Annotated in this window: 192 protein-coding genes, 3 pseudogenes and 1 other annotated feature; of the genes and pseudogenes, 92 read left to right on the top strand and 103 right to left on the bottom strand. The window is 64.9% G+C overall.

Going from position 1 to position 230,686, the window contains the following annotated elements; all coding sequences use genetic code 11:
• Window positions 1–30: 30 nt before the first annotated feature.
• The 15 genes from ACIGHN_RS13365 (at window position 31) to ACIGHN_RS13295 (ending at window position 16,710) form a co-directional block, all read left to right on the top strand.
• A complete protein-coding gene (locus ACIGHN_RS13365) occupies window positions 31–462 on the top strand; it encodes a hypothetical protein (RefSeq protein ID WP_396504747.1) in 432 nt (143 codons plus the stop codon).
• 38 nt (window positions 463–500) lie between these two features.
• Window positions 501–893, top strand: a complete 393-nt coding sequence (locus tag ACIGHN_RS13360) for a hypothetical protein (RefSeq protein ID WP_396504746.1) — start codon at window positions 501–503, stop codon at window positions 891–893.
• A 2-nt stretch (window positions 894–895) separates the two neighbouring features.
• Window positions 896–5,320, top strand: coding sequence for a hypothetical protein (locus tag ACIGHN_RS13355; protein ID WP_396504745.1), 4,425 nt, complete (start codon window positions 896–898; stop codon window positions 5,318–5,320).
• Window positions 5,317–6,267 carry a hypothetical protein gene (locus ACIGHN_RS13350; protein WP_396504744.1) on the top strand — a complete coding sequence of 317 codons (951 nt, stop codon included), beginning with the start codon at window positions 5,317–5,319 and terminating at the stop codon, window positions 6,265–6,267. Before ACIGHN_RS13355 ends, ACIGHN_RS13350 begins: the two co-directional genes overlap by 4 nt.
• Entirely contained in the window at window positions 6,189–6,992 is an 804-nt protein-coding gene (locus ACIGHN_RS13345; RefSeq protein WP_396504743.1) for a hypothetical protein, read from the top strand. The genes ACIGHN_RS13350 and ACIGHN_RS13345 overlap by 79 nt, the downstream gene beginning before the upstream one ends.
• 23 nt (window positions 6,993–7,015) lie before the next feature.
• Complete coding sequence (locus ACIGHN_RS13340) at window positions 7,016–7,960, top strand: hypothetical protein (RefSeq protein ID WP_396504742.1); 945 nt, start codon at window positions 7,016–7,018, stop codon at window positions 7,958–7,960.
• Between the two features lies 1 nt (window position 7,961).
• Window positions 7,962–8,336 carry a hypothetical protein gene (locus tag ACIGHN_RS13335; RefSeq protein WP_396504741.1) on the top strand — a complete coding sequence of 125 codons (375 nt, stop codon included), beginning with the start codon at window positions 7,962–7,964 and terminating at the stop codon, window positions 8,334–8,336.
• A 66-nt stretch (window positions 8,337–8,402) separates the two neighbouring features.
• A complete protein-coding gene (locus ACIGHN_RS13330) occupies window positions 8,403–8,813 on the top strand; it encodes a hypothetical protein (RefSeq protein WP_396504740.1) in 411 nt (136 codons plus the stop codon).
• The gene (locus ACIGHN_RS13325; RefSeq protein WP_396504739.1) at window positions 8,810–9,094 is read left to right on the top strand and encodes a hypothetical protein; all 285 of its coding nucleotides are present in this window, start codon (window positions 8,810–8,812) and stop codon (window positions 9,092–9,094) included. The genes ACIGHN_RS13330 and ACIGHN_RS13325 overlap by 4 nt, the downstream gene beginning before the upstream one ends.
• A 1-nt stretch (window position 9,095) precedes the next feature.
• The gene (locus tag ACIGHN_RS13320) at window positions 9,096–9,587 is read left to right on the top strand and encodes a hypothetical protein (RefSeq protein WP_396504738.1); all 492 of its coding nucleotides are present in this window, start codon (window positions 9,096–9,098) and stop codon (window positions 9,585–9,587) included.
• The gene (locus tag ACIGHN_RS13315) at window positions 9,584–9,991 is read left to right on the top strand and encodes a DUF1353 domain-containing protein (protein ID WP_396504737.1); all 408 of its coding nucleotides are present in this window, start codon (window positions 9,584–9,586) and stop codon (window positions 9,989–9,991) included. Before ACIGHN_RS13320 ends, ACIGHN_RS13315 begins: the two co-directional genes overlap by 4 nt.
• Entirely contained in the window at window positions 9,988–10,170 is a 183-nt protein-coding gene (locus tag ACIGHN_RS13310; RefSeq protein ID WP_396504736.1) for a hypothetical protein, read from the top strand. The genes ACIGHN_RS13315 and ACIGHN_RS13310 overlap by 4 nt, the downstream gene beginning before the upstream one ends.
• Window positions 10,171–10,810: 640 nt before the next feature.
• A complete protein-coding gene (locus ACIGHN_RS13305) occupies window positions 10,811–12,661 on the top strand; it encodes a PAS domain S-box protein (RefSeq protein ID WP_056165662.1) in 1,851 nt (616 codons plus the stop codon).
• Window positions 12,658–13,059, top strand: coding sequence for a response regulator (locus tag ACIGHN_RS13300; protein WP_396504735.1), 402 nt, complete (start codon window positions 12,658–12,660; stop codon window positions 13,057–13,059). The genes ACIGHN_RS13305 and ACIGHN_RS13300 overlap by 4 nt, the downstream gene beginning before the upstream one ends.
• A gap of 15 nt (window positions 13,060–13,074) precedes the next feature.
• Entirely contained in the window at window positions 13,075–16,710 is a 3,636-nt protein-coding gene (locus ACIGHN_RS13295; RefSeq protein ID WP_396504734.1) for an EAL domain-containing protein, read from the top strand.
• A gap of 30 nt (window positions 16,711–16,740) precedes the next feature.
• Here the strand turns inward: ACIGHN_RS13295 and ACIGHN_RS13290 are convergent, their stop codons facing one another.
• The 18 genes from ACIGHN_RS13290 to ACIGHN_RS13205 all read right to left on the bottom strand — a co-directional run bounded on the left by ACIGHN_RS13290 (window position 16,741) and on the right by ACIGHN_RS13205 (window position 33,595).
• A complete protein-coding gene (locus ACIGHN_RS13290) occupies window positions 16,741–17,556 on the bottom strand; it encodes a glutamine amidotransferase (RefSeq protein ID WP_396504733.1) in 816 nt (271 codons plus the stop codon).
• The gene (locus tag ACIGHN_RS13285) at window positions 17,553–19,031 is read right to left on the bottom strand and encodes an ABC transporter ATP-binding protein (RefSeq protein ID WP_396504732.1); all 1,479 of its coding nucleotides are present in this window, start codon (window positions 19,029–19,031) and stop codon (window positions 17,553–17,555) included. Before ACIGHN_RS13285 ends, ACIGHN_RS13290 begins: the two co-directional genes overlap by 4 nt.
• A complete protein-coding gene (locus ACIGHN_RS13280) occupies window positions 19,028–19,882 on the bottom strand; it encodes an ABC transporter permease (RefSeq protein WP_396504731.1) in 855 nt (284 codons plus the stop codon). The genes ACIGHN_RS13285 and ACIGHN_RS13280 overlap by 4 nt, the downstream gene beginning before the upstream one ends.
• Complete coding sequence (locus ACIGHN_RS13275; protein ID WP_082516824.1) at window positions 19,879–20,844, bottom strand: ABC transporter permease; 966 nt, start codon at window positions 20,842–20,844, stop codon at window positions 19,879–19,881. The genes ACIGHN_RS13280 and ACIGHN_RS13275 overlap by 4 nt, the downstream gene beginning before the upstream one ends.
• Entirely contained in the window at window positions 20,841–22,445 is a 1,605-nt protein-coding gene (locus ACIGHN_RS13270; RefSeq protein WP_396504730.1) for an ABC transporter substrate-binding protein, read from the bottom strand. The genes ACIGHN_RS13275 and ACIGHN_RS13270 overlap by 4 nt, the downstream gene beginning before the upstream one ends.
• Window positions 22,446–22,565: 120 nt before the next feature.
• The gene (locus tag ACIGHN_RS13265; protein ID WP_396504729.1) at window positions 22,566–24,701 is read right to left on the bottom strand and encodes a TonB-dependent siderophore receptor; all 2,136 of its coding nucleotides are present in this window, start codon (window positions 24,699–24,701) and stop codon (window positions 22,566–22,568) included.
• Window positions 24,702–24,936: 235 nt separating this feature from the next.
• Window positions 24,937–25,335, bottom strand: a complete 399-nt coding sequence (locus tag ACIGHN_RS13260) for a DUF2946 family protein (protein WP_396504728.1) — start codon at window positions 25,333–25,335, stop codon at window positions 24,937–24,939.
• An 18-nt stretch (window positions 25,336–25,353) separates the two neighbouring features.
• Window positions 25,354–25,614, bottom strand: coding sequence for a hypothetical protein (locus ACIGHN_RS13255; protein ID WP_396504727.1), 261 nt, complete (start codon window positions 25,612–25,614; stop codon window positions 25,354–25,356).
• Between the two features lie 96 nt (window positions 25,615–25,710).
• Window positions 25,711–26,061, bottom strand: a complete 351-nt coding sequence (locus tag ACIGHN_RS13250; RefSeq protein WP_396504726.1) for a hypothetical protein — start codon at window positions 26,059–26,061, stop codon at window positions 25,711–25,713.
• 18 nt (window positions 26,062–26,079) lie between these two features.
• Window positions 26,080–26,598 (bottom strand): hypothetical protein, encoded by a 519-nt coding sequence (locus tag ACIGHN_RS13245; protein WP_396504725.1) that lies wholly within the window; start codon window positions 26,596–26,598, stop codon window positions 26,080–26,082.
• Window positions 26,599–26,675: 77 nt separating this feature from the next.
• The gene (locus ACIGHN_RS13240; protein WP_396504724.1) at window positions 26,676–27,233 is read right to left on the bottom strand and encodes a hypothetical protein; all 558 of its coding nucleotides are present in this window, start codon (window positions 27,231–27,233) and stop codon (window positions 26,676–26,678) included.
• Between the two features lie 15 nt (window positions 27,234–27,248).
• A complete protein-coding gene (locus ACIGHN_RS13235; RefSeq protein ID WP_396504723.1) occupies window positions 27,249–27,746 on the bottom strand; it encodes a hypothetical protein in 498 nt (165 codons plus the stop codon).
• Window positions 27,747–27,946: 200 nt separating this feature from the next.
• Window positions 27,947–28,846, bottom strand: a complete 900-nt coding sequence (mmsB, locus tag ACIGHN_RS13230; protein WP_396504722.1) for a 3-hydroxyisobutyrate dehydrogenase — start codon at window positions 28,844–28,846, stop codon at window positions 27,947–27,949.
• A 170-nt stretch (window positions 28,847–29,016) separates the two neighbouring features.
• Window positions 29,017–29,418, bottom strand: coding sequence for a DUF488 domain-containing protein (locus ACIGHN_RS13225; protein WP_396504721.1), 402 nt, complete (start codon window positions 29,416–29,418; stop codon window positions 29,017–29,019).
• 59 nt (window positions 29,419–29,477) lie between these two features.
• Window positions 29,478–29,987, bottom strand: a complete 510-nt coding sequence (locus ACIGHN_RS13220) for a TfoX/Sxy family protein (RefSeq protein ID WP_396504720.1) — start codon at window positions 29,985–29,987, stop codon at window positions 29,478–29,480.
• 66 nt (window positions 29,988–30,053) lie between these two features.
• Complete coding sequence (locus ACIGHN_RS13215; RefSeq protein ID WP_396504719.1) at window positions 30,054–31,220, bottom strand: acyl-CoA dehydrogenase family protein; 1,167 nt, start codon at window positions 31,218–31,220, stop codon at window positions 30,054–30,056.
• Between the two features lie 192 nt (window positions 31,221–31,412).
• Window positions 31,413–31,760 (bottom strand): lysozyme inhibitor LprI family protein, encoded by a 348-nt coding sequence (locus ACIGHN_RS13210; RefSeq protein ID WP_396504825.1) that lies wholly within the window; start codon window positions 31,758–31,760, stop codon window positions 31,413–31,415.
• A gap of 311 nt (window positions 31,761–32,071) precedes the next feature.
• Window positions 32,072–33,595 (bottom strand): CoA-acylating methylmalonate-semialdehyde dehydrogenase, encoded by a 1,524-nt coding sequence (locus ACIGHN_RS13205; RefSeq protein WP_396504718.1) that lies wholly within the window; start codon window positions 33,593–33,595, stop codon window positions 32,072–32,074.
• Between the two features lie 161 nt (window positions 33,596–33,756).
• Between ACIGHN_RS13205 and ACIGHN_RS13200 the strand changes: the two genes are divergently transcribed.
• On the top strand, window positions 33,757–34,671 hold the full coding sequence (locus ACIGHN_RS13200; RefSeq protein WP_396504717.1) for a LysR family transcriptional regulator: 915 nt from the start codon (window positions 33,757–33,759) through the stop codon (window positions 34,669–34,671).
• 281 nt (window positions 34,672–34,952) lie between these two features.
• Here ACIGHN_RS13200 and ACIGHN_RS13195 read toward each other — a convergent pair whose 3' ends face one another.
• From ACIGHN_RS13195 to ACIGHN_RS13180, 4 genes are all read right to left on the bottom strand, one after another.
• Complete coding sequence (locus ACIGHN_RS13195) at window positions 34,953–35,993, bottom strand: hypothetical protein (protein ID WP_396504716.1); 1,041 nt, start codon at window positions 35,991–35,993, stop codon at window positions 34,953–34,955.
• A gap of 361 nt (window positions 35,994–36,354) precedes the next feature.
• Window positions 36,355–38,229 (bottom strand): DUF4384 domain-containing protein, encoded by a 1,875-nt coding sequence (locus ACIGHN_RS13190; RefSeq protein WP_396504715.1) that lies wholly within the window; start codon window positions 38,227–38,229, stop codon window positions 36,355–36,357.
• A gap of 44 nt (window positions 38,230–38,273) precedes the next feature.
• Entirely contained in the window at window positions 38,274–38,738 is a 465-nt protein-coding gene (locus ACIGHN_RS13185; RefSeq protein ID WP_396504714.1) for a hypothetical protein, read from the bottom strand.
• Window positions 38,739–38,908: 170 nt separating this feature from the next.
• Complete coding sequence (locus ACIGHN_RS13180; RefSeq protein ID WP_396504713.1) at window positions 38,909–39,382, bottom strand: hypothetical protein; 474 nt, start codon at window positions 39,380–39,382, stop codon at window positions 38,909–38,911.
• Window positions 39,383–40,042: 660 nt separating this feature from the next.
• Between ACIGHN_RS13180 and ACIGHN_RS13175 the strand changes: the two genes are divergently transcribed.
• From ACIGHN_RS13175 to ACIGHN_RS13160, 4 genes are all read left to right on the top strand, one after another.
• A complete protein-coding gene (locus tag ACIGHN_RS13175) occupies window positions 40,043–40,711 on the top strand; it encodes a LuxR C-terminal-related transcriptional regulator (RefSeq protein WP_396504823.1) in 669 nt (222 codons plus the stop codon).
• Between the two features lie 112 nt (window positions 40,712–40,823).
• Window positions 40,824–41,612, top strand: a complete 789-nt coding sequence (locus tag ACIGHN_RS13170) for a sensor histidine kinase (protein ID WP_396504712.1) — start codon at window positions 40,824–40,826, stop codon at window positions 41,610–41,612.
• A gap of 250 nt (window positions 41,613–41,862) precedes the next feature.
• Window positions 41,863–42,324 carry a YiiD C-terminal domain-containing protein gene (locus ACIGHN_RS13165; RefSeq protein WP_396504711.1) on the top strand — a complete coding sequence of 154 codons (462 nt, stop codon included), beginning with the start codon at window positions 41,863–41,865 and terminating at the stop codon, window positions 42,322–42,324.
• A gap of 342 nt (window positions 42,325–42,666) precedes the next feature.
• Complete coding sequence (locus ACIGHN_RS13160; RefSeq protein WP_396504710.1) at window positions 42,667–43,110, top strand: hypothetical protein; 444 nt, start codon at window positions 42,667–42,669, stop codon at window positions 43,108–43,110.
• Window positions 43,111–43,271: 161 nt separating this feature from the next.
• Here ACIGHN_RS13160 and ACIGHN_RS13155 read toward each other — a convergent pair whose 3' ends face one another.
• The 8 genes from ACIGHN_RS13155 to ACIGHN_RS13120 form a co-directional block, all read right to left on the bottom strand.
• Window positions 43,272–43,430 (bottom strand): DUF3309 family protein, encoded by a 159-nt coding sequence (locus ACIGHN_RS13155; protein WP_007856361.1) that lies wholly within the window; start codon window positions 43,428–43,430, stop codon window positions 43,272–43,274.
• Window positions 43,431–43,798: 368 nt separating this feature from the next.
• Window positions 43,799–45,442, bottom strand: a complete 1,644-nt coding sequence (locus tag ACIGHN_RS13150) for a DHA2 family efflux MFS transporter permease subunit (protein ID WP_056414839.1) — start codon at window positions 45,440–45,442, stop codon at window positions 43,799–43,801.
• 12 nt (window positions 45,443–45,454) lie between these two features.
• On the bottom strand, window positions 45,455–46,816 hold the full coding sequence (locus ACIGHN_RS13145) for an efflux RND transporter periplasmic adaptor subunit (protein WP_396504709.1): 1,362 nt from the start codon (window positions 46,814–46,816) through the stop codon (window positions 45,455–45,457).
• A gap of 189 nt (window positions 46,817–47,005) precedes the next feature.
• On the bottom strand, window positions 47,006–48,487 hold the full coding sequence (locus ACIGHN_RS13140) for an efflux transporter outer membrane subunit (RefSeq protein WP_396504708.1): 1,482 nt from the start codon (window positions 48,485–48,487) through the stop codon (window positions 47,006–47,008).
• 85 nt (window positions 48,488–48,572) lie between these two features.
• Complete coding sequence (locus tag ACIGHN_RS13135) at window positions 48,573–49,085, bottom strand: MarR family winged helix-turn-helix transcriptional regulator (protein ID WP_396504707.1); 513 nt, start codon at window positions 49,083–49,085, stop codon at window positions 48,573–48,575.
• A gap of 216 nt (window positions 49,086–49,301) precedes the next feature.
• Complete coding sequence (locus tag ACIGHN_RS13130; protein ID WP_396504822.1) at window positions 49,302–49,940, bottom strand: zeta toxin family protein; 639 nt, start codon at window positions 49,938–49,940, stop codon at window positions 49,302–49,304.
• Window positions 49,941–49,963: 23 nt separating this feature from the next.
• Complete coding sequence (locus ACIGHN_RS13125) at window positions 49,964–50,305, bottom strand: hypothetical protein (protein ID WP_396504706.1); 342 nt, start codon at window positions 50,303–50,305, stop codon at window positions 49,964–49,966.
• 115 nt (window positions 50,306–50,420) lie between these two features.
• Window positions 50,421–50,831 (bottom strand): nuclear transport factor 2 family protein, encoded by a 411-nt coding sequence (locus tag ACIGHN_RS13120; RefSeq protein ID WP_396504705.1) that lies wholly within the window; start codon window positions 50,829–50,831, stop codon window positions 50,421–50,423.
• Between the two features lie 96 nt (window positions 50,832–50,927).
• Between ACIGHN_RS13120 and ACIGHN_RS13115 the strand changes: the two genes are divergently transcribed.
• The 4 genes from ACIGHN_RS13115 to ACIGHN_RS13100 all read left to right on the top strand — a co-directional run bounded on the left by ACIGHN_RS13115 (window position 50,928) and on the right by ACIGHN_RS13100 (window position 56,583).
• Window positions 50,928–51,815: a LysR family transcriptional regulator gene (locus tag ACIGHN_RS13115; protein ID WP_396504704.1), complete on the top strand. Its 888-nt coding sequence runs from the start codon at window positions 50,928–50,930 to the stop codon at window positions 51,813–51,815.
• A gap of 88 nt (window positions 51,816–51,903) precedes the next feature.
• Entirely contained in the window at window positions 51,904–53,193 is a 1,290-nt protein-coding gene (locus tag ACIGHN_RS13110) for a M20/M25/M40 family metallo-hydrolase (RefSeq protein ID WP_396504703.1), read from the top strand.
• Between the two features lie 324 nt (window positions 53,194–53,517).
• Complete coding sequence (locus ACIGHN_RS13105) at window positions 53,518–55,467, top strand: autotransporter-associated beta strand repeat-containing protein (protein WP_396504702.1); 1,950 nt, start codon at window positions 53,518–53,520, stop codon at window positions 55,465–55,467.
• A gap of 330 nt (window positions 55,468–55,797) precedes the next feature.
• On the top strand, window positions 55,798–56,583 hold the full coding sequence (locus ACIGHN_RS13100) for an NPP1 family protein (protein ID WP_396504701.1): 786 nt from the start codon (window positions 55,798–55,800) through the stop codon (window positions 56,581–56,583).
• A 213-nt stretch (window positions 56,584–56,796) separates the two neighbouring features.
• Here ACIGHN_RS13100 and ACIGHN_RS13095 read toward each other — a convergent pair whose 3' ends face one another.
• The 4 genes from ACIGHN_RS13095 to ACIGHN_RS13080 form a co-directional block, all read right to left on the bottom strand.
• Entirely contained in the window at window positions 56,797–57,768 is a 972-nt protein-coding gene (locus ACIGHN_RS13095) for a 2-hydroxyacid dehydrogenase (RefSeq protein WP_396504700.1), read from the bottom strand.
• An 81-nt stretch (window positions 57,769–57,849) separates the two neighbouring features.
• A complete protein-coding gene (locus ACIGHN_RS13090) occupies window positions 57,850–58,311 on the bottom strand; it encodes a nuclear transport factor 2 family protein (protein WP_396504699.1) in 462 nt (153 codons plus the stop codon).
• 122 nt (window positions 58,312–58,433) lie between these two features.
• Window positions 58,434–59,345 (bottom strand): 5-dehydro-4-deoxyglucarate dehydratase, encoded by a 912-nt coding sequence (gene kdgD, locus ACIGHN_RS13085; RefSeq protein WP_396504457.1) that lies wholly within the window; start codon window positions 59,343–59,345, stop codon window positions 58,434–58,436.
• A gap of 50 nt (window positions 59,346–59,395) precedes the next feature.
• Entirely contained in the window at window positions 59,396–60,367 is a 972-nt protein-coding gene (locus tag ACIGHN_RS13080) for a tripartite tricarboxylate transporter substrate binding protein (protein WP_056417122.1), read from the bottom strand.
• Between the two features lie 336 nt (window positions 60,368–60,703).
• Here ACIGHN_RS13080 and ACIGHN_RS13075 point away from each other — a divergent pair, with 336 nt between their 5' ends.
• The 3 genes from ACIGHN_RS13075 (at window position 60,704) to ACIGHN_RS13065 (ending at window position 64,058) form a co-directional block, all read left to right on the top strand.
• Entirely contained in the window at window positions 60,704–61,810 is a 1,107-nt protein-coding gene (locus ACIGHN_RS13075; RefSeq protein WP_396504698.1) for a lactonase family protein, read from the top strand.
• A 153-nt stretch (window positions 61,811–61,963) separates the two neighbouring features.
• A complete protein-coding gene (locus ACIGHN_RS13070) occupies window positions 61,964–62,980 on the top strand; it encodes an SMP-30/gluconolactonase/LRE family protein (protein WP_396504821.1) in 1,017 nt (338 codons plus the stop codon).
• Between the two features lie 85 nt (window positions 62,981–63,065).
• A complete protein-coding gene (locus ACIGHN_RS13065) occupies window positions 63,066–64,058 on the top strand; it encodes a Bug family tripartite tricarboxylate transporter substrate binding protein (RefSeq protein ID WP_396504697.1) in 993 nt (330 codons plus the stop codon).
• Window positions 64,059–64,128: 70 nt separating this feature from the next.
• Here the strand turns inward: ACIGHN_RS13065 and ACIGHN_RS13060 are convergent, their stop codons facing one another.
• Window positions 64,129–64,440 (bottom strand): helix-turn-helix domain-containing protein, encoded by a 312-nt coding sequence (locus ACIGHN_RS13060; RefSeq protein WP_396504696.1) that lies wholly within the window; start codon window positions 64,438–64,440, stop codon window positions 64,129–64,131.
• Window positions 64,441–64,667: 227 nt separating this feature from the next.
• Between ACIGHN_RS13060 and ACIGHN_RS13055 the strand changes: the two genes are divergently transcribed.
• Window positions 64,668–66,719: a tetratricopeptide repeat protein gene (locus tag ACIGHN_RS13055; RefSeq protein ID WP_396504695.1), complete on the top strand. Its 2,052-nt coding sequence runs from the start codon at window positions 64,668–64,670 to the stop codon at window positions 66,717–66,719.
• Window positions 66,720–66,791: 72 nt separating this feature from the next.
• Here ACIGHN_RS13055 and ACIGHN_RS13050 read toward each other — a convergent pair whose 3' ends face one another.
• From ACIGHN_RS13050 to ACIGHN_RS13030, 5 genes are all read right to left on the bottom strand, one after another.
• Window positions 66,792–67,121 carry an EthD family reductase gene (locus ACIGHN_RS13050; protein WP_396504694.1) on the bottom strand — a complete coding sequence of 110 codons (330 nt, stop codon included), beginning with the start codon at window positions 67,119–67,121 and terminating at the stop codon, window positions 66,792–66,794.
• A gap of 211 nt (window positions 67,122–67,332) precedes the next feature.
• Window positions 67,333–67,827: a rod shape-determining protein MreB gene (locus ACIGHN_RS13045; protein WP_396504693.1), complete on the bottom strand. Its 495-nt coding sequence runs from the start codon at window positions 67,825–67,827 to the stop codon at window positions 67,333–67,335.
• Between the two features lie 237 nt (window positions 67,828–68,064).
• Window positions 68,065–69,894 (bottom strand): ABC transporter ATP-binding protein, encoded by a 1,830-nt coding sequence (locus ACIGHN_RS13040; protein WP_056417129.1) that lies wholly within the window; start codon window positions 69,892–69,894, stop codon window positions 68,065–68,067.
• Between the two features lie 336 nt (window positions 69,895–70,230).
• Complete coding sequence (locus ACIGHN_RS13035) at window positions 70,231–70,698, bottom strand: CopD family protein (protein ID WP_396504692.1); 468 nt, start codon at window positions 70,696–70,698, stop codon at window positions 70,231–70,233.
• A gap of 264 nt (window positions 70,699–70,962) precedes the next feature.
• Window positions 70,963–72,336 (bottom strand): diguanylate cyclase domain-containing protein, encoded by a 1,374-nt coding sequence (locus ACIGHN_RS13030; protein WP_396504691.1) that lies wholly within the window; start codon window positions 72,334–72,336, stop codon window positions 70,963–70,965.
• Between the two features lie 1,259 nt (window positions 72,337–73,595).
• Between ACIGHN_RS13030 and ACIGHN_RS13025 the strand changes: the two genes are divergently transcribed.
• The 4 genes from ACIGHN_RS13025 to ACIGHN_RS13010 all read left to right on the top strand — a co-directional run bounded on the left by ACIGHN_RS13025 (window position 73,596) and on the right by ACIGHN_RS13010 (window position 91,820).
• Entirely contained in the window at window positions 73,596–86,765 is a 13,170-nt protein-coding gene (locus tag ACIGHN_RS13025) for an Ig-like domain-containing protein (protein WP_396504690.1), read from the top strand.
• A gap of 170 nt (window positions 86,766–86,935) precedes the next feature.
• Window positions 86,936–88,237 carry a TolC family protein gene (locus tag ACIGHN_RS13020; protein WP_396504689.1) on the top strand — a complete coding sequence of 434 codons (1,302 nt, stop codon included), beginning with the start codon at window positions 86,936–86,938 and terminating at the stop codon, window positions 88,235–88,237.
• A gap of 206 nt (window positions 88,238–88,443) precedes the next feature.
• Window positions 88,444–90,576 carry an ATP-binding cassette domain-containing protein gene (locus ACIGHN_RS13015; protein WP_396504688.1) on the top strand — a complete coding sequence of 711 codons (2,133 nt, stop codon included), beginning with the start codon at window positions 88,444–88,446 and terminating at the stop codon, window positions 90,574–90,576.
• 14 nt (window positions 90,577–90,590) lie between these two features.
• Window positions 90,591–91,820: an HlyD family type I secretion periplasmic adaptor subunit gene (locus ACIGHN_RS13010; RefSeq protein WP_396504687.1), complete on the top strand. Its 1,230-nt coding sequence runs from the start codon at window positions 90,591–90,593 to the stop codon at window positions 91,818–91,820.
• Window positions 91,821–92,050: 230 nt separating this feature from the next.
• On the opposite strand, the gene ACIGHN_RS13005 is transcribed toward ACIGHN_RS13010, so the two are convergent.
• From ACIGHN_RS13005 to ACIGHN_RS12985, 5 genes are all read right to left on the bottom strand, one after another.
• A complete protein-coding gene (locus ACIGHN_RS13005; protein ID WP_396504686.1) occupies window positions 92,051–92,914 on the bottom strand; it encodes an oxaloacetate decarboxylase in 864 nt (287 codons plus the stop codon).
• 9 nt (window positions 92,915–92,923) lie between these two features.
• A complete protein-coding gene (gene prpF, locus ACIGHN_RS13000; RefSeq protein WP_396504685.1) occupies window positions 92,924–94,114 on the bottom strand; it encodes a 2-methylaconitate cis-trans isomerase PrpF in 1,191 nt (396 codons plus the stop codon).
• A gap of 183 nt (window positions 94,115–94,297) precedes the next feature.
• A complete protein-coding gene (gene acnD, locus ACIGHN_RS12995) occupies window positions 94,298–96,985 on the bottom strand; it encodes a Fe/S-dependent 2-methylisocitrate dehydratase AcnD (RefSeq protein WP_396504684.1) in 2,688 nt (895 codons plus the stop codon).
• 104 nt (window positions 96,986–97,089) lie between these two features.
• Window positions 97,090–98,247, bottom strand: coding sequence for a 2-methylcitrate synthase (prpC, locus tag ACIGHN_RS12990; protein ID WP_396504820.1), 1,158 nt, complete (start codon window positions 98,245–98,247; stop codon window positions 97,090–97,092).
• A 22-nt stretch (window positions 98,248–98,269) separates the two neighbouring features.
• Complete coding sequence (locus tag ACIGHN_RS12985; protein WP_056165784.1) at window positions 98,270–98,659, bottom strand: acyl-CoA thioesterase; 390 nt, start codon at window positions 98,657–98,659, stop codon at window positions 98,270–98,272.
• A 117-nt stretch (window positions 98,660–98,776) separates the two neighbouring features.
• Here ACIGHN_RS12985 and ACIGHN_RS12980 point away from each other — a divergent pair, with 117 nt between their 5' ends.
• From ACIGHN_RS12980 to ACIGHN_RS12950, 7 genes are all read left to right on the top strand, one after another.
• The gene (locus tag ACIGHN_RS12980; RefSeq protein WP_396504683.1) at window positions 98,777–100,264 is read left to right on the top strand and encodes a short-chain fatty acyl-CoA regulator family protein; all 1,488 of its coding nucleotides are present in this window, start codon (window positions 98,777–98,779) and stop codon (window positions 100,262–100,264) included.
• 252 nt (window positions 100,265–100,516) lie between these two features.
• A complete protein-coding gene (locus ACIGHN_RS12975) occupies window positions 100,517–103,660 on the top strand; it encodes an EAL domain-containing protein (RefSeq protein ID WP_396504682.1) in 3,144 nt (1,047 codons plus the stop codon).
• 48 nt (window positions 103,661–103,708) lie between these two features.
• Window positions 103,709–104,791: a diguanylate cyclase gene (locus ACIGHN_RS12970; protein ID WP_056412308.1), complete on the top strand. Its 1,083-nt coding sequence runs from the start codon at window positions 103,709–103,711 to the stop codon at window positions 104,789–104,791.
• A gap of 286 nt (window positions 104,792–105,077) precedes the next feature.
• Window positions 105,078–108,602: a chromosome segregation protein SMC gene (smc, locus tag ACIGHN_RS12965; protein ID WP_396504681.1), complete on the top strand. Its 3,525-nt coding sequence runs from the start codon at window positions 105,078–105,080 to the stop codon at window positions 108,600–108,602.
• Between the two features lie 183 nt (window positions 108,603–108,785).
• The gene (locus ACIGHN_RS12960; protein WP_056412302.1) at window positions 108,786–109,925 is read left to right on the top strand and encodes a hypothetical protein; all 1,140 of its coding nucleotides are present in this window, start codon (window positions 108,786–108,788) and stop codon (window positions 109,923–109,925) included.
• Between the two features lie 81 nt (window positions 109,926–110,006).
• Complete coding sequence (gene ligA / locus ACIGHN_RS12955; RefSeq protein WP_396504680.1) at window positions 110,007–112,112, top strand: NAD-dependent DNA ligase LigA; 2,106 nt, start codon at window positions 110,007–110,009, stop codon at window positions 112,110–112,112.
• Between the two features lie 27 nt (window positions 112,113–112,139).
• Window positions 112,140–114,467: a penicillin-binding protein 1A gene (locus tag ACIGHN_RS12950; RefSeq protein ID WP_396504679.1), complete on the top strand. Its 2,328-nt coding sequence runs from the start codon at window positions 112,140–112,142 to the stop codon at window positions 114,465–114,467.
• A 67-nt stretch (window positions 114,468–114,534) separates the two neighbouring features.
• On the opposite strand, the gene ACIGHN_RS12945 is transcribed toward ACIGHN_RS12950, so the two are convergent.
• From ACIGHN_RS12945 to ACIGHN_RS12935, 3 genes are all read right to left on the bottom strand, one after another.
• Window positions 114,535–114,759, bottom strand: coding sequence for a DUF1737 domain-containing protein (locus tag ACIGHN_RS12945; protein WP_396504678.1), 225 nt, complete (start codon window positions 114,757–114,759; stop codon window positions 114,535–114,537).
• Window positions 114,760–114,811: 52 nt separating this feature from the next.
• Complete coding sequence (locus ACIGHN_RS12940; RefSeq protein WP_396504677.1) at window positions 114,812–115,363, bottom strand: NUDIX hydrolase; 552 nt, start codon at window positions 115,361–115,363, stop codon at window positions 114,812–114,814.
• A 161-nt stretch (window positions 115,364–115,524) separates the two neighbouring features.
• Window positions 115,525–116,220 (bottom strand): fumarylacetoacetate hydrolase family protein, encoded by a 696-nt coding sequence (locus tag ACIGHN_RS12935; protein WP_396504676.1) that lies wholly within the window; start codon window positions 116,218–116,220, stop codon window positions 115,525–115,527.
• Between the two features lie 194 nt (window positions 116,221–116,414).
• Here ACIGHN_RS12935 and ACIGHN_RS12930 point away from each other — a divergent pair, with 194 nt between their 5' ends.
• From ACIGHN_RS12930 to ACIGHN_RS12920, 3 genes are all read left to right on the top strand, one after another.
• Window positions 116,415–116,870, top strand: coding sequence for a MarR family winged helix-turn-helix transcriptional regulator (locus ACIGHN_RS12930; RefSeq protein ID WP_056412289.1), 456 nt, complete (start codon window positions 116,415–116,417; stop codon window positions 116,868–116,870).
• An 88-nt stretch (window positions 116,871–116,958) separates the two neighbouring features.
• A complete protein-coding gene (gene maiA, locus ACIGHN_RS12925) occupies window positions 116,959–117,627 on the top strand; it encodes a maleylacetoacetate isomerase (protein ID WP_396504675.1) in 669 nt (222 codons plus the stop codon).
• Window positions 117,624–118,520, top strand: a complete 897-nt coding sequence (locus tag ACIGHN_RS12920) for a polyphenol oxidase family protein (protein WP_396504674.1) — start codon at window positions 117,624–117,626, stop codon at window positions 118,518–118,520. The genes maiA and ACIGHN_RS12920 overlap by 4 nt, the downstream gene beginning before the upstream one ends.
• On the opposite strand, the gene ACIGHN_RS12915 is transcribed toward ACIGHN_RS12920, so the two are convergent.
• Window positions 118,440–118,805 carry a hypothetical protein gene (locus ACIGHN_RS12915; protein WP_396504673.1) on the bottom strand — a complete coding sequence of 122 codons (366 nt, stop codon included), beginning with the start codon at window positions 118,803–118,805 and terminating at the stop codon, window positions 118,440–118,442. The genes ACIGHN_RS12920 and ACIGHN_RS12915 overlap by 81 nt on opposite strands.
• Window positions 118,806–118,939: 134 nt before the next feature.
• Between ACIGHN_RS12915 and ACIGHN_RS12910 the strand changes: the two genes are divergently transcribed.
• The 3 genes from ACIGHN_RS12910 (at window position 118,940) to phbB (ending at window position 122,966) form a co-directional block, all read left to right on the top strand.
• On the top strand, window positions 118,940–120,640 hold the full coding sequence (locus ACIGHN_RS12910; protein WP_396504672.1) for a PHA/PHB synthase family protein: 1,701 nt from the start codon (window positions 118,940–118,942) through the stop codon (window positions 120,638–120,640).
• 119 nt (window positions 120,641–120,759) lie between these two features.
• Window positions 120,760–121,938: an acetyl-CoA C-acetyltransferase gene (locus ACIGHN_RS12905; protein WP_056412273.1), complete on the top strand. Its 1,179-nt coding sequence runs from the start codon at window positions 120,760–120,762 to the stop codon at window positions 121,936–121,938.
• Window positions 121,939–122,228: 290 nt separating this feature from the next.
• The gene (phbB, locus tag ACIGHN_RS12900; protein ID WP_056412270.1) at window positions 122,229–122,966 is read left to right on the top strand and encodes an acetoacetyl-CoA reductase; all 738 of its coding nucleotides are present in this window, start codon (window positions 122,229–122,231) and stop codon (window positions 122,964–122,966) included.
• Between the two features lie 607 nt (window positions 122,967–123,573).
• Here phbB and ACIGHN_RS12895 read toward each other — a convergent pair.
• The 6 genes from ACIGHN_RS12895 to dapC form a co-directional block, all read right to left on the bottom strand.
• Window positions 123,574–125,640 (bottom strand): ABC-F family ATP-binding cassette domain-containing protein, encoded by a 2,067-nt coding sequence (locus tag ACIGHN_RS12895; protein WP_396504671.1) that lies wholly within the window; start codon window positions 125,638–125,640, stop codon window positions 123,574–123,576.
• A gap of 111 nt (window positions 125,641–125,751) precedes the next feature.
• Window positions 125,752–126,639 (bottom strand): 50S ribosomal protein L3 N(5)-glutamine methyltransferase, encoded by an 888-nt coding sequence (gene prmB / locus ACIGHN_RS12890; RefSeq protein ID WP_396504670.1) that lies wholly within the window; start codon window positions 126,637–126,639, stop codon window positions 125,752–125,754.
• Window positions 126,636–127,817 carry a succinyl-diaminopimelate desuccinylase gene (dapE, locus tag ACIGHN_RS12885; protein ID WP_396504669.1) on the bottom strand — a complete coding sequence of 394 codons (1,182 nt, stop codon included), beginning with the start codon at window positions 127,815–127,817 and terminating at the stop codon, window positions 126,636–126,638. The genes prmB and dapE overlap by 4 nt, the downstream gene beginning before the upstream one ends.
• Before the next feature lie 20 nt (window positions 127,818–127,837).
• Entirely contained in the window at window positions 127,838–129,001 is a 1,164-nt protein-coding gene (locus tag ACIGHN_RS12880) for a PilT/PilU family type 4a pilus ATPase (RefSeq protein WP_396504668.1), read from the bottom strand.
• Between the two features lie 80 nt (window positions 129,002–129,081).
• Window positions 129,082–129,915, bottom strand: coding sequence for a 2,3,4,5-tetrahydropyridine-2,6-dicarboxylate N-succinyltransferase (dapD, locus tag ACIGHN_RS12875; RefSeq protein ID WP_396504667.1), 834 nt, complete (start codon window positions 129,913–129,915; stop codon window positions 129,082–129,084).
• Between the two features lie 59 nt (window positions 129,916–129,974).
• The gene (dapC, locus tag ACIGHN_RS12870; RefSeq protein WP_056412250.1) at window positions 129,975–131,180 is read right to left on the bottom strand and encodes a succinyldiaminopimelate transaminase; all 1,206 of its coding nucleotides are present in this window, start codon (window positions 131,178–131,180) and stop codon (window positions 129,975–129,977) included.
• Window positions 131,181–131,330: 150 nt separating this feature from the next.
• Here dapC and ACIGHN_RS12865 point away from each other — a divergent pair, with 150 nt between their 5' ends.
• Window positions 131,331–132,821, top strand: a complete 1,491-nt coding sequence (locus tag ACIGHN_RS12865) for a methyl-accepting chemotaxis protein (protein WP_396504666.1) — start codon at window positions 131,331–131,333, stop codon at window positions 132,819–132,821.
• Between the two features lie 68 nt (window positions 132,822–132,889).
• On the opposite strand, the gene rsxB is transcribed toward ACIGHN_RS12865, so the two are convergent.
• The 5 genes from rsxB to dusA all read right to left on the bottom strand — a co-directional run bounded on the left by rsxB (window position 132,890) and on the right by dusA (window position 138,454).
• The gene (gene rsxB, locus ACIGHN_RS12860) at window positions 132,890–133,615 is read right to left on the bottom strand and encodes an electron transport complex subunit RsxB (RefSeq protein ID WP_396504819.1); all 726 of its coding nucleotides are present in this window, start codon (window positions 133,613–133,615) and stop codon (window positions 132,890–132,892) included.
• The gene (locus ACIGHN_RS12855; RefSeq protein ID WP_396504665.1) at window positions 133,615–135,318 is read right to left on the bottom strand and encodes a polyhydroxyalkanoate depolymerase; all 1,704 of its coding nucleotides are present in this window, start codon (window positions 135,316–135,318) and stop codon (window positions 133,615–133,617) included. The genes rsxB and ACIGHN_RS12855 overlap by 1 nt, the downstream gene beginning before the upstream one ends.
• A gap of 207 nt (window positions 135,319–135,525) precedes the next feature.
• Complete coding sequence (locus ACIGHN_RS12850; protein WP_396504664.1) at window positions 135,526–136,632, bottom strand: GTP pyrophosphokinase family protein; 1,107 nt, start codon at window positions 136,630–136,632, stop codon at window positions 135,526–135,528.
• A gap of 193 nt (window positions 136,633–136,825) precedes the next feature.
• The gene (locus tag ACIGHN_RS12845; RefSeq protein WP_396504663.1) at window positions 136,826–137,350 is read right to left on the bottom strand and encodes a GNAT family N-acetyltransferase; all 525 of its coding nucleotides are present in this window, start codon (window positions 137,348–137,350) and stop codon (window positions 136,826–136,828) included.
• A 45-nt stretch (window positions 137,351–137,395) separates the two neighbouring features.
• Window positions 137,396–138,454 (bottom strand): tRNA dihydrouridine(20/20a) synthase DusA, encoded by a 1,059-nt coding sequence (dusA, locus tag ACIGHN_RS12840; protein WP_396504662.1) that lies wholly within the window; start codon window positions 138,452–138,454, stop codon window positions 137,396–137,398.
• A 136-nt stretch (window positions 138,455–138,590) separates the two neighbouring features.
• Here dusA and ACIGHN_RS12835 point away from each other — a divergent pair, with 136 nt between their 5' ends.
• Window positions 138,591–139,673 carry a tyrosine-type recombinase/integrase gene (locus tag ACIGHN_RS12835; protein WP_396504661.1) on the top strand — a complete coding sequence of 361 codons (1,083 nt, stop codon included), beginning with the start codon at window positions 138,591–138,593 and terminating at the stop codon, window positions 139,671–139,673.
• Window positions 139,674–139,716: 43 nt separating this feature from the next.
• Here ACIGHN_RS12835 and ACIGHN_RS12830 read toward each other — a convergent pair whose 3' ends face one another.
• From ACIGHN_RS12830 to ACIGHN_RS12795, 8 genes and pseudogenes are all read right to left on the bottom strand, one after another.
• Window positions 139,717–140,994 (bottom strand): hypothetical protein, encoded by a 1,278-nt coding sequence (locus ACIGHN_RS12830; protein ID WP_396504660.1) that lies wholly within the window; start codon window positions 140,992–140,994, stop codon window positions 139,717–139,719.
• Window positions 140,995–141,024: 30 nt separating this feature from the next.
• Window positions 141,025–142,182 (bottom strand): AAA family ATPase, encoded by a 1,158-nt coding sequence (locus tag ACIGHN_RS12825; protein WP_396504659.1) that lies wholly within the window; start codon window positions 142,180–142,182, stop codon window positions 141,025–141,027.
• Complete coding sequence (locus tag ACIGHN_RS12820) at window positions 142,163–142,756, bottom strand: hypothetical protein (protein ID WP_396504658.1); 594 nt, start codon at window positions 142,754–142,756, stop codon at window positions 142,163–142,165. Before ACIGHN_RS12820 ends, ACIGHN_RS12825 begins: the two co-directional genes overlap by 20 nt.
• Window positions 142,749–144,983, bottom strand: a complete 2,235-nt coding sequence (locus ACIGHN_RS12815; protein ID WP_396504657.1) for an Eco57I restriction-modification methylase domain-containing protein — start codon at window positions 144,981–144,983, stop codon at window positions 142,749–142,751. The genes ACIGHN_RS12820 and ACIGHN_RS12815 overlap by 8 nt, the downstream gene beginning before the upstream one ends.
• Window positions 144,980–146,074 (bottom strand): DNA adenine methylase, encoded by a 1,095-nt coding sequence (locus tag ACIGHN_RS12810; RefSeq protein ID WP_396504656.1) that lies wholly within the window; start codon window positions 146,072–146,074, stop codon window positions 144,980–144,982. The genes ACIGHN_RS12815 and ACIGHN_RS12810 overlap by 4 nt, the downstream gene beginning before the upstream one ends.
• A 311-nt stretch (window positions 146,075–146,385) precedes the next feature.
• Entirely contained in the window at window positions 146,386–146,514 is a 129-nt protein-coding gene (locus ACIGHN_RS12805) for a hypothetical protein (protein ID WP_396504655.1), read from the bottom strand.
• Window positions 146,511–146,766 (bottom strand): annotated as a pseudogene (locus tag ACIGHN_RS12800) (FitA-like ribbon-helix-helix domain-containing protein). Before ACIGHN_RS12800 ends, ACIGHN_RS12805 begins: the two are co-directional and overlap by 4 nt.
• Window positions 146,767–146,863: 97 nt before the next feature.
• Window positions 146,864–147,850: a MobA/MobL family protein gene (locus ACIGHN_RS12795; protein ID WP_396504654.1), complete on the bottom strand. Its 987-nt coding sequence runs from the start codon at window positions 147,848–147,850 to the stop codon at window positions 146,864–146,866.
• Between the two features lie 221 nt (window positions 147,851–148,071).
• Between ACIGHN_RS12795 and ACIGHN_RS12790 the strand changes: the two genes are divergently transcribed.
• Window positions 148,072–148,401, top strand: a complete 330-nt coding sequence (locus ACIGHN_RS12790) for a hypothetical protein (protein ID WP_396504653.1) — start codon at window positions 148,072–148,074, stop codon at window positions 148,399–148,401.
• Between the two features lie 61 nt (window positions 148,402–148,462).
• On the opposite strand, the gene ACIGHN_RS12785 is transcribed toward ACIGHN_RS12790, so the two are convergent.
• Together ACIGHN_RS12785 and ACIGHN_RS12780 are read right to left on the bottom strand one after the other, a co-directional pair.
• On the bottom strand, window positions 148,463–149,881 hold the full coding sequence (locus ACIGHN_RS12785) for an AAA family ATPase (protein WP_396504652.1): 1,419 nt from the start codon (window positions 149,879–149,881) through the stop codon (window positions 148,463–148,465).
• A gap of 249 nt (window positions 149,882–150,130) precedes the next feature.
• A complete protein-coding gene (locus ACIGHN_RS12780; protein ID WP_396504651.1) occupies window positions 150,131–150,385 on the bottom strand; it encodes a helix-turn-helix domain-containing protein in 255 nt (84 codons plus the stop codon).
• A gap of 146 nt (window positions 150,386–150,531) precedes the next feature.
• Here ACIGHN_RS12780 and ACIGHN_RS12775 point away from each other — a divergent pair, with 146 nt between their 5' ends.
• The 5 genes from ACIGHN_RS12775 (at window position 150,532) to ACIGHN_RS12755 (ending at window position 155,683) form a co-directional block, all read left to right on the top strand.
• Window positions 150,532–151,635: a hypothetical protein gene (locus ACIGHN_RS12775; RefSeq protein WP_396504650.1), complete on the top strand. Its 1,104-nt coding sequence runs from the start codon at window positions 150,532–150,534 to the stop codon at window positions 151,633–151,635.
• Window positions 151,636–151,678: 43 nt separating this feature from the next.
• Window positions 151,679–152,791, top strand: coding sequence for a hypothetical protein (locus ACIGHN_RS12770; protein WP_396504649.1), 1,113 nt, complete (start codon window positions 151,679–151,681; stop codon window positions 152,789–152,791).
• Between the two features lie 349 nt (window positions 152,792–153,140).
• Window positions 153,141–153,542 carry a hypothetical protein gene (locus ACIGHN_RS12765; RefSeq protein ID WP_396504648.1) on the top strand — a complete coding sequence of 134 codons (402 nt, stop codon included), beginning with the start codon at window positions 153,141–153,143 and terminating at the stop codon, window positions 153,540–153,542.
• A gap of 35 nt (window positions 153,543–153,577) precedes the next feature.
• Entirely contained in the window at window positions 153,578–154,246 is a 669-nt protein-coding gene (locus tag ACIGHN_RS12760) for a hypothetical protein (RefSeq protein WP_396504647.1), read from the top strand.
• Between the two features lie 3 nt (window positions 154,247–154,249).
• Entirely contained in the window at window positions 154,250–155,683 is a 1,434-nt protein-coding gene (locus ACIGHN_RS12755; RefSeq protein WP_396504646.1) for a DEAD/DEAH box helicase family protein, read from the top strand.
• A 97-nt stretch (window positions 155,684–155,780) separates the two neighbouring features.
• Here the strand turns inward: ACIGHN_RS12755 and ACIGHN_RS12750 are convergent.
• A protein-coding gene (locus ACIGHN_RS12750) for an IS5 family transposase (RefSeq protein WP_396504645.1) occupies window positions 155,781–156,586 on the bottom strand; the annotation gives its coding sequence in 2 pieces (ribosomal slippage) (window positions 155,781–156,256 and window positions 156,256–156,586; 807 coding nt in all).
• Between the two features lie 51 nt (window positions 156,587–156,637).
• A complete protein-coding gene (locus ACIGHN_RS12745; protein ID WP_396504644.1) occupies window positions 156,638–157,012 on the bottom strand; it encodes a winged helix-turn-helix transcriptional regulator in 375 nt (124 codons plus the stop codon).
• A gap of 167 nt (window positions 157,013–157,179) precedes the next feature.
• Between ACIGHN_RS12745 and ACIGHN_RS12740 the strand changes: the two genes are divergently transcribed.
• From ACIGHN_RS12740 to ACIGHN_RS12730, 3 genes are all read left to right on the top strand, one after another.
• Window positions 157,180–158,193 (top strand): NAD(P)-dependent alcohol dehydrogenase, encoded by a 1,014-nt coding sequence (locus tag ACIGHN_RS12740; RefSeq protein WP_396504643.1) that lies wholly within the window; start codon window positions 157,180–157,182, stop codon window positions 158,191–158,193.
• A 66-nt stretch (window positions 158,194–158,259) separates the two neighbouring features.
• On the top strand, window positions 158,260–159,240 hold the full coding sequence (locus ACIGHN_RS12735; RefSeq protein WP_396504642.1) for an LLM class flavin-dependent oxidoreductase: 981 nt from the start codon (window positions 158,260–158,262) through the stop codon (window positions 159,238–159,240).
• Between the two features lie 15 nt (window positions 159,241–159,255).
• Window positions 159,256–159,753, top strand: coding sequence for a DUF1993 family protein (locus ACIGHN_RS12730; RefSeq protein WP_396504641.1), 498 nt, complete (start codon window positions 159,256–159,258; stop codon window positions 159,751–159,753).
• A gap of 1,026 nt (window positions 159,754–160,779) precedes the next feature.
• On the opposite strand, the gene ACIGHN_RS12725 is transcribed toward ACIGHN_RS12730, so the two are convergent.
• Both ACIGHN_RS12725 and ACIGHN_RS12720 read right to left on the bottom strand, forming a co-directional pair.
• On the bottom strand, window positions 160,780–161,694 hold the full coding sequence (locus ACIGHN_RS12725) for a hypothetical protein (RefSeq protein ID WP_396504640.1): 915 nt from the start codon (window positions 161,692–161,694) through the stop codon (window positions 160,780–160,782).
• Window positions 161,695–161,940: 246 nt separating this feature from the next.
• Window positions 161,941–163,164, bottom strand: a complete 1,224-nt coding sequence (locus ACIGHN_RS12720) for a hypothetical protein (protein ID WP_396504639.1) — start codon at window positions 163,162–163,164, stop codon at window positions 161,941–161,943.
• A gap of 923 nt (window positions 163,165–164,087) precedes the next feature.
• Here ACIGHN_RS12720 and ACIGHN_RS12715 point away from each other — a divergent pair.
• The 3 genes from ACIGHN_RS12715 to ACIGHN_RS12705 all read left to right on the top strand — a co-directional run bounded on the left by ACIGHN_RS12715 (window position 164,088) and on the right by ACIGHN_RS12705 (window position 165,581).
• Window positions 164,088–164,525, top strand: coding sequence for a hypothetical protein (locus ACIGHN_RS12715; protein WP_396504638.1), 438 nt, complete (start codon window positions 164,088–164,090; stop codon window positions 164,523–164,525).
• A gap of 415 nt (window positions 164,526–164,940) precedes the next feature.
• Window positions 164,941–165,330 (top strand): hypothetical protein, encoded by a 390-nt coding sequence (locus ACIGHN_RS12710; RefSeq protein WP_396504637.1) that lies wholly within the window; start codon window positions 164,941–164,943, stop codon window positions 165,328–165,330.
• Entirely contained in the window at window positions 165,327–165,581 is a 255-nt protein-coding gene (locus ACIGHN_RS12705) for a pyocin activator PrtN family protein (protein ID WP_205737214.1), read from the top strand. Before ACIGHN_RS12710 ends, ACIGHN_RS12705 begins: the two co-directional genes overlap by 4 nt.
• A gap of 168 nt (window positions 165,582–165,749) precedes the next feature.
• Here the strand turns inward: ACIGHN_RS12705 and ACIGHN_RS12700 are convergent, their stop codons facing one another.
• The 4 genes from ACIGHN_RS12700 to ACIGHN_RS12685 all read right to left on the bottom strand — a co-directional run bounded on the left by ACIGHN_RS12700 (window position 165,750) and on the right by ACIGHN_RS12685 (window position 169,806).
• A complete protein-coding gene (locus ACIGHN_RS12700; RefSeq protein ID WP_396504636.1) occupies window positions 165,750–167,177 on the bottom strand; it encodes a UvrD-helicase domain-containing protein in 1,428 nt (475 codons plus the stop codon).
• Window positions 167,167–168,897, bottom strand: a complete 1,731-nt coding sequence (locus tag ACIGHN_RS12695; RefSeq protein ID WP_396504635.1) for an ATP-dependent nuclease — start codon at window positions 168,895–168,897, stop codon at window positions 167,167–167,169. Before ACIGHN_RS12695 ends, ACIGHN_RS12700 begins: the two co-directional genes overlap by 11 nt.
• A 121-nt stretch (window positions 168,898–169,018) precedes the next feature.
• Entirely contained in the window at window positions 169,019–169,528 is a 510-nt protein-coding gene (locus ACIGHN_RS12690; RefSeq protein WP_396504634.1) for a GNAT family N-acetyltransferase, read from the bottom strand.
• On the bottom strand, window positions 169,525–169,806 hold the full coding sequence (locus ACIGHN_RS12685; protein WP_396504633.1) for a DUF1778 domain-containing protein: 282 nt from the start codon (window positions 169,804–169,806) through the stop codon (window positions 169,525–169,527). Before ACIGHN_RS12685 ends, ACIGHN_RS12690 begins: the two co-directional genes overlap by 4 nt.
• A gap of 651 nt (window positions 169,807–170,457) precedes the next feature.
• Here ACIGHN_RS12685 and ACIGHN_RS12680 point away from each other — a divergent pair.
• Window positions 170,458–171,045, top strand: a complete 588-nt coding sequence (locus tag ACIGHN_RS12680) for a lysophospholipid acyltransferase family protein (RefSeq protein WP_396504632.1) — start codon at window positions 170,458–170,460, stop codon at window positions 171,043–171,045.
• 107 nt (window positions 171,046–171,152) lie between these two features.
• On the opposite strand, the gene ACIGHN_RS12675 is transcribed toward ACIGHN_RS12680, so the two are convergent.
• Complete coding sequence (locus tag ACIGHN_RS12675) at window positions 171,153–171,599, bottom strand: Lrp/AsnC family transcriptional regulator (RefSeq protein ID WP_396504631.1); 447 nt, start codon at window positions 171,597–171,599, stop codon at window positions 171,153–171,155.
• 178 nt (window positions 171,600–171,777) lie between these two features.
• Between ACIGHN_RS12675 and ACIGHN_RS12670 the strand changes: the two genes are divergently transcribed.
• Together ACIGHN_RS12670 and ACIGHN_RS12665 are read left to right on the top strand one after the other, a co-directional pair.
• Complete coding sequence (locus ACIGHN_RS12670; protein ID WP_396504630.1) at window positions 171,778–172,944, top strand: saccharopine dehydrogenase NADP-binding domain-containing protein; 1,167 nt, start codon at window positions 171,778–171,780, stop codon at window positions 172,942–172,944.
• Between the two features lie 56 nt (window positions 172,945–173,000).
• The gene (locus ACIGHN_RS12665) at window positions 173,001–173,960 is read left to right on the top strand and encodes a GSU2403 family nucleotidyltransferase fold protein (RefSeq protein ID WP_396504629.1); all 960 of its coding nucleotides are present in this window, start codon (window positions 173,001–173,003) and stop codon (window positions 173,958–173,960) included.
• On the opposite strand, the gene ACIGHN_RS12660 is transcribed toward ACIGHN_RS12665, so the two are convergent.
• On the bottom strand, window positions 173,957–175,816 hold the full coding sequence (locus tag ACIGHN_RS12660; RefSeq protein ID WP_396504628.1) for an AMP-dependent synthetase/ligase: 1,860 nt from the start codon (window positions 175,814–175,816) through the stop codon (window positions 173,957–173,959). The genes ACIGHN_RS12665 and ACIGHN_RS12660 overlap by 4 nt on opposite strands.
• Window positions 175,817–176,260: 444 nt before the next feature.
• Between ACIGHN_RS12660 and ACIGHN_RS12655 the strand changes: the two genes are divergently transcribed.
• A complete protein-coding gene (locus tag ACIGHN_RS12655) occupies window positions 176,261–177,424 on the top strand; it encodes a diguanylate cyclase (protein WP_056166036.1) in 1,164 nt (387 codons plus the stop codon).
• Window positions 177,425–177,481: 57 nt separating this feature from the next.
• Here ACIGHN_RS12655 and ACIGHN_RS12650 read toward each other — a convergent pair whose 3' ends face one another.
• Window positions 177,482–178,117, bottom strand: a complete 636-nt coding sequence (locus tag ACIGHN_RS12650) for a GntR family transcriptional regulator (protein WP_056166040.1) — start codon at window positions 178,115–178,117, stop codon at window positions 177,482–177,484.
• A 145-nt stretch (window positions 178,118–178,262) separates the two neighbouring features.
• Here ACIGHN_RS12650 and scpA point away from each other — a divergent pair, with 145 nt between their 5' ends.
• Window positions 178,263–180,449: a methylmalonyl-CoA mutase gene (scpA, locus tag ACIGHN_RS12645; protein ID WP_396504627.1), complete on the top strand. Its 2,187-nt coding sequence runs from the start codon at window positions 178,263–178,265 to the stop codon at window positions 180,447–180,449.
• Here scpA and ACIGHN_RS12640 read toward each other — a convergent pair.
• The gene (locus ACIGHN_RS12640; protein WP_396504626.1) at window positions 180,374–180,724 is read right to left on the bottom strand and encodes a hypothetical protein; all 351 of its coding nucleotides are present in this window, start codon (window positions 180,722–180,724) and stop codon (window positions 180,374–180,376) included. The two genes, scpA and ACIGHN_RS12640, sit on opposite strands and share 76 nt — an antisense overlap.
• A 6-nt stretch (window positions 180,725–180,730) precedes the next feature.
• On the opposite strand from ACIGHN_RS12640, the pseudogene ACIGHN_RS12635 reads away from it, so the two are divergent.
• From ACIGHN_RS12635 to ACIGHN_RS12600, 8 genes and pseudogenes are all read left to right on the top strand, one after another.
• A pseudogene (locus tag ACIGHN_RS12635) lies at window positions 180,731–180,940 on the top strand (GIY-YIG nuclease family protein); the annotation flags it as partial.
• A gap of 198 nt (window positions 180,941–181,138) precedes the next feature.
• A complete protein-coding gene (gene meaB / locus ACIGHN_RS12630; RefSeq protein WP_396504818.1) occupies window positions 181,139–182,158 on the top strand; it encodes a methylmalonyl Co-A mutase-associated GTPase MeaB in 1,020 nt (339 codons plus the stop codon).
• Between the two features lie 52 nt (window positions 182,159–182,210).
• Complete coding sequence (locus ACIGHN_RS12625; RefSeq protein ID WP_056412213.1) at window positions 182,211–183,743, top strand: acyl-CoA carboxylase subunit beta; 1,533 nt, start codon at window positions 182,211–182,213, stop codon at window positions 183,741–183,743.
• 24 nt (window positions 183,744–183,767) lie between these two features.
• The gene (locus ACIGHN_RS12620; RefSeq protein WP_056166051.1) at window positions 183,768–184,229 is read left to right on the top strand and encodes a PH domain-containing protein; all 462 of its coding nucleotides are present in this window, start codon (window positions 183,768–183,770) and stop codon (window positions 184,227–184,229) included.
• A gap of 21 nt (window positions 184,230–184,250) precedes the next feature.
• Window positions 184,251–186,299, top strand: coding sequence for an acetyl-CoA carboxylase biotin carboxylase subunit (locus tag ACIGHN_RS12615; protein WP_396504625.1), 2,049 nt, complete (start codon window positions 184,251–184,253; stop codon window positions 186,297–186,299).
• 95 nt (window positions 186,300–186,394) lie between these two features.
• The gene (locus ACIGHN_RS12610) at window positions 186,395–187,153 is read left to right on the top strand and encodes a YdcF family protein (protein WP_396504624.1); all 759 of its coding nucleotides are present in this window, start codon (window positions 186,395–186,397) and stop codon (window positions 187,151–187,153) included.
• A gap of 37 nt (window positions 187,154–187,190) precedes the next feature.
• Window positions 187,191–187,661, top strand: coding sequence for a VOC family protein (locus ACIGHN_RS12605; protein WP_056412207.1), 471 nt, complete (start codon window positions 187,191–187,193; stop codon window positions 187,659–187,661).
• Between the two features lie 88 nt (window positions 187,662–187,749).
• A complete protein-coding gene (locus tag ACIGHN_RS12600; protein WP_396504623.1) occupies window positions 187,750–188,106 on the top strand; it encodes a hypothetical protein in 357 nt (118 codons plus the stop codon).
• Between the two features lie 80 nt (window positions 188,107–188,186).
• On the opposite strand, the gene ACIGHN_RS12595 is transcribed toward ACIGHN_RS12600, so the two are convergent.
• Window positions 188,187–188,630, bottom strand: a complete 444-nt coding sequence (locus ACIGHN_RS12595) for a hypothetical protein (protein WP_396504622.1) — start codon at window positions 188,628–188,630, stop codon at window positions 188,187–188,189.
• A gap of 457 nt (window positions 188,631–189,087) precedes the next feature.
• On the opposite strand from ACIGHN_RS12595, the gene bioB reads away from it, so the two are divergent.
• Window positions 189,088–190,152, top strand: a complete 1,065-nt coding sequence (gene bioB, locus ACIGHN_RS12590) for a biotin synthase BioB (protein ID WP_396504621.1) — start codon at window positions 189,088–189,090, stop codon at window positions 190,150–190,152.
• Window positions 190,153–190,227: 75 nt separating this feature from the next.
• On the opposite strand, the gene ACIGHN_RS12585 is transcribed toward bioB, so the two are convergent.
• Entirely contained in the window at window positions 190,228–191,925 is a 1,698-nt protein-coding gene (locus ACIGHN_RS12585; RefSeq protein ID WP_396504620.1) for a histidine kinase famiy protein, read from the bottom strand.
• 264 nt (window positions 191,926–192,189) lie between these two features.
• Between ACIGHN_RS12585 and ACIGHN_RS12580 the strand changes: the two genes are divergently transcribed.
• The 6 genes from ACIGHN_RS12580 to ACIGHN_RS12555 are packed head-to-tail and all read left to right on the top strand — an operon-like array spanning window position 192,190 to window position 197,658.
• Window positions 192,190–193,038, top strand: coding sequence for an STAS domain-containing protein (locus ACIGHN_RS12580; RefSeq protein ID WP_056412199.1), 849 nt, complete (start codon window positions 192,190–192,192; stop codon window positions 193,036–193,038).
• 17 nt (window positions 193,039–193,055) lie between these two features.
• Window positions 193,056–193,430 carry an STAS domain-containing protein gene (locus tag ACIGHN_RS12575; protein WP_056412195.1) on the top strand — a complete coding sequence of 125 codons (375 nt, stop codon included), beginning with the start codon at window positions 193,056–193,058 and terminating at the stop codon, window positions 193,428–193,430.
• Window positions 193,420–193,824 carry an anti-sigma regulatory factor gene (locus tag ACIGHN_RS12570; RefSeq protein WP_056412191.1) on the top strand — a complete coding sequence of 135 codons (405 nt, stop codon included), beginning with the start codon at window positions 193,420–193,422 and terminating at the stop codon, window positions 193,822–193,824. The genes ACIGHN_RS12575 and ACIGHN_RS12570 overlap by 11 nt, the downstream gene beginning before the upstream one ends.
• A 29-nt stretch (window positions 193,825–193,853) precedes the next feature.
• Window positions 193,854–194,825 carry an ATP-binding protein gene (locus ACIGHN_RS12565; protein ID WP_056412189.1) on the top strand — a complete coding sequence of 324 codons (972 nt, stop codon included), beginning with the start codon at window positions 193,854–193,856 and terminating at the stop codon, window positions 194,823–194,825.
• A gap of 10 nt (window positions 194,826–194,835) precedes the next feature.
• The gene (locus tag ACIGHN_RS12560; RefSeq protein ID WP_056412186.1) at window positions 194,836–195,696 is read left to right on the top strand and encodes a sensor histidine kinase KdpD; all 861 of its coding nucleotides are present in this window, start codon (window positions 194,836–194,838) and stop codon (window positions 195,694–195,696) included.
• Between the two features lie 3 nt (window positions 195,697–195,699).
• Window positions 195,700–197,658, top strand: coding sequence for a response regulator (locus ACIGHN_RS12555; RefSeq protein WP_056412183.1), 1,959 nt, complete (start codon window positions 195,700–195,702; stop codon window positions 197,656–197,658).
• 184 nt (window positions 197,659–197,842) lie between these two features.
• On the opposite strand, the gene ACIGHN_RS12550 is transcribed toward ACIGHN_RS12555, so the two are convergent.
• Entirely contained in the window at window positions 197,843–198,727 is an 885-nt protein-coding gene (locus ACIGHN_RS12550; RefSeq protein WP_396504619.1) for an MBL fold metallo-hydrolase, read from the bottom strand.
• A 74-nt stretch (window positions 198,728–198,801) separates the two neighbouring features.
• On the opposite strand from ACIGHN_RS12550, the gene ACIGHN_RS12545 reads away from it, so the two are divergent.
• Genes ACIGHN_RS12545 through ACIGHN_RS12535 form a run of 3 tightly spaced genes read left to right on the top strand, consistent with a single transcriptional unit; the run spans window position 198,802 to window position 200,007 of the window.
• Window positions 198,802–199,122 carry an ArsR/SmtB family transcription factor gene (locus tag ACIGHN_RS12545; protein ID WP_396504618.1) on the top strand — a complete coding sequence of 107 codons (321 nt, stop codon included), beginning with the start codon at window positions 198,802–198,804 and terminating at the stop codon, window positions 199,120–199,122.
• A gap of 3 nt (window positions 199,123–199,125) precedes the next feature.
• Entirely contained in the window at window positions 199,126–199,560 is a 435-nt protein-coding gene (locus ACIGHN_RS12540; protein ID WP_396504617.1) for a YeeE/YedE family protein, read from the top strand.
• A gap of 9 nt (window positions 199,561–199,569) precedes the next feature.
• Entirely contained in the window at window positions 199,570–200,007 is a 438-nt protein-coding gene (locus ACIGHN_RS12535; protein WP_396504616.1) for a DUF6691 family protein, read from the top strand.
• Window positions 200,008–200,141: 134 nt separating this feature from the next.
• Here the strand turns inward: ACIGHN_RS12535 and ACIGHN_RS12530 are convergent, their stop codons facing one another.
• Window positions 200,142–200,741, bottom strand: coding sequence for a hypothetical protein (locus ACIGHN_RS12530; RefSeq protein ID WP_396504615.1), 600 nt, complete (start codon window positions 200,739–200,741; stop codon window positions 200,142–200,144).
• A gap of 153 nt (window positions 200,742–200,894) precedes the next feature.
• Here ACIGHN_RS12530 and ACIGHN_RS12525 point away from each other — a divergent pair, with 153 nt between their 5' ends.
• The gene (locus ACIGHN_RS12525; RefSeq protein WP_396504614.1) at window positions 200,895–201,488 is read left to right on the top strand and encodes an acyl-homoserine-lactone synthase; all 594 of its coding nucleotides are present in this window, start codon (window positions 200,895–200,897) and stop codon (window positions 201,486–201,488) included.
• Here the strand turns inward: ACIGHN_RS12525 and ACIGHN_RS12520 are convergent.
• The gene (locus ACIGHN_RS12520; RefSeq protein ID WP_396504613.1) at window positions 201,451–201,852 is read right to left on the bottom strand and encodes a DUF4902 domain-containing protein; all 402 of its coding nucleotides are present in this window, start codon (window positions 201,850–201,852) and stop codon (window positions 201,451–201,453) included. The two genes, ACIGHN_RS12525 and ACIGHN_RS12520, sit on opposite strands and share 38 nt — an antisense overlap.
• A 33-nt stretch (window positions 201,853–201,885) precedes the next feature.
• On the opposite strand from ACIGHN_RS12520, the gene ACIGHN_RS12515 reads away from it, so the two are divergent.
• Window positions 201,886–202,620: a LuxR family transcriptional regulator gene (locus ACIGHN_RS12515; RefSeq protein WP_082486142.1), complete on the top strand. Its 735-nt coding sequence runs from the start codon at window positions 201,886–201,888 to the stop codon at window positions 202,618–202,620.
• A 384-nt stretch (window positions 202,621–203,004) separates the two neighbouring features.
• Here the strand turns inward: ACIGHN_RS12515 and ACIGHN_RS12510 are convergent, their stop codons facing one another.
• From ACIGHN_RS12510 to ACIGHN_RS12455, 12 genes are all read right to left on the bottom strand, one after another.
• Entirely contained in the window at window positions 203,005–203,586 is a 582-nt protein-coding gene (locus ACIGHN_RS12510) for a cytochrome b (protein ID WP_396504612.1), read from the bottom strand.
• Window positions 203,587–203,645: 59 nt separating this feature from the next.
• Window positions 203,646–204,209: a TetR/AcrR family transcriptional regulator gene (locus tag ACIGHN_RS12505; RefSeq protein WP_396504611.1), complete on the bottom strand. Its 564-nt coding sequence runs from the start codon at window positions 204,207–204,209 to the stop codon at window positions 203,646–203,648.
• Between the two features lie 284 nt (window positions 204,210–204,493).
• Window positions 204,494–205,057 (bottom strand): DUF6891 domain-containing protein, encoded by a 564-nt coding sequence (locus ACIGHN_RS12500; protein ID WP_396504610.1) that lies wholly within the window; start codon window positions 205,055–205,057, stop codon window positions 204,494–204,496.
• A 672-nt stretch (window positions 205,058–205,729) separates the two neighbouring features.
• Window positions 205,730–206,194, bottom strand: a complete 465-nt coding sequence (locus ACIGHN_RS12495) for a helix-turn-helix domain-containing protein (RefSeq protein ID WP_396504609.1) — start codon at window positions 206,192–206,194, stop codon at window positions 205,730–205,732.
• 86 nt (window positions 206,195–206,280) lie between these two features.
• The gene (locus tag ACIGHN_RS12490; protein WP_396504608.1) at window positions 206,281–207,615 is read right to left on the bottom strand and encodes an MmgE/PrpD family protein; all 1,335 of its coding nucleotides are present in this window, start codon (window positions 207,613–207,615) and stop codon (window positions 206,281–206,283) included.
• Window positions 207,616–207,643: 28 nt separating this feature from the next.
• Window positions 207,644–208,501 carry an alpha/beta fold hydrolase gene (locus tag ACIGHN_RS12485; RefSeq protein ID WP_396504607.1) on the bottom strand — a complete coding sequence of 286 codons (858 nt, stop codon included), beginning with the start codon at window positions 208,499–208,501 and terminating at the stop codon, window positions 207,644–207,646.
• Window positions 208,498–209,331: a tripartite tricarboxylate transporter substrate binding protein gene (locus ACIGHN_RS12480; RefSeq protein WP_396504606.1), complete on the bottom strand. Its 834-nt coding sequence runs from the start codon at window positions 209,329–209,331 to the stop codon at window positions 208,498–208,500. The genes ACIGHN_RS12485 and ACIGHN_RS12480 overlap by 4 nt, the downstream gene beginning before the upstream one ends.
• Before the next feature lie 140 nt (window positions 209,332–209,471).
• Window positions 209,472–210,677 (bottom strand): 3-oxoadipyl-CoA thiolase, encoded by a 1,206-nt coding sequence (pcaF, locus tag ACIGHN_RS12475; RefSeq protein WP_396504605.1) that lies wholly within the window; start codon window positions 210,675–210,677, stop codon window positions 209,472–209,474.
• A gap of 10 nt (window positions 210,678–210,687) precedes the next feature.
• Window positions 210,688–212,742: a 3-hydroxyacyl-CoA dehydrogenase NAD-binding domain-containing protein gene (locus ACIGHN_RS12470; RefSeq protein ID WP_396504604.1), complete on the bottom strand. Its 2,055-nt coding sequence runs from the start codon at window positions 212,740–212,742 to the stop codon at window positions 210,688–210,690.
• A complete protein-coding gene (locus ACIGHN_RS12465; protein WP_396504603.1) occupies window positions 212,742–214,826 on the bottom strand; it encodes an acetate--CoA ligase family protein in 2,085 nt (694 codons plus the stop codon). Before ACIGHN_RS12465 ends, ACIGHN_RS12470 begins: the two co-directional genes overlap by 1 nt.
• Entirely contained in the window at window positions 214,823–215,635 is an 813-nt protein-coding gene (locus tag ACIGHN_RS12460; RefSeq protein WP_396504817.1) for an enoyl-CoA hydratase/isomerase family protein, read from the bottom strand. Before ACIGHN_RS12460 ends, ACIGHN_RS12465 begins: the two co-directional genes overlap by 4 nt.
• Window positions 215,636–215,660: 25 nt before the next feature.
• Window positions 215,661–216,644: a tripartite tricarboxylate transporter substrate binding protein gene (locus ACIGHN_RS12455; RefSeq protein ID WP_396504602.1), complete on the bottom strand. Its 984-nt coding sequence runs from the start codon at window positions 216,642–216,644 to the stop codon at window positions 215,661–215,663.
• 132 nt (window positions 216,645–216,776) lie between these two features.
• Between ACIGHN_RS12455 and ACIGHN_RS12450 the strand changes: the two genes are divergently transcribed.
• Window positions 216,777–217,598: an IclR family transcriptional regulator gene (locus ACIGHN_RS12450; RefSeq protein WP_396504601.1), complete on the top strand. Its 822-nt coding sequence runs from the start codon at window positions 216,777–216,779 to the stop codon at window positions 217,596–217,598.
• An 86-nt stretch (window positions 217,599–217,684) separates the two neighbouring features.
• Here ACIGHN_RS12450 and ACIGHN_RS12445 read toward each other — a convergent pair whose 3' ends face one another.
• On the bottom strand, window positions 217,685–218,500 hold the full coding sequence (locus ACIGHN_RS12445; protein ID WP_396504600.1) for a DJ-1/PfpI family protein: 816 nt from the start codon (window positions 218,498–218,500) through the stop codon (window positions 217,685–217,687).
• A 111-nt stretch (window positions 218,501–218,611) separates the two neighbouring features.
• The gene (locus tag ACIGHN_RS12440) at window positions 218,612–219,013 is read right to left on the bottom strand and encodes a hypothetical protein (RefSeq protein WP_396504599.1); all 402 of its coding nucleotides are present in this window, start codon (window positions 219,011–219,013) and stop codon (window positions 218,612–218,614) included.
• A 186-nt stretch (window positions 219,014–219,199) separates the two neighbouring features.
• Between ACIGHN_RS12440 and ACIGHN_RS12435 the strand changes: the two genes are divergently transcribed.
• From ACIGHN_RS12435 to ACIGHN_RS12415, 5 genes are all read left to right on the top strand, one after another.
• Window positions 219,200–221,464, top strand: coding sequence for an ATP-binding protein (locus ACIGHN_RS12435; protein ID WP_396504598.1), 2,265 nt, complete (start codon window positions 219,200–219,202; stop codon window positions 221,462–221,464).
• 239 nt (window positions 221,465–221,703) lie between these two features.
• Window positions 221,704–222,627 (top strand): hypothetical protein, encoded by a 924-nt coding sequence (locus ACIGHN_RS12430; protein WP_396504597.1) that lies wholly within the window; start codon window positions 221,704–221,706, stop codon window positions 222,625–222,627.
• Window positions 222,628–222,715: 88 nt separating this feature from the next.
• Entirely contained in the window at window positions 222,716–224,758 is a 2,043-nt protein-coding gene (locus tag ACIGHN_RS12425) for a hypothetical protein (protein WP_396504596.1), read from the top strand.
• A 3-nt stretch (window positions 224,759–224,761) separates the two neighbouring features.
• On the top strand, window positions 224,762–225,730 hold the full coding sequence (locus ACIGHN_RS12420; RefSeq protein ID WP_396504595.1) for an ATP-binding protein: 969 nt from the start codon (window positions 224,762–224,764) through the stop codon (window positions 225,728–225,730).
• A gap of 1 nt (window position 225,731) precedes the next feature.
• A complete protein-coding gene (locus ACIGHN_RS12415; RefSeq protein ID WP_396504594.1) occupies window positions 225,732–227,657 on the top strand; it encodes a hypothetical protein in 1,926 nt (641 codons plus the stop codon).
• 340 nt (window positions 227,658–227,997) lie between these two features.
• Here the strand turns inward: ACIGHN_RS12415 and ACIGHN_RS12410 are convergent, their stop codons facing one another.
• Entirely contained in the window at window positions 227,998–228,468 is a 471-nt protein-coding gene (locus ACIGHN_RS12410) for a hypothetical protein (protein WP_396504593.1), read from the bottom strand.
• 84 nt (window positions 228,469–228,552) lie between these two features.
• Window positions 228,553–229,002: an HAD domain-containing protein gene (locus tag ACIGHN_RS12405; protein ID WP_396504592.1), complete on the bottom strand. Its 450-nt coding sequence runs from the start codon at window positions 229,000–229,002 to the stop codon at window positions 228,553–228,555.
• A gap of 101 nt (window positions 229,003–229,103) precedes the next feature.
• Between ACIGHN_RS12405 and ACIGHN_RS12400 the strand changes: the two genes are divergently transcribed.
• Together ACIGHN_RS12400 and ACIGHN_RS12395 are read left to right on the top strand one after the other, a co-directional pair.
• A complete protein-coding gene (locus ACIGHN_RS12400; protein WP_396504591.1) occupies window positions 229,104–229,358 on the top strand; it encodes a helix-turn-helix domain-containing protein in 255 nt (84 codons plus the stop codon).
• 47 nt (window positions 229,359–229,405) lie between these two features.
• Window positions 229,406–230,379 (top strand): annotated as a pseudogene (locus ACIGHN_RS12395) (IS3 family transposase); the annotation flags it as partial.
• Window positions 229,684–229,800 (top strand) — a sequence feature (AL1L pseudoknot). Its footprint overlaps the pseudogene before it by 117 nt.
• Window positions 230,380–230,686: the final 307 nt, after the last annotated feature.

Below are 230,686 nucleotides of genomic sequence, written 5' to 3'. Positions count from 1 at the left end.
TTTTCGTTTCATCCCTGCGAAAGATCCACCATGTCGAAGACGACACAACCCACCCCTGACACCGCAGCCTTCTCTGCTTTCATGCTGGACACCACCAGCCGCCTGGAACTGGAACTCCCCAACGGCGCCCCCATGCTGTACGAAGGCAAGCCCGTCGCTGTGCAGATCTACGGCCCCGCGACCGACGAATACGCGAAGGCCCGCGCTGCCATGGAAAAGGAAAGCGCAGCCCGCGTGTTTCGCGCCATGGGTGCCAACAAGAACAAGAAGAAGAACGGCGAAGACGATGCCGAAGCCGACGCCAAGTTCCTGACGGCCATCACGGCAGGGTTTGAGAACTTCCCGTACCCCGGCGGCGCAGAGGCCATTTACCGCGAGCCGCGGCTGAACTACATCGGCAACCAGGTGCGCACCCATGTCAACGACTTGGGAAACTTCTTCAAGGAATCTGCGAAGAGCTGACCCTCGCCGCAGATCAGCTGGGCTGGGCGGCCCGCCGCGTGCCTGACTCGGAAGGCAAGCCCAGCGACAAGACCCGCGCGGAGCAGGTGGAAGAGAGCGGCGGCTGCATCGAACTGCCCGAGCAAACCGCGCCGTACCTGCTGGACTACCTGCAGCGCATGGGCATCTATGGCTATGGCGCCATGGGGCCTGTGCCGTTGTCGGCGCTGGAGATCAGAGCGTGGTGCGACGGCAGCGGCATTGAGTTGCTGCCTTGGGAGTTTGAAGCCCTGCGCACCGCCTCGCGCACCTACGTCGCCTGCCTCACAGGAACCGACGACACCCTGCCTTACGGCAACCCCGACGACCTGGCAGACCCCGACGTGGTGGACGCCAGGCTCGAAGCCCTGTTCAGCCGACTCACGCGGCCGATCAATCGTAGAAAAGACTGACCATGAACATCGCGACCCTCACGATTGAGATGGCTGCCAATGTGGCACGCCTTCGCCAGGACATGGAGAACGCAGCCAGCGTGGTGCAGAGCGCCACCGCCAAGATGCAGAAGGCTGCGGAACTGGCGGGCAAGGCGCTGGGCCTCATCGGGGTGGGGTTGTCGTTGTCGGCGTTCACCGGCTTCGTGCGCAATGCCATCGATGCCGCCGATGCGCTGGATGAAATGTCTGGCCGGGTGGGCGTCAGTGCCAAAGAGCTGTCAGGCCTGCAGCTTGCCTACAAACAGGCAGGCATGGGCAACGAAGCCATGGCATCCAGTCTTGCGAAGCTCTCGCGTGAGATGTCAGAGGGCAACGTCGGGCTGCGCGCGCTGGGGGTCAATACGCGCAACGTTGACGGCAGCTTGCGCGGCACCACCGCCGTGCTGCTGGACGTAGCCGACAAGTTCAAAGGCATGGAAGACGGCGCCGCCAAAACGGCGCTGGCCATGGAGATCTTCGGCAAGTCCGGTGCTGAGATGGTGCCGCTGCTCAACAGCGGCGCTGAAGGCATTGCAGAGATGACGGCCATGGCTGAAAAGCTTGGTCTGGTCATTGAAGACAGCACCGCCGCTCAGGCCGGCCAGTTCAACGACACGTTGGAACTGTTGGGCCTGGGCGTGCAGGGGGTAGGCACGCGCATTGCGGCACAGCTGCTGCCCACGCTCACCAACCTGACGGCCTCGTTCCTGGAGTCCATGACTTCGGGTGACCGGCTGAAGGGTGTGGCGGACTTCCTGGCCGCCAGCCTCAAGATCTTGTACACCGTGGGGGTGGGCATCGTTGAGGTGTTCTCCACGGTCGGCAAGACGTTGGGCGCAGCCATGGGCCAGGTCATAGCCATCCTGCGCGGCGACTTCGCGCAGGCATCGGCCATCGGCCGCGAGTGGCAGCAAGATGTGACCGCAGGATGGTCCGCCACCAGCGCCGCTGTGCAGGCCGCCTGGTCCGCCGAGAGCAACGCTGCAGTGGTGTCAGCCGCCACCACGATGAAGGTCAGCAAGGATCTTCTGGCAGATCAGAAGGCACGCGAAGAGGCAGCCAAGAAGGCCAAGGCCGCTGCGGACAAGGCGGCTGAAGAGGCCAAGAAGAAAGCCGCAGAAGGTGCCAAGCTCGTTGCGGGCCTGCTGGCTCAAGACAAGGGCTATTCGTCTGACTATGACGAAAAAATGTCCAAGATGGCGGCGGCGTTCGCTGCTGGCGCGGTGAATGCTGGCGACCTTGCCAAGGCGCAAGAATTCTTGCTTTCGCAGCAACCCCTGATGAAGAAGGCCTTTGATGAGGCCACCAAGGCCTCGCAGGCCGCTGCCGATGCACGACATAAGGAGGCGGACGGCATCGACGCATTCATGCGCGCGCAGGAAGAGGCTGCAGCTGCTTCGCTCAAATCGGTGAAGGATCGGATTGCCAGCCTGCAGGACGAAGAGCGCGCGGCCGAACTGTCGCGCAAGCTCAACGTCAGTCTGGCTGAAGCGATTGAAATGGTCGCCATTGCGCGCCTGCAGGAGAAGCAAGCCGGGTTCTACGAAAACTCCGAGGGGTGGGAGCGACTGCAGCGCGAGATCAGCGCGCGCCAGGAGTTGCTGGCCCTGATGTCCACCAAGGCCCTGCGCGAGCGCGAGGCCAGCGGCTGGACGGACCTGTGGAGCAGTGTGGACCGCACCGCGCATGATGTTTGGACAAACATCTGGGAAGGCGGCTCCAACGTCTTCAAGAAGCTGGGTCAGACGATCAAGGCGACAGTGCTGGACCTGCTGTACCAGCTGACAGTGCGGCCTTTCATCATCCAACTGGGAACAAGCATTTTCGGCAGCGGTTTTGGGGCCGCTGCTCAAGCGGCGGGGGGTGGTGGCTTCAACGTGATGGGCAACATCGGCAACGTTGTGTCTGCTGGCATGAACCTGCTGACCGATGGCGTGAGCGCCAGCATTGGCACTGCATTTGGCAAGTTCGCCAATAGCGAGATGGGCGCCAAGCTGGGTTTGTCCTACTACGACGGGAACGCGTTCGCGCCCACCAATTTGGGTAGCACGGTGGGCACGGGCTTGGGCATGCTTGGCAACGGCATGATGGGCTATGGCCTTAGCTCGATGATTTCTGGTGGCTACAGCGTAGGCGGGGGCAACACCGTCAACGTGCTATCGGGTATCGCTAGCGCCTTCTTTGGCCCGCTGGCTGGGGTGGTCGGTGGCCTCATCAATCGCTTGTTCGGCCGCAAGCTGGCTGACATGGGCATTGAAGGCGAGTTTGGGGGCGCTACGGGCTTTGACGGTCGCTCGTACGAGTTCTACAAGGGCGGTCTGCTGCGCTCCGACAAGACCAAGTACAGCGACCTTGACCCCGAGCTGGAGAAGGCCCTGGGCGACTCGTTCAAGGGCATGCGCGCGCAAGTCGCGTTCTTTGCCGACACGCTCGGGCTGAGTGTGGACAAGCTGGAAGAGCATGTAACGTCTTTCAAATTCTCCACGCAAGGCTTGAACGCGGAGCAGATCCAAGCCAAGTTTCAGGAGGCCATGGCCACCGCTAACAACGAGTTGGCAGAGCAGGTGCTGGGCACGTGGGAAAGCACGAGCGAGAAGGTGCGCCGGACCATCACGCGCACCGAAGGCCATGGCATGGACATGGTCCAGTATTGGGAAGAGGTCGAAGAGACCATTACCCAAACAACCTACAAGGCCAGCGAGTACGCGAAGGAGGGCGAGAAGGCCATAGACACGTTGACCCGGTTGGCCACAAGCCTGACCACGGTCAACAGCATCTTTGACACGCTGGGCTACACGCTGCTGGATGCCAGCTTGAAGGGCGCAGACGCGGCCAGCAAGATCGCCGAAGCGTTCGGCGGGTTGGACAAGATGACCGCTGCGACCAGCAGCTATTTCTTGAACTACTACAGCGAGGACGAACGCCGCGCTGTCGCCTATCGCCAGTTGGACAAACAACTGGATGAAATCGGTATCGCCGACGTGCCCAAAACGCGCGAGGCATACCGCCGCCTGGCTGAGTCGCAGGACCTCACCACCGAAGCGGGCCGCAAGGCCTACGCGGTGTTGATCCAGCTTTCTGGAGTGTTTGCTGAGCTGACCGGTGCCGCAGAGGACACCACCGCCGCGCTGGAAGCGCAGGCCCGCGAGCTGGTGCAAACCATCTACGGCTTGTTCCGCCGTGCGCTGCAGCGCGACCGTGAAGCGCTCAACGAAGAGGCTTCGAAGGTGCGCGACATCATCAGCGGTATCGCTGATGTCGTTTCGATGCTGCGGGGCAACGCGCGCGAGCTGGCACTGTCGGTAGAAAGCACCGCGCAAATGATGGCTGTGCAGGGCATGCTCTATGTAGAGCAGGCGCTGGACGGCGTTCGTGCCGGGGCGTCAGTTACCGACTATGCGGGACTGACGGACGCGATCAGCGCCGCGCGTGGTGGTATCGACAAGGGTGTCTATGTGTCGCAGTTCGAACGCGACCGAGATGCGCTCGTGCTGGCTGGTCAGCTGGCGGATCTGGGTGACCTGGGGGACATGCAGCTGACCGTTGAAGAACGTCAGCTCAAAGGGATCACCGACCAGCTGGAGTACCTGGACAGCCTGGACCGCCGGGCGGATGCGCTGGTTAACGGCACTGTCGAGCTGACGGGCACGGTATCGAGCTACTTTGAGCAGCTGCTGGCCCTGATCGCTGCGGACAAGAAGCCGACGGCTGTTGCGCCAGCTGGTGCCGGCGGTGGGTCTTCAGGGGGCGCGGTCTTCGGGCCTGGCAGTGCTGCACAGCAGGTGGATGCCAAGTACCGCAAGGTTGTGTCTCTGGCAACTGCAGGTGTCGCCTACCAGCCTGTCATTGATCCGGAAACGATCAACCGCCTGGACGGGTTGGCGGGCCTGTATCACAGCTACGACGGCAGCAACGACCTTCGGGGCCTGCTGACTGCAGTTAAGGCTGCTGGCGGCACCCTGGAGGACCTGCACCTGTTGTCGGGCTACTTTGAGGGCGATTGGCGCAAGGCTGCGGAGTCCGTGGGCATGCAACCGTTTGCCAAGGGTGGCGCGTTCACCAACGGCATCGTGAGCAAACCCACGTTCTTCAACATCGGTCAGATGGGGGAGGGCGGGCAGTCGGAAGGCATCTTGCCGCTGGCCAATGTGGGCGGCCGCCTGGGCGTCTATTCGATGGCTGGCGGCAGTGGCGAGGTTGTGGCAGAGCTGCAGGCATTGCGCGGTCAGTTCGGCTGGGTGCAGGAGCGCCTTGCAGCGATTGATGCCAATACCGAGGGACTGCCGCAAATGGTGGAACACACCGACCAGGTGACAGAGGGCGGCATTGGCACGCGCACCGAGATCGTGAACATTGCGCCGCTGGCCAGCGCCATAGCCAAAGAACTTGCGAAGGAACTTGCATGAACAAGCCGATCTCCGCTGCGCGCGTAATGGTGCCCGTGAAGATCGTCCCCGCGATGATCGGAGCGGGCACCAGCGTGCCCGAACCCAACATAGCCAACGGAGAAGTGGCGTGGGTTGCTAACGCCCCCTACGTGGTAGACGACCTGCGCACGTACAACGGGTCGGTGTGGTCCTGCGTGCGGGACCACACAGGCAGGCCTACGCCACCTGAAACCGAGGCGGCCGGTTACTGGCTTCGCAAGGGCCCCACGGATCGCATGGCGCCGTTTGATGACTACGTGTCCACCAAGGCACGCGGCACCGACGTGCTCACGTTCGTGGTGACGCCCGGGTTTGCAAACGGGGTGAAGGTCTACGGCCCAGAGGGCGCAACTTACTCCATCGTAGCGCGCGATGGCCCGGGCGGGCCTTTGCTCAAGTCGGTGCAGGGCGACCTGTATGCACAGGCCGCAGGCTTCTACGAGCTGCTTTTCCAGCCTTTGCGGGCTCTTGATCAGTTCGGCATGGACAACATACCGCTGGCCCTCAATACGGTCATCGTCATCACCATCTCTTCGCCTGGCGGGGGGGTAGTTGCTGTGGGCGACATCAAGATTGGCGACTGGCGCCAGTTGATAGGGGATTCGAAATGGGGCGGTGTTGTGCCTGGTGCTGAGTCCCAGCGCAAGACATACACCTACCGCGACTACAAGTCCGATGGAACCTACACGCAGACCGTGCGGCCGGCGCGTTCGCGCGACGTGACTTGCCGTGTCGTCCTTGATGCGGAGCAGGCCATGTACGCCGATGCCATCTTGGACGAGATCGCCGATGTTGCCGTGCCATTCGAGGCGACAGGCCTGCCGCGCCTGGGCTACCTCAACACCTTGTGTTTTCTCTCTGGCTCTATCCGCGCCGACGACTACGGCGGCGCATCTTTGAATCTAACCGCCAAAGGCAATATCTGATGGACGTACAACCAGCCACCACGGTGTCGGTTATTCCACCGTTCCCCGTGCCTGCAGACAGGGCAACCTTCACGTACAACAGCAAGGCCCTGGCCTTCGGCTTGCACATGGGTCCGCCAGGGCCTTTCGTTGGTGAGATGAACGCGTTGAGCGCGAACGTCGCACACAACGCGGGCGCCGCCAAGTGGTTTGCGCAACTCTCCGACGAATCGCGCGCCAGCGCTTCAGCACTGGCAGCGGCCGCAGCGGTGAGCGCGCAGAACGCGGCGGTAAGTGCAGGTGCGGATCGATGGGTGCCCGGCAACTATCTGAACGGTGATCCGGTGTGGTCCCCTATCTCGCTGCTGACCTATCGGCGCATCCCTGAAGGCCCATCGGCCAGCGCCGTTGATCCTGCCAATGATCCTGCTGGCTGGCGCCTCACGGGCTCGCCGCACTCCATGCCGCAGAAAGAGATCACTACCGCGCTGGACCCGGATACCGGCTTGCCGCATCTGCTGTCAGTGGGCGTGCACTACCTGATCAAGCATGCACTGGCGGATTGCCTCATGCCAGCAGGTGCTGTCACGCAGGAAATGGTGCGGGTCACCAACCAGAGCGGGGCGTCCACGCCCATGCTGCGCAAGAACGGCGCGACGTTCAACGGGTTCGACGACGACCTGCAACTGGACCTGTCCACCTGGGACAAGGTTTTTACGAAGACAGCCACATCGGGCTGGATCTAGCCCATTCACCGTGAGCCATTGATATGACCATGTTTGCCTCGCAAGCCTACGGCAGCCCGCCGCAGCAAAAGAAGGTCGTGTACTGCCCGACCAGCCGCACCGTGATCGCCCCGCTGACGGGGACCGTGACGGTGGACATTTTGGGCGCCTCGGCGTCTGGTTCTGGCCTGGCCGGAAGTGGTGCCAACGGTGGCACAGTCGCCCGGGTCACCAAGCTGGTGACCAAAGGCCAGTCCATTGTTGTGACCTTGGGCGCTGGCGGCGCCAGCGTGACCAACGTTGCCACCGGCAATGCCGGCGGCACGACCACCGTCGCCGGCCCGAACGGCCTGTCTGCATCCGTGCCAGGCGCTAACCCTGGTATCGCTGCGGGCGCCCCGGCCGCCAACACCGCTCCTACCGGCGTTGACGAGCATTGGCCGGGTGGCCTTGGGGGGGCAGCGCCTCGCGGCGGCGGTGGCAGTGCACCTTTGCTGGAAGGCTCCCCAGCGGGCCACCAGGGCGGCACCGGTACCGGCAACTCTGGCGGTGGTGGCGCAGGGATTGGGGGCCCCGGGGGGCCGGGCGTTGCAAATGGCGGTGGCTCGGGCGGCGGTTCAGGTGGTCCTGGAAATCCTGGCGTCTCGTCCTCGGCGTCAACACCTGGCCCCAACTTGATCGGCCTGTTGGGTTCGACCAGTCTGACCGATCAGAGCTACAACCGGCTGCAGCTTGATCTTTCCGGGCAGGGCGGCTCCGGTGTGGACAGCGGCGGTGGCGGTGGCTCTGCGCCAGGCCCGGGCGGTGGCGGCGGCGGTAGCAGTTCCGCTGGCGCCGCAGCGAACGGGGCATTCGGTGGCGGAGGGGGTGGGGGTGTTGGCACTGGCGGACACGGTGGCATAGGCGGCGGCGGCGGTGCCGGCCAAAACGGTTTTCCCTCGGGCGCCGGCAACAAGGGCTTCGTGACATTGACATTTAAGGGAGCCTGATATGCGCATTGAAATCCTGAATGAACTGGGTGCGGTGATCAACGAGATCGACGCCGACACTGAGTTCGCGGCGGCCAACTACCCGCCGGGTGCGTGGCGGCTGGCTGAGAACCAAGACCTTCCCCAATCCCTCGTGCCTCAGAAGGTCTCGCGCCGCCAGGCGCGCAGGGCGCTGGCTCTTGCCGGTCTGCTGGACCAAGTGCAGCCTGCCATTGATGCGATACCGGACCCCTTGGAGCGCCAGTTGGCGCAGATCGATTGGGACGACTCGCAGGAGTTCGAACGCCATTGGCCGCTCTTGGTCAGCATTGGTCTGGCCTTGGGCCTGACTGAGCAGGACAAGGACGATCTTTTCATCCGAGCGGGGGCGATGTGATGAGCTGGCCAGCCTCTTTCATGCGACCCGCTTCGGTGGGTTTTTTTTCGTCCGGAGATGTCGCACATGCCTGAACCCACGTCCACCGCCGCCGGCATCGCATCGCTGGCAGTTACAGCGGTGTCCACCACGGCTGTCACGGCCTTTGGTATCCCGCTGGGCTTGCGCGCCGATCTGCTGGTGGCCGGCCTCTTTGGTGGCCTGGCTGCAATCATCGTGCTCAACACCGTACCCAGCACGGGTGACACCTGGCGCGAGCTGGTGCGCACCACCGTCAAGCGTATGTGCGTGGCCATGGCATCCAGCCTGACCGCTGGCTACCTCACGCCCATGTTTGCCTATCCCGCCTTCGTGGGCGAGCCGTGGCAGCTGGGCGCCGCCTTCGTCATTGGGGCATTTGCCCAGCGCATGCTGATGATCGCCCGCGACAAGGTATATCCCCCCGGCAAGCCGGGCAACGAGGGAGGTGCTTCATGAGCGCAGCTCTTCTGACCATCCATTGGCTCGCCGGCTTCATCGTCTTGGCAGAAGCCTTGAACAAGCTGGAACGCACAGCGCCATGCCAGCGCGGGTTGTTGGGGTGGCGCAAGCGCACTACGGAATGGCTCAAGGCCATCGCTTGGATGCTGCTTGCCGTGGGCGGGGCAGGGGCCCTCATCACGCCCATGCTGCCCATGGAACGACCGACCTTGCAAGACATGTGCGTGATGCTGGGTTTCGCGGTTTTGATCGTACGCACGCGCGTGAAGGAGGGCTGACATGCAGCTGTCTGAAATCACTCAAGCCATCAATGCTGCGTACGAGCTGCTGCCCGGCCGCATGGACAGCAAGGAGGCCCGCGTGCTGCTGCTGGCCACCGGCCTGCAGGAAAGCCGCTTCGAACACCGCCGCCAGCTCGGCAACGGGCCCGCGCGCGGGTTCTGGCAGTTCGAACTGGGCACGCGCGAGAGCAAGGGCGGCGTGTGGGGCGTGTTCCTGCACCCGGCCTCTGCGGGCTACCTGCGGCAGCTCTGCGTAGCCCGGGGCGTCGCGCACTGGCCGCTGGAGATATGGCGCGCCATTGAGCATGACGACGTGCTGGCCGCTGGCCTGGCCAGGCTGCTCATCTTCACCGATGCGCACAAGCTGCCGGCGGTGGACGACGTCGACGGCGCCTGGCAGCTCTACCGGTATCGCTGCTGGCGGCCAGGCAAGCCACACCCCGAGACCTGGCCAGAGATGCACCGGCGTGCGCGGGAGTTCGTGCAATGAGGGTCACCTTTCTGAACCAACCCATCCTTGTGCCACACGGCAACGGGGACGAGTGGGCCCTGTACGAAGACTTTGCGGTGCTGATCGAAACCGATGCAGCCGACGACTCGGTGGTGATCACCGTGCCCAAAGGCTCCATCACCGACCTGGCCAGCATCCCGGAGCTGCCCGTGGTGTTCCTGGCATTCGAAGGCAAGGCCCGCCGCGCGGCCGTGCTGCATGACTTCCTGTACGAGCGGCAATACCCGCGCGCATGGGCAGACGCGGTGTTCTACGCCGCGATGAAAAACGAGGTGAACAACCTCGACCGCTACCTGATGTGGCTGGCCGTCCGCGTGGGCGGGCATGCCGCTTGGGCCAATGTGATTCCCCTACCACCTGAAACCGAAAGGCAAGCATCATGAAGAAGTCCATCACCACCCTGGCCATCCTGGCCGCCTCTGCCGCACTGGCTGGCTGCAGTTCCGCCAAGCTGGGCGCGTTCTGCTATGTGGAGTACGGCGCCAAGCGCAGCTGCAGCGTGACAACGCCAGATCCTGCGGCCGTCAACGTGGCCACACCGGCGACCGACAAGAAGCCCTGAGGGCTGGCCACAGTGCACACGCATGCACACCAGCCGGGGCGCCAGGCCCCGGCTGGCCGCAAGGCCATAAAACGGCAGAAGGAGCGCCGGCTCCGCGATCAGCGCGACTTGGCCGCAGCGCTGCAGGAGAGGGCGCAGCGGGAGTGCTACCCGGCCCGGGATGATGGGCCACTGCCGCGCATCGATTGACGTCCCCTTGGGTTCCGTCGCGTTCCGCGCAACTTGTTCCATGATCTGTTCCATCGAAGCACACCATAAGCTCCAATGCCATATTCCATGCGGTACGCGGCGCAGGCCTGAGGTGATGATCGACCACATGTAAGCTGCCCCCGCGCCTTGTACAGGCGCCACGCACCGATGAGCCCCTGTTGCCGTTGCCGGCCACAGGGGCTTTTTTCGGGTGGGCGCAAGCCAGGCAATCCCTGCCCCGTGACACGCTGGCATGGACATTTGCGGGTTGGCATTTCTGCGGCATGCTTCTAAGATGATTTCGACCTGCCGCTTCGGCAGGGGCACGGCCTGCGCATGCACCCCGGCAGGCCGTGCACGCAACGAACATTTCGACGGCCGTTCATGGCTGCCAGCGCACCTGCTGGCACGACCTGCCTGCAAATGACGGACCGATCGCCCGGAGGGCTCAATGGGATCTGATTTTTCGGTCGGATACTGGGAACAGAACCCCGATGCGTTGCTGGTGCTGTCCCCGCAGGGCGCAGTGCTCCACTGGAACGCGGCGGCCGAGGCGATCTTTGGCTACACCGAGTCCGAGGCCCGGGGCCGGCCCATTGCCGAGCTCATCGTGCCCGCCGACCAGGTGCGGGAGGAAGAAAGCATCCGCGCCCAGGCGCTGCGCGGCTCGACCACCGTGCACGAGTCGGTGCGCCGGCGCAAGGATGGCTCGCTCGTGCACGTCAACGTCTCGACCAAGGCGGTGCGCGATGCGGACGGAGAGGTGCTTTATTTCCTGTCGAGCAAGAAGGACGTCACTCAGCTCAAGGTGCAGCGGGATGCCAAGCTGCTGGAAGCGCGTTTTCGCGACCTGCTCGAATCCACCCCCGACGCGATCGTCATGGTCAACGTGACCGGCCGCATCGTGCTCGTGAACTCGCAGGCCGAGCGCCTGTTCGGCTATGTGCGGTCAGAGCTGATCGGGCAGTCGATCGAGACGCTGCTGCCCCACCGCTACCGCGGAGCGCACCTGGGCCACCGCAGCGGCTTCTTTGCCCAGCCGCGCACGCGCACCATGGGCGCGGGGCTGGAGCTGTACGGGCTGCGCAAGGGCGGGGACGAGTTCCCGGTGGAGATCAGCCTGAGCCCGCTCGTCACCGAGGAAGGCACGATGGCGATGACGGCCATCCGCGACATCACCGACCGCAAGCGGGCCGACCAGAAGTTCAAGGACCTGCTGGAAGCGGCGCCGGACGCCATGGTCATCGTCAACCGGGACGGGCGCATCGTGCTGGTCAACTCGCAGGCCGTGAAGCTGTTCGGCTGGAGCCGCGAGGAACTGCTGGGCCAGCCGGTCGAACTCCTGGTTCCCCGCCGGTTCGCGCAGCGCCACCCCGAGCACCGCCACGGCTTCTTCGCCGAGCCGCGCGCCCGCTCCATGGGCGCGGGGCTCGACCTGTACGGCCTGCGCAAGGACGGCAGCGAATTCCCGGTGGAGATCAGCCTGAGCCCGCTCGACACGGAGGAGGGCCTGTTCGTGTCGAGCGCGATCCGCGATGTCACCGAGCGCAAGCTCATCGAGCGGGCGCTGCGCGACAAGAATCTGGAGCTTGAAAATGCGGCGCTGGTCAAAGACCGCTTCCTGGCCAGCATGTCCCACGAGCTGCGCACCCCGCTCAACGCCATCATCGGCTTCACCGGCACATTGATCATGCAGCTGCCCGGCCCGCTCAACCCCGAGCAGGACAAGCAGCTGCGCATCGTGCAGACCGGAGCGCGCCACCTGCTGTCGCTCATCAACGACCTGCTGGACGTGGCCAAGCTCAGCGCCAACAAGGCATCGTTCAACCTGGAGGCGCTCGACGGCCGCAGCCTGGTCGAAGAAGTCGCCGCCACGCTCGAGCCCGAGGCCCGGCGCAAGGGCCTGGCCTTTGCCGTGCACCTGCCCCCGGGTGCCGTGCCGCTGTACACCGACCGCAGGGCGGTCAGCCAGATCCTCATCAACCTGGTGGGCAATGCGATCAAGTTCACGTCCGGGGGCAGCGTGGACGTGACGCTGGAGACCGCCACCCAGGCCACGAGGCGCATGGTCCGTGTCAGCGTGCGGGACACCGGGCCCGGCATCCCTGTGCAAGAGCAGTCGCGCCTGTTTGAGGCTTTTTCCCGGGTGGAGACGGCGGAGCGCAGGCACCAGGAGGGCACGGGCCTGGGCCTGCACCTGAGCCGCAAGCTGGCCGAGGCGCTGGGCGGGAGCGTGGACTTTGAAAGCACGCAAGGGCAGGGCAGCCTCTTTACCGTGGAAATTCCGGAGAGCAGCGCATGACACAGAGAGCCACGGTTTTGGTCATCGAGGACGATGAGGCCAGCCGCCAGTTGGTCATCTACCTGCTGGAGGACGCGGGCCACCGCGTGCTGGCCGCAGAAAACGGTGCGCTGGGCCTGGCGATGGCCCTGGCCGAGGGGCCGGACGTGATTCTGTGCGACCTGCAGATGCCCGTGATGAACGGCTACGAGGTGGCGCACAACCTGCGTTCCAACTCCAGTTGGCGCGTGGTGCCCCTGGTCGCGGTGACGGCGTTCTCCATGCCCGGCGACCGCGAGAAGGCGCTGGAGGTGGGCTTTGACGACCACCTCTCCAAACCCATCACGCCCGAGACCTTCGTGCGCCAGATCGAGGCGTTTCTCGGCCCGTCCTTCCACTCACCGCCAGGCGCGGCCTGACACGGCGGAGCGCGCATGGCCAAGATTCTCGTCGTCGACGACATCCCGGTGAACCGGGCGCTGGTGGTGACGCTGGTGGGGCACAGCGGCCACCAGGCGCTGGAGGCGTCCGATGGCGCCCAGGCGTTGGCCATGGTGCGCGCGGAGCGGCCCGATCTGGTGATCTCCGACATCGTGATGCCCACGATGGACGGCTTCGAGTTCGTGCGGCAGATGCGTGCCGACCCCGAACTGGCCGGCACGCAGGTGATCTTCTACAGCGCGCACTACCGCGAGCAGGAGGCCCGCAACCTCGCGGCAGCCTGCGGCGTGCGCCAGGTGCTGGCCAAGCCCTGCGAGCCGCAGGACATCCTGGCGGCCATCGAGCAGGCGCTGACCGAGGTGGCCCCGCCGGCACCACATCTGGAGCGCAGCTTCCAGACGCAGCACCTGCAGTTGATGACCGACAAGCTCAACGGCAACGTGGCCGAGCTCGAAGCCATGAACCGCCGCCTGGCGGCGCTTACCGACCTGAACCTGCAACTGGCCTCCGAGCGCGACCCCCAGGTGCTGCTGGCCAACGTCTGCCGTGGCGCGCGGGAGCTGGTGGGGGCGCAGTATGTGGTGCTGTGCGTGGTGCGCAAGGACATCCACGCATCGCTCGTGTGCACCAGCGGCATCGAGGCCGCCACCACCGGTGCGCCGGATCTGCCGGTGGTCTCGCACGGCCTGCTCGGGCAGGTGCGCGCCCAGCGCCGCGCCCAGCGGTTCGTGCAAGCTGGCGGCGACCCGCGGTCCGTGGGGCTGCCTGCGGGCTACCCGGCCCTGCACACCGCGGTGATCGCGCCCATCACCTCACTGTCGTTTTCGTATGGCTGGCTGTGCCTGGTCAACAAGCTGGGCGCAGCGGAGTTCAGTGCCGAGGATGAAAAGATCCTCTCCATCCTGGGCGCGCAGGTGGGCCGCATCTATGAAAACGGCAGTCTCTACGCCGAGGTGCAGCGGCACGCGGACCGGCTGCAGCTGGAGGTGCTGGAGCGCAAGCGCGTCATCGAGGAACTGCGGGCCAGCGAGGCCGGCCTGCACCGCGCGCAGGTGCTGGCCAAGATCACGCACGTGATCAGCGGGCGCGATGGCGTCTTCGAAAGCTGGCCCGATACCTGTCCTGCCATGCTGGGCGTCACGCCCGAGGCCATGCCGCAGTCGGCCCGCGAGTGGCTGGCCCGGGTCTACCCCGACGACCAGCCCCTGTACCGCGCACGGGCCCAGCAGGCCGGGCGGCAACGCGTGCGCATGGATTTCACCTACCGGCTGGTGCGTGCCGATGGCGCGCTGCTCCACCTGCGCCAGGTGATGGAGCCCCTGCCTCCCGAAGACGGTGCGCCCGAGAAGTTCCGCTGGTTCAACACCATCCAGGACATCAGCGTACAAAAGCGCGCCGAAGAGGCCCTGCGCGAGAGCGACCGGCGCTTCAACGACATGCTGGACAAGGTCGAGATGATCTCCGTCATGCTCGACAACGAAGGCCGCGTCACCTACTGCAACGACTACCTGCTCAAGCTCACCGGCTGGCAGCACGAGGAGGTGGCGGGCCAAAGCTGGTTCGCGCTGTTCCTGCCGCCCGAGCAGACGCACATCCGCCAGGTGTTTGCCGACGTGCTGGCGGGGCGGTCCTCGACCTGGCACTACGACAACGAAATCGTCACCCGCTCGGGCGAGCGTCGGCTGGTGCACTGGAACAACACCGTCCTGCGCTCCGTGGGCGGCCAGGTCACGGGCGTCGCGGCACTGGGCGAGGACATCACCGAGCGCAAGGAGGCCGAGCGCAAGATCAAGCGCCTCAACCGCGTGTACGCCATGCTCAGCGGCATCAACACCTTGATCGTGCGCGTTCGCAACCGTGAAGAGCTTTTTCAGGGCGCCTGCCGCGTGGCCGTGGAGGCCGGGCAGTTCAAGATCGCCTGGGTGGGTCGCGTGGACGAGGCCCAGATGAAGCTCGTGCCGGTGGCGCTGGCTGGCGCCGAGCCCGAGTTTCTGGTGCGCGTGCGGGAACGGCTGGGCCTGTACGCACAGCCCACCGCGGGCGAGGCGCTGAGCGCCGAGGTGGCCCGCACCGGGCAGCCGGCGGTGTGCGACGACGTGCGCGGCGACCCGCGCATCGTGCTGCCTGATCTGCTCGCGCAGAACGGCGTGGCATCGCTGGCCATGCTGCCGCTGATGGTGGCGAACAAGGTGGTGGGCGTGCTCGCGCTGTTCTCCGAAGAAGTGGGTTTCTTTGACGCGGTCGAGGTCAAGCTGCTGATGGAGCTGGCCGGCGACATCGGCTTTGCGCTCGACCACCTCGACAAGGAAGAGCGCCTGAGCTACCTGGCCTTCTACGACGAGATCACCGGCCTGCCCAACCGCACGCTGTTCCTGGAGCGCAGCGCCCAGCACCTGCGCTCGCGCGAAGGCTCTCGGGCCTTGCAGGGCCTGGCACTCATGGACATCAGCCGGTTTCGCTTCGTCAACGACACGCTGGGGCGCCAGCGGGGCGATGAGCTGCTGCGGCAGGTGGGCGAGCGGCTGCAGACAGCCGCTGGCGAGGCCTACGGCGTGGCGCGCATCGGCATCAACAGCTTTGGCATCTCGGTCACCGACGCCCGCGATGCCGATGCGGTGGCCCTGGCGGTGGACCACCTGATGCGCAGCTGCTTTGATGCGCCCTTCGTGCTGGGCGACACCGAACTGCGCATGGCCGCCAAGGCCGGCGTGGCCTTGTACCCGCTGGACGGCGCCGATGCCGAAACCCTGCTGCGCAACGCCGAGGCCGCCGCGAACAAGGCCAAGGCATCGGCAGACAGCCTGCTGTTCTACACCGCAGGCATGAACACCCGCGTGGCCGAGACCCTGAGCCTGGAGGGGCGCCTGCGCCAGGCCCTGGAAGAGGGCCAGTTCGTGCTGCACTACCAGCCCAAGCAGCGCCTGGCGGACGGCCAGATCGTGGGCGCCGAAGCCCTGATCCGCTGGAACGACCCGCGCCGCGGCCTGGTGCCGCCGGGGCTCTTCATCCCGGTGCTGGAGGAGACCGGCCTCATCTACGACGTGGGCCGCTGGGCCCTGCAGCAGGCGCTGCAGGACAACCAGCGCTGGCGCCACGCGGGCCACACGGCGCTGCGCGTGGCGGTCAATGTGTCGGCCCTGCAGCTGCGCCACCGCAACTTCATCGCCGAAGTGCGGCAGGCCCTCGCCTTTGACGCTGGCGCCGGTGCGGGGCTGGAGCTCGAGCTCACCGAAAGCATGGTGATGGACGATGTGGAGCACAGCCGCCGCAGCCTGCACGCGCTGCGCGAGATGGGCATCACCGTGGCCATCGACGACTTCGGCACGGGCTTCTCGTCGCTGAGCTACCTGGCCACGCTGCCCGCGGACACGCTCAAGATCGACCGGTCCTTCGTCATGGGCATGGACACCACCTCGCAAGGCCACGTGCTGGTGTCCACCATCATCAACCTGGCGCACTCGCTGGCGCTCAATGTGGTGGCCGAAGGGGTGGAAACGCAGGACCAGTTGCGCCGCCTGGCACTGCTGGGTTGCGATGAAATCCAGGGCTACCTGCTGAGCCGCCCCCTGCCGGTCGAGGCGTTCGAGCAGCAGTTCCTGGGCGCGCACCCGGCGGCGCCGTCGCTCTGACCTGACGCCGCCCTTGGTGAGGGGTGGGGCTCAGCCCGCCTGACTCTGCGACGCGGAGCCGGAGCCAGAGCCAGAACCAGAGCCCTGTGCCAGGCTCGCAAACCGCGCCAGCAGGCCGTTGGCGGCCGGGGTGGCAGCCACCGCGGCGTGCAGCGCTTGCACATCGACCCCGCCGCGGTGCAGCGACGGCGCGAACAGCCGCACATAGTCCTGCATCACCGTCTGGCTGAACTCGGGGTGGAACTGCACGCCCCAGGCACAGGGCCCGGCGCGAAAGGCGTGGTGCGCCTCGTGGGCGTTGGCGGCCAGCGGCACTGCGCCAGCCGGCAGGCGCCGCACCGATTGCTCGTGGACGGTGTGGGCCGCAAACTCCCGGGGCAGCCCGCCGAGCAACGGGTCGCCTGCGGCTGCGGGCAGGCACTGCACGGCCACGCTGCCGATCTCCAGGCCCGCCGGGTGGTGCGCCACTTCGCCGCCCAGCGCATGCGCCAGCAGCTGGTGCCCGTAGCAGATGCCCAGCAGCGGGGTGGCATCCTGTACCAGCCGGGCCAGCCACTGCGCCGTGCGCTCGCTCCAGGCCTCCCGGTCGGTCACCATGGCTGGGGAGCCCGTGACGACCACCCCGGCGATCTCGTCCTGCGCAGGCCATTCGGGCAGCGCCCGCGCGTCGAGGGTACGGATCTGCAGCGCACTGCCGCCGGGGCCCGCGCGCAGGCCCTGTGCGATCCAGTCTTCAAAGTCCCCATGCGCCGCGCGCAAAGGCGCCGGGGCCGCGCCGGTCTTGATGATCCACAGCGCTGGGGCGGTGGACGCTGGCACAGGGGATGCTTTTGCAGGGTGGCTCATGGCGCTGCATTGTGAAGCACCCCGGCAGCCGCAGGTGCGCGCGGCATCGCTGCCCTGGCGTTCGCGGAAAAATCCAGCGTCCGCGTGCCGACCGCCGCGGCAATGTGCTCGTCGTGCGTCACCAGCATCAGCGCGGCGCCGGTCTCCCGCACCGCCGCCAACAGCACGCCCAAGGCCTCCTGCTGGGTGATGGGGTCCAGCCGCGACGTCGGCTCGTCGGCGAACAGCAGTGCGGGTTGTGCCAGCAGCACGCGCGCTAACGCAATGCGCTGCAGCTCGCCGCCAGAGACCTGCTCGGGCCTGCGCGCGAGCAGGCTTTCGGGAATGCGCAGCTGCTGCAGCCGCTGCAGCACCGCAGCCCAGGCGTGGCCGTGCAGGCGGGCCGCGTCGCGCAGCGACTGCGCCAGGCTGGCGTGCGGCGCAAACGACGACACCGGGTCCTGGTAGAGCTTTTGAAAAGCATGCGGCCGCAGCTGCGGCGCGCGCTGCACGCTGCCGGTGTCCGGCGCCAGCAGGCCCAGCAGCACATTGCCCAGTGTGCTCTTGCCGGTGCCGCTCGGGCCCTGCACGGCGATGCGTTCGCCAGCGCGCAGGTCCAGGTCCATGGCGGCGAACAGGCTGCGGCCACCGTAGGACTTGGCAATGCCGCGCGCCTGCACCACGGTGTCGCCAAGCGTGGGCGCCGCAAAGGCATCCCACCGCGCGGGATCTGCCGCCAGCAACTGCCGGGTGAAGGGGTGCGATGGCCGGGTGGCCACGGTGGCGATGTCGCCATGCTCCACCACCTGGCCTTCGCGCAGCACGATTACCTTGCCGCCCAGCGCCTGGGCCACCGCCAGGTCGTGCGTGATGGTCAGCAGGCAGCCACCCGCGGTCAGCACACCGCGGAAGAGGTCGATCGTGCGGTCGCGCCAGTGAGCGTCCAGGCCCTTGGTGGGCTCGTCCACCATCAGCACCTGCGCACCGCCGGCCAGGGTGATGGCGGCGACCGCGCGCTGGGCCATGCCGCCCGACAGCTGCCAGGGGTAGTGCCGCGCAGCATCGCCCAGTCCCGCTGCGGCCAGCTCGGCCTGCGCCAGCCCCTGCGCCTGCGGCCAGCCCTGGCCGTGCAGCAGCGCATGCACCTCGGCCAGCTGCGGCGCCAGCCGGGTCAGCGGGTTCAGCGCCAGCGACGGCTCCTGCGGCAGCAGCGCCAGCCGCCGGCCCCACAGCGCGCGCCGCGCTGCAGCGTCGTCGGCGCGGGTGGTGGTGCCCTCGATGGTGATGCTGCCGGTGGCTTTGAGCGCGGGCGGCAGGTTGCCCATGATGGCCTGGGCCAGCAGCGACTTGCCCGCGCCGCTTTCGCCCACCAGCGCAAGCGCTTCGCCGGGCTGGAGCGTGAACGCGATGTCCCGCAGCAGGTGCCTGCCGTTGACCTGAATGCCCAGGCCGTCCACGGCCAGCAGGGCGGGTGATGAGAGGGTGGTGGTTGTCATGCAGTCTCCCGCTCGGGTTGCAGCAGCATCATGGCGGCCACCAGGCACACCAGCAGTGCCACCGGCGCGGCGATGAGCCATGGCGCTTCCTGGTAGTAGGGCATCGACTCGGTCATCATCAAGCCCAGCTCCGGCGTGGGCGGCTGAATGCCCACGCCCACGAATCCCAGGGCCGCCAGCGACAGCACGGCCTGCGCCGTGCTGAAGGCCAGCAGCGTGCCCAGCGTGGGCGCCAGGGCCGGCAGCAGGTGGCGGCGCAGCACGTAGCCGCGCCCAAAGCCCAGCAGGCGCGACGCCTGTACCGCGTCGCCCGCCAGCACGGGGCGCGCCACGGCGCGGCTCACGCGGAAGTACTCCACCCACAGCGCGAGGGCCAGCCCCACGTACAGCGCAGCCAGCTGGCCCGGCGCGATGGCGGCGATCAGCAGCACCAGCAGCAGGCCCGGTATGGCCAGCGCCGCGTCCGACAGCATGACCAGCGCCCGCTCGGTGCGGCCTCCGCGCCACGCGGCCGCAATGCCCAGCAGCGTGCCGGGAATGGCCGCGCTGAAGGCCGCCAGCAGGGCCATGCCCAGCGACAGCTGCGCCGCATGCGCCAGCCGCGCCAGGCCCGAGCGGCCCAGCACGTCGGTGCCCAGCCAGTGCTGGGCGCTGGGCGGCGCCAGCTGGTGGCGCAGGTCTTGCGCCACCGGGCTGGCACCGATGAGCCAGGGGCCCAACGCTGCAAACGCAGCCAGCAGCCCGAGCAGCACCAAGCCCAGGGCCGTGCGCCAGCGGACGCGGGGGCGGGGGCGGGGCAGGCCCGGCGCAGGTGCCAGCGGCATCGTGGAAGGCGTGGGGATCGCGCTCATGCCGACACCCCCTTGGCATGGCGCGGATCGAGCGCCACGCAGGCTGCATCCACCACCAGGTTGAACGTGACGAACAGCAGCCCCATGCACAGGGCCGCGCCCTGGATCATCGGAATGTCGCGCCCGAAGACGGCATGCACCAGCGCGTGGCCGATGCCAGGCCAGGCAAACAGCGTCTCCACCACCACCGCGCCCTCCACCAAAAACAGCGCCTGGACGCCCAGGTAGGCCGCCACGGGCACCGCGGCATTGCGCAGGCCATGGCGCACCAGCGCCTGCAGGTCCGACAGGCCCTTGGTGCGGGCAAACTCGAAGGACGGCGACTGCACCACGTCCTGCATGGCCGCGCGCGTCACGCGGGCCAGCCCGGCGGCCAGACCCAGGCCCAGCGTCAGCGCGGGCAGAACCAGGCTGGCATGGCTTTCATCGCCCGCCACGGGCAGAAAGCCCCAGTGCACGGCCACCAGCAGCATCAGCAGCACCGACAGCAAAAACGGCGGCGTGGCGCGCAGCACCACGCTCAGTACCCAACTGGTCTTGTCCACCCAGCCGCCTGGCCGCAGGCCGGCCCACAGGCCCATGGGTACGCCCAGGACGAAGGCCACGCCCAGCGCGGCCGCCGACAGTCGCAGCGTGGCCGCCAGGTGGTGCGCCACTTCTTCCCACACGGGGGCCTGGGTGACCAGCGATAGCCCCAGGTTCAGCGTCGCGATGTCGCGCCACCAGTGCAGCAGGGCCCAGGCGGCGGGCTGGTTCAGCCCCAGCTCGGCGCGCACCGTGTCGGCGGCGGCATTGCTCACCAGGTCGTAGCCGTAGCGGCCGGCCGCGATGCGCGTGGCCAGGTCCCCGGGCAGCGAGCGCACCATCAAAAAGCACAGCGTGCCGATGATGAGCGCCAGGGCCACCACCTGCACCAGGCGGCGCGCGGCCAGGGTCCACAAGGGGTTGAACGGGCGGGTCATGTCGTTTGCCATTCCATGGAAGTGATGCGGTAGGAGCGCTCCAGCGGGTCCAGCGTGACGCCGCGCACGCGGGGGTTCACGGCCACGTGCTGGCGGTACCAGGCCACGGGGATCACGGGAAGCTCGTCCTGCAGGGTGTGGGTGATGCGCTGGCGCAGCAGCGCTGCGCGCTCGGGCGTGGTGGCGGTGCGGGCCAGCTCTTGCAGCGACTGAACCACGGCGTCGCTGTGCCAGCCCATGGCGCCCCAGTCGCCGCCCTGGGCAGAAAAGTCCTGCGCCAGCGTGCCCGTGGGGTCGGGCACGTTGGCGTAGTTGCGCGCGGCCAGCGCCAGCTGCAGGCTGCCGTCGCGGTGGCCCAGCGGCACGTCGCCAGAGTTGCCGATGCTCACCTTGACGGCAATGCCGGCCAGCCGCCACTGCTCTTGCAGCGCAGTGGCGATCAGCGGCAGCTCGGGCCGGTCGAGAAAGGTGCGGATGCTCAGCGCCAGCGGTTGGCCGTCAGGGCTGCGCAGGCCGTCGGCGTGGCGCTGCCAGCCTGCGTCCTGCAACAGGCGCGCTGCCGCTTCGGGGTCGTGCCGCAGCGGGGGCAACGCCCGGTTGTGCCAGGCCGCCAGCGTGGGCGGCAGCAGCTGGGTGGCGGCCAGGTTCTCGTCGCCCATCAGCGCATGGGCGATGCCGCCGCGGTCGATGGCCAGGCTGAGTGCCCGCCGCACACGCACGTCGCGCAGCGCGGGCAGGCCGGCGTTGAGCTTGATGATGACGGTGCGCGGCAGCGTGACCGACGCCAGCCCCACCTTCTGGTGGCGGCGCAGCCGCCGCAGGCTGGCCGGGTCCAGCCCGTAGCCCAGGTCGGCCTGGCCGCCTTCGGCCATCAGCGCCCGGGTTTCGGGCCGGCTGGCGGCCAGGTACTGCACAGCGGCGATGGCGGGCCGGGGCCCGTCGAAGCCGTCGAACACCGCCGTCTCGACCTGCTGGGGCGGCACCAGCGCCGCAATGCGGTACGGGCCGCTTCCCACGATGGACTGCACCTTGCCGCCGCGCCCGTAGCTGGCTGGTGCCAGCACCATGGTGCTGCTGTGCGCCAGCAGGGCTGGCAGCGCAGCGTGGGGGCGGTTGAGCCGCACCACCACGGTGTGATCGCCCTGCGCCGCAATGCCGGCAATGGGCGCGTGGCTGAGCAGCGCGGGCGGCACCTGCGCGTCCTGCAGGCAGCGCACCACGGCCGCGGCCGTCACCGGGCTGCCGTCGTGAAACCGCGCACCCGGGCGCAGGTCGAACTGCCACGCCAGCCCGTCGGCCGAGGTGCGCCAGCGCTGGGCCAGTGCACCTTCGGGGCGGCCATCGTCGCCGGCGCCCATCAGCGTTTCGGCGACCTGCAGGCGGGTGAACATGTAGCCGCTTTGCGCAGGCGCCAGCCCGCTGATCTCCCACGGGCCCACGATGCGCAGCGGGGTGGTGCCATGGGGCGCTTTCGGCTGAGCCTGGGCCAGCGCTGGCAGGGCGGCCCCGGCCAGCGCAGCGGCAGGCCACTGCAGGGTGCTGCGCCGGGTGATGCGGGACTCTTCGGAAATCAAGATGTGGTGCTGGTGCAATGTCGTCATACGGGTTCGCGCCGAATCACTCCATACCCCAATCCGTTCGGGCTGAGCCTGTCGAAGCCTCGCGCGGCGTTTCGACTGCGCCCAGTGAACGGTTCGGGTATTTGGGGAAGCAGCTGGGTGTCAGAACTTGGCCTGCAGGCCTGCGGTGAGGGTGCGTGCCGTGCCTGGCGTGACCCACACCCGGCTGTACGAGCTGGTGTAGTGCTTGGCATTGAACAGGTTGTCCACGTCGAGCGTGACGCTCAGCGTGGGGCTCAGGCGCCAGTACGCCACCAGCTTGGCGGTGGTGTAGCTGGGCAGATCGAAGCTGGCCGCGCCCGCATTGGCCTCGGCCTGCGTGCGGGCCTGGCCCAGGCGCTGGCCCATGTGGGTGATGCCGCCGCCCACGCCGTAGCGCTGGCCGTTGGCCAGGGTGTCTTCGTACACGGCCAGCACGCTGCCGTTGACGCGGGGCACGTTCAACAGCCGGCCGCCGACTTCGAGCAGGTTGTCGCGGGCGATGCTCACGTCGTTGAGCACCAGGCTGGCGTTCACGCGCCAGTGGGAATCGAGCCGGCCGGCCAGGTCCAGCTCCAGCCCGCGGCTGCGCACCTCGCCGGCGGCCACCGAGAACCCTGCATTGGCCGGGTCGCTGGTCAGCACGTTGCGCTTGCGGATGTCAAAGAGGGCGGCGGTTGCGCCGATGCGCTTGTCGCTGCTCTCCCACTTGGCGCCCAGCTCCAGCGCGCGGGCTTTTTCAGGGTCGAAGCCATTGCCTGCGACGTCGGAGCCAGTGTTGGGGCGGAACGAACGGCCCGCGTTGGCGTACACCGTCCAGGCGTCGGTGGGCAGCCAGCTCACGCCCAGGCGGGGCGACACGGCCGAGGGGCTCTGCGCGGTGGTGCGCTGCGTGAGGCGGTTGTTGAGCGACTGGTCGTAATTGTCGGCGCGCAGGCCGGCCATCACGCGCCACTGGGCACCCAGCTTGATGGTGTCCTGCAGATAGAGTGCGGTGTTGCGCTGCTTTTCCAGCGTGTCGGTATTGCGGCCGGGTGTGGGCTGGGGCTGGCCGTACACCGGGTTCAGGATGTCGATGGCATAGGGCGCGGCGGTGCTGGGGTTGGCCCGCAGCATCAGCGAATCCATGCTGAAGCGAAAGCTCTCCACGCCCGCCAGCACCTCGTGCTCCAGCGCACCGGCACGCACCGTGCCCTGCAGCTCGGCCTGCAGCGCGATGTCGTCGGACTGGAAGTCACGGTAGCGGCGCTGGCGCGTGAGCGTGCGGTTGTCCGGTCGCAGCGCGGTGGCCTCCGTCGAAAAGCCCTCCAGGCCCGTCTCGCGGTACGACAGCCCGGCGCGGCTGCGCCAGTCGGGGTTCCATTCGTGGGACAGCACCAGCTGGTGCGTCTGGTTGCGCACGGTGACGTTGCCATCGGCCGGCTCGCCCAGAAAGCGGCTCACGGGGATGGCGCCCAGCCGGTTGTTGACCGCCACCACACCCCGGTCGAGCGGCGTGGCGTGGCGCAGAAACTCGGCCGTGTACTCCAGCACCGTGTCGGGCGTGAGCTTCCAGGTCAGCGCCGGGGCCACCACCTGGCGCTGCGCATCCACATGGTCGCGAAAGCTGCCCCGGTCTTCCACCGCCACGTTAAGGAGGTACGCCAGCCGATCGTTGATGGGCCCGGTGGTATCGAGCGCCGCGCGGCCCAGGCGGTTGCTGCCAGCGTAGGCCTCCACCGAGTGGGCGGCCTTCCACAGCGGCTTCTTGCTCACGATGTTGAGCGTGCCGCCCGGCTCGCTGCTGCCATACAGCGCAGCGGCCGGGCCCTTGAGGAACTCGATGCGCTCCACACCCGCCAGATCGCGCGGCGCGTTGAAGCCCCGGTTGGACGAAAAGCCGTTCAGCAAGGTCGCCATGCCCGTGTTCTCGTTGCCCGACAGGCCCCTGATGGCGATGTTGTCCCACAGCCCGCCAAAGCTGTTCTGCCGCGAAACGCCGCCCACGTAGTCGAGCACATCGTCCAGGCGCGTGGCGCCCAGGTCGTCGAGCGTCTGGCGCGACATCACGCGCACGGATTGCGGCAGCTCGCGCAGCGGCAGGGTGGTCTTGGCGCCCTCGGCCTCGTCGGCGTAGTAGGCGCCGGAGGCGCTGCGGCCAACGACGTCGACGGCGGAGAGGGTGGGTGTAGTGATCCCATCGCCGTCTGCGGCGAAGGCGGGGTTGATGGAGGCAAAGAGCGACGCAACCGCTACGGCCGACAACGTGGGGCGTGGCAACGCCGCTGGGCGTGAAGACGAAAGAGAAGATGACAAAGACGAAGAGCGCATGGCAAACCAGTCCAGAAGCGATGAATGCAAAGCCAGGAGCAGCGTGGCCCACTCCCGCCTGGTTCAAGTGGTCAAGGCGGGCGCACAAAGCCGCGTGCCCGTACCCACCCCGGTGGGGTGAATACATGGCTGAAAAAAGAGGGGGTGCGCTTGAGAGCGCGAGCTGGCTAGGGCCTGACGCGTGTCAGGCCCGCTGGGCTGGCGGAGGATCGCGTGCAGCAAACGGCCAGCGTACTTGCTGGACCGTGAAGGGGTCTGCGCTTTGCGGCCTGAGCGTGCTGGGTGTTCCGGGAAGCGGTAGCTGGCCGGCCGCCGGTGCATGTACCAGGCCCGCCTCCAGCGCGTGGGTTAGGCACCAGGCGCAGGTGGTGGGTGTGCTTTCGCTGTGCTCGCCGCTGGCTGGGGTGTCTGTGGCATACGCATAAGCATCCACATCGCCTGCGGCTGTCGAAGCCGTGGCGCTGGCTACTACCTCCTGGATGTGCCGTGCCTCATGCAGCGGCACACCCGCCAGGGCGTTGAACAGCGCCACCAGCAGAAGCACGAGGTGGAGACGCAGGGCGGGGATGGTGCGGCGCAGCATGAGGGTTGCGAATCATACTCAACCGCGGTCATCGGATTGGCGGGAAAGTCGTTCCGCCATGAAGCGCCTTCTACAGAGGGCTGGGTCGAAAATTGACCAGTTCGTCAAGTCATCGATCCGGACCAGGAACCGCTGTTCGAATTTGCCTTCGACGGCGAGCCTCCAGAACGTTCCATCGTCCTTGCGGTTGTAGAGCTCGCACCAATCTGCTTGGTCGACCAGATCAAGCTCTGCCATCCGCTGACGTGCCGATGCGGTTCCGCTGTTGAAGTAGCTCACCTGAGGCCGGAGCGTAGCCATGTGACTTTTAACGCCTGAGTTAAGCCGCGCCGCGAAGCGGCGTCGGCTTGGGCGAATCGTTAGGCTCAACCCGCACTACCAAATGTCTACGGTGGCCGTAAAGTCACCCGGCTCATGAGCACGCACTGTAATGGCAGACGGCACGAAGCTATTTCCCTTGTACTTCGGCTCGGCTGCATACTTAGTGAATGTGCCTTGCTGCGCTAGCGGTATTACGGTGCCTAAATCTATCTGCCGCTTCTGCTCAGCTGCCCAGGCTGGAACGTAAACAACGTTCATTCCCTCGCGAGGGCCACCAAATTCTTCAGGCATAAGTAGCATTGGGACCAGTTGGCCAGCAGCGGCAGCAGCCTTCACTTTCTCGTTAGAGTCAAGTGCAGAGAAGTCCGGGCCAGCAGAGTTTTTCTTCTTGAGCCAGTTGAACACCAAAGCCTCCTGTTGGACCTAACGTTTGACATGAGAGGCGCTTGTAGGCCGAAGGCCGGATGCGCGCTCGAGCTCTGCCGCAAGCAATTCGAATTGCCTTTGAAACCTTGGGCCACAGGATGAGCCAACTTTGCGGACTCGGCTTGCTAGCCCCGAGGTTGCTTTAGCGAGTGCGTGCGTCGATGACACGCGAATCTTGGGATCAATGAATGGGCCATTCATCGAATCGTTGATGCCGCAATAGAAGGCGATTCCTCGAACTGCGAGAAAAGCAACCTCAAGGTCTTGATCGGATGCAAGAGTTAGTAGTAGGTGTTCTGCCTGTTCACCTTGCCGAGGGTTGAGGCTTGATGCTAGGCAGGCCCGCCAGTTCCTGTCGCGGTTTAGAGAAATGGACTTCAGCTTTAACCAATCTTGCTCGGAAAGTATTGCCATCATTTCAGCTGCATCTTCTGCGCCACCGCCATCGGCCCACTCCATCGAGTCGGCGTCGGAGTTTTGGAGAAGCGCATCAAGGCTGTTTACTGAAGCTTGCATAGCGGATGGCCCCTTGAGCCGCCTAAGGTTTGACTTAAGCGGCGCCGTGAGGCGTCCGCTTGAAGGATGGGTAGGTCTCACAAGACCTCCGCCCGAAAATCAACGAAGTGCGGCGACGAACCGTCAAATTCTTTCATCCGATCGTCGAGATGAATGTGTCCATAGTCATCACCCATGCGGTCCATCTCGGCCGCGCAGAAAACGAGAAACTCACTCATCCGACGCAGTTCTCCGGGCGTCGCACACAGTGTGATCTCCGCCGGCGCGCCACAAGTCGACTCAATGAGGTGGGCGAAATTTGAGTCAACGAACATCTTTGCAAACTGAACAGGATGCAGGCTTACCTTCTTCTGCGTCGCAATGAGCTGATTCTTTGCCCAGACTCCCCGAATGGCTTCGTCAATGGTTTCCGGCAGCTCGAGTTGTTCGCGGACTGTTAGCTTCCAGTCTTGCCCGCCGCCCCAAACCTTCTGGACGATAGCCACCATCGTTGCCTCATCGTCGTTCTGGTCGATGCATGACAGTACGTAGCGCTCAAGGATGATCAGTAATGGCCGCCCTTGATATCTCTCCGGCTCTGCGTCAACACTCGGAAGCTGATTGGCCGGCTTCTTGGGCTTGAGGAATCCGAACATTTCGACGGCTTCTCCCTATGGTGCCCAACGTTCGCCATGAGCGGTGCCGTTAGGCGTCCTCTCGATGGATGGGTTAGGCCGCTGCCCGTCCAACTGCATAAGAATGGACTCGTCCAGTTCACAGATGTCGAAATTTTCTTCTCCACGCTCATAGACCTCGGCCGACAAGAATCGCACTATTTTATTGCCCATCCGGAGGGCGAACTCAACAATTTGATCTTCGCCATGCCGGCGCAACACCTCAACTTTTGTTGAGCCGGTCGGAAGCTCATTCAGTTCACGATTTCGATAACCGGCTCCCAGCGGCACGTCGGTCTTTGGTTGATCGGCAAGCTCTATGAGGTAGAGGCCAAAAAAGTCAGTCTCGTCTTCGTGCTGCGACAGCAACCGATAAGCCGTACCGCCATTGACAAAGAGATCAATGCTGACGAACTGAGCAAACGGGATGGTCTCGTGTTCCCAAACAGTCGGAGTTTCGACCCAGCATCCAGTGTCTGGGGTGCTTTCGTCCATTACCAGATGGCCTCCACCTAACGCCATTTCGGTTCCAAACCAACGCAGTACGACTTGGCCTTCGAGGGATGTGACAGGATGCACCTTTTACTCGCCGCCGGCTGGTCAAACCTAAAAATTCCCGGTCAAGCAATGAACACGAGCTCTGTATCGGCATGCTACAGCGCCCGTGTTGCGTTTAGCTTGCTGGAAAACCTAGCCTACCCCTGCTTCTTCTGCAACATCTTGATCACACTCGAAAAATCCTCTCCTCCAAACCCCGCAATGCTGTGGGCTGCGTAAATCGCACGCGCCATGCCGCCCAGCGGGGTGCTAGCCTTCACCGCAATGGCGTTCTCTTGCGCCAAGCCCAGATCCTTGAGCATCAGATCCGTCCCAAAACCACCCGCATAGCCCTTGCTCGCTGGCGCAGTCTCCATCACGCCGGGGAAAGGGTTGTACTTCTCCAGCGCCCAGTTGCCGCCCGAGCTGCGGCGCATGATTTCGCTCAGCACCTTGGGGTCCAGGCCGTTGGCCACGCCCAGGGCGATGGCTTCGCTGGTGCCGGCCATCAGGATGCCCAGCAGCATGTTGTTGCAGATCTTGGCGGTCTGCCCGGCGCCCACGTCACCCGCGTGGAAGATGTTGGCGCCCATTTTTTCGAGGATGGGGCGGGCGCGCTCCAGCGCTGCGGTGTCGCCGCCGACCATGAAGGTCAGGGTGCCGGCAATGGCGCCGCCGGTGCCGCCCGAGACGGGTGCGTCGATGAAGGCCAGGCCCCGGGCCTTGGCCGCATCGGCCACCTTGCGCGATGTGGCGGCGGCTATTGTTGAGCAGTCGATCACCAGCGCGCCCTCGGCCAACTGGGGCAGCAGGCCGGGCTGCTTGTCGTTGCCCAGGTAGAGCGATTCCACGTGCTGGCTGGCGGGCAGCATGCTGATGATGACTTCGGCGCCTAGCACGCAGGTGGCGGCGTCGGCGGCAATGCGCACGCCGTCAGCGGCCAACTTGTCGCAGGCGGGTTTGGAGAGGTCGAAGGCGCCCACGTCGTGGCCCGCCTTGTGCAGGTTCAGGGCCATGGGGCCGCCCATGTTGCCCAGGCCGATGAATGCGATCTTCATGCTGTGTTGCTCCTTGATGTCGTTGTGATGAGGGGGTGAGGGTGATGCCTGCAACGCCTGGGATGGGGTGGCCTTGCAGAACGGTGTGATCGGTTAAAAAAGGTTTGCTATTGAATTTGTAGCTGGTGGCGCTTGCCTATCCAGCGGTAGGGGCCAAAAAGGCTTCAAACTCAGCCCTCCACACTGGCGCCGCGCGCCAGCAGCTCGGCCCGCAGCACCGAGCGGTGGCAGCGCGACTCGTGCTCGCAGTAGCAGCCCACCGACATCGCGCTGTGTTGCGACAGCGCGGCCAGCAGGTCCAGGGTGCGGCTGGCCTCGGGCTGAGCCAGCTCCTTGCGGAAATGTTGGACGAACGCCTGCCAGCCCTTGTCGCCCTCGGGGCCTGCGGGGACCTGCTGGCCCTGGGTCATCAGCTCCTGCGTGGGGGCGAGCAGCGGGTACCACACGTCGTAGTAGTCGCGGCTGGCGAACTCGGCCTTGGGCACGCCGCGCGGCGGGCGGCGCACAGTGCCGATGCGGGTGCCTTCCCCGGTGGCGCGCGGGGTGCCGAGGCGGACGATGCGGATGGGCATGGTGGTGGCTCCGGGGTGGGCTGAAGGGATGGCGTGTGCGTGTACGGGGCGAGGGCGGTTCAGTCGTCGGCTTCGAAGATGCTGTGCTTCCTGACCGCCGCTGTTTTCGCCGCCGTTTTCTTTACGCCTGCACTCTTCGCGGACGCTTTGGCTGCAGGCGTTGTCTTGCCCGTGGCGGCTGGTGTTTTGCTGGCTGCTGCTGCGCCGGGCGCGCGTTTCTTGCGTGGGCTGGCCTTGGCCAGCGGGTTGTACGCCAGGGCTTCGTCGACCCAGAAGCTCCACTGCGCGCGGGTCGAAAACCCGTTGGGCTCCACCCAGAAGTAGCCCATCATCCCGCCGCCGGGCGACAGCTCCCGCGTGTTCTGCATCTCCTGCACCTCGCCATGGCGCTCGGGAGGCAGGCGCACCAGCAGTTCTTCGCCCTTGACCGCGATGCACATCTTGCCGTCCACGAAGAACGCATGGGTGCCGAACAGCGGGCGTTCTTCCACATCGCTGCGGTGGTCCAGCGCGGTGCGCACTGCGTCGATCAGGTGCAGGGTTTCGTCGGAGAGGGGGCGGGCGGGCATGGTTTTGATAAAAATGGGCGGCTACCGCTTGTTGGACAAGCGCAGGCAGCTATCAAAAATATAGTGTCAGCGAATCGCCTCCGTCGCATCCCCATCCAGCATGCGCCGGGCAATGATCACCCGCATGATCTCGTTCGTGCCTTCCAGGATCTGGTGCACGCGGGCGTCGCGCAGCAGGCGCTCCAGCGGGTATTCGCGGATGTAGCCGTAGCCGCCGTGCAGCTGCAGGGCGTCGTTGATGACGGTAAAACCCGCGTCCGTGGCAAAGCGCTTGGCCATGGCGCAATAGGTGGATGCGTCGCGCGCACCGGCGTCCAGCTTGGCTGCAGCCAGGCGCACCATCTGGCGCGCGGCGACGAGTTCGGTGGCCATGTCGGCCAGCTTGAATTGCAGCGCCTGAAAGCTTGCGATGGGCTTGCCGAACTGCTTGCGGTCCTGCATGTACTGCTGGGCGGCGTTCAGCGCGCCTTGCGCGGCGCCCACCGAGCAGGTGGCGATGTTGATGCGGCCGCCGTCCAGGCCCTTCATCGCGATCTTGAAGCCTTCGCCCTCGCGGCCCAGCAGGTGGTCGGCGGGGATGCGCACGTTGTCGAAGCTGATGGTGCGCGTGGGCTGGCTGTTCCAGCCCATCTTCTGTTCCTTCTTGCCGTAACTGATGCCCGGCGCGTCGGCCGGCACCACAAAGGCGCTGATGCCGCCTGCGCCCGATGCCGCATCGCCCGTGCGGGCCATGAGCACCAGCACGTCGGTGGCGCCCGCGCCGCTGATGAAGGCCTTGCTGCCGTTGATGACGTAGTCGTGGCCCACCAGCTCGGCGCGGGTCTTGAGCGAGGCCGCGTCGGAGCCCGCGCCGGGTTCGGTCAGGCAGTACGACGCGAGCTTTTCGCCGGTGGTCAGCAGCGGGCCCCAGTGGTCGCGCACCGCAGGGGTAGCCCAGGTGCCCAGCATCCAGGTGGCCATGTTGTGGATGGTGATGAAGGCGGTGGTCGATGGGTCTACCGCCGCCATTTCTTCGAAGACCAGGGTAGCGTCCAGCCGGGGCAGGGCCAGGCCTCCTGCAGCCTCGGGCGCGTACAGGCCGCAAAAGCCGAGTTCGCCGGCCTTGGCGATGGCCTCGCGCGGGAAGATGCCTTCCTCGTCCCAGTGCGCGGCGTGGGGTGCCAGCTCCGCCTGGGCGAAGTCGCGTGCGGTCTGGGCAAAGGCGCGCTGCTCTTCGGTGAGTTCAAAGTCCATGGTGTGTCTCGGGGTCGCTGGTTGTCGTTGTGTTTTTCTGGGGGGCAGGGTTTGCGCAAACGCACTGCTCACGCGGAGCTTGCCTGTCCTGAGCTTCGTCGAAGGGACGGTGCGCCGCGCGAGGCTTCGACAGGCTCAGCCCGAACGGGTATGTCGAGTTCAAAGGCTCTGAATCCATGGTGCGCATGGCTTTCATGGCTTGGCGGAAGGGTGGTCCAGCGTCAGCCAGCGCATCAACGCCTTGCGCCGCGCCTGGGTCTCGGCGGTCAGGCACTCGTGGTAAACGCGCGGCCCTGTGGGCTCTGACTCGGCACTGCGCGTGGACTGCTTGCAGCGCGTGGTGCGCTCGCGCAGCCAGGCAGAATGTTCCTGCCGTAGCTGGGGCCGCTCGTGGGCCGACAGGGCGCGCATCACGTCGCCGTAGAGGATGGCGATCTCGGTGTCCGCCGCCTGGAAGGCTTGCACGGCGCAGGCATTGGTTTCTGGCACTGTGCCGGCGGGGTTGCAGGCAGCGCCGGCCTGGGCGTGGGCTTGCGGCATGGTCAAGAGCACCGAGCAGGGCAGCACAACAGCGATGGCCCAGGCAGGCACTTTGATCTTTGGCAGGTGGAGTTGCATGGCCTGGTTTTAACACCGTCGTTGCGCAGCATGGGGGCCTTCGACAAGCTCAGGCTGAACGGTCGCGGTTGGGTTGGGGTTGGTCCGGGTGTTGTCACACCGGCCGCCATCTCACATCCGTTCGGGCTGAGCCTGTCGAAGCCCTGCGCAGCGCTTCGACCCCCACTCAGCATGAACGGGTGTCTGGGTCGCGGCCAGCATGGCACGTGGCACGTACCAACCCCCGGCAGCACTTACTTCAAGCTGATCGTGGTATTCACACCGTGCGACACGGTGCTGTCGTCAAACCAGCGTGCGGTCACCGTCTTGGTCTGCGTGTAGAACAGCACGACCTGCTTGCCGTACGGGCCCAGATCGCCCAGCTTGGACGCGCGCGAGCCCGAGAACGAGAACAGCGGCACCGGCACGGGGATCGGCACGTTGATGCCGACCTGGCCCACGTCGATCTCTTCCTGGAACTTGCGCGCCGCGGCGCCCGACTGGGTGAAGATGGCGGTGCCGTTGCCATTGGGGTTGTCGTTGATGAAGGCGATGGCTTCGTCGATGTCTGCCGCGGCCGACAGGCACAGCACGGGGCCGAAGACTTCCTGCTCGTAGATGCTCATGCCGGGCTTGACGCCGCTGAACACCGTGGGGCCCACGAAGTTGCCCTTCTCAAAGCCAGCCACCACGGGGTTGCGGCCATCGAGCTCCAGCTTCGCGCCATCGGCCACGCCGCGCGCGATCAGGCCTTCGACGCGGTCCTTGGCGGCGCAAGACACCACGGGGCCCACGTCCGTGCCCTTTTCGGTGCCGGCGCTGATCTTCAGCGTCTTGGCCTTGGCCACCAGGTCGGGGATCCAGTTTTGCGCCTCGCCCACCAGCACCACCACCGACAGGGCCATGCAGCGCTGGCCTGCAGCGCCGAAGGCCGCACCGGCCAGGGCGTTCAGGGTCTGCTCCTTGTTCGCATCGGGCAGCACGATGGCGTGGTTCTTGGCGCCCATCATGCATTGCACGCGCTTGCCGGCCAGGCTGGCGCGGTTGTAGACGTGGGTGCCGACCTTGGTGGAGCCCACGAAGCTGATCGCCTTGATGTCCTGGTGGTCGCAGATCGCGTTCACGGCCATCTCGCCGCCGTGGATCACGTTGAGCACGCCCGCAGGCACGCCGGCTTCGAGCGCCAGCTCCACCAGGCGCATGGTGACCATCGGGTCCTGCTCGGAGGGCTTGAGCACGAAGGTGTTGCCGGTGGCGATCGCCATCGGGAACATCCACAGCGGGATCATGGCCGGGAAGTTGAAGGGCGTGATGCCCGCACACACGCCCAGCGGCTGCATCAGCGTGTAGGTGTCGACACCGTTGGCCACGTTGTTGGCCAGCTCGCCCAGCTGCAGGTTGCCGATGCTGGCGGCATGCTCCACCACTTCCAGGCCGCGGAACACGTCGCCTTCGGCGTCCGGCAGGGTCTTGCCTTGCTCGGCCGTCAGGATGGCGGCCAGCTCGGCCATGTTCTCGCGGATCAGTTGCTGGTACTTGAGGAAGATGCGGGCGCGCGCGCCGATGGGCGTCTTCTTCCAGGTCTTGAAGGCTTCCTTGGCCGAGGCGACTGCGGCATCGATCTCGTCGGCCGTGGCAAACGGCACGCGGGCCAGCACCTCTTGCGTGGCGGGGTTGACCACATCGCGCCACTCGGTGGTCTTGGACTCGACGAACTGGCCGCCGATCAGCAGCTTGACGGTGGGGGCCAGCACGGCCTGCGAGGTGGGTGCGTTCATGGGTGTTGTCTCCTGAATGGAATAGGGCGCCGCAGCGGGTAACCAGCGCATGGTAGCTGTGCAAATTTGTGAAGACAATAGACAATACTGCGCACAAGGTTTGCAAAAATGCAGTTCGATCGCGAGCGATGGGCTCGCGAGACGCCGTACAGAGAGGGCTTATGGACTGGGACAACCTGCGCTACTTCCTGGAGTTGGCCCGCGCCGGCACGCTGGTGGCCGCTGCGCGCCGCCTGGCGGTGGACCACACCACCGTGGCGCGCCGCATCCAGGCGCTGGAAAAGCAGGTCGGCTCGGCCTTGTTCGCGCGCGAGGCCGGGGGCCACCGGCTGACTGAAGCCGGCCGCGCACTGCAGCCCCAGGTCGAGGCCATGGAGGCCGCCTTTTTGGCGGTGGAGAACGCGGCACCCGGCGCGCGCCAGGGCCTGCAGGGGCTGGTGCGCATCGGTACGACGGAAGGCTTCGGCAACCTGGTGCTGGCGCCGCAACTGGCGCACTTTGCGCTGGAGCACCCGGGCCTGGTGCTGGACCTGCTGGCCCTGCCGCGCCTGGTGCACCTGTCGCGCCGTGAGGCGGACATCGTGATCTCGCTGGAGCGGCCCGCCCGCGGAGCGGTGCTGGTGGTCAAGCTCACCGACTACGTGCTGCAGCTGTACGGCACACGCAGCTACCTGGCCCGCCATGCGCCCATCCGCACGGCGGACGACCTGCGCGGCCACAGCTTCATCAGCTATGTGGACGACCTGCTGTTCACCAAGGAGCTGCAGATATTGGACGAGCTGCACCGCCCCGCGCGGTTTGCGCTGCGCAGCACCAGCATCCTGGCGCAGTACGAGGCGGTGCGCGCCGGTGCCGGGCTGGCGGTGCTGCCGGCGTTCGTCGCGGCGCAAGACCCGGCGCTCACGGCCGTGCTGCCTGGCACGGCGCGTTTCACCCGCACGTTCTGGATGTCGATGCCTGAAGAGAACAAGCACGTGGCGCGCATGCAGGCCACCTGGGCCTTTTTGCGCGAGACGGTGACTGCGCAGCAGGGGGTGTTGCTGCCGGGGGCGGTCGAATCCGGCTCCATGGACTGACTTAACGCCCAAGCAAGCCCGCAACCGCGGGTGGGTGGGTTCAGGTCGGCGCCATGCGGTGCTTGTTGTGCAGATGCTGGGTCATTCGTGCAGGCACTGGGTGCTCTTGCAGATGATTGCTATCAAAAAATGAGCTGCTAGCGCTTATTGGGCAAGCGCCAAGGCCATTTTTTCACAAGCAGCGGTAAATTCCTGCACTGTGCTGCCCTGTGCTGTCCGGTCGTCCCGCGCTGTCGCGCCAGCGGTTGCGCCGTGCACTCACCGATGCGCTCCAGCACCGGTCAACGTGGCGGGGCACGCCATTCCGGTGGCACCAGGTCGTACAGCGGTGTGGGGTCGCGCTGCCAGCCCTGGGGCACCGCGGGCTTTGCGGGTGTGGAGGGCAAACCGCTGGGGCCTGTGTAGACGGTGGCGAGTTGCTGCATCCAGGCGATGTCCACCGTGCCGTCCGGTGCGGGGCGGGAGAAGATCAGCGCGAGCATGCGGCGCGCCGGGGCGCCGCCGCTGCTGGCGGCGATCTGGTACAGCCGCACGGCTTCGGCGTAGTTGGCGGGCACGCCGTCGCCGCGGTGGTAGCGCTGGGCCTGGGCGTACCAGTCCGCCGCAGTGTGGGGCGCAGCCCGTGTGCGGTCTGCTGCGCTGACTTGAAGGCGGTTGGCCAGCAGGCTGGCGTTGGCAGCCGCCGCCGAAGACCGCGCCGATGCGGCCTGGAACTGCGCCGCCGCCTTGTCCAGGTCGCCTGCGGCGAGGTACTCGAGCCCCAGTTCGTTGCCGGCCTGCGCACTGCCCGCCCGGCTGGCCTCGGCCAGAAGCTGCAGCAAAGCGCCAGCGTCCCGGCCGGCACCGGGGCCTGCAATGCGGCCCAAGTCACGTTCCATCTCAGGGCCCGCATGGCGACCCGCATCCCGCCCCAGGGTGCCAGGTTGTGCGGGCCTGGCTTCGGCCAGGGGCGCCAGTGCCTTGGCCGCATGCCATTCGAGGTACTTGGCCAGGGCGGCGTGGTTTCGGCGTATCACCGCAATCCACGGCAGCGCCGCAGCAGGGTTGGGCGGCGCAACGCAGCCGCTGATGTGGCACCAGGCCAGGCCTGCGGGCGCCAGGGGGTGGCTGAGCATGTGCGCGCGCTCGAACCAATGCTGCGCCTGCGCCGGGTCGGCGGGCATGGCCAGGCCGTGCAGCGCCAGCAGGCCCAGCAGCCACGCCGCGTCGGCGGGCGCCAGGTCCGACGCCGTGCGGGCCGGTGCAGCCGCTGAATGGGCCGGGGCCCGCGGCTTTCGCGGCGGTGCGGCGTCGCCTTGTGCGGTGCTGCGCAGGGTGTTCAAGATTTTCTCCCGGACTGGGTTGTCGGGCCCCGGGGCGCCGGGGGGTGACGCGTTGATGGACGAGCGGTCGATGGGCGCGAGCGCTGGGGCAGGAAGGGGGTGCACCGATGCCACCGCGTGCACCGGGCCGCCCAGCCATGCCAAACACGCAGCAGCCAATGGGGCTGCGAGACGGCGGCGCGCAAAGTGCGGCCACGCAGTCCCTGCCCACATTGACGACGAACCGCGCTCGGGTGTGTCCCCGGACCCAGGACCATCAGAGGGAGACAGCGCACGTGCAGTCATGGTGGGTGCTGGGGTGCTGGGGTGCTGGGGTGCTGGGGTGCTGTGGCGGTGGGCCTGGGGGTGCGCAGCAGGTGGGCTACTTGTGTGCTGCCGGTGGTGCACCCGTTGCACCCACTGCGCCACCGACCACACCACTCGCGGCGCCTGCCGCCACAGCCGCTCTGCGCGGCACCACATTCCAGTACACCGCGTTGCCCGTGTACCCCTCGGTGCCCAGGGCCGTCGCGATGGCCTCATTCAACTGCTCCAGGGCCCGGTAGTTCTTGATGGGCTTGAGCGACGGGCCGCGCAGCGCTTCGGGCAGCAGCGGCATGCTGTCTTCGTCGGTGGCGAAGCAGGCGATGCCTTCGGTGCCGGGGCTGGCCGCGTCCATGATGAAACCAGGGTTGGGGCTCATCCAGTCGGGGATGCGGATGGCATGGTTGGCCGACACCCAGCCCGTAGGGTTGGCCCGGTTCGGAATCAGGCGGATGACGGTGCCCGTGGCGTCGGCCAGATAGCACTGCAGAAAGGAGGCCCGCGACACCGTGGCCGACAGAAAGATCTGCTCGCCCACTTCGAACGCGGTGCGTTCCAGCAGCACGTTCTCGATCTGCAGGTCGATGGTGCGCGGTGGGGGCGTGGCGCCGTACTGAAGGGTGTCCCGGGGCCTGGTGGTGACTTTGACGCCGCGGTCGGGCAGGCCGGCGGCGGCGGGCGGCGGTGCGGCGTCTGCCACCCTTGCCACCTCTGCGGTCTCTACCAGGGGCTCTGCGTGGGTGCTGGCCCAGCCGATGCGGGCCAGCGTGCCCTGGGCAGACAGCCCGACGAAGTTGCGCAGCGCCCGTTCGTAGGTGGGGAAGTCCACCACGCCCGTCACCACCATGCCGCTGTCGGCCTGAAAACGTGCCAGCGCCCGGCGCAACACCGCGCTGTTGTCGGGCACCGGTTGGGCTTGGGCCGGCAGGTAGCCCTGGCTGGCCAGCGACCGCGCCACCAGCTGGGTGCGCACGGCGGGCGAGCCTTCGTCGAACCAGTCGCGCAGTTGCCGCTGGAAGTCGGGGTGGTTTTGCTCCAGCGTCAGGCACTGCCAGTAGGGGACCCGGGCCCATTTGCCGATGAGCTCGATGGTGGCCAGGTCGACCAGCGTGCGCACCGCGCCGCCAGAGCCCTGCGCGTAGTCGCGCCCCACGTTGAACTGCACGCCGTAGGTGCCGATGCGGCCCGCCAGATCGATGCCCTGGCCGCCGGTGCCGATGATGACTTCGTTGGCCGAGTCGAGGCCGGGGATCAGCGTGCGCGTGCGGAAGTCGCCCAGGTGCATCTCCAGGCCGATGATGGTGGCGTTGCGGCTCTGGCTGTAGCCCAGGTCGACGCGCGGGCCCGATATGCCCGCGTCGAACCGGTTGTTGATGACGTTCTGGTCCACGAACGATATCGAGCCCGACAGGTACAGCGCAGGCCGCTGCAACTGCATCTGGTTGTTGTTGAGCAAGATGGTGGTGAGGTTCTGCACCGTGTCCTGGCGCGCGATGTCCACCTCGTAGTCGACGAAGCGAAATGCATTGCTCAGGCGCGACATCTGCGACAGCGCGGTGATCACCATGTCCTTGGTGGCCACCGTCACGCGGGTCGAGTAGTCGGGGATCTGCTTGCTCGTGATGAGCGTGGTGGGCAGCTGTGCGTCGCGCAGCAGGTGGTCCATGCACATCAGCGAGTCTGAAAAGCTGGAGATGGAGCGGGCAGGGCGCACCACCGGGCGGTTGGTGATGGAGGCCAGGCTTTGAAACTCCTGGTCCTTGCGCGGGTCCCGTGGGGCGGCGCAGCCGCTCAGGGCTGCCGCGAGCAGCAGGACCAGCAACAGCACCAGCGGCCTTTGCGGCGACGACGACAACTGCCTGCGCGCCGGGTGCTTTGCACCTGCCGTGGCGTGGCAGCCGGGGCGCACCCGGGCCAGAGGAATGAGCAGCATGTTCTTGTCTCCTCGCAGCAGCAGGCACTGCAGTACAGGGCGGGTCACTTGCAGATGTTCACGAGGTCGCCGCGCAGCACGACCACCTGGGGCGCCTGGCTCGGGCCGTACTTGCCGGCGCCGGTGGTGTTGGCCGAGAACGTGTTGCTGCCCACCTCTTGCACGCAGGTCTTTTGCATGCCTTGGGCCGTGGCGGTGCTGACCACGTCGTTGTGGGTCAGAACACCAGTGGTGTCTTCCGAGAAAGCCTTGGCTTCGTAGCGCGCAACCCGGGCGCGCAGCCACGAAGGCATCGCATTGGCCGTGTCCAGGCCCGTGGAGGCCGCGGGTGCGCCGGTGGGCAGCATCTGCACGGTGAGCTTTTGGTTCAGGATGACCGGGTCTTCTCCGGGCGCCTGCGCCCAGGCGGTGTTCCCCGCCACCGACAGGGCTGCCAAGCCCGCGGCCCAGGTGGCCCACAACGCCCACAGGGCCCAGGTGACCCAGTTCGCAAAGATACGTGTGTTCATGGAGCAACTCCTGAAAAGGGGAACGGGGGACCGCAGCCGGGCTGCCTGTGACGCCGCCTGTGGGGCTGCCTGGCAGCCGGTGCGGTCCATCGCAAAAGCACCGGGCTCCCGCGGGCAGCCCGGACCGGGGCCCCTGAGTGCACTTGCGCTCAGGGGCTCCGGCAGACTTTTCAGTGGGACGAGCCGCTCGTCTTGGTGGGCTGGCAGGTGAAGCAGGCGTTGTTCGATGCAATGTTCTGCACGGCCTTGCTGTTGGCGCCACTCGACAGGTTGTTGACCGACGAATTCAACAGGGTCGTGTACTGGCCGGAGGTGCCGCCGATGGTCACGTTGCCGATGTTGGCCGACAGGTTCTGGCTGGCATAGGCCTCGCTGCCGCTGGCGGTGTTGGTCACGTTACCGCCGATGCCGGTGACAGACTGGATCGAGGTTCCGCCGATGGTCACGTTGCCGGTGTTGGACGCCATGTTCTGGAACGCTTCACTCTTGCCACCGGTCGAGTTGTTGTTGGCGGACACGGAGGACAGTGACACGACCTGGGTAGAAGTGCCGGTGATGGTGATGTCCGGGCTGGAGGCGACCGGGCCGGTGGCCATGGCGGCCGAGGTGGCAATGCTGAGCGCGATGAAAGCAAAGGTTTTCATGACAGATCTTTCGATGGTGACTGCTACACATTCCTGCACCACGAAGGTGTGATGCGGGCGGTTGGACAGTGCTTTGCGGCTGGCACCTTGCGGTATTGCCAGGCGTTTGGCGCTGTCTGGGTCCAGTGTGGGTGGGTAGCAGCCCCCTGCGAATACAGCAATCTGGCTACCTAGATCTGTGGAGCGATCGTGGCGGCGGATTGGCGGTGGAGCCTTGGTGGGCCCAGTTGTGCGGATGGCACAAACCCCAAAAAGGGCGCAGAATCCAAGGTAGTAACAAATTGTGAAGATTGTTAGCGCCACATTTAGTGGTGGATTTCAACTTTTGTTTGCCTCATCTTGATGAACCGCCGAGGAATTGCGGCGGTGTGTGCATGCAAAGGTTCAAGCCCCGAGGCTTGGGAACTGTGTTCGTGCAGCAGTACAACTGTCCAGGGTCGCAACGGACTCAGTCCGAGGAGATTTCCAGTGATGAACACCATGCAGTCGGATGTTGTGGGCGGGCGCGAAGCCTCATCGGGGGGGATTTCAGGCATCGTTGTGGATTCCCCCATTTCCACGTGGCCGTCATCGGGCCCACCCGGCTCATCGGGTTCATCGGGCTCCTCGGGCCAGTTCGACGTGTTCGGCAATGCCCCGTCGGTGTGGCCGGCCTTCCTCATGGGGCAAAAGGAAACCCCGGTCCGCGTGCTTCTGGTCGACGACGACCCGCACATCCGCCTTGTCATCGCCCAGGAGTTGATGGCCGATGTGCGCACTCTGCTGGTGGCCCAGGCTGGCGGCGTGCGGGAGGGGCGCAGAGCCGTCAAGCAGCACGATTTCGATGTGCTGCTGGTCGACCTGAATCTGGGCGACGGCGATGCGTTCGACCTGCTGGAGTACGTGCGCACCGAGCGGCCGTCCGCGCAGGCGGTGGTCATCTCGATCATGGAAGACGACGACCAGGTGATCCGCGCCTTCGAGCTGGGCGCCACGGGCTATCTCAGCAAGAACTCCTGGTTTCGCAACTATTCGCAGGCCGTGCTGCAGGTGGCCAACGGCGGTGCGTCCATCACGCCCAACCTGGCGCGCAGGCTGCTGCAGCGCTTTGACCACGCGAACGCTGCCGAGACCAAGCGCCGGCAACCCGACGAGGCAGACCGCCTGTCGACGCGCGAAAAAGAGGTGCTGCGCATGGTGGCCAGCGGCTACACCAGCGCCGAGGCCGGCTCGCGCCTGCTGATCAGCAGCATGACGGTGAACACCCACCTGCGAAACATCTACCGCAAGCTGCAGGTGCGCACCCGCGCGCAGGCGGTGCGGTTTGCGTCGCTGCGGGGGCTGTTTTAGCAGGCAGCCCGCTTGGGGGTCCCGTGCGCCACAGATGCCTTAGCCACTGCACTACCGCTCCATGTTCCGCACCCGCCCGCCATGGTTTGCTGTCGTCTGTGTCAGCATTTGGATGCTGCAACTCGGGCTGATCGTGGTCGCGTTCCACTGGGTGAAGCCGCTGGCCGGCATCCCCCAAGGGTGGCGCCAGGGCGCGGTGCTCGCGGCGACTCTGGCGCTGGGCTCCATGCTGTTGGTGCAACTGCCCCGGGCCCTGCAGTGGCGCCCCCGGCGCACTGCGCGCGTGAGCCCCGAGGTTGCCGCCGAGCGGCGGCGCATCGCCCGCGACCTGCACGACAACCTGGGTGCGCAACTGGTCTGTGCTCTGGTCCTGCTCGACCCTGAAAGGCCCCGAGAGCGCGAGATCCATGCAGCGCTGCAGAAATGCCTGCTGGACATGCGCCTCGTCGTGGACTCGATCGACGGTGGCAATGCACCGTTTGCCGACCGCCTGGCCCAGCTGAGATACCGCATCGAACCGGTGCTTTCGCGGCGCGGCATTCGCATGGAGTGGGAGGTTGAGCCTCCTCATTGCGCTGTTTTTCCCAACGCGGACAGCGCAATCCATCTGGTGGCGATAGCCCAGGAGGCCCTGAGCAATGCGCTGCAGTACGCCGATGCCACCGTGATCCGGGTGAGCACCCAGTTCATCGAGGACGCGCAGACCTGGTGCATGGAAGTGTGCGACAACGGCCGCGGCATCCAGACTCCCAAGTGCCCCGACACCCTGGCAGCCGCAGGCCGGGGACTGACCGGCATGACCCAGCGGGCGCGCCTGGCCGGGGGCGAGCTGTTTGTGCTGCAGGGCGAAGGCGGCGGTACCTGCATACGTGCCGTGGTGCCCTGCATCACGTCGGTGTAGGCAAGGCGAGGGTGTGCGTGGTGTAGGGTTTGGGGCCGGTGCTTGCGCGCTGATCGTTTCCGGCGCGGATGCCAGATTGCTGAGTGGACAGGAGGGCTGGGGGCTAAGCGTTGGTCGGTGATCGTTGATCGCGGGGCAGGTCGGGGGCGGGGTCGGTTTCCTTGAGAATCGCGCGGTGAGCGCCAAGCCCCACTGCCACCTCCACGCCCCCCATCTCTCCACCCCTCTTTTCACCTATCAAAGCCTCACCGTGAACCCTGCCGAACTTCAGGACTACCTGTACCAGCACATTCCCTTGTCCCGCGCCATGGAGGTGGCGGTGCTCAAGGCATCGCCCCGCCACGTGGTGCTGACCGCGCCGCTGGGCCCCAACATCAATCACCGCGACACCGTGTTTGGCGGGAGCGCCTCGGCCGTGGCCATCTTGGCCGCGTGGTCGATGCTGCACCTGTGTTTGTCCGCCGAAGGGCTTGGCAGCCGCCTGGTGATTCAGCGCAACACGATGGACTATGTCGCGCCGATGGACGGTAGCTTCACGGCCGTGGCGCACGCACCGGCGCCGCAGGTGTGGCAACCCTTTACCCGCATGCTGCAGCGCAAGGGGCTGGGGCGCATCGTGCAAACATCTGCGCTGCACTACCAGGGCGAGGTGGCTGGCCAGTTGCAAGGCGAGTTCGTGGCCTTTGGGGCGGGGTATGTGTCGAAGGCGTGAGGGAGGGGCTGGCCCAGGGGGCGCCGCCGCAACGGACATGCCGCGGCAAGTCAGGCTGCGTTCAGCCATCGGTGAAAGTGGCATCGGAAACGCTGGTTGATCGGGGCATGCTGCAGCGCCGGCCGGGCGTACCCTTTGCACAAGGCGAAGCGGTGCACGGTGGAGAACGGTTTTCACGGCACCCAGCTTGTCGCCACACAGGAGTTCATGGCGATGTCACCACTCATTTCAGGCCTGGCGTCCGTAGCGTCAATGCTTTTCAACGCAGCCTCGGGTGCGTCATCCAAGGCCGCGGTTGCGCGCCGAAGCAGCGGCGATGACGCACCGGCGCAACCGTCTGCCGTGGTCACCCTCAGCCCCCAGGCCGAGGCGCTGGCAGGCTTTGCCGGCAAGGGCATTCTGGTGTCGCAGGGCAAGCTCGACGGCGCGCTGGGCGCCATTCAGCGCGGTACCGGGCAGGGTGCGGGTGGCGGTTCGGCTGCTACGGCTGGCTCGGTCTCCACGCAGGACTTTCAGGAGCTGCTGACCCGCTTTGGCGCCGACGATGCTCAAAAGCAGCAAATCACGGCGGGGTTTGATACCAACAACGACGGCAGCATCTCGCACGACGAATTTTTGAAGGGTCTGGCCAGCACGTCGGCCAAGAAACCCGGCACCGACTTCTCGCAGGCGGTGCTTCAGCTGATGGACCGCGGTGGCAACCAAGACGGGGTGGTGCACCAGAACGAATTCGCAGCTTTCACCACGGCGTTTGCCCAGGCGGAGAAGCGGGTGGGCACTGTGTAGCAAACCGGATGCGCTGCGGGACGGCAGAGCGGGGGGCGCAGGTGCGCACCATGCAGCCACAGCGCAAAAAGCAAAGCGGCCCGAGGGCCGCTTTGCTTTTGGGGGTGCTGACGCTGTGGTCAATGGGGCGTTGCCACCCACATCACTTCAGCGCCTGGGCGTCATATCCGGCCCATGAGCAGCAAGATCACCAGGATCAAGACCACCAGGCCGATACCGCCGCTGGGTCCGTAGCCCCACGAGCGGCTGTGGCCCCAGGTTGGCAGTGCGCCAACGAGGATGAGGATCAGGACAATCAGCAGAATCAGCGAGAGCGACATGGCAGTTCCTTGTTATGGGTTACGGTGAATGCATTGTTGGGCCCGTACCCTGTAGGTGACCGAAGGTGCTGCGCCTGCTCCCGGGTCAGGAATTTCCGACAGGGAGTGTGGGATTGCAGGGGCGCGTGGCGGCCCGCGGGCGAGGATGGCATCTGCCGTTGCTCGCTGGGCGACCGCCCGTGTGATTGCTATCAATGGGATAGCTGCTGGCGCAATCCAGGCAAGCGGTAGCGATCATTTTGGAGTTGGGTCGTCAGCGTGGCGTGCGGCGAGCCCTGCAGTTGCCGCGCGATGCGTGGCCCCAAAAAAAAGAACCGGCCTGAGGGCCGGTTCTTCGCGCTGTGGCGCTGCGGGCGCAGGCCCCGCTGTCAGTGCGCCCCGCCGGCGTCGGCCGCGCCGCCGCCCGCGGCCCGTGGCGGCCGCTTGGTCAGCCAGATCAGCCCGATGAGCAGCAGGAACAAAAACGCCGACCCGAGGAAGATGTCGTTGGCAGCCCGCGTGAAGGCCTGCTGGTCGATCAGCCGGTTGATCTGCGCCAGCGCCTGCATCTGCGTGAGGCCCGATGCGGTGAGATTGTCCAGCGTCTGCCCGAACACCCCCTGGCCTTGCACCAGCCCTTCGGTCAGGTGCGCGTGGTGCATGGCGGCGCGGCTCTCCCAGAGCGTGGTGGCGATCGACGTGCCCATGGCGCCGGCGGTGATCCGCACGAAGTTCGACAACCCCGCAGCCGCCGGTATGCGCTCGGGCGGGATGCCTGCCAAGGTCAGCGTCGTCAACGGAATGAAGAAGAACGCCATGGCCGCGCCCTGCAGCAGGGTGGGGATCAGGATGTGGATGAAGTCCGTCTGCACCGTGAACTGCGAACGCATCCACAGCACCGTGCTGAACACGATGAACGCGCCCGTGGCCATGCGGCGCGGGTCCCACTGGCCGACCTTCTTGCCCACCAGCGGCGTGAGCAGGATGGCGAACACGCCCACCGGCGCCAGCGCCATGCCGGCCGAGGTGGCGGTGTAGCCCATCCACTGCTGCAGCCACAGCGGCAGCAGCACCACGTTGCCGAAGAAGAGGGCATACGCCACCGACAGCGCGAGTGCACCGAAGGTGAAGTTGCGGCCCTTGAAGAGCTTCAAGTCCACCACCGGGTGCTTCTCGGTCAGCTCCCACACCAGGAACACCGCAAACGCGACCACGGCCACCACGGCCATGATGACGATCTCGCCGGAGGCGAACCAGTCGAGCTCCTTGCCCTTGTCGAGCATGAGCTGCAGCGCACCGACCCACAGCACCAGCAGGGACAGCCCCACCGTGTCGATGGGCAGCTTGCGGATCGGCGTCTCGCGCTTGCGGTAGATGCCCCAGGTGAGCAGGCCGGCCAGCAGGCCCACGGGCACGTTGATGTAGAAGATCCACGGCCAGGAGATGTTGTCCGTGATCCATCCGCCCAGCAGCGGCCCCACCACCGGCGCGACCAGCGTGGTGACCCCCCACAGGGCAAGGGCGGTGCCCGCCAGCGCCTTGGGGTAGCTGGCGAGCAGCAGCGTCTGGCTCAGCGGGATCATCGGCCCGGCCACCAGGCCCTGCAGCACGCGGAAGAACACCAGCATCTCCAGCGACGAGGCGAACCCGCACAGCCAGGAGGTGAGCACGAACAGCAGCACGCTCATGGTGAACAGGCGCACGGCGCCAAAGCGCTGCGTGAGCCAGCCGGTGAGCGGCACCGAGATGGCATTGGCCACGCCAAAGCTGGTGATGACCCAGGTGCCCTGGCCGGGGCTCACGCCCAGGTCGCCGGCAATGGCGGGGATGGAGACGTTGGCGATGGACGAGTCCAGCACGTTCATGAACGTGGCCAGCGACAGCGACAGCGTGCCCAGCAGCAGGGCGGTGCCCTGCAGTGGCGGGTACGCGGCCGGTGGGCCCGAGGGGGCCGAAGGCGGCGGTGCAGCAGGGGCCGCTGGCGCGGCGGGGGCCTGGCCTGCGGTGTCTGCAGTGGGGTTGGCGGCAGTCATGCGAACCCCGGCTTACTGCACCGCTGGCGACTGCAGTGGCTGTGACGACGCTGCGGGGGCTGACGCATGTTTTTCGACACGGGGCGCAGGGAGCGTCGTGGCGAGTGCTGGAGCCTTGCTGGTGCCAGCCGCGCTCACCCTGGGCGACGCCGCGGCCACGGCGGCCTTGCTGCTGCGGCCCAGGTTGGCGGCGATGATCTGCGCGACTTCATCGTCGGCTGCCTTGAACTGCTCGTCGAATACGGCGGTGGCGGCCACGGGGGTGGAGCGCTGCGTGTCGGCCAGGGTCTTGCCGCTCTGGTCGGCCGTGTCCACCTTGACTTCCATCGACAGGCCCACACGCAGCGGGTGCTCGGCCACCTGCTTGGCGTCCAGCGCAATGCGAACGGGCACGCGCTGCACCACCTTGATCCAGTTGCCCGTGGCGTTCTGCGCGGGCAGCAGCGCAAACGCTGCGCCGGTGCCGGCACCCAGGCCGGTCACGGTGCCGTGGTACTTGACCTTGGTGCCGTACACGTCGGCTTCCAGCTCGGCGGGTTGGCCGATGCGCAGGCTCTGCAGCTGGCTTTCCTTGAAGTTCGCGTCCACCCACAAATCGTTCAGAGCCACCAGTGTCATCAGTGGCGCGCCGGCCTGCACGCGCTGGCCCACCTGCACGCCGCGCTTGGCGACGTGGCCGTCCAGCGGCGCGACCAGTTGGGCACGTTGCACGGCCAGGTAGGCCTCGCGCACGCGGGCCGAGGCGCGCTGCACGTTGGGGTGCTGCTCGATGGACGTGCCTTCGGTCTGCGTCTGGCTGGCGGCCAGTTGCTCTTGCGCGGCCACCACGGCCGACTGCGCAGCGGCCACGGTGCTCTTGGCGGCCGTGACCTGGGCCGTGGCGTGCTGGAACTCTTCCTTGCCCACGGCGCCGCTGGCCATCAGCGGGGCACGGCGGGTCACGTCGTCCTGCAGGCGTGCGGCTTCAGCCTGGGCGCGGGCCAGGTCGGCGCTGCGCAGGCTGACCTGGGCCTTCAGCGTGGAGTTGTTGGCGAACAGCGTGCGCACTTCGCGCACGGCCTGCGCCAGCTGGGCTTCGGCCTGTTCCAGCGCCACGCGGGTGTCGGCAGGGTCGAGCTTGACCAGCAACTGGCCGGCCTTCACGTAGTCGGTGTCGTCCGCGCCGATGGAGACGACGGTACCGCCCACCTGGGGCGTGATCTGCACCACGTTGCCGGCCACGTAGGCGTTGTCGGTGGTCTCCACATGGCGGCCGTTGGCCCAGTGCCATCCGCCCCAGGCGATGGCAGCGATCGCCACGGCAGCGGCGATCACGGTCAGGCCGCGGCGGCGGGCGGGGTTGGTGGCTTTGGGGGTGGCAAGGGGTTCGCTCATGGCAGTGGTCTTTCAGGAATGCGTTGTTATGTGGTTTTTGTAGGGGGCAGGCTCGGGGCTGTTGCGCGGGTCAGCGTTCGGGTGTCACCCCGACCGTTCGGGCTGAGCCTGTCGAAGCCTTGCGCGGCGCGTCGACAAGCTCAGCGTGAACGGTTGGGGGACCGGCATGCATGCAGCCTCAGTGGATGTCTATCGCGCCGCGGTCTGCAGCACTGCCGTGTCATCCGTCCAGCCGCCGCCCAGTGCCTTCATCAGCTGCAGGCGGGTATCGATCTGGCGGGCGCGCAGGTCCACGGCCAGACGGCGCTGTGCCAGCACCTGGCTTTCGGTGGACAGCACCACCAGGTAGTTGCCCAGGCCCGCGCGGTAGCGCTCTTGCGCAAAGCGGTAGGCCTTCTCGGCGCTGGCCACGGCGTCGTCCTGCAGCGTTTGCTGGCGGGTGAGCGACTGGATGGAGGCCATGGCGTCGCCGGCTTCCTTCACGGCATCGAGCACCGCGCCGTTGTACTGGGCGATGGCGGCGTCCAGTTCGGCCTGGCGGCCGCCCAGCTGCGCGCGCAGACGGCCGCCGTCGAAGATGGGCAGGCGCAGCGCCGGGGTCACGCCCATCTGGCGCGAGCCGGCGTTGAACAGATTGTCCAGGCCCAGCGAGTTCAGGCCGATGAACGCTGCGATGTTGATGTTGGGGTAGAACTCGCTGCGCGCGCTGTTCACGCCCTGCGTGGCGGCTTCGACGCGCCAGCGTGCGGCCACCACGTCGGGGCGGCGGCCCAGCAGGTCGGCGCCCAGCACGTCCGGCACCGTGTTGCGCTGCAGCTGGGACAACTGCGGGGCCAGCGTCGGCAGCGCATCGGGCGCCTGTCCGCTCAGCACCGCGATCTGGCGGCGGGCCAGGGTGATCTGCTCTTCCAGCGCTTCGATCTGGGTGCGGGCGTCGGGCACGGCGGCCTGGGCCTGCGTCAGCTCGACCTGGCTGTCCAGGCCGGCGGACACGCGTTCCTGCGTCAGGCGCTGCTGCTCTTCGCGCTGTGCCAGGGCGCGGGCGGCCACATCGCGTTGCGATACCAGCCGTGCCAGCGCCACATAGCTGCGGCCCACCTGCGCGGCCAGCGTGTTGGCGGCGGCGGCCGCATCGGCCTGTGCAGCGCGGGCTTGGCCCAGCGCGGCCTGCAGCTCGGCCGCATGCTGGCCGAAGAAGTCCGGCGACCACGACAGGGTGGCCTGCACCGTGCCGCTGTTGTAGGTGTTGCCGGCGATGGGCGCAGGCACCAGGCCGTTGGCGGTGTAGCGCTGGCGGGTCACGTCCACACCCAGGTTGGCCTGCGGGCCGTTGGCCGCTTCACGCACCTGGCTCAGGGCAACCGCCTGCTCCAGCCGGGCGCGGCTGACGGCCAGGCTGGGGCTGCCTTGCAGGGCTTGTTCGATCAGCGTGTTGAGCTGTGCATCGCCCAGCGCGGTCCACCACTGGCTGGGTGCGGCGGTGGCGCTGGCGGTGGATGCATTCAGGCCCACGGCGGCGGGCGTGGTCTGCGCCAGCGGGGTGTGCGGCGCGCCGGGGCTGGCGCAGCCGACCAGTAGGATGGCGGCGGCCAGGGCCAGTGCCGACACGGCGAAATGGGCGGCAAAGGCAGAGCGGACCGAGGGCAGGGGAGTGGTGGCGGTGGTGGTCACGGGGTTCTCCAGAATGGTTTTGGTGTGTTGTATGGAGGAGGACGAAGGCGGTTGCATCGGTGGGGTCAAGGCCCCGGGCGTTCCTTCATGCTGACGGCGCCGAAGATGCAGCCGGCGTTGAAGGCGGCTTGCCGTTCACCAGCATGCGGCGCAGCAGGCTCAGCAGCAGTTGCCACTCCGCGTGGCTGAAGTCGCTGAGGTGGACGTTGAGCACGTCGGCCAGCACCGCCGGCACGCGCGATGCGACCTGGTCGCCATCGGGCGTGAGCGTCAGGCGGACGACGCGGCGGTCGGTGGTGGACCGCTCGCGCACCACCAGGCCCTTGGCCTCCAGGCGGTCCATCGCGCGGGTCATCGAGGCCGGGTCGGTCTCCAGGTCCCGCGCCAGGCTGGCCACGGTGGTCTGGTCGCAGCGCGAGATCTTGAACAATGGCAGCCACTGCGCATACGTGAGGTCGTGCGTAGACAGCTGCGCGTCGGCCTGCGTGCGGATCGACGACATCACCTTGCGCATCAGGTAGCCCACGCTTTCCTCAGGCTCCAGGTGGCTGGGGCTGTAGAAACCTTGGGCGGACGAATCGGAAGGCTGAGATGTCATGGGTAGGGAATTTAATTGACTAGACAATGATTGTCTTGGCAATGAGAAACACCCACAACGGCACCAGGGATTTTTTGTGCAGCTGATTTGCTATGAAATGGATAGCTGCTAGCGCAATGTGGTCAAGCGGTAGGGGCAGATTTTTAGCCTGATGTTGGCCTCCCACGCTCGGCGCAGTCCGCCGTTGACGCCCCCAGAGGCCGGCGCCTCAAGCAGCTAGTGGCCGACCAGGCGCCGGGCCCATGCGGGCAGCGGTGGGACCAGCGGCGTGGTCTGCGTGGGGGAACACATCGCCACCAGTCGTGGCCCGGTGTCCATGGCTTCGGCAGCGTCATACAGGTACGACACGTCGGCCCGGCGCACGGCCAGGGCCAGGTTGTCCATGGTGCGGGGGTAGCGCGCCAGGATGCGGTCTGGCGGCACGGCGTGCCCGCCTTCGCGCACGCGCTGCGCCACGCGGGGCAGCAGCCGCGCCGGGTCGTCCAGCGCCACGATGTACAGGGCCACTGTGTAGCCGCATCGCTGGGCGTCTTCAATCAGCGTGAGCTTGGAGGGGTGCGAGAACACGGTCTCGCTGGCGAAATCAGCACCTTCGCGCAGCAGCGTAGCCCGGCGCGCATCGGCCCATTGCCGGGCGGCTTCGGACCGGGTCTCGGGGTCGGCGATGTGCTGCAGGTGGGCCTGTTCATGCAGGTCGGCGTTCACGAATTCCAGCGGCGGGCCCAGGATGCCTTCGCGCACCAGCGCGCGGTACAGCGTGGATTTGCCTGCGCCGTTGGGGCCGGCCAGCAGGTGGAACCAGCGGGGTGGGGTGGCGATGCCGGGTGGTGAAGAGCGAGACTGCGAAGAAGTCATCAAGCCATCACGCCATCCGGCTGTCAAGCGGCGGTGGCGCCGGCCTTGGCCTGGTTTTCCTGAACCACCTCACGCACCCGCTGGGCCAGCGTGCCGCGTGTTTGGGCTGCCAGCAGGCGGGCGGTGAGGGCGTCCACCGACGCCGGGGCCGCCAGGGTGTTGTGCCGCAAGGCTGCCGCCTCGTACTGTTCGATGGCGCTGCGGGCTTCCGACACGCTCAAACCCGTGTGTTCCACGATCTGCCCCAGCGTGGCCCAGTATTCGATCTGGCTAGCCACCGAGCGGCGCATGGGCTGCGCGGCCTGGCGGGCCTGCTCCACCAGGTGCGCGGGGAGTTTGACGGAAGAAAAGGCGGTGGCGGACATGGTGGTCTCCTGATTGGCGCATTTTGCGCCAATCAGGCTAAATCCGCAACGCCGCCCAGCACGCCGCGCGCGGTGCGCAGCGTCCACCGCCCAAGCTTGGGCCCAAGCGCGCGCATCAGTCCGGCGCGTACTTGTCGCCCACCTCTTCGCGCAGGGGGTGGGTGTCGTAGACGATGTTCATGTCGCGGATGAGCGCGCTGCCCGCGCCGAAGGTGAACACGTCCACGCAAGTGAAGGTCACCTCGCGTCCGTCGTTCAGCGTCCAGTCATAGCGGAAGTAGGCGGCAACGCGCACGGCGCCCCCGTCAGCGGCAGGCAGCACGGAGCCAAACAGGTCCAGCACGGTGATCACGCTGCCGCTGGAGGCCTGGGCCAGCTTCTTGAAGAAGTCGCTGGCGCGCATGGTGCCGAGAAAGGGTGAGTGCACCACGCCATCGGGCTCGAAGCAGGCGATCAGCCCCTCGGTGTTGCTCGCATGCAGGTGGCCGAGGTAGGTGCGTACGGTGTCAATCGGTTGCTGGGTCACGGGGTGTATCTCGCTGGGGTGGGATGGATGCCTGAGCTTCGCGCCGTCTGCGCCGTCCGGCAAGCGACAATGGCGCTCCATACATAAATGCGGCTTATGTATCTTCGCCACCTTGAGTACCTGCGCTCGATCATCGAACACGGCAGCTTTGCACGGGCCGCGCTGGCCTGCGGCGTGTCGCAACCGGCCATCAGCCAGGGCATGAAGTCGCTGCAGGCGCACTTTGCCGCCCCGCTGCTTGTGCGGCAGGGGCGCCGCTACCTGCCCACCGACCTGGCCCGAGCGGTGTCGGCGGAGGCGGCGTCCGTCGGAGAGCGCATCGACGAGCTGCGTCGGCTGGGCACAGGCACGGCGGAACGCCACCAGCTGCGCGTGGGGCTCACCTCGTCTGCAGCCCTGGTGTGCGGGCCGGTGCTGTACCGGGGCTGGTGCGTGCCGCAAGGCAGGCGGTCCCTGGCCATGGCGACGGCAGATGAGGGCAGCTTGCTGGCCGGATTGCTGCATGGGCGGTTCGACGCGGTCATTGCGCCCCGGCCGCGCAAGTTCGACCATGCGGACGTGTCCGCCCGGCGGCTGTACGACCTGCAGCCGCTGGTCTACGCGCGCCGCCGCCACCCATTGGTGCAAGCCCGGTCGCTCGCGCAGCTCCAGGGCGCGGCCTGGGCCTGCGTGGGGCCGAGCGTCAGCGGGCCGGTGGATGTGCTGACCGAGGCACACCGCGTGCGGCGCATGCCCGCGCCACGCATGGCAGTGCGCTGCCCTGATTTCGCCAGCCTGCTGAACCTGGTGGCAATGTCGGACCTGCTGGCCGTGGTGCCGCACCCCGCATTGCTGGGCGCCGCCGCGCCGCAGGTGGCAGCGCTTCGGCTGGCCGAAGCCTTGCCGCTGTATGCCATGTGGCTGTTCGAGTTGCGCCACCATGCGCCGCGCATCGGCCCGCAGCTGTGGGCCGACCTTGTCGCGGCTGGCGAACCGGTGGTGTGATACAGGCGTTGCAAGCGGCCGAAATGTTTGAAACAGGCGTTGCAACGCTCCATAATGGCTTTTCCCTTTTTACAGGCCCCGCCGCACCATGCAACACCCGCACTCCGCTCCGTCCTTCGTCCGTCCGTTGATCGCATCGATCGCACTGGCCTTGTGCGCCAGCGCAGCCCAGGCCGCGCCTGTGGCGGATGTGCATGCCCTGGCCCAGAAGGAGCAGCAGCCGCTGCTGGACACGCTGCGCGACCTGGTTCACATCGAATCGGGCAGCAAGGACATCGAGGGCCTGAACCAGATCGCCGAGCGCATCGCCAGCCAGCTCAAGCAACTGGGCGGCATGGTGGACGTGCTGCAGACCAGCGACATCTACCGCCTGGACGACACGCCCGAGAAGGTGGGGCCCGCCGTGCAGGCCGTGTTCAAAGGCACCGGCACCCGGAAGATCATGCTCATCGCCCACATGGACACGGTGTACCTCAAGGGCATGCTCAAGGCCCAGCCGTTTCGCATCGAGGGCGACAAGGCCTACGGCCTGGGCATCTCGGACGACAAGCAGGGCGTGGCGCTGATCATCCACACCGTGGCCCTGCTGCAAAAGCTCAACTTCAAGGACTACGGCACCCTCACGGTGCTGATCAATGGCGACGAGGAAATCAGCTCGCCCGGCTGGCGCAGCACCATCACCCGCGTGGCGGCCGAGCACGATGCGGTGTTTTCTTTTGAAGGCGGCGGCACCGATGGCTCGCTGCGCCTGGCGACCAGCGGTATCGGCGCGGCCTACCTCACGGTGCAGGGCAAGGCATCGCACGCGGGGGCCAAGCCCGAAGACGGCGTGAACGCGCTGTACGAGCTGTCGCACCAGTTGCTGCAGATGAAGGACCTGTCGAAGAACGACGAAGGCCTCAAGCTCAACTGGACGGTGTCCAAGTCCGGCACCAACCGCAACGTGATCCCGGCCGAGGCCACCGCCCAGGCCGATGCGCGTGCCCTGAAGGTGTCCGACTTCGACGGCCTGGAAAAGACGCTGCAGGAGAAGGTCAAGGCCAAGCTGCTGCCGGCCTCCAAGGTGGACGTGAAGTTCGAGGTGCGCCGCCCGCCGCTCGAAGCGAGCGAGGCATCGCGCCGAGTGGCTGGCTACGGCAAGGTCATCTACCAGGAGCTGGGCCTGCCGCTCAACGTGGTTGAAAAGGCCACGGGCGGCGGTACCGATGCCGCCTTTGCGGCGCTGAAGACCAAGGGCGCGGTGGTGGAGGGCATGGGCCTGTCGGGCTACGGCGCACACTCCAATGACGCCGAGTACGTGCAGGTCAACACCATCGTGCCGCGCCTGTACCTGGCCACCCGCATGATCATGGACATCTCCCGCGGTGCCGTGAAGTAACGCCGCGGCCGCTCTGCCGGCCTGTCGGCGTGTCGGCCTGCCGCTGAAAACCCCGCAGTCGTCGCGACTTGCGGGGTTTTATTTTTTGTTGGGTGCACCAAAAGCGCTTTGTAGTCCATCGAAGAAGCGCGGGGACGGGCGCGCGCCCCGGCAGCCCTCTGCAGGCGTGGGTTTCAGCTGCACATGACACCCGTTTGACCGTCCAGCAGCCGTCACGCAAGTGTCATGGGCCGTTTCTACAGTGCGACGCAGCCGGCCCGCGTGGGCCTGCACCGGCGCTGTTTGCAGCGACCGCCTTTGCCCGTCCAACCCGTGTCCTCCGCCATGTTGCAGCTTCCCACCTACCGCCCCCTTGTCATTGCCCTTGCCGCCGCCCTAACCCTGTCCGCCTGTGGAGGGGGAGGCGACGCAGAACCGGCCGCCCCGCAAGCACCCGTCGGCCTGGGGCGTGCCGATACGGCCCCCGTGCCCAACGAGGCCAGCACCCCGCCGTTCGTCGACTTCGCATTCACCAACCAGCGCGGCGACGCGCGCTACGCCACGCTGGCCACCAACGCGGGGGTGCGCGTGCTGGGCGGGTTCCTCGACATCTGGAAGCCGAGCACCCAGCTGGTGGACGCCGGCGTGACTGCCCCGGCCAACGGCACCTTCCCGGCCATTGCCCCATCGAGCTGGAGCGGCATCCCGGGCGACGCCACGGACGGCACGGTGCTGAACCGGGACGTGCATGCCCGCAACATCCAGTACGTGGTGGATGCCACCACGCGCCGCACCGCCGCGCAGGAACAACTGGCCTACCTGGATGACCGCCGTGGCAAGGGCTACAGCGTGACCGATGGCCTGGGCCCGCTCACCAGCGCGTGGCGCACCGCCGCGCAGCAGACCACCTCCATCAACAACGTTCCGACCGACGCGACCAGCGTCGTGTATAACGACAGCGGCAACAACGTGGGCGTGGGCGGCAGTGCCAACACCAGCTTCGGCACGGTGGTGGACTTTTTGGGGGGCATCGGCGACAACGGCTCCACCGAACCTGCCAAGCGGTTCTACAAATACGCACGCCCCTGGCGCTGGAGCGCCAGCGTGATGGTGCTGCCGACGCTGGTGCCCGCCAAGAGCACCACCCCCGCCACCGATGGCGGCTTCACCAGCGGCCACACGGCCGAGGGCGTGCGCGACGCCATCGCCATGGCGTACGTGGTGCCCGAACGCTTCCAGGAAATGCTCGCCCGTGGGCTGGAGCTGGGTGAAAGCCGCATCCTGGCCGGCATGCATTCGCCCCTGGACGTGATCAGCGGCCGCATCCACGGCCAGGCCGTGGCTGCCGCCAGCATCGCCACCGGCGTGAACGCCCCGCGCAAGGCCGCCGCGCTGGCGCAGGCCCGCGGCACGCTGATGGCCGCCGTCGGCGCGAAAACGCCCGCCGAGTTCCAGCAGTTCGCACATTCGCAGCCCGTGGGCACTGACCGGTTTGCCGACCGCGCCACGAACAAGGCCGAGTACCTGCGCCGCATGACCTTCGGCTTCGCAACGATCGGCGACACCACGCGCGCTGCCGTGGTGCCCAAGGGCGCAGAAGTGCTGCTCGAAACCCGCTTTCCGTACCTGGATGTCAGCCAGCGCCGCGTGGTGCTCAAGACGACGGCCATCGCCTCGGGCTACCCGGTGATGGACGACGCCGAAGGCTGGGGGCGCCTGAACCTGTTTGCGGCAGGCGACGGCTACGGCAACTTCAACGGCGATGTGGCGGTGGCGATGGACGCCGCGCAAGGCGGCTTCCACGCCCTGGACACCTGGCGCAACGACATTGCCGGCGCCGGCAAGCTGACCAAGCGCGGCAGCGGCACGCTGGCGCTGTCAGGGGCCAACACCTACACCGGTGGCACCGAGGTCGCGGCTGGCGCCTTGCAGGCGGACTCCGCCAATGCAGCAGGCAAGGGCGACGTGTACCTGAGCGGCGGCACCTTCATCAGCAACGCAGCCTCCGCGGTGGTCATTGGCGGTGCGTACACCCAAGGCGGCAGCAGCACGCTGGACCTGCGACTGGGCGCCAACGGCGCGGGCCAGCTGAACGCCAGCGGCCCCGCGACGCTTGCAGGTTCGCTGGTGGTCAGCTTCCGGGCGGGCTACGCCCCCGCAGTGGGCTCCACCATCACCATCGTGCGGGGCACCATGGTGCGTGGCACGTTCGGCTCGGTCACGGTCAAGGGCTTCAAGGTGACGCCGGTGTACCTGAATGATTCGGTGCAGCTGCACATAGACGCCATATCCTGAGTTTTTCGCTATCACCATCTCGCGCGCAGCCCGATCGGCGGGATGGTTGTAGTTTGAAATTGAATTGGCTGCAGGGCACACGCACAGTGGGACGAATCCGTTGGTAGGTGGGTGGTAACCTGCTATGGACCCGCTGTGCAGCGCAGCGCATTGCGATGCGGGACCTATGGTTAATGTAGCTGTCGTCGGGCTTGAAAAGAGTATTTAATGGTATGAGTAGGTTGATCTTGAATATTAAATATTGATGTATTGCTTATAAGATTTGGATGGTTTTTATCCGGGATGCTTGAGCCCTGAATTTTCCTACACCACTTCATTTGGAGGCGGATCATGGTCAACAATCGCAATTTTACCCAAATTATATTTTCTGCATGTATCGCGGCGATGTCTTGTGGAGCCGCGCACGCGCAAAGTGGATTGGACGAAGCCGACGAATTTTTTGAAGACGGTGGAGCATCGGTCTATTTTCATAGCCTGCCCCATAACCAAATTGTGAACTTCCCGGAGAGCGTGGATGAGTTTGAAGCCACTTTCAAGCCCAGGCTTTTTGTGGATGGAGGCTGTGTACCGTACCCTGCCGTGGATGCCTACGGCAATGTAGGCCGGGGTTTGCGTCCTACCTATCCTGTCAATGGAGGGTGTTCACAAAGCATTGGCCAAGTATATGTTCGGGCGGAGCCTTACCACAATGAATGTGCTGTCATGTATGCATGGTATTTTCCCAAGGATATCGTTGTTCTCGGTCAGGGACATACCCATGATTGGGAGGCCGTCGTCGTTTGGCTGAGCCAATGTTCTTCGCAAGCCCAAATTAATGCAGTTTCTTACTCGGCACATGGCGGGTATCAAACGCTTTTCCGTCCACCTCTTTACGGGTCGAGGCCATTGGTGAAATACACAGAGACAGATTTCCCTTTCAACCACAGCTTGACCTATACGGACCATCTGGGCGGCTCTCAACCCGCCATTGCGTGGTCTCGACTGACACCAGCTGCTCGCCAGGCCCTCTCCGATGCTGATTTCGGGGCGGCGATTGTTCCGTTCAAAGATAGTACCTTTCAACACAGTCTTGACAAGGCGTGGGAAAGTCGATTTCAACCGCTCGATGTCAATTAGTCGTGATAATAAATTCATATTAATGAATATTTAATATCAGCCAAATTTTGATTTGGTTGCGACCATTTGCGTTGGCTGGCAGGCCGCTGTGGCGTGGCTTCGGCGATTGCTGCCAGTTATTTTCTAGTATGCGGTCGGTTGGAGCTGCGCCGAGTTTGAACTCGGCGACGATGCCGTTGAATGTCCTATGCAATATCTTTGATGTGGCAATCCCTACTGAGGCCGAGTGGTCCCAGGCACGGGCACGCTCACCGCGCCCTGTGTGTAAAACGCGTCAAGATTCTCCAGCACCAGGTCGGCCATGGCTCGGCGGGTTTCGTGCGTGGCGCTGGCGGTGTGGGGCGTGAGCACCACGTTGTCGAGCACCATCAATGCCTCGGGCACGCGGGGTTCGTCCTCGAAGACGTCCAAGCCGGCGCCGGCGATGCGGCGGTGTGTCAGCGCATCGATCAATGCCGCTTCATCCACCACGCTGCCGCGGGCCACATTGATGAGGAAGCCTTGCGGGCCCAGCGCTTCCAGCACGGTGCTGTCCACCAGATGGCGCGTGGCCGGTCCACCGGCGACGGTGAGCACCAGGTAGTCGGCCCAGCGCGCCAGCTCGACCAGCGACTCGAAGTACTGCTGCGCGATGCCGGAGTCGCGGCGGCGGTTGTGGTAGCCCACTTCCATGCGGAACCCACTGGCGCGCTCGGCCACGGCCTGGCCGATGCGGCCCATGCCGACGATGCCCAGGCGCTTGCCCGAGACGCGGCTGCCCAGGGCGAAGCGGCTCTGCGTCCATGCGCCGCGCCGCACGAAGCGGTCGCTGGCGGCGATGCCGCGCGACACATCCAGCATTAGCGCGAAGGCCATGTCGGCCACGCAGTCGTTGAGCACGCCGGGCGTGTAGCCCACCTGCACGCCGCGCGCTTTGGCGGCGTCGATGTCCAGCGCGTCGAAGCCCACGCCGAAGCTGCTGATGACCTGCAGGTGGGGCAGGGCGGCAATCACCTCGCCCTGAAGCCCGATGGACGCGGTGGTGACCAAGCCCGAAAACTCCGCCCCATGCAACGCCAAGTAGCCGGCCGGGTCGGCCTGGTCCGCCAGGCAGGTGACGTGGTAGCGGGCGGCCAGTTCTGCCTCCAGCGCAGGAAGGGGCAGGCGGCCGATTTGCAGGATGCGGGGCAGGGCGGTGGTGGTCATGGGTGCGGGAAAGAATGGTGGGCGCAAACGGCCCTCAAAAAAAAAAGGGCCGCATCGGCGGCCCTTGGTCGGGTCTGGGCTTCAAGCCGCGACGCGCACGGCCTGGCGGGCCAGCAGCTTCCAGGTGCCGCCTTGATCCTGCCACACGCCCAGAATCTTGATCTGCACCTTGCCGGGCTTGCCTGAGTCGTTGGTGTCGGCCGTCAGCGTGTGGCGCACGATGGCGGTGTTGCCCACGACCTTGATGGTCTGCTCGGTGATGGCGATGGTCACGAAGTCCGACTTGCCGGCGACGAGGTCACCGATAAAGCTGTCCTTGGTGTCCACGCGGCCGCCAGAGTGACCGTAGCTCAGGTCATCAGCCACCAGCTGGGCCAGGGCCGCAGGCGTCGGGTCGATCATGGCCACGCGCAGGCGCTCGGCCGCAGCGGCCACGGCCTGCTCGGCCGATGCCGACGACGTGGCGGGTGCGTGGTTGGCGCAGCCCGCGAGGGCCGCGACAGCCACGATGGTGGCCGTGGCGAGAATGAGCTTTCTGAACATCTTGTCTGTCTCCGTTGTTATGTGTGATGGATGAAGAGTGCAAAGGCGTGCCGCTGCAGAACCCCGCGTCCGTGCACGGCCGGACGCGGGGGATTTCCTGTTTCTGGGGGGGGGCGTGGGTATTACTGCGGGCCGAGCTTGTCGATGAGCGCCTTGAGCTCTTCCATCTCGCTGGGCTTCAAGTCCGTCAGCGGCGCGCGCACCGGCCCGCCGTCGTGGCCCACGATCTTGGCGCCCGCCTTGATGATGGAGACGCCATAGCCTTCCACCCGGTTGCGGATGGCCAGGTAGGGCATGAAGAACTCCTTGAGCAGCTTGTGCTGCGTGGCGGTGTCGTCCGCCGCCACGGCCTTGTAGAACTCCATCGCCGTCTTGGGGATGAAGTTGAAGACGGCGGACGAATACACCGGCGTGCCCAGCGCCTTGTAGGCAGCCGCATAGACCTCGGCCGTGGGCAGCCCGCCCAGGTAGGAGAAGCGGTCGCCCATCTTCATGAAGATCGAAGACATGGTCTCGATGTTGCCCACGCCGTCCTTGAAGCCGATCAGGTTGGGGCAACGGTCGGCCAGGATGGCCAGGGAGTTGGCCGTGAGCTTGGTGCGGTCGCGGTTGTAGACGATGACGCCGAACTTCACGCTGTTGCACACCTGGGCCACATGCTCGATCAGGCCTTCCTGGCCGGCTTCGGTCAGGTAGTGGGGCAAGAGCAGGATGCCGTGGGCGCCCAGGCGCTCGGCTTCCTGGGCATGGGCGATGGCGGTGCGGGTGGGGCCGCCGGCGCCGGCAATGATCGGCACCTTGCCGCGGCAGGTGTCCACCGCGGTCTTGACCACCTGGCCGTACTCGGGGCCCGACAGCGAGAAGTACTCACCCGTGCCGCCGGCGGCAAAGAGAGCGCTGGCGCCGTAGGGAGCCAGCCACTCCAGGCGCTCGATGTAAGTCTTGGGGCGGAATTCACCCTGCTCGTCGAAGTCGGTGATGGGGAACGACAGCAGGCCGGAGCCCATGATGGATTTGAGTTCTTGCGGGTTCATGGTCATTGCAACGAGGGGAGAAAGGTGGATGAAACAGGTGTGTCAGGGGCTCAGTCGAGCTTGATGTTGGCGGCCTTGACCACGCTGGCCCAGCGCGCGCGCTCCTTGGCGAAGAACTGGTCTTGCTCGGTAGGGGTCATCGTGACGACTTCAGCACCCTGGCCGGCCAGGCGCGAACGGATTTCCGGAGCGCGGATGGCGGTGATGAGGGCCTTGTTGAGCTTTTGCACCACGGCCTCGGGCGTGCCGCGCGGCACCAGGATGCCTTGCCATGTGCCCGACTCGTAGCCCGCCACGCCCTGCTCGGCGATGGTGGGCACGTCGCCGATCAGCGGCATGCGCGTGGCCTTGGACACGCCCAGCACCTTGAGCTTGCCGTTCTGCACCTGGGGCAGGGTGGCCAGCATGCCGTTCATCAGCACCTGGGTCTGGCCGGCGACGGTGTCCTGGATGGCGGTCACGCCGCCCTTGTAGGGGATGTACTGCCAGCGCGCGCCGCTGGCGCGCTCCAGCGCCACACCCGCCAGGTGGGGGGCGCTGCCGGTGGCCGTGACGGCAAAGTTCAGGTCGTTCTTCTTGGAGTAGGCGACCAGCTCCTTGAGGTTGCTCACCGGCACGGAGGGATGCACTACCAGCAGGTGGGGCGAGTAGGCCAGCATGGTCACGCCACGCAGGTCCTTCGAGGGGTCGAACGACAGCTTGGTGTAAACCGAGGGGCTGATGGCCAGCGCGCCCACGTCGCACAGCAGCACGGTGTAGCCGTCCGGTTCTGCCTTGGCGACGAAGTCGGCACCCAGGTTGCCATTGGCGCCGGGCTTGTTCTCCACGATCACGCTTTGCTTGAGCGCTTCGGACAGCGACTGGCTGATGGAGCGCGCAATGATGTCCGAGCTGCCGCCTGGAGGGTAGGGCACCACGATGCGCAGTGTCTTGGCAGGCCATTCAGCGGTCTGGGCCGTGGCGGATGCTGCGGCCAGGGCGGCAGTGCAGGCAAGAAGGATGGCGCGACGCTTCAAAGTCATGGAATGTCTCCGTTCGTTAGGTTGTTGTTAGTCATCGTACAACTAAGCCCAGCAAAGCGCAATGATCAATCCCTCAAACCACGGGTTTACCCGTAAAAAATCAGGGTAATCACTGATATTTCAGGGACGAATTTCCCTGTGCTGTCGAGGGAAAAGGCGCTGGATGGATCGCTGAAAACCTCGGGTAATCCCTTTGTCATGCCCAGCATGTGTGGGGCCACAATGGCGCCCATGTTGTATGACGACATATAACAAACCGACGCCGCATGGCAACGAACCGCGGCCGAACAACGCCTGGCCACGCCGGGACGCAAGCAACAACCAAAGGGGATAGGAATGATCGCAGCACTTCGTACCCACCGCCGTCCGGGACGGCTGGCGCAGCTGGCCTTTGCCGTGGGCGCCGCACTGGCCACCCCCGGTGCCTGGGCCGCCACCTGGGTCTATGTGTCCAATGCCGACAGCCAGGACGTGTCGGTCTATGAGCTGGACCGCAGCGCCGCGGCGCTCAAGCCCGTGGACACCACGGCGGTCGGCGGTATGGCCATGCCCATGGCGGTGAGCCCCGACAAGAAGGTGTTGTACGTGGCATTGCGCTCGCAGCCGTTTCGCGTGGTGAGCCTGGCGATCGATCCCGCCAGCGGCAAGCTGCGCAAGTTGGGCGAGGCCCCGCTGGCCGACAGCATGGCCAATATTGACACCGATGCCACGGGGCGCTGGCTGTTTGCGGCGTCTTACCCCGGTCACAAGATCACGGTCAACAGCATTGGCAAGGACGGGGCGGTGGGGGCGGTGCAGCAGCTCATCCCGACGGCACCGAACGCCCACGCCATTCACGCCGACGCGACCAACCGCTTTGTGTTTGCCACCAGCCTGGGCGGCGACAACCTGTCGGCCTGGCGCTTCGATGCCGAAACCGGCAAGCTTTCTGCGAACGAGCCCGCCCTCACCACGGTGGCGCCTGAGAAATCGGGCCCGCGCCACTTCGTGTGGGACAAGGGCCAGCGCTTCATGTACGTGCTCAACGAACTGGACGCCGCCGTGCACGTGATGGCCTACGACGCTGCGCGCGGTGGCCTGCGCTCGGTGCAGCGCGCCAGTGCGCTGCCCGCCGGCTTTACCGGCAAGCCGTGGGCGGCCGACCTGCACCTGTCGCCCGATGGCCGCACGCTGTATGCGTCCGAGCGCACCTCCAGCACGCTCAGCAGCTTCCGGGTCGATGCGGCCACGGGCCAGTTGCAGCCGCTGGGCCAGGTGCCCACCGAAAAATCCCCGCGCGGCTTTGCGGTGGACTCGTCCGGCCGCTTCCTCATCGCCGCAGGGCAGGAGTCGCACCAGGTGTCGCTGCACCCCATCGACCCCGCCACCGGTATCCCCGGTGCGCCCACGCGCGCGCCCGCGGGCAAGAACCCCAACTGGGTCGAGATCGTCGACCTGCCCTGAGCCCGGCGTCCGACAACGCACTGGCACCGAAGCGAACCCGATGACAACCCGAGGAGACACCGCCGCATGAGCCCGCAGCCACCGACCGACCAGGCCTCCAACCCCGCAGCCTTAACGGCCCCCACCGCAGCGCCGGCCTCGCGCCGTGCCTTCATGGCCGGCGCCATCGCCGCCACCGCCGCAGGCACCGGCGGCCTGGCGCAGGCCCAGTCCTTCGACTTCAAGCCCCACCAGCGCTACCCCGATCCGGCCGTGCAGGTGCTGGACCCGTCGTTTGCCAAGTACCGCCTGTTCAGCAGCAGCGTGGAGCAGATCGCCACCGGCTTTCGCTGGGTGGAGGGCCCTGTGTGGGTGGGCGACGGCCGCTACCTGCTGTTCTCGGACATCCCCAACAACCGCATCGTCCGCTGGGACGAGGCCACAGGCCAGACAGGCGTGTTCCGCCACCCGGCCAATTTCTCGAACGGCCTGGCGCGCGACCGGCAGGGCCGCCTGCTGGTGTGCGAGCACCTCACGCGCCGCGTGACCCGCACCGAATACGACGGCAGCATCACCGTGCTGTCCGACGGCTTCAACGGCAAGCGCCTGAACTCGCCCAACGACATCGTGTGCAAAAGCGACGGCTCGATCTGGTTCACCGACCCGCCGTTCGGCATCGGCGGCCATTGGGAGGGCGACAAGGCCGCGTCCGAGCTGCCGCATTCCGTCTACCGCATCGACCCGAGCAGCGGCAAGACCGAGCTGGTGCTGAATGACCTGGCCGGCCCCAACGGCCTGTGCTTCTCGCCCGACGAAAAACGCCTGTACATCGTCGAAGGCCGCGCGCAACCGAACCGCCTGGTCTGGGCGTTTGATGTGGGCACCGGCGCACGCCTTGCCAACAAGCGCGTGCACATCGACGCCGGTGGCCCGGGCGCGCTCGACGGCATCAAGTGCGACGAGGACGGCAACCTGTGGTGCGGCTGGGGCAGCAATGGCTCGCCCAGCGCCAGTGCGGCCGACCTTGACGGCGTGATGGTGTTCAACCCCGCGGGCAAGCCCATCGGCCACATCCGCCTGCCCGAGCGCTGCGCCAACCTGGTGTTCGGCGGGCCCAAGAAGAACCGCCTGTTCATGGCCAGCAGCCATTCCGTCTACGCGCTGTACGTGGAGACGCGGGGCGCCGTCTAGGCGCCATCGCGCGCCTGCCTGGCCCTGGGCCCAGCCCCTCATTCCACCCGTTTCATCCCATCATCCACAAACCAGGAGACTTTCCATGCAACGCAGAACCCTCATCCACACGGCCGCTCTAGCCGCCGCTGTGGGCCTCGCCGCCCTGCCGGCTGCGGCCCAGGGCACCTGGCCCACCGGCAAGACCATCAGCTACGTCGTGCCGTTTGCCGCAGGCGGCACCACCGACACGCTGGGCCGCCTGATCGGCCAGCAACTGGGCACGGCCCTCGGGACCACCGTCGTGGTCGAGAACAAGGGCGGCGCGGCCGGCAGCATCGGCTCGGAAGCCGCGGCACGTGCCGCACCCGACGGCTACACGCTGCTGGGCGGCACCGTGAGCTCGCACGCCATCAACGTGAGCCTGTACCCCAAGCTGGGCTACGACCCCATCAAGTCGTTCAGCCCGGTCACGCTGATCGGCACCAACCCGGTGGTGCTGGTGGTGTCGGCCAACAGCCCGCACAAGACGCTCAAGGACGTGCTCGCCGCGGCCAAGGGCAAGGAAGGCGGCCTGTCGTCCGCGTCTGCAGGCACCGGCAGCTCGCAGCATCTGGCCGTGGAACTGCTGGCCTACAAGTCGGGCGTGAAGTTCACGCACATCCCGTACAAGGGCAGCGGTCCGGCCATCCAGGACGTGATCAGCGGCCAGGTCGACATGATGTTCGACACCACCGTGGTCGCCGCCCCGCACATCCAGAGCGGCAAGCTGCGCGCCATCGCGGTGACCTCGCCCAAGCGCCTGGCGTCGATGCCCGACGTGCCCACGGTGGCAGAGTCGGGCGTGAACGGCCTGGCGGACTTTCAGGTGCAATCGTGGCAGGCGATCTTCGCGCCGGCCAACACCCCAGCGCCCATCGTCACGCGCCTGCATGACGAGATCCGCAAGATCCTGGCCCAGCCCGACATGCAGACCCGCCTGAAGGGCTTCGGCATGGAGCCTGCCGACATGACCACCGCCCAGATCGCCACGTTCCAGAAGGCCGAGGTAGACAAGTGGGCCCAGGTGATCAAGGCCGCCAACATCAAGGTGGACTGAGCCACCAGCACTTTTCAGCGATCTCCCTGTAAGTAGGTTGCGGAATGGTCTTCGGGCCATTCCGCTTTTTTTATGGCGCGTCGGCAGGGTGGGCCGCGCCGGAGCGCCGGGCCAGCACGTAGTCGGGGTGCTGCCCCGTGAGCAGCAGGAACATCGCGTACGCGGGCCCCTGCATGTTGCGCTCGTCGGTCGCGCTTTCGAGCGCCTGCCAGGTGCGCGACTGCACGCCGCCCCGGCTGCCGGTCTGCAGCGGGTAACCCATCAGTTCCGCGGCCTGCGCCTGGCTGAGTCCGGCGGCGGTGCGGCTGGCCTTGAGCTGGTCGCCGGTGGGGATGGGCATAGGCATGGCAAGGGGGATGATGGGACGTGAAGACTCGGGCATGGTTTTGCTATGAAAATGAGAGCTTTTTACGCTGCAGGAGGGCGCGTCAGAGGCCATTCTTAGTCAAAATCGCATGCCGACATATAAGTGTGGCGCAGGCGCGTCATTGGAGAAGATGAGGAACGGCCGCGATGCCTGTCGACGTGGGCAGCTTCTAGAATTTATTCTTACTTGACGAGCGTCAACACCGACAACAAGCCGCGCCAGCGGCATCCGAGGAGGGATTCGTGAGTTACACCATCCAGATCTGGGAAAAGCCCGCGGATTGGCCTTGGCCCACCACCAAGGCAGAAGCGGACGCGCAGTACGAGCGTGCGGAGGCTGCTCCCCAGGTGCCCATGAACCCCAAGTTCGCAGCCTGGGCCCAAGCCGTCGAGCAGCGGTTTCCGGGGTTCTGGGACGTCTACCTCGGTGGCCCGGAGTTGACCGATCCCACCTGGGGTGTGGGTATCAACACCCGCTCTTCGGATTGGGGCCAGCCGTTTGACGATGGCTGGGAGCAGGCAGTCCGGTTGGGTTTGAACCTGTATGACCCGCAAAGCGGTGTGCATTACCTGGCCAACGGCGATGCGCCAGAAGAGCCGGACCTGCCGGTGCGGCGCGCGGCGCGCGCTCGCGAGGCTGGCGACGATGCCGGAGCCTGGGCGCAGTACCGCCGCTGGGCTGCGCGTGGCAACCCCCACGCCGTCTACGCGCTGGGCCGGGCCTTGCGCTTTGGCACCATGGGCCAGCGCAGGCACTTTGACTTGGCAGCCGCGCTGCAGCTCATGGGCGCACACGATGCAGAGACCCGTCAGGATGCCCAGACGTTTTTCCAGCGGTTTCCCGACGAAGCCAAGGCGCGCATACAGGTGTTGATGGCGCGCCTGAAGTCGGCGCCAGGCGAGCAACTGCTGCAAATCATCGACAACGACCGCAAAGCGGTGGACGACGCCGTGGCACGCAGCGAGCAATTGGCCCTGTACTCGCGCAAACACATCGAAGCCACTGATGCCCTGCAGCCTGCTGCGGCCCAGGGCCACGAGGTCGCAGCCTTCCTGCATGCGCTGGATACCGTGATCGGCTGGGAGCAGCCCAACTACGAAAGCGCCCGCTACTGGTGCCAGCGCGCGGCCGAGTGGGACCACGAGCCCGCCAAGCGCCTGCTGGCCGTGATGCACGAGCGGGGCTGGGGCGGCACGGTGGACACGCAGCAAGCCATGAAGTGGAGCGCCGCCGCGCAAGAGCAACGGCAACGGGCGCAGACAAAGCAGCGGGCAATGGAGGAGGCCGAATCGCCCGGCGGCCTGAGCCTCGTGCCCATGGCGCCCGCCTCACCTGCGCCTGGCGCAGCAGCACCTGTAGCCTGGACCGGCAACGTGCTGCGCGACCTGCCAGGCTGGTATGCGCGCGAAGGCAACCCCCATGCCGCCTTTCACCTGGGGACGAGTGACGAGCACGGCCGCTATGGCGCACCTGTCAACCTGGCCCAGGCCCGTGCCTGGTACGCCCATGCGGCAGAGGCGGGCCATGCCGATGCCACCTACAACCTGGGGAACTTCATCGAGAGCGGAAAGGGAGGCGCCAAGGACGTGCTGATGTCCAAGGCGCTGTTCATGCTGGCCAACACGCGCGGCACCACCATGCAGGTAGCCGACCTGCGTATCCGGCGTGAAGAGCAGAGCCCCGTGCGCGCCCTGGTGGCCGCGCTGCGCGAGCCGGGACGCCTCTGCGCAGTGCTGAAGGAGCGGAGCCTTTTGGCACCAGTGGCGGTTGTTGCACCTGTGGCGCCTCTGCCGTCAGCCGGCAAGCCCCTGGCGGCCACTGCGGCAGCAGGCCTGTCTGCTACGGAGTGGGGCCGCACGGGCGAGGCCGCGCCACAGCCCGCCGGGAGTCCGCGCAATACACCCGCTGCACCTGCTACCTCTACCGCCAGGCCGCGCCCTCCAGCCACGTTGGACGACGGCGATAGCGAAGCGCTGCCGGGGAGCGCAGGCCGCCGAGGGCGAAACAGCCCGGCCGCCACTTCGGGTTTTTCGTTGCACTTGGGCCATGTGGCGCTGGCCATCGGTGTGGCCAATGTGGTGTTGCTCATTGCGTTCGTGAAGCCTGGCGCGAGTTTTCGGATGGCGATGGCAGCGCTGGGGTTGGTCGCAGCCTTCGGTGCCTGGCGCACCGCGCGCGATTTCGACTGGTCGGTGCCTGCGCGCGCTGTGGCGGCGGTGTTGGCGGCCGTGCCCATCTTGGGCATGGCCGTGTGCCTGAGTTTGCTCTTCAAGGCCGTGCGAGAGCGCGGGTGATCCGGCACCATGACCGCGGCGGAACCCCTCCCGGTGCCTGCCGAAGCCAACCGGGCAGACCACGCATTGCAGTCAAACGGCCGACACCTCGTGCTGCAGCATCTGCGCAAAGTAGGACTCGGGCGTGATGTTGGTGTAGTTCGGGATGTCCGCCGTCAGCTCCGCGGCCGTCTGGCGCGCTGCTGCTTGCGCCTGTGCGAGGTCGCTGAAGAAGGCGTTGGTCAGTGCCACCACCTGCCCGGGGCGGGGCTCGCCGGGGTAGAGCACGCGATCGCTCTCCAGCCGCACCAGGCCTAGCGGCTGCAGGGCCGCACGGGCAATGAGCATATGCTCGCTGTGGTAGTAGTCGTGGTCGAAGCTGGCGCCCTCGCGCCAGCGGTACAGGGCTGTGATCTTGATCATGCAGCGTGTCTCCCGTCAAAGGCCGCCGCCATGGCCGCCTGCGGCTTGAACGGTAAGGGCGCGCAGCCCGTGTCTGCAGCCGCTTGCGCGACAGTGCACGGCTACGGGGCCGATGATGGGCGTCATGGGAGTGCATTGCTCGGTGCCGCCAAACCTTCTTGGTGCGTGCACCCAGCCTCTTTCGAAGGAAAAGCGCGGCGTTGGAGAGGCGCTACAACAGCACCCGACCCTCTGCAGGAAGGGCGCCTGACTGCAGTTCCGCGCGGGTCAAAGGGCGGCCCTGCCACACGGTGGCGTGCGCGGCGCCCGCCGCAACGGCCAGCTCGCGCAAGGCACGAATCTCCACCTGGGTGTAGCCGCCTTCGGGGTCTCCGAGGGGGTGGATCACCATGCGTGGCGACGGCGCCACCAGGCGCTTCCAGCCAGCGGGAGCGGCCTGGATGACGAAGTGCTTGAGCACCGCTTCCGCCAGCACGAAGTCGGACACCAAAGACCGCGGATGCCCGAACGGGTTGGCCCACGACCCGCCCGACTGCGCCGCAGCCTGCCTGGCTGCGCGGCCTACCGCCAGGACGCTCGGCGTCGCGCCCGGAGACAACGCCACCTCCGGCAGGTCGCGGACCCGCACGTTGGACTTCACATTGAGCACGCTGACCTCGGCCGGCGAGAGCTGCACGTAGTACACGGGAAGCAGGGATTGGAGCATGGCGTCTTGGCAAGGGGAAGCCGCGAGCCTAGCACTGCGCCGCCATGTGACGCCACGCGCCGAAGCCTGGCGCCACGCTGCTGCACGAGGGCCGTGAAGCCTGAATGGCCCGGTCACCGCGCCAACCAGCGCGCGGCAACCTCAACAGCCCCCACCGCGAGCGCACCCTTGGATCGCACTTTTCCGCGCCACAGGTGCGACCCCCAGGTGGGGAGGGCGCTCAGCGCCTTGAGGGGCCTACTCCTCCTCGCCCAGGAACCCGCCGCTCTGGTGACCCCACAGCCGCGCGTACACGCCGCCTTGCGCCAGCAGTTGCGCGTGGGTGCCTTCCTCCACGATGCGGCCGGCATCCAGCACGATGAGCCGGTCCATGGCCGCGATGGTGGACAGGCGGTGTGCAATGGCGATCACGGTCTTGCCTTGCATCAGGCCGTCCAGGCTTTGCTGGATGGCGGCTTCGACCTCGGAGTCGAGCGCGCTGGTGGCTTCGTCCAGCAGCAGGATGGGCGCGTCCTTGAGCATCACGCGCGCAATGGCCACGCGCTGGCGCTGCCCGCCCGACAGTTTCACGCCGCGCTCGCCCACCTGGGCGTCGTAGCCGGAGCGCCCGTGCAGGTCGCTCAGGTTCTCGATGAACTCGGCGGCCTCGGCGCGTTGCGCTGCGGCATGCATGTCTTCTTCCGTCGCATCAGGACGGCCGTACAGGATGTTGTCGCGCATCGAGCGGTGCAGCAGGGACGTGTCCTGTGTGACCATGCCGATGTTGCGGCGCAGGCTGTCCTGCGTCACATGGGCGATGTCCTGGCCGTCGATCAGCACCCGGCCGGCGCGCACGTCATGAAAGCGCAGCAGCAGGTTCACCAGCGTGGACTTGCCCGCGCCGGACCGGCCGATGAGGCCGATCTTCTCGCCGGGCCGGATCGTGAGTTGCAGCTGGTCGATGACGGGGCGGCCGTTGCCGTAGGCAAAGCTCACATTGTCGAAGTGCACCTGGCCTTGGGTCACCTGCAGGGGCTGCGCGTCGGGTGCATCCACCACGGTGCGCGGCTTGGTCAGCGTGTTGATGCCGTCCTGGATGGTGCCGACGCTCTCGAACAGCGTGGTCATCTCCCACATCACCCAGTGGGCATGGCCGGAGACGCGCAGCGTCATGGCGATGACGGCGGCCACCGCGCCTGCGCCCACCTGGCCCTGCGTCCACAGCCACAATGCCGTGCCGCAGGCGCCCAGGATCATGGCCACCACCAGGGCCTGGTTCACGATCTCGAACCGGCTCACCAGGCGCATCTGCGCGTAGCCCGTGAGCTTGAAGGCATCCATGGCCGCGCGTGCAAACTCCGACTCGCGCCGCGTGTGCGAGAAGAGCTTGACGGTGGCGATGTTGGTGTAGGCATCGGTGATGCGCCCGGTCATCACCGATCGCGCATCGGCCTGCGCCTTGCCGACCTTGCCCAGGCGGGGCACGAAGTACCAGCAGGCCAGGCCGTAGGCCACGATCCACACCGCGAAGGGCACGATCAGGCGCGCATCGAAACCTGCCAGCAGGATGAGGATGGTGGCCAGGTAGATGCCCATGCCGATCACCACATCGGTCGTGGTGAAGATCATGTCGCGCACCGCCAGCGCGGTCTGCATGATCTTGGTGGTGATGCGGCCTGCGAACTCATCGGCATAGAAGGCCATGCTCTGGCCCAGCATCAGGCGGTGGAAGTTCCAGCGCAGGCGCAGCGGGAAGTTGATGGCCAGCGCCTGGTGCTTGAGGCTAGTCTGCAGCGACACCAGCACCAGCGTGCCCATCAGCAGTGCGACGATGCCCAGGATGGCACCCTTGCGCTCGTCCCACAGCGCGGCCGGCGCCACGGTGGACAGCCAGTCGACCACGTGCCCGAGCACGGCGAACAGCAGCGCCTCGAACACGGCGATCGCCGCAGAGAGGGCCGCCATCGCCACGACGTAGCCGCGCACGCCGCGCGTGCCGTCCCACACGAAGGCCATGAAGTCCTTCGGTGGCAAATGGGGTTCAGCGGGAGGGTAGGGGGAAATTCGGCTTTCGAAATACTTGAACACGTAGCAGGGCTCCTTGGCACCCGTCGCGTGTCTTTTTGGCGATATCAGTCCGAACGTCGGGTCTGTGCGCTACGGGGCTGTGCGGCTTGCGGCACCGTGTGCTGCATACCTGCGCGCCAGCGTGCATGCCACCGGGGCCGGTGTCCGTGCGGCTTCAAAAAGACAGGGATCAGGTTTGTGAATCCCCGATGGTAGAGGACCCGCAAGGCCGGGGTATGTCAGCAGAGAGCTTGTCCGCCACTTGTGTGGGTGAACCTTGGGGCCGCCTGGCAGAGCCCGCGTTTTTGTGCGCGCAGCCCCATGCCGCCCGCAGCGGAAATGATGCCCTGTGGTGCGCTACAGCAGCACGGTGACCACCACGATCACCACGCCCAGCGCCAGGTTCACCCCCACCCACTGGCGGATGCTGGCCATGGCCTGGCCGCCCGCGGGCCAGTCGGACGCTGCCACCGCGCGTTGCAGGCGCTTGAACAGTGCGAAGCGGATGTGGCCGAAGATGGCCATCATCACGATGCCCAGCGTGGCCATGATCGTCCAGTCGAGCGGCATCGCAAAGGCGCCGCCGGACTGCACCGTCTGCTTGGCCACCCGGCCGATCATCCAGAGCCCGCTGGCGAGCACCACCACGACCGCCACCGTCACGGCCGCCAGAAAGCGCTGCAGCACGTCGTGCATCAAGCGCAGTCGTTGCGGCGGCTCCAGCGATTGGGCAGCGGGGCGCAGGAAGAAATGGGCGAAGACCATGCCGCCGATCCACACGATGATGGACAGGATGTGAGCGAGCTTGAGGGCGTTGTAGAGCATGGTCGTGCGTGGTTGTGGGAGCTTGTGGGGATGCGCCGGCCCGGAGCCGGGGAGGGTGTGCGGACTTTCAGCCCTCTGCCGATTGTGCCGTGGGAGTGCCTTGCAGCCACCCTAGGCAGCGCAGGGCCATATGGATTCGGATGTCGACACCGGGAGGCGGCGGGCAACGTGGCGTGGCGGGGCCGGTAGTGCCAAGGGCTGGACCCCGTTTGAAGGCGGCGTCAATCGGCGCGCCACTGCGGGCGAGCCGGTGATTCACGCGGGTCACGGCGCGGCCATATGGTGCTGTACCGCGACGCACACCTGGTTGCCCCCGTTTTTCTTGGCCAGGTACATGGCCTCGTCCGCATGGATCAGCAGCAGGTGGGCGTCCGTGCCGTGCTCGGGGTAGACGGCTATGCCGATGCTCGGCTGCATGGCCACGCTGTGGCCGTCCAGGTCGAAGGCGTCACCAAACGCCGCCAGAATCTTGCCTGCCACGGCACTGGCGTGGTCGCTCGCGTGGCCGGACTCCAGCAGCACCACGAACTCGTCGCCGCCCAGGCGTGCCACGGTGTCGGAGCCGCGCACGCAGCCTTGCAGGCGCTGCGCCACCCGCTGCAGCAACAGGTCCCCCATCGCATGGCCCAGGGTGTCGTTGACGTCCTTGAAGCGGTCCAGGTCGATGAACAGCAGCGACAGCAGGCGGTCGTCCCGCCGCGCGCGCGCCAGTGCCGTGCCCAGGCGGTCCAGAAACAGCTGCCGGTTGGGCAACTGGGTGAGCTGGTCGTACTGCGCCATGCGTTCGAGACGCTCGTGCATCTGCTTGCGCTCGATGGCTGCCGCCACCTGGGTCGACACGAACTGCAGCAGCTCCTTGTCCTTGTGGGTGTACCGCCCTTGGTCGCTGTAGCTTTGCAACACGAGCGCGCCCAGCACGCCGTTCTGGGTGGACAGCGGCACGGCCAGCCAGTAGAGCGGGGCGCCCGGCGCGGGTTGCGGCGTGGGGAGGACGCGGTGGGTATCGGGGGTGATGAGCAGGGTGGTGCCGGTGTGGATGACCTCGCGGCACAGCCGGATCTGCTCTTCGGACACGGGCGCCGGCGCCGCAGATGCGGGTGCGTCGCCGGGATGCACGTGGTATGGAAAGCTCAGCGTATCGCTGCCTGCGTCGTACAGTGCCACCGAAAAGTGTGCTGCATGCAGCAGCACGCCCACGATCTCGTGGATGCGCTGGAACAGCGACTCCAGCGTGCGCGCGGCATGCGCGGCTTCGGAGATTTCATAGATCGCCGATTGCATGGACTCGGTGAACTTGCGCTCCGTGATGTCGTGCGCCACCGCCAGGCGCACCTGCCGGTCGGGCAACCAGCGGGCCGTCCAGCGGATGTGGGCCACGCTGCCGTCCTTGCGCACGTAGCGGTTTTCGAACTGCAGCTGCAATTGGCCGTCCATCACACGCTGCGCCTGCTGGCTGGTGGTGGGCAGGTCCTCGGGGTGCACCAGGTCGAGCATGCGCAGCCCGACCGCTTCCTGCGGGGTGTAGCCAAAGATGCGCTCGAACGCCGGGCTCACGAAAACGATGGTGCTGTCCGGCTGGACGATGCAGACCGCGTCCAGCAACAGATCGACGACATTCACGGAGGAGATGCTTTGCATGCGCTGGGCGTTACTGGGTGTGCGAAGGGAGAACGCCCATTGTGCAGTGCTGCGCGGCGATTGCTGTCCCCTGTGTGCGCACAGCCCCCATGCGCTCCGGGCTGGACACTTGTTGAACAACACAAGGTGGTGCCAGATTGCGTGCGCCAGGACGGCTGCGTGCCATCCACTGCTGACGTTGTCCACGCCCTCGCGTGGGATGGCGCTGCCCTGCGCGCCGGCAGCAGTTCAACCGAGTTCCATCAGTGCTGGCACGGCTTGTTGGCGGAACGCTGCAATCACTCCTGCCGTGTGCGTGCATTTGGTAGAAGCTGCGGCGGCAGGGTGTTACGAACAACTGAAATCCTGTTGCGCGGTATTGCAAAACAATATGCCGTTGCACTTGGTTTTTTCAGCTAAAAGTGTTTTTTCAAAAAAAATGCCTGTTGCAATCGTTCTCATCAGCACATTGTTGTGTTGATGGCGTCTTTTTGGAATTTGCGGCATCCGGTCCACAAAGATAATTCACTTTCTTGTTGAATCACGGTTGTTGAATCGCTCCATCCTTGACCGCCTCGTTGAATGTTCTGAACCTGCACGGCATGCAGTCATGGCCCATCCTGTCCGGGTGGCCTTGGCCATGTTGGAACGGCTCGCGCTTCATGATTTCGACCATTGCTTTCAGTCCCACGGGTGTGGCAAGTCGCCGTCAGTCACGTGCGGCGCGCCAGGCAGTTGGGTGGTTGATGGCCAGAGCAGATTCATCGTGCCATAACGATAGCCCCCCCAAATCAGGGCAGGCTCCAACAATAACTGCAGTGCAAAGCCGTGGGGCTCCATGCATCGTGAAATCAGCGTTCATGCAGTTTATTTTCAATGCTTCAAACCTCGATTCAACGGCTTTGACCATCTCTTGCGCAATGCCTGCCGCCAGCGATTTGCAAATGCTTGGCAACTCTGGCGCATGGGGGTTTTGGCTATTTGGGCTGGTTTGTAATCGCGCGTACGAATGGAATGCCAAATAACAAGAACGATCCGTGTGGATCGTTTCATTTGATTTTCATTTTTGCGGCTTCATCAAATTTGTAGTATTGATTTATTTTCCTGCCGCTGCTTATGTCGGTTGGGCAATACTTTGTGCTTATTATATTACCTGATTGAAAAAAATGAACGCTGAAGTCTATGCATCCGTAGTAAAAATAGATAAATCCTCTGCATCTGGCGGGGTCAGCATCGAAAGATCACTGGCGCCGAAAACAGTGGCGACCCCAGGCCAAGGCGTGGCCAGAATCAGCGCACGGGGAGGCGTCACCATCGAACTCATGCAGGCGGACACCCAGAGAGCCCCTCAAGTAGTCAAGGTCCGCCGGGTCGGCACTGATCTGCAAGTGGACTTCCTGGAAGACGGCACCGGCAGTTCCGACCTGATCATCGAGGACTTTTATGACCAGGATGGGTCGCGGTTGGTGGGCTATGGCAAGGACGGTGTCGTCTATGACTACATGCCCCAGGCCGGCGGTGCCGACCAAGGGGTGGCTGGACTGATCGACGGTGGCGAAGGCGCCGTGCAGGTTCTGGGCGATTCGGCTGCGCTAGCCGGTGCGGGCGAGGGGTTCGCCGCCCTGCCGATGCTGCTGGTGGGTGGGGCAGCGCTGTCGACCGTGGCCATTGCCACGCAAAATACCAACCCGCCTCCGGCTGCGGCACCCGTACCCCCCAAGCCCGGCGCGCCCACCAGCTACAACGACAATTCCGCGCCCGTCGTCAATGCCCGCAGCACTTCGGCGGCCACCAACGACACCACGCCTGGGTTGAACATCGGCGCCGGCTTGATCAATCCAAAGCTGTATGTGAATGGCAAGGAGGTCGCAGCTACCTACGATGCGACCACCGGCACACTCACGCCCAACGTGCCCTTGCCTGAAGGCTCCTACAAGCTCACTTACACCTACGCCAACAGCGACGGCGTCTACAGCGAGCAAAGTCCCCCGCTGGAGTTCGTGGTGGACACCACGGCACCGGCCAAGCCTGCCGCGGCCACGGGCTACAACGACAACGTCGGCACAGTGCAAAACGCCAGCAGCACCGCCGCAACGACCGACGACAGCACCCCGGGGCTGAACATCGGCCTGGGCCATGCCGGGGCCAGACTGTACGTGGATGGCGTACAGGTGCCTGCAACCTACGATGCAGAAACAGGCACCCTGACGCCCAGCACCCCGCTGGCGGACGGCGCGCACAAAATCACGTACACCGTCAGCGATGAGGCTGGCAATGAGAGCGTCCAGAGCGATCCGATATCGGTCTCTGTCAACACCGTCACGGTGCCCAAGCCGGCCACGCCCACGGGCTACGACGACAATGCCGCACCCATCATCAATACCCAAAGCGCGGCACCCACCACCAACGACACCACGCCAGGGCTGAAAGTGGGCACGGGCCTGAGCAACCCGAAGCTGTATGTGGACGGCGCCGAGGTCTCCGCCACCTACGACGCAGCGACGGGCACGCTCACACCAACGTCGCCGTTGTCCGAAGGACGGCACAGCCTGACCTATGCCACCACCAACGCCTCGGGCACGTTGAGCGAGCGCAGCGACCCCCTGGTGCTGACGGTGGACACGACGCCCCCGGCCACGCCGACCGCGGCGCCTGGGGGCTACAAGGACGACGTGGGGTCCGTGCAAAGCGCCAGCAGCACCGCTGCCGCGACCGACGACACCAGGCCAGGCGTTCTGGTGGGCCAGAACCTGACGGATGCGCCCAAACTGTATGTGGACGGCGTGCAGGTCACCGCAGTCTACGATGCTGCCACAGGCACGCTCACGCCCAGCACCGCGCTGGCCGAGGGTGCGCACAGCATCACCTACACGCTGACCGACGCGGCCGGCAACGAAAGCGGCAAGAGCCCGGCGCTCAGCCTCACCGTCGACACCAGTGCGCCGGTGGCAGGCAGCGAAGGCACCTTGACGGTGACGGACGACGTGGGCGCTGTCCGGGGCGAAATTGCCCGCGGCGGAGTCACCGATGACGCAAAACCCACCTTCAAGGGCACGGGGACAGGGGCCGACGTGTTCAAGGTCAATGTGTATGACGGCAACACGCTGGTCGGCAGCGCCACGGGCAGCAATGGCAACTGGAGTTTCGAGCCCACGGTGCCGATGAGCAGCGGCGACCACACCCTGATGGCGCGCCCGGTGGACGCGGCAGGCAACGAAGGCCCTGCCAGCACCGGATGGAACTTCAAGGTGCAAGGGGACACGCCCCAGGCACCGTCCATCACGGGCGTGACCGACAACACAGGCAGCGTGACGGGGAGCCTCGCCAGAAACGCAACGACAGATGACACCACCCCCACGGTCACCGGCACCGCGACGGCAGGTGCCACCGTCAAGCTGTATGCCAACGGCCAGGAAGTAGGCTCCACCACGGTGGCGGCCGACGGCAGCTGGACAGTGACAAGCAGCGCGCTCACCGGCGACGGCACCAAGCTGCTGACGGCCAAGACCATCGATGGCGCCGGCCAGTCGAGTGCCGAGGCGGTCGCCTACCCGATCGTGCTGGACACGACCGCCCCGACCAAGCCAGTTGTGGCGGCTGCGACCGACGACCAGGGCGCAGTCGTCGGTACCATCGCCAACGGCGGTTCGACCGATGACACCACCCCGGCGTTGAGCGGCTCGGGCACGCCCGGCGACACCATCAAGGTGTACGACAACGGCACCTTGCTCGGCAGCACGCAGGTGCAGGGCAACGGCACCTGGAGCTTTGCGCCAGCCGCGCCGCTGAGTAGCGGCGCGCACGCCATCACCAGCACGGCGACGGATGCCGCCGGCAATACCAGTGCTGCCAGCGACCCCCTGAACATCACGGTGGATACGACCGCGCCTGGGGCAGGCAGCGAGGGGAGCCTCACGCTGCTGGACGACGTCGGTGCCGTCAAGGGCGAGATCGCCCGCGGCAGCATGACCGACGACGCACGCCCCACCTTCAAGGGCATGGGGGCCGGTGCCGACGTGGCCAAGGTGAACGTGTATGACGGCGCCACGCTGCTGGGCAGCGCCACGGTGAGCAACGGCAGCTGGGCGTTCGAGCCCGCAACCCCGCTGGCCAGTGGAGACCACACCCTGACTGCGCGACCCGTGGACGCTGCGGGCAACGAAGGCCCGGCGAGCGCCGGGTGGAACTTCAAACTGCTGGGCGATGCACCGGCGCAGCCGGCCATCACCGGCGTGGGCGACAACGCGGGCGGTGTGCAGGGCAATATCGCCAAGGGCGCGACGACCGACGACGCGACCCCCACGGTCAGCGGGACCGGCACGGCCGGAACCACCGTCAAGCTGTACGCAGACGGCGTGGAAGTGGGCTCGACCACGGTGGCGCAGGACGGCACCTGGAGGGTGACCAGCAACACCCTGTCCGGCGACGGCACCAAGCTGCTCACGGCCAAGGCCATCGACGGTGCGGGCCAGTCCAGCGCCGAGACCGGTGCCTACCCCATCGTGCTCGACACCACGGCGCCCGCCAAGCCGGGCGTGGCCGCAGCGACCGATGACCAGGGAGCGGTGCAGGGCCCCGTGACGAGTGGCAGCACCACCGACGACGCCACCCCGACGCTCAGTGGCTCCGGCACGCCGGGCGACACCGTCAAGATCTACGACAACGGCACGCTGCTGGGCAGCGCCGCCGTGCAGGGCAACGGCAGCTGGAGCTTCACGCCGACGGCGCCACTGGGCAGTGGCGCACACGCCATCACCACCACGGCCACCGACGCAGCAGGCAATACCGGCACGGCCAGCGACCCGCTGAACTTCACGGTCGACACCAGCAACGTCACCGTATCGGTGGGCAAGGCGGTTGACGATGCGGGCAGCAAGCGGGGCGATCTGGCCAACGGCGCCAGCACGGACGACACCACCCCCACGCTGGTGGGTACCGCAGCTGCCGGCGCCACCGTCACCGTCAAGGAAGGCGGTGCCACGCTGGGCACGGCCACCGCCGACGCCAGCGGTGCATGGAGCTTCACGCTGCCAGTGCAGACGCAGGGCCAGCACAACTACACCATCGAGGCACGCAACGCGGCGGGCACCACCGGCAGCACCAGCTTCGCGCTCGCGGTCGACACCACACCCCCTTCGGCACCAGCCATCGGTGGTGCCACGGACGACGTGGGCACGGTGCAGGGCCCGGTGGCCAACGGTGCCAGCACCGACGACACCACGCCCACGCTGTCGGGCTCGGGCGGAACGGCCGGCGACACCATCAAGGTCTACGACAACGGCTCGCTGCTGGGCACCACCACCGTGCAGGCCAACGGCAGCTGGAGCTTCACGCCGCTCACGCCGCTGACCGACGGCAGCCACCCGCTGACGGTGACTGCCACCGACTCTCAGGGCAACGAAAGCACGCCGAGCGCAGCCTACACGCTGAAGGTGGACACGGCGGCTCCGACAACCCCCACGGCCGCACCCGCAGGCTACAAGGACGATGTGGGCGCGGTGCAAAGCGCCAACAGCACGGCGCCCGCCACGGATGACACGCGCCCCGGCATCCTGGTGGGCCAGAACCTCACCGATACGCCCAAGCTGTACGTGGACGGCGTGGCCGTGGCGGCCGCGTACGACCCCGCGACAGGCACCCTCACGCCCAGCACCGCACTGGCGGACGGCGCGCACACCTTCAGCTACACGCTGACCGATGCAGCCGGCAACGAAAGCGGCAAGAGCCCCGCGCTGAGCCTCACGGTGGACACCAGTGCTCCTGCGGTGGGCAGCGAAGGCACCCTGACCCTCCTCGACGACGTGGGCGCGGTCCGGGGCGAAATCACGCGCGGCAGCGTCACCGACGACGCACGCCCCACCTTCAAGGGCACGGGCGCCGGTGCCGATGTGGCCAAGGTCAACGTGTACGACGGCAGCACCCTGCTGGGCAGTGCCGTGGTCAGCAACGGCAACTGGATCTTCGAGCCGGCGACACCGCTGGCCAGCGGCGACCACACCCTGACCGCCCGTCCGGTGGATGCGGCCGGCAACGAGGGCCCGGCCAGCGCCGGGTGGAACTTCAGGCTGCTGGGCGACGCGCCGGCAGCGCCAGCGATCACGGGGGTGAGCGACGACGCGGGCAGCGCCACCGGCAGCATCGCCAAGGGGGCGACGACCGATGACACCACCCCCACGGTCAGCGGCACGGGCACGGCGGGCACCACCGTCAAGCTGTACGCAGACGGCGTGGAAGTCGGCTCGACCACGGTGGCGCAGGACGGCACCTGGCGGGTCACGAGCACTGCGCTCGCAGGCGACGGCGCCAAGCAGCTGACGGCCAAGGCCATCGACGGCGCGGGCCAGGCCAGCCCGGAGACCGGCACCTACACGATCGTGCTGGACACCACGGCACCCGCCAAGCCGGGCGTGGCGGTGGCGACGGATGACCAGGGCTCGGTGCAGGGGCCGGTCACCAACGGCGGCACCACCGACGACGCCTACCCGACGCTGAACGGCTCCGGCACGCCGGGCGACACGGTCAAGGTCTACGACAACAACGGCAGCGGCGCCACCTTGCTGGGCACTGCGCAGGTGCAGCCCAACGGCAGCTGGAGCTTCACCCCCACGGCTCCGCTGGGCGGCGGTGCGCATGCCATCACCACCACGGCGACCGACGCGGCAGGCAACACCAGCGCCACCAGCGACCCGCTGAATTTCACCGTGGACACCAGCAACGTGAGCGTGTCGGTCGGCAAGGCCACGGACAACGCGGGCAGCAAGCAGGGCGACCTGGCCAACGGCGCCAGCACCGACGACACCACGCCCACCCTGGTGGGCACCGCTGCGGCCAACGCCACAATCACCGTCAAGGAAGGCGCCACCACGCTGGGTACCGCCACGGCCGACGCGAACGGAGCCTGGAGCTTTACCCTGCCCACACAGGCGCAGGGTTTGCACAACTACACCGTCGAGGCGCGCAACGCCGCTGGCACCACCGGCAGCACCAGCTTCGGCTTGACGATCGACAACACGGCGCCCGCGGTGGCGCCCATCGGGGACGTTGCGGACGACGTGGGCACGGTGCAAGGTCCGGTCGCGAACGGCGCCAGCACCGACGACACCACGCCCACGCTGTCGGGTACCGGTGCCACGGCGGGCGACACCATCAAGGTCTATGACAATGGCGTGCTGCTGGGCAGCACACAAGTCAGGCCGGGTGGCGGCTGGAGCTTCACGCCGCAGACACCCTTGACCGACGGCAGCCACCCGCTGACGGTGACTGCCACAGACCCGCAGGGCAACGAAAGCACGCCGAGCGCGGCCTATACGGTCCGGGTGGATACGGCGGCTCCGACCACCCCGGCGGCCGCACCCGCTGGCTACAAGGACGACGTGGGAGCAGTGCAAAGTGCCAACAGCACGGCGCCCGCCACCGACGACACCCGCCCGGGCATCCTGGTGGGCCAGAACCTCACCGACACGCCCAGGCTGTACGTGGACGGCGTGCAGGTGGCCGCTGCCTACGACCCCGCCACGGGCACTCTCACCCCCAGCACAGCGCTGGCCGAAGGTGCGCACACCGTCAGCTACACGCTGACCGACGCGGCGGGCAACGAGAGCGGCAAGAGCCCGGCGCTGAGCCTGACGGTCGACACCAGTGCACCGACCGCAGGCAGCGAAGGCACCTTGACCCTGCTGGACGACGTGGGCGCCGTCAAGGGCGAGATCACCCCGGGCAGCATGACCGACGACGCGAAGCCCACCTTCAAGGGCATGAACGCCGGCGCCGACGTGGCGAAGGTCAACATCTACGACGGCGCCACGTTGCTGGGCAGCGCGGTGGTGACCAACCGCAGCTGGAGCTTCGAGCCTTCCACCCCCCTGGCCAGTGGCGACCACAACTTCACCGCGCGCCCTGTCGACGCTGCAGGCAACGAAGGCCCCGCCAGCACCGCGTGGAACTTCAAGCTGCTGGGCGACGCCCCGCGGGAGCCCGCCATCACCGGCGTGACCGACAACGCGGGCGGCGTGCAAGGCAATGTCGCCAAGGGCGCTGCCACCGACGACACGACGCCCACCGTCAGCGGAACGGGCGCCGCCGGCACCACCGTCAGGCTCTATGCCGACGGTGTGCAGGTGGGTTCGACCACCGTGGCGCAGGACGGCACCTGGCAGGTGACGAGCAGCGCGCTGGCAGGCGACGGCACCAAGCTGCTGACGGCCAAGGCCTTCGACGGCGCAGGCCAGTCGAGCACCGAAACCGGTGCCTACGCGATCGTGCTGGACACCACGGCACCGGCCAAGCCGGGCGTGCCCACGGCCAACGACGACCAGGGCGCTGTCCAGGGCCCCGTGGCCAGCGGCGGTACCACCGACGACGCCACCCCCACGCTGAGCGGATCGGGCACCCCTGGCGATACCGTCAAGGTGTTCGACAACGGCATCCTGCTGGGCAGCGCATCGGTGCAGGCCAACGGCAGCTGGAGCTTCACGCCCACATCGCAACTGGCCAGCGGCACGCACGCCATCACCACCACCGCCACCGATGCGGCGGGCAACACCAGTGCGGCCAGCGACCCGCTGAACTTCACGGTGGACACTGGCAATGTGAACGTTTCGGTCGGCAAGGCCACGGACAACGCAGGTACCAAGCAGGGTGATCTGGCCAACGGCGCGAGCACCGACGACACCACGCCCACGCTGGTGGGCACCGCGGCGGCCGGCGCCACGATCACCGTCAAGGAAGGCGGGACCACGCTGGGTACCGCCACCGCGGACGGCAGCGGGGCATGGTCGTTCACGCTGCCGCAGCAGGCGCAAGGCCTGCACAACTACACCGTGGAGGCGCGCAATGCGGCAGGCACCACCGGCAGTACCACCTTCGGCTTGACGATCGACACCACCCCCCCCACGGTGCCGTCCATCGGCGGCGTCACGGACGACGTGGGCACGGTGCAGGGCCCGGTGGCGAGCGGCGCCAGCACGGACGACACCACGCCGACGCTCACCGGCACGGCAGCCACGGCGGGAGACATCATCAAGGTCTACGACAACGGCGCACTCTTGGGCAGCACCACGGTGCAGTCCAACGGCAGCTGGAGCTTCACGCCCACCGCACCGCTGACCGAAGGCAGCCACCCGCTGACGGTGACCGCCACCGACCCGCAGGGCAACGAAAGCACCCCAAGCGCCGCCTACACGGTCCGGGTCGACACGACCGCACCGGCCGCGCCGGCCGCACCCGCGGCCTACAAGGACGACGTGGGCGCACTACAAAGCGCCAACAGCACGGCACCGACCTCGGACGACACCCGCCCGGGCATCCAGGTCGGCGCCAACCTCACGGAGACGCCCAAGCTGTACGTGGACGGTGTGCAGGTGGCCGCGGCCTACGACCCGGCCACGGGTACGCTCACACCGTCAGCAGGGCTGGCGGACGGCGCACACACCTTCAGCTACACGCTGACCGATGCAGCCGGCAACGAAAGCGCCAAGAGCCCGGTGCTGAACATCACGGTGGACACGAGCGGCCCGGCCGCCGGCAGCGAAGGCACGCTCACGCTGCTGGACGACGTGGGCGCGGTCAAGGGCGAGATCGCCCGTGGCAGCATGACGGACGACGCGCGCCCCACCTTCAAGGGCACGGGTGTGGGTGCGGACGTGGCCAAGGTCAACGTCTACGACGGCTCCACGCTGCTGGGCAGCGCCGTGGTGACCAACGGCGCATGGAGCTTCGAGCCCGCCACCCCGCTGGCCAGCGGTGACCACAACCTGACCGCGCGTCCCGTGGACGCTGCGGGCAACGAAGGCCCCTCCAGTGCAGGCTGGAACTTCAAGCTGCTGGGCGACGCGCCAGCTCAGCCGGCCATCACCGGCGTGAGCGACAACGCAGGCAGCGTGACGGGACCGATCGCCAAGGGCGAAACGACGGACGACACCACGCCGACCGTCAGCGGTACGGGCACGGCCGGCACCACCATCAAGCTGTATGCGGATGGCCAGGAAGTAGGCTCCACCACCGTGGCGGCCAATGGCACCTGGACGGTGACGAGCAATGCCCTGGCCGGCGACGGCACCAAGCTGCTGACGGCCAAGGCCATCGACGGCGCGGGCCAGTCCAGTGCCGAGACGGGTGCCTATGCCATCGTGCTGGATACCACTGGTCCGGCCAAGCCGGGCGCGCCCACAGCCACGGACGACCAGGGCGCCGTGCAAGGCACCGTCGCCAACGGCAGCACAACCGACGACGCCACCCCGACCTTCAGCGGCTCGGGCACGCCAGGGGACACCGTCAAGGTCTACAACAACGGCACGCTGCTGGGCAGCGCCGCCGTGCAAAGCAACGGCAGCTGGAGCTTCACCCCCACCACGCAGTTGGCCAGCGGCGCGCACGCCATCACCGCCACGGCGACCGATGCGGCGGGCAACACCAGCGCCACGAGCGACCCGCTGAACTTCACGGTGGACACGAGCAACGTCACCGTGTCGGTGGGCAAGGCCACGGACAACGCCGGCAGCAAGCAGGGCGACCTGGCCAACGGCGCGAGCACCGACGACACCACGCCCACGCTGGTGGGCACGGCGGCGGCCAATGCGACCATCACCATCAAGGAAGGAGCGACCACCCTCGGTACGGCCACGGCCGACGCCAACGGTGCGTGGAACTTCACCCTGCCGGCGCAGGCGCAAGGCCCCCATAACTACACCGTGGAGGCGCGCAACGCCGCGGGCACGACCGGCAGCACGACCTTTGGCTTGACCATTGACACCACGGCTCCAGCGGTGCCGTCCATCGCCAGCGTCTCGGACGACGTGGGCACGGTGCAGGGCCCGGTGGCCAACGGTGCCAGCACCGACGACACCACGCCCACGCTGTCGGGCTCGGGCGGAACGGCCGGCGACACCATCAAGGTCTACGACAACGGCTCGCTGCTGGGCACCACTACCGTGCAGGCCAACGGCAGCTGGAGCTTCACGCCCACGGCACCGCTGACCGAAGGCAGCCACCCGCTGACGGTGACTGCCACCGACCCGCAGGGCAACGAAAGCACGCCCAGTGCGGCCTACACGGTCCGGGTCGACACGGCGGCACCGGCCACGCCCGCGTCCGCACCTGTGGGCTACAAGGACGATGTGGGCGCGGTGCAGAGCGCCAACAGCACGGCGCCGACCACGGACGACACCCGCCCCGGCATCCTGGTGGGCCAGAACCTGACGGACACCCCCAAGCTGTATGTCGACGGCGTGGCGGTGGCCGCAGCCTACGATCCGGCCACCGGCACGCTCACGCCCACGGCCGGGCTGGCGGACGGCGCACACACCTTCAGCTACACGCTGACCGATGCGGCGGGCAACGAAAGCGGCAAGAGCCCGGCACTGAGCATCACGGTGGACACCGGTGCCCCAGCGGCCGGAGCAGCGCCGACGAGCTACGACGACAATTCCGCGCCGGTCACCAATGCCAACAGCACGGCACCGGCCACCAACGACACCACTCCCGGCATCAACATCGGCACCGGCCTGACCAACCCCAAGCTGTACGTGAATGGCACGGCGGTGGCCGCGACCTACAACGCGGCGACAGGCACACTCACGCCCAACGTCGCGCTGGCCGACGGGACCTACAACCTGACCTACACGTCCGCCAACAGCGCCGGCACGGACAGTGCCCAGAGCGGCCCCCTGGTGCTCAAGGTGGACACTACGCCACCGGCGGCGCCCACGATTGCCTTGGACCAGGACACTGCAGGCACTCAGACGGGTTCGTCGAGCGACGCCTACACGAGGAACGGGAGCTTCACCGCAAGCGGTGTGGAGCAAGGCGCGGTCGTCCAGTACAGCCAGGACGGTACCAACTGGAGTGCGAGCAAACCCACCGCGGTAGAGGGGGCCAACACGATCAGCGTTCGCCAGATCGATGCAGCGGGCAATGTGAGCGGCAGCAACTCGGTGTCATTCACTCTGGACACGAGCACCGCTGCGCCCAGTCAGACAACGGCGCAGAACGTCTTCGTTGGTACCACGCCGTCCTTTGTGCTGACTGGACAGCAGGTCAACACCACCACGGCGGGCGACCAGTCCGGTCCCGTCACGGTGAAGACCAGCAACGGCGGCTATTTCACAGCCTGGTACGACAACGCACTGAACGACCCTGCAGGCGCGGTGCACGGGCAGTATTACACCGCCAATGGCATCAAGATCGGCAATGAGCTGACTTTTGGTGGCGGCAACTGGCAGGTCAACGGCAATGGCTATGCCAACATGCCGATGCTGAGCGCCGTGGCGCTGGACAATGGCAAGGTGGTACTGTCGTGGCAGACCGAGGACTCCAACGGCGGTGTGGGTGGCGGCGGCTCCAACGCCACCAGCGAAGTGGCCTATGCAACGGCCACCCTGACAGGCAGCACGGCCTCGGCAGGTGCGCCTACGTTGGCGAACACGACACTGGCTGGAAACCAGTCCGGCCCGGCCATGGTGGCTACCAAGGACGGCGGATTCTTCATGGCCTGGTACAACGCGGACGACGCGGACCCTCAAGGCGTAGTGCGTGGGCAGTTCTTTGACGCCAATGGAAGCAAGACCGGTGGGGAGCTCCAACTGGGTAGCTGGCAGGTCAATGGTGATTCCTGGGCTGTGGGTCAGCCACCGCTGAGCGCCGTGACACTCAGCAATGGCAGCATCGCTGTGGCATGGACGGCCGAAGGCGGCACAGCAGGCCCCAACACGGGATCGACCGAAGTAGCCCAGGTCGTGGTGTCCAGCTCGGGCACCGTGGGCCCGCAATCCGTGGCCAACACCACGACAGCAGGCAACCAGGGCGCGCCGGTGATGGTGGCGACCAGCGATGGCGGTTACTTCCTCGCCTGGTTCAACGACGACAGCAGCGTCAAAGGCGGCCAAGGCCAGATCAGCGGCCAGTACTTCAATGCCAGTGGCAGCAAGGTGGGTGGTGAAGTGCCCCTGGGCACCTGGGTGGTCAATGAAAACACCCAGGTCGACATGCCCTTCCTGACGGCCACCGCGCTCAAAGGTGGCAAGGTCGCTGTGGGCTGGCAAACCGAAGACAGTACCAACAACACCGGCCCCACGGATACCAACGAGGCAGCGATGGTGGTGGTGAGCAACAACGCTGGAGCGGTGACGGTGAGTGCCCAAACCATGATCAATACGACCACGGCAGGCAACCAGTCCCCACCGACCGTGGTGGGACTGGACACCGGCGGATTCTTTGCTGCCTGGTATGACGATTCCTGGGCTGACCCCGGAAATTCCGTGATCCGCGGTCAGTATTTCGATGCCCAGGGCGCGAAGGTCGGTAGCGAAATACTGGTGAGCAACTACCGGGCGGAACTCAGCGACGCTGGAGAGCAGCCACCGCTGCACGTCACCGCGTTGGTCGGTGGCAAGGTGGTGGTGTCCTGGAACACCGAGGCTGACGATGCCAGGGACGGCAGCGGTGCCGCTGTCTATCAGGCCATCATCGACATGCCAGCCACGACAGTGGTCAATGGCACGGCGGAACTGAACAGTACGGTGACGCTGAAGGACGGTGCCGGCACGGTCCTGGGTACGACGGTGACCGATGCGCAAGGACAGTGGCAGATCACGACGAGCGATGTGCAGGACAGCACCAAGCCCCTGTACGCGACCGTGGTCGACAAGGCTGGCAACAGCGTGACCAAGCCCATCAACTTCACGCCGCCCGTGGTGCTGGACCTGAACCACGATGGCCGCATCGAATACGGCCATGTGGTGATGGACGTGACCGGCGACGGCGTGGCCGAGCGCACCACCTGGACGGGCGCCCATGATGGCGTGCTGGTGTGGGACAAGCATGGCGACGGCCTGGTGCACGACGCCAGCCAGTACGCCTTCACCCAGTACGGCGGCAGCACCGACCTGCAGGGGCTGGCGGTGGGCTTCGACACCAACCAGGACGGCGTGTTCGATGCCCACGACCGGCAGTTCTCGCAGTTTGCGGTGTGGCGCGACGCCAACCAGAACGGCGTGAGCGATGCGGGCGAGGTCCGGTCGCTGGCCGACTGGGGCATCACCTCCATCGGCCTGACCAGCGATGGCCAGGTGCGGCACAGCGACGGTGTGATCGAGCTGGGCCGCACCTCCGCCACGATGGCGGACGGTTCGTCCATGTTGGTCGCGGATGCGATGTTCGCCCACGAAACGCTGGACTCCCTGCTGCACAACGCCATGGGCACCCAGGGCGCGGATGCGAGCAAGGGCGGGGCGGCGGCCAGCGCGACGGCGGTCACACCTTCGGAGGTCAATGCCTATGCCCTCAAGCCGCTGCTGGTGACGGTGGACGGCCACGATGCAGGGCGACTGGATGACGCTGGCGCGAAGAGCGGGGGTGCGACGGCCTCTGTGGACAACCCCACCCATGAGGCGTGGAACGGCACGTTGGCGCAACTGCTGGTCGACCAGCACGCCACGCTGCACCCGGTCCTCTGACGCTGGGTGCGACCGAAGCCACGGGCCATGAGGCCCGTGGCTGTTTCTCCTCTGTGCATCGAATGCCCGCCAACCCTGCTGTGGGCGCGGACGGGCGCGGCAGGCCAGCATGCAGGCATGTCAGTGAGCAATTGAGCCAGTAAGCAAGCAAGCAAGCAAGTGAGTGCGGATTGAAAAAGAGTAGTGCCTTGGTGGCCGTGGCCGCGGCCGCGCTGCGCGGATGCAGGGGCGTGGGCCTGGCCCTGTGCCTTCAGGTGGGCGGGGCGGCGCTCGCGCAGCCCACCGTCTCCCCGGTGTTGATGAACCTGATCCGGCAGACGGTGGAGTCGCATCCATCGGTGCGGATGGAGTCCGCCTTCGTGCGGGCCGCCAAGGAGGATGTGTCGGCCGCGGATTGGCAGCGTTTCCCCACGCTGGCCGCCCAGACGTCGTCCAACACCCCGCGGCTGTCCACCCAGCTCAGCCTGGAGCAGCCGCTTTGGACGGGCGGGCGCCTGGATGCGCAGCGGGACATGGCCCGGGCGCAAGAGGCTCTGCAGGTGGCCCAGAAGAAGGAGGTGCAGTACCAGCTTGCCTCCAAGGTCGTCGACTCCTGGGTCGCCATGGTGCAGGCGGATGAGCGCATTCGGGAGACCACCCGCACCATCGAGCAGCTCGACCGGTACAAGGCGCTGATACGCCGACGGGTGGAAGCCCAGGTGTCGCCGCAGATCGAGTTCACACTGCTCGAATGGCGCACCTTCCAGGCGCGGGTGGACCTGCAGCAGACGCGCACGGCGCGCACGCTGTCCCGCAACCGCCTGCGCCAGCTGGTGGGGCGCGAGCCCGAGAGCGACACCGAGTGGGATGCCGAGCAGCCCCTGGCGGCGCTCGCGCTGGCTGCCTCCGACACCCGGCAGGCGCTGGGCTTGCAGATCGACGACGCCATCGACGTGCACCCCTCGGTGCGCAAGGCCCGGGAGCGGGCGCGGGTGGTGCAGTACCAGGCGGATATTCAGCGCGCCGGGCTCGGCCCCGAGGTGTACCTCAGGGCCCAGTACCGGGCCGGTGGCGCAGCGGTGCCGGGTGAGCGCAGCGTTTTCGTGGGCGTGCGCTACCAGCCGGGTGCGGGCTTGTCCTCGCTCGCGTTGAGCCGGGCAGCGTCGGAACGCGCCCAGGGGCAGGCCTTCGCGGCAGAGACAGTGCAGCGCGAGCTCAACGAGCAGATGCGCACCGATCTGGAGAACATGGCCAGCGCCCAGATGCGTGCCGAGGCCCTGGCCACGGCGGTGGAGTCGTCTGCGGCGGTGCTTGGCTCCAACGAAAAGCTGTTCGTCGCGGGCAAGCGCAGTTGGCAGGAAGTCCTCAACACCGTGCGGGAGGGCGGCGACAACCGCCTGGCGCTGGTCGATGCGCGTGCGGCGCTGCTGGCGGCGTCCTATCGGCTGCAGGTGGTGCGTGGCGACATGGATTGGCAGCGCAATGCCCCGTGATATCGCCATCGTCATCGCGGGTCCGGCGGGTCCGGCGGGCCCCGCGGGCCCTGCAGACGCTCTGGGCCGATCTGGCCCTTCAAGTGCGACGGCACCCGCGCACCCGTCGCTGCTGCGTCTTCTTCGCCGACCTGTGTGGCCGCTTGTCAACCCCCTGGCTGCGCGCGCGATGCGTGTGAGGCCGTGTCCGGCTTGGTGCCTCTGCCATGAATAACAACAAGACCCAGGATTCCCTGGCGTGGGCGCTGGAGCGGCTGGCCCAACTGCAGGGCGTGAGCATCAATGTGATGCGCCTGCGCTCCGCCGTGGAGCGCCCGGCGCGCCTGGGTTCGGCGCCGGACGTGGCGGCGGTGTGCGCCAGCCTCGACCTGTCGGCACCCGTGGCGATGGACCACCCCGACCGCGTGATGCTGCCGCTGCTGTGCAAGACGCACAGCGATGGCTGGGGCGTGGTCGTGGACCGCGACCCGCAGCAGCGGTGGGTGGTGGAATTTGCCCACGGCACCCGCCCGGTGGACGAGGCCGCGCTGAGCCACACCGCCATGGTGGCGATGCGCCAGCGGGGCGCTGCCGCGCAGTCCGATACCTTCGAGGCGGTGCTCCAGCATGCGCTGCGCCAGTACCGGGGCGTGCTGGTCGAGGCCGCCCTCGCGTCGGTGTTCATGGGCCTGCTGGCGCTGGCGATCTCGCTGTTCTCGATGCAGGTCTACGACCGGGTGATCCCCACGCGCAGCGAGTACACCCTGATCATCCTGGGCCTGGGCGTGCTGCTGGCCATCCTGCTGGAGACGGCCATGAAGTTCGCGCGCTCCCGGGTCATGGATTCGCTCACGGCGGGCCTGGACAGCCGGTTGTCGCGGGACATCTTCCAGCGCCTGCTCAGCATCCGGGTCGACCAGTTGCCTGGGTCGGTCGGCAGCCTGGCAGGGCAGATCCGCGGGTACGAGCAGGTGCGGGGGTTCTACACCGGCAGCACGCTGTTCGCGCTGGTGGACTTTCCGATGGCGCTGCTGTTCCTGGCCGTGCTTATGGTGATCGGGCACCCGCTGGTGGCCCTGGTGCCCCTGGTCTGCGGACTGCTGGCCTTGCTGGTCGGCGTGAGCCGGCACCGGCGGGTAAACGCCCTGGCCCAGCAGGGGCTGTCGGCCGCCAGCCGCAAGACCGGCCTGCTGGTCGAGGTGGTGGAGGGCGCCGAGACCATCAAGGCGGGCGTCGGTGGCTGGAAGTTCCTCTCGCGCTGGATCGGGGTGAACAGCGACACCATCCGGCAGGACCTGGACATGCGCCATGTGAGCGAGGGCGCGGGGTACTTGGCGGCCATGCTGCAGCAGTTCAGCTATGTGGGCATCGTGATGCTCGGCTCCTGGGTCATCATCAATGGGGGCATGACGATGGGCGCCCTGATCGCCTGCTCCATCATTGGTGGCCGCATCATGGCGCCGCTGGTGGCGCTGCCGGGCCTGATCGTGCAGCACGCCCACGCGCAGGCAGCGACGCGCTCGCTCGAGAAGCTCTATGCGCTGCAGGCCGACAACCACGGCGTGCCGCGCCCCTTGCTGCCCCACAAGCTGCACGGCCAGTATGTGCTGCAGGAGGTGGCGTTCGCCTACGGCCAGAATGCCGGCCCGGCCGTCTCCATCCAGAGCCTGACGATCCAGCCCGGCGAGAAAGTCGCGGTGATCGGGCCCATCGGCTCCGGCAAGTCCTCGCTGCTCAAGCTGCTGGCGGGGCTGTACCGGCCCACCGCGGGACGGGTGCTGATCGACAGCCTGGACATGGCCCAGGTGAGCCAGCAGGTCATCAGCCAGCACATCGGCTACCTGCAGCAGGAGCACCGCCTTTTCCAGGGTACCTTGCGCGAGAACCTGCTCATCGGCATGCCCGATCCGGGCGACGACGCCATGCAGGCGGCCTTGCAGCGCTCGGGCTTGATCCAGCTGGTGGCGGGCCACCCCCGTGGGCTGGACTTGCCCATCCACGAAGGCGGCAAAGGGCTGTCGGGCGGCCAGCGGCAGCTGGTGGCCTTCACCCGCCTGCTGCTGACGCGCCCGGCGGTGCTGCTGCTCGACGAACCCACGGCCAACATGGATTCGGCGCAGGAAAAGCGCTGCCTGTCGGTGCTGGCCGAGGAAGTGGGCCCGGACAAGACGCTGGTGGTCGTGACCCACAAGCCCAGCGTGCTGCCGCTGGTGGACCGCATCGTGGTCGTGTCCGGCCACAAGGTGGTGATGGATGGACCGCGTGATGCCGTGCTGATGCGCTTGAAGAAAGCCTCGGAGCCCGTACCGGTGCCGCGGCACGATGCAGTGCCACCCGGCGTGGAGACAGTGACCGCATGAGGATCGAACCCAGGATGGACTCCGAAGCAACCGCCCGCGGCCTGGCGGTGCAGCCGCACCGCCACGCTGCCCATGCCAGCGCCCATGCCGACATCGCCGACCTGCTCGCGCCGCAGCGCCGCTCCCGCTGGACGCTGCGCGTGGCCATGGTGGGCATCGTCGCCCTGGTCGCATGGGCCGCGTTTTCCAAGATCGACCAGGTCACGCGCGCACAGGCGCAGGTGATCGCCAGTGCCCGCACGCAGGTCATCCAGGCCGTGGACCAGGGTGTGGTGAGCCGCCTGCACGTGCGCGAGGGCGATGACGTGAAGGCAGGCCAGTTGCTGGTGACCCTGGAAAAGGCCCGGGCCGAAGCCGCGGTGGACGACGCGCAGTCCAAGGTCGCCGCCCTGCGGTCCGCGCTGGTGCGCCTGCGCGCCGAGGTGTATGGCGAGCCCCTGAAGTTCGACGCGGAACTGCTGGCCTATCCCGAATATGTGCGCAACCAGCGCGCCCTGTACGAGCGGCGCAAGCAGGCCATCGACGAGGACGTGGCCTCGCTGCGCGGCGCCATGGACCTGGCCAAGCAGGAGCTCGACATGAACCAGAAGCTCGTGGCCACCGGCGACGTGAGCCTGGCGGACGTGCTGCGGCTCAAGCGCACGGTCGCCGAGATTCAGGCGCAGATCGCCAACAAGCGGAACAAGTATTTCCAGGACTCCCAGGCGGAGATGACCAAGGCCCAGGAGGACCTGAACACCCAGATCGAAACCGTGCGGGACCGCAAGCAGGTGATGGAGCACACCGAGCTGTTTGCGCCGCTGAACGGCCAGGTCAAGAGCATCCAGCTCACCACCGTGGGCGCGGTGGTCAAGCCCGGCGACGTGATCATGGAAATCGTGCCGACGGGTGAGGACCTGATCGTGGAGGCCAAGATCAGCACGGCCGACATCGCGTTCGTCGAGGTCGGCCAGGTCGCCAGCGTCAAGCTCGATGCCTACGACTACTCGATCTTCGGCACCATGAAGGGCGAGGTCTTCTACGTGAGCCCCGACACGCTGGAGGAAAACCGCCAGGGCAAGATGGAGCCCTACTACCGGGTGCAGATCCGCATCCGGGGCAAGGAGTTCACCAAGGGCAGCGACGTCAAGATCAGGCCGGGCATGACGGCCTCCGTCGACATCAAGGCGATGGAGCGGACGGTGTTGAGCTACCTGACCAAGCCCCTGACCAAGACGTTGTCGCAATCGATGGGTGAGCGGTGAAGGTGACGGTGATGGCTCCCGCGGCTCCCGTCACCGGGGCGGGTTGCCGAGCGCTGCCTTTGGTGTGGCGCGCTGGCGCATTCAAGAGGCTGCGGGCATGCGCCGCCACCGCGGCACCGCAGCACCGCGGCACCGCGCGAGAGGGCTTGCAGGCAGCGGCGGGGCAGGGCAGAGTTTGCTATCAAATATGTAGCTGGTTGCGCTTGTTGGACAAGCGATAGCGCCCATTTTTACTCGTACTTCTTCTCCAGCGCATCCCACTGCGGCTTGCACACCAGCCGCTGGCGTTCGGCAAACGGCGCCACTATCGCAGGGTCCTCATCCACACGGCGCTCGTCGCGCAGCACGGTCAGCACCTTCTGCATGCCGGCCACTGCGCCCTGCAATGCCGCGTTGGCGTACAGCACCAGGCCGTAGCCCAGGCCCGCCAGCTCGTCGGCGCTGAAGATGGGCGTCTTGCCGCCGATCACCATGTTCATGAGCTGGGGCCGGTCGGCCAGGCGCCGGGGCAGGGCGCGGATCTCGTCGGCCGTGGTGACGGCTTCCACGAACAGGATGTCGGCCCCCGCCTCGCCAAACCGCTGCGCGCGCTCGACCGCCGCCTCGAAACCCTGGGTGGCGCAGGCGTCGGTGCGCGCCATGATCAGGGTGCCCGGGTCGCGGCGCGCGTCCACGGCGGCCTTGATCTTGCCCAGCATCTCGTCGGTGGAGATCACCTCCTTGCCGTTGAAATGCCCGCAGCGCTTGGGCGAGACCTGGTCTTCCAGCTGGATGCAGTCTGCACCTGCGCGCTCCAGCGTGCGCACCGCGTGGTACGTGTTGAGCGCGTTGCCGAAGCCCGTGTCGGCATCGACGATGAGCGGCAGCTCCACCGCGTCGCGGATGCGTGCCGTGTGGTCGGCGATGTCGGTGAGGCCCATGAACGCCTGGTCGGGCAGGCCGAACCACATGTTGGTGACGCCTGCGCCAGTGACGTAGAGCGCCTCGAACCCCAGGTCGGCCACCACACGGGCGGACAGGGCATTGAACGCGCCGGGCACGATGACGCCACGGCGGGCTTCGGCCAGGGCCTTGAGTTGTTGTTTGGTGTTCATAAGGGTGTGTCAGAAGCAGTCGGCGGGGATGCGAATGCACCCTTCCATGAGAATGCGGGCGCTGCGGCTCATCAAGGCTTTGGTCACCGTCCATTGGCCACCGTGATGCGTGGCTTCGGCGCCCACGCGCAGCGTGCCCGAGGGGTGCCCGAAGCGCACCGCGCTGCGCGCCCCACCGCCCGCTGCCAGGTTGACCAGCGTGCCAGGGATGGCGGCGGCTGTGCCGATGGCCACCGCGGCGGTCCCCATCATCGCGTGGTGCAGCTTGCCCATGGATAGGGCGCGCACCAGCAGATCGATGTCGTGTGCTTCGATGCGCTTGCCGCTGGAGGCGGTGTACGCCGCGGGCGGCGCCACGAAAGCGATCTTGGGCGTGTGCTGGCGGGTGGCGGCATCCGCCAGTTCGCGGACCAGGCCCATGCGCAGGGCGCCGTGGGCGCGGATGGCTTCGAAGCGTGCGAGAGCCGCGGCGTCGCCGTTGATCGCGTCCTGCAGCTCGGTACCGGCGTAGCCCAGGGTGTGGGCATTGAGAAAAATGGTGGGAATGCCCGCGTTGATCAGCGTGGCGGGAAAGGTGCCGACACCTGGGACCTCCAGCGTGTCCACCACGTTGCCGGTAGGGAACATCGATCCCGCGCCTTCCGCACCGTCGGCGGGGTCCATGAATTCGAGTGGTATTTCGGCCGCTGCAAAGGTCACGCCGTCCAGCTCGAAGTCCCCGGTCTCCTGCACCTGCCCGTTCGCGATCGGCACATGCGCCACGATGGTCTTGCCGATGTTGGCCTGCCAGATGCGCACGGCCAAGGCACCGTTGCTCGGGATGCGCGCTGCATCGATCAATCCCATGTGGATGGCGCAGGGGCCCACGGCGGCCGAGAGGTTGCCACAGTTGCCGCTCCAGTCCACGAACGGCTGGTCGATGGACACCTGGCCGAAGAGGTAGTCCACATCGTGCCCGGGCCGCAGGCTGCGCGACAGGATCACGGCCTTGCTGGTGCTGGACGAGGCATTGCCCAGGCCGTCGATCTGCTTGCCATACGGGTCCGGGCTGCCCAGAGCGCGCAGCAGGATGGCGTCGCGGGCGGCGCCAGGCTGGCGGGCCGGGGCGGGCAGGTCGTCCAGGCGGAAGAAGAGGCCTTTGCTGGTGCCGCCGCGCATGTAGGTAGCGGGGATTTTGAGTTGGGGTGAGGAGGGTGTCATGGGGTGGCGGGTCTACGTTTGCGGGAGGGCGTGTGGGCTTTGCCAATGGGTTGGTGGTTGCGCTGAGGCCCCCTCTCCCCCGGCCCCTCTCCCGCGAGGGGAGAGGGATGATCTGGGTCAGTGACAAACGGCTCGTTGGAATGCTAGACGGCTTTGTGCCTGCGGCGATAACCGAATCACGCGTCAAAACCGAAGTTCGCACGGGGCAGCCCCTCTCCCCTCGCGGGAGAGGGGTTGGGGAGAGGGGGCCGCGGCACCACCGCCACCCCGCTCCAGAAAATCCTGCGCAAACCTCTGCAGCACGCCCCCCGCTTCATACACCGACACCTCCTCCGCCGTGTCCAGCCGGCAGGCCACAGGCACCCGCAGCACCTCGCCGCTTCGGCGCCGCACCACCAGCGTCAAGTCAGCCCGCGCCGTGCACAGCCCCTCCACGCCATAGACCTCGGTGCCATCCAGGCCCAGCGTCAGCCGGTTCGTGCCGGGCTGGAACTCCACGGGCAGCACCCCCATGCCGATCAGGTTGGTGCGGTGGATGCGCTCGAAGCCCTCGGCCACCACCACTTCCACACCCGCCAGGCGCACGCCCTTGGCGGCCCAGTCGCGCGAGGAGCCCTGGCCGTAGTCGGCGCCGGCGATGATGATCAAGGGCTGGCGGCGGTTCAGGTAGGTCTCCATGGCCTCCCACATGCGCAGGATCTGGCCTTCGGGCTCCACCCGGGCCAGCGACCCGGGCTGCACGCTGCCGTCGGGGTTGCGCACCATCTCGTTTCGGAGCGTGGGGTTGGCAAACGTGGCCCGCATGGCCGTCAGGTGGTCGCCGCGGTGCGTGGCGTAGGAGTTGAAATCTTCCTCGGGCACGCCCATGCGGTGCAGGTACTCGCCGGCTGCGCTGTCCCGCAGGATGGCGTTCGACGGCGAGAGGTGGTCGGTGGTGATGTTGTCCGGCAGGATGGCCAGCGGGCGCATGCCCTGGCGCGTGCGCGGGTGGGCCGCCAGGGCCCCCACGCCGTCGGTGTCCCAGTATGGCGGGCGGCGAATGTAGGTGGACTCCGGGCGCCAGCCGTACTGCGGGCTCACCGCGTCGCCAGTGTCGGCGCGGATCGCGAACATGGGCTCGTAGACGGCGCGGTACTGTGCGGGCTTGACGGCGGCTTTCACCACGGCGTCGATCTCTGCATCGCTCGGCCAGATGTCTTGGAGGCGGATCTCCCGGCCGTCCACCACCGCCAGCACGTCGTTTTCGATGTCGAAGCGCACCGTGCCCGCGATCGCATAGGCCACCACCAGCGGCGGCGAGGCCAGGAAGGCCTGGCTGGCGTACGGGTGGATGCGGCCGTCGAAGTTGCGGTTGCCCGACAGCACGGCGGTGGTGTACAGCTGGCGGTCGATGATCTCTTGCCTTATGGCGGGGTCGAGCGCGCCCGACATGCCGTTGCAGGTGGTGCAGGCAAAACCCACGATGCCGAAGCCGAGGTGTTCCAGGTCCTGCAGCAGGCCTGCTTCCTGCAGGTACAGCTCGACGGCCTTGGAGCCGGGGGCGAGCGATGTTTTCACCCAGGGCTTGCGCGCCAGACGCAAGCGGTGGGCGTTGCGCGCCAGCAGCGCCGCCGCGATCACATTGCGCGGGTTGGAGGTGTTGGTGCAGCTTGTGATGGCGGCAATCACCACGGCGCCATCGGGCAGGGTGCCTTCGTGGGCCGCCGGCATCTGCCATGCGCGGGCGATGCCGCGGGCCGCCAGGTCGCTGGTGGCCACGCGCGCGTGCGGGTTGGACGGGCCCGCCATGTTGCGCACGACGCTGGACAGATCGAAACTCAGCGTGCGCTCGTACACCGCATCGCTCAGCGTGTCGGACCACAGGCCTGCGGCCTTGGCATAGGTCTCCACCAGACGGACCTGGCCCTGCGTGCGGCCCGTGAGCGCCAGGTACTCGAGCGTCTGGTCGTCGATGCTGAACAGGGCCGCGGTCGCGCCGTATTCGGGCGCCATGTTCGAGATGGTCGCGCGGTCGCCGATGGTGAGCCTGGCGGCGCCCTCGCCGTAGAACTCCAGGTAGGCGCCGACCACCTTGGACCGGCGCAGGAACTCGGTCAGCGCCAGTACCACGTCGGTGGCGGTGATGCCGCTCTGGCGCTGGCCGGTGAGCTGCACGCCCACGATCTCCGGCAGCCGCATCCACGACGCGCGGCCCAGCATCACGTTCTCGGCCTCCAGGCCGCCGACGCCGATGGCAACGACGCCCAGCGCATCGATGTGCGGCGTGTGGCTGTCGGTGCCCACGCAGGTGTCGGGGTAGGCCACGCCGCTGTCGGCATGGACCACGGGCGACATCTTCTCCAGGTTGATCTGGTGCATGATCCCGTTGCCTGCGGGGATGACCTGCACGTTGGAAAAGGCCTTTTTCGTCCACTCGATGAAGTGAAAGCGGTCTTCGTTGCGGCGGTCTTCGATGGCGCGGTTTCTTGCGAATGCACCGGGGTCGGACCCGCCGCATTCCACGGCCAGCGAATGGTCCACGACCAGCTGCACGGGCACCACGGGGTTCACCTGGGCGGGGTCCCCACCCGCGGCCGCGATGGCGTCGCGCAGGCCCGCCAGGTCCACCAGCGCGGTCTGGCCCAGGATGTCATGGCACACCACACGCGCCGGAAACCACGGAAAGTCGCGCTCGCGCCGGCGCCCGATCAGCTGGCGCAGGCAGTCGTCCACGATGGCCGGGTCGGCCCGGCGCACGATGTTCTCGGCGTGCACACGCGATGTGTAGGGCAGGGTGGCCCACGCGCCGGGCGTGAGGGCATCGACGGCCGCGCGGGCGTCGAAGTAGTCCAGTGCGGTGCCGGGCAAGGGCCGGCGATGTCGGGTGTTCATCATGGTGTTGTGTCGCTCGGCTTCAAATACCTGTCAGTTCGTCACTGTCTTTCGATTCCCCTCTCCCCTCGCGGGAGAGGGAGACGATGCAGCGCTCACGGCTGTCAAACACGGTCCTCGATCCGCACAAACGGCAGATTGTCCGGCCCGGTGTAATGCGCACTGGGGCGGATGATCTTGTTGTCCAGGCGCTGCTCGATGATGTGCGCCGCCCAGCCGCTGGTGCGCGCGATCACGAACAGCGGCGTGAACATGGCGGTGGGCACGCCCATCATGTGGTAGCTCACCGCACTGAACCAGTCGAGGTTGGGGAACATGCTCTTGGCCTCCCACATCACCGACTCGAGCCGCTCGGCGATGTCGAACATCTTGGTGCTGCCCGCCTCTTCGGACAGGGACCGCGCCACGCCCTTGATGACGCCATTGCGCGGGTCGCTCACGGTGTAGACCGGGTGGCCGAAGCCGATCACGACCTCCTTGGCCTGCACGCGCCGGCGGACGTCGGCCTCTGCCTCGTCCGGGCTGTCGTAGCGCTTCTGGATCTCGAAGGCCACCTCGTTGGCCCCGCCGTGCTTGGGGCCGCGCAGTGCTCCGATGGCGCCGGTGATGCACGAATACACGTCGCTGCCCGTGCCCGCCACGACGCGCGCGGTGAAGGTCGATGCGTTGAACTCGTGCTCGGCATACAGGTTGAGCGAGGTGTGCATCGCGCGCTCCCAGGCCGCGCCGGGCCGGGTGCCATGCAGCAGGTGCAGGAAGTGGGCGCCGATGGAGTCGTCGTCGGTCTCGACGTCGATGCGCTTGCCCTGGGTGCTCCAGTGGTACCAGTACAGCAGCATGGAGCCGAGCGAGGCGAGCAGCCGGTCGGCGATGTCCCTGGCGCCGGGCGTGTTGTGGTCGTCCTTTTCGGGCAGCACGCAGCCCAGGGCCGAGACGCCGGTGCGCATCACATCCATCGGGTGGCTGCTGGCAGGCAGCTTTTCCAGCGCGTCCTTCACGCTGGCCGGCAGGCCGCGCAGGGCCTTGAGTTTGGTTTTGTAGGCCTTGAGCTCGGCGCGCGTGGGCAGCTTGCCGTGCACCAGCAGGTGGGCGATCTCTTCGAATTCGCAGACCTGGGCGATATCGAGGATGTCATAGCCCCGGTAGTGCAGGTCGTTGCCCGTGCGGCCCACGGTGCACAGCGCAGTGCTGCCGGCAGTCACGCCCGACAGCGCGACGGATTTCTTGGGCTTGAAGCCTGCGGTAGGGGTCGTTGTTTCCATGGTCATGGGGTCTCCTGGGGTGTCACTGTGGTGCCAGATAGGCATGGGCGATGGGTGCGGGGCGGCCCTTTGCATCCACCGCCACCATCTCGAACACCCCCTGGAGCACCTCTTCGGCGGGCGAGCCCAGCGCCTGCGCGAAGCCGGCCACGCACACGGTGAGCGAGCTGCGCCCGAGCCGCGTCGCCCAGGCGCGCAGGGTGAGCACATGGCCCACGCCCACGGGCGCCACGAATCGCACGTCGCTCACGCCAGCCATCACCACGTTGCTGCCGGCCGCGCTGCGGGCGGCCAGAAACGCCGCCTTGGACATGAGCAGCAGCGCATGCCCGCCGAACAGGGTGCCGTAGTGGTTGGCGTGCTCGGGAAAGATGATTTCCGTGAGCTCCAGGGTGCCGTTGGGGGTTGTCATGCTTCGCAATCTACGCACAATAGCGGCCCTGCAGAAGGGCTGAATTGGCGAATGTTTGCGAATGAAATTCCTGCAGATTGCAAATTTTGCGAAGTTATTTGTTGCCGAGGCCAATCGATGAAAAAGACGTTCATGGGCGTGCGCCTGCGCCGCCTGCGCGAGGAGCGGGGCATGACCCAGGTGGCGCTGGCGCGCGCGCTGGACCTGTCGGCGAGCTACCTCAACCAGCTCGAGCAGAACCAGCGGCCGCTCACCGTGCCGGTGCTGCTCAAGATCAACGCGGTGTTCGGCGTGGATGTGCAGCGCTTTTCGGACGATGACGAGGCGCGCCTGATCACCGGCCTGCGCGAGGTGCTGTCCGACCTGCCCGCGGGCCTGGGCGGCGAGGGCGCGGGCGACGCCGTGTCGCTGGCCGAGATCCGCGAGCTGGCCGCCGGCATGCCGGCAGTGGCCCGCACGCTGCTGGCGCTGCACCAGCGCCACCGCCAGGCCCTGGAGCGGCTGGAGGCGCTGAGCGCCCAGAACGCCCAGTGGGGCCTGGGCGACGAGCGCGGCGCGGCGGCGGCGCCGCCGCTGGCGGGCGGCCACCTGCCCATGGCGTACGAAGAAGTGCGCGACTTCTTCTTCGCGCGCCAGAACCACATCGCAGAGTTGGACGATGCGGCCGAGCGTCGCGCCGCCGAATGGGCCCTGCAGCCGGGCCGCGCGGGCGAGGCGCTGGCCCAGCGGCTGCTGCAGGCCCACGGGGTGCGGGTGGTGAGCGCGATCGATCTGCCGGGCCAGGCCCAGCGGGTGTTCGAGCCCGGATCCGGCGTGTTGCAACTCGCGGCCGGGCTGGAGCCCGGGCAGCGCGCTTTCCAGATGGCAACGCAGCTGGCGTTTCTGGAAATGGGCCCGCCACTGGCGCGGCTCGCGGACGCGGCGGGCTTGTCGAGCGACCAGGCGCGGGCGCTGGCGCGCATCGGCCTGGCCAACTACTTCGCCGGGGCGCTGGTGTTGCCCTACACCGCCTTCTTGCGCGCGGCCGAGGCGGTGCGCTACGACATCGACCGCTTGGGCCACCAGTTCGGCGTGGGTTTCGAGACGGTGTGCCACCGGCTGTCCACCCTGCAACGGCCCGGCGCGCGGGGTGTGCCGTTTTTCTTCATCCGGGTGGACCGGGCGGGCAACATCAGCAAGCGCCAGTCGGCCACCCACTTTCACTTCAGCAAGATCGGCGGCACCTGCCCGCTGTGGAACGTGTACGAGGCGTTCGCTCAGCCGGGCCGCATCGTGCCGCAAATCGCCCGCATGCCCGACGGGCGGGCCTACCTGTGGGTGGCGCGCACCGTGTCGCGCGGCGGCATGGGGTGGGGCTTGCCGGGCAAGGAGTTTTCCGTGGCGCTGGGCTGCGATGTGCGGCACGCGCCGCAGCTGGTCTATTCGCAAGGGCTCGACCTGGCCAACCCCGACGCGGCCGTCCCCATCGGCATGGGCTGCAAGGTGTGCGAGCGGCCGGCCTGCCCGCAGCGCGCGTTTCCGCCCATCGGCCGGGCGCTGGATGTGAACGAGAACCGCAGCCGGTTCGCCCCCTACCCGGTGGCTGCCATCGCGGGGGCAGGGTAGACCCTCGGGCTGGCGATGTACTGATGCGGGATCTATGCAGTTTGCTCATGAATTCATAGCGCCTTGCGCATGACCGTATTGCGGTGGACGCGCTTTTGTCTCAATAATGGGTGGTAACCAGTTGTTATCGCGCACCGGGCCCCAAAAGCCCGTTCGATTGCCGCTATCCTGCGCGTGAACACAGGGTTTGAGCCCCCCGATCCGGCCACCGCGACACCCTCGCCGAACACTGCCCGCCCAGCACGCCACGCCATGTCCTCCTTCACCTATTCAGGTAGCTACCGGCATTGGTTGTCCGGGATAGGTGTGGCCACGCTCGGCATCGCGCTGAGCCTGTGGCTGGCCTGGCAGCAGTCCCAGGCCGTGGCCCAGGTCGGGCAGGCGCGGTTCGTGCAGGAGGCCCGGTCGTTCGCCGATGCGCTGGGCCAGCGCATCGAGGGGCACACCGAGGTCGTCAACGGCCTGCGCGGGCTGTTCACTGCCAACCCCCACCTCACGCGCGCCGAGTTCGAGCGTGCCGCCAGCGACCTGGAGGTGGGCCAGCGCTACGCCGGCGTGCGCAACCTGTCGTTCACCCGCTGGGTGCCGGGCTCCGAGCGCGCCGCCTACGAGGCCCGGGTGCGCGCCGACCGGTCCATCTCCGCCAACGGCTACCCCGACTTCGCCATCCGCCCGCCGGGGGAGCGGGCCGAGTACTTCGTGGCCGAGTACCTCTGGCCCATGTCCGGCAACGAGAGCGTGCTGGGCCTCGACATCAGCGCGCAGCCCACCAACCTGGCGGCCATGCAGTACAGCCGGGACAGCGGCCACACCGTGGCGTCGGCGCCGTTCGATCTGCTGCAGGAAGAAACCCACCGGCCCGGCTTCGTGATCCGCGTGCCGGTGTTCGACTACACCGCGGGCACGCCGGAGCCGCGCTTTCTGGGTGCGGTGGCCTCCACCATCCGGGTGTACGACCTGGTCCAGGCGCTGGGCAGCCAGGGCCTGCTCAACGGCATTGCGATATCGATGGCCGACCACGGCTCGGTGCGCGTGGGCACGACCGACACCACGGTGCGCACGCTGCTCACGCAGTCGTCCGCGGCGCTGCCGGGTTCGGTGCCCTTCGTGCGGGACCTGCCGGTGCACGACCGGCGCTGGCGGCTGACCTTTCTGCCCACGCGCTCGTTCCTGTCGGCTTCGGAGGCGAGGCTGCCCATCCTGGCCGGGGCGGGCGGGGTGCTGGTGTCGCTGCTGCTGGCGTCCACCGTGGGGCTGCTGGTGCGCCAGCGCACGCTGGCCCTCGTGCGGGCCCAGGCGTCCGACGACGCGCGGCGCGAGAGCGAAGAACGCTTTCGCGCGCTGTTCAACCAGGCCAGCGTGGGCGTGGCCATGCTGGACAGCACCACCGGCCGCTTCCTGCGCGTGAACCAGCGCTATGCGGACATCGTGGGCTACACGCCCGACGAGATGCTCGCCCTGAATTTTCAGGCCATCACCCACCCGGGTGACCTGGCGGCGGACGTCCAGCAGCTCGAACGCCTGAAGGTCGGCGAGATCCCGGAGTACCGGCTCGAAAAGCGCTACCTGCACAAGGAAGGGCGCCTGGTCTGGGCGGACCTCACGGTGTCGCCCGGCGCCACGCCTGACAGCCACATCGCCGTGGTGCAGGACATCACCTCGCGCAAGCACATGGAAGACACGCTGCGCACCAACGAGCACCGGCTGCGCGGCATTCTGGAGCGGCTGCCCATGGGCCTGTGCCTGGTCCATCCGGACGGGCGCATCGGCTTTCGCAACCAGCGCTATGTGGAGATCTGCGGCTACACCGAGGCCGAGGTGCCCGACGTGGACACCTGGTGGCAGCGCGCCTTTCCCAGCGTGGCCGAGCGCGAGGCCGTGCGCGACGGCTGGCGCGCTGCGGTCAAGCGCGCCGCGGGCGTGGACGGCGTGATCCCCGGTGCCGAATACCTCATCACCTGCCGCGACGGCACCAAGCGCCCGATCGAGGTCTCGGGCGTGCAGGTGGAAGGCGGGCACCTGGTCACCATGCAGGACCTGAGCCAGCGCAAGGCGGCCGAGGAGGAAATCAACAACCTGGCCTACTACGACCCGCTCACCAGCCTGCCCAACCGCCGCCTGCTCATGGACCGGCTGCAGCAGGCGCTGGCAGCGAGCACGCGCCACCACCGCAGCGGGGCCTTGCTGCTGCTGGACCTGGACAACTTCAAGACCCTGAACGAAACCCGCGGCCACGACAGCGGCGACCACCTGCTGCTGCAGGTGGCGCAGCGCCTGCGCGAATGCGTGCACGAGGACGACACCGTCGCCCGCCAGGGGGGCGACGAGTTCGTCGTGGTGCTGGAAGACCTGGGCGACAACCCCGAAGAAGCCGCCGCGCGCAGCGAGGAGGTGGGCCAGCGCATCCTGGCGGCGCTGCGCGCGCCCTACATGCTGCACGGCGCCGCGCACCACAGCTCGCTCAGCATGGGCGTCACCGTGTTCAGCGGCATGCGCGAGACGGTGGACGAACTCCTCAAGCGCGCTGATCTCGCGCTCTACCAGGCCAAGAGCGCAGGCCGCGACACGCTGCGCTACTACGACCCCAAGATGCAGGCCGCCGTGAGCGCGCGGGCCACGCTGGAGCGCGACATGCGCATCGGCCTGGCGCTGGGCCAGTTCGAGCTGTACTACCAGCCGCAGATCGACCGCGGCCGCATCACCGGGGCCGAGGCGCTGTTGCGCTGGCGCCACCCGCGCGACGGCTTTGTCTCGCCCGCGCACTTCATCCCGCTGGCCGAAGAGACGGGCCTCATCCTGCCCCTGGGCGAATGGGTGCTCAAGATGGCCTGCAGCCAGCTGTCGGCCTGGGCGGAACACCCCGAACTGGCGGCGCTGAGCCTGGCGGTGAATGTGAGCCCGCGCCAGTTCCACCAGCACAACTTCGTGGCCCAGGTGCTGCAGGCGCTGGCCAGCTCGGGCGCGCCGGGACACCAGCTCAAGCTGGAGATGACCGAGGGCCTGCTGCTGCAGGATGTGGAAGACACCATCGAGAAGATGGGGCAGCTCAAGGGTTATGGACTGGGCTTTTCGCTGGATGACTTCGGCACCGGGTATTCTTCGCTCGCCTACCTCAAGCGGCTGCCACTGGACCAGCTCAAGATCGACCAGAGCTTTGTGCGCGACGTGCTCACCGACCCCAACGATGCCGCCATCGCGCGCACCGTGGTGGCGCTGGGTACCAGCCTGGGCCTGCGCGTGATCGCCGAGGGGGTGGAGACCGAAGCCCAGCGCGAGTTTCTGGAGCGCCACCAATGCCACGCCTGGCAGGGCTACCTGTTCAGCCCGCCGGTACCGGTGGCCGAGTTCGAGGCGCTGGTGCGCAGCACCAACGCCAGCGGGCTGCAGCATGCGTGATGGGCTGCGGCCCTCCGATTGCCACCGCCAGCCAGGGCCCCGACCACCATGTTCCTGTTGAAGAAAAAAGCGGCGGCCCCGCCCGCGGGCCCGTCGGCCACCGACACCGGCGAGTTCGACGCGCAGCGCGAAAAGTCCGCCATCGCCGAGATGCTGCTCAAGCGCTCCGCGCAGCTCATCCTGGGCCGTGGCGAGCTGGAGATCATCCGCGGCATCTGCCAGGCCATCGTCGAGATCACCCCCCACATCCGCCTGGCCTGGACGTGGTTCGGTCCGTCCGACACGCAGACCATCCGCCCGCAGGTGTTCGCCGGCCCGGCGTCAGCCTACGCCGAGTCGCTGTGCATTGAGCGCAACCTGCTCACCCGCATCGGCCCCGCGTTCTCGGCGCTGGACAGCGGCGCGCCGGCCGAGCCCTTCACGGTGTCGCAGTTCTCGCTGTTCGGCCCGTGGCGCGACGCGGCACGCCAGCACGGCATCCACCATGTGGTGGCCTTGCCCATCAGTTCCGCGTTCAACGGCTACAGCGGCATCTTCGTGCTGTACGCGGACCGCGACGGCTATTTCGACGAGGTGGGCGTGAGCCTGTTTGCCACGCTGGCCGAGCTGTTCGGCTCGCTGATGACGGTGGCGTCCGAGCGCAGCGAGCTGCAGCGCGCGGCCTACCACGATGCGCTCACCGGCCTGCTCAACCGCCATGCGCTCGACCTAATCGACCGGCGCGTGTACCGCACCTCGCTGTTCGAGCCGCCTTCGTCGCTGCTCATGCTGGACATGGACCGCTTCAAGAGCATCAACGACCAGCACGGGCATTCGGTGGGCGACCAGGCCCTGCAGGCGGTGGCGCGCACGCTGCAGCATGCCCTGCGGCGCGGCGACGAGGTAGTGCGCTGGGGCGGCGAGGAGTTCATGGTCTGCCTGCCGCAGACGCCCCTGCAGGACGCCCTGGTCGTGGCCGAGAAGCTGCGCAAGAGCGTGGCGGCCATCACCGACCCGGTGCCGCTCACGGTATCCATCGGCGTGAGCGAGATTCCCTGCCTGCAGCACCTCGCGGACGCCGTGGCCCGCGCCGACCAGGCATTGCTGCAGGCCAAGGCCGACGGGCGCAACCAGGTGTGCGTGCTGCCCTGATGGCCTGGTTGCGCGAGCCGGCATTCCGGGCAGCCACGCGGCACCGAGATGTTCAAAATTGATAGCAGCTGGCCTTTGCACCACAAGCGGTAGAGGCTGTTTTTGCCAAATATTTCCCAGGTGTTTGCTTTTGGAGCGTTGCCGGGGCCGGCCCGTGGGGGAGCCGCCCAGGCGGCGCGGTATCATTCCGGCCTTGCCGCAGCCTGTGCGCTCCTTGCCTGGAACGCCCCTGCGGCACCACTTTTTGCCACTGAAGTCCCGCCCCTCATTGCCCGCCCCCTGACCCGTGCGTCTTACCTCCATCAAGCTTTCCGGTTTCAAGTCGTTCGCTGAACCCACCAACTTCATGCTGCCCGGCCAACTGGTGGGCGTGGTGGGTCCGAACGGCTGCGGCAAGTCCAACATCATGGACGCGGTGCGCTGGGTGCTGGGCGAGAGCAAGGCCAGCGAGCTGCGCGGCGAGTCCATGCAGGACGTGATCTTCAGCGGCACCACCACCCGCAAGCAGGCCAGCCGCGCCAGCGTGGAGCTGGTGTTCGACAACTCCGACCACCGCGCCGGCGGCCAGTGGGGCCAGTACGGCGAAGTGGCTGTGCGCCGCGTGCTCACGCGCGACGGCACCAGCAGCTACTACCTGAACAACCAGCCCGTGCGTCGCCGCGACGTGCAGGACGTGTTCCTGGGCACGGGCCTGGGCCCGCGGGCCTACGCCATCATCGGCCAGGGCACCATCAGCCGCATCATCGAATCGCGCCCCGAAGAGCTGCGCCTGTTCCTCGAAGAGGCCGCGGGCGTCTCCAAGTACAAGGAGCGCCGCCGCGAGACCGAAAACCGCCTGTCGGACACGCGCGAGAACCTCACGCGGGTCGAAGACATCCTGCGCGAGCTCAACGCCAACCTCGAAAAGCTGGAAAAGCAGGCCGAAGTCGCCGCCAAGTACAACGCGCTGAACGCTGACGCCACGCTCAAGCAGCACCAGCTGTGGTTCTTGAAGCGCGCCGACGCCGAAGCCGACCAGACCAAGGTGCGCCTGGATGGCCTGCAGGCCGTGAACGACCTCGAGTCGCGGATGGCCGACCTGCGCGCGGTGGAGTCCGACCTCGAAACCATCCGCCAGGCCCACTATGCGGCCGGCGACCAGGTCAACCAGGCCCAGGGCCGGCTGTACGAAGCCACGGCCGAAGTCGGCAAGCTCGAAGCCGAGATCCGCTACGTGGTCGAAGGCCGCCAGCGCGTGGAGCAGCGGCTGGTCACGCTGGCCGAGCAGATCGCGCAGTGGCAGTCTCGCAGGGAAGAGGCCGACATCGAGCTTGAAAACCTGGCCGGTGCCGGTGTGGATGCCGAAGAGCGCGCCGAGATGCTGGCCGCCCAGGTCGAAGAGCAGGCGATGCAGCTGCCCGACCTGGAAGACGCTCTGCGCCAGGCGCAGAGCCGGGCCAGCGAGCAGCGCGGCAGCGTGGTGCAGGTGCAGCAGCAGATCGGCGTGCTGGCCGCCGAGCAGCGCAGCATCGACGAGCAAAGCCGCCAGCTCGACAGCCGCTTCGAGCGGCTGCGCACCGACCGCAACGCGCTGGCCGCCCCGGACGAGGCGCGCCTTGCCAACCTGCGCGAGCAACTGGAAGAAGCCCAGGAGATCGCCGAAACCACCGAAGCCCGCCTGCACGAGCTGCAGGAGTCCGTGCCCCAGCTCGACGACGACCGCCGCACGCGCCAGCAGGCCGTGAACACTGAAAGCGCGCGCCAGGCCGACCTGTCGGCCCGCATGGAGGCCCTGAAGGCGCTGCAGGAAAAGGTCAAGACCGACGGCAAGCTGCGCCCCTGGCTGGCCAAGCATGGCCTGGATGGCCTGCAGGGCCTGTGGAGCCGCATCCACATCGAAAAGGGCTGGGAAAACGCGCTGGAAGCCGCGCTGCGCGAACGCCTGGGCGCCCTTGAAGTCGGTCGCCTGGACATGGTGCGCGGCTTTCTCGGATCGGGCGGCACCGATGCACCGCCCGCACGGCTGGCGTTCTACAGCGCGCCGGCAGCCGGCCAGCCCGATGCGCCATCGCAGAACCCGCGCCTGTCGGACCTGCTGCGCCTGAACGACGCCGGCCTGCGCGCCGTGCTGACCGACTGGCTGCAGGGCTGCACCACCGCCCCGACGCTGGACGAAGCCCTGAGCCGCCGCGCGAGCCTGCAGCCTGGCGAGGTCGTGTTCGTGCCCACCGGGCACTCGGTCAGCGCCCACAGCGTGAGCTTCTACGCCCAGGATTCCGAGCAGTCGGGCCTGCTGGCGCGCGCGCAGGAGATCGAGCACCTGGAGAAAGAGCTGCGCGCCCAGGCCCTGATCGCCGAAGAATCCCGCGCCGCGCTGGTCCGCGCCGAGGCTGCCTATGCCGACGCCTCGCAGCGCCTGGTGGCCGCCCGCCGCGAAGCCACCGAAACCCAGAGCCGCGCGCACGAGCTGCAGGTCGAGACCATGCGCCTTGCGCAACTGGCCGAGCAGACTCGGGCGCGCAGCCAGCAGATCGACGCCGACCTGGCCGAGGTGGAGGCCCAGCTGGCCGACCTGCAGGAGCGCCGCGTGGCGGCCGAGGCGCGCTTCGAAGAGCTGGACATGCAGCTGGCCGACAGCCAGGAGCGCGAAGCCCAACTGGGCGACAGCGTGATCGAGGCCGAGCGCAAGCTGGCCGCCTGCCGCGAGCAGCAGCGCGCGCTGGAGCGCCAGGCGCAGGAGGCCACGTTCTCCCAGCGCAGCCTGGAGGCACGGCGCGGCGAACTCAACCGCTCCATCGAGACCGCCACCCAGCAGGCGACCGCGCTGGCCGACGAGCAGCAGCGCGCCCGCGACGAGCTGGCCCGCCTGTCCGACGCCGCCGCGCAGGGCGGGCTGCAGCAGGCCCTGGACGTGAAGATGGAGCGCGAGAAGGCGCTGGGCGCCCAGCGCAGCGAGTACGACGACCTCACTACCAAGCTGCGCGCGAGCGACGAACGCCGCATGCAGCTGGAACGGGCCCTGGACCCGCTGCGCGCCCGCATCACCGAATTCCAGCTCAAGGAGCAGGCCGCGCGCCTGGGCCTGGAGCAGTACACCACGCTGCTGACCGACGCACAGGCCGACCTGGACGCCATCGCCCAGTCGATCGCGGATGGCAATGTGCGCGTGGCCGGCCTGCAGGGCGAAATCGACCGCCTGCACCGCGAGATCACCGCGCTGGGCGCGGTCAACCTGGCCGCGCTGGACGAACTCAAGCTGGCCAGCGAGCGCAAGATCTTCCTCGATGCGCAGACCGCCGACCTGACCGAAGCCATGAACACGCTGGAAGACGCGATCCGCAAGATCGACGGCGAAACCCGCCAGCTGCTGTCGGGCACCTTCGACACTGTGAACGCGCACTTTGGGCGCATGTTCCCCGAGCTCTTCGGCGGCGGGCAGGCCAAGCTCATCATCACCGGCGACGAAATCCTGGACTCCGGCGTGCAGGTGATGGCGCAGCCGCCCGGCAAGAAGAACCAGACCATCCACCTGCTGTCCGGCGGCGAAAAGGCCCTCACGGCCATCGCGCTGGTGTTTGCGATCTTCCAGCTCAACCCCGCGCCGTTCTGCCTGCTGGACGAGGTGGACGCGCCGCTCGACGATGCCAACACCGAGCGCTACGCGAAGCTGGTGTCCAGCATGTCCAAGGGCACGCAGTTCCTGTTCATCAGCCACAACAAGATCGCGATGGAGATGGCCGAGCAGCTCATCGGCGTGACCATGCAGGAGCAGGGCGTCTCGCGCATCGTGGCGGTGGACATGGAAAGCGCACTCTCGATGGCCGAGGCATGAGCGGAACCCGCATGATTCGCCGTGTACCTGCGCCCGGGCGGGGGTGCCGCCTACTGCCTGCCGGCCCAGCAGCGCCTAAAGTGGCGCGGGTCGGCCTGCGCCGGTGGTGCAACGCGGCGCGCGGGGCTCTCGAAGGTGGCTGGGTGGCACACCGGGCCATGGGATAGCTAGAAAAACATTTTTATGAGCACACTTCAACTCAGTCTGGCGATCATCGGTGGCCTGCTGCTGGCCGGTATCGTGGCCTACAACACCTGGACATCGCGCCGCAACGCCCCCAAGCGCGCGGTGCCCCAGGAGGCCGAGCGGGGCACGCCCGGCAGTGGCATGGCCGAGCCCGCGCTGCGCCAGGAGCCCGGCTTCGAGGGGGGCGGCGCGGTGGAGCTCACGCCCGACGAATTGCAGGCCCTGGACCGCGGCACGGACCCGTCGTCCGAACACGCGGTGGACCCGACCGATGCGCTGCAGATGCCCGTGCCCTCGTTCTCGGTGGAACGCCGCCCGGGGCTGGATCCGCTCATCGATGTGATCGCGCCGCTGCAGCCTGAGCATGTCGTCTCGGGCGATGCCGCACTGGCGGCACTGCCGCCCACGCGGCGCGCAGGCAGCAAGCCTTTTGCCATCGAAGGCTTGAACGAAGCCACCCAGCAGTGGGAGACGCCCGCGCCCGGCCAACGCTACCAGGCCTTCCAGGCGGGGGTGCAACTGGCCAACCGCATGGGCGCGCTCAATGAGATCGAATTCTCGGAGTTCGTGGTCAAGGTGCAGGCGTTTGCCGACGCGATCAATGCCGCGCCCGACTTCCCCGACATGCTGCAGGAGGTGGCCCGCGCCCGCGAGCTGGACCAGTTCGCCAGCGACCACGACGCGCAACTGGCCTTCATGCTGCGCGCCCGCCAGGCAGCCTGGAGCCCCGGCTATGTGCAGCAGAACGCCGGCCGCCTGGGCTTTGTGGCCGGTGCCATGCCCGGCCGGCTGGTGCTGCCCGCCACCAGCGCCGCGGGCCTGCCGCCCCTGCTCACGCTGGGCTACGACACCGCCGCCGCACTGGCGGACGACCCGGACCAGTCCGCCATCCGCGACATCACCCTGAGCCTGGACGTTGCCCAGGTGCACCGCTCCGAGCAGCCCTTCGCCCGCCTGCGCGACGTGGGCAAGGCCCTGTGCGACGCCATGGACGGCGTGCTGTGCGACCAGAACGGCCACCCGCTGCCCGCGATGGCCATGGACCCGATCACGGCCGACCTGGAGCTGCTGTACGACCAGCTCGACGGGCGCGACCTGTCGGCGGGGTCCGTGCTGGCGCGCAGGCTGTTCAGCTAGTGCAAGACATGAGCGCAACGCTGGTCCGGCTGGCGCGCAAGGAACCCGGTGTTGCCCAAGAGAATCCCAGTGGGGCACCCCATGACTGAACAATCCCAACTTTTTTCCGCCGCAGCGCAGACCAGCCCAGCGCAGGCAGCTATCAAAACCAAAGCGCTGCGCGACCAGTTGCAGCGCTGGGCGCACCAGTACTACGTCCTGGACGAGCCCACCGTGCCCGATGCCGAGTACGACCGGGTCTTCCGCGAACTGCAGGCGCTGGAGGCCGAGCACCCGGACCTCATCACCTCCGACTCGCCCACGCAACGCGTGATCGGGGCGGTGATGGAGGGCCTGACGCCGGTGCGCCACGCGGTGCCGATGCTGAGCATCCACACCGAAACCGACACCGAGGCGACGGGGGCCCAGGCGTTCGATGCCCGGGTGCGGCGCGAGCTGGGCCTGTCGGACGCCGACCCGGCCATCGAGTACGTGGCCGAGCCCAAGTTCGACGGCCTGGCCATGAACCTGCGCTACGAAAAAGGCCGTCTGGTGCAGGCCGCGACGCGCGGCGATGGCGAGGTGGGCGAGGACGTGACCCACAACATCCGCACCATCCGCCAGATCCCGCTGACGTTGCCCGACGGCGTGCCGCCCTTGCTCGAAGTGCGCGGCGAGGTCTACATGCGCCGCGCCGACTTCGACGCGCTCAACGAGCGCCAGCGCGAGCAGGGTGGCAAGACGTTTGTGAACCCGCGCAATGCGGCGGCGGGCGCGGTGCGGCAGCTGGATTCGAACATCACGCTGCAGCGTCCCTTGAGCTTTTTTGCCTACGGCCTGGGCGCCATCACCCCGGCCGCGGAGGGCGGGCCGGTGTTCCGCACGCATTTCGAGCTGCTGCAGACGCTCAAATCCTGGGGTTTTCCGGTCGCAGCGCAGGTCCAGATTGCGACAGGCGCTACAGAATTAGTAGCGTACCACCAGCAGGTGGGCGCGGGCCGCGACGCCTTGCCCTACGACATCGACGGCGTGGTCTACAAGGTCAACGCGCTGCAGCTGCAGCGCGACCTGGGCTTCAAGACCCGCGAGCCGCGCTGGGCCGTGGCCCACAAATACCCTGCGCAGGAGATGGCCACCAAGGTGGAAGGCATCGACGTGCAGGTGGGCCGCACCGGCAAGATCACGCCCGTGGCGCGCCTGGCGCCGGTGTTCGTGGGGGGCGTCACCGTGACCAATGCCACGCTGCACAACCTGTTCGAGATCCGCAAGAAGGGTGTGCGCGTGGGCGACACCGTCATCGTGCGGCGCGCCGGCGACGTGATCCCCGAAGTGGTGGGTGTGATGCCAGGCAACCGGGTTGGCTATGTGCCCAACTTCCACATGCCCAAGACCTGCCCGGTGTGCGGCAGCGATGTGGTGCGGGTGAAGGGCGAGGCCAACCACCGCTGCACCGGCGGCCTGTTCTGCGCCGCGCAGCGCAAAGAGGCCATCCTGCACTTCGCCGCCCGCCGCGCGATGGACATCGAGGGCCTGGGGGACAAGCTGGTGGACCAGTTGGTCGAGTCCAACGTCATCCGCACGCTGCCCGACCTGTACCGCCTGGGCCTGTCGTCCCTGGTGGCGCTGGAGCGCATGGCCGAGAAGTCTGCGCAGAACGTGCTCGCCGCACTCGAAAAGTCCAAGCAGACCACGCTACCGCGCTTTTTGTTCGGCCTGGGCATCCGCCAGGTGGGCGAATCCACCGCCAAGGACCTGGCCAAGCATTTCGGCACGCTCGACGCGCTGATGGGCGCAACGCAAGAGACCGCCGCCACCGTGGAGCAACTGCTGGAGGTGCCCGACGTGGGCCCCATCGTCGCGCAGAGCGTGCACACCTTCTTTCAGCAGCCACACAACCGCGAAGTGGTCGAGCAACTGCGCGCCTGCGGCGTGACCTGGTCCGAATCGGCCCGTGCCGACAAGGCACCGCAGGTGCTGGCCGGCAAGACCATCGTGCTCACGGGCACGCTGCCCACCCTGAGCCGTGACGACGCCAAGGACATGCTGGAGGCCGCAGGCGCCAAGGTCTCGGGCTCCGTCAGCAAGAAGACGAGCTACGTCGTGGCCGGCGAAGAGGCGGGCAGCAAGCTGGCCAAGGCCGAAGAGCTGGGCGTGCCGGTGCTGGACGAAGCCGGCATGCTGGCTCTGCTGTCCGGCCCTGGTGCCTGAGGCACCTTTCATTTTTTCGAGTTTTTGATGCGCACATTGCTGCTTTCCTTCAAGGCCCGTGCCGCGGCGTTCTTCCGCTGGCTGGCGGGCCTGTTCGCCTGGATGCCCCGGCCGTTGCGCCTGGCACTGTTTTGGGGGGCGCTGTCGGTGCCCGCGGCGGTGCTGGTGTACACGCTGGCGCTGATCCCGTTCACGCCGTCCACCGCCGACATCCGCAAGGCCAAGAGCGAGCTGCCCGCGCAGCTCATGTCGGTGGACGGCAAGCTGCTGGCCGAGTACCGCTGGGCGAACCGCGAATGGGTCGAGCTCGACAAGATCTCGCCCCACGTGGTGGACGCGCTGATCGCCACCGAGGACCACCGTTTCTACAACCACTTCGGGCTCGACTGGCGCCGCACGGCGTCGTCGGTGGTGCACACGCTGCGCGGCGACCCGCAGGGCGGCTCCACCATCACGCAGCAGCTGGCGCGCAATCTGTTCCCGGACGAGATCGGCCGTTCGCGGGTGTTTCCGCAGGCCTTGACGCGCAAGCTCAAGGAGGCGATCACGGCGGTGAAGATCGAGGCCTCGTACAGCAAGGACGAGGTGCTGGAGACGTACCTCAACACCGTACCGTTTCTGTACAACGCCTACGGCATCGAGATGGCGGCCCGCACGTACTTCGACAAGTCGGCCGACAAGCTCACGGTGCTCGAAAGCGCCACGCTGATCGGCATGCTCAAGGGCACGGCCTACTACAACCCGGTGCTCAACCCCGAGCGCGCCCAGGCACGGCGCAACACCGTGCTGTCGCAGATGGTCAAGCGCGGCAAGCTGGAGCAGGCGCAGTTCGATGATCTGCAAAAGCGCCCGCTGCGCGTGAACTTCGAGCGCCAGACCGAGGTCATGGGCCCGGCGCCGCACTTTGCGATGCAGCTGCGCAAGCAGCTCATCGACTGGGCCGACAGCCATGGCTACAACCTGTATGCCGATGGCCTGGTGATCCGCACCACCATCGACTCGCGGCTGCAGAACTTTGCCAACCAGGCCGTGGCCCGCCAGGGCAAGCAGCTGCAAACCGTGGCCGACGCCGCCTGGAGCAAACGCGACGGCTGGGGGCCGGGCAACGAGCTGGTGCAGACGCTGGTGCGCGAAAGCGCCGAGTTCCGCGCGGCCGTCGACAAGGGCGAGACGCCCGAGGACGCCCAGAAGGCGCTGCTGGCCGACGAGGCCTTCCTGCAGAAGCTGCGCGCCGACAAGACGCGCGTGCAGGCCGGCTTTCTGGCGCAGGACCCTGTCACCGGCCACGTGCTGGCCTGGGTGGGCAGCCGCGACTTTGCGCAGGACCCGTTCGACCATGTGCAAGCTGCGCGGCGCCAGCCGGGCTCCACCTTCAAGCCCTTCGTCTATGGCGCCGCGTTTGCGCAGGGTGCCCAGCCCACCGACATGCTGATGGACGCTGCGGTGGAAATCCCGTTGGGCGGCGGCCGCGTGTGGCGCCCCACCGACGGCGGCCCGCCGAGCGACCAGCCCATGAGCCTGGCCGACGGCCTGGCGCTGTCCAAGAACACCATCACCGCCCAGGTGATGCACCAGGTGGGCCCGGCCCGCGTGGCCGAGGTGGCGCGGGCGCTGGGCGTGCGCCAGTCGCCGCTGGAAGAAGTGCCCTCGCTGGCACTCGGCACGAGCCCGGTGACGCTCAAGGAGATGATCTCGGCCTACAGCAGCATCGTGAACCTGGGCCGCTATGTGGAGCCGGTGCTCATCACCAGCATCGAGGACCGCCACGGCAAGGTGCTGGAGACCTTTGCCAAGCCCGTGCCCGAGGCCGTCTTCGACGCGCGCGCCGCCCAGGTGCTGCGCAACACCATGCGCGGTGCGGTGGACCGGGGCACGGCCACGGCGATCCGCTCGCGCTACGGCATCCAGGCCGACGTGGCGGGCAAGACGGGCACCACGCAGGACAACACGGACGGCTGGTTCATCCTGATGCAGCCGCACGTGGTGGCGGGCGCCTGGGCGGGCTTCAACGACGGCCGCATCACGCTGCGCAGCGACCACTGGGGTCAGGGCGCTCGCAGCGCGCTGCCCATGGTGGGCGACTTCATGCAGCAGGCCATCCGCACCAAGGTGATCGACGGCCAGGAGCGCTTCTTCGACGAGTTCGACACCACGCCGCCGCCGTCGCAGATGCCGCCTCCGGCCGATGCCCCGCTCGGCGCGATGCGCGACTGGATCCGTGGGTTGTTCGGCGGCGACCCGCAGTCGCAGCCCCAGATGCCGGGCCAAGGGCCCGGCGGGCTGCCACCGGTGACGCACGACCCACCGGGTTCGACGGCACCACCGGTGCCCGCCGAGGAACGCACGGGCGGTTAGCGGTCAGACATGCGCAGCGCTGGAGTCATCGCTCTGGTCGTGGCAGCGTTGCCTCGCCGATGCCTGCCTAGAGCGTTGTGTGCCGAACGCCCGGCCAGATGACCGCCTGCGCCACGATCACGGTCTGGCCGTTGAACGTGGCTGCCGGCGAGCCGTGCAGCACGTAGCCCAGCGCCAGCGCATCGCTCACCCGGCGGCAGAACGCGGCATCGTCGGGGCCGGTGAGCAACCGGTAGCTGGGCAGCCCGTCGGGCGGTGCCGCCGCAGTGGGTGGGGCAGAAGGCAAGGGCATGGTGGGTAGGGTGGGGTAGGGTGCGACCGCCAGCGTGTCGCTGTGCGGCTCGCTACTCGATGTCGATGCAGTGCAGTCCGAAGCTGCCCGCCTTGCGGTCCGCGAAGTAGGCCTCCAGCGTTTCCTTGACCGTGCGAAAGGCGATCTCGTCCCACGGGATCTCGTCTTCGGTGAACAGGCGCGCCTCGATGGTCTCGAAACCCGGGTCGAACTGGTCGCTGAGCAAGTGGGCCCGGTAGAAGAAATGCACCTGCCCCACGCGGGGCACATTGAGCAGGCTGAACAGCGGGCCCATCTCGATCTGCGCACCGGCTTCCTCATCCGTCTCGCGCGCGGCGCCCTGGGCCGTGGTTTCTTCCAGCTCCATGAACCCGGCCGGCAGCGTCCACTTGCCCCAGCGCGGCTCGATGTTGCGCTTGCACAGCAGCACGCGCCCATCCGCCATGACAGGCACCGTGCCCACCACATTGAGCGGGTTTTCGTAGTGCACGGTGTTGCAGGCAGGGCAGACGGCACGCAGCTTGGTATCGCCGTCGTCGGGCAGGCGGTAGACCACGGCGGTGCCGCAGGCGCGGCAGTGTTGGATGGGGCTGCGGAAGGTCATGCGTGGTTTTTGGTTCAAATAGGCCGCTACCGCTTGTTCAGCATGCGCAAGCAGCTATGAAAAGCATAGTGTAGCGGGCGGCGCGGGCGCCAAGGCCTGTGCGCAGGGCCGGCCAATGTAAGGCCGTGCACAGCGGGCCACGGCGCACGCGCCGTCGGTGGTCACACCACGGTCAGGCGCAGCGTGCCCAGGCCTTCCACGCCACCTTCCAGCACGTCACCGCGTACCACGGCGCCCACGCCCTCGGGGGTGCCTGTGTAGATCAGGTCGCCGGGCTGCAGCTCCCAGGCTGCGGACAGGTGCTCGATGGTCTCGGCGATGTTCCAGATCAACTGCGCCACTGTGCTGCGCTGCTTGTCGGCACCGTTGACCTGCAGCCAGATGCCGGCGTTGGCGACGTCGCCCGCCTGGGCTGCGGGCGTGATGGGGCCGATGGGTGCGCTGGCGTCAAAGCCCTTGCCGATGCACCAGGGGCGGCCTTGCTTCTTCATGTCGTTCTGCAGGTCGCGGCGCGTCATGTCCAGGCCCACGGCGTAGCCGTAGATGTGCGAGAGCGCGTCGGCGGCAGCGATGTTCTTGCCGCCCTTGCCAATGGCCACCACCAGCTCGATCTCGTGGTGCAGGTTGGCGGTGAGGGTGGGGTAGGGCAGCTGGCCCGTTTCGCCCGCGTTGACCACCACGATGGCATCGGCCGGCTTCATGAAGAAGAAGGGCGGCTCGCGGCCGGTGAAGCCCATCTCCTTGGCATGCTCTTCGTAGTTGCGGCCCACGCAGTAGATGCGGTGGACGGGAAAACGGTCGCCGCTGCCCACCACGGGCACGCTGGCCACCGGCGCGGGAGAAATCACGTAGCTCATGTCTGCCTTTCTTTTCTTGTGTCGCTCGATGATGTGAATGACGGGCCCGGCCGTTGTCCAGCCGCCACGGGCCGCGACGGGCCGTGACAAGCGCGGCGACGGGGTCTGTGGACCCGGGGGCACCGCAGCCAGCCCGAAAGTGGCAGTGTGCCATGGCTGCAAGGCCCGCGCTGCCAGAGGCTACACTCGCGCCCATGGCAAAGAGCTTCGATTTCCACAACACGCCAGGCCACCTGGTTCGCCGCGCACACCAGCGGACCGTGGCACTTTTCATGGAAGAGACGGCCGGGTTCGATGTGACGCCGGTGCAGTTCGCCATCCTGCACGAGCTGCTGGCCCAGCCGGGCGAGGACCAGGTCACCTTGGCATCGCGCGTCGCATTCGATGCGGCCACGTCGGGCTCGGTGATCGGCCGGCTCGAAAAGCGCGGCTGGATCCGCCGCGAACCCGACACCCGCGACCGGCGCCGCAAGCTGCTGTGGATCACCCCGGAGGGCGAAGTCGCGGCCCTGCAGATGCGCGACGCCGCACAGCGCGTGCAGGAGCGCCTGATGGCCCCGCTCGATGCGCAGGAGCGCAGCGACCTCATGGCCATGCTGACCAAGGTGGTCTACCACCACCAGGACCCCGCGGGCGCCTCGGGCGCCTGATTGCACCCGGCCCGGCGACACGCGCCGACGGCGCACCCCGCCCACCACCCCGGCGTGCAGTGCGCCGTACCCATCCCGAGACCTTCGCATGCAGCTCTACAACTACTTTCGCTCCTCCGCGTCCTACCGCGTGCGCATCGCGCTGGCGATCAAGGGCCTGGACTACGACTACCTCCCGGTGCACCTGGTCAAAGGCGAGCACCGGCAACCGGCCTACGCCAGCCGCGTGGGCGATGCGCTGGTGCCCACGCTGATGACCGACGATGGCGCAGCGCTGGTGCAGTCGATGGCCATCATCGAATACCTCGACGAAACGCATCCCACGCCCGCGCTGCTGCCCGCCGACCCGCTGGCACGAGCACGGGTGCGTGCGCTGGCACAGATGGTGGCGTGCGAGATCCATCCCATCAACAACCTGCGGGTGCTCAAGTACCTGGTGCATGAACTCAAGGTGGACGAGGACGCCAAGAACGCGTGGTACCACCACTGGGCCCGCAGCGGGCTGGAGGCGTTCGAGCGCCAGCTGGGCCTGCTGGCACAGGAGCGCGAGAGCCAGGGCCTGCCGCCGTCGCTGCTGTGCTGGGGCGACACGCCCACGCTGGCCGATTGTTGCCTGGTGCCACAGATCTTCAATGCCCAGCGTTTCAAGGTGAACCTGGACGGCCTGCCGCTCACCATGGGCGTGCACGTGGCGTGCATGGCACTGCCTGCATTCCAGAAGGCCCAGCCTTCGGCCTGCCCGGACCATGAAGCTTGACCGGCCACACTGCTGCCCCAGGGGCCAGCGCCGACTGGCTGGTGCCCGACTGGCCTGCGCCACCGGGCGTGCATGCGCTGTGCACCACGCGCACCGGCGGAGTCAGCCAGCCGCCCTACGACAGCCTGAACCTGGGCACCCATGTGGGCGACGACCCCGCGGCCGTGCACACCAACCGCCTGCGCTTGCAGGCCCGTGTGCAGGCCGTGTCCGCCGGCGTGCGGCCCGTCTTTTTGAACCAGGTGCATGGCGACGGCGTGGTGCAGCTTGACCACGCCACGGCCGATGGCGCCGATGCCGATGCCTGCGTGGCCACGGACACCGGCGTGGCCTGCACGATCATGGTGGCCGACTGCCTGCCGGTGCTGCTGGCCCATCGATCAGGCACTGTGGTGGCTGCAGCGCATGCAGGGTGGCGAGGCTTGGCCGGGCAGGGCGGCCAAGGTGTGCTGGAGGCTGTGGTAGAGCGCTTTGGTGCTCTTGCGCTTGCCCATCAAGCGCCAGGCGCTATCAATATCGAAGCAAACGTCCTGGCAGCACCTGCGGGGGCGACCGCTGGTGCCGCACCGGACACCATGGCATGGCTAGGTCCTTGTATCGGGCCCACCGCATTCGAGGTTGGTGCCGAGGTGCGGGCCGCTTTCTGCGACGTGTCTGCGGCTGCGCAGGCCTGCTTCACGCCCCGCGCGGGCATGCCAGGCAAGTACCTGTGCGATCTGGCGGGGCTGGCGCGGCTGCGGTTGCAGGCGCTGGGCATCACCAGCATCTACGGCAATGACAGCAGCGCAGCCTGGTGCACGGTGACCAATGCCTCACGGTTCTTTTCGCACCGGCGCGACAGTGGCACCTTGGGGAGTAGCGGGCGCTTCGCCGCCTGCATCTGGCGCGACTGACCCTGGCGCAGGTGTCAGGTCAACCACATCGCCGCTGACGTCTGCATCCACTGATTTGGCTGCCGCCTGCTGTGCGTCGTACGCAGCCTGCTCGGCCGCCTGGCGCGCCTTGATCTTGCGTTTGCGGGACGGTGTTCCGAGGATGTACACCAGGATGCTCATGGGCAGCAGTCCATACAGCACGAAGGTGACGATGGCCCCCAGCACGGTGCCGACCGGGCTGGTGGCTTCGGCCACGGCCATCATGAGGGTGACGTAGGTCCAGACGATGACGATCAGGTACATTGGTTGCGGGTATTGAACAAGCGGTTGGATGCAAGAGTGGGGTGAAGCCGTTGCCTTGCACAAGCCGGTGGGCAACAATGAAGCCGAGACACACAGCCCAGCCGCTGCGAACGACCAACCACCGAGGAAAGAGCATGAATTCTGAATCACCCTGGGCCGATAGCGCCCAGCAGTTCCAACAGATTTTCGGGCAAAGCTGGTCGCAGGCACTGCAGTCGTTCCAAAAGATGGATCTGGGCGCATCCGCACCCACGGCCCCGCAGCTTCAATTTTCTCCCTCCAAGCTGCAGGCACTGCAGCAGCAGTACCTGGACGAAGCCAAGCAACTGTGGGCGCAGGGCCTGCAGGGCACGCCCGAGGTCAAGGACCGGCGGTTTTCCGGCGAAGGCTGGGCCAGCAACCCGGTGGCCGCATTTTCTGCCGCTGCCTACCTGCTCAACGCCCGCACCCTGATGGGCCTGGCCGACGCGGTGGAGTCCGACGAGAAGACCAAGGCGCGCATCCGCTTCGGCGTCGAGCAATGGATGGCCGCCATGGCGCCCAGCAACTTCCTGGCCTTCAACGCCGAAGCGCAGAAGAAGGCCATCGAAACCAAGGGCGAGAGCATCGCCAAGGGCATGCAGAACCTGCTGCACGACATCACGCAGGGCCATGTCTCCATGACGGACGAGAGCCTGTTCGAAGTGGGCCGCAACGTGGCCACCACCGAGGGCGCCGTGGTGTTCGAGAACGAACTGTTCCAGCTGCTCGAGTACAAGCCGCTCACCGCCAAGGTGTACGAGCGGCCCTTCCTGCTGGTGCCGCCGTGCATCAACAAGTTCTACATCCTGGACCTGCAGCCCGAGAACTCGCTCATCCGCTATGCGGTGGAGCAGGGCCACCGCACCTTCGTCGTCAGCTGGCGCAACCCTGACGACACCCTGGCCCACAAGGCCTGGGACGACTATGTGGAAGACGGCGCGATGGCCGCCATCGACGTGGTGCAGAGCATCACCGGGGCCGAGCAGATCAATGCGCTGGGCTTTTGTGTGGGGGGCACCATCCTGAGCAACGCCCTGGCGGTGCTGGCGGCGCGGGGCGAAGAGCCTGTGGCCAGCGCCACCTTCCTCACCACGCTCATCGACTTTTCGGACACCGGCATTCTCGATGTGTTCATCGACGAAGCCTTCGTCAAGTTCCGCGAGATGCAGATGGGCCAGGGCGGGCTGATGAAGGGGCAGGACCTGGCATCGACCTTCAGCTTTTTGCGGCCCAACGACCTAGTGTGGAACTACGTGGTGGGCAACTACCTCAAGGGCGAGACGCCACCCCCGTTCGACCTGCTGTACTGGAACAGCGACAGCACCAACCTGCCCGGCCCGTTCTATGCCTGGTACCTGCGCAATTTCTACCTGGAAAACAGCCTGGTGCAACCCGGCAAGCTCACCGTGTGCAGCGAGAAGATGGACCTGGGCCAGCTGACCTTGCCCGTGTACATCTACGGCTCGCGCGAAGACCATATCGTGCCAGCCACTGCCGCCTATGCCTCCACCCAGGTGCTGCCGGGCAAGAAGCGCTTCGTGATGGGCGCATCGGGCCACATCGCCGGCGTGATCAACCCGCCCTCCAAAGGCAAGCGCAGCCACTGGATACGCGCCGACGGCAAGTTCCCGGCCACGCTGGACCAGTGGCTCGAAGGTGCCACCGAGCACCCTGGCAGCTGGTGGACCGACTGGTCGGGCTGGCTCAAGGGCCACGCCGGCAAGCAGATCGCCGCGCCCAAGGCGTATGGCAAGGGCACCAAATTCAAGGCCATCGAGCCCGCACCAGGCAGCTACGTTAAGCAAAAGTCCTGAAAAGTCCTGACTTGAAGGCCTGAGAGAATTACCTTACCCGGCGAGACCGCCGTTCACGCCAACCAGACAAGCCCGCCTGTGCGGGCACGCACCGACCCAACCACAAAGAAGGACATTCCATGGAAGACATAGTCATTGTTTCGGCCACCCGCACTGCAGTGGGCAAGTTTGGTGGCGCGCTGGCCAAGACCCCGGCCACCGAGCTGGGCTCTATCGTGATACGCGAAGCCATCGCCCGCGCGGGCCTGTCGTCCGACCAGATCGGCGAAGTCATCATGGGCCAGGTGCTGACCGCCGGCGTGGGGCAGAACGCCGCGCGCCAGGCCTCCATCAAGGCCGGTGTGGCCAAGGAAACCCCGGCGCTGACCATCAACGCCGTGTGCGGCTCTGGCCTCAAGGCCGTGATGCTGGCCGCCCAGGCCGTGGCCTGGGGCGACAGCGAGATCGTGGTGGCCGGCGGGCAGGAGAGCATGAGCCTGGCCCCCCACGTGCTGCCCGGCTCGCGCGAAGGCCAGCGCATGGGCGACTGGAAACTCGTCGACACCATGATCGTCGACGGCCTGTGGGACGTCTACAACCAGTACCACATGGGCATCACCGCCGAGAACGTGGCCAAGCAATACGGCATCACCCGCGACATGCAGGACGCGCTGGCGCTGGGCAGCCAGCAAAAGGCGGCCGCCGCGCAGGATGCCGGCAAGTTCGTCGATGAGATCGTGGGCGTGAGCCTGGCGCAAAAGAAGGGCGATCCCATCCTCTTCAACGCCGACGAATACCTGAACCGCAAGACCAATGCAGAAGCCCTGGCCGGCCTGCGCCCCGCGTTCGACAAGGCGGGCAGCGTGACCGCTGGCAATGCCTCGGGCCTGAACGACGGCGCGGCCGCCGTGGTGGTGATGAGCGCCAAGAAGGCGGCGGCCCTGGGCCTCAAGCCCCTGGCCCGCATCGCGTCCTTTGGCACCACCGGCCTCGACCCCGCCACCATGGGCATGGGCCCTGTGTCGGCCACGCGCAGGGCGCTGGAGCGCGCTGGCTGGAACGCTGCCGACGTGGATCTGTTCGAACTGAACGAAGCTTTTGCCGCGCAAGCCTGCGCTGTGAACAAAGAACTGGCCATCGACCCCGCCAAGGTCAACGTGAATGGTGGTGCCATCGCCATCGGCCACCCCATCGGCGCATCCGGCTGCCGCATCCTGGTCACGCTGCTGCATGAAATGCAGCGCCGCGACGCGAAGAAAGGCGTCGCCGCGCTGTGCATTGGCGGCGGCATGGGCGTGTCGCTGGCGCTGGAGCGCTGATCGGGTATCGACCAGGCCACGGAGAAAGCGTCTGCAACCCGTATTGGCCCTGGTCCTGCCATGAGAAAGCCGCGCATTGCGCGGCTTTTTTTGTTTCCGGATGTCGCTATTGCGGGGCTGCCAAAACGCACCAAAACAGTGATCAACCGCAGGAGACGGAGATAGGGCTCATGGCGGGCATATCAATATGTCGAAAACGAAAGGGGTTCAGTGTTTTCCTTCACGGCAGTGTCTGATTTCTTGGTTAGAGTGGCGGTGAGCGCTTTACACAACCAACAAGGAGAAATCACATGAGCCAGAAAGTCGCATACGTCACCGGCGGCATGGGCGGCATCGGAACCGCCATCTGCCAGCGCCTGCACAAGGAGGGCTTCAAGGTCATCGCAGGCTGCGGCCCGACCCGTGACCATGCCAAATGGCTGGCTGAACAAAAGGCCCAGGGCTTCACTTTCTACGCATCGGTGGGCAATGTCGGCGACTGGGATTCCACCGTGGAAGCGTTTGGCAAGACCAAGGCCGAGCATGGCACCATCGACGTGCTGGTGAACAACGCCGGCATCACCCGCGACCGCATGTTCCTCAAGATGTCGCGCGAAGACTGGGATGCAGTGATCGAAACCAACCTCAACAGCATGTTCAACGTCACCAAGCAAGTGGTGGCGGACATGGTGGAAAAAGGCTGGGGCCGCATCATCAACATCAGCTCCGTCAACGGCGAAAAGGGCCAGGCAGGCCAGACCAACTATTCAGCCGCCAAGGCCGGCATGCACGGTTTTTCGATGGCGCTGGCCCAGGAACTCGCCACCAAGGGCGTGACCGTCAACACCGTGAGCCCTGGCTACATCGGGACGGACATGGTCAAGGCCATCCGCCCCGACGTGCTGGAGAAAATCGTCGCCACCGTGCCCGTCAAGCGTCTGGGTGAACCCAGCGAGATCGCGTCGATCATCGCCTGGCTCGCATCGGAAGAGGGCGGCTACGCCACGGGTGCCGATTTCTCCGTCAACGGCGGCCTGCACATGGGCTGACAGGCCATCGCGAGGACCCCGCTGCCCAGGCGCCCCAAGGCGGCGCGCAGCGGTGGGCCTTGGTTGATCTTGGGGTAGGAGGATGGGAGGCCAAGTGCGCCGCGCAAACCCAGCCTGTTTCCCCAAAAAGCAAAAACCCCGCAGTGCGGGGTTTTTTGTTGGGGGAGTGCATTCATGGATGCAGGGCATCAAAGCCGCTGCTGATGGATACGCCTCCTGGATGAAGCCAGACAGCTAGCCGCACCTGCGCACGAAATGCACGGTCTGCGAACAAGGCTCAGGGCTTGCATGGGTTGGAATCCTTGGATCGGGATTCAGGACAGAGGCCGGACGGCGGTCTTAGAAGCGGGCGGGAGCGCGCTTGCGGTCGCGTTCGTCTTCGGGCCAAGCGGACAAGATTGCGGTGGTATTCATACTGAAAAACTCCTGTGATGTACCAACAACGCGGGCCCATCCGGATGCGTTGACAGCGTTTCGCAAAAAAATGCAACCGCAACGCCCCTGTTCTTCAGCTTCCAAACCGCTACTCTATTTGTAGCAAAAAGTTGTTGCCCAGAAAGCGCTGGATGCCAAAATCATCCAGCATCTCTTACAGGATTTTACATTTTTATCCGGCGACGGCCGCCTGAATTTCCTCCAGCAGCGAAGAAATTTCAAGCCATCTTTCTTCCAGCCGCGCCGTCTCGTCATGGCCGGCTTTCAGCCGTTTTCCGCAGTCTGCGATGTCTGCCGGGGCGAGCGATTCAGTCAGTTTGTGCTCCAGGGTGGCCCGTTCGGCCGAGAGCGCTGCCAGGCGTTTGTCGATTTGCTCCAGCTCTTTTTTCAGCGGCTTGGTCTTTTCGGCCTGCTGTTGCCGCGCCTGGGCATCGAGCTTGCGCTGTTCCCGTCCATCGCGAGCAGGGGATGGGGCAGCCACAGGAGTGCTCTGCACGGGGGCGGCTGCAGGGGCCGGTGGTGCAGCCGCTGCGGCTGGTGCGGGCGGCGTGGCAGCCGCAGCGGGGGCGTCCGCACGCGCTGTGGACGTCTGCGCCTGATCGGCCAGTCGTGCCTCTTCGCGCAGACGCCGGGATTCATCGAGCAGGTAGCGCTGGTAGGCGTCCAGGTCCCCGTCAAAGGGCCCCACCACGCCGCGGCCCACCATCCAGAAGTCCTCGCAGACCGAGCGCAGCAGCGCGCGGTCATGGCTGACCAGCATGACGGTGCCGTCGAAGTCGTTGAGCGCCATGGCCAGGGCTTCGCGGGTGGCCAAGTCCAGGTGGTTGGTGGGCTCGTCCAGCAGCAGCAGGTTGGGGCGTTGCCAGACGATCATCGCCAGCACCAGGCGGGCTTTTTCCCCTCCGCTCATCGTGCCCACAGCCTGCTTGACCATGTCGCCCGTGAAGTTGAACGTGCCCAGGTAGCTGCGCAAGTCCTGTTCGCGGCTGGGTTGCTTGAGGTCTGGGCCCAGCTCCTTGGCCAGGCGGATCATGTGCTCCAGCGGGTTCTCCGCGGGGCGCAGCACATCGAGCTCTTGCTGCGCGAAGTAGCCGATGTTCAGGCCCTTGCCCTCGGTCACGCTGCCGCCCAGCGCCTTCATGGTGCGCGCGATGGTCTTCACCAGGGTCGACTTGCCCTGGCCGTTGGCACCCAGAATGCCGATCCGCTGGCCTGCCAGCACCGAGCGGTTCACGCCCGAGAGGATGGTGGTGGGCACGCCCTCGTCGTCCACATAGCCGAACGATGCATCGCTGATGGCCAGCATCGGGTTGGGCAGGTTGGCCGGTTCCTTGAACTCGAAGGTGAAGTCGGCCTCGGCCAGCACTGGAGCGATCTTCTCCATGCGGTCCAGCTGCTTGACGCGGCTTTGCGCCTGCTTGGCCTTGCTGGCCTTGGCCTTGAAGCGGTCGATGAATTTTTGCAGGTGGGCCATCTTCTCCTGCTGCTTGGAGAAGCTGGCCTGTTGCAGCTCGAGCTGCTGCGCGCGCAGCTCCTCGAACTTGCTGTAGTTGCCGCCGTAGCGGTTCAATTGGCCGGCCTGGATCTGCAGGGTCACGTTGGTGATGGCATCCAGAAACTCGCGGTCATGGCTGATCACGATCATGGTGCCCGCATAGCGCTTGAGCCAGGCTTCCAGCCAGACCAGGGCGTCCAGGTCCAAGTGGTTGGTGGGCTCGTCGAGCAGCAGCAGGTCGCTGGGGCACATCAGCGCGCGCGCCAATTGCAGGCGCATGCGCCAGCCGCCCGAGAAGCTGTCGACCGGGTTGTCGAGTTCGCTGACCCGAAAACCCAGGCCCAGGATCAGCGCCTGCGCTCGCGCGACCGCGTCGTGCGCACCAGCGTCGTGCAGGTCCGAGTAGGCGTGGGCGATGGCCATGCCATCGTCGCTGGCCTCGGCGTCCAGCAACTGCTGCTGTACTTCGGCCAGGCGCGTGTCACCCTCCAGGACGAAGTCCGTGGCCGACTGGTCGGTTTCGGGCATGTTCTGCGCGACTTCTGCCATGCGCCAGCTGCTGGGGATGTGAAAGTCCCCGCCGTCTTCGTGCAGCTTGCCGCTGAGCAGCGCAAACAGGCTGGACTTGCCCGCGCCATTGCGCCCCACCAAACCGACGTTCTCGCCGGGGTTGATGGTGGCAGACACGCTGTCGAGCACGACTTTGGCGCCGCGTCGCAGGGTAACGTTCTTGAGGGTGATCATCCGGAGCTCAGAAAAAGGCGCACCCGCACGGGGCGGGTGGCATTGAAAATCAAGGGGGCCAGGGCTTTGCAACCGGTCGAACCGGTGCCCAAACCCGTGGCGCGCAACCCTCTATTGTGCCGTGAGGTGGGTTTCGGCGATCAGGGCCTGCCGGGTCACCAGCAAAACCTGGTCTTCGCCTGCACTGGTGTCGAGCCAAAAAACCGGCAGTTGGGGGAACGCTGCTTCAAAATTTTCACGCTCGTTGCCGATCTCCAGCACGATCACAGCGTCTTCGCTCATGCATGCCGGCGCAGCCGCAAACAGCTGGCGGATGAAGTCCATGCCGTCGCTGCCGCCCGCCAGTGCGAGCTCTGGCTCCGCGCGGTACTCCGCGGGCAGTGCTGCCATGCTGGCTGCGTTCACATACGGTGGATTGCACAGGATCAGGTCCCACGGGCCGGGCAGGGCTGCCAGGCCGTCCGACAGTTGCAGGGTGATGCGGTCCTGCAGGCCATGCTTGTCGACGTTGATGCGCGCGACGGCGAGGGCATCGGGCGAGATGTCCGCTCCTGTCACCACCACCTCGGGCCAGGCCATGGCGGCCAGCACGGCCAGGCTGCCGTTGCCGGTGCACAGGTCGAGCACCCGGCGGGTGTTCTCGCTCAGGAATTCGTCCACGCTGCCATCGGCCAGCAGCTCGGCAATGAAGCTGCGCGGCACGATGGCGCGTTCGTCCACATAAAACGGTATGCCCTGCAGCCAGGCCTCTTGCGTCAGGTAGGCGGCGGGTTTGCGGGTGGTGATGCGCTCGTTCAGCAGGGCCTCGACCTCGTCGCGCTGCTCGCCAGTGATGGGCATGCCTTCCACGCGATCGAGATCATCGAGCGGCAGCCCCAGCTGCCAGAGCACCAGCCAGGCGGCCTCATCGAACGCGTTGGTGGTGCCGTGGCCGAAAGCCACCCCCGCGGCATCCAGGCGCGCGGCGACGGTGTCGATGAGCTCCTGCACGGTCGTCATGCAGCGGCCCTCGCCGCAGCGTCGAGGTTCTCCAGCGTGCGGCGGTAGATGTTCTTGAGTGGCTCGATGTCGGCCACGACGATGTGCTCGTCGATCTTGTGGATGGTGGCGTTGGGCGGCCCCATCTCGATGACCTGGGGGCAGACCTGGGCGATGAAGCGGCCGTCGCTGGTGCCGCCGGTGGTGGACAGCTCGGTCGTGAGGCCGGTTTCAGCGGCGATGGCCTGCTGCACCGCGCTGACCAGCTCGCCGGGCGTCGTGAGAAAAGGCTGGCCGCCCAGCGTCCAGCGCAGGTCGTACTCCAGGCCGTGGCGGTCGAGCAGGGCATGCACGCGCTCGCGCAGGCCTTCGGCCGTGGACTCCGTGGAGAAGCGGAAGTTGAAATCGATCACCGCTTCGCCCGGAATCACATTGGTGGCACCGGTGCCACCGTGCATGTTGCTGATCTGCCAGCTGGTGGGCGGGAAGAAGGCGTTGCCCTGGTCCCATTCGGTAGCGGCCAGCTCAGCCAGTGCCGGCAGCGCCTGGTGGATGGGGTTGCGCGCCAGTTGCGGGTAGGCAATGTGGCCCTGAATGCCGCGCACGGTGAGCTTGCCGCTCAGGGTGCCGCGGCGGCCGTTCTTGATCATGTCGCCGGTGCGCTCCACCGATGTGGGTTCGCCCACGATGCAGTAGTGCAGGGGCTCGCCGCGCGCCTGCAGCTGCTCGACCACGACCTTGGTGCCGTCGACGGACGGGCCTTCTTCATCGCTGGTCAGCAGGAACGCCAGCGTGATCAGCGGCTCGGGCGTGGCGGCGAGGAATTCTTCGACCGCCACCACGAAGGCGGCGATCGAGGTCTTCATGTCGCTGGCGCCGCGGCCGAAGAGCTTGCCGTCCCGGTGCGTGGGCACAAAGGGGTCGCTGCTCCACTGTGTCAGCGGCCCGGTGGGAACGACATCGGTGTGGCCTGCAAATACTATGGTTTTGATAGCTGCTTGCGCACGCTCAGCGAGCGCTGCAGGTCTTTTTGCCCATAAATTGCTGACGCGGAAGTCTGCCGGGCCGCTGTCCAGGCGTTCGCACACGAAACCCAGGGGCGCCAGGCGGGCGGCCAGAAGATCCAGGCACCCGGCGTCCTCGGGGGTGATGGAGGGCAGGGCAATGAGCTGTTCGGCGAGGTGCAGTGTGCGGGACATCGGGGCGTGAAAAGTGTCGTTCAGGCGGCGGGCTTGACGTCCAGCACGATCTCGGTGAACGAGGGCTGGTCATCGGGCGCATCGCGCGCTTCCTTCTGGGCCTTGGCGGCGTTGGCCGCCAGGGAAAAGTCGTTTTGCAGGCGCCACATCAGGTTGGTGGGCGAGTCTGCGTAGGCAATGCCTTCCTTGCGGTCGATCTTGGCGTCTATGATGAGCTGGGCCAAGGCTTCTTCGAAGGTCTGGGAGCCTTCGGCCATGGACTTTTCCATGGCTTCCTTCACGCCGGAGAAGTCGCCCTTTTCGATCAACTCGGAGACGAGCTTGGAATTGAGCATGACCTCCACGGCGGGCACGCGCGAGCCGTCGATCTTGCGCACCAGGCGCTGCGAGATCACGGCCTTGAGCGCGGAAGCCAGGTCGCCCAGCATGGTAGGGCGCACTTCCACCGGGTAGAAGCTCAGGATGCGGTTGAGCGCATGGTAGCTGTTGTTGCCGTGCAGCGTGGCCAGACACAGGTGGCCCGACTGCGCGTAGGCGATAGCGGCGGACATGGTCTCGCGGTCGCGGATTTCGCCGATCAGGATCACGTCGGGCGCCTGGCGCAGCGCGTTCTTCAGCGCTGTCTGCAACGACTGGGTGTCGCTGCCGATCTCGCGCTGGTTGACGATGGATTTCTTGTTGCGGAACTGGTACTCGACCGGGTCCTCGATGGTGAGGATGTGGCCGGTGAGCGACTCGTTGCGGGTGTCGATCATCGACGCCAGCGAGGTGCTCTTGCCCGAGCCCGTGGCACCCACCATCAGGATGAGGCCGCGCTTTTCCATGATGAGCTCACGCAGCACGGGCGGCAGGCCCAGCGAGTCGAACTCGGGGATGTGCTGCGAGATGAAGCGGATCACCACCGCGTAGCTGCCACGCTGGCGCATGGCGCTGACCCGGAACCGGCCCACGCCGCTGAGCGGCACGCCCATGTTGAGCTCGCCGGTCTCTTCCAGCTCTTCGATGCGGTCCGGGGGGACCACCTCGGAGAGCAGGTTGCGCGGCGCGTCGGCGGGCAGGATCTGGTTGTTGATCGGCACGCACTCGCCGTTGATCTTGATCAGCGCAGGCGCATTGGCCGACAGGTAGACGTCGGACGCCTTTTTCTCGGCCATCAGGCGAAGAATCCGTTCCATCGTGCTCATGGTGTGTCCCTCTGGTGTCGTTATCGTCTGTGGCGCTGATCGTGCCGCGCGGCGAGTGGTCCGGTCAACCGTTCGATGGCTCAGTCGCGCAGCAGGTCGTTGATGCTGGTCTTGGAGCGGGTCTGCGCATCCACCTGCTTGACGATGATGGCGGCGTACATGCTGTACGGCGCGCCGTTGGCGGCGGTCTTGGGCAGGTTGCCGCTCACCACCACCGAGCCCGAGGGCACGCGGCCGTAGCTGATCTCGCCCGTGGCGCGGTTGAAGATGGGGGTGCTCTGGCCCAGGTAGACGCCCATGCCCAGCACCGAGTGCTCTTCCACGACGACACCTTCGACGACTTCGGAGCGCGCGCCGATGAAGCAGTTGTCTTCGATGATGGTGGGGCCTGCCTGCAGCGGCTCCAGCACACCGCCGATGCCCACGCCGCCCGACAGGTGGACGTTGGCACCGATCTGCGCGCACGAGCCCACGGTGGCCCAGGTGTCGACCATGGTGCCTTCGCCCACGTAGGCGCCGATGTTCACGTACGACGGCATCAGGATCGCGCCCTTGGCGATGAAGCTGCCGCGGCGGGCTACGGCAGGCGGCACCACGCGCACGCCGGTGGCCTTCATTTGTTCTTCGGACAGATGCGCGAACTTGGTCTGCACCTTGTCGTAGAAGCCCAGGTCGCCGGCCTTCACGAGTTCGTTGTCCTTCAGGCGGAACGACAGCAGCACGGCCTTCTTGATCCACTGGTGCACGGTCCACTGGCCCACGCCTTCACGGGTGGCCACGCGCAGCGTGCCGTTGTTCAGCTCGGCGATCACGTGCTCGACAGCGTCCTGGATTTCCTTGGGGGCGGCAGCGGGAGAGAGGCTGGCGCGGTTGTCCCAGGCGTTGTCGATGAGGGTTTGCAGTTGTTGTGTCATGGTTGTCGTCGTTCTATCGATCGGTCGGTAAGTCGGTCGTCTGTGGATCAGGGATCGGATCAGGCAGTACGGGATTGGATGAATTGCACGATGCGCAGCGCGGCTTCCACGCATTCTTCGGTTTCGGCCACCAGGGCCATGCGCACGCGCTGGGCGCCGGGGTTGCTGCCCTGGGCCTCGCGGGCCAGGTAGCTGCCGGGCAGCACCGTGACATTGTATTGAGCCAGAAGGGCCCGCGCGAACTCGGCGTCCGTCATGCCCAGGGCGTCGGGCACCTTGGCCCACAGGTAGAAACCTGCGTCGGGCAAGGCCACGTCCATCACGCCCGCCAGCAGGGGGGTGACCTGGGCGAACTTCTTGCGGTAGCGCGCGCGGTTTTCGACCACGTGCTGCTCGTCGCCCCAGGCCGCGATGCTGGCCGCCTGCACGATGGGGCTCATGGCGCTGCCGTGGTAGGTGCGGTACAGCAGGAAGGCCTTGATCAGGGCCGCGTCGCCTGCCACGAAACCGCTGCGCATGCCGGGCACATTGCTGCGCTTGGACAAGCTGGTGAACGAGATCAGGTTCTTGAAATCGTGCCGGCCCAGCCGGTGGGCGGCCTGCAGTCCACCCAGGGGAGGCTCGTCGCGGAAGTAGATTTCGCTGTAGCACTCGTCCGAGGCGATGACGAAGCCATAGCGGTCGCTCAGGTCGAACAGCTTTTGCCATTCGGTGATCGGCATCACGGCGCCGGTGGGATTGCCGGGCGAGCATACGAACAGAAGCTGCGTCTGCTTCCAGACGGATTCCGGCACGGTGTCCCAGTTGACCGCGAAGTTGCGGGCCGGGTCGCTGGCCGCGTAGTAGGGCTGCGCCCCCGAGAGCAGGGCCGCGCCCTCGTAGATTTGATAGAAGGGGTTGGGGCAGACCACGAGCGCCTGCCCCCGGGACGGGTCGATCACCGTCTGGGCAAATGCGAACAGCGCCTCGCGCGAGCCGTTGACCGGCAGCACCTGGGTGGCAGGGTCGAGCTGGAGCGCATAGCGCTGTGCGATCCAGCCGGTGAACGCTTCGCGCAGCTTCAAATCCCCCGCGGTGGCCGGGTAGCTGGCCAGGCCATCGAGGTTGTTACTGAGTGCATCCCTGATGAACTGAGGGGTAGGATGGCGCGGCTCCCCCATGCCCAGGCTGATGGGGCCGTAGTTGGCGGGGGGCGTGACCCCGGCAAAGAGCTGCCGCAACCGCTCGAACGGGTAGGGCTGTAGATGGGAAAGCAGGGGATTCATGGGGCGTCATTATGGGCGATGGGTGCGGCCCGCCGTCCGAGGGCCCGGCGCACGCATTGGTGCAAACCCGCACCGACGCCCGCTGTCAATTCACAGTAAGTGCGTCCCCCTAGGATTTCGGCCACTACCAGAACGATAAGAGGAGACAAGATGTCAGCATTTCTGCCGCTGAGGCCGGGATTGGGGTGGATGCGCAGGTGGCGCTTGCCGGGAAAGCTGCTGACGCTGGGCGTGCTGGTGACGCTGGCACTCGCCGCGGCCGTGGCCGGCGCGCCCTGGTGGCTGCTGGCGCTGGCGGCGGCCGTGGTGCTGTATGCGCTGGTGGCGCTTTACGCCAGCCTGTCGGCCGACCTGAGCACCCTCGCGCAGGCCATCGAGCGCACGCAGGAAGGCGACCTGTGCGCGCGTGCCGGTGCCAGCCATGGCAGGGACGAGGTGGCGCAGATGGCCCAATCGCTCGACCGCATGGTGATCACGCTGTCATCGATGGTGGCAGACATCCGCAGCAACGCCGCGCTGGTGGCCCATGCCGGGCAGAGCCTGGCCCAGGGCAACCGCTCGCTGGCCGACCGCACCGAGCAGCAGGCCGCGAACCTCGAGCAGACCGCGGCCAGCGTCGAACAGCTTTCGTCCGCCGTGCAGAACAACGCCCAGACGGCCCAGAGTGCCGACGCGCGCGCTGCCCAGGTGCGGCAGGCGGCCGACCAGGGCGCGCAGGCGATGGACCGCGCGGTGCAGTCGGTGGAGGCGATCCAGCAGGGCGCGCGCCGCATGACCGAGATCATCGGGGTCATCGACAGCATCGCATTCCAGACCAACATCCTGGCGCTCAACGCCGCGGTGGAGGCTGCGCGCGCTGGCGAGCAGGGCCGGGGCTTTGCGGTGGTGGCGGCCGAGGTGCGCACCCTGGCCAAGCGTTCGGGCGATGCAGCCCGCGAGATCCGCGAGTTGATCGGCGCGTCGGTGAGCCAGGTGGAAACCAGCGCCGGCCTGATCCGGTCCGCGGGCGAGGGCATTGCGGACATGGCGAGCGGGATCCGCAGCGTGGCGGCCAGCATGAGCGAGATATCGGGATCCAGCACCGAGCAAAGCACCGGCCTGCGCGAGGTCAGCGCTGCCGTGCAGCAGCTCGACCAGATCACCCAGCACAACGCGCAGATGGTGGGCCAGGCGGTGCAGCAGGCTGAGGCGCTGGAAAGCCGCGCGTCTACGCTGTCGCGCGCGGTGTCGGCGTTTCGTCTGCAGCAGGGGACAGCCGAGGAGGCGGTGGCGCTGGTGCACCGGGCCGTGGCCTTGCACAAGAGCTCCTCGCGCGAGCAGTTCCTGCGCAGCATCACGGACAAAAGCCAGCCCTACCACGACCGCGACATGTACGTGTTCGCGCTCGACACCGGCGGAACCTACCGGGCCTTCGGCGGCAACCCTGCCAAGGTGGGCACGCGGGTGCAGGACATTCCGGGCATTGCGGGTGACCAGCTGGTGAGCGATATCGTGGCGCAGGCCGACCATGCACCGGGCTGGGTGGAGTACGACATCGTCAACCCGGCCTCCGGCGCGGTGCAGACCAAGATGTCGTATGTGAGCCGCGTGGGCGACCTGTACCTGGGCTGCGGCGTGTACAAGAAGCTGGCCGCGCGCTGATCGCAACGGGGCGGGATCGAGCGAGTTGCCTGCATGCGCCGGCTGCCGCGGGCCAGCCCGTTCGCGTACTAGCGGGGCGCCTGCGCCCGGCGTTGCCGGGCACGTTCCATCGCGGCTGCGATGGCCGCCTTGCGCACTGCCTGGGCGTCGTCCGCTGCGCCCATTGGTGCGGGCGCAGCAGCGTCCGTGGCATCGCTGCGCGGGGCCGACGGCGCGGCGGTCACGGCACCATCTGCGGGCTCATCGTCCGCTATCGCATCCAGCGGCAAGCGCTCGCGGTGTGCCGCGTAGCGTTGCTGCGCCTGCCGGGCCAGAGGGGCCGACCAGGCCGCCCAGCCAGTCGCAGTGCCGGTCACGTTCTCCAGCTGGATGCAATCGACCGGGCAGACCGGAATGCACAGCTCGCACCCCGTGCAGTAGGGCTCGATCACGGTGTGCATCACCTTGTTCGACCCCACGATGGCGTCGGTGGGGCAGGCCTTGATGCACAGCGTGCAACCGATGCACCAGGATTCATCAATGAAGGCCACAGCGCGCGGTGCTTCCTGGCCGTGCTCCGCGCTCAGGGGCGCTGCCGGCAGGCCGGTGATGGCCGCCAGCCGTTCGATGCCTTCGGCGCCCCCCGGTGGGCACTGGTTGATGGCGGCCAGGCCGTCAGCGATCGCCTGGGCGTATGCGCTGCAGTCCGGGTAGCCGCAGCGCGTGCACTGCGTCTGCGGCAGGGCCGCATTGATCCGCGCCGCGAGCGCGGCGGTGGCGGCAGGCGGCGTGGGTGGCGTGCGAAGCGCGGCGATCAAGCTTTGCGCGCCGCGCCGCGGCGGGTGCGGGGCGTGGCCGCTGCGGTAACGGAGGCCTTGGCCGATTCGGGCGCATCGGCGGTGGCGGCTGCAGCAGCAGGGCTGGCAGCCCCGGTGGCCGTCGCCTTGCCGCGGCCTGCCGCGGCCGGGGTCACCCAGCGGGTGGCCACGGCAGGCGCTGCGGCCGACGATGCGGCAGCAGCGGCCGATGCGGCCTTGGGGGCTGGCTTGGACCCAGTCTTTGCGGCTGCTTTCGTGGCTTTGGCCGCAGGCTGGGGCGCTGTCTTGGTGGCTGCTTTGGCCGGTGCCGACTTGGCTGGAGCGGCTTTTGGCGCGACCGCCTTGGCTGCGACGGCCGCTTTCGGAGCCGGCGCAGCGGGTGCGGGCGGGTTGTCGTCCGGCGTTTCGATCACGCGGGGAGCGGCTTTCTTCTGGGGCTTTTCGTGGCCGTGGATGAAGGCGCGCACTTGCGGATACACGACTTCGCGCCAGCGGCGGCCGCTGAAAATACCGTAGTGGCCTGCGCCCTTGGCTTCCAGGTGGCGCTGCTCCTTGTGCACGATGCCACTGCACAGTCCGTGGGCTGCCTCGGTCTGGCCGGAGCCGGAGATGTCGTCAAGCTCACCCTCCACCGTGAACAGGGCGGTGGTCTTGATGTCCTCGGGGCGCACACGCTCGATCTTGCCGTCCGGCGAGCGCACGTCCCAGGTGCCGTGGACCAGCTTGTATTCCTGGAACACCGTCTCGATGGTTTCCAGGTAGTAGTCGGCGTCCATGTCCAGCACGGCGTTGTACTCGTCGTAGAACTTGCGGTGGGCTTCCGCGCTCGCGTCGTCGCCCTTGATCAAGTCCTTGAAATAGTCGTAGTGGCTGGTGGCATGCCGGTCGGGGTTCATGGCCACGAAGCCGGTGTACTGCAGGAAGCCGGGGTACACGCGGCGGCCGGCCCCTGGGAAGTTGTCGGGCACGCGGTAGATCACGTTGTTCTCGAACCATTCGTAGCTGCGGTTCGTGGCCAGGTTGTTCACCGCCGTCGGCGACTTGCGCGCGTCGATGGGGCCACCCATCATGGTCATGGTCAGCGGCGTGGTCTCGCCGCGGCTGGCCATCAGGGACACGGCGGCCAGCACGGGCACCGTGGGCTGGCACACGCTGATCACGTGGCAGTTGCCGTAGATGCCTTGCAGGTGGCGGATGAACTCCTGCACGTAGTTCACGTAGTCGTCCAGGTGGAATTCGCCGTCCGACAGTGGCACCAGGCGCGCGTTTTTCCAGTCGGTGATGTAGACCTTGTGGTCCTTGAGCATGGTGCGCACCGTGTCGCGCAGCAGCGTGGCGTAGTGGCCCGACAGCGGAGCCACGATCAGCACCACGGGCTGGGCCTTGAGCTTGACCAGGGTCGCCGGGTCGTCCGAGAAGCGCTTGAAGCGGCGCAGCTCGCAAAACGGCTTGTCCAGCTCGATGCGTTCGTGCACCGCCACGCCAACGCCGTTCACGTCCACCGAGGGAATGTCGAACGATGGCTTTTCGTAGTCCTTGCCCAGCCGGTACAGCAGGTCGTAGCCAGCGGACATGCGCTGCGCCAAGGGGCTCTGGCTGAAGGGCGACAGAGGATTGCTGTAGAGCTTGGCAGCTGCTTGAGCGAAATCAGTGAAGGGCTCCATCAGAGAGCGCTGTGTCTCGTAGATGTGGTACAGCATGGGCGAAACTCCGTTATGTTGCAGTGCAATATAGCAGCACTTGGTAACAAGCGCATGGAGGAAAACCACCAGTCTCAAGTCGCCTATGCGACATGGCGTGCGGCCTGCAGTGTGCCGGCCTGCTCGGCCGCACTATCGTTGGTCCACTATCAAATCAATAGCACGTTGCGCTGAGCAGGCCAGCGCCACTGCATGTTTCGAGCGTGGTCAATGCGGTTTGGGCTCGCCCTGTTCCTGCATCCACGACTCGAAGGACTCCCGCGCCGAGTTGCGCAGGGCGGGGCGAAACGCTGCCTTGTTGCTCAGGTACAGGCAGTGCCGGATCACGGTGTAGGGGTTGAAGCTGGCTTTAGGGTTTTGCTCCTCAAAGTGCTGCTTGTAGCGCTTGACCACGCCCACCGTCTCCCGCATCAGCGCGTTGAAGCGTGCGCGGGTCATGCCGGGCGACCATGCCTGGATGTCGTCCACGAAGCCGTCCACCTTGGAGGGCTCGAATTCGAAGTCCTTGAAGAAGTGCGTGGCGATCTTCAGGAAGGTGAATGCGTTGAGCTCGCTGCTGGGCGCTGCCGCCTTGGCCGGTGCCTGGGCGCCATCGACATCGCCTTCCGCCGCAGCGTCATCGCCGGGCAAGGGCTCGGCAGTCTCGTCCGGCGCCTGCAACAGCTCGGCGGCGGTGGCGTCGCGGATCTGGCGGAACTCGCGGTCGGCCAGCTCGAACAGCGCCGACAGCACGTTGATGCGCCGCTTGAGCTGGCCCGGGATCGACTTCTTGTACTTGATGCGGTGGTCCAGCACGCTCCAGGAGTCCTGGATGATGGTGCGCACCTGCAGCTCGAAGGGCAGGTGCGCATAGGCCGCATGCTCCGGCAACGAGCGCTCCGCGGCAGACAGGCGCAAGTCCAGGTGCAGGCCCTTGTAGCCGAACGATGCCTCGGTGCTCTCCACCGCGCTGACCTTGTCGGTCACGTCGATCACCGCAAAGTGCGCGCGCATGATCTGGGCGATCTTCTCCAGCTCGTCTTCGTACAGGCACACCACGCGCACGCCGATCAGGTCGGTGATGTAGCTCTGGATGTCGTACGGCGTATTGCTTTCTTCCAGCGCCGGGCGGTACTTGCGGATGAACTTGCGGATGCACTCGTCGGCATCCTTCACCCGGCCCTCGACCTTGGTGATGTCCACCCCGCCAGCCTGCGTCACGGTGGCCGCGACCAGGCCGGTCAGTGCCGCACAGGCGTCCTCCAGCGCGGCGGACTGTTGCGCGTAGAACGTGCGGAAGGCGGATTCCTCCAGGTCGAAATCAAGCGATGGCATGCCGTGTCTCGGATGTTGTTGTTGAATGGGTGAAGAGTGCAATCGCAGGCTTGGGTTCCGCGCCCACAGAGCATAGCTGTCAGCGTGGTGGTGGATCGCTTCCCCGAGTGTGTTCGCAAATGCAAAGGCGCCGTGCCGGACGATTGCCCATCATGGTGCGGACGGCCACCACTGCCACGGCCCGCCACAGCACTCAGTCCGCCAGAACAGCCCAGCGCTCATGGTCCCGCCAGTGTCCGTCGATTTTGAGGTAGCGCGGCGAGAACCCCTCCTGCACGAACCCGCAGCACCGTACCAGTGCGATGGAGCGCAGGTTGCCGGGCTGGATGTTGGCCTCCAGGCGGTGCAGCTTCAAGACCCCAAACGCGTGCAGCAGCACTTGCTGCAGGCCTGCGCGCATGCGCCCTTGCCGCTCATGGCCCGCGAACGCGTAGTACCCGAGATAACCACTGCAAAACGCTCCCATCACGATCTGGGTGATGTTGATCACGCCGGCCATCTCTTCGGCGCCGTCAGCGGAGCGCAGGCACACCAGAAAGCTGTGGTTGCTGCGCGAGTCCATTGTTGCCAGGAAGTCCGAGAACGCCTTTGCATCGCACGGTGCGGTGGTCCAGGGCGCGTGCAGCGCACGGCTTTGGCAGGCCAGCGCGATGAAGCGGGGCGCATCGGCCATCACCGGCGGGCGCACAACGACTGCGGGCCGCGCGCCTGGCGTCACGGAAGGCTCGGATTCCAGCACCTTGCATCCCGCCAGAACGCCAGGTCAGGCCACGGCCTGCGCCAATGGTTCTGCAGCAGCGTCCGGCGCCGTGTTGGCATAGGACGCCATGGCCAGCGCATGCACCTCGCGCGCCGGGCGGTCCTTGAGCAGGTGGTTGCTCCACACCTGGCGCCAGATGCGCGCGCCGGGCAGGCTGTGGCGCAGGCCCAGCATGTGGCGGGCGATGTGGGGCCAGGGCGTGCCGTGTTGCGCGGCCTCGCGCTCCATGTACTCGACCATGGCCAGCTCCACCTCTTCGCGGGTCAGGGGGCAGGGCATACCACCCTGACTGCCGTAGTAGAGCTGGTCCCAGCGCGCCATCCACCAGGGGTTGTGGTACGCCTCGCGGCCGATCATCACGCCGTCCAGGTGCTCCAGCTGCTGCAGCACCACATCGTCGGTCTGGATGCCACCGTTGATGGCGATGGTGAACTGCGGAAACTCGGCCTTGAGCTGGTGGACCACCTCGTAGCGCAGGGGCGGGATGTCGCGGTTTTCCTTCGGGCTCAGGCCCTGCAGCCACGCGTTGCGCGCGTGCACGATGAACACGGTGCAGCCCGCCTCGGCCACGGTGCCGATGAAGTCGCGCACGAAGCCGTAGTCTTCGGCCTTGTCGATGCCGATGCGGTGCTTGACCGTCACCGGCACATCCACGACGTCCTTCATGGCCTTCACGCAGTCGGCCACCAGCTGTGGCGCCTTCATCAGGCTGGCGCCAAAGGCGCCGCGCTGCACCCGGTCGCTGGGGCAGCCGCAGTTCAGGTTGATTTCGTCGTAGCCCCATTCCTCGCCCAGCCGCGCGGCGTGGGCCAGCTTGTCGGGCTCGTTGCCGCCCAACTGCAGGGCCACCGGGTGCTCTTCGCTGTTGAAGCGCAGGTGGCGCTCGGTACCGCCGTGGATGATGGCGCCAGCGTTCACCATCTCGGTGTACAGCAGGGTCTGGCGTGTCAGCAGGCGATGGAAATACCGGCAGTGGCGGTCAGTCCAATCCATCATCGGAGCCACGCTAAGCCGCCAAGGCGATAGATTTTCAGTACGTTGTTGATTTTGCTCTAAATTCATTCTCCTGCCCTCGGGTGTTGCCTGCGTATTTCAGGGCATTTAACGGGATAAAAACGCCCCAAGTGCAACGATTCGGTGCAACTTGACGATACAGTTGCACCGCATCATAAAAGCAAGTTGCACTGGAGATCACAACATGGCGTCAGTCACACCACGCGGCGATAAATTCCTCGCACAGGTTCGCATCAAGCAGGGCGGCGCCCTGATTTTCTCAGAGTCGAAGGTCTTCGACACTCGGGCTCAAGCAGCGTCCTGGGGTGATCGCCTGGAGGCCAAGGTCAAGGCGGAGGGGCCGGCCAGGCACGCCTCCAGCAAGATGACTGTTGGAGATCTCGTCCGCAAGCACCTCGATGCGCAGTTGGTGGTGCGCCCCCTCCTGGGACGCTCGACGATCCACAACCACAACAAGATCGCGGACGAGTTCGACAAGATCCTGATCCGCGACCTCAAGCCCAAGCACCTGATTGACTACGCGATCCGGCGGAAAACCGAGGATGGGGTTTCACCCGCCACCATCAAGTCCGACCTTTCCCCGGTGTCAGCCGCTTTCGGCGTCGCCCGCATTGCTTACGATGTCGACGCCGATCCCGCGGTCATTCAGGAGGCCATGCACTACCTCAACAAGCAGGGCCTGGTTGCCAAATCCCGCGAGGTCATCCGCTGGGTGGACGGGGAGGAGGAAAAGGCGCTGTTAGCCGAGTTTGCGCGGCGCAATGCGCACCACCAGACAACCATCGACATGGCGCAGCTTTACAAGTTTGCGCTAGCCTTCCCACGGCGACTGAGCGAGCTGGGGCGCCTGCAATGGAAGGACATCGACACCAAGCGCCGGACGATTACCCTGCGCCAGGTGAAGCACCCAACCAAGAAGGAATACAACGACCAGGTGGTACCCCTTCTCACGCCGGCCTGGACCTTGCTGGAAGAAATCCCGAAGCTGGACGCCCGCATTTTTCCGTACAACATGGAATCCGCATCGTCCGCATTCGAGCGCGCGCGTGATCGCATTGCGGAAACAGGGCTACCCAAAATCAAGGACTTACGGTTCCACGATCTGCGCCACACCGGCATTTCGATGCTGTTCTGGTACGGGTTCAAGATCGAGGAAGTTGCCTTGGTGTCTGGGCACACGAACTGGAACACCCTGCGCCGATACACGCACATCCGGCCGGAAGATCTGCACCGCCGGTTCGAGGCACTGAAGCCGGCGGCGGGGTGAGCGTAGACGGGACTCGAAACCGGAAATGCAAGGCATCTGGACATCAAGCAAAGACAGCAGTCATACCCACAGCGAAGTTGGCGGCAAATTGTCTGAGTCCTCCCGTCTTTGAAATCAGACGGCTCTCGATCTGGATGCCCACGATCTGAACCGCATCGACCACAGCCTTTTCAAAGACCGTGCAGGTGCCCACAGGCTGCGGGGCGTCGCTGGGCTGCGCAGGATAGGCCAGCGCCACCAAGTTGCATCCGGTGGCTTTGGCGAAGGCCAGGGCCTCGTAAATGTCTGCTTCACCGATGCGAAGCTGTCCCTTCTCTACGTGGCCTTTGTATTTGGCATCCAGCAGAATTCTTGGCCTCAAGCCATCGGGCTCAATCACGCAGTCCGGATACACCGAAAGCTTGCTCACAGCACCCGTGCTGATCTTGGTCTTGGTCCCCAAGGGGTAGCCTCGTTGAGGCACTACGGCATTGCGACCAAAACCCAATCGAGCAGCGACCGTCAACAGGTCTTCCCACACCCGCCACGTATCGACCAAGTAGCCCGGTGCATGTGCTTGCCCCTGCTTGTAGTTGAGGCCCAAGCCTCCAAGCACATCAATGGAGAGCTCATGCAGTGGTTTCCACGCTCTGTGTCGTGCAGGAATGGGTTTGCGACGATTGGCAGGGGCATTTTGAGGCGAGAGGTCTTCGATCAAACGCACCAGGGAACTTGCAGCCGATGGGTCGCTCACCTCTGGCAGCAGCTCCTTGGCCGCAGCCACGATGTTCCCATTCCAACCGTTCTTGCGATTAAAGCGGATGAGCTCTTGCTCAAAGCCATCGGAAGAGGGAAAGATGAGGTCCACCGGGTCGGGGTCCCCATCGATGAAAAAGTCTGCCTCACGCACCCTGCGATAGCTGCGCAGCGGGCGCCGTTTTCGAGCCTCGTACATGCTCGTGATGGAACGCGCCACCAACGTGGAGAGGTCGCGTGGTGTACCTCCTGAGGCCGAGAGGCGTTCAGAGGCCAAAAGGCGCCCATGCCTTGAAAGCGTGGAGAGAAAAAAGAAGTCCTCGCGCCACGCAGCATCGGTGTCATCGAGTCCCAAGAATTTGGGCGCAACCTCCAATTCCAGTGAAGGCGCCAAGCGAATGAGGCCCGCAAAATCGATGGCCCGTGCGCCTTTAGCATCCACACTGATGGGGTTGTAGTTGAGCCGAAGGCTCGATGCCGCACGACTCCCAGCCTCCATCAACAGGCTGTTGGCCTTCGTGCGATCTACCCCGATGGCATCAACAATCGCACGGCTCAGGTCAACGGGTGCACCGTACTCAACCAAGGACAGCCGTGTTCGGGTGTGCGCCACGCGCTACCCCCGAGGATTGGCAAATGCCCGCAGTGCCGCGTAGATGTTCCCCTCAGCAAAATTCGTGGGGCCTTCCAGGCGAAACCGCAAGTCATCGGCAAAGGTCGTCTCGATGATCTTGAACGGATTGAAAGCTGGGCCATCAAGTGCATTGAGGGCAGTAGCAATGCCACGGGTGTCCCCGAAGAACACCTCTTCCACGTGTGCTCGCACCTTGGCCCAACCCACGCACAGCGCGCCCAGAGCCTCAGGAAGTGCCAGCGTTTGGGGCTTCACATCCGACATCAGCACGCCATGCCCGATCTGAAACTCGGGGCCACGCCCAAGCGCAATTTGGGTATTCACAGCCCCCCATGCACGCACCGATGCTTCCAAAGCATCGCCCACGTTGGCAGGCACATCAGGCAGAGCATTAGCACCCTTTGCACCAAGTCCATAGAAGGCACGCAGCGCTGCTTCATCAGGCTCCAAACGCAGAGGCTCCCAACGGCGCAAGAACGCCACATCCAAAGGCTCCACCGAAGCATCCGCTTGGTTCATCGCCGCCAAGATGTAGAGGTCATGAGGCAAGGCGTACTCGATCACATCACCCGTCTTGGGATCGAGCATTTCAAAGAACTGCGTTTCGGCGCGCTTTGCCCCATCAGAGGCCAGACGTTTGTCGGGCTCAATGGCCACGATGGCGCCACCAAACACCTGCACTGCTGGTCCTCGGTTGATTTCGTCAATGATCAACAGAGCAGCGCCATCAGGAGCCTTCGCATGTTCACTGGCACGGTACAACGTGCCCTTCACGATGGTGAAATCTGCGGTACCTGCCGCCTTGTTCACGGCGGGTGTGATGCCCGATACGAAGTCTCGGTTCTTGGAATTCTGGTGAAAGACCGTCCGAAAGACCTTGCGATCCGCTTTAGTCGCACCAGGAAATTGATGACTCAAAGCATCCGAGGCCTTCTTAGCCGGAGGAATGGGAACAGGGTTATTGGGATCATGCTTTGGCACAGCGTCCGACTGTTGGCCAGGAGGTGTCAAGAATGCGAGCGCAACCTCAGCCAACAGCTTTGACTTGCCTGTGCCAGGCGGCCCAGACACAAGAACGTTCCTGGATCGTGCCAGAAGCTTCAACGCCTGCTTGCAGTCCTCAGACACATTGTTTGCCATTGCAGAATTTCTCGGAGGTTGATATGTCGATGAATCCCATGGCGGCAACGTTCTTGGCTCGTTTGGCGTCCAAGCATTCGAGAAGCGGCGTACTGACAGACTCATCCCAAGCGCCTGGGGTGCGCAACGAAGCTTCCTCGACAAAATGTGGCCATACTGAACCATCATGTCGCTGGATCAGGAGCAGCAATATCCTGTTGCCTGCACTAGCCTTCGGAATCGGACGGACCTGAAAGCACGCGTACTTGTGTACTTGGGCAATCCGAAATTCATTGCGCTTCAAGTAAGGTGGCTTCAACAAAGCGGTGGCCTGCTGGTGCTCGCCGTTCTGGTCAATCCAATTGAAAAGACCCTTGAACTGAGCGTTTCCCGCCTTGTTTGTCTTCTGCTCAATCTCTGGGAATAGCTGCTTTAACGTATCCTTTACTTGGTCAACCGATCCAAAGCGCAGGTCCCTTGCTCCGCCCCCAGCTTCGGCATCATTGTTCGACTTGGCCAGGAACTTTTTTCGATCCCCGTCCAGAATTTCCTTGAAAACCAGTCGTGCGACTTGTTGGCTTGCAGCCTCAGCCATAGTTTTTATCCCCCAAACCAATTTCGATTTCTTCGCCCCCAAGGGCGAGCTCTGAGGGCACATAAGCCATGGCCCCCAACGCACATGCCTCCACCGCACGGCGCGACCAAACTGTAGTGCGACTTCCTGTGCGCTTTGCCATAGCGGCCAAAACAGTGTCTCGGGTAATCGTGGACTTGGCCTCTCCCGGCAGCCCCATTTGGCCCCGATCCAAAATCGGGAAGTCTTGGAGCACCAGCTCCATATCCTTCAAATCAAGCCCATAGGCCACGGCCACTTCGGCATCAATTTCCCCACGAAGCTGCGCCATACGCTCGTAGGTTTCTCGGGTAGCTCCGGCGCCATCGAGTGTGCGCAATTCGCGCGCAGCACTCACCAGCTTCTGCCATGGCAAGCCCTCTTTGGCGAGCTTTGGCATGGGAACGCTTTGCAGCAAGAAGTAATTCACCGTGGTGGTGAGCACGCGCCGAAGCATCCAGTCAAAAGCAAAGCTGTTGGCGATGGACACCCACACGAGCAACCGCTCTTCCGAGGGGTCATCGGGGAAAAGAATCGTGGGCACTTTGTTGCCACAGACCACCCCAGCCGGAATCAACGAGGCCATGAGCGAGCGCTCATTGGTTTGACCTGCAATGTCGCAAAAGCCCACGCGCAGCACATCCGCACGGTGCTGGTTTGCACGGGGCATGTCAGATGGACGAATCCAAAACTGCGGAGAGAGGCGCGAGCCTCCGATGGGGAAGGCCTCCCACAGTGCACTGCGGCCAGTGCCAGACACATGCCCTTTCACACCAAAGCGATGGGCATGCACCATGCGCCCTTCCACCAACGGGAGAGCACCTGTGGTGGCACGACTGAGGAACTTGGGGCGCTCCTTGGTCATATCGACTTCACGGCAGAACTTCGGAGTCCAGCCACAGCCCAGCTCTTTCCACGACACACCGGCTTCTGCGATCTTCGAGAAGAGCTTCCACTCGGCAACGCTACGGACCTCAGGAAGGCTCAAATCGTCCCGAACTGCCGCCAGTGCTGCACGTCCAATGGTGGCGGTGCCCGTCGTCTCCAACCCCGTGGGAGTGCCCCGTTCGTGCAAGAGCGTGATGGGCTCACGCTTGCTCTTTTCAGAGCCAGCTTTGGTGAGGGCCACAGCCAAAAATTTAAAGCGCGTGTCGATGGCAAAGAACCGTGCACGGTTGTCGATGATCGAGAGCGACACGCTTTGGCTGGCGTCAAGAATCTTTTGCCGCATGGCCTGAGTGCCTTGCGAACGAATGAGGCCACCGGGGATCAGCGCAGCCACAACCCCCTGCCCTTTGCACAGTTCAAAGAAGAGGTCCGTGAAGGCGATGTAGAGGTCTGGCTCACCGTTGCCCAAATCCGGGTAGCGCGCCAAGAGGCGCCGGGAATAGTTGGCAACCTCATCGCGCTGCTGAGCAAAGCGATCTTCATCAAGCCCATGAATCTGAGCCCCGTAGTGGCGCTGGGTGCCTGAGGACTTCAAGAACTCATGCCGCGAGAGCTTGACCTTCTCCCACGGGGGGTTTCCGATCACCGCATCAAAGCCCTCAGGGGCCATCGCAGCCCAGACCTTGCGATCTGCCATCAAGCTATCGCCACAGTGCCAACGCGCACGCATGGCTTTGAGAGCCGATACATCGTCGGTAAAGGAGGCCAGCGCCAGCAGTGCTGCGCGCAGTGAATTGGCCGAGAGGTCCGCTGCACACACGCCATGAGCCAGCCAATGACCTGTCTTGGCTCGGTCCATGCCACACACCGCATGGGTCAGTGCTGCAAGCAAAATTCCCGCACCACTTGCCGGATCAATTACCCGGCTCTTGTGGGTGAGCTTGGGGGCTGCGAGCTGCGCCAGCCGTGTGGCCAATCGAAAGTCCGTGTGATACGCGCCCGTGCTCTTTCGGTCCTGTTCATGCAGGGCTTCGCGTGACAAGGCACTCAGCGCCAATGCAGGATGAATCGGTGAGCGCTCGATGGCACTAACCACGGGGACGGCAAGCTCCAAGAGCTCTGCTGCCGAGCGCTTGCTCTTGGTTCCAAACGCCTCATGAAATGCTGCCAGGTCGAATCCACCAAAGCGCGCCGATGCTGCCTCCAATACTTGAAGACGAAGCTCAAAACTCGCTGGCCCATGACCTCCACCCACAGCCCGTGTGAGGGCAGCTTCTGCTGGGGACAGGTACTCCGCTTCAACGGGACGCGGTGCACTCATGCATAGCTCTCCACGAGGATGGGTTTGGTCGCTTTGATGGCCTTTGGCTGCGGCTTGGGAAGCTGTGTCAAGGGGCGCTCCACCACCACCAAAAACTCGTTTACATCAGACGCGGTGCTGCTGGCAACCTTGTTGGGTCGATAGCGCCCAATGGCCCCTAGCGGGTGCATCGTGGACTTGCCGATCTTCGAGAGCTCTGCCTTCATGTCGGGCATGCTGATGTGCCCTTCACTGCTGTACGAGAGCAGCACCTTTTGAGCCTTCAAGCCTTTGACCAAGCGCGAAAGTGTTTTGAGCGCACGGGTCTTGTAGCAAAAGTCCGAAGCCAAAACCTTCCAAGGACGGAGCCCTGCAACGCCCTCCACCTCAGGCTCATCGCCAAGAGCTACGGTTTCAAGGATGTGGTAGTAGCTTGCGTATTGGCGCTTGGTGTAAGGGGGGTCCAGATATACCAAGTCTTCCACGGCATTCGGCACGTCAAACACATCCCCCACCCTAGCTTCCACGCGCACACCACTGGCTTTGAGATCTCGGCAACGCATCGCAATCTTGTCTTGCGATTGACTGGTCCACTTGGAGAGGAAGCAGCCAAAGGTTCCCGCAATGTTGGCCACCCGATTGAGCGCTCCAAAGAGGTCTGCAATGAGCAGGCGCTCTTCCACTTCATCAATGGTCCCGGCCTCTACCCACTCACCGATCAATAAACGCATCGCGTCGATGCGCGCTGCGTTCTCTTGGGTGAAATAGCGCCGTTCAAGACCACACGTATCCATGGAAGCTGGGCTGTACTCGCGCCACATGAAGCCGTGCTTGGGCTTGGCAGCATTGAGATTAGCGACGGCCTTGGCGTAGCCCCCGATTTTCTTGAACGCCGCTTGCTCACTGCTGATGAGGCGTGCTCCTGCGGAAATCACCGCAGAGTGCAAGCTGTCATTGATGCGCACGTTCCAGCCAAGATCAGCGGCAGCCTCAGCCACCACGCCCGTGCCACAGAAGGCATCCACAAAGAAGGCCCCATGTTTAGGGTGCCCCATGTACGCAGTGATCTGATCGATAAGCCGAGACTTCGAACCGATGTAGCGGAAGGTCATACCGCTGCTCCCACGTGCTCCCTACGGTCTGCACGCGCCCGCTTGTGGGCAGGAGGGGTAGCTTTTTGGCTAGGGGGAACGATGCCCTTGCGGTCGCAGTAGTCCCCCAGCAACACTTCGAGCATGTTCACCATGCTGCGCTGCTCGTGGTCTGCGGCCTCTTTAAGCACCTGCTTAAAGGTCGGGGAGACTCGTAGGTTCAGGGTCTCGCTTTTGGTGTCAGTGAATCGCATGGGGTGCCCCGCAAATGTCTGTGCAGTTGCGTTAGTGTACAGACATCCAGCCCATCGTCAGACGGGGTTGATTGGCAGTCAGCTGCGCTGACCTCGGCAAGCTGAAAGCAAAGTCTCCATTGCTTGGGCGTCGATCCACTCGATCACCAGCGGCTCGGGAGCGTGACGGAGCGACTCCGACAGCACATTGGTGTCGAGCAGGGTCATGCGAAGCTTACCGGGCGTGCAGGCGTCTTGTCGCGCACCTGCTCGAACACCGCGAATTCTTCATCGCAAAGTTTGGCTTGGCGACCCATGTCGGTCAGGAGCAAGCTCAACTTTACGCGCCCCTTGGGGCTAATCGCCGATTCCAAGATCTCCCGCACTTCAGCCTCCATGCTCTTGGCCGTGCTGCGCAGCACGGACGCGCAGAGCACGGTGCACTTCCTGGGAAAGGTTGCGAACTGTCAGCATAGACATGGCGACTACCTCAAATACTTTTAATGCATGCATCTTGCATTTACGAATTCACCCGTGAGCGACGGGATCTCCCCGAACGGTCGAACACCCCTCGATATCAGCGTCCCGGACGTCGTCGGCCTGACCGAAAGCCGTTCCCAGTGATGTCCGGTTCCGGGCCGGCCTCCAGGCCTTCAGGCTTCGCCAGACGCCCAGAAACCCCGCCCTTGAGCATTTTCGGCTGAGCGCGGCGGCGCCACAGCAGCAAGTCGGACGCTTGATCGTCGACAACAGGCACCTGGCGCCGGTTATCTGGCTTTGGCTCGGTCCGCGCAGCCAGGCGTGCTTTCATGCGCATCAGCTTGCCCATCTGTTCGTCAAGGGCCTCCAGTCGCGCATTCCGCCGCCGCAGACGCTCGTTGATACTGGCTCGCCCTCGGGCTGAAGCACCCTTGACGCCAAGATGCACGGTCGGCAGCCGTTCAATCCCTCGATCCTTGAAGCTCCTGTGATCAACGCGCTCGGCAGAGCCTTTGCGGGCAAGTGCGGCGTTCACCGAAAGTTCCCAACGTGGCCGGAGCCACGACACGGAATCCGCTGCACCACTTCGCTTGCACGCGATGGGGTCGAGCCGTTCTGCTTTTTTGCCGAGCACACCGTCGGCATTGACGATGCATGCAGTCAGGAGCAAGTGTGCGTGAAAATTTCGGTCATCACCGTCGCGTGATGGCGCGTGCAGAGCGCAGTCCACGCCGACGGCAAACTCGGTGGCGATGTCTTGAGAGAAGGCGAAGGCCAATGCAGCGCGCTCGTCGGCATCCAGCTCGTTGGGAAGAGCGAGCACAACTTCCCGCGCGAGCACGGCATCACGCCGGCGGTGGTGCAGCTCCAGGTCGTTCCAGAATTTTTCGCGATCCCGCACAAGTCGGCCACCCGGCAGGTAGATGCGCGCATCGAGCACGCCCTTGCGGCGGCGGTAATCAAATACCTGGCCGGTGCGTTGATCGGTGATCAATGCGCCGGCACGATAAGCCGCCGCCGCAGTTGCAGATCGGCCGCAGGCGCGAGCAATGGGCGGCCGGGCGCTCAAATGAAAAATTGCCATCCGCGATTCCTTTGGGGTGTCGGGGCGCAGCCCTGACCGCACGTAATCCTGCGAAGCGGGATTACTCTAAGTGCGCCCTTCGGGGACAAGCCGACCGCGCCTCTCATCCAATAGCCATTAGCGATATGGGCCAAATGAACAGGGGCAATCAGTACCGCACAGCCCCACAGATGGCTCGCCGATTCCTACACTGTACTGAGCAAACGTATCCAGGAACGGCCATGACCTCCAGAAGCATCGAGTCCATTGACCTCAAAATGCTGCAGCTCAAAAACCAGCGGTCTCAACTGCTCGCAAAGCAGTGCGACAAAGAGCGAAAACGCAGTACGCGCCAGGCGATCATCATTGGCAAATGGATCATGGCCAGGAAGCCGGAGCTCGTGGCCGCCATTGCCAAAGTGCTGGATCGAACGCAGGATCGCGCGGCATTCGGTTTACCGCCGAAAGCTGGAAAGGCTCCGCAGATCCCGGGCAGCACGCACGTGGACATCGTGCTTCCGCTTGACGATCACTCTGCGCCTCCATCCACAGGGGTTCAAAACCCCGAGTGACCGCAACACCCAGCGCGCCGATTGGCGCAAATGGGAAGTTGCGCGTGTTCGCTGCCACACGTCAGTTCGACGTGAAACCCATCGCCGCACGGCGATGCTGAGCACCGTCCATGCGGAGTGCCGGCCAGTCCTCCGCGGTCAGATGATCCCGTTGTGCCATCACGGCGCGCGCGAATGCGATCTCCATCGCGAGCTTGATGGATCGCGGGCTCATGTCGGAAATCTGGCGGTCCAGCGCAGCAGGCAGCTCCACTGAGAACCGCACTCTCATCTTGCGAATCAGCTCGGCCAGAATCTCCCGAGCGATCGTGTTGAGCTGCGTTGGCAATGGCTGCGCGATTTGGAATACAAGCATGCGCGAGCGCAGCGGGGCCGGCACCTCGCCCAGATCGTTGGCTGTGGCGACGATCCTAAGGTGGCTGGCATCGAATTCCAGGTCTGGCAGCGACTGGTCGACGAAGTGCCTTGCTGTGTGATCTTCCAGAAGCGAGTACAGCGGCCCAAGCGCGCTGTACGCCACAGTGTTGGCCTTGTCGATTTCATCGAGGACCAGCAGGCCATTGGCCACAGGCGCATGCCCAGCGCGGCCCCAAGCCAGCGATTCGAACAACTGGCCAGGCGACGAGTTCGACCAGAACGTGCTTGAGCCCGCGATCGTGCTGGAGTTCGTTTCCGCCGCGATCGACAGGAACAACGGCGGCGGCGTGCCCAGAAGATCAGCCAGCGCGTTGGCGAAGCGAGTCTTGCCGATGCCTGGACCGCCCACCAGCAGGATAGGCGCCAGGCGATGGGGGAGCCCCTCCGAGCACAGCGCGATGTGTGGCCGAATCGCGGTCTCGATCGCTTGCTCGAAGTTTGGAAAACTCTCGACCAGCGCTTCAAGCCGACGCTGCCAGCCAGTGGGAATCGAAGCCATTGGCCGGCTGAGGCCACTGAGCGCGAGACGCTCCAAGGTCTGCGCGATTCTGCGGCCAGCATCCCCGTCACGCCCTTTGACCCGGTGTTCAAGCTGCTCCGCATTCTCGGCGAAGCGAAACACATCGACGGGGTTGCACTGACGTGGCCCGGTGACCAGTCCCAGCAGGTCGAAATCGCCCTCGACCGCAGGAAGATCGAAGTCCGGCACCTCCTCCATGGCCTGCGGCTTGGCCTCTCGAATCGCGGCAGCGAGACGCCGGTTGTGCAGTTCCTGCAGGGCGTCAGACAGGCCGGTGAGGGTCGCATGTTCGAGATCACCGCGGCGTGGGGAGAAGTCGAACATGATGTGGAGCGCACCGTGCACATTCACGCAGTTGACAGTGGCTCGACGCGGCTGCCTGCGCCCCAGGATCAGCACATACGAGCGGAGGAACAGTTCGCTCAACTGCCGTCCATCGCGGCTGAGTGCAGGATCCAGGCGGACGTTGAGCCAGTCGGGGCAGTTGAAGAGAGGCAGTACCTCGGCCACGCCGAAGGTAGTTTCAAAGAGGTTTTCAGTCATCAGCATCTCACAGTTGGGCGGACGAAGTCCGCGATGACGCCGTCTACTGCGGCGCGCCAACTGGAGGGGATGAAAGACCTATCTTCGCAATCGATAAGGCAGCCTCCGACCTGCCGCCTTGAAGCGGCATGAGGTCAGGATGGCTGGGGTGGATTGCATTGCGTGGCAGGTTCGACCAAGTGCCGTCACTGTACGGGCTGGCGGAGGTCAACGCAAGAAACTGCCGGGCTACCGTCTGCACGAGGGCAATTACAGATCCTCTGGGTCTTTGAACTGCTCAGGATCGACCAAATCTTTGAGCGGCACACCCACCGCGTCGGCCAGCCGGGACATGTTGTCTATAGAGATGTTCCGCACTCCTCTTTCCACGCTGCTCACATAAGCCCGCGTCAGACCCGCATCGAACGAGATGACCTCTTGAGTAAGGTCTCGATTGCGCCTGGCACGGCGCAAATTCCGAGCAAATACAGCTCGCGCAGTCAATGTTTTTGCAGCCTTCTTCATGCAGAAGAAGGGTCTGTTGCAAGCGCACAAACCTCCACTCACTTTGCTGTACATAATGACAACTTTAGGATTCAATAAGTTTTTCGATAGAGACAAAAAACAAACTCATGTTGTCTTCGTGATGACTTTGAGGATCAACACACCGCATGTCCAACGACGCCCGCCCTGAAGCATTCGCCGAGGCCGCCAAATCCGGGCTTACCGCAGCTAACGCAGCCACGCTCGCAACCTGCACTCTTGTCGGCGGCTCGCTGAGCGTGTTCGCAGATGTCGCGCCATCAGGCTGGAGCCACGTGATGGGGTTTGTCGCACTGGCGAGCTGGCTGTGCAGCATCACCCTGGCGCTGTACCTGGCCGGCCGCAGCACTCGTCCACAGGAAGTCCGAGGCCTGCTCACCACAGTGGCGGACGGCGTGAGACTGGCTGGAGCCAAGCCTGGCATTGCTGCCATGGTCGTACTGATGACCGCCGGCGCAGCGTTCACGGTCTGGTCGAAGACGCATAGCGATCAGGGCAGCCTGCTGCGCTCACTGGTGGCGACACAGGACCGCACAGCAGCCGCTGCTGAATCCGCGGCGGAACGCACTGCCGCGATCCAGGCTGACACGCAGGCGATCCGTTCGGCCGTCGGCCGGCCAGCGACTCCAGCGGAAATGCTCGCTGGCATGGGATACGGAACGAGCGACTACGATGTGTGCCGCGCGATCAGTGCGGGCGCCATCAAGGCGTTACAGCTCATGGAGCGACTCGTCGAGTTCAAGGCACGGCTGTCCGTCGCGCTGGGTGGTGGGCAGTACGCGCTGTGCATCGAAGAAGCACTGGCAGAACCTACCCGAGGGCCGGCTGTGGCCCGCGCCCTGCAGGCGATCGAGGTCAGCGCCGAAGACGTCAACCGCCTGTATGTCGCTCAAACGATCGGTTCTGGCAACTCCGCAGCACTGCGCCCGCTTGAAGTGCTGGCGACACTGGGGATCGACAACGGTCCCCGGGCGAGACTGACTTCGGCGCGGGCTACACCGCTGATGTACGCAATCTGGGCCGACAACCTGCCTGCGGCAGAAGCACTGCTGGCTAAGGGTGCCGACGCGAACCAGCCCAGTCGCTTCGACTACGCACTCGGAACCAGGATGGCCAGCGTTGCCGTCTCGCCCCTGGCCGAAGCGCAAAGACTCGTCCGGCCGGCCCTGGAGAAAAAGCTACGTGCAGCCGGTGCCCGGGTGGAGGTGCAACAGGTCCCGTACTTCAGATGACGTTCCCCGTCAGCGCTTTTTGTTCCAACTACATGGGGTCGTCATGATCGAATCGATTCTTCTCGTCGTCTACGCTGGTGCGTCCATCGCCTTGGCGGTCTGGGTTCGCCGCACTTTCAGGCTGCGGTTGGACTGGGCGCATCCGCGCATGCGAAAGCCGATCTTCGATGGGCATGTGCGCAGCACCGGCGGCAGCGGAGCCCTCGGCGCAGCTGATGCGGTCAGCACAGCAGCTCTGGCCAGTGCGTCGCCAAACGCGGTCATGGTGTTCGTCATCATCGTCGCGGGTCTCATCGGCGGTGTCATCGGCGCTGGCGTGCTGCCTGCTGTCGTCGGCGGCATCGGGCAGCCCGGGTGGCTGGGCATGATGGCACTGGTCGTGGCGATGCTCGCGTGGGTCTGGATTGGAGGATCTCTCGCGCTTCCCGTGCTGGCCTTGGCCTTCAGCATGGCACCCATCCTGGCCGGCCTGGCCGTGATCGGGTTCATCGGCATGGCGCTCGGACAAACTTTCGGCTCCGGGCACCCCGGCCTGTTCTCTTCCGCCGGAACGTGGGAAGCAGGCTTCGGCGCACGGCTGGACTACAACCTGTGTGCAGCGGGCACTGCCATGATCACGCTGGGCGATCCGCAGGAGATCGTACGCAAGTGCAAGCAGAAAGTCGTCGGAACGCACCCCGTCGAAGGGCGATTCGCCGGCGTCTACAGCTGTCAGCCAGGGCAGCGCATTGCGGCGATCGTGGACGTTCACCCCTTCGGCCCTTTCAAGGACGGATTGAAGACTGCCGAGTTCAGCTTCGGCGATCGACCCGAGGCTCAGTTTCCGAACGGGATGTTCGCTGGCTTCATCCGCCCTAACAGTGCAACGGGCGAATTCCGTTCCGACGAGCTCAAATGGACTCAGAAGCCCACAGCCGGCTGGGGCAAACCGGATCAACTATCCATCACCGCAGAGCCTTCAGGTGGAATCAGCGTGCGGCTCGTGAACACGCCATGTAATGCAATGCAGGCGAAGCGTTGCGAAGTCGCCGAAGCCGGCCGCATTCCCACCTGTGAACGAGAGCTCGCTCAACTGGGTGTGAAGCTGTACAAGCCTAAGACCCTGAATGAGATGGCAAAAGTCATGAGCGAGCAAGAGGCCCGAAACAAGCGATGATTTGTTGCGTGCACGACTGCGATGGCGGATTAGCAGCGTGTCTTTTTGACAACACTGGACCACATCCAAGTGAGCACGCAATCTCCAAACTTTGACACCCGCGCCGTTGACCTTCTAGCATTCCACCAAGCACTGCAACCATACATATTCGCCCCCAGGAATAACTGGGGTCGGAGGTCAGGGTCGAGAGGCACCTGAATTAGCGCTACGACAGTGATGCCACGGAAACAGGCCGCCGTGAACCAAAAGCACGAATTCCATAGGAATTCAAAGATGAGCAAATCTCATCCTGAGCTGGTTCACGAACACCCGTGAACCAGCTCGGTGATGAAAAAACACCGAGGTTCACGTGAAAAATCTCCCAGTCCTGACCAGCAACTACATTCGAAACGATTCGGACGAGTCTCGTTCGGTGCGTCAGCACATCGACGCAGCAAAAGGCGCGCGAGAACTCATGCGCCGAGCCTCCACAGGCGACGTCCAGCATGTAGCGCCAAGTTGCGCTAAGAAATTTCTGGCAGCGTCGGTGGAAATTTACGACCTTCTCGACCAAGTCGAACAACGAGTCAACTTGGAAAAGCGCGCTGGTCAACTCGACCAAATTTTCGTGCTTCGGTTAAATGCCGAACTCGACAAGATTGCCGACGAGCTTTTCGTCCGAGCGCACTTGGCAATGGGATCTCCTGCAATGGCCTGGATGCCTGGCTTCGTGGCGGGATATCGCAGCCTGCTGACAGGAGGCGCAAATTGACGGTTGCGCCAGCGAAAAGAACGCAAGCGCCGCCGTTGCTTCAGACCGTCAGTCTAGAAGGCAAAACACTTGCAGTGTCCGCGGCGGGCGTCGATTTGGATATGAGCACATCCAACTCGATCATTCTCCCAGCGGACTTCGAGCGCCTGGCACGGCTGTCGGTACGCCAGTTTCGGCGGCACAGTGCGGTAGCTTTGCGTTTGGCAATGGCGGCCTCCGCCACCTGCGGGAATGCATGGTTCTCGGTTGGAGAAGTCACCAGCCAACTTGGCAGCGGCATGAATGAGAGCGCGGGCTTGTTGGCATCCCGCCTTGAGCAACTAGGCATTGTCGAAACACGATTGACGCCACACAAGGGACATCAGAGAGTAGACGCGCGCCTCACGCTCTCTCTGGTCAACAAGAACCACTTCTATGGTCGCCAATCTCAACGGCTGATGATGGATCTTGAAATTTATTGTCGACTGCATCCGAGGGCAACGCCCCTGTTCGCATTGCTGCTTGTCGGTGTGCGGATGAACGGCATCCTGTCTTCAGACGCACTGGCCGAGTTTCTCGAGCCTGAGTTTGATCGGAAGCGAAGTCAGAGCCTGGCCACCAGGCCGCTCCGGGCATTGGCGCAGGCAGGTGTCTTGACCATCATTCCCAACGATTCTTGCCCAACCCAGCCATTTATGGTCACTCCCGTCGAGGGCTTCGTCTGATCTATGGCCACCAAAGCCATCCTTCCGCAAGCGAGAAATCGACTGCGTCCGTACCAACACAGTGCCGTAGAAGCAGCGATCTCTGGAATCCAAGCGAGTCAACCGGGCCTGTTGGTAATGCCAACTGGTTCGGGCAAAAGCGTTGTCATCTCGGAGATCGTGAATCGCCTGGACGGCAAACAGATTCTTGTCATCACACCACGGCGAAGTCTGCTCATGCAGACACGCGCGCGACTCGGCGTGCACGGGGTCCTATCGTCCAGCCTCGGCAATGACCTCGGCGACGATCACAAAGTCATTGCTGGCACCTACCAGACGATGACCCGCCGGCCAAATCTCGCAGAGCCCGACGTCATCATCATCGACGAATGTCATTTGCTTCCTCCGGATGGAAGCTATGCAGCGCTGGTTCGGAGATTCCCGAAGGCCGCGGTGATCGGCTTTACCGCGACGCCCTTCCGCGGGCGTCAGCACATCAAGCACTGCGGGCTCATGTGGCGGCAGCTATACACAGTGCCCATGATTGAGTTGATCGATCAGGGGTGGCTGGTACGACCGGTCAGCATGTCCACAGGCCAAAAGTCGGAAGTGTTCTGCATCGGAGATGGAACCATCGAAGCCGTCACGGCGCGAGTCGTTTTGAGTCTCCTGGCATCGGTCAAAGCCGAAAACCGAAAGCGCTGCGTCGTGTTTTGTATCGATATTGATCACGCAACGATCACCGCAGAGCTGTTGCGCAGGGCAGGAGAAAATCCTGTATATCTGGTGCACAGCAATATGCCACCTGCAGCTCAGGATGCCGCTATCGCAGCATTCAAGACCTCAAGGACTCGCGCTTGGCTGGTCAATGTCAACTTGGTCAGCATCGGCGTGGACATTCCCTCTGTGGACGCTGTCGCTATCCTGCGCAACGTCTCAAGTCTGGCCTTACTGATTCAGATGATTGGCCGTGGCCTGAGAGTATGGAAGGAAAAACAGGACTGTTTGGTTTGGGATTACGGCGATGGCACCCGGAAATTCGGGTTCATCGACGACCCACAGTTGGATGCGGGTCGAGCCGGCGAAGCCCCCGTAGCGCTACGGACATGTCCCAAATGCAATGCACTTCTTCAGGCCTCTGCTCGATCATGTTTTCGCTGTGGCCATGTTTTGCCGCGGGTTATGAGTCTCAACGACATTGCGTCCGGTAGCCCGCTGTTGTCCGCCAACTACTTGGCAGCCACCTACGAAAGAGCAAGCCTGGCGGAGGACATTCGTGGAATCTGGATTGTTCAACATCACTTGGTCAACGGGACTGATCGCTTCGTTTCAACGACGTCCGCCCGCTCTCAGCAGGAAGCGGTGAAGTCGATCCGACCGAATGGCGCAACCATCTTGGTAAGGCGTCTTACCGGCCAGCAAGTCAGAATGGTTTCGACGCCTCGCTCAACTCAGTGACGAGCACGCGGTTACCGCAAGGGCTCCGGACGGCCGTTATCGTCGCAGTCTAGGTTACTGGCACTTACTATGACGAATCAGCAGATACTTAGAGCCGCTAACACAAGTCATCTACGAAGCGTGAAGTGATGATCGCAGCGGCGATTGAGAGCAGCGCCTTGTGAATGTCAAGCCTGCGTTCGAAACGGATTCGTAGTTTCCCGAATCCAGCGAACCAGGAATGCGTTCGCTCGATGACCCAGCGGTGCCGGCCCAGGCGGTCTTTGCTTTCGATGCCTTTGCGAGCAATGCGCGCCGTGATGCCGCGCTTACGCAAATAACGGCGACATCGAGCATAGTCGTAACCCTTGTCAGCATGCAGTTTGTCTGGGCGTTTCCTCGGTCGCCGGTCTAAGCCAGGCACGGCCGGGATGGCGTCGAGTGTGCTTTCGAACGCTATCGAATCATGTCGGTTTGCCCCTGTGACCGTGATGGCCAGCGGAACGCCCCTTGCATCGACGACAATATGCCGTTTGCTGCCCAATTTTCCTCGATCCGTTGGGTTTGGGCCAGTTTCCGAGCCCCCCGGGGGCTGGCAACGCTGGCCCCGTCGATACTGGCGCGACTCCAGTCAATCTGATCGTGTTGGCGTAACCTAGTGAGCATTGCCAAGTGTAACTTGTCCCAGACGCCAGCGGCTTGCCAATCGCGCAGTCGTCGCCAGCAGGTCATGCCGCTGCCAAAGCCCAGTTCTTGCGGTAAGTCTTCCCATGGAATACCAGTATGAAGCACGTACAGGATACCGTTCAGGGCTGCCTGGTCATCAACCGAACGTCGGCGACCACCTTTTCGTGAGGGTACAAACTCAGGAATCAACGGCTTCAGCGCCGCCCAAAATTCATTGCTAACTTTTCGTCTTGCCATGCTGATGACGATAGCGTGAATGTCACTTACCGTCCAGGCCTGGTAGTGGATCTAAACCTGCCGCGGCGTTCCCCCGCGCGTTTCACACTTGAGAAATGCCCAATCAATCAGCGTCTCGATGGATGGACCGAGCGCGAGACCAAGTTCAGTCAAGGCATACTCCACCTTCGGGGGCACCTGCGGAAAAACCGTCCGGTTGACGATTCCGTCCTTCTCCAGCTCCTTGAGCTGCTGGATCAGCATCTTCTGGTTCACGCCGGCGACCCGTTTCTGAAGCTCTGAGAAGCGAACAGGCTCCTTGGCTGCAAAGAGCTGTACGATGATGACGATCTTCCATTTTCCCTCCAACACCCGCAGGGTCTCGCTTGTGGCGGCCGCCCAGAAAAGTTGCTGGTTAGGATCTCCGCTTCGCCAATCTCGTTTCATCTTACTTACCTTTTGGTGGGTAACACACAAAACGGTGTGTTCTTGCCGTACCGACTAGCTGCAGATAATATCACCTGCAAATGCATACCGGCGAAACCGCGCTCGGCCAACAATCCCGTTGGTTTTGGGTACGGCGACGCCATGCTGATCTAAAAAGGAGTACGACGATGAAGACAGTGCGATGGACCTCTGACGACAAGCCGGGCCTGCAGCTTCTCGACGAAGCCATGCCTGAGCCGGGCGCGCGCGAGGTTGTGGTGCGGGTTCATGCTGCATCCCTGAACTTTCGAGACCAGGCAATCCTCGACGGCGCCTATGGCGGTCCGACAAAGCCAAATGGCGTTCCCCTGTCGGACGGGGCAGGCGAAGTGATCGCTGTTGGTCGCGACGTCAAACGCACAAAGGTTGGCGACCGGGTGTCGGCGTCCTGCTGCCAGCACTGGATTGGGGGACCCAACCGTCCGGAGTATCATGCCGACAGCTTGGGAATGACGACGGACGGGTGGCTGGCCGAGACCATCCTGCTCCACGAGAACGCAATCGTGCACCTGCCGGACTACATGTCCTATCTGGAAGCGGCGTCGCTGCCTTGCGCCGCGGTCACTGCCTGGACGGGTCTTAACCTGTCGTCGCCTCTTCAGGCGGGAGAAACGGTGCTGATTCAGGGGACTGGCGGCGTGGCGCTGTTCTCGTTACAGGTCGCGAAGATGTTCGGAGCGAAGGTTCTTGCGATCACCTCGTCGGACGAAAAGGCGGAACGGCTTCGGGCGCTAGGCGCCGCCGCCGTCGTCAACTACCGGTCCCATCCCGATTGGGAAAAGGAAATCCTGACCCTCACGGACGGGCGGGGCGTCGACAAGACTATCGACATCGCGGGCGAGAAGACGATTGTGCAGTCGGCGGCCGCGACCCGGATCGGGGGCGACATCTCGCTTGTCGGTTTCACCAGCGGTTTCGGTGGCGGACTGCCGCCGATCGACATCCTCGCCAAGTCGCTTCGCGTCGCCGGCACGTCGATCGGATCGCGGGCGAGCTTCGAGGCGCTGTTACGCGCTATGGCCTTGCACGAGGTGCACCCGATCCTGGACCAGGTCTTCCCGTTCGCGGATTACCAGGCCGCCTATCAGCGCCTAAAGAGCGGCAACCACGTAGGCAAGGTCGTGATCGATGTCGCGCACTGACATCACCGCCGGCCTTTGCCGGAGTGCTGCACACTTCCGCTTTTCTGCCGAGACGAGCCCCAAAAGATGATTCCGTTATCCATTCTGGAACTGGGACGCGTTCGCCAAGGATCCGATCGCCGCACGGCGCTCGATAACGCCCGCACACTTGCCCAGCATGCCGAGCGGTTGGGTTTCCGCCGCATCTGGGTGGCCGAGCATCATAACTCGCCGGCGGTAAGCACGGCAGCGACTTCAGTCGTGTTGTCTCATATCGCAGCTGGTACAACCACGATCCGCGTAGGTGCTGGCGGCGTGATGCTTCCCAACCATGCCCCTTACGTCGTCGCAGAACATTTCGGGACTCTGGAAACCCTGTATCCCGGCCGTATCGATCTTGGGCTCGGACGCGCCCCTGGCACCGACCAGATGACGTTGCGCGCGCTACGGCGGGATCCCAGCAACGCGGAAAACTTTCCCCAGGACGTCCTCGAACTACAGGCGTTTCTCGCCCCAAAGGGCGAAACGCAGCAAATTGAAGCAGTCCCCGGCTCCGGGACCAACGTGCCGCTGTGGATTTTAGGATCGAGTCTGTTCGGAGCGCAACTAGCCGCCGCGCTTGGTCTTCCCTATGCCTTCGGATCGCAGTTTTCCCCTCAGGCGCTTTATCAGGCTCTTGAAGTCTACCGAACCAATTTCCAGCCCTCAGAGCAGTTACAGAAGCCCTTTGCCATGATCGGGGTGAATGTGGTCGCCGCAGAAACGGACGCCGAGGCTCGTGTTCTTGCGACTTCCCAGCAGATGACCTTTGCCGATATGTTCCGGGGCATGCCAAGCCTGCTCAAACCACCCGTAGCAGATATTGAGGCCTACTGGACCCCTCGGGAGAAAGCTCAAACTGAACAGATGCTGAGCTGCAGCGTTGTGGGCAGCGCCGAGACTGTTCGCAATGGCCTCAACCAGCTTGTAGCCGACACGAAGGCCGATGAGTTACTGATCGTCTCCGACATCTTCGACCTCAGCAAGCGCATGCGTTCACTCGAGATAACAATCCAAGCGGCAACCTAACATAGGATACTCAAGATGTACTCGCAAATTACGCAATTCACCAAAATGCTAAGCAACCTTTCCCGTCTCCTGGATAAGGCACAAAAGCACGCCGAGGCGAATGGCCTCGAGCCGGAAGTTCTCCTCAACTCCCGTCTCGCACCAGATATGCTGCCACTGACCAGCCAGGTTCAGATGGCGTGTGATACGGCCAGGCTCGCTACCTCAGTTCTGACTGGCAAATCCGCTCCAGTCTTCGAGGACGCTGAGAATACTGTCCCGGAACTCAAAGCCCTTATTGAAAAGACGATCACGTATGTCAGTGGGGTGAAAGAAAGCGACTTCTCCGGCTGGGAACAAAGAATCGTCGCTCCTCCGGGCTGGTCAGGCGCTTTTCTGGGCAAGGACTATTTTTACCAACATGGAGTCCCGAACTTCTACTTTCATATGGTAACGGCATACGCAATTCTCCGACACAAGGGTGTTCGGATCGGGAAGATGGACTATATCGGGCAATTACCTTTCCTTAGGTAATATCCGTTCACTCGCGGTCACATGATTGCTCTGAGCCCCTAAGGGGCTCGGCCCGTTCTCATTCCCGCTAGTGTTCAAACGAGTCGCCGACCGGGAGGCCTATTCCTCATCTTTATCCTGCTGACGTTCGGCCTTGGGACGGACTGCAAAACCCTACCTGAGCGTGTCGGTGAGATAGCCCTGGTCGCAATGGCCGGAGTGCCGGTCAAAGCGCAGCAGGCTATGGATTCAGCGCCTGCTGCAGCCTTCAGCCGCATCGCAGACGCACTCCCCCCGCGCTGCCAAACTCTGGCTTAGCAACATTTTTCAGATTGCTTAGCGCGAACAGCATCGTCAGCCGCGCGATGTCCTTGGTCAAGTCTCGATTACGCCTGTTGGCGTAGCCGAACTGCTGCTTGAGGGCGTCTCCGAAAATGGAAAAATCGTACGCTAGGACCGTTGCAACGGTAGTAGTAGCCTTCACTTACCTGCGCCGGTCTTGTCGCTGCTTTTCGCCCCAGGTATTCCCGGTCAGGTTAATGTCCTTCCCAGTCCAGCAGCGCTGGCGTTCCAACCGCAGACTTGGGCATTCACAAGACCCTGCTCTCAAGCCGCTGCGATCATCAATTTACGCTTCGTAGATAACTTGTGTTAGCGCCTCTTAGTTCCAGTTCAGCGATGAGCTGGAAGTCTGGTTTGTAAGCGACGCCTTCACAGGCTTCGGCTAGCTGAGCGACAGAGCCGGCTAGCCCGCTTGACTGGCGCAGTCTGGACGCAAAAGCCTGAGCCCGGCTGGGGAAAGTCCGACCAGATGGCGATCACCGCATCGCCAGCCGGCGGCATAAGCGTGCGGCTCCTGAACACGCCCTGCGCGACGCCGCAGGCCCAGCGATGCGAACCCGCCGAAGCCGGTCGGGTTCCCACATGCGAAAAAGAGCTCGCGCGGCAAGGCATCAAGCTCTACGTGCCCAGGACGCTACGCGAACTGGGCAGGGTCATCGCGGACCAGGAGGCTCGGCAGGGGCGCCCGCACTTAGCCTCGCCGGGTCAGGCAGCGCGACGCGGGTCGCTCGGCGATGGAACAGACGCCGATGTGGCATCACTGGCATCGTTCTGCGCCTCGCGCAACTTGGCGATCTCCACCACCTGTTCGGCACAGCGCGCTTCCAGGGAGGAAACCTTGGCGGAGAGCTGCCGCTCCTCCTGCCGTGTCAGCCGCTCGGCGGCAGTTGCCTTCTCCAGCTCGTCCTGCAGACGCTGGCGTTGCGCCTCCGTCCTGTGCTCGAGCATGGCGGCCTCTCGCGCGCGTTCCGTCAGCTGCTGCACCAGTGCGTCTGCCACGGCTGCCGCTTGCCGGGCTTGCGCGAGTTCTTCCTGCCCGGCTTTCGCGAGTTGCTGGGCTTCTTCCAGAGCAGCTTCGAGCCGGGGCATCGTGCTCAGAAGCAGGTTTGCGCGGTCGAGACGGAGACGCAGTGACTGGACCTCAGCAAGTGCCTGGGACGTTCGAGCATCGGCGTCGGTGGTTTTGCCAGCGCAATCGCGGCGCACTTCGTCGACCTCACGAACGCACTCCTGCAGTTGCCCCTTGCAATGGAGCAGCGAAGCCTGCGCCGCAGCCAATTCCTCATCGTTGGCAACCAGTGTCGCGTCCAACTCCTGTACATGGGTGACGAGCGCGTTGAGCGTCTCTTCCGCCGCCTGGGCGCGCAGCTCAGCCTGCTGACTGGCTTTCGTTTTCGCCTGCTCGATGTGCACGACGAGCACCTTCGCAAAATCCGGGTCCAGCTCCGCTTTGCTGTCGATCATCGCTTGTTGGGCGTTCCTCAAAACTCCCATGAGTTCATTCACTTTGTTGGTGTCTGCCTTCAGGAATTTGCTGACCACGCGTACCGTCGCCTTCTGCCCGTTTTCCTCGACTTGTCGAATGGCGGCAGCGACTTTGGTGAGGTTGAGTTGAGTCATGTCGTACTTTCTTTCTGATTTCATAACGATGACGTTATGGGTTGTTGGTGGTCCGGCGTTATGGGCCGTTATGCGTTATGCGTTATGCCGTGTTATGGCTTTCGGACGATTTGATGGAGCCCGCGTCTGGTGGTCCACGGGACGAGCCTGGCATCACGAGGAATCGCGGGCACAGCCGCACCTGCCGTGATGCGACGAAAGCTGGTCGGGACAGTGCCTGGCCAGACAGGTGATTCCGGATGCAGGTCATGCCACCTCCATGGACCGGAGGTAATCCAGATATTCGTCTCGACGCAGACCTTCGACAACGAGCCCGGCGCGGTGCGAATCGGAATCGGCGACGTGTTTGAGACGCAGCTGTGTCAACACGACCGATGCCTGGACCTCGTCTTCGTGCAGGATGTACCGGTAGATCCCGCTTCCGGAGAACGCAGATTTGCAGTCCTCGGCTTTCCTGGGATACAGCGCGCGGCCGTCGATGGTGTCGGTGGCCTTCACCACAGCATCGATCTCGTGCTGGAGGTGCCGGCCGTCCGTGAAGGTGCTGCCGCCTTTGACATACAGCGTGGCCCGGGGCGCACTGTCGCGTTCCGTGAAAGGCGATGCGGTCCACAACACATGTACGGCGCTTACCAGTCCAAGTGATCTCAACACGTCCAGTGCAGCGGCAGCCCTTTCTTCTGACGCCTCTTCACGACGGCTGGGCAGGTCTTTGAACAGCACGTGCGCATACCCAGCACTGATGCGAGGAAAACCGGTCTCCTGGACCAGGACCAAACAATGCCCATCGTTGCGGAACAAAGGCATGACATGTTCGAGATCGCCGATCGGCCCATCCCCGCTGATCGGCGACATGAGGCTGTGGGCGACCCGGGGATCGACACCGGCATGGCGCTCCAGATCGAAGTGCTGCAGCAAGGCGCAGTACAGCAGTAGGGCGTCAGTGAAGGGCCGCCCCCCTCTACGGCCGGCCTGGGCGTGCATCAGGCGCATGAAGTCCGAATTCACACCCTGAACACTTCGCCGGACAGGACGCTTCTCCGCTCCGTGGTACGGGTCCAGGAAGCGCTGGTCGATGTCGACGAGGTCGTCGATGCGCTGGGGATCGACCAACCAGGTGACGGCATGCCCGGCGGTCTTTGCGCTTGCCCCTTCCAAGTCAGCAACCGTGGGTGGCCGCTGGAGCGCATTAACGCTTAGGAGTTCTTCCATGAGTTCGGGCACGCTGCTCTTGCGACTCAGCCCGGTACGCCCCTCGACGGCTTTGGCGCCGTGGGTGCATGCCCTTGGATATCTGGCGTTCGTGTGGTCGACACCTGCCGCGAGTGCGACATACACCGCGGCCGCTCTGGCACTGGCGGTTCGCATCACGTGCTGCAGGCCTGACTTGGAAATCTGGAAGTAGACCCGGTCGTCTGACTCGTCTTCCCACACTTGTGCGACTTCATCTGGCGTTTTGGCTGCCGTCATGCCACTGCGCCCTTCGTCGCCCTGCTTGTCGCTTCCTTTGTGGTGGGTCGCGAAAAAAGATGTGCGCTGACTTCTGTCCTATGAGCAATTGATGCTTGGAAAAATGGAAGCCTTGAGTCCTCGAATGCTTGAATCGTTGAAGTGGGAAGGAATACGGATTCAGCCGCTCGACGTGCGGGTTTCAGCGCATTTTGGATACACCAGAGCGGCGTCCAAAAGATCGTCAAGTGCGCAGCGGAAAGCCATGTGCCCTTGGGGGCGGAAGGCGGGGTCCAGCCTCGCCTTTCAGGTGAGAAGTTCATCGAATTGATCCTGTTGCACGACTGCCAAATGCAATCGATAAACGGAAGTCTGCCGACCGTCCTGAACGGGATCAATGATTTTCCGGGACACCCAAAGCAACCCAATTTCTTGATTTATCAAAAATTCTTGAGTCGCTCAAAGGCGGGTTATCCGAAGCGACTCAACGACTTACAAGAAAATATGTGATGTTGCTCAATGGTTTATGGTGTATCTGCCATTCCATCGACTTGTTAATGTAAAGACGCCAATGCATTGTTGCACATATGCAACACCACGAGATAGGTGGGATTCATTCGATTCTTAGCTGCGACCGAAATACATTTAGCTCTGATCAAAATATATTTTGTTGCATGCAACGGCCCTAATCTTTCTCAAACAATATCTGTTTTGAGGCCTTGAAGATATCGGATCAATAGCAAGATATCCTGCAACGTCATAAAACTACTACCGCCAACGCAACGTTGGCGGCGCGGCTGACCCCCCGGGTTCGGCTGGCCGGATGGCGAAGCGGTAATCGGTCCCCGCAACCGTCGTTGAGCCCAGTCCCAACGACACACGTTCATGCGCGTCCTTCCTCACGGCGGGTACGTGCGTGTAGGCAATACATCCGATCGATCACCATGACTGAACAATCCGAAATCCAATCCTCCACTAGCGTTTCCGTGCGCGTCGTGCCATCCGACTACCGCTGCAAATACTGGTCAAAGATCATTCGCGCCCACACCCCGCTCCCCCTACCATCCAACGTGATGAGCGCCTCCAGCCTTCCCGGCCCCTACCTGCTCAGGGGCGATGAGGAGCTTTTCCCCGGAGATGTAATGTTCGAGGGCGAAGAGATCCATCCGTACAAGAAACGCGGATGGGGCTATTGGCTGCGCTATGTGACGCCCGACGGCAACCTGCTCGTTTACCGCTCAGGCTTTAGCGAGCAAAAGATCGCGGCCAAGGCGCAGGGACTTTTGTCGTCACTGCTGGCCGGGTCGGGCGACATCGCTGGAGCGGTTCGCGTGGCACATGCTCTCCGTGCTGGCATGACGTTGCCGGGGGCTTGTCGTTAACTCAGGCCATAGCGCCAAGCCTCGGAGCTGACTCGGAACCCCTCCAGTTAGCTCCCAATTCACGTTGCGAAAATACATCAACCTAAATCGCGCTGACACGCGATTTCTTGACCAGTGGTGCGGTGTATCCAGATACTGACGACGTCCTTGAGCGAAAAAGAACCTGATGCGGCAATGTGGGTGCACGGATCGCAGCAGGTAGCAAAAGGACTGACCAGTGCACTGACGACATCAGGGGTAGCCTCCTGATCCATGACGGAGCCCGGCGAACAAGATCTCCCGGGGCAATGGACGGTCGGACATCAGTAGATCCGGTTCGTGTCCCCTAATTCTGGGTAGGGGGACCAGGAGCGCTAAGTTGCGACGAACGGTGACCCGGTTCTTTCCCCTCGGGGATTTCGAACCTTCGATCACCATGCACGATTGCCAGAAATCCGGCAGCGCCACCAACCATACTTTCACGGCAGCACAGTTCCCCGTCTGCGAATCGTGCGACAACTCGGTGCCCGAGTCACATCGCCAGGGTTTCATCACGCCTGAGAAAACACGCGCTGAAAACCTTCAGGCCGAGGTGGAGCGTCGCCTTGAATGGACACTGAGCCGACTGCTCGACCACGCGGCCGGTGGCGTCGATCACCACAACGAGGCCCAGTTCAACCTGCTCGCGCAGTTCCACGGCCAACTTCTGCTACTGGACGAAAAGGCGCGCGAAGTCGGGGGCCCTGAACACCAGGAAATGCTGTTCGCACGCGCAGCTGCCACCTTCACGCTGATGAACGCAGCGCTGCCGGGGGTGGCACTGTGAATACCGCGTTCGCACTCATGGCCGTCTTTGATGGCCCCACCGTGTCGCTGGATCGCATCTGCGTCGACTACCTCGGGCTAAGCCGGCAGGAGGCCATGCGGCAGGCGGCACAAGGCGAACTGCCCCTTCCCGTGTTCCGGCTCAATAAGTCCCAGAAGGCGCCCTACGTCATCCATGTCGGCGATCTGGCGAAGCTGATCGACAAGGCCAGGGAACAGGCTGAGGAGACGTGGAAGCGATGCCAAGTGTGATGGGGCGGGGCTGGGTGGACGCGTTGCGCGCGCTCGACACGATTGAGTCCTCGTGACGAGGAAAAGCAGCTGACCTTCTGGCAACCACAGTGTGCCAAGGATCGGTAACCTGTCCTATCGTCCCCAAAGACGGCCCGCGCACCAATGCTGCACATCCGCTTCACGACTTCATTCGCCCGCGCGCGGCGTAAGTGCGCTGGTAGGCGAACACACAACGACCTGGCGTGCACCTCGCGTTAGCGCAACATAGAGGTGTTGGGCCGTCATGGCCTGCGGCTCGAGAACGACCGCCACGTCGGCCTCCAGTCCCTTGAGCAACAGGGTGCTGCCAACGGCCCGTCGTGAGACTGAACGACTCATATGGCGTTGCCGCTCACGCGCCTGAAGTGCTGCGGCGTGCAAGGTGCATGCACCACCAGCGGCTGCCTGCATCGCTGCCAGGCAGCAACGCAGGACTTCGGGACGGTAGACATGGGCTCCAGCTTGCCGGGCAAAGGTCTGCAACAGACGAGAGGCCTCGGCAACACTAGGGCCACGCGCGAACGCCACGGCTGCGGCTTCGATCGGCGTCGGTGGATTGCGCGGCCTGCCATGCTGCAAAACCTGCACGCGTTGCAATAGCGCGGTCGCGCCGACACCGGTCATCAGGCTCGCGGCGAACTCGACCACCTGTCCAAGTGGATTGGCGCCTGCCGGGTCAAACGTCCGTGCGAACTGGATGAGCTCGACGAGATCGACGCGTTCGACAACCGTCGCACCTGGCGTCTGGCTGGTCAACTGGTAGCGCCCGCGGACGTTCATCGCGTCGCCGATGATGAGCACGCTGTCCTGCGCGGTGCGCCCGCGCGTCCTCGCCGCGGCCCGGCGTTGCTCTTCGGCCGTCGCCGCATCCAGCCGCACCCATTGCACTGCGGCCGGCGCTCCCTGCAGGTCCACAGACTGTCCGGTTTGAAGCAGCATCCGCGCGTTCAGCAGCCATTGCCCCAGATCCTCGGTGCCTGCCAGCCGCCACCGCCACGGTGTCTGCAGCACGCCAACAGCAGGGAACTGCGTCTCGACGTCGGCTTGCCAGTTGACGAGGCGATTGCCGGCGAACCCAAAGATAGCCTGCATAGGATCGCCGAGTACGCATGTCGGCAGGATCACCGCCGCCCAGGCCACCAAGCGGTGTTGTGCGACATTGCAGTCCTGGTATTCATCGACCAGGAGCTTTGCGTAGGTGGCCTGCAGTGGCGCGTTGATGTGTCCAGCCTGCAGCAGGTTGGCCGCTGCTTCTCGAATCGCCGGATAGTCTTGGCGTGGATTGGCGAGTTCTAGCGTCTGAGCGGGAAGGCCACTGCGCAGCGGAAACTTCGCGGCAAGTCTCATCGCGAACCCGTCGATGGTCGAGATTCGGTAGGCCGAGCTGGGGATAGCCGCCCTGGACAAGCGCGCTCGCAATGCCGCGACACCGGCATTGGTGTGCGTCAAGACCAGGATGGGCTTGCTGCCCGTGTGCGCGGCCAGCGTATCGGCGATCAGTTGCGTCTTGCCGCAACCCGCTGGCGCGGTGACTGACCCCCGCGCAATCGTGAGCAGATCGAGTTCAGGCGGCATGGGTCCATGTCCACAGCCGATTCAGCACATCGACGAATCCGGCTTCCGCGTTTTGCCATTGCGGTCCCACGATCCTGCGGCCGACATGTTGATAGGCGGACACAGACTTGAACCAGCCGTTCTTACTGACCCGCGCTGCGCGGCCCAAAAGCTCGCGTGTTGCCACCGGATAGACGCCCTGCGCTGCTCTCTCAGCTTCAATGGCTTCGAGGGTACGCTGGCCCTCGGACTTGGACCGAATGTGCTCGGCCACGTCTTCGCGGCCGATGCGTTCGATGGCGTAGCTCAGCAAGACATCGATCGCAGCGTCCGTCATGCAGATGAACAGTTCATCCTCCAACGCTCTGCCTGGCCGCCAAGTGAGCAGGCCAACGCCCTCAGCGGCAAGCGTCGCAAGGAGCGCCGGCGTCGGCGCCTTATCCGCATCGATGAATGCAGTCACGTTGTAGCCCAGCCTGCGCAAGACAAGCGCCTTGTCCAGGCACAGGTCCGGCGTGCTGCCACCGGCGTTGACGTATGCGCCACCGAGCGCGAAGAACGAGGTCTGGTTGTGATCCTCCACGCCGTACTGATCGAGGCCCCGCGCCAGTCCGATCTCACTGGCCCCTTCGCAGACCAGGATGGACTTCGCCAGGAAGGCTTCCGGATCCGTGCGCAAGATGCCTTGCACCTGATCGGTCACGCCTGCGGCGCGAACTACATGGCGATCGCCTTCGCACCGAACGATGAACAACTGGTTCCCGGTAAGCTCGCGCAGCGCAACGGGCGAGTGCGTGGTCATGAATACCTGAAGGGGCAGGTTCGCATCCTTGGCTCCCAAGGAATCCAGCAAGCGCTTGAGCCGGTGGGGCTCAAGTCCGAATTCGACTTCGTCCACGAGTGCGATGGTGGCCGCCTGAGCGGCCTCGCGCTGTAACCCGGCCATGAGCAGCCGTGCCGATCCCGTCCCCAGTGAGCGCAGCGGGATGCCGGTCTGGCTGTGCAGCGCGATGGCACCATCGCCAATGGAGACGGCGTGCGCGTCCAGCATGGCCTGCGCCTGACCCACGGGCACACCCAACGCCGTGGCGGTACGCGTCACGACCTGAAGGGTCTCTGCTAGCTGAACACCGGCCTGGTTGCCAAACCCTGTCCTCGCGTCCCGCGCTGCACGAGCCAATTCTGCTCCGAGATCGGGGCGCTCGTCAGTCAGCCTGTTGAGTACGGAGTTGCGGCTCCAGGACAGATGGGAGCTCGCGTAGTTACCGATGCGCGCGGGGGCGATCCCGGCACGATGCTTCCAGGTAAGGCCACGCTCCAGCCCTTGCTCTTGCGCCCTCTCTGAGTACAGCAGCCACGACGGCTCCAGATCCGCCCCTACCTCGAGACGCAGTGTCAACGCAGTCTCAATGTCAGCCCTGGGTTCGGGTTCAATCTGCCCGGTTGCTGCGTCAAAGCCCCGCAGGAACTCGCCGTAGCCTTCCAGGCTCAACAATTCGTCCGGAAGCCCGCCCAAGGTCACCGCGATAACGATGGGCTCGGTGACGACAAGCCCATAGAAGTCCGTGTCGGCGAAGCCCACGGTGCGCCGCGCGCCCAGGCATAGATCGATGGCATCCAGGATGCTCGACTTGCCACTGTCTCCCGGCCCGATGAGGCAGTTGATACCTGCCGAGGGTGCCCATTCGAGCGACTTGATCGATCGAAAGTTGCGGATTTCCAGCCGACGTATGCGTACCATTCGCCTCCCCAGATTCATGTAGTTTTTGCACAGTATCCGAGCTTCTTGCGACAGGCGAAGTTGCCGACCGTGAGCTGGCCCACAGAACAGTAGACCCTCAGGCCGCTGTAACCCGCCTGACTCAGGGAATCGCCGACATGGGCAAGAACATGGGCGACGGCGCGGGGCTCTTGTCGCCCTCCAGCGGCACAAAGCCCAGCTTCTGATAGAAGCCGAACGCTCCCGCGTCGGCATCCAGGTACAGGCCGTAACTCCCGATGCTCTGCGCCCCAGCCTTCACGATGTCCAGCGCATGGTTCATGAGCTGCAAGCCAAGCCCCTGGCCTGCATCGGCATGGTGAACGCCGAGCATGATCAAGCGCACACAGGGAATGGTTTTGGGGAGCCCGCCACGCTGCAGGGCGCCAAGCGCCGACAACGCAATGGTGTGGCTGGCGATCGTGAAGAAGCCGGCGAATCGCTGCGTGGAGCCATCCTCCTCCAGCAGCGCGTAGGCCACGCTCAGGCCTTGCTTGACTTGTTTCTTGAGCGAGCCCTTGACGAACTTGTTGATGACGGTGTGCTGGCAATCGAACTGGTTGTAACCCCCATACTTCGCCCCCGGATCGAAGCGCGTGATGAAAAAACTCATTCACGCACTTCCAAGCGGGGCGTGCGGCGCAGTTCCTTCATGGCCTCGGTCGGAGCCACCGGCTTCTGCAGCACGGCGGCCAGCTGCGCCTGCCCCTGCACCGAGAGCTGGATGGAGGTGTGGTCGAGCAGGATCTCGCGCGCCTTTTCCATGGCGGTCGACAGCATGAAGGACGACAGGTCCATGCCGCCCAGGACGGCGGCCTTGCTCAGCAGCTCCTTGGCTTCCTTGGTGGTCTTGAGCTCCATGCGAGCATCTTTGAGTGCGAGCGCGCCCATGTCGGTTCTCCTAGTACAGGCATGTGATCATACGGATATCAGCCGTACAGTCAAGTCAGCCATGGGCGTGCTGGACTGGCACCGCCGCCGACGCTTCAGGCGCTGCCGACGTTCTGGAGAAAGTGCAATTCGGCCCCGAACTCAAGCGCTTTTTTGCACTTCCAGTGCAACGAAAATGCAACGACACCAAAAACATCGCTGCAACACGTTGATTTATCGACGATTTTCTAAGACGCCATCCAATCGAGCATGGGCGCGACGGACATGCGCCAGGGGCTCAAAGCAGGGGATTCCACGGCAGGCAAAGAAGGCAAGGGAGATCAAGGGAAGACAAGTGAGGGCTGCAGCGAGGCGCAAAGATGGGGCGCGAGAGGAGCTGCAGGGGGAAGGAGGGCGCGATTATCCCACCCGCGTGCGAGCCGCGCCAGCCTGTGGATATGAGAAAAATGGGTGCTACCGCTTGATAGGCAAGCGCTACCAGCTATCAAATCAGTAGCGTATGGCGCGCCTGCCCTTGGAGCGGCGCCGTGACTTGTCCTGCCGCAAGGCAGGGCCAAGGCGGCATCGGCGATACTCGCGGCGCTTTTCTGATGCCCGACCGATGGCCTGTGTGGCCGTTCGTGTCAGGCCCCGTCTGCCGCTTGTTCCCCCATGCACCACACGATTTTTGACACGCCGGTTGTCAACACCCTGCTGCGCGCCCTGTCGCGCGCCACCTTGCGCCTGATGGGTTGGCGGGTGGAGGGCGCCTTGCCCGCCCACGCCGCCAAAAGCGTGCTGATCGCCGCGCCGCACACCAGCAACTGGGACCTGCCGTTCACGCTGATGCTCGCGTTTTCGCTGCGGCTGCGGGTGTACTGGATGGGCAAGCAGAGCCTGTTCAGGGCGCCGTTTGGCGGCGTGATGCGCTGGCTGGGCGGCATTCCGGTGAATCGGAATCAGGCGAACAACCTGGTGGCCAGCTCGGCCCAGGCCATGCGGGATGCTGACGGGCCCATGCAGCTCATCGTGCCGCCCGAGGGCACGCGCGGCAAGACGCGGCACTGGAAGACGGGTTTTTACTACATCGCTCAGCAGGCCGGCGTGCCCATCGTGCTGGCCTTTGTGGACTACGGCCGCAAGGTGGGCGGACTGGGGCCGGTGTTCGAACCCACAGGCGATGTGGAGCGCGACATGGCGAGCATCAAGGCGTTTTACGCGCCCATCCAGGGCAAGAACCCCACGCAGTTCGATGCGTGAGTAAATTGAAGGTAAAAACCGCCCCTACCGCTTGATAGGAAAGCGCCAGACGCTACTGTATTTGTAGCAATTCAGATACCAGGCTGGAGGCGCGTCTGCGAGGGGTATCACCCCACGCTGCGCCGGTCGATCTTGCGGCTGAGCACGATGCTGGTCTGCGTCTGGTGCACCCCGTCGAGCTGGCCCAGTCGGTCGAGCAGGCTGTCGAGTTGCTCGTGGCTGGTGCAGCGCAGAAACACCAGGTAGTCGAACGGCCCGCTCACGGCCGAGACCTCTTCCACCTCGGGCATGGCCTGCAGCGCGCGCAGCACGGCCGGTGCGGTCCTGGGCAAGACGCTCAGGGAGCACCATGCCCGCACGGCCAGGGCCTCCAGCTGTGGCCCCAGGCGCACCCCATAGCCCGCCACCACGCCAGAGCGCTCCAGGCGGGCAATGCGCGCCACCACCGTGGTGCGCGCCAGGCCCAGCTTGCGCGCCAGGGTCGCCGTGCCCTCGCGGGCGTTGGTTTGCAGCAGGCTCAACAACTGGCGGTCCGTGTCGTCCAAGGGGGTCATGCAGCGCCTTTGTCGGTCAAAAAATCATGATGGCGATGGTAATCGCCGATATGACCAATTGCACAGAGCTTTTCGACGTTTTGTCTGCTACACATTGTCAGTTGTCCCGCCTAGCATCACTGCATCTGCATTCGATGGCCCGGCATGCCGCCGGCAGCCATCCCACCAGGAGCACACCATGAAATCCACGTCTCTCCCAACACCCCGCCATCCGTCCGCAGGGCGTCTTGCCGTCACCATATTGGGCGCCGGTCACATCGGTTTTGCCATGGCATTGCTGTTGCAGCAGTCTGGCGACTACGACATCGAAGTGGCAGACCGCGACCCCGTGCGCCTGGCCGAGGTAGCCGCCCTCGGTATCGCTACGCGGCTGACTGCCGATGACGCCAGTCTGGAGGCCGCCATTGCAGGCCGCTTCGCGGTGCTGAACGCGCTGCCTTTTCACCGCGCCGTGACGGTGGCCACCCTGTGCGTGGAGGCCGGGGTGCACTACTTCGACCTGACCGAAGACGTGCAGAGCACCCAGGCCATCCGCGCGCTGGCGGCTGGTGGCGCAGGCAGCGTGCTCATGCCCCAGTGCGGCCTGGCGCCGGGGTTCATCGGCATCGTGGGCAACGACCTGGCCCGCCGCTTCGACACCCTGCACACGCTGCGCATGCGCGTGGGGGCACTGCCGCGCTATCCGCAGGGTGCCTTGCGCTACAACTTGACCTGGAGCACCGAAGGCCTGATCAACGAGTACTGCAACCCCTGCGAAGCCATTGTGGACGGTGTGCGCACCACCGTGCCGGCGCTGGAAGGGCTGGAGACTTTTGCGTTGGATGGCGTCGAATACGAGGCCTTCAACACCTCGGGCGGCCTGGGTACGCTGACCGAAACACTGGCGGGCCAGGCGCGCCAGGTGGACTACCAGTCCATCCGCTACCCCGGCCACTGCGCCATCTTGAAGCTGCTGCTCAACGACCTGCGCCTGCGCGAGCGGCGAGACCTCTTGAAAGACATCCTGGAAACGGCGGTGCCCACCACCGACCAGGATGTGATCGTCATCTTTGCCACGGCGGCAGGCACGCGCGGCGGGCGGCTGGTCCAGGACTCGTATTCGGCCCGCATCGTGGGCACGGAGGTGGCGGGGCACAGGTTGAGCGCGATCCAGCTCACCACGGCCGCGGGCATTTGCACGGCGCTGGATCTGGTGGCGCAGGGGCGGCTGCCGCAGCGCGGGTTTGTGGGGCAAGAGGCGGTGCGGCTGGGGGATTTCTTGGCGAATCGGTTCGGGATGGCGTATGCCGAAGGCGGGCTTTTGATGCTCCCTTCAGCAGTTTCTGCCGAATTGAATCATCAATAAACTATTGATTTAATTGGGAATTCGGTATATTTTTGTGTTTTTGAAATTTATACCGAATGCGCGAAATCCGTCCTAACGTCGCCCGTCAGTACATCGATGCGGTTTCCGTGTTCGAAGCCTGGGAAGAGGCCGAGCGTGAAGCATCGCAAGTGCGTGGCGGCATGTACTGGCACAAGGGGCCGCCAGCGGCTCCGGAGGCTGTCTACCTGGTGCGAACCAGCCCCAAGGGCGCGGAAAAAAGCCTGGGGCCCAAAACACCCGAGACAGAGCGCGCCTATGCCCGCTTTCTGGAGCGCAAACAGCTGGCGCAAGACCGCCTGACCGCGCTGGCAGAAAAGCGCAAGGAGCACGAGCGCATGAATCGCGCTCTGCGGGTGGGCCGCGTGGACCCTATCGTGGTCAAGGTGCTCGACCGCATGGCTTCATCGGGGCTGAGCGAGTTCTTTCGGGTGGTGGGAACCCACGCCCTGTATGCCTACGAAGCGACTGCCGGCGTGGTCGTCGACGACGATGCAGTGGCGACCCGAGACATAGATCTGCTGTGGGATGTGCGCAGGCGACTGCACTTTGCGACAGCCCTGGCGCGCGTGGACAGTTCGATGATCGGCCTGCTCCGAAAGGTGGACAAAACCTTTCGCCTCAAGGACCTGGACAAATACACCGCCGTCAACCAGGACGGCTTTGAAGTGGATATCTTGCGGCGTGAACAGCAGGGAGAAGATCCGCACCCCATCCGCATGAGCGACGATGAAGACGACTTCTGGGTGACCCAGGCCCGCAAGGCCCATGTGCTGATGGACGCGCCGCCGTTCAGCGCGGTGGTGGTTGCTTCCAGCGGAGCCATGGCTCGCATGAACACCCTGCATCCCCTGGCATTCGCGCGTTTCAAGCGATGGATGAGCGGGCAGGGCGATCGCGACCCGCTCAAGCGCCGACGCGATGCCCTGCAGGCCGAAGTGGTGGAGGCGATGGTGGCGCAATACCTGCCGCAATGGCAGGCCGGCGCTGCAGGCTAGCGCCCACCCGGCTTCTGGTACATCCCGTCAATCGCCTGCGCAAAATGCGCCATCAGGTTGTTGCGCTTGAGCTTGAGCGTGGGTGTCATGAAGGTGTTTTCGATCGTCCACGGCTCCAGCGTGCAGTGCACGGCGCGTGGCACGGCGTAGCGGGCAAAGCTGGCCGTGTTCTTCTCGATGCGGGCCAGCACCGCGCGGTGCACGCTCGGGTGGTTCAGGCTGTCGGCATCTTGCGCAGACAGGCCCAGGTCAGCCGCCAGCCGCTGCCATTCACCCGCATTGAGCACCGCCACGCAGGCGATGAACGGGCGGTTTTCGCCCACGACAAAGGCCTGCTCCAGCAGCGGGTCGGCCAGCAGGGCCAGTTCCAGGTCGCCGGGTGGCACCTTTTCGCCGGTGGAGGTGACGATGATCTCCTTGATGCGGCCCTTGATGTAAATGCGACCGCCCACGATGTCGGCCTGGTCGCCCGTGCCCAGCCAGCCGTCGGCGCTCAGGATGCGGGCGGTGTCTTCGGGCCGCTTCCAGTAGCCCTTCATCACGATGGGGCCGCGCACCTGCAACTCGCGGTTCTCGCCGATGCGCACCTCCACGCCCGGCAGGGCCTTGCCCACGCAGGCCGGGTCGTTGTCATCCAGCGAGTTCACCGACACCACGGGCGCGGTCTCGGTCATGCCGTAGCCCTGGATGAGCGGCAGGCCCAGGCCCAGAAAGCACTTGGCAATGGTGGGCGACAGCGGTGCGCCGCCGCTCACGGCCACGCGCACGCGCCCGCCGAATTGCGCGAGCAGCGGCTTGGCCACCAACATCTGCAGCAGCGGCCAGGGCAGGGCGGCCATCCAGCCGGCGGCCCGGCCCTCGTCGGCCGCCGGCGCGGCCAGGGCCTGCGTGGCGCAAAACTGCGTCCAGCCCTTGTGCTGGGCGGCCTCGTACAGCTGCATCTTCCAGGGCGATGGCGACAGCTTTTCGAGCAGCTTGGCGTGGATGCGCTCGTAGATGCGCGGCACCGACACCAGCACCGTGGGGCGCACGGTCTTGAGGTCTTCGCCCAACTGCCCCACCGACCGCGAATAGGCCACGCAGCTGCCTGCGGCAATCGGCAGGTAGTAGCCGCCCGTGCGTTCGAAGGTGTGCGACAGCGGAAGGAACGACAAAAACACATCGTCCACCGTGGGCGCGATGCGCTCGAGCACGGCTTTCACGTCGCTCACCACATTGCGGTGGGTCAGCATCACGCCCTTGGGCTTGCCGGTGGTGCCAGAGGTGTAGACGATGGCGGCCAGGTCGTCTTCGGTAGGGGGCGTCCATGCGGCGGGCGCGGCGGCCTGTTGCGCACCGGCCAGCCACTGCGCCAGCGACCCGACGATGGGCCCGCCCTGGGTGGGTGGCAGGGCCGCGATGGCCGCGGCGTCGTCGTCGGCAATGACCACGGCCCGCAGTGCCGGAAACGGCGTACCCACGGCCTGCACCTTGGCCCACTGCTCGGCCTGGCCCACGATCAGCATCGAGGCTTCGCAGTCCGACAGGATGTAGGCAATGCTGCCGGGGTTGTCGATGGCGTGCAGCGGCACAGGTACGCCGCCCGTGGCCAGCGTGGACTGGTCTGCGCACATGGCGTTCAGGCCGTTGGGCAGCAGGATGGCCACGCGCGCAGCCGGGGGCAACTGCATGGCCGCCAGGGCGTGGGCCCACTGGTCGACGCGCTGGGCGGTGTCTGACCACGACAGGCTGGTCCAGGTCTGGGTGGGGTTGTCGAAGGCGCGGTAGGCCTCTGCGTCGGGAGTGCGCGCTGCGCGGTAGGCCAGAAGCTGCGGCAGCGTCTGGACGCTGGCGATATCGGAAGGAATGGAAACCATGGAACCTGCGGTGAAGGCGGCGCACGTCAAAAACGCACCGCCTCGGTGAAAACCCGCGGGATCATACCCACCACACCCGGGTAAAACGCCTTTGCCGACCGCTCTTGTGTTGCAAATGGTGCGTTCCGATTCTCGGAATGATCGGCCGGGCTGACCGCAGCATGGTGTGCCGCCGCACAGGGCCAGAGCTACTAAACCAGTGGCTCCGTGCAAGCGTGCTAAGACGCGGGCAGACGTGCGTCTGGTCACACTCATGCCGCTCCGCCGTGTGGCGGCATAGCCCTCGGGCCCCTGGGACACGCGCCAATGCCTGTGGTGGCCTGGGCCTGGGTCGGCCACAATGCCCCACCTTGGGCGCCACCGCCACCGGGCCGCCACGACGTTGACCGCCCGCCCATTGGTATCCGACGCCACAGCACCCTGCCCACATCCCCCGTCATCGCCATGGATCCCGTCACCATCTTCATTGTTGTCATGCTGATGATGCTGGCCAACGGGTGGGTGCTGGGCCTGATGCGCAAGGACTTTCCCGCGGCGCTGCGCCCGTGTACCGAGACCTGGCGCACCGCAACGCTGCTGCTGGCGGGCAGCGCTGTGCTGTACGCGTTCCAGTACCAGATGCCGCTGGGCTTGGCGTCGCCACTGGCCAACGGCCTGGTCATGCTGGGCTGCACGGGCTACCTGCGCGCACTGCGCCAGTTCTACGGCTTGCCCGACCCACGCTGGCTTTTTGCCCCGGCGCTGGTCGGGTTCATCGGCATCCTGTGGTTTGCCGTGGTTGCGCCCGACACCCGGATGCGCGTGTTCATCCTGTCGGCCTGCTGCACCTTCCTGCTGCTCGCAAGCTTCATGCTGCTGGTCTCGCAGAAGGCGCCCGATGGCGTGCACAGCCGCCGCGTGGTGGCCGGCCTGTTCGCCCTGGTGGCGGGGTTCATGGTGTTCCGGGCGGCGTATTTCGTGGGGCGCGGCGTCAGCCCGTCGTTCGACATCACCGGCGACGGGGCCTGGATCAACATCGCCAGCCCCATGGTCACGGCGCTGCTGCCCGTGGTGGGCACCACGGCCTTCTTGATGATGTGCTCCGAACGCATCGGCCGGCAATGGGAACTGGCGGCGTCCACCGACTACCTGACCGGCCTGCCCAACCGGCGCACGCTGGTCACGGTGGGAGAGCGGCGGTTTGCCGAGCGGCAGCACCCGCAGGGGCGCAGCCTGGCGCTGGCTGTGATCGACATCGACCACTTCAAGCAAGTGAATGACCGCCATGGCCACGAGGTGGGCGACGTGGCGTTGCGCCATGTGGCCGAGCACCTGCGCGCCGCGTGCCGCGGCAGCGACCTGGCGGCGCGCCATGGCGGCGAGGAGTTCGTGGTGCTGTGGGATGGGCTGGACGCTGCCGCCGCGCTGACCGCTGGCGAGCGTCTGCGTGCGCTGGTGGCCCGGGAGCCGCTGCATGCGAGCGGCGCGCTGATCCCGATGACCGTGTCGATGGGCGTGGCCGCTGCGGGCGAGGGCGACCGCAGCTTCAGCGACTTGCTGCGCCGCGCGGACGAGGCGCTTTACATCGCCAAGGCCGCGGGGCGCAATAGGGTGGAGATGGCGGGCTGATGCGCCGCGGCCCATAGCCGGGGTTGCATTGCCGGCGGGGCAGGAGGGTGGATCAATTCAGGTCGCGGCTTCCAGCCCGTGCGCAAAGTGGGCCTGCATGGCCTTCATGGTCGCCTTGGCATCGCGGGCCACCATGGCGGCCAGGATGGCGCGGTGCTCGTTCAGCGAATCCTCGATACGCCCTTGCTTGAACAGCGAGTTGTGGCGGTTGAGCTTCATCACCTTGCGCAGGTCGGCCACCATCTGGCTGCGCCAGCGGTTGTCGGCCAGCTCCAGCAGCAGCATGTGAAAACGCTCGTTGACGGCAAAGAAGCGCTCGCGCTCGGTGGCGGCGGCCTCCAGCTCGGCGTGCAGGTCCTGCAGTGCCTGCAGTTGCGCCGGGTCGGCACTGGTGGCCACCACGCCGGCGGCATCGCTCTCCAGCAGGCTCAGCAGGTGGTACACGTCGCGCAGATCCTTCTCGCTCATCTCGGTCACATAGGCGCCACGGCGCACCTTCATCGTGACCAGGCCCTCGGCGGCCAGCACCTTCAATGCCTCGCGCAGGGGGGTGCGGCTGATGCCGAACTCCTCGGCGATCTTGAGCTCGTCGATCCAGCTGCCGGGCTCCAGCTCGCGCCGGAAGATGCGCTGGCGCAGTTGCTCAGCAACTTCTTCATAGAGGGCGCGGGGCGTGAGGGTGACAGCGGACATGGGCAGATTGTAAGCCGGGCAGAATATTTTGAATCAATAATTATGAATGATGTAAACTCGCCGCCACATCGGGGGAGGCTCCCGGCGCAGCTTGCAGCGCATAGCCCGCCCCCAGCCCACTGCCATCTTCGGAGACCGCTTCGCCATGAGTGACACGCCCCACAACGCACCGTCCGCAACGCCGACGCCCGAGTTTGCACCCGCGTCGCTGCAGGCCTGGGCCAAGGCCGCAGCCAAGTCCGCCCCTGGTGGCAATGTCGAAGCGCTCAACTGGGTGACGCCCGACGGCATCACCGTCAAGCCGCTGTACACCGCCGAAGACACCGCAGGCCTGCCGTACGCCAACACGCTGCCGGGCTTCGAGCCCTACCTGCGCGGCCCGCAGGCCACCATGTACGCCGTGCGCCCGTGGACCATCCGCCAGTACGCGGGCTTTTCCACCGCCGAGGAATCGAACGCCTTCTACCGCAAGGCGTTGGCCGCAGGCGGGCAGGGTGTGAGCGTGGCGTTCGACTTGGCCACCCACCGCGGCTACGACAGCGACCACCCCCGCGTGACGGGCGACGTGGGCAAGGCCGGCGTGGCCATCGATTCGGTGGAGGACATGAAGATCCTGTTCGACCAGATCCCGCTGGACAAGGTCAGCGTCTCCATGACCATGAACGGCGCCGTGCTGCCCGTGCTGGCGGGCTACGTGGTGGCGGCGGAAGAGCAGGGCGTGTCGCAAGACCGGCTCTCGGGAACCATTCAGAACGACATTCTGAAAGAGTTCATGGTGCGCAACACCTACATCTACCCGCCCAAGCCGAGCATGCGCATCATTGGCGACATCATTGGCTACACGGCACGCAACATGCCCAAGTTCAACTCGATCTCGATCTCGGGTTACCACATGCAGGAGGCGGGCGCCAACCAGGCGCTGGAGCTGGCCTTCACCCTGGCCGACGGCAAGGAATACGTCAAGACGGCCATCGCCTCGGGCCTGGACGTGGACGAGTTCGCGGGGCGCCTGAGCTTCTTCTGGGCCATCGGCATGAACTTCTACCTGGAAGTCGCCAAGATGCGCGCCGCGCGCCTGCTGTGGTGCCGCATCATGAAGGAGACCGGTGCCAAGAACCCCAAGAGCCTGATGCTGCGTACGCACTGCCAGACCTCGGGCTGGTCGCTGACGGAGCAGGACCCGTACAACAACATCGTGCGTACCACCATCGAGGCCATGGCCGCCGTGTTTGGCGGCACGCAGAGCCTGCACACCAATGCGCTCGACGAGGCCATTGCGTTGCCCACCGAGTTCTCCTCGCGCATCGCGCGCAACACGCAGCTCATCATCCAGGAAGAGACGCACATCACCAACGTGGTCGACCCCTGGGCCGGCAGCTACATGATGGAAAAGCTCACCCAGGACATGATGGACGCCGCCTGGAAGATCATCGAAGAGGTCGAGGCCATGGGCGGCATGACCCAGGCCGTGGACAGCGGCTGGGCCAAGCTCAAGATCGAGGCCGCTGCGGCTGAAAAGCAGGCACGCATCGACAGCGGCAAGGACGTGATCGTCGGCGTCAACAAGTACAAGCTGGCCAAGGAAGACCCGGTCGACATCCTGCAGATCGACAACGTGAAGGTGCGCGACGGGCAGATCGAGCGCCTGAAAAACATCAGGGCCAGCCGCGACCCAGCGCTGGTCCAGCAAGCGCTGGATGCTCTCACTTCTGCAGCAGAAGACGGCAGCGGCAACCTGCTCGACCTGGCGATCAAGGCGGTGCGCCTGCGCGCCACGGTGGGCGAGGTGAGCGATGCGCTGGAGAAGGTCTTCGGCCGCCATCGTGCCGATACGCAAAAGGTGACCGGTGTGTACGCAGCCGCCTATGACTCGGCCGAAGGCTGGGACAAGCTCAAGGCTGAAATCAACGAATTTGCCGACACCGAGGGCCGCCGGCCCCGCGTCATGATCGCCAAGCTGGGCCAGGACGGCCACGACCGCGGCGCCAAGGTGGTGGCCACGGCCTTTGCCGACTTGGGCTTCGACGTGGACATGGGCCCGCTGTTCCAGACCCCCGAGGAGTGCGCGCGCCAGGCGATTGAAAACGACGTGCACGCCGTGGGCGTGAGCACGCTGGCTGCCGGCCACAAGACGCTGGTGCCCGCCATCATCCAGTCGCTCAAGGACCAGGGCGCCGACGACATCATCGTGTTCGTGGGCGGGGTGATCCCGGCGCAGGACTATGAGCATTTGTACGAAGCGGGCGTGAAGGGCATTTACGGCCCCGGCACGCCCATCCCGGCGAGCGCCAAGGATGTGCTGGAGCAGATCCGCAAGGCGGTGGCGGCGTGACGAGTCAGCTCTCGGTCACCCCATCCGTTCGGGCTGAGCCTGTCGAAGCCGGGGCCGGAACCCGTGACGGCCTTCGACAAGCTCAGGCTGAACGGTTTGGGATTCATCAGGCTGAGCGCACCCTTGACCACGGTGGGTTCCTGTCCGTTCGGGCTGAGCTCGTCGAAGCCAGGGCGCAGACCTTTGATGGCCTTCGACAGGCTCAGGCTGAACGGCTTTGGGTGGCTGGGACTGAACGCCGTGGCGGGGTGCGAACGTCCGGTCTGGTCAATCACTGAAGCATGCGCCCCTTCTACGTCTACATCCTTCGTTGTGCCGACGGGTCTTATTACGTGGGCCACACCGATGACATGGATCTGCGCATGCAGCAGCATGCCAATGGAGACATCGGCTACACGTCGCTGCGAAAGCCTGTGGAGCTTGTCTGGCAGGGCGAGTTTGAAACCCGTGAGGGCGCCATTGCGTTTGAGCAGCAGGTCAAAGGCTGGTCTCGGGCCAAGAAGGAAGCGCTGATGGCGGGTGATTGGGAGCGTGTGCAGGTGCTGGCAAGCTCACGCGGCAAGGTTGCGGATGTCTCCCGGCTTCGGCAAGCTCAGCCCGAACGGTTGAAGGGACGCACGCCCACAGCCGCGGGCGCCTGCACACCCCCAACCGTTCAGCCTGAGCCTGTCGAAGGCCGGCCCAAACCATTGCACTCACTGCTCGATGGAATCACCGGCCCCGCCGGCCCTATCCAGCGCCGCGCCATGTCCAAGGCCATCACGCTGCTCGAATCCACCCGCGCCGACCACCGCGCGCAGGCGGACGAGCTGCTCACCGCGCTGCTGCCCCACACCGGCCAGGCCTTTCGCCTGGGCATCAGCGGCGTACCCGGCGTCGGCAAGTCCACCTTCATCGAGGCCCTCGGCCTGTACCTCATCGGCCTGGGCCACCGCGTGGCCGTGCTCACCATCGACCCGTCCAGCACGGTGTCGGGCGGCTCCATCCTGGGCGACAAGACGCGCATGGAGCACCTGTCGGTGCACGACAAGGCCTACATCCGCCCCAGCCCATCGAGCGGCACCCTGGGCGGCGTGGCAGAGAAGACCCGCGAGGCCATGCTGGTCTGCGAGGCCGGGGGCTACGACGTCGTCATCGTCGAGACCGTGGGCGTGGGCCAGAGCGAGATCGCCGTGGCGGGCATGACGGACATGTTCGTGCTCATGCAGTTGCCCAACGCCGGCGACGACCTGCAAGCGATCAAGAAGGGCGTGATGGAGATCGCCGACCTGGTGGTCATCAACAAGGCGGACATCGACAAGAACGCCGCCACGCGGGCCGAGGCGCAGATCACCTCCAGCCTGCGCCTGCTCGGCATGCACGGCAACCCCGACCACGCGACGCACGGCGCGCTGTGGCAACCCCGCGTGCTGCAGATCAGCGCTTTGCTCGGGCAGGGGGTGGATGCCTTCTGGACCACCGTGGCGCTGTTCCGCGACATGCAATCGACCAACGGCCGCCTGGCAGCGCGGCGCGAAAAACAATCGCTCGCCTGGATGTGGGAGCGCATCGACGCGGGCCTCAAGCTCGCGTTCCGCCAGCACCCCGCCGTGCAAGAGCTGCTGCCCCAGATGCGGGCCGATGTGATCGCAGGGCGCATCGCTGCGTCCACTGCGGCCAGAAATTTGCTGCTTGCGCAATCCCCGCAAGCGCCACCAGCTATCAAATAAGTAGCAAACAGCTCCCCTGACCATTTCACCGAAATTTCATCAAAGGACGACCATGCAAGACATCCTGGATCAACTGGAGAAAAAGCGCGCCCAGGCACGCCTGGGTGGCGGGCAAAAGCGCATCGACGCGCAGCACGCCAAGGGCAAGCTCACCGCGCGCGAACGCATCGAGCTGCTGATGGACGACGGCACCTTCGAAGAATGGGACATGTTCGTCGAGCACCGCTGCACCGACTTCGGCATGGAAGACTCGCGTGTTCCGGGCGACGGCGTGGTCACCGGCTACGGCATGATCAACGGGCGCCTGGCGTTCGTCTTCAGCCAGGACTTCACCGTGTTCGGCGGTGCCTTGTCTGAAACCCATGCCGAGAAGATCTGCAAGGTGATGGACCAGGCCATGAAGGTCGGCGCGCCGGTCATCGGGCTGAACGACTCCGGTGGCGCGCGCATCCAGGAAGGCGTGGCCAGCCTGGGCGGCTATGCCGACGTGTTCCAGAAGAACGTGCTGGCCAGCGGCGTGATCCCGCAGATCAGCATGATCATGGGCCCCTGCGCCGGCGGCGCCGTGTACTCCCCGGCCATGACGGACTTCATCTTCATGGTCAAGGACAGCTCGTACATGTTCGTCACCGGCCCCGAGGTGGTCAAGACCGTGACGCACGAAGAAGTCACGGCCGAGGAACTGGGCGGCGCCAGCACCCACACCACCAAGAGCGGCGTGGCTGACATGGCCTTCGAGAACGACGTGGAGGCGCTGATGATGCTGCGCCGCCTGTACAACTACCTGCCGCTGAACAACCGCGAAAAGCCGCCCGTGCGCCCGAGCAACGACCCGGCCGACCGCATGGACCGCAGCCTCGACACGCTGGTGCCCGAAAACGCCAACAAGCCCTACGACATGAAGGAGCTGATCACCAAGGTGGTGGACGACGGCGACTTCTTCGAGCTGCAGCCCGACTATGCCAAGAACATCGTCATCGGCCTGGCCCGCATGGAAGGCCAGACCGTGGGCATCGTGGCCAACCAGCCCCTGGTGCTGGCCGGCTGCCTGGACATCAAGTCCAGCATCAAGGCCGCGCGCTTCGTGCGCTTTTGCGACGCGTTCAACATCCCGGTGGTCACCTTTGTCGACGTGCCCGGCTTCATGCCCGGCACCAGCCAGGAATATGGCGGCATCATCAAGCACGGCGCCAAGCTGCTGTACGCGTACGCCGAGTGCACCGTGCCCAAGATCACCGTCATCACCCGCAAGGCCTACGGCGGTGCGTACGACGTGATGAGCTCCAAGCACCTGCGCGGCGACGTGAACCTGGCCTGGCCGCAGGCCGAAATCGCGGTGATGGGCGCCAAGGGCGCGGTGGAGATCATCTTCCGCGAAGACAAGAACGACCCCGTCAAGCTGGCCGCCCGCGAGTCGGAATACAAGGAACGCTTTGCCAACCCGTTCGTGGCGGGTGCGCGGGGCTTTATCGACGACGTGATCCTGCCGCACGAGACGCGCAAGCGCATCTGCCGTTCACTGGTCATGCTGCGCGACAAGAAGCTCGAGAACCCGTGGCGCAAGCACGGGAACATCCCGTTGTAAACGCTGGCCTCCACAAGTCAGGCCATGGCCCAGTCCCGCGCATTCTTCACTTCCCGGGTGGACTCCTGGCTACTGGCCATCGGTCCGCTGGCGGGCCTGTTTGCCATCACCTCGGTGGCGGTGACGGTGGTGCCGCTGGCGTTCAATGCCGGGGTGTTGCACGACAAGACAATGCTGAGCCTGATCGCCGTGGTGTTTGCTCTGACGCTGGTGTTGCCCCTGTGGTTGCTGCTGGACACCAGCTACACCTTGACCGCGGAGGAACTGCTGGTTCGCAGTGGCCCCTTGCGCTGGCGCATTGCGCTCGGCGACGTGCGCGAGGTGTTGCCGTCCCGCAGCTGGGCGTCTTCGCCCGCGCTGTCGCTGGACCGACTTCGCATCCGCTACGGCCAAGGCCGCAGCATTCTGATATCGCCGCGCGAGAAGCAACGCTTTATCGATGCTCTGCGCGAGCGCTGCCCATCTGTACTAGTTACTGGTTTTTGAATTTCTTTTGAGGAACTCGTCATGTTCACAAAAATCCTGATTGCGAATCGGGGCGAAATAGCGTGTAGGGTCATCGCCACGGCCAAGAAAATGGGCATCGCCACCGTCGCCGTCTACTCCGACGCCGACCGCGAGGCCCGCCACGTCAAGCTGGCCGACGAGGCCGTGCACATCGGCGCCGCACCCAGCCGCGAGTCGTACCTGCTGGCCGACAAGATCATCGCGGCCGCCAAAGAGACCGGCGCCCAGGCCATCCACCCGGGCTACGGCTTTCTGTCGGAGAACGAGGCCTTTGCCAAACGCTGCGAGGACGAAGGCATTGCCTTCATCGGCCCCAAGGCGCATTCGATCGCGGCCATGGGCGACAAGATTGCGTCCAAGAAGCTGGCCAACGAGGCCCAGGTCAACACCATCCCCGGCTACAACGACGCCATTGCTGGCCCCGAGCAGGCGGTGGAGATCGCCAAGGGCATCGGCTACCCCGTGATGATCAAGGCGTCGGCCGGCGGCGGCGGCAAGGGCCTGCGCGTGGCTTTCAACGACAAGGAAGCGTTCGAAGGCTTCACCAGCTGCCAGAACGAGGCCCGCAACAGCTTTGGCGATGACCGCATCTTCATCGAGAAGTTCGTGCAGGAGCCGCGCCACATCGAGATCCAGGTGCTTGGCGACAGCCACGGCAACGTGATCTACCTGAACGAGCGCGAATGCTCCATCCAGCGCCGCCACCAGAAGGTGATCGAAGAGGCACCATCGCCTTTCATCTCTGATGCCACGCGCAAGGCCATGGGCGAGCAGGCGGTGCAGTTGGCCAAGGCGGTCAAGTACCAGTCGGCCGGCACGGTGGAGTTCGTGGTCGGCAAGGACCAGGACTTCTACTTCCTCGAGATGAACACGCGCCTGCAGGTGGAGCACCCGGTGACGGAATGCATCACCGGCCTGGACCTGGTGGAGCTGATGATCCGCGTGGCTGCGGGTGAAAAACTGCCGTTGACCCAGGCCGACGTGAAACGCGACGGCTGGGCCATCGAGTGCCGCATCAACGCCGAAGACCCGTTCCGCAACTTCTTGCCTTCCACCGGCCGCCTGGTGCGCTTTCAGCCGCCCGAGGAGACCATGTTCCAGGGCGACACCGACAAGAAGCTCGGTGTGCGTGTGGACACGGGCGTGTACGAAGGCGGCGAGATCCCGATGTACTACGACTCGATGATCGCCAAGCTCATCGTGCACGGCACCGACCGCAACCACGCCATTGCCAAGATGCGCGCGGCGCTCAATGGCTTCGTGATCCGCGGCATCAGCAGCAACATCCCCTTTCAGGCCGCCCTGCTGGCCCACCCGAAATTCGTGACCGGCGAGTTCAACACCGGCTTCATCGCAGAGCACTACGGCAAGGGCTTTCATGCCGAAGACGTGCCGCACGAAGACCCGCTGTTCCTGGTGGCGCTGGCTGCGTTCATGAACCGCCGCTACCGCGCGCGGGCATCCGGCATCAGCGGGCAACTGGCGGGGCACGAGGTCAAGGTGGGCGAGCAGTTCGTGGTGGTGGTGATGGGTGCCGAGGGCCAGAACGAACACCACGCCGTGTCGGTGACCGATTTTCAGGACAAATCAGGCTCCAGCGTCGTGGCAGTGGGCGGCAGAAGCTATCAAATCAGTAGCGCCGCCACGCTGGGCCAGATCCGCGTGCAGGGCCAGTGCAACGGCGTGGGCTTCACCGCGCAGGTGGAGCGGGGCGCTGGCAAGAACCCGCTGGCGCTGCGCATTGTGCACAACGGCACGCAGATCGACGCCGTCGTGCTGTCGCCGCTGGGGGCACGCTTGCACCAGCTGATGCCTTTCAAGGCACCGCCGGATCTGTCCAAGTTTTTGCTGTCGCCCATGCCCGGCCTGCTGGTGGATGTGGCGGTGCAGCCCGGCCAGAAGGTACAGGCCGGCGAAAAGCTGGCGGTCATTGAAGCCATGAAGATGGAGAACATCCTGTTTGCCGCACAGGACGGAGTGGTGGGCAAGGTGATGGCCGGCAAGGGTGAGTCGCTGGCGGTGGACCAAGTCATTCTGGAGTTCGCTTGACCCAGGCGGCATCGTCAGCGCGGACTACTCTAGTCCTGCGCCCGGGGCGCCCCACCGGCTCCCAGCGCCGCTGGCCTTGGACGCGCGCAGCCAGCTTGTTGGCAGGTGGCGTGCTGCTGGCCGATGCGCTGGCGCTCATGGGCCAAGGCTTTTTCATGCTCGGCGTGACCTTGCCGGGCGTGCTGGGCCTGGCGCTGTGTGCACTGGCGCTGTTGTGGCACCGGGTGCAGGCATGGCTGTCCGGCAGGCGCTGGGGTCGGCTGGCGTGGCGCGCAGGCTGGCTGCTACTGGCCGTGTGGGTCATCAGCGTGGCAGTGTTCTGGGCCTGGCTCGCGCAGCAGGTGCGCCAGTTCGAGGGCGCTGCCCATGCTGCGCCCTTGAAGGCGATCGTGGTACTGGGCAGTGGCACACCCCGTGCACAGCCGTCGCCCGCGCTGCGCGCGCGCCTGGACAAGGCGCGCGAACTGGCGACCCTGCATCCGCAGGCGTGGGTGGTGGTGTCCGGGGGCGTGGACTTTGGCGAGACCCTGAGTGAAGGTCAGGTCATGGGCAACTACCTGCGCGAGCAGGGCATGGCGCCGGGCCGCATCCTGCAAGAAGAGCGCAGCACCAGCACCGAGCTGAACCTGCAGTACAGCCTGCCGCTGATGCAGGCGCAGGGCGTGGGCCTGGACTCGGCCCTGGCCGTGGTGACCAGCGACTTCCACACCGTGCGCGCCCAGCGCATCGCCCGCAAGATGGGCTTCACGCAGGCCATTCCGGTGGCTGCACCCACACCGCTCTACATCCGCTACAACGCCTGGCTGCGCGAGTATTTCGCCATGGCCAGCAGCTGGTTGCTGCGCGAGGTGTGACACGTTTTCACAAGATTGCAAAGAGGTAGACAGGCCCATGACCATTTCCACACGCCCCTTCAAAGTGCTGGGCATCCAGCAAGTCGCCATCGGCGGTACCGATAAGCAGCGCATGAAAACCCTGTGGGTGGACATGCTCGGCTTGGAACAGACCGGAACCTTCCAGAGCGAACGCGAGAACGTCGACGAAGACATCCTGGCGATGGGGCAGGGGCCCTGGAAGGTGGAGGTGGACATCATGCAGCCGCTGGACATCGACAAGAAGCCGGCAGTGCACACCACGCCGCTCAACCACATCGGCCTGTGGATCGACGACCTGCCCCAGGCGGTGGAGTGGCTCACCGCCCAGGGCGTGCGGTTTGCGCCGGGCGGGATTCGCAAGGGAGCGGCGGGCTACGACATCACCTTTTTGCACCCGAAGAGCAATGACGAGTTTCCGATTGCGGGCGAGGGTGTGCTCATCGAACTGGTGCAGGCACCCGCCGACGTGATCGCGGCCCTGGGCTGAACCATCCATGCAACCCATGGCGGTCAGATGCCCACCGCGATGGCGGCTGCCTGCGGGTACCGCCCGCGCCTTGGGCAGCGTGCGAAAGGTGAAAAACCTCCCCGGCCTGGTCGCCATTGCGCTGGCCGCGGCTGTTGCCAGCGCATCCGGTCTGGCGGTGGCTGCGGGCGGCTCGGGCACTTATCCGTTGGAATGGGCACACTCGGGCGAGGTGCTGGAATACCGGTCTTGCGGCTGCGCGGACAGCTGCTGGGTCGCCCGTGTGAAGAACGTCAGGACGCAGCAGACACTGGCGCAACTGCGGTGCGACTGCGAGAAAGCCTATGCGGTGGTGGGCGCCAGGGGGCGCGAACAGCTCTACGCCCCGAGCTGCAGTGCGTTTGAGGGCGACAACGACAAACCCCAGGCCATCCGCCAGGCATTGGAAGAGTTGGTGCGGCGCTGAGGCCGCAGTCCTGATGGGTGCGCTATGGACGGCGCATTCCGAGGGGCGCTCACTGCGCAGTTTTCGCGCGGCGCACGCAGTTACCTGGAAAGATCCTGCATTTTCTTCTCGTCCAGATGCTTGCCGAGACTTTCAAAACCGCGCGCCACTGCAGGATTGGTCATCATTGATCGCATCGCCACTTGCCCCAGCACCTGAAAACTCTGCTGCAGCGCTATGTTCCCTTCGTTCTTGAGGGCCTCCTTCGTCTGCTGGCGGCAGGTGACGGTGAGCAGTCTTTCCAGCAGCTTCGCCGCGTCCTGGTTCATGGCATCTCGCTGAGCTGACGTCACCGAGGCAATGGTCGCCAAATCGGGGTGCAGCGCAGTCGTTGCAAAGATCCAGCGTACGAGCATGGTGCGATCGGCATCGGTGGTGGAGGAGACAAGGCACTTGGCCATGTCGTCCGAGTAGATGCCCGCTTGGGACGGGAGGGCCGCAGCGAACAGCGCGAGGCTCAGGGTGGCAGCACGGATGAATTTCATGGGTTCGATCATAGCCACGGAGCCAGACCCACCGCGCCATCACAACCCAACGGTGAGCCGCCGGCTTGGATGCGATCACTCGGCAACTCCGTTCAATTTCAGCAGGTTCGTGGTACGTATCCGCGGCAGATCGCGTCAGAAGAGCGCACGTTACGCAGCGCCACGCGCATCAAGAAATTCCCTGCTTTCAACGCAGCGCAAATGCCGGGGATTTGCAGGCTACAGACGCCAACAGGATCTGTGAATTGGGCGGCGTTAGCGCACTCTCTGGGTTGGCACTTTTTGTGACCACAGGGGAATCATCCGCACCTTTTTCTCCTCCAGAATCCGCTCTCACTCGCAGCCCGATGGCCCGTCGACACCGTGGGCGTCAGGCTTGACCACTTTCTGCAGAAAAACCTGGGGTCACCCATGTGCCACAGGGTGTTCTGCGGACGTCTCGAAAGGAAACCACTCGATGTCTACCCTTGCCGCTACGCCGAAGTCGTCCTCGCACACCACGGTGCAGGTGCACCGTCGCACCCCGCCAGCCGCTCAGAAGGGCGCGTGGTCGCTCGAAGCCATCCAGGTGCTGCTCGACAAGCCGCTGATGGACCTGCTGTTCGAAGCGCAGACCGTGCACCGGCAGCATTGGCCCGCAGGCGATATCGAACTGGCCACGCTGCTGTCGGTCAAGACCGGCGGCTGCCCCGAAAACTGCGGCTATTGCCCGCAGGCGGCCGAGTTCGACACCGGCGTGAAGGCGCAAAAGCTCATGGAGGTGGACGAGGTGGTGCGCGCCGCCCAGGCTGCCAAGGATGCGGGCGCCACCCGTTTTTGCATGGGAGCGGCCTGGCGAGCGCCCAAGGACCGTGACATCGAGAAGATGAGCGAGCTGATCACGGCCGTGAAGGACCTGGGCCTGCAGACCTGCGCCACGCTGGGCATGCTGGAAGCCCACCAGGCGCACGCCCTGAAGGATGCCGGGCTCGACTACTACAACCACAACCTGGACACCGCACCCGAGTACTACACCGATGTCGTCAGCACCCGCGCCTACCAGGACCGGTTGGACACGCTGCAGAACGTGCGCGGCGCCGGCATCAGCGTGTGCTGCGGCGGCATTGTGGGGATGGGTGAAGCGCCCGTGCACCGTGCAGGCCTGATCGCGCAACTGGCCAACCTGAACCCGTACCCCGAGTCCGTGCCCATCAACAGCCTGGTGCGGGTGCCGGGCACGCCGCTGGCAGACAGCGAGCCCATCGACCCGCTGGACTTCGTGCGGATGATCGCCGTGGCGCGCATCACCATGCCCAAGGCGCGCGTGCGCCTGTCGGCGGGCCGCCAGCAGATGGGCGAGGCCGTGCAGGCGCTGTGCTTTCTGGCGGGTGCCAATTCCATCTTCTACGGCGACAAGCTGTTGGTCACCGGCAATCCGGACGTCGACGCCGACGTGCAGCTGCTGGCCAAGCTCGGACTCAACGGCCACCGCACCGCTGCGGCGCATGATGGGCATGGCGACCTCAATCAGTCACATTGCTGATTTTTGCCGGGCCGACGCGAGCGGCCTGCGCGCGTCGCCGAGTCTTGGCCGGCTGCTGCAGGTCGGCTGTTTCCTTTATTCCGTCGCCGGGCCGCCCTCGTTGGCCGGGCGCACTCTGGGCGCCTGTGACTTCACCCGCGCACCGGTGTGGCCGTCCAACGCCAGCCGCACGCGCCGGGCCAGGTCTTTCATGCCGTAGGGCTTCTTCAGGATGTCGAACTCGACACCCTCGATGTCGTCCGTCATGTTCCCGTCGCCGGCATACCCTGTGGTGAGCAGGATGGCGATCTGGGGGTGGCGCCTGCGCAGTTCGCGCGCCAGCATGAAGCCGTTCATGCCCCCTGGCATCAACACGTCCGAGAACACCATGTCCGGCCTGGTGTCGCTGCCGGGCTCTCCAATCCACGCCAGCGCAGTGGCGGCATCGGTCTCGATGTGGACGCTGTAGCCCAGGCTCTCCAGCATGGCGCCCGCCAGGTCGGCGACCTCTCGGCGGTCATCCACCACCAGGATTTTCTCGGAGCCGCCGCGCTCGGACGACTCGTCGTCGCGGCTTTCGCGGTAGCTGGAGGCCTGGGTGGTGGCCGGAAAGTACAGCCGTACCGTCGTTCCGATGCCGACTTCTGAATAAAGGTTGACCGTGCCACCGGACTGCTTGGCAAAGCCGTACACCATCGACAACCCCAGGCCCGTGCCCTTGCCTTCGGGCTTGGTGGTGAAGAAGGGGTTGACCACCTGCTTGATGAGCTCGGGCGGGATGCCTTCCCCCGTGTCGGTGATGGTCATCGACACGTAGGCTCCGGGCCGCAGGCCTCCGAACGCGGTCACGTCGGCCCCGGTGACCTGCACATTGGAGGTGGACACGGACACCTGGCCGCCGTGCGGCATCGCATCGCGCGCGTTGGTGATGATGTTGAGGATGGCCAGTTCAAGTTGCGTGGGGTCCACCTGGCAGTTGGCCAGGTCAGGCGCCAGGTCCATCTGCAGCGCGATGCCGCCGTCCACGGTGTCCTCGATCAGGCTGCGGATGTTTTCGGCCGCCGTATTCAGGTTGATGGGCCGGCCCTCCAGGCGCTGCTTGCGCGCGAAAGCGAGCAGTTGCTGCGTCAACGTCGAGGCTTTCTTGACAGCCGCCGCGGCGCTGTCGGCGCTTGCCAGCACTGCTTCGTCGCCTTTGTGGGTCTTCACACGGCGCTTGAGGATTTCCAGGTGGCCGGAGATCACCTGCAGCAGGTTGTTGAAGTCGTGCGATATGCCCCCCGTCAACTGCCCGAGGGCTTCCATCTTCTGCGCCTGGGCCAAGGCCTGCTCCGCGTCGCGGCGCCGGCTCACGTCCAGTTGCGATGCGAAGAAGTAGACGAGTTCCTTGTCCTTGTTGTAGACCGGCGATATGTACAGCGCATTCCAGAAGGAGGTGCCGTCCTTGCGGTAGTTCAGGATTTCCGTGGTGATCTCGGTGCGGTCCGCAATCGCTTGCCGCAGCGATGCCACCGTGGTGCGGTCGGTGCCGGGGCCCTGGAGAAAACGGCAGTTGGAGCCCACGATTTCTTCGCGCGAGTAGCCGCTCATCGACAGGAATGCGCGGTTGGCGAACACGATGGGGTTGTCGGGTTGCCGGGGGTCCGTCACGAGCATGGGCATGCGCGTGGTTTCGATGGCAGTGAAAAAGATGTCGCTGGAGTGGTCAGTGATGGTGTTCACATTCGACCCTATCAGCGACACCTCGGGCGCTGTGGATCCAGTGATGGGCGGCTTTTCTGGTTCGGAGCTCATGCGGTATTGGACCGAAAAAGGAATGGGCGGTTGTGCAGGACAAGTGCTTGAGACACACGATGCCGTGAGGGGGAGAGCGGATCACATGGCGACGGCGATGGTGACAGGAGTTCGGTGTTTTCAAGCGCATTCAGGCGTAGGACAACGCCTCGACATCACGCGCATTGATTGCAAAAACCGTGCTTGCGCCCGCCGCCTCCTACAATGACTTACAAGGCTGTCAGGCGTGCTGGCTGGCCTGGCATTCATTTCAACGAGAACCCAATGAACAACTTGACGACCCAGATCTTGGATGCGCTGCAGGACAGCAAGCGGGCAGCGATCATTGCGGAGTGGATCCAAGAAGCCAGAACCCACAATGCGAGCCTCCCGCGGTCGGCGGTGGGCGATGCGGAGGAAATAGCCTCCTTGCTGGCTCGTGGTTTGGGCGAGGGTGCGCAGGCCGATTCCTTCAAGGACCCGAAGTGGTCTGCACTGCAACAGTTGCTGGTCAATCTCTCGCGATCGGGGGCAGCGCAGGGGCAAAGCGCTGGCGATACCAGCGTTTTCATCCTGGCGCTAAAGAAGCCGCTGCTGTCAGCCCTGGCGCAAGGCAACGCCAACACCGGGGAGTTGCCAGCGTCGTTCTGGGGCCTTACAACGCTGGTGGACGGCATGGCGCAATTCACCGCCACCACCTTCCAGAGGGCACGCGAGGAAATCATCTCCCGCCAGCAGGAAGAGCTGCTGGAACTCTCCACCCCCGTGGTCAAGCTGTGGGAGGGTGTGCTCGCGGTGCCAATGATCGGCACGCTGGACAGCAATCGCACCCAGGTCGTGATGGAAACGCTGTTGCAGTCCATCGTGGACACCGGCTCGGAGCTGGCCATCATCGACATCACCGGCGTGCCCACCGTGGACACGCTGGTGGCCCAGCATCTGCTCAAGACCGTGACCGCCATCCGCCTCATGGGCGCGGACTGCATCATCAGCGGCATCCGCCCGCAGATCGCTCAGACCATCGTGCACCTGGGCATCGACCTGCAGGGCGTCAGCACCAAGGCCACGCTGGCCGATGCGCTGGCGCTCGCCCTGCAGCGCACGGGCTGGCGCATCGCCCGCCAGGTGGCCTGATCCGGACCGGCATATTTATGGAACGCATACCAATACTGCGCATGGGCTCGACCCTGCTGGTCACCATCCAGGTGGACATGCAGGACCAGACCGCATTGGCGCTGCAGGACGACCTGGCCGAGCGCATCGCCAAGACCGGCGCGAGCGGTGTGATGATCGACATTTCTGCACTGGAAATCGTCGACTCCTTCGTGGGCCGCATGCTGGCCAGCATTTCGGGCATTGCGCGCATCCTCTCGGCCACCACGGTGGTCGTGGGCATGCAGCCGGCGGTGGCGATCACGCTGGTGGAGCTGGGCTTGTCGCTCGATGGCGTGAAGACGGCCCTGAACGTGGAGCGCGGGCTGGCATTGCTCGACCGGGTGCGCAAGGAGGCTGGCTTTGTCAGTTGAACGCTCCGGCACGCTGCCCCTGGAGTCGGAGCAACACATCGTGGCCAGCCGCCAGACCGTGCGCTCGCTCTGCCAGTTGCTCAAGTTCTCCCTCGTCGAGCAGACCAAGATGATCACCGCGGCGAGCGAGCTGTCTCGCAACACGCTGATCCATGGCGGTGGTGGACGCATGCGCTGGGAGGTGCTCGAAGCGGGCGCCAAGACAGGCCTTGCGCTGCACTTCGAGGACGAAGGCCCCGGCATTGCCGACATGAAGCTGGCCATGACGGACGGCTGGACATCTGGCGGCGGCATGGGCCTGGGCCTGCCGGGCAGCAAACGGCTTGTCAGCGATTTCCTGGTGGACTCGGCCCCTGGCCAAGGCACACGCGTGAGCATTACCAAGTGGAAGTGAGCCGCGGGTGGAGCCACCGCCCCTTTCCCATGACCGATGGCAGCTGCGTCGGCGAGGCTCGGCGCTTTTGCGCGCGTACGGTGCAGGATTGGGGCTGGAGCGAGATCGACGCGGGGCGCCTGTCCATCGTGGTCACGGAGCTGGGGACCAACCTGGTCCGGCATGCGAAAGAGGGCCAGTTGTGGATTGCCTTGCTGCCGACCGGGCACGAGGTGGAAGTGATCGCGCTGGACAAGGGCCCCGGGATGGCGGACGTGCAACGCTCCAGCCAGGACGGCGTGTCCACCGGCGTGGGGTCGCCAGGCACGGGCCTGGGTGCCATACGCCGGTTGGCCAGCGATTTCGACATCCACTCCACCGCGCAAGGCACGGCCTGCCTGGTGCGCGTGCGCACGTCGGGGTCGCCAGCAGTGGCACAACGCCGCTGGGGCGCCATCAGCATTGCTGCGCCGGGCGAGACGGTATGCGGTGACGGCTGGGCTGTTGCGGTGGACGGCGACAAGCTGGCCGCCGTGGTGGCAGACGGCCTCGGCCATGGGCCGCATGCGGCGCAGGCCTCCGATGCTGCGCTGGATGTTTTCGCCGAAGCGCCATTTGCGTCGCTGGAAACCCTGGTGCAGGATGCACACGCCGGCCTGCAGACGACGCGCGGTGCGGCACTGTTCGTCATGCGGATGGAAGCGCAGCGGCTGCAGTACACCGGTGCAGGCAACGTGATAGGGCGTGTGCTCTCGGGCGTGTTCGACCGGTCCATGCTCACCCAGCACGGCACCGTGGGCGTGCAGCTGCGCAAGACCGAGGTGGCGACGCAGGAGATGCCGGAACATGCATTGGCGGTGTTGCACAGCGACGGTATTGCCTCGCGGTGGAGGTCCGATGAAGTGGTGCCGCTGCTGCAACGCGACCCCACGCTGATCGCCGCCTCGCTGCTGTGGCGGCAGGCTAGGGGTCGTGATGACGCCACCGTGCTGGTGGTGAAACAGGGGAATGCGCTTGACTGAAGAATTGACAATGCGGCTGGAGCAAAGCCAGGCCGAAGTGCTGGCCTTGCAGGGCGAAGTTCAGGCCCTGCGGGAAGAGCTGGAAGAGACCAACCGTGGCGTGGTGGCGCTGTATGCAGAACTTGACGAGCAGGCCGATCAGTTGCGGCATGCCACCCAGCTCAAGAGCCGGTTCCTGTCGTACATGAGCCATGAGTTCCGCACGCCCATCGGCGCCACGCTGAGCATCGCTCGCCTGCTGCTCGACCATGTGGACGGGCCGCTCACTGCGGAGCAGGAGCGCCAGGTGCGGTTCATCCAGAGCACCTGCGAAGAGTTCTCGACGATGGTGGACGACCTGCTCGATCTGGCCAAGATCGAGGCAGGCCGGCTCGACGTATCGCCCGCATGGTTTGAAATGATGGACCTGTTCGCAGCGCTGCGCGGCATGTTCAAGCCGCTACTGGACAACGACGAACTCCACTTGGTGTTCGAAGAGCCCATGGGCCTGCCGCGGCTGTTTACCGACGACCGCAAGCTGTCGCAGATCCTGCGCAACTTCGTGTCCAATGCGCTCAAGTTCACGGCGCGTGGCGAAGTGCGGGTGTCTGCCACATTGGAGGGCGGCGGCATGGTGCGCTTTTCGGTCTCCGATACCGGCATCGGCATCGCGCCCGAGCATCTGGAAAGTCTCTTCAGCGATTTCACGCAGGTGAATGCCCCCATTCAGAAGCGGCTGCGCGGCACCGGGCTGGGCCTGGCACTGTCCAAACAGCTGGCGGAACTGCTGGGTGGCCATGTCAGCGTGCACAGCGTGGTCGGGGAGGGGTCGGTTTTTTCGGTCATCGTTCCTGTCCAGATGCCCTCTGGCAAGGACGGCACCACGAGCTAGAGCATGCCCACATCCGCCATGATTTCGCCGACCATCGACCGCAGCCTGCACACGGTGCTGGTGGTCGACGACAACCCGGTCACCCGGTATGCGACGGCGCGGGTGATCCGTGCCGCGGGGTTCCACACCGAAGAGGCGGACACCGGGTCAGCGGCGATCCTGGCTGCGCAGCGCGATGTTTCGGCCGTCGTGCTGGATGTGCACCTGCCGGACATGGACGGGTTTGAAGTCTGCCGGGTCTTGCGCGCTGGTGCAAAGACCGAGCTCACGCCCATCATCCACCTGTCTGCCACGTATGTGCAAAGCGAGCACAAGGTGGCCGGTCTCAATGCCGGTGCCGATGCGTACATGGTGCACCCGGCCGAGCCCGCCCTCATGGTGGCCACGCTGCAGGCGCTGATCCGTGCGCGCACCGCGGAAGAAAAACTGCGGCGCAGCGAAACACGGTTTCGTGCCATCTACGACCAGGCGCCGGTGGCCATGATGCTCATCGACGCCTTCGGGCGTTTTGCCGACCTGAATCCGGCAGCCGAGGCGCTGCTGCAGCGCCCCCGCAGCGATCTCATCGGCCAGGTGGTGACATCGCTTGCGCCTTCGGCATGGCAGGCTTTCGTTCAAAGCTGCATGGAGTCTGGTTCCGCGGTGGACTGGAAGGGCGAGTTCCCGCTCATCCGGGGCGACGGCAAGGAAGTGCTGCTCGACTGGAGCATGTCCGACCACGTGGAGCCGGGTTTGCGCATCGGCATCGCCACCGACCTGTCCGAGCGCATGGATTTCGAGCGCCGGCGCGAGGAACTGCTGGAGCGCGAGCAGGCAGCCCGGGTACTCGCCGAGCGCCACAGCCGCACAAAGGACGATTTCGTGGCGGTGCTGTCGCATGAGCTGCGCACCCCGCTCACCCTCATCACCGGCTGGGTGCACATGCTCAAGCGCCCCAACACCAAGCCGGAGATGCTGGCACGCGGCATCGACGCGATCGAGCGGGGCGCCAAGGCGCAGGGGCGCATCATCTCGGACATCCTCGATGTCTCGCGCATAGCGTCTGGCAAGCTGCGCCTTCACCGCGAATGGGCCAACCCCGCTGAGCTGGTGCGCGTGTCCATCGACGCCCTGCGCGACGCGGCCCAGGCCCGGCAGATCAAACTGGAGGTGATCTGCGCCGACATGCAGGATCCTGTGTGGCTCGACGTCACGCGTTTCCAGCAGATCGTGTGGAACCTCGTGACCAACGCCATCAAGTTCTCCGAGCAAGGCGGCCTGGTCGAGGTGCGCCTGCACAGAACGGGGGACGAACTGACCCTGGTGGTGCAGGACCACGGCGCAGGCATTGATGCCGCCTTCGTGCCTTATCTCTTCCAGCGGTTCACGCAGAGCGGAGCGCCAGGCAACCGGGCCCACGGCGGCCTGGGCCTGGGCCTGTCCATCGTCAAGCACCTGGTAGACCTGCACGGCGGCACCATCTCCGCCGCCAGCCAGGGGCCGGGCCACGGGACGGCCATGACCGCGCGGCTGATGGTGGCGTACGAGGAGTCCCAGGCGGCATCCGAAGACGGCCATGGCGCACTGCCCATGCACGAATCCCGCATCTTGCAAGGCAAGGACGTCCTGGTGGTGGACGACAACGCCGACACCAGCGAGATGCTAAGTATCGTGCTGTCGGACGAAGGGGCCAGGGTGCGGGTGGCCGACAGCTACGAGGCTGCGATCGCCCAGTTCGAGCAGGCATGGCCCGACCTGTTCGTGAGCGACATTGGCCTGCCGGGCCGCGATGGGTACGAGCTCATTGCCAAGGTCCGGGAGCTGGAAGCGTCCGCCGGCCGGCCACGCCTGCGGTCCATCGCGCTCACGGCCTTTGCGCGGCCCCAGGACCGCGACCGGGCGCTGGCCGCCGGCTTCGACCTGCACTTGGGCAAGCCCCTGCAACCACACCTGCTCTTGCAGGCCTTGTCATCGCCCGCTTAGCGGTTGCACCTGCGCCGACTCAGCAAACTCTCCGCGGCGGCCGCTGATCCCGTTGCGCTGGTCCACGCGGAAAAGGGCTGCCAGAACATGCATGCAGCGGATTTCCTCCACCGAGAGCACTGCGCAGTGCTGCCCGCAGGAGTCAGGCAGTGTCTTGCGCAGAACGTACAGACCAGCATCACGATCACCGCTGCGGCTGTGCCTCCGGCAGGGCATTGAGCGGGATGCGCAGATAAGCGACCCCATTGTCTTCCGCCGGAGGCAGCAGGCCGGCCCGGATATTGACCTGCATGGACGGCAGGATGAGCGCAGGCACGTCCAGAGTGGCATCGCGGGCGGTTCGCAAGGCCACGAATTCATCTTCGCTGATGCCATCGCGCACGTGGATGTTCGTGGCGCGCTGCTGCGCCACCGTGGTTTCCCATGCCGCCTCGCGTCCCTCTGGCGGATAGTCGTGGCAGACGAGTACCCGGGTGTCGGGCGGCAGCCTCAGCAGGCGCTGAACAGACCGGTACAGCGTGCGCGCATCGCCTCCGGGAAAGTCTGCCCGCGCTGTACCGATGTCGGGCATGAACAGCGTGTCGCCCGTGAAAACCGCGCCGTCGATGGCGTACGCCAAATCCGCAGGCGTGTGGCCCGGCACCAGCAGGGCAGTGACTTGAATCTGCCCGACATGAAAGACCTCGCCATCCGTGAACAGATGGTCGAACTGTGTGCCGTCGGGCAGGAATGAAGGCCCCAGGTTGTAGAGCTTCTTGAACGTGGACTGCACCTCGCGAATCCGCTCTCCGATGGCGATCTTGCCGCCCACCTGCTGCTGGATGTACCGCGCGCCGGAAAGGTGGTCGGCGTGGGCATGCGTTTCCAGAATCCAATCGACGGTGATGGCGTTCGCCTGCAGATGGTCGAGCAGAGCGTCGGCCGACCTTGTGCTGGTGCGGCCCGACTTGAAGTCGAAGTCCAGCACGGGATCAATCACGGCAGCGCGCCGACTCGCCACGTCCGTCAACACGTACGAGACGGTGCCAGTCTCTTTGTCGAAGAAGGCCTGGATGGAGATGCGGCTCATGCGGGATCCGTTTCAATATGTTGACATTGATTATATAATTCAATATATTGTTTGCAAGTTGAAAAATCAAGCGCATGGCACCCAAGTCTTTGACCCTGGACCCCGAGGCATTGCGAAGTGCTGCTGGCCAGGCGGTCGCAACCCTCAAGGTCCTGGCCAATGAGGATCGGCTGCTTTTGTTGTGTCAGCTTTCCCAAGGCGAGATGTGCGTGAGCGAACTGGAGGAAGCCCTGGGCATCCGCCAGCCCACGCTGTCACAGCAACTGGGCGTGCTGCGCACCGAAGGCGTGGTCAACACGCGCCGCCAGGGCAAGAACATCTACTACAGCGTGGCCGACGCTGCGCTCCTTGAAATCCTGGCGGTGCTCTATCGCCTTTACTGCCCGAAAGACTGACCCATGACCATCGACTGGAACGCGTTCACCCCGTGGTCGTCGCTGGCGGGCGGTGTGATGATCGGCATCGCTGCAGGCATCCTGGTGCTGCTGAATGGGCGCGTAGCCGGTATCAGCGGAATCCTGGGGGGTTTGCTTCAGCCCGTCAAAGGGGAGGTGGCCTGGCGCGCGGCTTTTGTCGCAGGCTTGCTCGTGGCGCCACTGATGTATGCCTTGTGCCTGGACTTGCCCCAGCCCCAGATCGATGTGGGGACTGGCGCACTGGTGATGGCCGGCATTCTGGTGGGGGTGGGTACGCGCTACGGCTCTGGCTGCACCAGCGGCCACGGCGTGTGCGGGCTCTCCCGCCTGTCGCTGCGGTCGCTGGCCGCCGCCGCAATCTTCATGGGCGCGGGGTTCGCGACCGTGGTCGTTGCCCGGCACATCGTCGGGACCTGAGGCATTCAGATGAAAGTGTTCACCGCTTTCGTGGCTGGCCTGGTGTTTGGCGTCGGCTTGATCGTCTCCGGCATGGCCGATCCGGCCAAGGTGCTCGGCTTTCTGGATTTGGCCGGCCCCTGGGACCCGTCGCTCGCGTTGGTGATGGCCGGGGCCATCAGTATCGGCCTCGTGGCCTTCTCCGTCGCCAAGCGCCGCAGGGAGTCCTTCCTGGGTGCACAGATGAAGTTGCCTCAGACTCGCAGCATTGATCGCCGCCTGATCGGCGGAAGCCTGCTGTTTGGCGTGGGCTGGGGCGTTGCAGGGTTTTGCCCAGGGCCGGCGATGGTGGCGGTGGGAATGGGGCAGGCCAAGGCCATCATCTTTGCGATCGCGATGCTGGCGGGCATGGGCATCTTTGAACTGCTGGAGCGATGGAAAGCCTCGCGGGGGGAAGGTTCAGGTTAGGGGCGGGCGCCTGCTGAGCGATGCGGGAGCCGCGCCGTCGTCACCGTCATCGTCATCGTCTTTTCAGCGCCCGCAAGACCACCGAAGTCCACGCGTTCACACAGCCTGTATCGCGCGCCGTGCGCTGTGGCGACTCAGCGCTTGCTGCCGCTGTAGCGCAACGTACCGAGCGCCATCGCAAAGCCGGGCTCGGCAGCCCGGGCGTTTTCGTCGGCCACCTGGGTCATGATGATGACGGTGGTTCCGCCCAGCGTCGCCTTGAAGAAACGCGCCTCGTGGGGCAGGTCCTGGCCGAGCAGGCTGACCACGAAGCGTTGGGACACACCCTTGGTGTCCTTGCCGCCCACTGGGCGGGCAATGGGTGCGGTGGTCGCAGGGCCCATTTTTACCTTCTGGGCGGTATTGTCCCGCGCCGCATCCTCGCGATTGCGGGCTGCAGTCGCTGCAAATTTCTCGATGTCCTGGCCGGCCAGCAGTGGGCTGAACATCAAGGTCACGACGGCTTCGTCGGGCCCCTCGATGTCGATGCTGCGCAAGCGGCTTTCATCCTGCGCGACCACGTCCTCGGTGACCTTCCATCCCTCGGGGTGCTCGAAGCTCACCCCATCCTTGCTGTAGCTGATGGCCGGTGCTGCGTGAACGGGCGCCAAGGCTGCGAGCCAAAGCAGCGCGAGGATGGTGAGAAAGGGGGCGAAGTAGGCGGTGGCGCGGCGGGGCAGGTGGATGGAGAACATGGTCGAAACAGCGAACGGCAAATCGCGATTGTCGACGAACAGCAGGCTTCGCAGCCTCAAGTTGAAGGAGGGCGCAAGCTACCTCTTCTGACAGTTTCTACGGCGTGCGCTGCTGGGTTCAATAGCTTTTCGGACCACTTCCGCAAAAGCCAGATGAACTACGACATCCAAATTTTCACACCCGCGCACATCGACCACGGCGACCTGCGAGCGATGTTCCAGCTTCGGTATGCTGTTTTCCACGAAAGGCTCGGTTGGGACGTGAAGGCGCAGGACGGAATGGAGAGAGACCATTTCGATGATCTGCCCGATGTGGCCTACGTTCTGGCCAAACATCCCAACGGGTCGGTGGACGCCTGCTGGAGACTGCTTCCCACGACAGGCTCCTACATGCTCAAGGACAGCTTTCCGGAGCTGCTTCATGGTCAGGCGGCACCCGCGAGTGACGACTGCTGGGAACTGAGCCGGTTCGCGGTAGCGACCGACCGCGTGGGGACTGCGAACGCCACCTTCGGTGAGATGCCGATGGCGTTGATGCGCCAGACCGCCCAGCATGCGATCGAGAACAACATCGCCCGGTACGTGACGGTGACCACCCCCGTCATGGAAAGAATGCTCCGCCACCAAGGGCTGAACGTGCACAGGATGGGTCCTTCCATCCGCATCGGAGTTGCGTCGGCAGTGGCGCTGATCATTGAAATCGATCACATCACACTCTCGGCCATCCAAGCTCAGCGCAGCCACTGAGACCGCGCATCACCCGTTCGCAGGTGCTGGACACTGCGGACTTCCAGTCGATCCGGTCGAGCAGCAGCAGCAGCTCTGCCTCGGTCCGGTCGATTCCCTGGTCAAAAGCATGGTCATTCAACAGCATGAGGTTGGACAGGACGATGCGCGGGTGAGGATGCACGATCGACCCGTCGTCCAGCCGTGTCCAATCCCAGCTCACCACCACCAAAGCGCTGTCACAGCGCGCAATCCACTCTGTGAACCCGCTTCGCGCCATGGCGCAGCTGGTCTCGGTGGAGTGGTGCTCGAGGCCGATGCGATGAATTTCACCCACCGGTATGCGCACATAGTAGTCGTGGTTTGCTCTGCTGACGCCTATCATGGAGTTGTTACCAACTGAGAGGTGGAGTATCCAATGTCGACAGGCGTTTCAATGCCCGGTTCGTTCGACCTGATGTCGAAGATATTTGACGCGTCGACTGATCAAGCGTTTTTTTCGGCCATGGAGACAATTTCTCGCGAGATCGGTTTTGAGCGATTCATGGTGGGCACGCAGTGGTTCGACGATAACGGGGCCCCTGTATACAAGATTGCGAGCGGGTACCCGCCCGGATGGCAACGTCTTTACGCCGAGCGGCAGTATGCCGCGCTCGATCCCACCGTGCATCATTGCCGGACGTCCACCGACGCGATTGTGTGGTCCGAAGACTTTTTTGCCCAGTCCGGGACGCTTCACTTCTTCGAAGAAGCTCGCTCGCACGGCCTGGGCTTCGGACTCAGCGTGCCGGTGCACGAGGCACGGGGTGTCAAAACCATGGTCAGCCTGGCCCGCGACCAGCCCATTTCGGACCCTCGGGAGCAGCAACAACTGCTGGCGGCGGGAAAGGTGCTTGCCAGCTGCGCTCATTTTGCGCACAGGGGGTTGATCGCCACGGAGGCAGCACTCGCAGGCAGACCCCCCATGTCGGCGCAGGAGTCCCAGTGCCTCAGCTGGGTCGCCCTGGGCAAGACATCCGCCGAGATCGGGCAGATCATGTCCATTGCAGAGCCTACCGTGGTGTTCCACATCAAGAATGTCATGGAGAAGCTGGACGTGAAAAACCGCTCCCAGGCAATTGCGGTCGCATTCCGACTGGGGTTGTTGACGTAGGTGAGTCGTGAGCGGCGACATCGCGGCAACTCTACGCACGCGGCGCCGCAGTGCCACCATCAGGAATGAGAGGGCTATCATTTCTACTAGCCATACCGTTGCCAATTAGCATCGAAGCGATTGCTTATGGTTTGACAACCGACCGCCCTGCGTAGCTGTAGCGCAGTGCTGGCGCGGATGAATCAGTGCGGTGGTGGTGGCCTGGGGCGTGCGAGGCAGGCCGATTGAAGCAGGTCGCTCTGCGCCTTCTCCTGTGATCGAAAATTCTCGCCCGAGCCGGAGCCACGGAGCTGGTGATGACTACGGGCCACGTCATCACACGGCGGGAAACGCAACCCGCAGTGCATGCCCCAAGATGGTTGGTGTTGTTAAGCGCCTGGCGCCTCAGCCCTTGAAAGGCAGCATGCGCGTAAGGACGTCGTCCCGCCGTACCAAGTGGTGGATCAGTGCTGCCGCCACATGCAGCGCCACCACTACCCAGGCCACGAATTTCCCGAGAAAGTGATGCAGGGCATCAACCGGCGCCTCGAACGTATCCCAGTCCGCACCCCAGGTTTGGCTGATCCAGCTGAACAGTTGCGTCTCGTTGAAACCTGGCACCGAAAACAGGCCCAGGTCGGTGGGAGCGCCGGTGCCGATGTAGCCGGTCAAGGGCATGGCGATCAGCAGGGCATACAGGCCGGCGTGCGCTGTGTAGGCCAGCACATGCTCCAGGGTTGTCCCTGGAGGCTGCTGCGGCTGCACGTCCCACAGGCGCCACAGCAAGCGCGGCAGCGTGACAAATCCCACCAGCAGGCCCAGCGCCCAATGGACGTTGAGCACCGGCAGTGCTTCGGGGGTGGAGTCGTCCATGAACCAGATCACGTAATAGACGACGAGGTAGGCACCGATGAATGCGGCTGCGCTGGTCCAATGAAAGAGCTTGGCGAGCGCGCCGAAGCGGGCGGCGGAGTTGTGCCACTGCATAGGGATGATTCCGGCTGATCAAGAAAAACAGGAGAAGGGGGAGGCGGTTCGCGGCCCAGTCAGGCAAGCAATCCGCTCAGCAGGCGGTCCAGCCCGGCGAGCGCTTGGGCCAGGCGCTCGGGCTGATCGCCATCCGGTTCAGCGATCCAGAACGATGCCTCGGTGACAACGCCGTAGAGCATGCGGGCCATCGCACCGGCGTGGAGTGGCCTGATCGTTTGCTCGTCAACCATCCGCTGCAGGGCTATCTGCAACGCGGAGATTCCCACGGACTGCGCGGCTTGCGGCACGTCCCCGAACACCGCGCGCGCATCCTGCAGGATGACCCGGCGGATCTCCGGCTCCAGCGCCAGCTCCAGGTAGGTGCGGCACCGGCTGCGAAAGCCCTCCCACAGATTGGGCGCTGCCGCAGACACAGCGTCCAGACGCAGGCCGACCTCGGCTTCGATCTGCTCGATGACCGCGACGAGCAGACCCTGCTTGCTGCCAAAGTGGTGGTAGAGCGCGCCACGCGTCAGGCCGGCCTCGCTGGTGAAGTCGTCCATCGACGTCTGCGCGTAGCCCTGCTCGGCAAACGCCCGCCGTGCGGTAGCCATCAGTTTGGCCCGGGTCTCTTCGGCCATGTCGGCTCTGGTGCGGCGTTGGGGTTTGGGCAATGAATCTCTAGACATACGTGGCGTATGTTATTTCGCATACGCTACGTATGTCAAATACCATTGCTGGCGAGGTTGCACGTCCCGCAGACATTCCCAAAGCCATGCCGGCACTTGCCTGGTCGCATGAGCGTGGCGTTACGCCGTGATGTCTCGATGAACCACTCTCGAGGCCTTCCAGGCCCTCACCCCGTACGAGGTCGCCCACTGCTGCACGGCTGGGAGACTGCCTGACGCGGTTGCGGATGGGGGCGTCAGCGCCTTTTCCAGTCGAAGGCTGGCACATGAATGCGCTGCTGGAACGACCCATTCCACCGCACTTCAAACCCTGCACGGCGCAGCTCCTCAGCCACCAGTTCGCCAACACGCGGACCTTCGATGTCTTCCTTGCTGGCGTCCAGTGGCCCGAAGGCCAGAAAGAGCCCGCCGCCCTCGATTGCGCGCGCCAAGTCCTGTCCGTGAAAGAAGCAGTAGCCGAAAAAACGGTCCGGGTCCGCAGCTTCCTGGTGCTCGCTGATCACGTCGTCATAGCCATCGCTTTGCGTGTAGCCTGCATTCTGTAGCGCGATGATGCCGCGCTGGCCGAGCGCATCAAATGTTGCGTCCAGCCGATCGCAGTCTGTGATTGCAGGCCAATCAATTTTGGACTCCTCGTGCGCCCGAATCGCCGCGTCCAATGCGTGTTCGACCTCGGCGGCGTCGAGTTCGCCAGGTTCATACATCTCTTCGGTCAGGATTTCGATGATGCGATGTCGGTCCTCAAAGCCGCCGCGGATCAGGGCTTGAAGTTCTCGTTGTGCGTCTGGGTCGATGGGCATGGTAGATAACGCGAAGTGAAGGTGCAAGGAAGCAAGCCGCCTGGTGTGCGGACAGTCTGCGGATCACCCGCACACCAGGAACCTGCAACTCCCTCCCGTCATTGTGGCGAATGATGGCAGACCGCGTGCAGCAAAGAAAGTGCCCCGCGTTTATGTCTGGCATAAGCGCGGGGCCGGTGTCATGGGATGCTGGAGCTGCTGCGGCACCATCGTTCGCAATGGGCGCCAGGGTAGCCGTTGTGACGACCCAAGAGAGCAGGGCGTTCGCGCCGCCACAGCCGGTGCTTCTCGGGGGGGCACTCCGCCAGTGCAAGCCCTGAGCCAAGCCATGCTCGCAAGCCCAGCGCTTGTCACAGTGTCCTGGTGAGCGTGGCGATCACGCGCGATTTGTCCACGTGGCCAAGGACGGCCTTCTTGTTGGCGCCCACCACGGCAGCGCCGAAAAATCGCGCGTATGGAGTTCATCAAGATGGAACCCCAGGTCGTCAATTGGTCGATCAATCGACAACGCCTCCAAGCATTGATGGCTTTGAAAATCTGAGGCCCAGTGCCTGGGGGTTAAAAAGCAGTCTCTTGCGCAGATCCTTCATCTGCTGAAAACGTAACTGCAATGTGGATCCAGCGCGTACGCCGGGCGAGAGGGTTGATCCTCAGCGCACCGCGGCTCTGAACTCAGGCCTTCGCTGCTGCCCGGTGCATCTTCTTTCCTGCCTTGACCAGCCCCATCCTCACGACGTCCTCGATCTTCGCAAGCTGCTTTGTACGGGGCTGGGTTTGGCCCTTTTCCCATCTGGAATACGACAGCGGGCTGACGGCCAACAGCGCTGCCATTTGGAGCTGAGTCGCGCCCAGCGCCTGGCGCATCCGTGCGAGCATCTCGGGCGCAAACTCGAACGTGTCGCTGGCGGCCTGTTTCTGGGCCTTGACAGAATTGGACGGCTCAGCCGCTGCCGCAGCCTGGGTCTGGCGTTGCGCAGCCTTGAGTTGCGAGGTGAGGTTCTTCACATCCCGCTTCAAGGCCGCGATCTCGGAGCGATGGCTGGTGATCGCCTTGCGCATCCCTTGCAGCTCGGGCTTGAGCTCCTTGCGCGCCATGCGGACGACTTCAGCGCGAAAGGCGTTGGAAAATGTATTCATACGCCAATGGTAGCTTTTGTGGTTGCATGCCGCCCATTCGGCAGATTGTCAGCCCATGATCCGATAGGCCAGGATCGAAAACGGACTCAGTTCAAACCTCGCAGGTCCAAGGCTTGTTCGAGGCTCCAGATCCGCTGCAGCAGTTGCGCAGCCCGCTGCCCGCCGATCACCGGAGATGCCAGTTCGATTAACTTGCTCTCCAGTTCTGTGTCGGACAGCGGCAGCTCCGGGTCACCCTTGCGGTTGGGCTGCAAGTGCACCAACTTGTCGCCGCTGCAGGTCGTGATCTCGACGCGTGCGGCGCGTTGCCCAGGAAATGCAGCGTCGATGTCAGGGTCAACACGGGCTTCGATGCGCGTCATGAGATCGCGTGTTTGCTGGTGCTCGAGCTGCTGCGGTTCGTAGGCGGCCAACCGAACACTGCCGCGTGCCAAGGCGGTTGCCACCACATATCTCAGGCTGAAACGCGCTTCATTTGCGGTGCTGGGGCGTTCGTAGCATGCGATGTCCAGCGCAGGCTTGTAGGTGTCGATCTGGACGTGCGCAATGTCCTGCACCTGCAGGCTGTGCTGCTCTCTCAGTGCCAGTGCCGCGTCAATGGCCGCGAAAGTATGGCCGCACCCGATGTGATTCTTGAACGTCAGGCGCTTGATGTGGAAATCGCTGCCGAGACCGTCACCGACCTGCGACCAGTCCGGCCCATTGCTCATGGCGCGGCCCAGTCCGGCCTCGCCGTCGAGCACGTCCAGAGAGCCTGTCACGCCCTTGGCGGCCAGCTGCGCGGCCAGCAGGCCCGCTTCGGCCGCCCGCCCGGCATGCAGCGGTTTGGACATGGAGTCCATGCGAAACGCCTGTTGGAGGCCCGCGGCAAACGTGGCGGCGGTGGCGAGTGCATGAGCGAAGGGTTGTGCCCCCAGCCCGAGTGCGCCACCAGCGGCAGCCGCGGCGCCAAAGCTGCCGATCGTGCCGGTGTTGTGCCAGAACCGGTAGTGAGGGCGGCCCATCACCACGCCGATGCGCGTCGACACCTCGTAGCCCAGCACCAGTGAGCGCAGAAAAGCCAAGCCACTGGCGTTCACATCCTGGCTGGCCGCGAGGGCCGCCGCAATGGTGGCGGCGCCCGGGTGGTACATGGCGTCGCGAAAACTGTCGTCCACTTCGGCGGCGTGTGCCGCCGTACCGTTGTACAGCGCGGCAGCCCGGGCCGTAGCGCTGCGGCCGTTTCCCAGGCGCGAGCGGCCATGGTCCAGGTCGTCGGCCAGCACCTGCTCCAGCTGCGTCAGCGGATCGGCCGCCAATCCTGGAAACAGAGATGCGTACCAATCGATGACAGCCCGCTTGGCGTGGTGGATGACATCGTCGTCGAGGACTGACTGTCGGTATTCTTCGGCGTAGCGGCCGAACACTTCGGTGACATGCATGGTGATATGTTCTTTCAGAGGTTGGATTTCATGCCAGCCAGTCGCGCAGCATCGCGTTGACTGCAGGCGCTGATTCGTATTGCACCCAGTGACCCGCGCTTGGCACGATCACACATCCGACGTTTGGATGGCAGGCTGCAAGTTCGGGGGCCAGCACCTCAGGTGTGGCCGTGGAGTCGTGCGCGCCCCAGGCCATCCTCACGGTTCCTCGAACCCTTCCTAGCAAAGCCTGGAGACCGCCGGCGCGCGAAATGCTCTTGCTGCGAAAGCGCGTGTGCAGGCAGGCATCGGTGTGGATGCGCAATGCCAGCGCGTCAACGTTGTCCGGTTCATGAAGCATGTGGGCCAGCAGGTTGTGGCGCATCACATGCCTGAGCGCAGCAGCATCGCCCACCACGTCGCGCCATGCGATCAAGGGGGCGGATGGGCGCCGAGCGCCGCCATGGCCCGCGGCACCGAGCAAAGCCAGGCGATCTACGCCGGACCGAACCGCGGCCAGATGGGCAGCCACCAGGCCACCAAACGAAAAGCCGGCAAGGTCAATCGGAGTCTGGGGGCCTAACAACCTGTCAAGGCTGCCGCCGAGGCGCTGTAGCAAGGATGCCAGTGTGGCGTCGGCCGGAGCATCCGACTCGCCGTAGCCGGGCATGTCGGGTACCCAGACGCTTCGTTGCGCAGCCAGGGCCTCGATATTGCGTGCCCAATGCAGCCAGCTGCCGTGGCCGCCGTGCAGCATGACCAGGGGTCGACCGGCACCCAGCATCCGCCATACGACGCGACCACCGTGGCTGTGAACAACGTGGCGTTGCGTCAAACGCCTCAATGCAGCGAGTTGCTCGTCGGCCGCTTGCTCATCGTTCTGTGCAGGCACAGGCATTTCACTCATTCGATTTTGATGGATTGGGCCTGGATTACACGCCGCCACTTGGACTCTTCGGCACGCACGATGCGGGCAGTCTCCTGGGGGCGGTCCATGGTCAGCACCAGGCCCTCCGCCGCAGCACGGCGCTGGAATGAATCGGTCTGGGCCGCACGCTGGACGGCGGCATACAGTTGATCAACGATACCTGCAGGCGTTGCGCCCGGCACGAACACCCCGTACCAGACATCTGCTTCGTAGCCGGTCACGCCCGACTCGGCAAAGGTGGGCACATCCGGAAGCAGCGGGGAGCGCTTGGCACTTGTGACTGCCAACGCCCGCAACTTGCCGCTGGTGAGCATCGGGGCCACGCTGGGCAGGGTGCCGAAAGCCAGGTCGATCTGTCCGGCCACCACATCGTTGATGACCGGTGCCGCGCCACGGTACGGCACATGGGTGACGAACAGTTTGGCCGTGCTTTTGAGCAGTTCTGCCGCCAGGTGCGTGGAGGTCCCGTTGCCGGCCGAGCCATAGGCCATCTTTCCAGGATGGGCTCGGGCCTGCGCGATGAAGTCTGCGGCGGACTTCATGGGACTGTCCATGCGCACGACGGCTACGTTGGGCGCGCGGCCCAGCAGCATGACCGGCGCGAAGGCCGTGTCCGCAGGGTAGGGCAGTTTGGGGTGAAGGCTGGGCACGATGGCGATCGCACTGGTATTGAGCAGCAAGCTGTGCCCATCTGGCGCACTCTTGGCCAAAGCGTCATTGCCGATCACGGTGCCCGCGCCGGACCTGTTGTCGACGATCACGGACTGGCCCAGGTCGCGAGACAGCGCGTCACCGAGTGCTCTTGCCATGGCGTCCGTACCCCCGCCTGCAGGGAAGGGCACGATGAGCCGCAGGGGTTTGCTGGGGAACGCTTGCGCTGATGCCCAGGGCGCCACAAGGGCACAAGCAGCACCAGCCAATAGGGCGCGACGATTCGTCATTCCGCGGTTCATACGCGCTCCAGTACCACGGCGATGCCCTGGCCGACGCCGATGCACATGGTGGCCAAGGCATAGCGGCCGCCACTGGCGTGCAGCTGGTTCACCGCCGTGGTGGCAAGCCGCGCCCCGGATGCACCCAGCGGATGGCCCAAGGCGATGGCTCCGCCATTGGGATTGACGCGAGGGTCGTCATCGTCCAGACCGAGATCGCGCAGCACGGCCAGGCCCTGCGCCGCAAATGCTTCGTTGAGCTCGATCACATCCATCTTCGCCAGCGTCAAACCGGCCAGCTCCAAGACCTTGCGCGTGGCAGGTGCGGGGCCCATGCCCATGATCCGGGGAGGCACGCCGGCCGTGGCCATCGCCACCACGCGGGCGCGTGGGCTGAGGCCATGCCGCGCAGCACCGTCTTCACTGGCCAGCAGCAGAGCACAGGCGCCGTCATTGACACCAGATGCATTGCCCGCCGTGACGGTGCCGTCCGCACGCACGACCCCTTTCAGTTTGGCAAGCGCCTCCGCGCTGGTCTCGCGCGGACGCTCATCGCGCGCCACGACAAAGGGCTCGCCTTTCTTTTGAGGTACCGCGACCGGCACGATTTCCGCGTCGAAGAACCCGCGCTGCTGCGCAGCGACAGCCTTGCGTTGAGACGCCAGTGCCATGCGATCCTGGTCCAGCCGGGAGATGCCGAAGTCGGCAGCGACGTTCTCTGCCGTTAGAGGCATGCTGTCCACACCGTGCAAGACCCTCATGCGTGGATTGACGAAGCGCCATCCAATCGTCGTGTCCTCGATCTGGGCGGCGCGCGAGAAAGCTGCCTCGGCCTTGGCCATCACGAAGGGTGCGCGGCTCATGCTCTCCACACCACCGGCCAGCATCAGGTGCGCCTCTCCAGACTTGATGGCGCGCGCCGCCGTGCCCAGCGCGTCAAGGCCCGAGCCGCACAGCCGGTTCACGGTGCTGCCCGGCAGGCTGACAGGAAGGCCGGCCAGCAGTGCGGACATGCGCGCGACGTTTCGGTTGTCCTCACCGGCCTGGTTGGCACAGCCGTAGACGATGTCGTTGACGGCGTCCCAGTCGAGTGTCGGATTGCGCGCCATCAGAGCGCGCAAGGGCACGGCGCCCAGGTCGTCCGCGCGCATGGTTGACAAGCTGCCGCCGTAGCGTCCAAAAGGAGTGCGAATTGCGTCGCAGATATAGGCATGAAAGGTCATGGGGACTGTCTCATTGGAATAATTGGTGAATGTCTCCGCGCACGAAGCCTGGCCCGCTGCAGTCCGCAAGCATGTCGAGATCCTTCGCGAGGGCGTCCTTGCCGCGCATCCGCGACCAGAACACCGGCCCGCCTTCCCAGCGTGGGAAGCCATAGCCGTTGACCAGCGCGACATCGATATCCGTGGCATGGGCTGCGATGCCGTCGGTGAGCAACAACAGCGCCTCATTGACGAGCGCCAACAACGCGCGGCGCTGGATCTCTTCGTCGCTGATGGCGCGTGCCACGATGCCCTTGTCGGCGCGAGCGGCTGCGATCAGCGCCTGCGTGGCACCGTCCACCTCTGGTGTTCGGCCGTCGGGGTAGCGGTAGTAGCCTGCGCCTGTCTTGCGACCCCATCGGCCAGCCTCGCACAGCCGGTCGGCAATGTCCACATAGCGCCCTGCAAGACCGCGTGTGGCGGCCTGGGCTTGTCGCATTCGCCAAGCGATGTCGAGGCCCGACAGGTCGGCCACGGCGAAGGGGCCCATCGCAAAGCCAAAGCTTTGCAAGGCCGCATCCACCTGTTCGGGCCAGGCGCCTTCTTCGATCAGGAACTCACACTGGCGCCGATATGCGGCGTAAAGCCGATTGCCGACGAATCCGAAAGCATTGCCTGTCAACAGTGGCAACTTGCGGAGCTTGCGGGCGAACGCCAGCCCGGTGGCCAAGGCGTCTGGCGACGAGGCCTTTCCCCGTACGACTTCCACCAGTCGCATCACGTTGGCAGGACTGAAGAAGTGCAGCCCGATGACATCCTGAGGCCGGGTGGTCGCGCGGGCGATGGCATCCAGGTCCAGGTAGGACGTGTTGCTGGCCAGCACGGCACCGGGGCGGGCCAGTGCATCGATGCGCGCAAAGACCTGGCGCTTGACGTCCAGGCTTTCAAATACTGCCTCGATCACCAGATCTGCAGCAGAGAGGCCATCCCAGTCCAGCGTTGCGCGAAGCCTGCTTTGGCGATCCTGTGCGAGCGCGGGTTCCAACTTGCCAGCCTTCACGCGCCCCGAGTAGTGGTCGGAGATGCGGGTGCGGCCACGCTCCAGTGCCATGCCATCGTGCTCCAGCAGCAACACATCAAGGCCTGCATCCAGCACGGCGATGGCGATGCCTGTGCCCATGGTGCCGGCGCCAATGACCGCTGCGCAGCGCACGGCGCGGGGGGCGATGTGCGCCAGTGTCGAATGCTTTGCGCTTTCTCGTTCTGCGAAAAACTGATGGCGCAGCGCCGCAGCCTCTGGCGACAGCCGAAGTTGCTCAAATGCCGCGCGCTCACTGGCAAGAGCCACGTCGAAGTCCGGCTCGGCCGCTGCCTTCACGGCTGCGATGGCGGCGATGACTGCCGGCCGTGCTTTGCCTGCCTTCAGGGCCGCGGCCGCAGCGTCCGCCACCGCGTGCGGTGGAGCCGCCGGTACGACGCGGTCCCGCAGCCGTTGCTTGGTGCCCGCCAAGCTTCGTGCAAGCGCCACCGCCGCTTCCAGCAGATCGCCATCGGTCAAGGCATCGACCAGTCCAGAGTCGAGCACTGCGGCGCTTTGGATCCACTCCCCAGCGCAGATCATCGATATGGCGCGAGGTATGCCGACCAGGCGAGGCAGCCTTTGCGTTCCACCCGCTCCGGGGATGATGCCCAGCGTGACTTCGGGCAGGCCCACGACCGTGCCCCGTGCCGCCAAGCGAGCGTCGCAGCCGAGTGCAAGCTCGAACCCACCTCCCAGCGCAGCACCATGCAGCGCGGCGACGAAGGGCTTGTGACAGGCTTCGATGGCAGCGATCACGGCGGGAAGCTGCGGATCGACCAGCGGTTGACCGAACTCGCGCAGGTCAGAGCCGGCGATGAATGTAGTGCCCGCTCCGATCAAAACAGCAGCGGTCAGATGGTCGTCGGATGCCACTTCAGCGACTGCGCGCATGAGGCCCGCACGTACGGCCGCCGAGCCGGCGTTGATCGGGGGGTTGTCGATCCAGATCACGCCCACGTCACCGTCGCGCTCCAGACGCACCTGGTCTGTAGAAAAAGCGCTCATCAGGCCAGCACCACGACACCGTCGGCTGCCCGGACACCTTGGCCTTGCGGCAGTACGAACACCGGGTTGATCTCCGCTTCCAGCAGCCGGTCGCCCAATTGCGCAGCCATCAGAGAGAAGGCCACGATGGCTGATACGAGTGCATCCACATCGGCTTTGGGCCTGCCGCGAAAGCCGTCCAGCAGAGGCCATGTCTTGAGTTGCTGCGCCATCGACAGGGCGTCGTCCCGCGATAGACCACTGCCCGGTGGCAGCAGCCGCATGGCCGTGTCTTTGAAGAGTTCCGCTGTCACGCCCCCCATACCCAGCAGGATGGCTGTGCCCAGAGAGTCCCGGTGCATGCCCAGGATCAGTTCTGTTCCGCCGCCGACCATTTCCTGGACGAGGAAGCGATCGGGCCGCACGCCGGCCTTGGTCTGCACTTCGGCTGCCATGGCAGACAGGCGCTCGCCCACCGTGTCGGCCGTCAGGTTGACCGCCACGCCACCCACATCGCTCTTGTGGGTGATCTCGGCGGAGAGAATCTTCAGCACCACGCGGCCACCCATTTCGCGTGCCGCAACCTGTGCTTCGGCTGGCGTTGCCACAATGCGCTCTCCCGCGCAGGGTATGCCGAAGCGTGTAAACAGCTGCTTGGCCTGGTATTCGTCGAGCGACCCGTTGGGCAGATCGTCCACCACGATGGCCTGGGGGGGAACGACGGCGTCGAGTTGCGGCTTGAGCTGCGCCACCTTGAACATCGCCTGCAGCGCCGCAGTGCAACTCTCGGCCGCCGCAAATGCCGGTACGCCACGCTTCGTCAGCAATGCGCCGACTTCGGGAGCATGCGGGCTGACGTACGCAATGACAGGCTTGTCAGAGTTTGGGAGGCAGTCCTGGATGGCTCCCACCAGCAGCTCGGGCATGGCGAGGCTGGAGGAGCCGACGATGATGGTCAGCGCGTCATAGCTCGGGCTCTTGAGCAACACATTGATGGCACCGCGCAGCAGGTCTGGCTTCAGGCCTGCCAGCGTTACGTCGATGGGGTTGCGGTCCATCACCGCGTGGTCTCCGGTCTGCAGGGCGCGCAGCGCCTGCGCGGTGGCAGCATCCGGTGCGGGCGTGTCAAAGCCCGCCATGCCGAGGTCGTCCGATACCAGTGTGCCTGCGCCGCCGGTGGAGGTGAGAATAGCCACCCGCTTGCCGTGCAGTTTGCGGCCTGTGGCCAGCGCTGCGGGAATGTCCAGCAGGTCTGAGAACGTCTGCGCACGGATCACCCCGATCTGCTGGAACAGTGCGTCGTACATGCGGTCGGCCCCGGCCAGGGCGCCGGTGTGCGAAACCGCCGCTTGCGCGCCGGCCTCGGAGCGGCCAATCTTGAAAGCCACCACCGGTTTTCCGTTGCGCGCTGCCTTCAAGCAGGCGTTGCGGAACTTGGCGGGATTGCGCACGGTTTCCACATACAGCGCGATCACCTTGGTGGCGTCGTCGTCGGCGAGGTGGTCGATGAAATCCGCGAGTTCAAGATCCACCTCGTTGCTGGTGGATATGAGCTTGGACAGGCCGATACCCCGGGCCGCAGCGCGCGACAACAGTGCGCCCAGGATGCCGCCGCTTTGCGATACCACGCCGATACCGCCAACGGGGAAGTGCTCCATTTCGAGCGCTCCGGTGGCCGACAGCACAATGCTGTCCGTCAGGTTCACGAGGCCGATGGTGTTGGGGCCCAGGATGCGCATGCTCCCGGCTGCCTCTACCAGTTGCTGTTGGCGGCGTGCGCCGTCCTCGCCAGTCTCGGTGTAGCCGCTGGCCAATACGATGGCCGCCGCGCAGCCGCGGGCAGACAGGTCTCGTACCGCCAGATGAGCGCGCTCGGCGCCCAGCAAGACAATGGCCACGTCAGGCACTGAAGGAAGAGAGGCGACGTCGCTGTAGCACGGCAGGTCGCCGATTCGGTCGGCCTTGGGGTTCACCGGGTAGATGTCGCCCGCGAAGCCATGCTTGACGAGGTAGGAGACCGGGCGGCCCGCGGTCTTGCTGGCATCGGCCGAAGCGCCGATCACTGCCACGCTGCGCGGATTGAGCAAGCGAGAAATTGCGTTCATGGTGCTTCATCCTTGGCGGCTGTCGCAACAGCGGATTTGGCGAGAAACGCCATCACCGATTCGCGGTGCTCCGTGCTCGTGTAGCAGATACCCTGGGCTTGGCTGCCCTGAGCAAAGACCTGCTGCGCGGACATCTCGAAGCTCTGGTTGAGGATGGTCTTGGTCAGCGCCAGCGCAGTGGCCGAACCCTGGCTCAACTCGGCAGCCCAGGCCTTTGCATCGGCCAGCAGCGAGTCGGCCGAGGTCTGGCGATCCACGATGCCCAGCGCCAGCGCTTCGTCCACCTTGACCGGCCGACCTGTGAAGATCAGTTCTTTCGCCTTGGGCAGCCCCACACGGCGTGGCAGGAAGTACATGCCGCCGCCATCTGGAATGATCCCGCGGTGGATGTACGACCAAGTGAAACTGGCCCATTCGCTCGCGATGATGAAGTCGCAAGCCAGCGCGGTGTCGGCGCCCAGCCCCGATGCCGCGCCGTTGACGGCGGCAATCACCGGCTTGGGCATGGTGTGCAGCAAAGCCTGGGTGTGATGCACACGTTGCTGGCGATGCCAGCCGTTGAAGCCCACGTCTCCGGCCGGTGCGCTCATGCGCTTTTCCATGCCGGCAATGTCTCCTCCAGCGCAAAAACCCTTACCGGCCCCGGTCAGCACCAAGGCTTTGATCGCCTTGTCGGCAGAGACAAGTTCCAGCGCTTCGACGAACTCGCTGCGCATGGCATCGCTCATGGCGTTGCGCTTGTCGGGGCGGTTGAGGGTGATGGTCGCGATGCCGTCTGCGACCTCCAGGTGGATCAGAGCGAAGCTCATTGGCAGTTCTCCTCGATGTGGTGATTCAGTCGGCTTTGATGCCGTTTTCTTTGACGATGCGAGCCCAGCGTGCTTCTTCGCCACGCACGTAGGTGTCGAGTTCAGCAGGATCGCCAGCGCTCACGGCAAGGCCCTCTTGCTCGACCTTGCGCGTGAAGTCCGGCGCGCGGGCCGCCTTGCGCGCAGCGGCGTTCAGGCGGGCGATGACGTCTTTGGACGTGCCTGCAGGTGCGTACAGGCCGTACCAGCTTTCCACCGCGTAGCCCGGAACGCTCTCTGCAATGATGGGAATGCCCTTGAAAGCAGGGGAGGGCTGGGCGCTGGTCACAGCGATGGCACGCAGTTGGCCACGTTCCACGAAAGGAGCGACGGCGGCAGCCGTACCGAAGAAGATGTCGACCTGCCCCCCCATCAAATCGGTCATTGCAGGACCCGCGCCCCGGTAGGGGATGTGCACGGTCTTCACCTTGGCCAGGTTGTCGAACATTTCACCGGCCAGATGGGCCGACGTGCCCGCACCTTGCGAGGCGTAGGTCAGCTTGCCCGGGCTGGCCTTGGCAGCGGCCAGAATGTCCTGCACCGTCTTGAACGGGCTCGCAGGCCGCACCACCAGAACGTTAGGGCCGCGGCCGACCAGAATGACCGGCGCAAACGCCTTGTCGTTGGCGAAAGGCAGCTTGGGCTGCAGGCTGGGGTTGACGGCGTGCGCGAAGCTCGCCATGACCAGCGTGTATCCGTCAGGCGCGGTCTTCGCCACGGCGTCAGTGCCGATGACCGTGCCCGCGCCGGGCTTGTTTTCGATGATGACCGGCTGACCGAGGTCTTTGGACATCTCCTGGCCCAGCGTGCGCGCGATCAGGTCCGTGCCGCCTCCAGGCGAAAACGGCACCACGATGCGCACGGCCTTTTGCGGAAATGTGTTGGCGAATACCGCGCCTGCCAAAAGCAAGGTGCTGATGAGCAGGGGCTTGGTGCAGGATCGCAAGAGGCGGAAGTTCAATGGGCGCATGTATTTGTCTCCGTAGTAGTCATGGCAGCAGGGCCTTGGCAGGTTGCGGCGTCGGCGTTCGAGCACCGTGCCCGTAGCTTAGGAAAGCAGGCCGGAAAAGTAACCCTGCCAATTCCATGCAGTGGAACTAGAATGGTTGCCAGCCAATGGAGAAGCCGTGTGGAAGTACGAAGAAACGGGATCGCCGACGACAAGCCAGGGATGTCGCCGGCCAATCGTTCCCTTGAGCGAGGCATCGAGCTGTTGCGAGCCTTCAGGCAAGGCTCCGAGCTGCTGGGCAATGGCGACCTGGCGGAACGTACGGGCCTGTCCAAGTCCACGGTCAGCCGGTTGACCCAGACTCTTGTGGGCACGGGCATGCTGCAGCTGGATGCGCCGAGCCGGGCCTATCGATTGGCCCCTGCTGTGCTGAGCCTGGGGCACGCCATGCGATCGGGCTCTCGCGTTCTGGCGGTTGCGGCTCCGAGGATGCGGGCTCTGGCAGAAGGGCGGCGCATCAACGTCGGCCTGGCCGCACCCGACCGCGACGAGATGGTGTACCTGGAATCCATCCGCTACGCCCGGCGGGCAGCGCTGCGCCATGTGGTGTCGGGTCAGCGCGTGCCCATGGAGCTGACATCGCTCGGGCGTGCCTATTTGGCCGTCGCTCCGGAGCTTCGACGCAATGCGCTGATGCATGTCTTCCGCAGCCGGCGTGCAGAGGCCTGGCCAACGCTGAAGGCAGCCATTGAACAAGCACGGGTTGATGTCGCCGACAAAGGCTACTGCGCGGCATCATGGCAGCCCGAAGTTGTTGCGCTGGCGGCTCCGCTGGAGGTGGCGGGCGCTCAGTACGTGATCAACGTGAGCCTATCGACTGCAGAACCCATGGATGAGGTGGCGAAGGAGCTGTCGCCAGCGTTGCTCGATCTGATCGCGAAAGTTCTTCACGATGCAGCGAGAGCGTCGTTGTAGGGCGGGCCAGGGCCCCTGGGCGCGTGCGGCCAGCAGCACGCGCCGTCAGACGGCATCCCACCCGTGCTGTGGTTGTGTTCACCCGTTCAATTGGGCCAGCGGTCGCGGGCTTTCTGCGCTGCCTGGCGGGCGGTTTCGATGGCGGTGCCCCGTCGCTCGCGGACTGTGGTCGTCAGGGCCTGGCCGGCCAGCTCGGGCGTGCCTGACGGATAGGGCGGCTGGGGGTCGTATTCGAAGAGCAGCGTCTGGAGACGCGCATGTGCCTCGCCGCGCAGCAGCGCGGAAAGCGTCAATGCCATGTCCATGCCCGCGGTCACGCCGCCGCCGGTTACACGATTGCGGTCGACCACCACGCGCTGCGCCACGGGAGTCGCGTCAAAGATCGGCAACAGGTCCCGCACATACCAGTGGGCCGTGGCGCGGTGTCCCCGCAGCAGGCTGGCCGCGCCGAGCAGCAGCACCCCGGTGCACACGCCGGTGACCCAGCGCGCGGCTTTGCCACGCTCGCGCAGGAAGCGCAACGTGTCTTCGTCCTTCAGCAACGCAGTCGTGCCCTTGAGCCCGCCGGGCACGAAGAGGATGTCAGGCGTCGCAGGCGCATCGGCGAAAGTCGTGCTCGGCAAGATCTTCAAGCCGCTGTCGGTCGTGACCGGGGACAGGTCTTTCCAGACCAGGTGTGTGTCGGCATCGCCCATGGTTGCGAAGACGAGCTGGGGGGCGACCAGATCGAGGGCGGTCATGTCAGGGTGCACGACCATCACGATCTGCAGCCGGGGGCGCGAGTTGGCGTTGGGCAGTGGCAGTGCTGGGGCGATGGTGTCGGTCGCCGCTGAAGCGTGGAGGGACGCCAGTGCGGACAACGCACTGAGGGCGGACAAGGCGTGACGTCGATGGGGGTTCATGGAATGAATGGCTCTCTGGCGCCCACGGCGGGCGCCGACTCGATGCGAAAACGCGCGGCGCGAAGCGCGCCCGAAGGCGGCATCACGCGCGGACGAACGGAAGAAGAAGCTTCAGAAGAGCGAGGGGGAGGGCGGCCCGCGCGCCGGCATGGGAGCCGCGGCAGCCGCCATGAGGTGCGTGGCTGCGATTGCCCATAACCCGTAGGCAAGCGCCAAGGGCGAGGGCAGTCCGACGGCTGTGGTGGCGGGCGGCGTGACCGCCTGCACGCACAGCGGGCAGTCCATATGGGCGGCCCCGAGTTCCTGCACGCCGTCATCGGTGTGCACGATGACCTTGACCAGACCGGCCCCAGAGCAGACCAGCTCCAGGGTTTGCGCATGGACCATCGGTGAGGCAATGGCCGAGCCGATAGACAGCGCGAACCACAGCAGCACCCATCGAATCAGGCCGGCTGCAGGACGCCGCTTCCCCGATGTCGGCGCATGCGTGCGGATTGCGGCGGTTCTGCTCATGGGGGCGGATTATCGGCCAGCGGGTTCGCGAACAGGTCCTAGCGTTCCTCGGCCTCGGCCTCGGGCACGACGACAATCGGGGGCATAGTCCACGCAGTGCCGCCGGCTCCGGCGAAATCAGAGGATCGGGAAGTTTTTTGAAGGGCCCTGTCTAGCCATGTCGCTCGGCACCGCTACCATCCAGTCTTGCGCTTCGCATGCGCCGCATCCCGTGCCAGCGTACGGCAGGACCGATTCGGCAATGACGAGCGCCTGAGCGCATCCACAAAGCACAGTCCGCTGGTGTTGCCGGTGTCCAGTGGATGCGTTCCCATTGCCATTCTCGACAATCTGCTGCTGCACAAAGTTCTCAAATCAGGTATGCGCCATGACGCCCCGATCCCCTTCCTCTCCGGTGGCGGCCGCGCCACGGAACTGATCCTGAGCCGTGACTGGTCGAACCATCCTCTGGGGCAGCCGGAAGAATGGCCGGAGGGACTCAAGGTATCGCTCAGTCTGGTCCTGAACTCGCCCGAGTCCATGATCCTGTGCTGGGGACCCCAGCTGCACTTCTTCTTCAACGAAACCTATATCCCATTGCTCGGCCCCCGCGTGGAGTGGGCCATGGGGGCTTTGTTCGACGAGGTCTGGTCGGACGCGCTCGAGCAGGCCCATCCCATCATTGCCGACGCGATGTCCGGCAAAAGCCAGCGCTTCAATGACCTTTACTGGAAGCTGGCCACCGATCGCGGCATGGCGGATACCTGGTGGACTTTCTCCTACTCACGCATCCTTGGCGCCGATGGCGAAGTAGCGGGGCTTTTCATCTTCACCAACGAAACGACGGCCAAGGTCCTGGCAGACAAGGCCCTGCGCGAAAGCACCGAGCGCCAGCGTCAGACTCTGCAGCAGATGCCTGGATTCGTCAGCATCCTGAGCGGACCGGAGCACAGGTTCGAGTACGTGAACGACGCGTATGTCGAGATTTCCGGAGCCCGCGATTTCCTGGGGCGCACGGTGCGCGAGGTGTTTCCGGAACTGCATAACCAGGGGTTCTATGAATTGCTCGACAAGGTCTATGCCACGGGAGAGTCCTATTCCGCGCAGGCCATGCCGATCCACCTCGACAACCGGGCCGCAGACCAGGCAGACCGCTACATCGACCTGCGGTATGAGCCCGTCCGCGACCCGGGTGGCGCCGTCAGCGGCATCTTCGTCGGTGGCTATGACGTGACCGAGCAGGTCAGGGCCCAGCGTGCCTTGGCCGAAGCCAACCAGAACCTGGCGCAGCGGGTGAACACCACGGTGCGCGAGTTGATGGCCACCGAGGATGCTCTGCGCCAAGCCCAGAAAATGGAAGCAGTCGGCCAGCTCACCGGCGGCCTGGCCCACGACTTCAACAACCTGCTGGCAGCCATCACGGGATCGCTGGAGCTGATGCAACGGCAGATCGCACAGGGCCGCACCACCGAAATCGGCCGCTACGTGACGGTGGCCCAGGGCGCGGCGCGCCGCGCAGCGGCCTTGACCCATCGATTGCTGGCGTTCTCCCGTCGCCAGACGCTGGACCCCAAGGCCGTGGATGTGAACCAGTTGGTGGCCGGCATGGAAGAGCTGATTCGCCGCACAGTGGGTCCCGCCGTCCACATGGAGACGGTCGCAGCGGCCGACCTTTGGGCCACACTCGTCGACGCATCGCAGCTCGAAAGTGCGCTGCTCAACCTCTGCATCAATGCCCGCGACGCGATGCCGCACGGCGGCCGCATCACCGTGGAAACGGAGAACGTCTGGATGGACGACCGTGCGGCGCGAGCGCAGGGCCTGGGTGCCGGACACTACGTGACGCTCAGCGTGACGGACACCGGCGCCGGCATGACGCCGGAAGTCCAGGCGAAGGCATTCGACCCGTTCTTCACCACCAAGCCCATGGGCCAGGGAACCGGCCTGGGCCTGTCCATGATCTACGGCTTTGCCCAGCAGTCGGGCGGCCAGGTACGCATTCGTTCGGAGGTGGGCGTCGGCACCACGATGTGCATCTATCTGCCGCGCCATACCGGCGCCAAGGACGACGGCCCCTCATCGGAAAAACAGCCCGTGCCGCTGGGCCCGCAAAATGGCACGGTGCTGGTCGTGGACGACGAATCCGCCGTGCGCATGCTGATGGGCGAGGTGCTGCAGCAGCAGGGCTACACCGTGCTGGAAGCCAGCGATGGAGGCACCGGCCTGCGTACGCTGCTGTCCGATGCCGCCATCGACCTGCTGGTTACCGACGTCGGATTGCCCGGCGGCATGAATGGCCGCCAACTCGCCGACGCAGCCCGCACGGCGCGCCCGCAGCTGAAAGTCCTGTTCGTCACCGGCTATGCCGAGAATGCACTCGTCGGCAACGGCCACCTGGAGCCGGGCATGGCGGTGATGACCAAGCCTTTCTCCATCGACGATTTCAGCATGCGCGTTCGCGAGATGATCTAGCGCTGCACCGGCGGTGTGGATGGATGGGTGTGCGGATACAGGTGCGATGTCCGTCGCATTCGTGCCGAGGGCTGCGGCTTGCCTGCCTGCAGGACGTACCCAAAGCCTTTGGGGACGCACGCCGACCGGTGACTTGATTGCCGTTATGACGGGTGAGAAGCTTGGGTCCTCAAATCGCTCTGAAAATCAAAAAACCAATGAGGCATATGATTAACAGAATAAAACTCTTCACATCTGATTTGGACGAGTACACGGCCATAGTGTCACGCCATCACTCCGCAGGCACCGCGAAAACCAGAAATTTGAGTGATTTCGAGATGCGGTCTGACGTAATACTGACTGGCGGCCTGTGTTTTTCCCGGACATCCTGGAAGTCCGATGTTCAAATTAAATTTGAAGAAGCGTACGACGGATACGGAATTTCTTTTTCGGACGGTGGAACGCTGGAGGCAGTGCGTTTCGGAGGAGATGCAAACGAAACAAGCGGGTCGTGCGGCTTGGTCTTGGACTCATCACTGACCAAAATTGCCAATATTTCTCCACGAACCACACTGCATCGGGTTTCGGTCGAAAAAGAAGCAATCCACAAACGACTGTCCGATTTGATTGAGCGGCCTGCAACCAAAAGGATATTGTTCAATCCCGTTCTTGACACCAACAGCTATGAATCTCATGTCATCAAGTCGATGATGAATATTGTACACCAAGAAAAGGATGGCACAACGCCCCTTTTCAGATATCCGGCTGCGCTGACCAGCATGAACGAATACGTAATCAATGTCATCCTGGAAGGCGTGTATCACAGCTACACAGACATGATGAAAAACTCTGGGCCGATGCCAAGCCCGGGAAGTGTCAAGCGCGCAATAGACTATATGGTCGAGAATGCATCGCGACCTATGAGGGTGGTAGACATTGCGGAAGCGTCTGGAGTCGGTGTTCGCGCGCTTCAAATTGGTTTCATGAACTTCAAGTCCATGACTCCCATGGCATATCTGAGGCTGGTCAGATTAAACGGTGTGAGAGCGGAGTTGTTGAATGGGGCGTTGGGAAAATCCGTTTCTCATGTGGCCATGTCATGGGGCTTTCCCCACACGTTCGTTTCCTTAAAGTTGTTCCAAATTTCCCCCACCCGTAGCTATAGAAATTTCGCAAAATTTTGAACTTTGCGATACACATTTATCCTATTTTTGTTCGCTAGATCAACGTTATCGTATTATTGTTCGCTAGGTGCACACACCGAGGATCAGTATGCCGAAAACCTTGCCGGGCCGACGAATCCGCGGAGTCACGGATCAGCCAGATTTTTCTCTTGAGACTTGGCCGACTCCGGATGTAGGGTCTCTTCCTCCTAAAGTCCAGGACAGCTACTTCAAGCGCAAGAGAGCTGTCGAACTATGTATCGAGGGGGCCTCGAACAAAAAGATCATGGCGGAGTGCGGGATTGGCCTTAGGCAGACAACGCGGCTCATCACTGAACGCTGTACGGCTCCTAGTCCGGACGGGCTGATTTTCGGGTTTAGGGCTTTGGTGCTGTATGTGCGCCTCTTCCCGGCTGTGCGCAAAAAACCGGTTGTCATAGATAAATTCGGGTACGGTGGTACCGGTGCGATGGGCTCGCTTTTACTTGGGGATCCGGCCTTCAAGACCAAGCTGGATTCAAAGATTCTCCGCACTCACAAGAGTGATGAGTTGACCGAAGGTAAGCGCCACCGGCAGGCGATTTGGGCTTGGTTCCTTGATGAGCTGCGAGATCGAGGGTACGAGATTCGTAAGGAATGGCCGTTCAACTCTGAAGGGCTCGGGTATCAAGCTTTGCTGCGGTATACCGACAAGCTACTTAAGGCAAATCCTGCAGTGCTTGCACTTATCTCGGGGGGCACCTATGCGGCAAGAAAGCTGCGCGCGGGAGACGGCGTCGACCGACCCACCTTCAAACCATACGGGCGAGTCGAGATGGACGCCCATAAGCTTGATGGCAGGTTTTGTGTTCTCTTGCCTGCCCCAGGCGGTGGGTGGGTGCCCCGCATTATTCATCGTCTCTGGGTAATTGTAATGGTAGAGGTAGTCTCTCGCGCTGTCATCGGATATTACCTAAGCACGCGAAAGGAGGTTAATAAGGACGATGTCTTGAGAACGATCAAGTCCGCTTTAACGAAATGGACGCCCATCGAAACCACCCACTCAGAAAATCCTCTCGCCAAAGGAGCAGGCCTTCCATCGGTTCTTGGCGATGAATTCATCGGGCTGTGCTGGGACGAATTGAGTGTGGACGGTGCATTAGCTGAGACCTGTAAAACGGTAAAAGAGACACTGGCTAATGTCGTGGGATCAGATCTACTTTCGCCCCAAAATAGTTTTTCTGCACGACGAAGCCTTGATGATCGACCATACATAGAAAGCTACTTCCGGGTCCTTGGGAATCGTGGACTTCAAAGACTTTCGAATACAACTGGGTCATCGAGTAAAGATTCGAAGAGAAATAATCCAGAGGGGGTTGCAATTGAAAGCCAATTCACAATTGAATACCTTGCCGAGCTATTGCAATCTCTGATATGTAATTACAACGCAGCTCAGCATGGCTCGCTTGGCTATATGTCTCCTCTTCAGAAAATTGATTATTTTAGACAGCAGGATATGTTGCCGAAGAGGCGGGCTGACTCTACATTGGTCCAGAGCATGCTCAGCTATCGCAAACTGTGCGTTGTTCATGGGGGCGCAGCTGAGGGCCGTGCTCCATACATAAACTTTGATCACGGTCGATACGGGGGGCCGGCAATTGCAGATCGAGAAGACTTGGTCGGCACCAAGGTATGGATGGTAAACCACCTTGAGGATGATGCACGTATCGCGAAGTGCATAACTACGAATGGAAAGTTGATTGGTGTACTACGTGCTGCCCCCCCGTGGGATAAATTACCTCATAGCTTGGCAGTGCGCCGCAGTATCAAAACATTGCATAAGGATAAAAGAATCCAGAGTTTGAATAATGATGGAATTCGAACCTTCATGAAATTCGTTGATGCGCAGACCAACAAGAAGCTGCCTGTCCATCCCGCTTATCTAGAGATTCAAAGAATATTGGCGCAGCAGGCGACAAGTTTCGAAGGGGATAGTGCAGCAAAGCGTGCCTTGGAAAGCCTTGGCACTCTTGACACCGCTTCGCTCACTAAGGAAGCGGAATCCCAGCCGAGTCATTCTTCTACTCCGGTTATTCCAGTTACTCCTACTGTCGTCAGGGCTGCAAACTCGACAAAAAAACCATTGCCTCCCAAACGGCTGGCCAAAAATTAGTTCATGAGAAAGCTTCCAGATCACGTCTCGCGGGAACATCCGATAGTGACGGGCCGCTACGCCATTTTCACCCCGGCCATCGCCGCGTGTGGTGACAAACTCGGAGGTTGGCTCGATAACAAGATTTCCGGAGCATACATTTACGGGCCTTCGCGCTTTGGCAAAACTCGAGCTGTCCAGTTCTTTTTAAAGAATTTGCTTGAAGAACGGCTTGGCGGTTCTCTTCCGCTACATATTTGGATTCGCCCAATAACGTTCGCCAGCGCGGGTGAATTTTACAAGAGTCTTCTTGAGAGTGTTTCGCATGCGTATAGAAAAGGCCGACTGAGTCCGACGGACCGTCTCATAATGCTTCGGGAGTTTTTCCTCGCGTCCGCTGACAACTGCAGCACCACAACGGTTGTCCTTATCATCGACGAGGCGCAAGGCATGACGACTAAGGAGTGGCTATGGCTGCTGAGCCTTCAAAATTTGATGGACCAAGCGGGCTATGTTTTGACTGTGTTTTCGATCGCTACACATCAGATGGCCTATGAATTTGACCTGCTCGCGCGTACCGGCAACCCGCATGTGGCGGCACGTTTCCTGGTAGACCAGTGGAAGTTTCCCGGTGTGGAAAGCGAGGAAGAGCTGGGCTTTATTCTCGATGGATACGACGAGCAGAGCCGGTGGCCTGTGGAAGGCGGAGTGTCATATTTAGAGCACTTCGCACCCATCGACTTCAGCCAGAGGAAGCGACTCTCCAACGTATCGACAAGCATGTGGCGCGCACTAGTAGCGCTACTACCTTCAGACCATGAGGGTGAGATAACTTTTCCTATGAAACACATTGCCCTAGCCGTCGAAGACGTCTTGTTTCACCTAGGCTTTGGCGCAGACTGGGACGAGGTAACTTCTGAAAAGGCTTGGGTGGACTTTCTTACTACCCATCGACTGGCCGATCACATGCGCGCAATAGCCTTGGACGTGTAACGTGAACCGTCTCGTGCGCAAAGCTAATCGTTCAATTGTCGTTAACGATTTCCAAGACGTGAAAGTCCCTGGCAGGTACGCGCCCGAGCAGACCTACGCTTGGCGGACGGGCTTTGTGCACAAATTCGCTTCGCTCTGGGTCACGACACTTCGCTTCGTAATACTGAATAGCCCAAGCTTCACGATGCTTAGCGACGATATCAGCACGTACAAAGACGATAAATTTATACCAATTAACTCATCCGAATATTTAAACAAGGGGATAAAGTTAGATTTTTTTGTTGACGTCCTCGGCGAAAATAGGGATGCGTTCAGGTGGTCAAGAGTATCTGATTTTCCCGACGGCGTTCATAGCTACGCATTTTCTTCCAACCCATTGATTTGTATAATCTGCATACGCGAAGGATATCACACACCACTTTTCTCATTGAAGTGGTTTAAAAGGTGTCCTTTGCACCACGAGCCGTTGATTGAAGCATGCCCGCTATGTGGCAAGAATTTGTCAAGTTCGATCCGATTGAAGAATAGATTCGCGGCGTCTTTGTGTGCTTGCGAAAATCCCTGGATGCCCGTCGAAACGGCTAGACAGCCTGCGCCAAATCAGCAACGAGACGAACACTTAGGGGACATAATAGCTTGGATCGAAAACGCAGCGGACAAGTGCTGGACGTTTTCACCCGAAGCAAGACTTAGTAATAATGCGTCCTCGATGTACCGTCAGTTGGCATTGGGTTTGGCTGAGCACGGTGAGGAAATGCCTCAATGGACAGATTTGAATCTGGAAGATCGCCAGTTCCATGCGCCGGAAAGTTTTGTCGGCCCTCCGGCTTTATTAGTCAGGTGTTTTGACTTTAAGCCGGTTGTCTATGATCGTGTAAAAATCGTTTTTGAGTCTGGATTTAAGATAAATAGCCTTGCTCGTTTGTCAGCCATGCCATCGTGGCGTGAAGTAGACTACGAGGACGTATGGAAATACACTATTTCCTCGCTGCAGATATTTAAGAGCATGAGGCGCTATGCGTTCAACCATCTGCTAGGCAAAAAGATTCATTTGCTGCGTTGGGTAGTAAAAAACGAGAGCGCAGAGCTACTGCGGGTTGCAGTCGAGAATAACAGGTCCGTAGCTATTGCATGGGCGATTATCAACTGGATGCGTTCGTCGATTTGGCGTACGAGCGGCGTGGAGCAATGGCTAAAAGGATTGCTCGGCCATTTGCGTCGCAATCCGCGTTTTCCTCCGCGTATCCCCTCGTATGATCGAGGGTTTCACTCCAGGACCCAAGGCGCGCAGCAAGTAGTCATCTGCGGAGCTAGGGAGCAAGCAGAATTTTGGATCGAGCAACGTGTAAACGCTGCTGCTCTTTTAGATTTATGGCCCACTCAAGAAGAGCTCAGTTGGGGATTTAGTGCGCAAGGATTTATCGACGGAACGCGTGGTAGGCGCCCACGCCCCCAGTTAGAGTGGTGGGCATGGCGGGGTGATGAGAGCCGATTGACCCTTGCGATAATGCAAAGGCGCCCCGGTTTTTGGACACGCGAAGCGACTCACGAACCCTACAAGCAAATTCGAGTTGCGCGCCATACAGCGCATGAAAATTCGAAGCGACTTGCACTGCACGCGCAAATGATCGCTCCCGCGATCTGCTATGGCGTTGACGGATCCTGGACTTACGATGGAGACTTGAATCGATTCGCGCATGGGCTAGTTAAACGTGCGCGTCTTTTAATGGGTGGTGGTCGCGTTCACATTTTCGGCGTTGCTGAATTATCGCGCGATTGTGAAAGCGGCAGACGGTGGATGCTCAGGTGTTTCGATTTGCCCGTGATAGTTTTTGCGAACAGCACACGCGATGGGGTCGCCCGCCTAAAGCAAGCCGCTAGGCTATATGACAAATCCTATACCCAGCCACCCAAAGCGACGACGTGAACAGCACTTATCTCGGTCTTCTTCGGTCGTAGTGTCGGGCGAAGCCTCAGGCCCTGCAGGCCGGGCACATACAGCTCAAAATAGGCCAGCATGTGGTCTTTGCGCACGTTCTGGACTGAGGCAAAGTCTGGTGCGTCAACCCCAAGGCTCTCCCGGGTGCACTGCGCATGTCGACGGCAATTGCGTAAGCGCGCAGCCATCCGTGGTGATTTGATCGCGGTTTTGAACATTAACGCTCACAGAATCCTTGGGCTATGTGGGCGAGGATGCGATACCAACGGTGCCAGTCCGGCAGTTTGATGAATGACCGGTCGAGGTCTGTCAGGCTCAGGCGTAGAGGTCAGTAAGCGTCAGCCGTTGCCAATGACAGGATACGCCGTGCGGGCACACCTTGTTCAAGTGCAGCGCGCGGAGTCCGGCCTTCCAAGGCTGGTGCAGGTGTCTCCAGGAAGGTCAGCACCTGCCAGCCATCGGCCGCACCAAGCGCCGCCGCCAAGAGTTGCAGTAGGGGCCACAGGTTGGGTTCGAACTGCCAATTCGGCAGTTTCAACTCAAGGCGCAGATTGGCCACGCCAATGCAGCGGCGTGATTTGATCCAAGTGTTGATTGTGAACCGACTTACACCGGCCAGCGCTGCTGCATCGTCGATGGTGACCATGTCCGCGGCATCCAGGCGGTTGCGACGAAACTCGGCACCCAGGCGCAACACGTCGGCCGACTGGGTGGCAAAGGCGTACGGATCGGCGGGCGCATGCTGGCCGTTCGGGACTCCGTAATGGGCAAACGGTGCAGTCATGGACAGGGTGCTCATTTAAATCGCGCTATTTCTCGACGCTTCAGAGCGGAATAGAGGGCAGCTCATGGCGAAAGCGATGATGCAACACATGGCGGGATGTCACAACCGCGCCAGTCGTATCGACAGGGCTACTGCGCTATCTGCCGTGAGCCCGGTTCTCCCATTCACCAGAAACACTGCGGGATTGAACGGCCTGTAAAGCCAGGACCGGTCGTCAATGGCTAGCCAGGGCTTCGCCACGCGGTCGTTGGCCCTGAGCCACGCGATGCATTCAGCCTCTCTGTGAAAGCTCACCATTGACGCTGACACGTCTGCAAGCTGGCAGAAGTTCGGAGTTACATCGATGACTCTATCGGCCACATCCGCAGAAAAGCAGGATCTCAACTCATCAATAGGAGTGTGCAATCGCCATGTGCTGGCGATGACAACATCTATCTCGGGGAAGCGTCGAAGTACTGCTTCGAAGTGCGCGAGGCAACTGAAGTGCTTAGAGGCATGACAAAACTCTGGATGGAGTACCCCGTCGAAATCTAAAAACAGCGTTTGCATGCTTAGCTACGGCCACACGGGCCTAATTTTGTGACCTAAAGGCATCTAATGGGACTAGTTGGTCGTGGTCTTTTTGGTCCCGTTGAGCGGAAATCAGGGAGATGCCTTCCCGCAACCGCGCCACTCCGAAAGCCGACTTTGGTCGGGTGCTGCGCGAGTTGCGCGCGGCGCGTGGACTAGTCCAGGAAGATATGTTGACCGCAACAAGTCGTCGGCACACGACGCGAATGGAGCAGGGCCACCAAGTACCCAGCCTCCAAAAAATAGAGTCGCTAGCTGAGCACCTGCAGGTTCACCCGCTCACTCTCGTGGCAGCTGCTTATTGTGCAGACCTCAGTACCGCGGCCCTGGACTGAATCGCCCCGGTTTTTGAGGAGGCTCAACACTCTGAGAGGATTGAGCCATGAAGAAGACGAACAAGTTCTCGCCCGAGGTGCGTGAGCGCGCAGTGAGAATGGTGCAGGAGCAGCGCGGGCAGTACCCATCCCTGTGGGCTGCCATCGAATCCATTGCCCCCAAGATTGGCTGCGTGCCGCAGACCCTGAACGAGTGGGTCAAGCGTGCCGAAGTTGATGCAGGCACGCGAGAAGGCGTCACCACAGCCGAAGCCCAGCGGGTCAAGGAGCTGGAGCGCGAGGTCAAAGAATTGCGCCGAGCCAACGAGATTTTGAAGCTGGCCAGCGCGTTTTTCGCCCAGGCGGAGCTCGACCGCCGGCTCAAGTCTTGAGGGCCTTTATCGACCAGCAGCGCAATGCTTTCGGGGTCGAGCCGCTCTGCAAGGTCTTGCAGGTTGCCCCGTCAGCGTATCGGCGCCACGCCGCGCTGGTGCGCGAGCCTCACAAACGCTGCGCTAGAGCGAAACGCGACGAATTGCTGATGCCGCAGATTCAACGAGTCTGGCAGGCCAACATGCAGGTTTATGGCGCCGACAAGGTATGGCGACAACTAGCGCGCGAAGGCGTGACCGTGGCCCGCTGCACGGTAGAGCGTCTGATGCGCAGCATGGGACTGCGTGGTGTGATGCGCGGCAAGGCCGTACGAACCACCGTCAGTGATGGCAAAGCACCATGTCCATTGGACCGGGTCAACCGGCAGTTCCGGGCCGAGAGGCCGAACCAGTTGTGGGTGAGCGACTTCACTTACGTTTCGACTTGGCAAGGCTGGCTGTACGTAGCCTTCGTCATCGACGTGTTTGCCAGGCGCATCGTTGGGTGGCGGGTGAGCAGTTCAATGCGCACGGACTTTGTTCTCGACGCCCTGGAGCAAGCCCTCTATGCCCGTCAGCCTGAGCCCGATGGCAGTTTGGTTTGTCACTCCGATAGAGGCTCGCAATACGTCAGCATTCGCTACACCGAGCGACTGGCGGAAGCTGGGGTGATGTCGTTTTCCGTGCAATCTTTTACGCTGGATGAGTAGGGTTAACCCTATGCGTGGGATCCAGTAAATGCGGGTGGTCCCACCTGCGGTGCCAATCAGCGGCTAGAAGTCTCGGTGAAATCTAGTGTGGCTCTAGAACAGAGCGGACTGGGCGTTCAAGTGAATCCGGCTTTTTCAGCTCCTTACTGCGCAGTGATCCGAGCCAGGTTAAGTGTCGCATCCCGGATGATTGCATAGATCCAAAACGCTACCCACTCTTCATGGCCCGCTCGGTTTTGCAAGAGTTGATAGAGTCCTTGCCATCCAC

Source organism: Acidovorax sp. NPDC077693 (assembly GCF_044542805.1).
GTDB lineage: Bacteria > Pseudomonadota > Gammaproteobacteria > Burkholderiales > Burkholderiaceae_C > Acidovorax.
The sequence above is the reverse complement of the archived record's forward strand: the minus strand, read 5'-3'. Positions and strand labels throughout refer to the sequence as shown.

Coding starts and splice junctions, on each gene's coding strand:
- ACIGHN_RS13365 (WP_396504747.1), top strand. CDS start 31: ATGTCGAAGACGACACAACCCACCCCTGACACCGCAGCCTTCTCTGCT.
- ACIGHN_RS13355 (WP_396504745.1), top strand. CDS start 896: ATGAACATCGCGACCCTCACGATTGAGATGGCTGCCAATGTGGCACGC.
- ACIGHN_RS13350 (WP_396504744.1), top strand. CDS start 5,317: ATGAACAAGCCGATCTCCGCTGCGCGCGTAATGGTGCCCGTGAAGATC.
- ACIGHN_RS13340 (WP_396504742.1), top strand. CDS start 7,016: ATGACCATGTTTGCCTCGCAAGCCTACGGCAGCCCGCCGCAGCAAAAG.
- ACIGHN_RS13335 (WP_396504741.1), top strand. CDS start 7,962: ATGCGCATTGAAATCCTGAATGAACTGGGTGCGGTGATCAACGAGATC.
- ACIGHN_RS13330 (WP_396504740.1), top strand. CDS start 8,403: ATGCCTGAACCCACGTCCACCGCCGCCGGCATCGCATCGCTGGCAGTT.
- ACIGHN_RS13325 (WP_396504739.1), top strand. CDS start 8,810: ATGAGCGCAGCTCTTCTGACCATCCATTGGCTCGCCGGCTTCATCGTC.
- ACIGHN_RS13320 (WP_396504738.1), top strand. CDS start 9,096: ATGCAGCTGTCTGAAATCACTCAAGCCATCAATGCTGCGTACGAGCTG.
- ACIGHN_RS13315 (WP_396504737.1), top strand. CDS start 9,584: ATGAGGGTCACCTTTCTGAACCAACCCATCCTTGTGCCACACGGCAAC.
- ACIGHN_RS13310 (WP_396504736.1), top strand. CDS start 9,988: ATGAAGAAGTCCATCACCACCCTGGCCATCCTGGCCGCCTCTGCCGCA.
- ACIGHN_RS13305 (WP_056165662.1), top strand. CDS start 10,811: ATGGGATCTGATTTTTCGGTCGGATACTGGGAACAGAACCCCGATGCG.
- ACIGHN_RS13300 (WP_396504735.1), top strand. CDS start 12,658: ATGACACAGAGAGCCACGGTTTTGGTCATCGAGGACGATGAGGCCAGC.
- ACIGHN_RS13295 (WP_396504734.1), top strand. CDS start 13,075: ATGGCCAAGATTCTCGTCGTCGACGACATCCCGGTGAACCGGGCGCTG.
- ACIGHN_RS13290 (WP_396504733.1), bottom strand. CDS start 17,556: ATGAGCCACCCTGCAAAAGCATCCCCTGTGCCAGCGTCCACCGCCCCA.
- ACIGHN_RS13285 (WP_396504732.1), bottom strand. CDS start 19,031: ATGACAACCACCACCCTCTCATCACCCGCCCTGCTGGCCGTGGACGGC.
- ACIGHN_RS13280 (WP_396504731.1), bottom strand. CDS start 19,882: ATGAGCGCGATCCCCACGCCTTCCACGATGCCGCTGGCACCTGCGCCG.
- ACIGHN_RS13275 (WP_082516824.1), bottom strand. CDS start 20,844: ATGACCCGCCCGTTCAACCCCTTGTGGACCCTGGCCGCGCGCCGCCTG.
- ACIGHN_RS13270 (WP_396504730.1), bottom strand. CDS start 22,445: ATGACGACATTGCACCAGCACCACATCTTGATTTCCGAAGAGTCCCGC.
- ACIGHN_RS13260 (WP_396504728.1), bottom strand. CDS start 25,335: ATGCTGCGCCGCACCATCCCCGCCCTGCGTCTCCACCTCGTGCTTCTG.
- ACIGHN_RS13245 (WP_396504725.1), bottom strand. CDS start 26,598: ATGCAAGCTTCAGTAAACAGCCTTGATGCGCTTCTCCAAAACTCCGAC.
- ACIGHN_RS13240 (WP_396504724.1), bottom strand. CDS start 27,233: ATGTTCGGATTCCTCAAGCCCAAGAAGCCGGCCAATCAGCTTCCGAGT.
- ACIGHN_RS13235 (WP_396504723.1), bottom strand. CDS start 27,746: ATGGACGAAAGCACCCCAGACACTGGATGCTGGGTCGAAACTCCGACT.
- mmsB (WP_396504722.1), bottom strand. CDS start 28,846: ATGAAGATCGCATTCATCGGCCTGGGCAACATGGGCGGCCCCATGGCC.
- ACIGHN_RS13225 (WP_396504721.1), bottom strand. CDS start 29,418: ATGCCCATCCGCATCGTCCGCCTCGGCACCCCGCGCGCCACCGGGGAA.
- ACIGHN_RS13220 (WP_396504720.1), bottom strand. CDS start 29,987: ATGCCCGCCCGCCCCCTCTCCGACGAAACCCTGCACCTGATCGACGCA.
- ACIGHN_RS13215 (WP_396504719.1), bottom strand. CDS start 31,220: ATGGACTTTGAACTCACCGAAGAGCAGCGCGCCTTTGCCCAGACCGCA.
- ACIGHN_RS13210 (WP_396504825.1), bottom strand. CDS start 31,760: ATGCCGCAAGCCCACGCCCAGGCCGGCGCTGCCTGCAACCCCGCCGGC.
- ACIGHN_RS13205 (WP_396504718.1), bottom strand. CDS start 33,595: ATGAACGCACCCACCTCGCAGGCCGTGCTGGCCCCCACCGTCAAGCTG.
- ACIGHN_RS13200 (WP_396504717.1), top strand. CDS start 33,757: ATGGACTGGGACAACCTGCGCTACTTCCTGGAGTTGGCCCGCGCCGGC.
- ACIGHN_RS13190 (WP_396504715.1), bottom strand. CDS start 38,229: ATGCTGCTCATTCCTCTGGCCCGGGTGCGCCCCGGCTGCCACGCCACG.
- ACIGHN_RS13185 (WP_396504714.1), bottom strand. CDS start 38,738: ATGAACACACGTATCTTTGCGAACTGGGTCACCTGGGCCCTGTGGGCG.
- ACIGHN_RS13180 (WP_396504713.1), bottom strand. CDS start 39,382: ATGAAAACCTTTGCTTTCATCGCGCTCAGCATTGCCACCTCGGCCGCC.
- ACIGHN_RS13175 (WP_396504823.1), top strand. CDS start 40,043: ATGGGGCAAAAGGAAACCCCGGTCCGCGTGCTTCTGGTCGACGACGAC.
- ACIGHN_RS13170 (WP_396504712.1), top strand. CDS start 40,824: ATGCTGCAACTCGGGCTGATCGTGGTCGCGTTCCACTGGGTGAAGCCG.
- ACIGHN_RS13155 (WP_007856361.1), bottom strand. CDS start 43,430: ATGTCGCTCTCGCTGATTCTGCTGATTGTCCTGATCCTCATCCTCGTT.
- ACIGHN_RS13150 (WP_056414839.1), bottom strand. CDS start 45,442: ATGACTGCCGCCAACCCCACTGCAGACACCGCAGGCCAGGCCCCCGCC.
- ACIGHN_RS13145 (WP_396504709.1), bottom strand. CDS start 46,816: ATGAGCGAACCCCTTGCCACCCCCAAAGCCACCAACCCCGCCCGCCGC.
- ACIGHN_RS13135 (WP_396504707.1), bottom strand. CDS start 49,085: ATGACATCTCAGCCTTCCGATTCGTCCGCCCAAGGTTTCTACAGCCCC.
- ACIGHN_RS13130 (WP_396504822.1), bottom strand. CDS start 49,940: ATGACTTCTTCGCAGTCTCGCTCTTCACCACCCGGCATCGCCACCCCA.
- ACIGHN_RS13125 (WP_396504706.1), bottom strand. CDS start 50,305: ATGTCCGCCACCGCCTTTTCTTCCGTCAAACTCCCCGCGCACCTGGTG.
- ACIGHN_RS13115 (WP_396504704.1), top strand. CDS start 50,928: ATGTATCTTCGCCACCTTGAGTACCTGCGCTCGATCATCGAACACGGC.
- ACIGHN_RS13110 (WP_396504703.1), top strand. CDS start 51,904: ATGCAACACCCGCACTCCGCTCCGTCCTTCGTCCGTCCGTTGATCGCA.
- ACIGHN_RS13105 (WP_396504702.1), top strand. CDS start 53,518: ATGTTGCAGCTTCCCACCTACCGCCCCCTTGTCATTGCCCTTGCCGCC.
- ACIGHN_RS13100 (WP_396504701.1), top strand. CDS start 55,798: ATGGTCAACAATCGCAATTTTACCCAAATTATATTTTCTGCATGTATC.
- ACIGHN_RS13095 (WP_396504700.1), bottom strand. CDS start 57,768: ATGACCACCACCGCCCTGCCCCGCATCCTGCAAATCGGCCGCCTGCCC.
- ACIGHN_RS13090 (WP_396504699.1), bottom strand. CDS start 58,311: ATGTTCAGAAAGCTCATTCTCGCCACGGCCACCATCGTGGCTGTCGCG.
- kdgD (WP_396504457.1), bottom strand. CDS start 59,345: ATGAACCCGCAAGAACTCAAATCCATCATGGGCTCCGGCCTGCTGTCG.
- ACIGHN_RS13080 (WP_056417122.1), bottom strand. CDS start 60,367: ATGACTTTGAAGCGTCGCGCCATCCTTCTTGCCTGCACTGCCGCCCTG.
- ACIGHN_RS13075 (WP_396504698.1), top strand. CDS start 60,704: ATGATCGCAGCACTTCGTACCCACCGCCGTCCGGGACGGCTGGCGCAG.
- ACIGHN_RS13070 (WP_396504821.1), top strand. CDS start 61,964: ATGGCCGGCGCCATCGCCGCCACCGCCGCAGGCACCGGCGGCCTGGCG.
- ACIGHN_RS13065 (WP_396504697.1), top strand. CDS start 63,066: ATGCAACGCAGAACCCTCATCCACACGGCCGCTCTAGCCGCCGCTGTG.
- ACIGHN_RS13060 (WP_396504696.1), bottom strand. CDS start 64,440: ATGCCCGAGTCTTCACGTCCCATCATCCCCCTTGCCATGCCTATGCCC.
- ACIGHN_RS13050 (WP_396504694.1), bottom strand. CDS start 67,121: ATGATCAAGATCACAGCCCTGTACCGCTGGCGCGAGGGCGCCAGCTTC.
- ACIGHN_RS13045 (WP_396504693.1), bottom strand. CDS start 67,827: ATGCTCCAATCCCTGCTTCCCGTGTACTACGTGCAGCTCTCGCCGGCC.
- ACIGHN_RS13035 (WP_396504692.1), bottom strand. CDS start 70,698: ATGCTCTACAACGCCCTCAAGCTCGCTCACATCCTGTCCATCATCGTG.
- ACIGHN_RS13030 (WP_396504691.1), bottom strand. CDS start 72,336: ATGCAAAGCATCTCCTCCGTGAATGTCGTCGATCTGTTGCTGGACGCG.
- ACIGHN_RS13015 (WP_396504688.1), top strand. CDS start 88,444: ATGAATAACAACAAGACCCAGGATTCCCTGGCGTGGGCGCTGGAGCGG.
- ACIGHN_RS13010 (WP_396504687.1), top strand. CDS start 90,591: ATGGACTCCGAAGCAACCGCCCGCGGCCTGGCGGTGCAGCCGCACCGC.
- ACIGHN_RS13005 (WP_396504686.1), bottom strand. CDS start 92,914: ATGAACACCAAACAACAACTCAAGGCCCTGGCCGAAGCCCGCCGTGGC.
- prpF (WP_396504685.1), bottom strand. CDS start 94,114: ATGACACCCTCCTCACCCCAACTCAAAATCCCCGCTACCTACATGCGC.
- acnD (WP_396504684.1), bottom strand. CDS start 96,985: ATGAACACCCGACATCGCCGGCCCTTGCCCGGCACCGCACTGGACTAC.
- prpC (WP_396504820.1), bottom strand. CDS start 98,247: ATGGAAACAACGACCCCTACCGCAGGCTTCAAGCCCAAGAAATCCGTC.
- ACIGHN_RS12985 (WP_056165784.1), bottom strand. CDS start 98,659: ATGACAACCCCCAACGGCACCCTGGAGCTCACGGAAATCATCTTTCCC.
- ACIGHN_RS12980 (WP_396504683.1), top strand. CDS start 98,777: ATGAAAAAGACGTTCATGGGCGTGCGCCTGCGCCGCCTGCGCGAGGAG.
- ACIGHN_RS12975 (WP_396504682.1), top strand. CDS start 100,517: ATGTCCTCCTTCACCTATTCAGGTAGCTACCGGCATTGGTTGTCCGGG.
- ACIGHN_RS12970 (WP_056412308.1), top strand. CDS start 103,709: ATGTTCCTGTTGAAGAAAAAAGCGGCGGCCCCGCCCGCGGGCCCGTCG.
- ACIGHN_RS12960 (WP_056412302.1), top strand. CDS start 108,786: ATGAGCACACTTCAACTCAGTCTGGCGATCATCGGTGGCCTGCTGCTG.
- ligA (WP_396504680.1), top strand. CDS start 110,007: ATGACTGAACAATCCCAACTTTTTTCCGCCGCAGCGCAGACCAGCCCA.
- ACIGHN_RS12950 (WP_396504679.1), top strand. CDS start 112,140: ATGCGCACATTGCTGCTTTCCTTCAAGGCCCGTGCCGCGGCGTTCTTC.
- ACIGHN_RS12945 (WP_396504678.1), bottom strand. CDS start 114,759: ATGCCCTTGCCTTCTGCCCCACCCACTGCGGCGGCACCGCCCGACGGG.
- ACIGHN_RS12940 (WP_396504677.1), bottom strand. CDS start 115,363: ATGACCTTCCGCAGCCCCATCCAACACTGCCGCGCCTGCGGCACCGCC.
- ACIGHN_RS12935 (WP_396504676.1), bottom strand. CDS start 116,220: ATGAGCTACGTGATTTCTCCCGCGCCGGTGGCCAGCGTGCCCGTGGTG.
- ACIGHN_RS12930 (WP_056412289.1), top strand. CDS start 116,415: ATGGCAAAGAGCTTCGATTTCCACAACACGCCAGGCCACCTGGTTCGC.
- maiA (WP_396504675.1), top strand. CDS start 116,959: ATGCAGCTCTACAACTACTTTCGCTCCTCCGCGTCCTACCGCGTGCGC.
- ACIGHN_RS12915 (WP_396504673.1), bottom strand. CDS start 118,805: ATGTACCTGATCGTCATCGTCTGGACCTACGTCACCCTCATGATGGCC.
- ACIGHN_RS12910 (WP_396504672.1), top strand. CDS start 118,940: ATGAATTCTGAATCACCCTGGGCCGATAGCGCCCAGCAGTTCCAACAG.
- ACIGHN_RS12905 (WP_056412273.1), top strand. CDS start 120,760: ATGGAAGACATAGTCATTGTTTCGGCCACCCGCACTGCAGTGGGCAAG.
- phbB (WP_056412270.1), top strand. CDS start 122,229: ATGAGCCAGAAAGTCGCATACGTCACCGGCGGCATGGGCGGCATCGGA.
- ACIGHN_RS12895 (WP_396504671.1), bottom strand. CDS start 125,640: ATGATCACCCTCAAGAACGTTACCCTGCGACGCGGCGCCAAAGTCGTG.
- prmB (WP_396504670.1), bottom strand. CDS start 126,639: ATGACGACCGTGCAGGAGCTCATCGACACCGTCGCCGCGCGCCTGGAT.
- dapE (WP_396504669.1), bottom strand. CDS start 127,817: ATGTCCCGCACACTGCACCTCGCCGAACAGCTCATTGCCCTGCCCTCC.
- ACIGHN_RS12880 (WP_396504668.1), bottom strand. CDS start 129,001: ATGAGCACGATGGAACGGATTCTTCGCCTGATGGCCGAGAAAAAGGCG.
- dapD (WP_396504667.1), bottom strand. CDS start 129,915: ATGACACAACAACTGCAAACCCTCATCGACAACGCCTGGGACAACCGC.
- dapC (WP_056412250.1), bottom strand. CDS start 131,180: ATGAATCCCCTGCTTTCCCATCTACAGCCCTACCCGTTCGAGCGGTTG.
- ACIGHN_RS12865 (WP_396504666.1), top strand. CDS start 131,331: ATGTCAGCATTTCTGCCGCTGAGGCCGGGATTGGGGTGGATGCGCAGG.
- ACIGHN_RS12855 (WP_396504665.1), bottom strand. CDS start 135,318: ATGCTGTACCACATCTACGAGACACAGCGCTCTCTGATGGAGCCCTTC.
- ACIGHN_RS12850 (WP_396504664.1), bottom strand. CDS start 136,632: ATGCCATCGCTTGATTTCGACCTGGAGGAATCCGCCTTCCGCACGTTC.
- dusA (WP_396504662.1), bottom strand. CDS start 138,454: ATGAATTTAGAGCAAAATCAACAACGTACTGAAAATCTATCGCCTTGG.
- ACIGHN_RS12835 (WP_396504661.1), top strand. CDS start 138,591: ATGGCGTCAGTCACACCACGCGGCGATAAATTCCTCGCACAGGTTCGC.
- ACIGHN_RS12825 (WP_396504659.1), bottom strand. CDS start 142,182: ATGGCAAACAATGTGTCTGAGGACTGCAAGCAGGCGTTGAAGCTTCTG.
- ACIGHN_RS12820 (WP_396504658.1), bottom strand. CDS start 142,756: ATGGCTGAGGCTGCAAGCCAACAAGTCGCACGACTGGTTTTCAAGGAA.
- ACIGHN_RS12815 (WP_396504657.1), bottom strand. CDS start 144,983: ATGAGTGCACCGCGTCCCGTTGAAGCGGAGTACCTGTCCCCAGCAGAA.
- ACIGHN_RS12810 (WP_396504656.1), bottom strand. CDS start 146,074: ATGACCTTCCGCTACATCGGTTCGAAGTCTCGGCTTATCGATCAGATC.
- ACIGHN_RS12805 (WP_396504655.1), bottom strand. CDS start 146,514: ATGACCCTGCTCGACACCAATGTGCTGTCGGAGTCGCTCCGTCACGCT.
- ACIGHN_RS12795 (WP_396504654.1), bottom strand. CDS start 147,850: ATGGCAATTTTTCATTTGAGCGCCCGGCCGCCCATTGCTCGCGCCTGC.
- ACIGHN_RS12790 (WP_396504653.1), top strand. CDS start 148,072: ATGACCTCCAGAAGCATCGAGTCCATTGACCTCAAAATGCTGCAGCTC.
- ACIGHN_RS12785 (WP_396504652.1), bottom strand. CDS start 149,881: ATGACTGAAAACCTCTTTGAAACTACCTTCGGCGTGGCCGAGGTACTG.
- ACIGHN_RS12780 (WP_396504651.1), bottom strand. CDS start 150,385: ATGAAGAAGGCTGCAAAAACATTGACTGCGCGAGCTGTATTTGCTCGG.
- ACIGHN_RS12775 (WP_396504650.1), top strand. CDS start 150,532: ATGTCCAACGACGCCCGCCCTGAAGCATTCGCCGAGGCCGCCAAATCC.
- ACIGHN_RS12770 (WP_396504649.1), top strand. CDS start 151,679: ATGATCGAATCGATTCTTCTCGTCGTCTACGCTGGTGCGTCCATCGCC.
- ACIGHN_RS12755 (WP_396504646.1), top strand. CDS start 154,250: ATGGCCACCAAAGCCATCCTTCCGCAAGCGAGAAATCGACTGCGTCCG.
- ACIGHN_RS12745 (WP_396504644.1), bottom strand. CDS start 157,012: ATGAAACGAGATTGGCGAAGCGGAGATCCTAACCAGCAACTTTTCTGG.
- ACIGHN_RS12740 (WP_396504643.1), top strand. CDS start 157,180: ATGAAGACAGTGCGATGGACCTCTGACGACAAGCCGGGCCTGCAGCTT.
- ACIGHN_RS12735 (WP_396504642.1), top strand. CDS start 158,260: ATGATTCCGTTATCCATTCTGGAACTGGGACGCGTTCGCCAAGGATCC.
- ACIGHN_RS12730 (WP_396504641.1), top strand. CDS start 159,256: ATGTACTCGCAAATTACGCAATTCACCAAAATGCTAAGCAACCTTTCC.
- ACIGHN_RS12725 (WP_396504640.1), bottom strand. CDS start 161,694: ATGACTCAACTCAACCTCACCAAAGTCGCTGCCGCCATTCGACAAGTC.
- ACIGHN_RS12720 (WP_396504639.1), bottom strand. CDS start 163,164: ATGACGGCAGCCAAAACGCCAGATGAAGTCGCACAAGTGTGGGAAGAC.
- ACIGHN_RS12715 (WP_396504638.1), top strand. CDS start 164,088: ATGACTGAACAATCCGAAATCCAATCCTCCACTAGCGTTTCCGTGCGC.
- ACIGHN_RS12710 (WP_396504637.1), top strand. CDS start 164,941: ATGCACGATTGCCAGAAATCCGGCAGCGCCACCAACCATACTTTCACG.
- ACIGHN_RS12700 (WP_396504636.1), bottom strand. CDS start 167,177: ATGCCGCCTGAACTCGATCTGCTCACGATTGCGCGGGGGTCAGTCACC.
- ACIGHN_RS12695 (WP_396504635.1), bottom strand. CDS start 168,897: ATGGTACGCATACGTCGGCTGGAAATCCGCAACTTTCGATCGATCAAG.
- ACIGHN_RS12690 (WP_396504634.1), bottom strand. CDS start 169,528: ATGAGTTTTTTCATCACGCGCTTCGATCCGGGGGCGAAGTATGGGGGT.
- ACIGHN_RS12685 (WP_396504633.1), bottom strand. CDS start 169,806: ATGGGCGCGCTCGCACTCAAAGATGCTCGCATGGAGCTCAAGACCACC.
- ACIGHN_RS12680 (WP_396504632.1), top strand. CDS start 170,458: ATGCACCACACGATTTTTGACACGCCGGTTGTCAACACCCTGCTGCGC.
- ACIGHN_RS12675 (WP_396504631.1), bottom strand. CDS start 171,599: ATGACCCCCTTGGACGACACGGACCGCCAGTTGTTGAGCCTGCTGCAA.
- ACIGHN_RS12670 (WP_396504630.1), top strand. CDS start 171,778: ATGAAATCCACGTCTCTCCCAACACCCCGCCATCCGTCCGCAGGGCGT.
- ACIGHN_RS12665 (WP_396504629.1), top strand. CDS start 173,001: ATGCGCGAAATCCGTCCTAACGTCGCCCGTCAGTACATCGATGCGGTT.
- ACIGHN_RS12660 (WP_396504628.1), bottom strand. CDS start 175,816: ATGGTTTCCATTCCTTCCGATATCGCCAGCGTCCAGACGCTGCCGCAG.
- ACIGHN_RS12655 (WP_056166036.1), top strand. CDS start 176,261: ATGGATCCCGTCACCATCTTCATTGTTGTCATGCTGATGATGCTGGCC.
- ACIGHN_RS12650 (WP_056166040.1), bottom strand. CDS start 178,117: ATGTCCGCTGTCACCCTCACGCCCCGCGCCCTCTATGAAGAAGTTGCT.
- scpA (WP_396504627.1), top strand. CDS start 178,263: ATGAGTGACACGCCCCACAACGCACCGTCCGCAACGCCGACGCCCGAG.
- ACIGHN_RS12625 (WP_056412213.1), top strand. CDS start 182,211: ATGCAAGACATCCTGGATCAACTGGAGAAAAAGCGCGCCCAGGCACGC.
- ACIGHN_RS12620 (WP_056166051.1), top strand. CDS start 183,768: ATGGCCCAGTCCCGCGCATTCTTCACTTCCCGGGTGGACTCCTGGCTA.
- ACIGHN_RS12615 (WP_396504625.1), top strand. CDS start 184,251: ATGTTCACAAAAATCCTGATTGCGAATCGGGGCGAAATAGCGTGTAGG.
- ACIGHN_RS12605 (WP_056412207.1), top strand. CDS start 187,191: ATGACCATTTCCACACGCCCCTTCAAAGTGCTGGGCATCCAGCAAGTC.
- ACIGHN_RS12595 (WP_396504622.1), bottom strand. CDS start 188,630: ATGAAATTCATCCGTGCTGCCACCCTGAGCCTCGCGCTGTTCGCTGCG.
- bioB (WP_396504621.1), top strand. CDS start 189,088: ATGTCTACCCTTGCCGCTACGCCGAAGTCGTCCTCGCACACCACGGTG.
- ACIGHN_RS12585 (WP_396504620.1), bottom strand. CDS start 191,925: ATGAGCTCCGAACCAGAAAAGCCGCCCATCACTGGATCCACAGCGCCC.
- ACIGHN_RS12580 (WP_056412199.1), top strand. CDS start 192,190: ATGAACAACTTGACGACCCAGATCTTGGATGCGCTGCAGGACAGCAAG.
- ACIGHN_RS12575 (WP_056412195.1), top strand. CDS start 193,056: ATGGAACGCATACCAATACTGCGCATGGGCTCGACCCTGCTGGTCACC.
- ACIGHN_RS12565 (WP_056412189.1), top strand. CDS start 193,854: ATGACCGATGGCAGCTGCGTCGGCGAGGCTCGGCGCTTTTGCGCGCGT.
- ACIGHN_RS12560 (WP_056412186.1), top strand. CDS start 194,836: ATGCGGCTGGAGCAAAGCCAGGCCGAAGTGCTGGCCTTGCAGGGCGAA.
- ACIGHN_RS12555 (WP_056412183.1), top strand. CDS start 195,700: ATGCCCACATCCGCCATGATTTCGCCGACCATCGACCGCAGCCTGCAC.
- ACIGHN_RS12550 (WP_396504619.1), bottom strand. CDS start 198,727: ATGAGCCGCATCTCCATCCAGGCCTTCTTCGACAAAGAGACTGGCACC.
- ACIGHN_RS12545 (WP_396504618.1), top strand. CDS start 198,802: ATGGCACCCAAGTCTTTGACCCTGGACCCCGAGGCATTGCGAAGTGCT.
- ACIGHN_RS12540 (WP_396504617.1), top strand. CDS start 199,126: ATGACCATCGACTGGAACGCGTTCACCCCGTGGTCGTCGCTGGCGGGC.
- ACIGHN_RS12535 (WP_396504616.1), top strand. CDS start 199,570: ATGAAAGTGTTCACCGCTTTCGTGGCTGGCCTGGTGTTTGGCGTCGGC.
- ACIGHN_RS12530 (WP_396504615.1), bottom strand. CDS start 200,741: ATGTTCTCCATCCACCTGCCCCGCCGCGCCACCGCCTACTTCGCCCCC.
- ACIGHN_RS12525 (WP_396504614.1), top strand. CDS start 200,895: ATGAACTACGACATCCAAATTTTCACACCCGCGCACATCGACCACGGC.
- ACIGHN_RS12520 (WP_396504613.1), bottom strand. CDS start 201,852: ATGATAGGCGTCAGCAGAGCAAACCACGACTACTATGTGCGCATACCG.
- ACIGHN_RS12515 (WP_082486142.1), top strand. CDS start 201,886: ATGTCGACAGGCGTTTCAATGCCCGGTTCGTTCGACCTGATGTCGAAG.
- ACIGHN_RS12510 (WP_396504612.1), bottom strand. CDS start 203,586: ATGCAGTGGCACAACTCCGCCGCCCGCTTCGGCGCGCTCGCCAAGCTC.
- ACIGHN_RS12505 (WP_396504611.1), bottom strand. CDS start 204,209: ATGGCCGAAGAGACCCGGGCCAAACTGATGGCTACCGCACGGCGGGCG.
- ACIGHN_RS12500 (WP_396504610.1), bottom strand. CDS start 205,057: ATGCCCATCGACCCAGACGCACAACGAGAACTTCAAGCCCTGATCCGC.
- ACIGHN_RS12495 (WP_396504609.1), bottom strand. CDS start 206,194: ATGAATACATTTTCCAACGCCTTTCGCGCTGAAGTCGTCCGCATGGCG.
- ACIGHN_RS12490 (WP_396504608.1), bottom strand. CDS start 207,615: ATGCATGTCACCGAAGTGTTCGGCCGCTACGCCGAAGAATACCGACAG.
- ACIGHN_RS12485 (WP_396504607.1), bottom strand. CDS start 208,501: ATGAGTGAAATGCCTGTGCCTGCACAGAACGATGAGCAAGCGGCCGAC.
- ACIGHN_RS12480 (WP_396504606.1), bottom strand. CDS start 209,331: ATGGCAAGAGCACTCGGTGACGCGCTGTCTCGCGACCTGGGCCAGTCC.
- pcaF (WP_396504605.1), bottom strand. CDS start 210,677: ATGACCTTTCATGCCTATATCTGCGACGCAATTCGCACTCCTTTTGGA.
- ACIGHN_RS12470 (WP_396504604.1), bottom strand. CDS start 212,742: ATGAGCGCTTTTTCTACAGACCAGGTGCGTCTGGAGCGCGACGGTGAC.
- ACIGHN_RS12465 (WP_396504603.1), bottom strand. CDS start 214,826: ATGAACGCAATTTCTCGCTTGCTCAATCCGCGCAGCGTGGCAGTGATC.
- ACIGHN_RS12460 (WP_396504817.1), bottom strand. CDS start 215,635: ATGAGCTTCGCTCTGATCCACCTGGAGGTCGCAGACGGCATCGCGACC.
- ACIGHN_RS12455 (WP_396504602.1), bottom strand. CDS start 216,644: ATGCGCCCATTGAACTTCCGCCTCTTGCGATCCTGCACCAAGCCCCTG.
- ACIGHN_RS12450 (WP_396504601.1), top strand. CDS start 216,777: ATGGTTGCCAGCCAATGGAGAAGCCGTGTGGAAGTACGAAGAAACGGG.
- ACIGHN_RS12445 (WP_396504600.1), bottom strand. CDS start 218,500: ATGAACCCCCATCGACGTCACGCCTTGTCCGCCCTCAGTGCGTTGTCC.
- ACIGHN_RS12440 (WP_396504599.1), bottom strand. CDS start 219,013: ATGAGCAGAACCGCCGCAATCCGCACGCATGCGCCGACATCGGGGAAG.
- ACIGHN_RS12425 (WP_396504596.1), top strand. CDS start 222,716: ATGCCGAAAACCTTGCCGGGCCGACGAATCCGCGGAGTCACGGATCAG.
- ACIGHN_RS12420 (WP_396504595.1), top strand. CDS start 224,762: ATGAGAAAGCTTCCAGATCACGTCTCGCGGGAACATCCGATAGTGACG.
- ACIGHN_RS12410 (WP_396504593.1), bottom strand. CDS start 228,468: ATGAGCACCCTGTCCATGACTGCACCGTTTGCCCATTACGGAGTCCCG.
- ACIGHN_RS12405 (WP_396504592.1), bottom strand. CDS start 229,002: ATGCAAACGCTGTTTTTAGATTTCGACGGGGTACTCCATCCAGAGTTT.
- ACIGHN_RS12400 (WP_396504591.1), top strand. CDS start 229,104: ATGCCTTCCCGCAACCGCGCCACTCCGAAAGCCGACTTTGGTCGGGTG.